Origin of the sequence: Sporomusa sp. KB1 (assembly GCF_007830295.1) — a bacterium.
Classification (GTDB): Bacteria; Bacillota; Negativicutes; order Sporomusales; family Sporomusaceae; genus Sporomusa.
In genome coordinates, this window is record NZ_VLKC01000002.1 from 94,023 (window position 1) to 269,038 (window position 175,016).

General features: G+C 43.1%; 149 protein-coding genes, 4 pseudogenes, 1 CRISPR repeat array and 1 riboswitch. Of the genes and pseudogenes, 28 read left to right on the plus strand and 125 right to left on the minus strand.

The window, feature by feature from the left end; genetic code table 11:
• The first annotated feature begins 48 nt into the window (after positions 1-48).
• Positions 49-1,444: direct repeats of the CRISPR family, unit length 32 nt; unit sequence GTTTCAATCCACGCGCCCGCAAGGAGCGCGAC.
• Positions 1,445-1,610: 166 nt separating this feature from the next.
• The 14 genes from cas2 to SALPA_RS04325 all read right to left on the minus strand — a co-directional run bounded on the left by cas2 (position 1,611) and on the right by SALPA_RS04325 (position 15,864).
• The gene (gene cas2, locus SALPA_RS04260; protein WP_145090068.1) at positions 1,611-1,901 is read right to left on the minus strand and encodes a CRISPR-associated endonuclease Cas2; all 291 of its coding nucleotides are present in this window, start codon (positions 1,899-1,901) and stop codon (positions 1,611-1,613) included.
• 9 nt (positions 1,902-1,910) lie between these two features.
• The gene (gene cas1c, locus SALPA_RS04265; RefSeq protein WP_145090071.1) at positions 1,911-2,942 is read right to left on the minus strand and encodes a type I-C CRISPR-associated endonuclease Cas1c; all 1,032 of its coding nucleotides are present in this window, start codon (positions 2,940-2,942) and stop codon (positions 1,911-1,913) included.
• A complete protein-coding gene (gene cas4, locus SALPA_RS04270) occupies positions 2,942-3,634 on the minus strand; it encodes a CRISPR-associated protein Cas4 (RefSeq protein ID WP_145090074.1) in 693 nt (230 codons plus the stop codon). Before cas4 ends, cas1c begins: the two co-directional genes overlap by 1 nt.
• Positions 3,631-4,494, minus strand: coding sequence for a type I-C CRISPR-associated protein Cas7/Csd2 (cas7c, locus tag SALPA_RS04275; RefSeq protein WP_222428154.1), 864 nt, complete (start codon positions 4,492-4,494; stop codon positions 3,631-3,633). Before cas7c ends, cas4 begins: the two co-directional genes overlap by 4 nt.
• Before the next feature lies 1 nt (position 4,495).
• Positions 4,496-6,301 (minus strand): type I-C CRISPR-associated protein Cas8c/Csd1, encoded by a 1,806-nt coding sequence (gene cas8c / locus SALPA_RS04280; RefSeq protein WP_186450899.1) that lies wholly within the window; start codon positions 6,299-6,301, stop codon positions 4,496-4,498.
• Positions 6,298-6,951, minus strand: a complete 654-nt coding sequence (gene cas5c / locus SALPA_RS04285) for a type I-C CRISPR-associated protein Cas5c (RefSeq protein WP_145090082.1) — start codon at positions 6,949-6,951, stop codon at positions 6,298-6,300. The genes cas8c and cas5c overlap by 4 nt, the downstream gene beginning before the upstream one ends.
• Before the next feature lie 16 nt (positions 6,952-6,967).
• On the minus strand, positions 6,968-9,232 hold the full coding sequence (gene cas3, locus SALPA_RS04290; RefSeq protein WP_145090085.1) for a CRISPR-associated helicase Cas3': 2,265 nt from the start codon (positions 9,230-9,232) through the stop codon (positions 6,968-6,970).
• Complete coding sequence (locus SALPA_RS04295) at positions 9,232-9,792, minus strand: 3'-5' exonuclease (RefSeq protein WP_186450900.1); 561 nt, start codon at positions 9,790-9,792, stop codon at positions 9,232-9,234. Before SALPA_RS04295 ends, cas3 begins: the two co-directional genes overlap by 1 nt.
• Before the next feature lie 376 nt (positions 9,793-10,168).
• On the minus strand, positions 10,169-10,603 hold the full coding sequence (locus tag SALPA_RS04300) for a PIN domain-containing protein (protein WP_145090091.1): 435 nt from the start codon (positions 10,601-10,603) through the stop codon (positions 10,169-10,171).
• Positions 10,604-10,795: 192 nt separating this feature from the next.
• Positions 10,796-11,101 (minus strand): AbrB/MazE/SpoVT family DNA-binding domain-containing protein, encoded by a 306-nt coding sequence (locus SALPA_RS04305; RefSeq protein ID WP_145090094.1) that lies wholly within the window; start codon positions 11,099-11,101, stop codon positions 10,796-10,798.
• A 170-nt stretch (positions 11,102-11,271) separates the two neighbouring features.
• On the minus strand, positions 11,272-12,192 hold the full coding sequence (locus tag SALPA_RS04310; protein WP_145090097.1) for an ABC transporter permease: 921 nt from the start codon (positions 12,190-12,192) through the stop codon (positions 11,272-11,274).
• A 415-nt stretch (positions 12,193-12,607) separates the two neighbouring features.
• Complete coding sequence (locus tag SALPA_RS04315) at positions 12,608-13,105, minus strand: hypothetical protein (RefSeq protein ID WP_145090098.1); 498 nt, start codon at positions 13,103-13,105, stop codon at positions 12,608-12,610.
• 242 nt (positions 13,106-13,347) lie between these two features.
• Positions 13,348-14,457, minus strand: coding sequence for a uroporphyrinogen decarboxylase family protein (locus tag SALPA_RS04320; RefSeq protein ID WP_255450772.1), 1,110 nt, complete (start codon positions 14,455-14,457; stop codon positions 13,348-13,350).
• Between the two features lie 126 nt (positions 14,458-14,583).
• Positions 14,584-15,864: an MFS transporter gene (locus tag SALPA_RS04325; RefSeq protein ID WP_145090101.1), complete on the minus strand. Its 1,281-nt coding sequence runs from the start codon at positions 15,862-15,864 to the stop codon at positions 14,584-14,586.
• Positions 15,865-16,165: 301 nt separating this feature from the next.
• On the opposite strand from SALPA_RS04325, the gene SALPA_RS04330 reads away from it, so the two are divergent.
• Positions 16,166-17,569: a sigma-54-dependent Fis family transcriptional regulator gene (locus SALPA_RS04330; protein WP_255450773.1), complete on the plus strand. Its 1,404-nt coding sequence runs from the start codon at positions 16,166-16,168 to the stop codon at positions 17,567-17,569.
• A 135-nt stretch (positions 17,570-17,704) separates the two neighbouring features.
• On the opposite strand, the gene SALPA_RS04335 is transcribed toward SALPA_RS04330, so the two are convergent.
• The 15 genes from SALPA_RS04335 to SALPA_RS04405 all read right to left on the minus strand — a co-directional run bounded on the left by SALPA_RS04335 (position 17,705) and on the right by SALPA_RS04405 (position 33,609).
• A complete protein-coding gene (locus SALPA_RS04335; protein ID WP_145090104.1) occupies positions 17,705-19,153 on the minus strand; it encodes a tetratricopeptide repeat protein in 1,449 nt (482 codons plus the stop codon).
• Positions 19,154-19,353: 200 nt separating this feature from the next.
• The gene (locus SALPA_RS04340; RefSeq protein WP_145090107.1) at positions 19,354-20,232 is read right to left on the minus strand and encodes an urease accessory protein UreD; all 879 of its coding nucleotides are present in this window, start codon (positions 20,230-20,232) and stop codon (positions 19,354-19,356) included.
• Positions 20,232-20,843, minus strand: coding sequence for an urease accessory protein UreG (ureG, locus tag SALPA_RS04345; RefSeq protein ID WP_145090110.1), 612 nt, complete (start codon positions 20,841-20,843; stop codon positions 20,232-20,234). Before ureG ends, SALPA_RS04340 begins: the two co-directional genes overlap by 1 nt.
• A gap of 11 nt (positions 20,844-20,854) precedes the next feature.
• Positions 20,855-21,529 (minus strand): urease accessory protein UreF, encoded by a 675-nt coding sequence (locus SALPA_RS04350; protein WP_145090113.1) that lies wholly within the window; start codon positions 21,527-21,529, stop codon positions 20,855-20,857.
• Positions 21,526-21,957, minus strand: coding sequence for an urease accessory protein UreE (locus SALPA_RS04355; protein WP_186450902.1), 432 nt, complete (start codon positions 21,955-21,957; stop codon positions 21,526-21,528). Before SALPA_RS04355 ends, SALPA_RS04350 begins: the two co-directional genes overlap by 4 nt.
• Before the next feature lie 31 nt (positions 21,958-21,988).
• Positions 21,989-23,695, minus strand: coding sequence for an urease subunit alpha (gene ureC, locus SALPA_RS04360; RefSeq protein ID WP_145090119.1), 1,707 nt, complete (start codon positions 23,693-23,695; stop codon positions 21,989-21,991).
• A gap of 28 nt (positions 23,696-23,723) precedes the next feature.
• Positions 23,724-24,077, minus strand: coding sequence for an urease subunit beta (locus SALPA_RS04365; protein WP_145090122.1), 354 nt, complete (start codon positions 24,075-24,077; stop codon positions 23,724-23,726).
• 2 nt (positions 24,078-24,079) lie between these two features.
• Positions 24,080-24,397 (minus strand): urease subunit gamma, encoded by a 318-nt coding sequence (locus SALPA_RS04370; protein WP_145090125.1) that lies wholly within the window; start codon positions 24,395-24,397, stop codon positions 24,080-24,082.
• A gap of 26 nt (positions 24,398-24,423) precedes the next feature.
• Positions 24,424-25,119, minus strand: coding sequence for an urea ABC transporter ATP-binding subunit UrtE (gene urtE / locus SALPA_RS04375; protein WP_255450779.1), 696 nt, complete (start codon positions 25,117-25,119; stop codon positions 24,424-24,426).
• Entirely contained in the window at positions 25,109-25,864 is a 756-nt protein-coding gene (urtD, locus tag SALPA_RS04380) for an urea ABC transporter ATP-binding protein UrtD (protein ID WP_145090128.1), read from the minus strand. The genes urtE and urtD overlap by 11 nt, the downstream gene beginning before the upstream one ends.
• A gap of 21 nt (positions 25,865-25,885) precedes the next feature.
• Positions 25,886-26,959 carry an urea ABC transporter permease subunit UrtC gene (urtC, locus tag SALPA_RS04385; RefSeq protein ID WP_145090131.1) on the minus strand — a complete coding sequence of 358 codons (1,074 nt, stop codon included), beginning with the start codon at positions 26,957-26,959 and terminating at the stop codon, positions 25,886-25,888.
• Positions 26,960-26,987: 28 nt separating this feature from the next.
• On the minus strand, positions 26,988-27,893 hold the full coding sequence (gene urtB / locus SALPA_RS04390; RefSeq protein ID WP_145090135.1) for an urea ABC transporter permease subunit UrtB: 906 nt from the start codon (positions 27,891-27,893) through the stop codon (positions 26,988-26,990).
• 83 nt (positions 27,894-27,976) lie between these two features.
• Entirely contained in the window at positions 27,977-29,224 is a 1,248-nt protein-coding gene (urtA, locus tag SALPA_RS04395; protein WP_255450781.1) for an urea ABC transporter substrate-binding protein, read from the minus strand.
• A gap of 640 nt (positions 29,225-29,864) precedes the next feature.
• Complete coding sequence (locus SALPA_RS04400) at positions 29,865-30,947, minus strand: response regulator (protein ID WP_145090138.1); 1,083 nt, start codon at positions 30,945-30,947, stop codon at positions 29,865-29,867.
• 28 nt (positions 30,948-30,975) lie between these two features.
• Positions 30,976-33,609: an ATP-binding protein gene (locus SALPA_RS04405; protein ID WP_145090141.1), complete on the minus strand. Its 2,634-nt coding sequence runs from the start codon at positions 33,607-33,609 to the stop codon at positions 30,976-30,978.
• Between the two features lie 219 nt (positions 33,610-33,828).
• On the opposite strand from SALPA_RS04405, the gene SALPA_RS04410 reads away from it, so the two are divergent.
• A complete protein-coding gene (locus SALPA_RS04410; RefSeq protein ID WP_145090144.1) occupies positions 33,829-34,938 on the plus strand; it encodes a response regulator in 1,110 nt (369 codons plus the stop codon).
• Positions 34,939-35,177: 239 nt separating this feature from the next.
• Here the strand turns inward: SALPA_RS04410 and SALPA_RS04415 are convergent, their stop codons facing one another.
• The 8 genes from SALPA_RS04415 to istA (SALPA_RS04450) form a co-directional block, all read right to left on the minus strand.
• Complete coding sequence (locus SALPA_RS04415; RefSeq protein ID WP_145090148.1) at positions 35,178-35,912, minus strand: response regulator transcription factor; 735 nt, start codon at positions 35,910-35,912, stop codon at positions 35,178-35,180.
• 1,121 nt (positions 35,913-37,033) lie between these two features.
• Entirely contained in the window at positions 37,034-37,528 is a 495-nt protein-coding gene (locus tag SALPA_RS04420) for a hypothetical protein (RefSeq protein ID WP_145090152.1), read from the minus strand.
• Positions 37,529-37,652: 124 nt separating this feature from the next.
• Positions 37,653-38,201 (minus strand): hypothetical protein, encoded by a 549-nt coding sequence (locus tag SALPA_RS04425; protein WP_145090155.1) that lies wholly within the window; start codon positions 38,199-38,201, stop codon positions 37,653-37,655.
• A gap of 167 nt (positions 38,202-38,368) precedes the next feature.
• Positions 38,369-38,956 (minus strand): hypothetical protein, encoded by a 588-nt coding sequence (locus tag SALPA_RS04430; protein ID WP_145090158.1) that lies wholly within the window; start codon positions 38,954-38,956, stop codon positions 38,369-38,371.
• Between the two features lie 91 nt (positions 38,957-39,047).
• Entirely contained in the window at positions 39,048-39,875 is an 828-nt protein-coding gene (gene lpxA, locus SALPA_RS04435; protein ID WP_145090161.1) for an acyl-ACP--UDP-N-acetylglucosamine O-acyltransferase, read from the minus strand.
• A 113-nt stretch (positions 39,876-39,988) separates the two neighbouring features.
• Positions 39,989-40,621 (minus strand): hypothetical protein, encoded by a 633-nt coding sequence (locus SALPA_RS04440; RefSeq protein WP_145090164.1) that lies wholly within the window; start codon positions 40,619-40,621, stop codon positions 39,989-39,991.
• A gap of 768 nt (positions 40,622-41,389) precedes the next feature.
• Positions 41,390-42,148: an IS21-like element helper ATPase IstB gene (gene istB / locus SALPA_RS04445; RefSeq protein ID WP_145090167.1), complete on the minus strand. Its 759-nt coding sequence runs from the start codon at positions 42,146-42,148 to the stop codon at positions 41,390-41,392.
• Between the two features lie 12 nt (positions 42,149-42,160).
• Entirely contained in the window at positions 42,161-43,705 is a 1,545-nt protein-coding gene (istA, locus tag SALPA_RS04450; RefSeq protein WP_145090170.1) for an IS21 family transposase, read from the minus strand.
• 142 nt (positions 43,706-43,847) lie between these two features.
• Here istA (SALPA_RS04450) and istA (SALPA_RS04455) point away from each other — a divergent pair, with 142 nt between their 5' ends.
• The 4 genes from istA (SALPA_RS04455) (at position 43,848) to SALPA_RS04470 (ending at position 47,877) form a co-directional block, all read left to right on the plus strand.
• Positions 43,848-45,329, plus strand: coding sequence for an IS21 family transposase (istA, locus tag SALPA_RS04455; protein ID WP_145090173.1), 1,482 nt, complete (start codon positions 43,848-43,850; stop codon positions 45,327-45,329).
• Positions 45,329-46,072 (plus strand): IS21-like element helper ATPase IstB, encoded by a 744-nt coding sequence (gene istB / locus SALPA_RS04460; RefSeq protein ID WP_145090176.1) that lies wholly within the window; start codon positions 45,329-45,331, stop codon positions 46,070-46,072. The genes istA (SALPA_RS04455) and istB (SALPA_RS04460) overlap by 1 nt, the downstream gene beginning before the upstream one ends.
• Positions 46,073-46,439: 367 nt before the next feature.
• Positions 46,440-46,901 (plus strand): hypothetical protein, encoded by a 462-nt coding sequence (locus tag SALPA_RS04465; protein WP_255450787.1) that lies wholly within the window; start codon positions 46,440-46,442, stop codon positions 46,899-46,901.
• Between the two features lie 418 nt (positions 46,902-47,319).
• Positions 47,320-47,877, plus strand: coding sequence for a hypothetical protein (locus SALPA_RS04470; protein WP_145090178.1), 558 nt, complete (start codon positions 47,320-47,322; stop codon positions 47,875-47,877).
• Between the two features lie 271 nt (positions 47,878-48,148).
• Here SALPA_RS04470 and SALPA_RS04475 read toward each other — a convergent pair whose 3' ends face one another.
• The 3 genes from SALPA_RS04475 to SALPA_RS04485 all read right to left on the minus strand — a co-directional run bounded on the left by SALPA_RS04475 (position 48,149) and on the right by SALPA_RS04485 (position 52,767).
• Positions 48,149-49,375, minus strand: coding sequence for an IS256 family transposase (locus tag SALPA_RS04475; protein WP_145090181.1), 1,227 nt, complete (start codon positions 49,373-49,375; stop codon positions 48,149-48,151).
• A 1,005-nt stretch (positions 49,376-50,380) separates the two neighbouring features.
• A complete protein-coding gene (locus SALPA_RS04480; RefSeq protein ID WP_255451399.1) occupies positions 50,381-51,088 on the minus strand; it encodes an IS110 family transposase in 708 nt (235 codons plus the stop codon).
• A 50-nt stretch (positions 51,089-51,138) separates the two neighbouring features.
• Positions 51,139-52,767 (minus strand): flagellinolysin, encoded by a 1,629-nt coding sequence (locus tag SALPA_RS04485; RefSeq protein ID WP_145090184.1) that lies wholly within the window; start codon positions 52,765-52,767, stop codon positions 51,139-51,141.
• Between the two features lie 266 nt (positions 52,768-53,033).
• Here SALPA_RS04485 and SALPA_RS04490 point away from each other — a divergent pair, with 266 nt between their 5' ends.
• From SALPA_RS04490 to SALPA_RS04525, 8 genes and pseudogenes are all read left to right on the plus strand, one after another.
• Positions 53,034-53,450 (plus strand): transposase family protein, encoded by a 417-nt coding sequence (locus tag SALPA_RS04490; protein WP_145090187.1) that lies wholly within the window; start codon positions 53,034-53,036, stop codon positions 53,448-53,450.
• On the plus strand, positions 53,404-54,252 hold the full coding sequence (locus tag SALPA_RS30155; RefSeq protein ID WP_222427871.1) for a transposase: 849 nt from the start codon (positions 53,404-53,406) through the stop codon (positions 54,250-54,252). Before SALPA_RS04490 ends, SALPA_RS30155 begins: the two co-directional genes overlap by 47 nt.
• 11 nt (positions 54,253-54,263) lie before the next feature.
• Positions 54,264-54,815, plus strand: coding sequence for a transposase (locus tag SALPA_RS30160; protein ID WP_222427872.1), 552 nt, complete (start codon positions 54,264-54,266; stop codon positions 54,813-54,815).
• 132 nt (positions 54,816-54,947) lie between these two features.
• Positions 54,948-55,106 (plus strand): hypothetical protein, encoded by a 159-nt coding sequence (locus tag SALPA_RS04500; protein ID WP_222427873.1) that lies wholly within the window; start codon positions 54,948-54,950, stop codon positions 55,104-55,106.
• 364 nt (positions 55,107-55,470) lie between these two features.
• Positions 55,471-56,247 (plus strand): hypothetical protein, encoded by a 777-nt coding sequence (locus tag SALPA_RS04505; protein ID WP_370516698.1) that lies wholly within the window; start codon positions 55,471-55,473, stop codon positions 56,245-56,247.
• Positions 56,217-56,597, plus strand: a pseudogene (locus SALPA_RS31360) (ATP-binding protein). Before SALPA_RS04505 ends, SALPA_RS31360 begins: the two are co-directional and overlap by 31 nt.
• 712 nt (positions 56,598-57,309) lie before the next feature.
• A complete protein-coding gene (locus tag SALPA_RS04520) occupies positions 57,310-57,726 on the plus strand; it encodes an EVE domain-containing protein (RefSeq protein ID WP_145090195.1) in 417 nt (138 codons plus the stop codon).
• A 191-nt stretch (positions 57,727-57,917) separates the two neighbouring features.
• The gene (locus tag SALPA_RS04525; RefSeq protein WP_255450792.1) at positions 57,918-58,238 is read left to right on the plus strand and encodes a DUF4870 domain-containing protein; all 321 of its coding nucleotides are present in this window, start codon (positions 57,918-57,920) and stop codon (positions 58,236-58,238) included.
• 386 nt (positions 58,239-58,624) lie between these two features.
• Here SALPA_RS04525 and SALPA_RS04530 read toward each other — a convergent pair whose 3' ends face one another.
• Entirely contained in the window at positions 58,625-59,539 is a 915-nt protein-coding gene (locus SALPA_RS04530; protein ID WP_186450905.1) for a DMT family transporter, read from the minus strand.
• A 104-nt stretch (positions 59,540-59,643) separates the two neighbouring features.
• Between SALPA_RS04530 and SALPA_RS04535 the strand changes: the two genes are divergently transcribed.
• The gene (locus tag SALPA_RS04535; RefSeq protein ID WP_145090204.1) at positions 59,644-61,125 is read left to right on the plus strand and encodes a PLP-dependent aminotransferase family protein; all 1,482 of its coding nucleotides are present in this window, start codon (positions 59,644-59,646) and stop codon (positions 61,123-61,125) included.
• 262 nt (positions 61,126-61,387) lie between these two features.
• On the opposite strand, the gene SALPA_RS04540 is transcribed toward SALPA_RS04535, so the two are convergent.
• The 9 genes from SALPA_RS04540 to SALPA_RS04580 form a co-directional block, all read right to left on the minus strand.
• Positions 61,388-62,440, minus strand: coding sequence for an HD-GYP domain-containing protein (locus SALPA_RS04540; RefSeq protein WP_186450906.1), 1,053 nt, complete (start codon positions 62,438-62,440; stop codon positions 61,388-61,390).
• A gap of 479 nt (positions 62,441-62,919) precedes the next feature.
• Positions 62,920-63,006, minus strand: a riboswitch (cyclic di-GMP riboswitch).
• 205 nt (positions 63,007-63,211) lie between these two features.
• On the minus strand, positions 63,212-63,826 hold the full coding sequence (locus SALPA_RS04545; protein ID WP_145090210.1) for a glycerol-3-phosphate responsive antiterminator: 615 nt from the start codon (positions 63,824-63,826) through the stop codon (positions 63,212-63,214).
• A 137-nt stretch (positions 63,827-63,963) separates the two neighbouring features.
• Positions 63,964-65,154 carry an anaerobic glycerol-3-phosphate dehydrogenase subunit C gene (locus tag SALPA_RS04550; RefSeq protein WP_145090213.1) on the minus strand — a complete coding sequence of 397 codons (1,191 nt, stop codon included), beginning with the start codon at positions 65,152-65,154 and terminating at the stop codon, positions 63,964-63,966.
• Between the two features lies 1 nt (position 65,155).
• A complete protein-coding gene (locus tag SALPA_RS04555; protein ID WP_145090217.1) occupies positions 65,156-66,271 on the minus strand; it encodes an FAD-dependent oxidoreductase in 1,116 nt (371 codons plus the stop codon).
• 54 nt (positions 66,272-66,325) lie between these two features.
• On the minus strand, positions 66,326-67,075 hold the full coding sequence (locus SALPA_RS04560) for an MIP/aquaporin family protein (RefSeq protein WP_145090221.1): 750 nt from the start codon (positions 67,073-67,075) through the stop codon (positions 66,326-66,328).
• 86 nt (positions 67,076-67,161) lie between these two features.
• Complete coding sequence (gene glpK, locus SALPA_RS04565) at positions 67,162-68,664, minus strand: glycerol kinase GlpK (protein ID WP_145090224.1); 1,503 nt, start codon at positions 68,662-68,664, stop codon at positions 67,162-67,164.
• Between the two features lie 217 nt (positions 68,665-68,881).
• Entirely contained in the window at positions 68,882-70,210 is a 1,329-nt protein-coding gene (locus SALPA_RS04570; protein ID WP_145090227.1) for a RuBisCO large subunit C-terminal-like domain-containing protein, read from the minus strand.
• A gap of 109 nt (positions 70,211-70,319) precedes the next feature.
• The gene (gene glpA, locus SALPA_RS04575) at positions 70,320-71,951 is read right to left on the minus strand and encodes an anaerobic glycerol-3-phosphate dehydrogenase subunit GlpA (protein WP_186450907.1); all 1,632 of its coding nucleotides are present in this window, start codon (positions 71,949-71,951) and stop codon (positions 70,320-70,322) included.
• A gap of 334 nt (positions 71,952-72,285) precedes the next feature.
• Positions 72,286-72,798 (minus strand): hypothetical protein, encoded by a 513-nt coding sequence (locus tag SALPA_RS04580; protein WP_145090232.1) that lies wholly within the window; start codon positions 72,796-72,798, stop codon positions 72,286-72,288.
• 198 nt (positions 72,799-72,996) lie between these two features.
• Here SALPA_RS04580 and SALPA_RS04585 point away from each other — a divergent pair.
• Both SALPA_RS04585 and SALPA_RS33150 read left to right on the plus strand, forming a co-directional pair.
• Positions 72,997-73,476: pseudogene (locus tag SALPA_RS04585) on the plus strand (IS66 family transposase); the annotation flags it as partial.
• 71 nt (positions 73,477-73,547) lie between these two features.
• Entirely contained in the window at positions 73,548-73,703 is a 156-nt protein-coding gene (locus SALPA_RS33150; RefSeq protein ID WP_370516727.1) for a transposase domain-containing protein, read from the plus strand.
• 208 nt (positions 73,704-73,911) lie between these two features.
• Here the strand turns inward: SALPA_RS33150 and SALPA_RS04595 are convergent, their stop codons facing one another.
• From SALPA_RS04595 to SALPA_RS04745, 31 genes are all read right to left on the minus strand, one after another.
• On the minus strand, positions 73,912-76,410 hold the full coding sequence (locus tag SALPA_RS04595) for a LuxR C-terminal-related transcriptional regulator (protein ID WP_145090238.1): 2,499 nt from the start codon (positions 76,408-76,410) through the stop codon (positions 73,912-73,914).
• Positions 76,411-76,904: 494 nt separating this feature from the next.
• Positions 76,905-77,282, minus strand: coding sequence for a helix-turn-helix domain-containing protein (locus tag SALPA_RS33155; protein WP_145101734.1), 378 nt, complete (start codon positions 77,280-77,282; stop codon positions 76,905-76,907).
• A gap of 142 nt (positions 77,283-77,424) precedes the next feature.
• A complete protein-coding gene (locus SALPA_RS33160; protein WP_145101736.1) occupies positions 77,425-77,610 on the minus strand; it encodes a histidine phosphatase family protein in 186 nt (61 codons plus the stop codon).
• A 343-nt stretch (positions 77,611-77,953) separates the two neighbouring features.
• On the minus strand, positions 77,954-78,160 hold the full coding sequence (locus SALPA_RS04610) for a helix-turn-helix domain-containing protein (protein ID WP_145090241.1): 207 nt from the start codon (positions 78,158-78,160) through the stop codon (positions 77,954-77,956).
• A gap of 51 nt (positions 78,161-78,211) precedes the next feature.
• Positions 78,212-78,508, minus strand: coding sequence for a hypothetical protein (locus SALPA_RS04615; protein ID WP_145090244.1), 297 nt, complete (start codon positions 78,506-78,508; stop codon positions 78,212-78,214).
• A gap of 12 nt (positions 78,509-78,520) precedes the next feature.
• On the minus strand, positions 78,521-78,982 hold the full coding sequence (locus tag SALPA_RS04620; RefSeq protein ID WP_145090247.1) for an OmpH family outer membrane protein: 462 nt from the start codon (positions 78,980-78,982) through the stop codon (positions 78,521-78,523).
• Positions 78,983-79,060: 78 nt separating this feature from the next.
• The gene (locus SALPA_RS04625; RefSeq protein ID WP_145090250.1) at positions 79,061-79,741 is read right to left on the minus strand and encodes a TonB family protein; all 681 of its coding nucleotides are present in this window, start codon (positions 79,739-79,741) and stop codon (positions 79,061-79,063) included.
• A gap of 111 nt (positions 79,742-79,852) precedes the next feature.
• Positions 79,853-80,233 (minus strand): biopolymer transporter ExbD, encoded by a 381-nt coding sequence (locus SALPA_RS04630; RefSeq protein ID WP_145090252.1) that lies wholly within the window; start codon positions 80,231-80,233, stop codon positions 79,853-79,855.
• The gene (gene exbB / locus SALPA_RS04635; protein WP_145090256.1) at positions 80,223-80,648 is read right to left on the minus strand and encodes a TonB-system energizer ExbB; all 426 of its coding nucleotides are present in this window, start codon (positions 80,646-80,648) and stop codon (positions 80,223-80,225) included. Before exbB ends, SALPA_RS04630 begins: the two co-directional genes overlap by 11 nt.
• Positions 80,649-80,863: 215 nt before the next feature.
• Entirely contained in the window at positions 80,864-87,661 is a 6,798-nt protein-coding gene (locus tag SALPA_RS04640) for a filamentous hemagglutinin N-terminal domain-containing protein (protein WP_145090259.1), read from the minus strand.
• Between the two features lie 17 nt (positions 87,662-87,678).
• Positions 87,679-89,346, minus strand: coding sequence for a ShlB/FhaC/HecB family hemolysin secretion/activation protein (locus tag SALPA_RS04645; RefSeq protein WP_145090262.1), 1,668 nt, complete (start codon positions 89,344-89,346; stop codon positions 87,679-87,681).
• A 98-nt stretch (positions 89,347-89,444) separates the two neighbouring features.
• A complete protein-coding gene (locus SALPA_RS04650) occupies positions 89,445-89,696 on the minus strand; it encodes a hypothetical protein (RefSeq protein WP_145090266.1) in 252 nt (83 codons plus the stop codon).
• Positions 89,697-90,981: 1,285 nt separating this feature from the next.
• Entirely contained in the window at positions 90,982-91,365 is a 384-nt protein-coding gene (locus SALPA_RS31365; protein WP_255451461.1) for a hypothetical protein, read from the minus strand.
• Positions 91,366-91,803: 438 nt separating this feature from the next.
• Positions 91,804-93,009, minus strand: coding sequence for an MFS transporter (locus SALPA_RS04660; RefSeq protein ID WP_186450909.1), 1,206 nt, complete (start codon positions 93,007-93,009; stop codon positions 91,804-91,806).
• Between the two features lie 25 nt (positions 93,010-93,034).
• Positions 93,035-93,601: a TetR/AcrR family transcriptional regulator gene (locus tag SALPA_RS04665; RefSeq protein ID WP_145090272.1), complete on the minus strand. Its 567-nt coding sequence runs from the start codon at positions 93,599-93,601 to the stop codon at positions 93,035-93,037.
• Positions 93,602-93,747: 146 nt separating this feature from the next.
• The gene (locus SALPA_RS04670) at positions 93,748-94,218 is read right to left on the minus strand and encodes a universal stress protein (RefSeq protein WP_186450910.1); all 471 of its coding nucleotides are present in this window, start codon (positions 94,216-94,218) and stop codon (positions 93,748-93,750) included.
• 148 nt (positions 94,219-94,366) lie between these two features.
• Entirely contained in the window at positions 94,367-94,810 is a 444-nt protein-coding gene (locus SALPA_RS04675; protein ID WP_186450911.1) for a universal stress protein, read from the minus strand.
• Between the two features lie 61 nt (positions 94,811-94,871).
• Positions 94,872-97,967 carry an efflux RND transporter permease subunit gene (locus SALPA_RS04680; protein WP_145090283.1) on the minus strand — a complete coding sequence of 1,032 codons (3,096 nt, stop codon included), beginning with the start codon at positions 97,965-97,967 and terminating at the stop codon, positions 94,872-94,874.
• Positions 97,964-99,091, minus strand: a complete 1,128-nt coding sequence (locus tag SALPA_RS04685) for an efflux RND transporter periplasmic adaptor subunit (protein ID WP_145090286.1) — start codon at positions 99,089-99,091, stop codon at positions 97,964-97,966. The genes SALPA_RS04680 and SALPA_RS04685 overlap by 4 nt, the downstream gene beginning before the upstream one ends.
• A gap of 11 nt (positions 99,092-99,102) precedes the next feature.
• The gene (locus SALPA_RS04690; protein ID WP_145090289.1) at positions 99,103-99,306 is read right to left on the minus strand and encodes a hypothetical protein; all 204 of its coding nucleotides are present in this window, start codon (positions 99,304-99,306) and stop codon (positions 99,103-99,105) included.
• A gap of 131 nt (positions 99,307-99,437) precedes the next feature.
• Positions 99,438-100,058: a TetR/AcrR family transcriptional regulator gene (locus SALPA_RS04695; RefSeq protein WP_145090292.1), complete on the minus strand. Its 621-nt coding sequence runs from the start codon at positions 100,056-100,058 to the stop codon at positions 99,438-99,440.
• Between the two features lie 202 nt (positions 100,059-100,260).
• A complete protein-coding gene (locus tag SALPA_RS04700) occupies positions 100,261-100,461 on the minus strand; it encodes a twin-arginine translocase TatA/TatE family subunit (RefSeq protein WP_145090294.1) in 201 nt (66 codons plus the stop codon).
• 83 nt (positions 100,462-100,544) lie between these two features.
• Positions 100,545-101,711, minus strand: a complete 1,167-nt coding sequence (locus SALPA_RS04705) for a 4Fe-4S binding protein (protein WP_145090298.1) — start codon at positions 101,709-101,711, stop codon at positions 100,545-100,547.
• Between the two features lie 9 nt (positions 101,712-101,720).
• Complete coding sequence (locus tag SALPA_RS04710; protein ID WP_145090301.1) at positions 101,721-102,605, minus strand: 4Fe-4S binding protein; 885 nt, start codon at positions 102,603-102,605, stop codon at positions 101,721-101,723.
• Positions 102,602-103,201, minus strand: a complete 600-nt coding sequence (locus SALPA_RS04715) for a 4Fe-4S dicluster domain-containing protein (RefSeq protein WP_145090304.1) — start codon at positions 103,199-103,201, stop codon at positions 102,602-102,604. The genes SALPA_RS04710 and SALPA_RS04715 overlap by 4 nt, the downstream gene beginning before the upstream one ends.
• On the minus strand, positions 103,195-103,887 hold the full coding sequence (locus tag SALPA_RS04720) for a molecular chaperone (RefSeq protein ID WP_145090307.1): 693 nt from the start codon (positions 103,885-103,887) through the stop codon (positions 103,195-103,197). The genes SALPA_RS04715 and SALPA_RS04720 overlap by 7 nt, the downstream gene beginning before the upstream one ends.
• Positions 103,888-103,954: 67 nt before the next feature.
• Complete coding sequence (locus SALPA_RS04725; RefSeq protein WP_186450912.1) at positions 103,955-104,809, minus strand: DmsC/YnfH family molybdoenzyme membrane anchor subunit; 855 nt, start codon at positions 104,807-104,809, stop codon at positions 103,955-103,957.
• Between the two features lie 4 nt (positions 104,810-104,813).
• Entirely contained in the window at positions 104,814-105,389 is a 576-nt protein-coding gene (locus SALPA_RS04730) for a 4Fe-4S dicluster domain-containing protein (RefSeq protein WP_145090313.1), read from the minus strand.
• Positions 105,390-105,391: 2 nt separating this feature from the next.
• Positions 105,392-108,085, minus strand: coding sequence for a molybdopterin-dependent oxidoreductase (locus SALPA_RS04735; protein WP_145090316.1), 2,694 nt, complete (start codon positions 108,083-108,085; stop codon positions 105,392-105,394).
• A gap of 399 nt (positions 108,086-108,484) precedes the next feature.
• Complete coding sequence (locus SALPA_RS04740; RefSeq protein ID WP_145090319.1) at positions 108,485-110,563, minus strand: sigma-54-dependent Fis family transcriptional regulator; 2,079 nt, start codon at positions 110,561-110,563, stop codon at positions 108,485-108,487.
• 402 nt (positions 110,564-110,965) lie between these two features.
• On the minus strand, positions 110,966-111,928 hold the full coding sequence (locus SALPA_RS04745) for an AEC family transporter (RefSeq protein WP_145090321.1): 963 nt from the start codon (positions 111,926-111,928) through the stop codon (positions 110,966-110,968).
• A gap of 158 nt (positions 111,929-112,086) precedes the next feature.
• On the opposite strand from SALPA_RS04745, the gene SALPA_RS04750 reads away from it, so the two are divergent.
• The 3 genes from SALPA_RS04750 to SALPA_RS04760 all read left to right on the plus strand — a co-directional run bounded on the left by SALPA_RS04750 (position 112,087) and on the right by SALPA_RS04760 (position 117,414).
• Complete coding sequence (locus tag SALPA_RS04750; protein ID WP_145090324.1) at positions 112,087-114,750, plus strand: sensor histidine kinase KdpD; 2,664 nt, start codon at positions 112,087-112,089, stop codon at positions 114,748-114,750.
• 3 nt (positions 114,751-114,753) lie between these two features.
• A complete protein-coding gene (locus tag SALPA_RS04755) occupies positions 114,754-115,440 on the plus strand; it encodes a response regulator (protein WP_145090327.1) in 687 nt (228 codons plus the stop codon).
• A 132-nt stretch (positions 115,441-115,572) separates the two neighbouring features.
• On the plus strand, positions 115,573-117,414 hold the full coding sequence (locus tag SALPA_RS04760; RefSeq protein WP_145090331.1) for an APC family permease: 1,842 nt from the start codon (positions 115,573-115,575) through the stop codon (positions 117,412-117,414).
• 168 nt (positions 117,415-117,582) lie between these two features.
• Here the strand turns inward: SALPA_RS04760 and SALPA_RS04765 are convergent, their stop codons facing one another.
• The 16 genes from SALPA_RS04765 to SALPA_RS04840 all read right to left on the minus strand — a co-directional run bounded on the left by SALPA_RS04765 (position 117,583) and on the right by SALPA_RS04840 (position 133,543).
• Positions 117,583-119,019, minus strand: coding sequence for a four-carbon acid sugar kinase family protein (locus SALPA_RS04765; protein ID WP_145090334.1), 1,437 nt, complete (start codon positions 119,017-119,019; stop codon positions 117,583-117,585).
• Positions 119,020-119,033: 14 nt separating this feature from the next.
• Positions 119,034-119,837 carry a 3-keto-5-aminohexanoate cleavage protein gene (locus SALPA_RS04770; protein WP_145090335.1) on the minus strand — a complete coding sequence of 268 codons (804 nt, stop codon included), beginning with the start codon at positions 119,835-119,837 and terminating at the stop codon, positions 119,034-119,036.
• Positions 119,838-119,858: 21 nt separating this feature from the next.
• The gene (locus tag SALPA_RS04775; RefSeq protein WP_145090338.1) at positions 119,859-120,719 is read right to left on the minus strand and encodes a class II fructose-bisphosphate aldolase; all 861 of its coding nucleotides are present in this window, start codon (positions 120,717-120,719) and stop codon (positions 119,859-119,861) included.
• 12 nt (positions 120,720-120,731) lie between these two features.
• Positions 120,732-121,448 carry a FadR/GntR family transcriptional regulator gene (locus tag SALPA_RS04780; RefSeq protein ID WP_145090341.1) on the minus strand — a complete coding sequence of 239 codons (717 nt, stop codon included), beginning with the start codon at positions 121,446-121,448 and terminating at the stop codon, positions 120,732-120,734.
• 113 nt (positions 121,449-121,561) lie between these two features.
• A complete protein-coding gene (locus SALPA_RS04785) occupies positions 121,562-121,972 on the minus strand; it encodes a heme-binding protein (RefSeq protein WP_255450815.1) in 411 nt (136 codons plus the stop codon).
• 45 nt (positions 121,973-122,017) lie between these two features.
• Positions 122,018-122,989: a bile acid:sodium symporter family protein gene (locus tag SALPA_RS04790; RefSeq protein ID WP_145090344.1), complete on the minus strand. Its 972-nt coding sequence runs from the start codon at positions 122,987-122,989 to the stop codon at positions 122,018-122,020.
• A gap of 144 nt (positions 122,990-123,133) precedes the next feature.
• The gene (locus tag SALPA_RS04795; protein WP_145090347.1) at positions 123,134-123,808 is read right to left on the minus strand and encodes an aspartate/glutamate racemase family protein; all 675 of its coding nucleotides are present in this window, start codon (positions 123,806-123,808) and stop codon (positions 123,134-123,136) included.
• A gap of 516 nt (positions 123,809-124,324) precedes the next feature.
• Positions 124,325-125,347, minus strand: coding sequence for a glycosyltransferase family 9 protein (locus tag SALPA_RS04800; RefSeq protein ID WP_186450913.1), 1,023 nt, complete (start codon positions 125,345-125,347; stop codon positions 124,325-124,327).
• Between the two features lie 96 nt (positions 125,348-125,443).
• Complete coding sequence (locus SALPA_RS04805) at positions 125,444-126,604, minus strand: glycosyltransferase family 1 protein (RefSeq protein ID WP_186450914.1); 1,161 nt, start codon at positions 126,602-126,604, stop codon at positions 125,444-125,446.
• Between the two features lie 137 nt (positions 126,605-126,741).
• A complete protein-coding gene (locus tag SALPA_RS04810; RefSeq protein ID WP_145090356.1) occupies positions 126,742-128,049 on the minus strand; it encodes a cell wall metabolism sensor histidine kinase WalK in 1,308 nt (435 codons plus the stop codon).
• Positions 128,039-128,722 carry a response regulator transcription factor gene (locus SALPA_RS04815; protein WP_145090359.1) on the minus strand — a complete coding sequence of 228 codons (684 nt, stop codon included), beginning with the start codon at positions 128,720-128,722 and terminating at the stop codon, positions 128,039-128,041. Before SALPA_RS04815 ends, SALPA_RS04810 begins: the two co-directional genes overlap by 11 nt.
• Positions 128,723-129,035: 313 nt before the next feature.
• Positions 129,036-130,133 carry a GTP-binding protein gene (locus SALPA_RS04820; RefSeq protein WP_145090362.1) on the minus strand — a complete coding sequence of 366 codons (1,098 nt, stop codon included), beginning with the start codon at positions 130,131-130,133 and terminating at the stop codon, positions 129,036-129,038.
• 48 nt (positions 130,134-130,181) lie between these two features.
• The gene (locus tag SALPA_RS04825) at positions 130,182-131,006 is read right to left on the minus strand and encodes an MIP/aquaporin family protein (RefSeq protein ID WP_222427874.1); all 825 of its coding nucleotides are present in this window, start codon (positions 131,004-131,006) and stop codon (positions 130,182-130,184) included.
• Positions 131,007-131,018: 12 nt separating this feature from the next.
• Positions 131,019-132,002 (minus strand): arsenosugar biosynthesis arsenite methyltransferase ArsM, encoded by a 984-nt coding sequence (gene arsM, locus SALPA_RS04830; protein ID WP_145090368.1) that lies wholly within the window; start codon positions 132,000-132,002, stop codon positions 131,019-131,021.
• A 230-nt stretch (positions 132,003-132,232) separates the two neighbouring features.
• Entirely contained in the window at positions 132,233-132,889 is a 657-nt protein-coding gene (locus SALPA_RS04835) for a DUF5714 domain-containing protein (protein ID WP_255450820.1), read from the minus strand.
• A 243-nt stretch (positions 132,890-133,132) separates the two neighbouring features.
• On the minus strand, positions 133,133-133,543 hold the full coding sequence (locus SALPA_RS04840) for a molybdenum cofactor biosynthesis protein MoaE (protein ID WP_145090374.1): 411 nt from the start codon (positions 133,541-133,543) through the stop codon (positions 133,133-133,135).
• Positions 133,544-133,838: 295 nt separating this feature from the next.
• On the opposite strand from SALPA_RS04840, the gene SALPA_RS04845 reads away from it, so the two are divergent.
• The gene (locus tag SALPA_RS04845) at positions 133,839-133,988 is read left to right on the plus strand and encodes a small acid-soluble spore protein P (protein WP_145090377.1); all 150 of its coding nucleotides are present in this window, start codon (positions 133,839-133,841) and stop codon (positions 133,986-133,988) included.
• A 67-nt stretch (positions 133,989-134,055) separates the two neighbouring features.
• On the opposite strand, the gene SALPA_RS04850 is transcribed toward SALPA_RS04845, so the two are convergent.
• Entirely contained in the window at positions 134,056-135,171 is a 1,116-nt protein-coding gene (locus tag SALPA_RS04850; protein WP_145090380.1) for an amidohydrolase, read from the minus strand.
• 351 nt (positions 135,172-135,522) lie between these two features.
• On the opposite strand from SALPA_RS04850, the gene SALPA_RS04855 reads away from it, so the two are divergent.
• Together SALPA_RS04855 and SALPA_RS04860 are read left to right on the plus strand one after the other, a co-directional pair.
• Positions 135,523-136,935 carry an amino acid permease gene (locus tag SALPA_RS04855; RefSeq protein WP_145090382.1) on the plus strand — a complete coding sequence of 471 codons (1,413 nt, stop codon included), beginning with the start codon at positions 135,523-135,525 and terminating at the stop codon, positions 136,933-136,935.
• Positions 136,936-137,102: 167 nt separating this feature from the next.
• On the plus strand, positions 137,103-137,699 hold the full coding sequence (locus tag SALPA_RS04860) for a polysaccharide deacetylase family protein (protein ID WP_145090385.1): 597 nt from the start codon (positions 137,103-137,105) through the stop codon (positions 137,697-137,699).
• Here SALPA_RS04860 and SALPA_RS04865 read toward each other — a convergent pair.
• From SALPA_RS04865 to pylSc, 11 genes are all read right to left on the minus strand, one after another.
• Positions 137,626-138,585, minus strand: coding sequence for a DMT family transporter (locus tag SALPA_RS04865; protein ID WP_145090388.1), 960 nt, complete (start codon positions 138,583-138,585; stop codon positions 137,626-137,628). The two genes, SALPA_RS04860 and SALPA_RS04865, sit on opposite strands and share 74 nt — an antisense overlap.
• A gap of 565 nt (positions 138,586-139,150) precedes the next feature.
• Positions 139,151-139,786 carry a B12-binding domain-containing protein gene (locus SALPA_RS04870; protein WP_145090391.1) on the minus strand — a complete coding sequence of 212 codons (636 nt, stop codon included), beginning with the start codon at positions 139,784-139,786 and terminating at the stop codon, positions 139,151-139,153.
• An 82-nt stretch (positions 139,787-139,868) separates the two neighbouring features.
• Positions 139,869-141,335 (minus strand): trimethylamine methyltransferase family protein, encoded by a 1,467-nt coding sequence (locus SALPA_RS04875; protein ID WP_145090394.1) that lies wholly within the window; start codon positions 141,333-141,335, stop codon positions 139,869-139,871.
• Positions 141,336-141,679: 344 nt separating this feature from the next.
• On the minus strand, positions 141,680-143,140 hold the full coding sequence (locus SALPA_RS04880; RefSeq protein ID WP_145090397.1) for a sigma-54-dependent Fis family transcriptional regulator: 1,461 nt from the start codon (positions 143,138-143,140) through the stop codon (positions 141,680-141,682).
• Between the two features lie 522 nt (positions 143,141-143,662).
• Positions 143,663-144,460 carry a methyltetrahydrofolate cobalamin methyltransferase gene (locus SALPA_RS04885; RefSeq protein ID WP_145090400.1) on the minus strand — a complete coding sequence of 266 codons (798 nt, stop codon included), beginning with the start codon at positions 144,458-144,460 and terminating at the stop codon, positions 143,663-143,665.
• Positions 144,461-144,600: 140 nt separating this feature from the next.
• Positions 144,601-145,563 carry a DMT family transporter gene (locus tag SALPA_RS04890; protein WP_145090403.1) on the minus strand — a complete coding sequence of 321 codons (963 nt, stop codon included), beginning with the start codon at positions 145,561-145,563 and terminating at the stop codon, positions 144,601-144,603.
• Between the two features lie 93 nt (positions 145,564-145,656).
• Entirely contained in the window at positions 145,657-145,980 is a 324-nt protein-coding gene (gene pylSn, locus SALPA_RS04895; protein WP_145090406.1) for a pyrrolysine--tRNA(Pyl) ligase small subunit, read from the minus strand.
• A 40-nt stretch (positions 145,981-146,020) separates the two neighbouring features.
• Positions 146,021-146,839, minus strand: coding sequence for a 3-methylornithyl-N6-L-lysine dehydrogenase PylD (pylD, locus tag SALPA_RS04900; protein WP_145090409.1), 819 nt, complete (start codon positions 146,837-146,839; stop codon positions 146,021-146,023).
• A 12-nt stretch (positions 146,840-146,851) separates the two neighbouring features.
• Positions 146,852-148,036: a 3-methylornithine--L-lysine ligase PylC gene (gene pylC, locus SALPA_RS04905; RefSeq protein WP_145090411.1), complete on the minus strand. Its 1,185-nt coding sequence runs from the start codon at positions 148,034-148,036 to the stop codon at positions 146,852-146,854.
• Between the two features lie 22 nt (positions 148,037-148,058).
• Positions 148,059-149,201: a methylornithine synthase PylB gene (pylB, locus tag SALPA_RS04910; RefSeq protein ID WP_145090414.1), complete on the minus strand. Its 1,143-nt coding sequence runs from the start codon at positions 149,199-149,201 to the stop codon at positions 148,059-148,061.
• Positions 149,202-149,256: 55 nt separating this feature from the next.
• Complete coding sequence (pylSc, locus tag SALPA_RS04915) at positions 149,257-150,090, minus strand: pyrrolysine--tRNA(Pyl) ligase large subunit (protein WP_145090417.1); 834 nt, start codon at positions 150,088-150,090, stop codon at positions 149,257-149,259.
• Between the two features lie 721 nt (positions 150,091-150,811).
• On the opposite strand from pylSc, the gene SALPA_RS04920 reads away from it, so the two are divergent.
• From SALPA_RS04920 to SALPA_RS04935, 3 genes and pseudogenes are all read left to right on the plus strand, one after another.
• The gene (locus SALPA_RS04920; RefSeq protein WP_145090420.1) at positions 150,812-151,444 is read left to right on the plus strand and encodes a corrinoid protein; all 633 of its coding nucleotides are present in this window, start codon (positions 150,812-150,814) and stop codon (positions 151,442-151,444) included.
• A gap of 41 nt (positions 151,445-151,485) precedes the next feature.
• Positions 151,486-152,958 (plus strand): annotated as a pseudogene (locus SALPA_RS04925) (trimethylamine methyltransferase family protein).
• Between the two features lie 132 nt (positions 152,959-153,090).
• Positions 153,091-154,566 (plus strand): annotated as a pseudogene (locus SALPA_RS04935) (trimethylamine methyltransferase family protein).
• Between the two features lie 160 nt (positions 154,567-154,726).
• Here SALPA_RS04935 and SALPA_RS04945 read toward each other — a convergent pair.
• The 4 genes from SALPA_RS04945 to SALPA_RS04960 all read right to left on the minus strand — a co-directional run bounded on the left by SALPA_RS04945 (position 154,727) and on the right by SALPA_RS04960 (position 159,795).
• The gene (locus tag SALPA_RS04945; protein WP_145090435.1) at positions 154,727-156,178 is read right to left on the minus strand and encodes a sigma-54-dependent Fis family transcriptional regulator; all 1,452 of its coding nucleotides are present in this window, start codon (positions 156,176-156,178) and stop codon (positions 154,727-154,729) included.
• A gap of 747 nt (positions 156,179-156,925) precedes the next feature.
• On the minus strand, positions 156,926-157,342 hold the full coding sequence (locus SALPA_RS04950; RefSeq protein WP_145090438.1) for a hypothetical protein: 417 nt from the start codon (positions 157,340-157,342) through the stop codon (positions 156,926-156,928).
• 425 nt (positions 157,343-157,767) lie between these two features.
• Positions 157,768-159,327: an ASKHA domain-containing protein gene (locus SALPA_RS04955; protein WP_145090440.1), complete on the minus strand. Its 1,560-nt coding sequence runs from the start codon at positions 159,325-159,327 to the stop codon at positions 157,768-157,770.
• 147 nt (positions 159,328-159,474) lie between these two features.
• Positions 159,475-159,795 (minus strand): hypothetical protein, encoded by a 321-nt coding sequence (locus tag SALPA_RS04960; protein ID WP_145090443.1) that lies wholly within the window; start codon positions 159,793-159,795, stop codon positions 159,475-159,477.
• Between the two features lie 213 nt (positions 159,796-160,008).
• Here SALPA_RS04960 and SALPA_RS28805 point away from each other — a divergent pair, with 213 nt between their 5' ends.
• Positions 160,009-160,176 (plus strand): hypothetical protein, encoded by a 168-nt coding sequence (locus tag SALPA_RS28805; RefSeq protein WP_186450915.1) that lies wholly within the window; start codon positions 160,009-160,011, stop codon positions 160,174-160,176.
• A gap of 46 nt (positions 160,177-160,222) precedes the next feature.
• A complete protein-coding gene (locus tag SALPA_RS04965) occupies positions 160,223-160,444 on the plus strand; it encodes a transposase (RefSeq protein ID WP_255451401.1) in 222 nt (73 codons plus the stop codon).
• A 153-nt stretch (positions 160,445-160,597) separates the two neighbouring features.
• On the opposite strand, the gene SALPA_RS04970 is transcribed toward SALPA_RS04965, so the two are convergent.
• The 12 genes from SALPA_RS04970 to SALPA_RS05020 form a co-directional block, all read right to left on the minus strand.
• On the minus strand, positions 160,598-163,552 hold the full coding sequence (locus SALPA_RS04970) for a hypothetical protein (protein ID WP_145090450.1): 2,955 nt from the start codon (positions 163,550-163,552) through the stop codon (positions 160,598-160,600).
• A gap of 20 nt (positions 163,553-163,572) precedes the next feature.
• Positions 163,573-164,022, minus strand: coding sequence for a MarR family winged helix-turn-helix transcriptional regulator (locus tag SALPA_RS04975; RefSeq protein WP_145090453.1), 450 nt, complete (start codon positions 164,020-164,022; stop codon positions 163,573-163,575).
• A 352-nt stretch (positions 164,023-164,374) separates the two neighbouring features.
• Positions 164,375-164,521, minus strand: a complete 147-nt coding sequence (locus tag SALPA_RS28810) for a hypothetical protein (protein WP_186450916.1) — start codon at positions 164,519-164,521, stop codon at positions 164,375-164,377.
• 524 nt (positions 164,522-165,045) lie between these two features.
• Positions 165,046-166,056 (minus strand): MFS transporter, encoded by a 1,011-nt coding sequence (locus SALPA_RS04980; RefSeq protein ID WP_304624556.1) that lies wholly within the window; start codon positions 166,054-166,056, stop codon positions 165,046-165,048.
• Between the two features lie 3 nt (positions 166,057-166,059).
• Positions 166,060-166,248: a hypothetical protein gene (locus SALPA_RS31370; protein WP_255450829.1), complete on the minus strand. Its 189-nt coding sequence runs from the start codon at positions 166,246-166,248 to the stop codon at positions 166,060-166,062.
• 143 nt (positions 166,249-166,391) lie between these two features.
• A complete protein-coding gene (locus tag SALPA_RS04985; RefSeq protein WP_145090455.1) occupies positions 166,392-166,868 on the minus strand; it encodes a GNAT family N-acetyltransferase in 477 nt (158 codons plus the stop codon).
• Between the two features lie 709 nt (positions 166,869-167,577).
• On the minus strand, positions 167,578-168,834 hold the full coding sequence (locus tag SALPA_RS04995) for a TolC family protein (RefSeq protein ID WP_222427876.1): 1,257 nt from the start codon (positions 168,832-168,834) through the stop codon (positions 167,578-167,580).
• A 52-nt stretch (positions 168,835-168,886) separates the two neighbouring features.
• Entirely contained in the window at positions 168,887-170,482 is a 1,596-nt protein-coding gene (locus SALPA_RS05000; protein ID WP_145090461.1) for a DHA2 family efflux MFS transporter permease subunit, read from the minus strand.
• Positions 170,483-171,502, minus strand: a complete 1,020-nt coding sequence (locus SALPA_RS05005) for an HlyD family secretion protein (protein ID WP_145090463.1) — start codon at positions 171,500-171,502, stop codon at positions 170,483-170,485.
• A 20-nt stretch (positions 171,503-171,522) separates the two neighbouring features.
• On the minus strand, positions 171,523-171,882 hold the full coding sequence (locus SALPA_RS05010) for a PadR family transcriptional regulator (RefSeq protein WP_145090466.1): 360 nt from the start codon (positions 171,880-171,882) through the stop codon (positions 171,523-171,525).
• Between the two features lie 238 nt (positions 171,883-172,120).
• Positions 172,121-173,065 carry an AEC family transporter gene (locus SALPA_RS05015; protein WP_145090469.1) on the minus strand — a complete coding sequence of 315 codons (945 nt, stop codon included), beginning with the start codon at positions 173,063-173,065 and terminating at the stop codon, positions 172,121-172,123.
• A 268-nt stretch (positions 173,066-173,333) separates the two neighbouring features.
• On the minus strand, positions 173,334-174,674 hold the full coding sequence (locus SALPA_RS05020) for a DUF1015 domain-containing protein (RefSeq protein WP_255450831.1): 1,341 nt from the start codon (positions 174,672-174,674) through the stop codon (positions 173,334-173,336).
• Between the last annotated feature and the right edge of the window lie 342 nt (positions 174,675-175,016).

Genomic DNA, 175,016 nt, shown 5'->3' on the forward strand with positions numbered 1-175,016 from the left:
CGCAAGGAGCGCGACTCGTGTATCATTTATTGCCTCCGATAACTGATTGTTTCAATCCACGCGCCCGCAAGGAGCGCGACAAGATAAGGAAACTGAAATTTGGCAGGATGAAGTTTCAATCCACGCGCCCGCAAGGAGCGCGACGCCGGAAGATTACTACGGTACTATGGAATATCGGTTTCAATCCACGCGCCCGCAAGGAGCGCGACTTAGCTTCCGGTTTGCGGCTTCCGAGAATTAGTGTTTCAATCCACGCGCCCGCAAGGAGCGCGACTTCATCCCTCGGCCTACGACGACCAGTAACACAGTTTCAATCCACGCGCCCGCAAGGAGCGCGACTTTTTCAATGTTGTTTCACCTACTTTCTTACAGGTTTCAATCCACGCGCCCGCAAGGAGCGCGACAGCGCCGTAACATTTCGGACACTGCTTGAGTGGTTTCAATCCACGCGCCCGCAAGGAGCGCGACGCAACGGCAAGAGATGGGATAAGTCAGCTATTAGTTTCAATCCACGCGCCCGCAAGGAGCGCGACGTTTTTGCGCATCGCACGCATTGATTGCTGAATGTTTCAATCCACGCGCCCGCAAGGAGCGCGACGGATTTAAAGTTTAACCCAAACGCGTTTTGGGAGTTTCAATCCACGCGCCCGCAAGGAGCGCGACTAAAAATAATGTCGATAAAATGCTAGTATTTGTGTTTCAATCCACGCGCCCGCAAGGAGCGCGACTTGATTGTCGCCCTGAATGGTGTCCTAAGAAAAAGTTTCAATCCACGCGCCCGCAAGGAGCGCGACCTTCCGGTCCTATCTTTCTTTCCAGCAGCTTTCTGTTTCAATCCACGCGCCCGCAAGGAGCGCGACGTCCAGCCGTTGCCGGTACACTTGTAACGTTGTGTTTCAATCCACGCGCCCGCAAGGAGCGCGACTCAGACAGTATTTTAATGTGGGGATCTAACCGAGTTTCAATCCACGCGCCCGCAAGGAGCGCGACATACTTAACGCTAATGGAATCTTTCGCCAAGGAGTTTCAATCCACGCGCCCGCAAGGAGCGCGACCTGACCTTGCTGGAGAATTTACGCCACTAAACATGTTTCAATCCACGCGCCCGCAAGGAGCGCGACCCACGGCAACAAATGCAATGTCAGTGGCACAAGTTTCAATCCACGCGCCCGCAAGGAGCGCGACAAAATTCCGTTTGAATGTTTCGGAGAGAAAGAAGTTTCAATCCACGCGCCCGCAAGGAGCGCGACGTTCTGGTGGTGGATCTACTGGCGGTAATAGTGTTTCAATCCACGCGCCCGCAAGGAGCGCGACATAAACCCATATTCTTTTTCACCTAGTATGTATGTTTCAATCCACGCGCCCGCAAGGAGCGCGACGTCCCGGCAGTGAGGTTGATGCTTCATATGTTGGTTTCAATCCACGCGCCCGCAAGGAGCGCGACTGCAAGTCTTACAAAGCCACTAAAATCAAGCTCTGCAGCCTCTACTTGTGCGAACCAAATAAAATCGCCTTTAAAATTAGTAAATTTCTTATCTAAATTGCTCAAAATCCTTACAGCATCAGCACTGCGAATATTCCGGAAAAATAATGTTCACTTAGGGTTCGCATCAGATCATCAAGATGCCTTCCGGATCATAAGCCGTCTTGGCACCAACATGCTCAATACGACTTTTCCAGTTACTTCCTAGGAAATAATAACGCAGACTATCTGTCTCAACATCAATAATCGCTTCCAAACGATGCTTAAGTTCGGCAAATTGTGTTGGATCAACGAGACATTCAAAAACCGAATTTTGCACCCGTTGCCCATAGTTTACACATTGTTTCGCCACCCGGCGGAGCCGCCTTTTACCAGCATCAGTAGTGACACTTACATCATAGGTAATCAAAACCAGCATTGTTTCTCCTCACTTCCAGAAAAATGGCGGATAATCTTCTATATCACCCCGGATATGCCGGGCTAATAGTAAAGCCTGCACATAAGGCACAAGTCCCAGTGAAATTTTTTCTTCTAAATAAGGATGCGTAATTTCTTCCTGCTTTCTTTTTTGCCAGGCCGTCAACACCTCTTTGCGGGTGTCTTCCTCCATAATCACCGCGCCGTTTTCTTTCACGACAAAACCATCGGCTGAAATCTGTTTGCGGTTGATGAGTGTTACTGCCAGCCGGTCAGCAAAATGCGGCCGCAATTCTTCCATAATATCTAGAGCCAAGCTAGGCCTGCCCGGACGCTCGCGATGCAAAAAGCCCACCTGCGGATCAAGACCAACGCTTTCTAAAGCTGCAGTTACATCATGAGCCAACAATGTATACAAAAACGACAATAAGGCGTTAATACGGTCTGTTGGTGGTCGACGGTTACGGTTGGACAGATGAAATTCTTCCTTTTGGCTTAGAATCAGCTGATTGAAATTCGAAAAATAAACCTGTGCTGCCTCTCCCTCTACACCGCGTATCACATCACCGTTACCCGCCTTTTCCAGCCTGTCCACCGTTCCCGCCAGCCAACTAATCGCTTTGTCCAGCGCCAGATCATCGACGTTTTCTTTATGATCGCGCCGTAAGCGATGCAGCAGCGCCCTGCTGTTCATGATCTTGGCGGCAATGAATCGCCGGGCCAGCCGGGTGGAAACAGCCGGATCATCCGCCCAGCGGTATTGCGCCCGCCTGAGAAGCACATTTCCTGAAATACCGCCGGTTACGCGCCCCATAAATTTGCCATATTCGGTCAGAAATGACAAAGCCACACCCCGCTCAGAGCATAGATACATAAGTTTTGGACTGGCTCCCGCAAAGCCAAAGCAAATAATACTTTCCAGATTATGCACAGGAACGCGGAATTTTGTCTCATCCTTCACTCTAATCACTACATTCTCACCGTCACAAGCCAGGTAGGCATCTGGCATAGTCACGTAAAGCGTATTCAAAAGCCGCCTCATTATTCATCCGCCTCCAAACTGCACATTCGCGCCAAATATGCCGCCACCGGACGGTGGCGCAGCATCCAATAAGGCTGGCAATCATCCACCAGCGAACATTGGGCACATCGTTTCCCCTTTTTCGCCTTGGGTGTTATGCCATCTCTGACGAACTGGTGCATTTTCTGGGATAATTCCAGCGTATGCTGCCGTAAAGCCGGAGTAAATTCAACCGCCTCCCGCCGCTTTGTTTCACCATAGAAGAGACACCCTGAAGTTATCGTTACACCGAGCATTTCTTCCAGCGCCACCGCCTGCGCACAAAGCTGTACTGCATCGCGGTCATCTTTCTTAGGTTTACCTCTCTTATATTCAACAGGCAACGGACACCACCAACCATCGCGGTCCTTCAACTGGCAGGTTTCACCATCAATCATAGTCTTACTATAGTGAAACTCCACCACATCGGCTACGCCGCGCAACGCAAGCTGCCTTGAAACGACCGGCATACTCCTCACAATCCGCACCGTCTTACGGCTTTCATCAAAGAATGGATCATCTGCCCGTTCATGCAAGTGTTTGCCTTCCACTGTCCGGACATTTTCAGCCCAGACTTGCTCTACATGAATCAGCGCCCACTGACGTTCACAAAAAGCCATATGCTGAATGCCAGACAATAATAAGTACTCTTCCGCAGATACGTCAGGTATCATCGTTCTATAATAGCGATTTCTGCAGGTTTGTCTTGATGGTTGATTTCAATTTTGTAATCGCTAAAAGCCCGGGGCGGCTTTATCTCATCCTTACGTTTTACGGTTACCAGTTCGAACAGCCTGTGTGCCGGAGCATTGCCCAGGGACGTAGCATGTTCAAAAATGATTAGCTTCCGGCTGGACATCCTGCCTCTCGCCGCCGAGTGGTCATGCTCAAACATATTCAACAATGCCTGCCAAAAAAGTTCCAGATCATCCCCGGAAAAGCCAGTCTTCTGCGCCAGCGGCGCTGAGATATAGCCCTCAGCACGATACAACGCATAGGGGATGATGTGCTTGCGCCCCATGGTGCGTTCCTTGTCGGCATCCTTTTCATTAGTAACCGCCATGCGGGTAATCGTCACTTCCTGCGGTACGATTGAGTCAATACTTTTGGCAAACCCAAATTGCACCGGGCCGCGTACCTGACCGCAATTGACCTCTGTCGTCATAACCGCACCAAAAGCGCGAATATCATAAAAGCGATTGCACATATAAGAGGTAATCAATTTGGCTTGATCTGCATCTTTAGGCAGCTTCTTAGTTTCCGATTTAAGTCCCTGCGCTTTATAGGCCTCTTCATTTACCAAATTGAGTACAGCATTTTCCCGAACATAAATATCAAACCGTTCTTTATCATCGGCCACTAAATCAATATAATTGCGGACTTTGCGCTTAAGGCATACATCGGTAACCAGTCCCTGACTGGTCTCAGGATCAATACGCGGCATATTGCCAGCATCAGGATCACCATTAGGGTTGCCGTTCTCCACCTCAAAAAAGAGGACAAATTCATACCGTTTATCTATGGGATTGCTCATTTTACTCATCCTTCCCTTCCTCTTGATTTATTTCATTTTTAGCATAATTGCCAAATTCTCGCTGATGATAGTACCCCAGGATAAACTGACCCTGTTCTTCGAGATTGAGATGTGCAGGAAAATCATTTAAACGACTTGATATTTTTTGCATTTTATTATCAATGCTTTTTCCATATTTCGATTTTTTTATATGATACTGTGATAAGCGAAGTAATAAGGGGAATACCGCTCTGGGCGTTGCTGATGCTGAAGCAAAAAACTTGTCCCGGATGCTGGCGTTAAGTTGACCTTGTGCCTCTCTTTGTACTTTCTCCAGCAAAGCAAATAACCGTCCTAATTCACGAGCCGTATTTGTAGGTTTGTCTTCCTCTAAACTCACGGTAATCATATCCTCCTTTTCATTTGGGTGTTGACTACGGTACTGCCTAAGTAAACACGCCTTAATCACCGCCGCCCGGATCATGGTCACGCCGCCATGCTCACCGCCAGTCCGGCAACGGTTGATCGCCAGGTTGTACAACGTCCGGGGATAGGGCTGACCAGACACAATGCTTTTTACCAGTTGCCCTTCAAGCAATGACGGAATATTGCCGCTATCTTCCTGTACAGCCAGAGCTTTCAATAGGCGCCAGGGCGCAATCCAGCCGCCGGAGCGCTCCATGCCGGCAATCTCCAGATCCCGGTAGTGTTGCGCAATTTTCCCAATCATCTCGCCAAAGGTACTGACCTGCCAAAAACGTACTGACAAACGGGCAGCATTAGGAGCCAGCCCTAAGAGGTAACACCGCGTATCCCCGTCAAAATCGAGTTCTTGTACCGGCAAACCTGCCTTTACGTTCTTAAGAATGATTTCAGCCTGCCGGGCAGCGTTACGGTCAATCTCCCGGGTGCCCTCACCCTCTTCCTCCCCGTCATCAAGAACCGGATTCAGACTCCAGGCCAGGGTGGCTTCTTCCCGTTTGCTCCCCTTGCGGTCCCCCCAAAATACCATGACCATATTGGCAAGACGCACCTTATTGGTCGTACTGGCAAGAAGATAATTCAACGCTGTGCCATAAGCAAACGCCGCCTTTTGGCTGACTGGGGCATTGTAGCTTTGCGATTTTCCGTAGGAAGTAAAAGAATCAATGTTAAAGGATACCACCGCCGCACCGCTGGTCTGAGCACCGGCTATACCTTTAATCAACGGATGAATCCGGGCCAAGGGCAATACATCGCCGCTCACCAGACACTGCCCTTGTATTTCAGGTTCATCTCCTGCTTCACGACTGGCCCAGGCCTCGCGAACAGCCGAAGATTCATGAATATATCCCGGTGTCCCGTCCAGTTTGAATACGACATTGCTGCCAGCCAGCAGTTCCTCCAACTTTTCCATAACAAGCGGATGAGCCAGCGCCGCTTCCGGACTCCATGCCTCTAAGAAGTGATTGACTGCTTGTGCACCCACATTTTTGATTTCAGCCAGGAACGAGGAGTTTTTTGTTTTAAACTCTGCCTGTTTAGTAACAGCACCTTGCACTTCTCCCTGTTTGTTTCGCTCAATTCCCAGCACATACGCCACACTGTCACACAAAATATTGGCGGCAACACCAGAGGTACGGCTAACCTGCTGTGGCACTAGCAAAACCTTAGGCAGCTGTTTTTTCCCTTTCGGTACGGCGATATTCCGAATATCCACCAAATTGCCCGACTCATCAAGCAATATCACATGCGACACTTTGGCCGGACTGTACCCAGGCGGCGCCACACCGGAATTTTCTTCTTCCACCAGGCGCTGATAATGTTCCGCTAAAGCCTGCAGAATCACAGTCTGTCCCCCTTTTGCAAACAGGTGTCAATAATACCGTTTTTCATGACCGGACGAAAGAAAATCGGTTCCATGTTGTTGGCAAAATCAATATCCCACAACATCCAGCCCAAATCCTGTTCCCCTATAAGCGGTGAATCCGGCACTGCCTCCTCCTGCAAAGTAAAGTGCACCGGAAACTCACGGCAGCCAAAATAGGGACGCATATGGCACTGGCCCGCCCTGGCACGTCGCGTAAAAATGTCGCAGTGCTTACCGGCATTATCTCCCTCGCCCGCCTTATCGGTCAGGTCAAAATGGGCTTCGATGACATACTCCACATCCCGCAGCACTAGCGCCGCCCGCTGCTGCCGCTCTTCGGCCGCATACTGATGAAGATCAATCGCGCCACCTGTCATGGCTGTTTTAACATTTCTTGCTGAAATTTTATGTTCTACCTCATTGCGTCGGATAGAATCAAATTTGATAGGTTTTAATACATGAATGCGATCAATCCGCCAAACCAGAGCCGGTTTCCAGTGAATGGCTTCAAAAATCCCTCTGGCTGCCGATGGAGTTATCACATCATAACTCACCCGTTCGGCCTTCATCTCGGGCCGGGTAAAGCACGCATACTCTCCCCACACCCTAAGCTTCACTCCATATCCCATGTCAAGCTCCTTTCGTTTAGAATATCCATACGTCCTGCGCTGCTTTCACCTCCCCGGCATCCTTCAGACCAAAGCAATCGTCATAAAAACTTCGATCTGTTATAAACCGTAAAATCCCGCCCACAAGTTTGATGGCCCGGTTTTTCTCCAGAGCCGCTAGTTCGTGCTGATATATCTGAACCACATAAGGTTGCAGGCTCCGCGCCCGGCTGGCAGGAAACGGATGATACTCGGCCTCATCCATTAACTCTTCGGCCCGTGTATCCCAGGGAACAACAACAGGGAAGGTGGCACTATCAATCAGTTGAAACTTCTCAGCAATCTCAGGAAAAGGGAAGGCCAGTTCCCTTTTGCCTGCGTCCAGACTTTGGATGATACCCGTGGCATCCAAGTATTTTTCTTCTTCTGAAAAAAATTCACGAAAATAGAATTCGATAGCTTCCGGCGACTGGACATCCTCGCTGTTCCTGGCAGCCCGGCGCATAACCTCTTTAGCAATACTGGCAACCTCTTGAAACCTCCCCCGGCTTGGCATACCATGTTTTTCCGGGTCAAACACGATCACCCTGCCACCTTCCGGTCGCCGTCCTTCCCGGTTGCAGCGCCCTGCCGCCTGGGCAATTGAGTCCAGTCCTGCCGCCGCACGGAACACTGCCGGAAAGTCCACATCCACACCGGCCTCAATAAGCTGTGTTGACACTACCCGACACGGCTTGCCTAGTTTTAGCGCTTCCCTGATAGCATCCAGCACCTGTCTGCGGTGAGCCGGACACATACGGGCTGACAGATGGTAATTGCCTTCAGGCATTAGCTGCTGCAGCCTGTCAAATAATAGCCGTGCATGCCGCCGGGTATTGACAATAGTGAGCACCTGCTGCTTGTCCGCCATAGCAGCCGCCACTTGTTCATCAGTCATTGCCCCGGCGTATTCCACTGTCACCCGCTTAAAAATCTGCTGCAACTCTTTAGGATTAGGCATAATTTCTATCGGCGTAAGTCCAGCAGGGAGCAATGGCTTGACTGCCGGCTGAGTCGCTGTGCACAACACTACCGTTGCACCATAATTAAGCACCAGTTCTGCCAAAGCCCACAGGCAAGGCTGCAAAAATTCGACAGGCAGCATCTGTGCTTCATCCAGAATAATAACACTGTTAACCATATTATGTAGCTTACGGCAACGGGAGCCTTTGTTGGCAAATAGCGACTCAAAAAACTGCACTGACGTTGTTACCACCACTGGCGCTTCCCAGTTCTCGCTGGCCAAACGGTGGGCTTTCTCATCAGGATTCCAGTCCTCAAAAGACATATCCGGATATTCAAAGCTGCTGTGATGCTCTAGCACCACCGGTTCAACAGCCCCGACCTCCTCCAGCGCTTCCCGGAAGACCTGAGCATTCTGCTCTATAATGCTTGTATAGGGTATAACATAGATCACACGTTCTTTCTCATATTTCACCGCATGATTAAGGCCAAAGGCCAGTGAGGAATAAGTCTTACCCCCACCTGTTGGCACCGTCAGGGTAAAGAGACCCGGCGCCTGCTGCGCCATTGCCACGCAATTGGCCAGAATGCCCTGACGGGCGGTATTGATCGTGGAAGGCTGCTCACGGCTGCGCTCGCCCAGCTTATCCAGTTGCACATTCAGCCGCGTCAGCAGTGTTGCCAGAGAAACGGTTTCTGTTCTTGCTGCCGCCCTGTCTGGCGTCATAAAGCTTTCTGTATCTAAATAATCAGCATCTACCAGACAGGAATACAGCATGCGAATGAAAAAAGCCCGGCTGAAGGCCGCCATATTTTTTGTTTTAGGGATGGGTATACTTGATAGATCTGTTTCCACTAGCCCCGGCAACACAAGCTCCTGTATATAAGCCTGATAGTTAGGAATATCCGTTTTCTTCAAGCGGCCTGGCAGGTTTTTTTCATTCCCTTTAGCACCGTCGGGCAGACCGCCGTGATGTCCAGCCACGGCGTAGGCCAGTGCACCGCCAACCATTGGACCATACCATTTATAGACAGCCTGCGCCCCAGCTGTCGCATGATCCACTTTGGCCGATTTGCGTTCGAGGCGGTTTTGAAACTCCACGGAATATTTGCCTAGATCATGGACCAGTCCGGCAATGCTCCCCAATTTGCCTGCACCGAATTTTCCCGCCCGCTCTTCAGCCAATCGCGACACTGATTGTAAATGATCTAACAACAGCTGCCAGTCCGTTTTGGGCAGCACATTTTTGGTCACAGGGTCTTCTTTTGTGTGTCCATAATATTTCCGCTTATCTTCCATTAATAATCACCACCAAACAGATCAAGACTCTCCTGCGCCGGCCGGTTAATAACATGATTAATTTCCACATGCTGTTGTCCGGCCCTCAGTATGATCTCTGCGCAGGCTTTCGCGTCACTGCCCGCATCATGATGAGTCAACGCCACATTAAGGTGAGCAGCAACCGTTGACAACTTGTGATTCCTGAGCTTAGGCCAAGCGCTTCGCGCTACCGCCAACGAATCAATAACAAAAAACTCAGGCATAAACAGACCATAGTGAGCCAGCGTTGCCGCCAGCACACCGATATCAAAATCAGCATTATGGGCAGCGACAATCTGATGTTCAAAAAACGGCCTGATCTCCGGCCAAAGGCCAACAAATGTCGGTTGGTTTCTCACCATTGAATATGTAATGCCATGCAAATAGGAAAAAGTGAATACTTTGGTTGGCGGCCTAATCAGCCAGGACTTTTCCATCACAATCCTGCCCTTCGCCACTACGGCTACGCCCAGCTGACAAGCGCTATGGCTTTGCAAATTGGCTGTCTCAAAATCAAACGCAATAAAGTTTTTCCTCACAGCATCCTCTCCCTTGGTATTTATTGTCTACTTTCTCGCAAGATAGTTTACTTTCCTGTAATTTTTTGCCTAAAAAGATTATTTTTGTAAAACCACTTATAATATCTATTATCATACATGTAATTGAAGATGTAAATTCAAATACTAGCATATCCGAGTCGCTCTTGCAATCATAAACTTCCAAGAGACAACTCGGAATAATCTAGCATTCCTACATCTAATTGTTTCAATCCACGCGCTATCCCATTAGCACGACACTGTAAATTAGTATATTGTAAAACATTTTTTTAGTCAAGAAAGCCTGATTGCTATCCAAAATTCTTACATCATCTTAATCACAAGCAAGCTATCCCTGAGCAGAAAAGCATACAATTTATCACAGTTGCTTTCGTTTAACTCCACGGAACTTATCAAAATGATTATCAAAAGAGTACACTGGTTGATCGGCGGCCTTTGCTTTTGCAGCAACAATAGCATCAGCCCAGTCAACACCCTTGATTTCATAAAACTCTAACGCTTGCGCAAGTGTTGCTGTTTCAGTCTCTGTTTCAATTCCCGGTAACCGTATTAAGGCAATTAAAGCTTTGGCAATGTCTGCACGGTTATGTTTATAATAACTTTGCAACACAAATACGGTTTCGATAAAAACCGTATCACACAAAACTAAACTTTCTTCGCCTTCAGTGGCCCGTTTAAACAAATCACGTGCTTTACCGGCATGATCTCCGCCATCGCCAACTAAAAATCTTATTATGATATTTGTATCAATCCTACTCTTCAACATCGTATCCAAATCTTGTGGCTCGTTCATTTGACGCAGCCCCCTAAGCTTTCGATTCTCCTATTTTTAGAATTCAATTTTTACTTATTCCTACTTTTAATTGAAGTTCATAAATTTATATTAGCATATTCAACCTGTTCATGCAATCATAAATTTCCAGGAGATAACTCAGAATCGGCATAATATGTGACTAAAACCGCAATTATACTATTTGTATTACGCCTACTCTTCAACATCATATCCAAGTCTTGCAGCACTCTCATTTGACATAGCTCCTCTAAGCTCTTTGATGTTCGCGGGCTTCATCGGAGCCACCGGTTTTAGTATCCCAAATAGATCATTGATTGTCGGTTCAGGTTCGATGACGATTATACCGTCAGGTTTAACAAAAATATTAATGCGTTGGGAGCCCCCTGCCATAATGCCCAGGCGCTCACGGACTGCTTTTGGCAAAGTAACCTGCCCTTGGCTGCTCACAGGAATGCGCCGAAATTCAACTAACCGACTAGTATGTTTTACCGTATTCATAATATTACACCTCCGAATACACACTTGATCTTTAAAAATTAAATTTTATTTACTTGTTTATTCTATACAATATTTTAAATATCAATGCATGTTTTAAATAAAAATGTGTTTATCTTTATTTTATAATAAAAATAAACACTCGTAAACAATATATTATATATCTTTGCATCTCATTTATTTTTAATGCGTGGATCTAAGAAAAAATACATCATATCAGCTGCCAGATTACCTAAAATAACCAACAAGGTAGTAAAAAGGATGGAGCCCTGCAATAGCGGCAAATCTCTGGTCTGAATGGCATTAACCGCAATACGCCCTATTCCCGGAATGCTAAAAATAGTCTCGGTTATAACTGATCCCGAAAGCATGGAAGCAACTTGGATCGCCATAACCGTTACTACCGGTAAAAATGAATTTTTGAGCGCATGGTTAAAAAGAACAGCAAGAGCTGACAAACCTTTGGCTCTAGCTGTTCGAATATAATCGTTGCCCATAACCTCCAACAAGCTGGAGCGAGTTAAGCGGGCAATCGTCCCTGCCGCCCCCCAACCCAAAACCACTGCAGGCATAATAAGACAAAGCGGATTATCAAAACCCGAAACAGGCAGCCAGCCCAGTGTAAAGGCAAAAATGTACTGCAATAAAAGGCCTGACCAAAAGACAGGCATAGATACACCGAGTAACGCACTACCCATAAAAAAATAATCAATAACAGAATATTTTTTAACAACAGACAATATTCCTGCCGGAACCCCGACCACCCAGGAAAAAATCATAGCCGCTGTTGCCAATACTAAGGTATTAGGAAAAGCATCTAACAGTAATGTCGCAACAGGCCTGTTCATCTTATAGGAAACACCAAAATCGCCATGCAGTGCATCCCATACAAAATTAAAATACTGTACATAAATTGGCTCATCCAAATGCATTTGAGCCCGCACCCGCGCTATCGTATCAGGATCAACATGGTCATTCATCATCAAGGTCACCGGGTCCCCTGGAACAATATGTAAAAGTATAAAGATAAGTAATGTTACCCCTAATAATATTGGAATGGAACTGATAATACGTTTAACAATGAATAGTACCACTTAGTAATCCTCCCGCCAAAGAGCAAATATATTTCAAATTATAACAGAAAAAATAAAAAAACCGTGTATTCGCATTTCTACTATTCGAACTTTCACGGCGTCTTTGCCTCTATCTACGAATTTTTTTAATTTATAAGCACACTTTTACTATTTTATCAATTTACCATGTAAGATTATACCATGGTGTCCAACTTGAGTCAAACAAACTCATAAAAGTTAATACAGAGTATTTTGCAGTTGAACAAACATAAACCTGGCTCTTTGCTGTAATAATGTATTGCACATTATACAGCAAAGAACCAGGTTTTCTATGCAAATAATCGCCTGTTCTCTACGAGACCCAGCAATATATCTGAGAATTTGAATCCTAAAGCGCAGGAATACACATGGGAATTATGCACTGCACCGCGTTTGGTTAAAATTTAAAGGTTGCACCAACTTCAACTTGATCTTTATCGCGGCCTTCATCAGGCATAAAATTGGTATATGTAACATTGAGATCAACATTGCTAGCTAATTGAAAAGCAGTACCTATTTGTACTTCCTTAAATTCATCGCCGGCAATAAACGCAGCAGATCCGTCAATTTTCGGCGCTAATGCCCCCTGCAGACCTAACCCCAGATACATCTCTGAATCATGATAATCAAAATTCCGATTGCCGACAATACCTCGGACATTCTGGGAAAACTGATACTGTCCGTAAACGTCCTTCATATCACCATAGTAATCACGGTCGCTGGCTTGATACCCAAGCGTAAAGCGGTCACCAAATTTATGTTCAATGTAAACCGTGTCACCAGTTGCGCCAACCGCCGTTTGTTCGTTAGCCAGGTTATTGAGTGGAGCAGCAGCAAAACTTGTGCCTGCACTCAAAACAAGAAACGACCCTAAAATAAGTAAACTCTTTTTCATTTGGAAAACCTCCATCACATTGTAATAACTCTACCAAGTATTCCCATCTTCGATAAAGCTTTTAGGTAAAGTAATTTACCTGTGTAATTATTTACCTAAGATGAATATACCACGCAATTTTTAGAGTTTCTTTAGAATTTGTTTAATTATCTATATTTAGAAAAACTCAGCAAAATCCGTTCTCAGTGTACTGCCTTGAAAAGGCGGCAACTGCTCACTGGTGATGGCGGCAGGATAAAGTATTATTTACCGGTAGCGGCAGCAACCATAGCCTTAACATTTTCAAATTTCGCATTTGGCGGTATCGTACACCCGGAAGCAAGAATAAACCCTTTTCCCATATCCTTAATCAATTTGGTGGAATAGTTATACACGTCGTCAGGAGTACCAAGAGCTAACATGGCAGCCGGGACATCCCCCTTAATACACATGTGGTCACCAAGAACCTCTCTCACTTTATAGATGTTGGTAGCGCCATCGCACTCAAAGATGCATTTCTGTTTAGGTAAGGTTTTGAAAAATTCCAAATCGCGTTCCCAGTTACCGTCAATGTGAAGGTCGGCTACCGCACCTTCTTCAATAATTGCCTCAGCAGCTGCCTTTAGATACTTCCAGACAAATCGTTGCCAGATTTTCGGAGAAAAGAATTCACTAGCGCCCCGAGCCGGTGACATAAAGACAACTAAAGGTTTAATGGCTCGTATTTGCTGGCGTAAATCTGCCAGATTTTCTTCAAGAATGACATCTAAAACAGCCTCAACCTTGTCAGGCATTTTAAACATATCTCGCATCAATTTTGGAAATGACCGCCCGCCACCCAAAAATTCATTAACTGTGGAGGATGCTTTGGGGGAATATACCAGATAGCCGGCAGCCTCAAAATCTTTGATAAATTGCGGAACATCTGCCAATTGGGCACGGATCGAATCAAGATCAAAGCCAATTCGATTTTTCAAATAATCCTCGCTAAAAGCTTTCCAGCCTTTATTCAAAATGGTATCATAATCTTCCACTGTCATCAATTCCTGCTCATCAAGCTGCCACGGAGTATCATCAGGAAGCTCACGCCCAGGCAATTTGACTTTCGAATAAAAAATTAACGGAAAAATTGTGGCTGTCGCATAAGTGCTACCTGTTCCATCCACATCGCCTAAATCTTTAAATGATGATAAAATTGCCTGATGCGAGGCTTTCATGTTTGAGACAAATTCTGATAGCTTCATGCCTACATGCTTAGCAAAAACGGCATCTCCCGAAAGTATAACCGGTGCACGATCGGTTTTTTCAAAGGCAATCGTTTTTTTCAATCTTTCAGTACGTTCCGCAAGTAATTGTTGTGCTGTTTTCATCATAATCTACTCCTCACTAATCCAAAATTATATTTTCATATGGTACCATACGCCGAACACCAACGTACCGGTCCCATTAAACCGCAGCCAGCTTCCACTTTAGCTACTTTACTATTACGTTCCGAATCGCTAACCATTTTCAGAACACTTGGCAGCCGGCGGCTTAGGCATAGTTGCAAAGATCAGACAAATAATCCCTGCCAGGCCGATAGCCGCATTAAGCTGAAATGCCGGCGTATAACTCTGAAAAGAATCAAACAATTTCCCTCCAACTACACCGGCACCGGAAACAACGACAGCAGAGATTGCCTGCAGCATGCCATTAATCTTAGGAAAGGCCGCCGGACCAAAAAAGTTGCCCAGCATGGTGTTTTGAGCCACAAAAGACCAGCCAAAACCCGCACCATAAAACACAGCTGCTACATAGGCTGCCATCAGCATGCCAGGAGCAGCCTGGACAGCAAGATACGAGCCGATAAAGTAACAGCAAATGCCTAACATGAAGACATAGCGAGCCGCCATTCTATCCATGAGCCAACCACTTATCAGCCGTCCAAATATCCCCCCCATGGTAAACATCCCCATGGCAAACGCCGCATCTGCCGACGAAATTCCTTTGCCTTTCAAATGCATAATCCAGTGGGCGGTAAAAAAGAAAAACGGCCATTGACTAGCAGCCGCAGCCAGCACTGTCAACCAATAGGTAATCGACTTATATACATCAGCCGGTTCCCAGATATACTTCGTCACTAAGGCGTTGGTTACAGGCGTTGCTGCTACCGTTACCGCCGCAGCTTGGCCATCAGGAACTTGGCCAATATCCTGCGGACGTTCTTTCACAAAGAACCAGGCAATCATAGCACTAATAACAACAATTCCGGTAACTACCAGCCAGGCTAACCGCCAGTTGCCCCCATTAGCTGCGATCAGCTGGTTCATGGCCGGCGCACCAATAAAGCCAGCGAAGCCCGAAGCGGTCATGGCCAAAGCCATGGCTCTTCCCCGGAATGTAACAAACCAGCGGGTAACGGTTGTCGATAATGCCACAATCGTGCCAAAACCAAGACCGCAACCAACCAAAAACCCAAACCCTACTAAATACTGCCAGGGTTGCGTGGCAACCTGCGCCATCCATAATGTACCAACGGCCAGCAAACCTGAGCCAATAACAAATGTCCTGCGAACGCCCCACTTAGTAATTGCCATCCCGACAAGAATGGCCGACGTACCAACAAATAAATTCAACAACGAAAAACCTAAGCCGTAAGTAGTGCGATCCATGGGTATTTCCTTTAGCATGAAGGAATTGATAACAGCACCGCCGTACAGCGGAAAACCCATATTGAGCAAGTATAAGGTCCATAACACCCCAACCAGCTTCCAACCATAAAATTTTTGCTCACTCGCCATGTATACCCCTCCTTTTTTTTATTTGCGCATTACTATAAAGCAATTTCCATGCCAATAATTGAAAACTCCCATCACTACTGCTTTCTACAGTATTTGTAAAGTCAATTAACACAATTATATTGACTATTTTGCAACATCATTTTGTGAAAAGTGACTATTTTGCAACATTTTCTTATATTCTGAACAATATAATTTTTCCGCAATAGAGGAAGGAATTTGTCTATACAACGTCGTACCTTATAGTTACTTGGTATAAAACAAAATGCGTTTTGACGATCTCATATTGGGAGGGAGGTGTTTTATGCCTCAAAACTCAATTTGTTTCATGCCGCAAGAGGTTGACAAATCTGCTAACCCAACCAAAGAAAAGATAATCTTCGTTACCGACAAAAAAGGCTATCTGCTACTTTCCAATACCAAAGCAGCTTTAACTATCGGCGTACCTATGGAGCAATTACTGCATTTAAACATGCGCGAACTTATACGTAATGGCAATATCAGTACCTCTTATACACTGCAGGCCGCCCAAAACCGGCGTATCGAACAGGGCTTGGTTACAACTAAATTCGAAGCGGAATTATTAGCAATAAGTACGCCTGTTTTTGACAATAAGGGTGAGCTCCTCTATCTGTTAACTACCTGTGTGCCAAACCCATCCCGCAACGTAACCCCAATAAGTAACCCCGGCCTGAAAAATGTCCAGACAGGTACTTTCCGTGGCTTGGTCCTAGCCCCTGAGAACATTGTCGCTGAAAGTAGCGCCATGAAGTCCATACTGCGCATAGCATCGACAATATCCCAGACCGATAGTCCAATTGTCCTGTACGGAGAATCAGGCACTGGCAAAGAAGTACTGGCGCAGTATATCCACCGTCAAAGCAACCGTTCTGCGAAGGCGTTTATTGCCATAAACTGTGCTGCTTTATCAGAATCATTAGCCGAAGCAGAGCTTTTTGGTTATGACAAAGGGGCATTTACCGGCGCTCATGCTCAGGGAAAAATCGGCTTGATTGAAGCAGCCGATGGCGGAACCTTGTTCCTGGATGAAATTGCTGAATTACCCCTTGTCTTGCAGGCTAAGTTGCTGCGTGTTTTAGAAGCAGGCGAGATTCGCCGCGTTGGCAGTTGTATAAATCGCACAATTGATTTCCGACTTATTGCCGCAACAAATAAGAACCTAAAACAGATGACCGAAGAAGGAACTTTTCGCAAAGATCTTTTTTATCGCCTAAATGTACTCAGCCTGTTACTGCCGCCTTTACGTGAGAGACCGGAAGATGTTGCCATGCTGGCCCTGAAATTTCTGAAAGATTTTAATAGTAAATACAATCTGAGTACCAACCTGGATAGTAACACGTTAAGCACTTTTCAACACTATGATTGGCCGGGAAATGTGAGAGAACTACGCAATGAGGTGGAAAAATACGTAATTGCCAACATCCAGGACAATTCCACTCAATTCTTAGCGGCAATGTCCGGCATGGCAAAACAGATTTCACAGCCCAACTGCGACTATATGAACTCACAAGAAAACTATGGTCCACTAAAACAGGCCATGCGCCAATTTGAAGAACAATATATTGATAGTGTTTTAAAAGTATGCAATTTTCAAATGGGCAAAGCAGCCGATCGACTAGGCATTTGCCGAACAGTACTGTATCGAAAAATGAAGGCCTTTTCCGAAGCAAAAAGATCACATCTGTAAATGTAAGCAAAAAAATCCGTACCTGCTGAAAAAAGCAAGTACGGATTTTCCATTGTTCCGTGTCTGCGAGAATTCATCTCTAAACTGGTAATTTTTACTTCGCCCCCTCCCAGCACTGATACCTAATTCATTAACTTACATCAGCTCTTCCTGTAAAGCGTTCTTAACTCTATCCACTACTTCTTGCCAATCACCAAGCTTACGCTGCCGAAAAAGTTTAATTGCCGGATACCATGGACTATCTTCTCGCTCTAATTGCCAACGCCAATCAGGATCAAAAGGCAAAAGTACCCACGTCTTTTTCCCCATAGTTCCTGCCAAATGCGCCACAGCTGTATCAACAGTTATCACTAAATCAAGAGTTTCTATCAATTCTGCCGTGTCCATGAAATCAACAAGTTCGCTTGAAAAATCGCTTACCTTGTATGCCGGGCCAAGTAAGTCTTCCGCTCTGGATCCAACTTGCAGGCTGATCCAGCTAACACGGGAAATGTCAAACAAATTATGAAATACAGCAAACGGGATTGACCGCTTCGCGTCGTTGAGATGCTTGGGATGTCCAGCCCAAACCACTCCAACCCTGTACATTTTATCATTGTCGACCTTGCTCAGAGTTTCATTCCAAGTTCTTGCAGTTGTACTTTTAACCGTTCCATAGGGAACAGCCGGCGGAATGGTTTCCGTACAGGTATTAAATATCACTGGCAGGCTAAGCAAGGAGCAAACATAATCGTAGTGCGCTGGTGGCAGACATTCGCCTGTATAAACTGTCAAATCAGGGTATGCGGCCGATAGCAAACGTTCCAATGGCTTTTGAACCCATAAACTCGTTCTCGACGCTAATTTTTCGACCATTGGCGCATATCTGACAAATTGTAGAGTATCACCAAATCCATATTCCCAACATAGTAAAATACTGCATTCCGTTAAATCTTCTCCGTGCCAGTGCGGTATATCAATCTGCCTATACCCATATCTTTTTCGCCGTGACTTTTCGTATTTTTCCCACCCCTTCTCAAACTCTCCCCGTAATAAATATAAATTCCCTAGTGAAAAATTTGCTTCAAAATAAGTAGGACGTAGCTCGACAGCCCGACAAAGATGAACCTCTGCTTCTTGGAACTGCTTAGTAACTCTCAAAAATGTACCAAAATTATAATGGGCTTCCGGAAAATTCGGCTTCAATTGTATAGCACGGCAATAGGCTGCCTCTGCTTCAGCTAGCTGGTACGTCGCTTCTAAAACAATGCCTAAATTATTGTAGAATGCCGGATAATTAGGCTTACATTCAATCGCTTTACGAAAACATTCCGCTGCTTTCTGCAAATTACCAAAATCCATTAAAACTAAACCCAGGTTATTATAAGCATGCGAATCATTTGGATTCAGTTCAATTGTTCGACAAAAACAAGCTTCTGCTTCCTGCAAGCGATCAGTATTTTTTAAAACCAGGCCTAAGTTATTATAGGCCGGTGCATATTGTGGCTCTAACTTTATCGCTGTACAGAAGGCCGTAATTGCATTTTCCCAGTCGCCCCTTCTAACCAGTTTTATTCCTAAATCCAAATACCTCTTTGGCGTCATAGGCTTGCTCCCTGCTATCAATTAATTAACTAGGCTTGCGTTGGCCGCAAGTCCTGGCATTCCTGGCAAAATCAAACCAGCGGGTAATCACTTCGCTGGTCTGCAGGTCTTTATACTATAATTCATAAATTTATTCCCTTACTTATCGGATTAATTTATTGTGATTGTGTTTGGTAAACTCTCAGCCATAGCAATGATTGTCAATATTTTCGCCATGGCCAGGCAGCTTCATTAAATAAACGCTTGCGGAAAACCTGCCATAACTCTTTGAAGGCTTCTTGAATATTGTCTGCATTACGTCCTAATGCACGAAAACAATAGGCCTCCTTGGTGAGCTTAGTACCTGCTAATAGCACACCGTATTTGTTAGCTATTTTTTCAAGATAGCCTTCCTCTACTTCAGTATTTCGCTGCAGCACATAGCCTATTTCCTGCTTGACGTTAGGGTTAATAACCCAAAAAGTACCAGTATGCGTATAGTCATGTACCAGGCCAAGAGGGTTGTTCCATGACTGTAGCTCAATCGGAACGATTGACGGCTCAAGCACAAACCGGTCACTGAAGATAAGCTCCCGGTCAATATAGATATTGGTCTGCTGGTCCAGTTTGCTATAGGCGAAACGCTCCTGCCGCGCTGAACGTCCGGGAGCATTAATTTCCCAAAACAGTACCGATGCCTGGCTTGAAACCAGGATATTGGTCCTACTTAACAGGCAGCTTTCCGCAAAGGGAATGATAACTTCCGGCATATACTCCAGCCGCGCACCAGCCTCTACACATATTGTTGTAAACTGCTTGGAAAAGTTGCGCTTGGGGGAACGGAAAACCTTTGTAGCGCCCTGCCCCATTATGACAGCCTGCGCATTTTCTTTCACCCGTACATAAATAGAATGCTGATCTCCTTGAAGAAGACCAGCGGCAGGATTCATGATAAAAAAACTTACTGTCTGTTCACTGACAGGATACAGCGGACTAGATACCCGGAGCGGCATACGCTGCCTTAAAGAACTAAGCACACTACGGCCATTTATTGCCGCTACCTCAGCTTGAACAATTCCCTGCTTTAACTTGGCTAACATCAGGCAATATCCTCCATAATGACATTGTGACGAATCCAAGACAACACTTGCTGCAGTCCCTCTTCGGTTTTTAAATTTGTAAACAAAAACGGTCTCTCACCACGCATGCGTTGAGAATCGCTGGCCATAACTTCCAGGCTGGCACCAACATACGGGGCCAGGTCAATTTTATTAATAACCAGCAGGTCTGAGCGAGTAATGCCCGGGCCGCCTTTGCGGGGAATCTTTTCTCCTTGCGCGACATCAATAATGTAAATGGCCACATCGACAAGTTCGGGGCTAAAGGTTGCAGCAAGGTTATCACCGCCGCTTTCGACGAAAATAATTTCCAAGTCAGGATGACGCTCTAGCAACGCTTCCATTGCTTCCAGATTCATCGAAGCATCTTCCCGTATGGCTGTATGGGGACAGCCGCCTGTCTCGACACCAATAATACGGTCAGGCGGCAAAATACCGTTGTGACAGAGAAATTGCGCATCTTCTTTAGTAAAAATATCGTTAGTTATAACAGCTAAGCTAAAATCGGCCGCCAAATAGCGGGTTAGTTTTTCTACCAGCGCTGTTTTCCCCGCACCTACCGGACCGCCTACGCCAATTCGAATGGGTTTCATACCCAGGCCTCCTATGACATAAATATTCGTGAATATAAGCCTTCATGGGCCATACCAGCCCAGTCAAAGGCAGGGGCACTACCGCCCCAATCCTGTTCTGTTGCCGTTAAAACCCAGTCAATACACTGCTCCACGAGTGGTTGAAGCTGAGCAATGACTTGCTGGCCGCTAGTCTGCCCCAGTGGAATGGCCCGTACTCCATTAGCAACTAAAGATACAACAGTAGCATGAGCATAGGCGGCCAATAGCGGCGCGAGCTCCATACCCATTGCACCATAGTGGCCAAATACTATCGCATGATGGCACCAGGGCAGCTTACTATCAAGCTGATACGCTGGATCAATTTCACCTAAAATTTGCCGTAGGCGCTTACCCATTTTAACACTGCCCTCCCGGCTTTCATAAGGTAGTTTCATTGCATGAAGCCGTTTATCCAAAGCAGCCAGCTTGTTCATATTCGACATTCTGCCTGCTTGCCAGGCAAGCTTAATAGCCATTAAGTCTGTGGCTCGCCAAGTATAGTAGAGGTAAGTCTGCATATAGTTAGTCAAATGTTGTCCGTTTGTAATATCACCACGCTGAATAAAAGTTTCCATCCCAAAGGACTGTGTAAAACTTCCTGAAGGAAAAGCTGAATCTGCAAGCTGCATGAGCCTCAGTCCGGCCTGTAATGAAGGCTTGTTCATGGGGCAAAAGGGCGATTTTCTACTTGTGTTGCTAAACCCAGCTTTTGCAACTGATCCTCTAAAACAGAATTATAGGGTGTAATCACTGTTTGGGTAGTAATTTCGATCGGTGCATGCATGTTGCCGATTGCGTGGGCTGCTAACCCCATAGTACGCATAGTGCTGACAGCCACAACTAAAACAGCTTCTGCTTTGACTTCCACAATAATGATATGATTACCCTCGCGGTGCAAAATATCGCCGGGGTGTAAATGTCCGGTCTCCAGCTGTATGCCAATATCCCGGCCCACGTCAGTAGTTTTGCGCAAAATTCTTTTGTGAAGCTCATCCCAGGATAGTACTAGCCTTTCAATGGTCAAGTCCGTACTGTCACAGTGATGATCAAGTTTTAAATCAGCTAGTTTACCTACAACTTGACGAATCATCATTTCGACTAACTCCCTCTTACATTCGCTTCTATTAAAACAGAAAATACCGCTGAGCCATAGGCAGTACAGACAATGGCTCACAGACAAGTGCCTCGCCATCAGCTGTAACCTGATACGTTTCCGGATCTACTGAAATGTCAGGTGTTGCAAAGTTATGCTTCATATCTTGCTTGCTAATATTGCGGCAATTAACAACAGGCACTAGCGTTTTCTCCAGCTTGAGCTGCTCTGCTAGCATAGCAGTATCGGCAGCTTGCGAAACAAAAGTAACTGCACAACTGGCAATAGCCTTACCAAAAGCAGCAAACATCGGCCGCTGGGTGACAGGCTGTGGTGTCGGAATAGAAGCGTTAGCATCACCCATAGCAGCATTCATGATCAAGCCCCCTTTAATAACCAGGGCTGGCTTAACACCAAAAAATTTGGGCTGCCACAATACCAGATCGGCTAGTTTTCCTTGTTCTACCGAGCCGACTATATGACTAATACCGTGAGTTATCGCCGGATTAATAGTGTATTTGCTGATATACCGTTTAATACGGTGGTTATCACTATCTGAATTGTTCCCTGCTAATGCTCCCCGCTGCAACTTCATCTTATGGGCTGTCTGCCAGGTTCTGATAATGACCTCCCCGACCCGGCCCATTGCCTGAGAGTCTGATGACATCATGGAGATAACACCCAAATCGTGAAGGATATCCTCTGCAGCTATTGTTTCCGGGCGAATGCGCGAATCAGCGAAAGCAACATCTTCCGGCACGTTTTTATCAAGATGATGACAAACCATCAGCATATCTAAGTGTTCTTCCAGGGTATTTACTGTAAACGGTCTGGTAGGATTCGTTGAAGATGGCAGGACGTTCGGCAGTGAAGCTACCGTAATAATGTCTGGTGCATGTCCGCCGCCAGCTCCTTCGGTGTGAAAGGTATGGATTGTACGGCCGCCGATAGCTGCAATCGTATCTTCTACAAATCCGGCTTCATTTAGCGTGTCGGTATGAATGGCAACCTGGACATCATATGCATCAGCCACCCTTAGACAACAGTCAATGGCTGCCGGAGTAGAACCCCAGTCTTCGTGTAATTTGAGACCGATTGCTCCCGCTTTAACTTGGGCGACTAAAGGCTCAGGACACGAATTGTTTCCCTTACCAAAAAAGCCAAGATTTATCGGAAACGCTTCTGCCGCCTGAAGCATGCGATACATATTCCATTCACCTGGTGTGCACGTGGTGGCATTGGTGCCTGCTGCCGGGCCAGTGCCACCGCCCAGCATGGTAGTGACTCCTGAAGCAATGGCTGTTTCGATTTGCTGGGGGCAAATGAAGTGGATGTGTGAATCTATGCCGCCAGCTGTAACAATGTGGTTCTCGCCGGCAATCACCTCTGTACCGGCCCCGATAGAAAGATTGACACCAGCCATAGTTTTCGGATTGCCAGCTTGACCTACGCCGTAAATTCGACCGTCTTTAATTCCAATATCGGCCTTGATAATACCCCAATGATCAATGATTACCGCGTTGGTGATCACAAGGTCCATGGCTTCGGCGAGAGCCTCCGGGTCTTGTCCCATACCATCACGTATGACCTTGCCGCCGCCAAATTTGGCTTCATCACCGGGTTTTGTCAGGTCTTTCTCAATTTTGGCCCATAGCTCGGTATCGGCTAATCTTATTTTATCACCGGTCGTCGGCCCGTACATATCGGCATGCTGCCGCCGTGTCATTGTTAAACTCACTATAATCCCCCCTGGCTCTCACTGAAAGCTATTTTACAAATCCTTTTTCTCTGGCCCTGTCAATGCATTGCTGCCTGTTGGTCGAACCTGCAGTTAAGTTATTGGCACCAAACCAGGGGCCGCTGCCGGAAAACTCTACAAGTTCTACTGTGCGGCTCTCGCCAGGTTCAAAACGAACAGCAGTCCCTGAGGGAATATTAAGCCGCAGCCCCCAGGACTTAGTTCGATCAAATACTAAGTAGCGGTTAACCTCAAAAAAGTGAAAGTGAGACCCTACCTGAATTGGCCGGTCGCCAGTATTTTCTACAGCTATTCGATCTATTACAAGATTACAGTTAGCACGAATACTTGCATTTGCCAACTTTAGTTCACCTGGTATCATAATTATGGCCTCCCTGCTAAACGAATGGGATGATGCACGGTAACCAGCTTTGTGCCATCAGGAAAAGTTCCTTCCAGCTGAATTTCATCAATCATTTCCGGCACGCCTTCCATAACCTGATCACGGCCTAAAATTTTAGTCCCCAGGTCCATAAGTTGAGCCACACTATAACCATCGCGAATGCGTTCCAGCAATTCTGCTGTTATCAAGGCCACAGCCTCAGGATAGTTGAGCTGCAGCCCCCGGTTCAGGCGTTCACGGGCTACCTGCCCGGCAACGAAAATTAGAAGTTTATCTTTTTCCATTGGACTCAGATGCATTATCTACCCTCCTATCAACACTTCACCTAAACAGCCATTCTTTTTTGAATTTCTTCCTGATTAATATCTTTGGTCAAACCTTCTGCTACAATCTGCCCTTTTTCCATGACATAATAGTAGTCAGCGACATCCATGATAAATTCGAGATACTGCTCAACAATAAGAATCGTTATATTCCCTTCCTGCCTTAGCTGCTTAATAACTCTGCCAATATCTTTAATAACTGACGGTTGAATCCCTTCTGTAGGCTCATCTAAAATAAGCAGTTTAGGATTGGCGGCAAGGGCCCTGGCAATAGCTAACTGCTGCTGTTGTCCGCCGCTTAAGTCACCGCCTTTTCTATTGAGCATAGTTTTTAAAATAGGAAACAAAGTGAATATTTTATCACTGACTTGCCCTTTACTGCCAGCCATTTCAAGGCCTATCAGCAAATTCTCATAAACAGTTAATTGCGGGAAAATATCCCGCCCCTGCGGTACATAGCCAATCCCCTGCCTTGCTCGCTGGTATGTAGCGTCATTGATAAGCTCCTGGCCGTTAAAAATAATACTACCTGTGGGGGTATTTACAAGCCCCATTAAACTTTTGAGAAAAGTTGACTTACCAACCCCGTTCCGGCCTAGCAGGCAAACAACTTTCCCTGCCGTTACCTCAACATTTACTTTGTTTAAAATATTACTTTCGCCATAAAATGCTGCTAAATTTTTTACGCTAAGCATCATGCTCTCCCCCTCGCCCCAGATAGACGTCTATGACTTTGGGATTGTTTTGTACATCATAAACACTGCCTTCATCAAGTACTGCGCCTTCATGCAACACCGTGACTTTTGTTGCAAAGTCTCTGACGAACTGCATATCATGCTCAACAACTACAATGGTGCAATCATTACAAATCTTTTTAAGTAATTCCCCGGTCTTCTCAGTTTCTCTTCTGCCCATGCCGGCAACGGGTTCATCAAGCAGCATTAACTTGGGCTGCTGCGCCAGCAGCATACCGATTTCCAACCACTGTTTTTCCCCATGCGATAAGGCAGCTGCTTCGCTGTGACGTTTTTCATATAGACCAATGGTATTTAATATATCATCATTACACTCTTGCTGCGCTTTGCTCACACTACAAAACAGGGAGGAATACAACGAACGGTCTTTTACCACAGTAAGCTCCATGTTTTCATCGACAGTAAGACTAGTAAATACTGACGGAACTTGAAACTTGCGGCCAATACCGATATTAACAATTTCATGTTCGGCATATCTTGTTACATCAAGATTCCCTTTAAACAAAACCTGACCATCTGCAGGCTTTACCCGTCCACAAATTGCATCAAGCAATGTTGTTTTACCGGCGCCGTTAGGACCAATAAAAAAACGTATTTCACCCTTAGCAATCTCGGTATTCACACTATTTACTGCCTTGAAGCCATCAAAACTAACAGTCAGATTATCAATCTGTAAAATTGCTTCCATTTTTCCCGCCACCTTTCACTGTCATGCTGCCTCACTCGGCTTTACACCTTTACTTTTGGGTACACCTATGCGCTGGGCAAACTTTCTGACAAGTCCCACAAGGCCTTCAGGCATAAATAAAACTACACCGACAAAGGCAAAGCCAATAAAGTATGACCACACATCAGGGAAGCTTTCACTTACACCGCTCTTGAGAGCATTGACAAGGATGGCTCCGATAACAGCCCCGACTAAAGTTCCCCGCCCGCCGATAGCTACCCAAATAATCATTTCAATGGAAGGAACGATGCCCATCTCGGCTGGAGAAATGATGCCCACCTGCGGTACAAAGATAGCACCGGCTAAACCCGCAAAGGCGGCTGAAAGACAATAAACGAAGATCTTATAGGTGGCCGGGTTATATCCGGAAAATCGGACCCTGTTTTCACCGTCGCGAATCGCGATAAGTATTTTGCCGATCCGGCGTTCCACCAATACCCGGCAGATAGTGTAGGTCAAAACCAGCAGACCTACTGCCACATAATAAAGAACCAGCTTGGTTGTATCATCCGCTAAAGAAAAACCCATTATACTCTTATAGTTTGTTAAGCCGTTTGTACCGCCGGTATAGGCTTGCTGACCGACAAAAAGGACGACAAATATAATAGCTAAGGCTTGTGATAATATCGAAAAATACACGCCTTGTATCCGATTTTTAAAGGTTAAATAGCCGACTACAAAGGCTATCAACGTTGGAATGAGTATTGCTAAGACCATGGCTGCCGCCCCATTGGAAAACGGTGCCCAAAACCATGGCAAAACCTCAAGGCCACTCCAGGACATAAAGTCCGGTAATTTACCTTTTGCCGCTTCCAACTTTAAATACATGGCCATAGCATAGGCCCCAAGGCCAAAATATACCCCGTGACCAAGACTCATAATACCGGTATAACCCCAGATCAAATCCAGTCCAATGGCCAAAATCGCATAGGCCACAAACTTTCCCAGCAGATTTGTTCTGAATTCTGATAAAAACAAGGGCGCCAAAACCAGCCCAACAACAATAATCAAAAAAACCAGTTTTTCTTTGGATTTAATCCTATGTAAAAGGTTCAAGGGTAGCCCTCCTTCCTTTGTATGCTGCTTAATCTAACGAGCGGCTGTTAACGGTAAACAGCCCTTTAGGCCGCCATTGCAAAAACATAATAACTAGCGTAAAGACTAACACTTTGCCTATTGAAGTATTTGTGAAAAACTCAAAGGTGGTGTTCGCAGTGCCGATTACCAGCCCCCCTGCTACAGTACCAAGCAATGTTCCCACACCACCAAGCACAACAACCATAAAAGTGTCCACAATATAGTACGTGCCAAGGGTAGAACCAATGGAACCGAGCAAGGTTAACGCACAGCCGGCAATACCGGCAATACCTGAACCTACAGCAAACGTGTAAGCATCAACAAGTCTGGTATTAATACCAAGGCTAGCCGCCATTTCTCTGTTTTGCATAACAGCTCTTATCCAGATACCATATTTGCTTTTGTAAAGCAGCACAGACATCCCGATGATACAGGCAATTACTAAGGCAATGATAAATAGCCGTTTGTGAGGTAACTGCACACCCTGAGTAAGTAATAACGCTCCGTCCAACCAAGCTGGGCTTTTTACATCAACGTTTGGCGCTCCAAAAATACTTCTGGCTAATTGCTGAAGAACCAAACTTATCCCCCACGTGGCTAACATACTATCTAAAGGTCTGCCGTAAAGATGCTTTATCACCAAACTTTCGAGTAGGAGACCCATCGCACCGGCAATGACAAAAGCTGCTGGAATTGCGACAACAAAGTATAAACCAAAAAGACTTTTATCAACATAGCTCAAAAAAATATTCTGAATAACATAGGTTACATAGGCGCCAATCATAATGAATTCACCATGCGCCATATTAATGACCTTCATTAAGCCGAAGGTAATGGCCAGCCCCAGGGCGGCCAGCACATAAATTGAACTGACGCTAATGCCATTAAAAAGCTGCAAGATATACGTTTCCATCTGCCCACCACCTTGTCTTATTATGCCAGGCGATGCAGACCAATCACCTGCTGCACCGCCTGGCTGCATAAACCGTCTTAGTACTAGTTGCTTATTCCTTTGGCCCAATCATATGTTTTGAGATAGGGGTCAGGTCTTACCGTCTTGCCAGTACTCCAAATTTCTTTAATTAAACCGTCTTCAGTAACTTCGCCAATTCTAACAGGCTTCCAGATATGTTGATTCTCACCTTCAATTTTTACAAGTCCTTCAGGTGCTTGGAACTCAATGCCTTTTGCTGCCTCTTTTACTTTCTCGATGTCAGTTGTACCTGCTTTAGTAACAGCTTGGGCCCATAAATGAACGGCAATATAAGCGGCTTCAATCGGATCGTCTGTTACCCTGTCGGCACCGTATTTGGCCTTATATTTTTTAACAAACTCTTTGTTTTCTGGCGTATCAGTAGTTTGATAGTAGTTCCAGGACACTAGATGTCCTTTCAGATTGTCTGCGCCAATCCCGCGAACTTCTTCTTCCGCTACGCTTACAGAACAGGTTGTAAGGTCTTTGGCAGTAATACCAGCATCTTTAAGTTGTTTAAAGAAAGCCACATTACTGTCCCCATTTAGGGTATTAAAAACAACATCTGGTTTGGACGCCTTAATCTTATTAATAATTGTGCTGTAATCAGTGTGGCCGAGAGGAGTATATTCTTCGGCAATTAATTCACCGCCCATGGCTTTGAGCTGTTCTTTGATAATTTTGTTGGCAGTACGGGGGAATACATAGTCAGAACCTAATAAGAACATCTTTTTGCCTTTGTTTTGCAGCAGCCATTCTACAGCCGGAACGATTTGCTGATTAGGAGCAGCCCCAGTGTAAAAGATATTAGGCGATGCCTCCATGCCTTCGTATTGGACCGGATACCAGAGCAGTCCTTTGTTTTCTTCGAATACCGGCAGAACAGCTTTACGACTTGCCGAGGTCCAGCAACCAAAAACTGTAGCAACCTTATCCTTTTGTAACAACTTTTTAGCTTTTTCCGCGAAGGTAGTCCAGTTAGAGGCACCGTCTTCAATTACAGGTTCAATCTTTTTGCCTAATAGACCTCCGGAAGCATTAATTTCCTCGATAGCCATCAGTTCCGCATCCTTAACAGATACTTCGCTGATTGCCATAGTGCCGCTAAGCGAATGCAATATACCTACTTTAATTGTGTCACTTGCTGTGGACGCCGCTTGTTTGGCTGGCTGGTTTGATGAACAGCCTGTAAGCATTACGCTTGCCACTAAAGTCACCGCCATAGCTGCAGCAAGACGCTTCTTAAATTTTTGCATAACACCCTTGGTCATGAAAATTCCACCTTTCAACCATTTTTTAGTTACTCCAACACCGAATTGGCCATTTCAGGTGCTAATAGATTGCCATAGCGCTAGGTCCAAACAAAAAGGCACTGTAAGAAGGGAAGCTCCGCTAACCGGATACTTTCTTCTCACAGCGCCTGTGCTGGTGGATTACTTTTTCTATTGATGTTTCTATTTTATAGTGTTTAACAATCATTTAAAACAGCAAAATCCCGATATTTTGCATTAAAAAACCGCTAAGAAAACTTTTTGTCTTACGTTGAGCCAATGAATACAAGGAGCGGGGTTTTACTTTTGGCATTGCCCCAAAAGTAACAAAAGGTCTAGGCCCCACGCCTCCAAAAGCTGAAAAGCCGGACGATATTCCTAAAATCCGTAAACTCGCTACGCTCAAACAGTACGGATTTTTTAACGGAATACCGCCCGGCTTTTCTCCTGCGGAACGCTTTTTCCGGCAAAGGCTGAAGGGTTCGGGTTACGGCACGGGGTACGGGCACGGGGTCGCCTGTGCCAGGTTTTATTCTTGACACTCCTTGTTTTATAAGGCCTCCATAACTCTCAAAAACATATACTTTCTTATCTTATAAGATAACTTGTACCAAGTCCTTTATGTCATCAGAAAGACTTGTCACAAGCCAAGTCTTTTCTTATACTCCAACGGCGTCTGACGTGTGTATTTTTTAAAAAGGCGACAAAAATAATCCGGACTGCTATAACCAAGCCGCTCGCTTATTTCATAATTTTTATACTTGCCCATGCCTAGAAGCTGTTTAGCATGCTCCATTTTGGCTTTTGTCACATAATCATTTAAATTTAAACCTGTTTTTTGTTTAAATATTTTGCCTAAATAATCTTTATGCAGCAATACTTCATTGGCAATCACCTCAAGCGTGTTGCTTTCTTCAATATGTTCCATAACATATTGGCAGGTTCTGCTGATAACACTGTCTGTGTGATGCAGTTCATATTTTCTGATAACTTTGATCCTTGAAGATACACAGGTAAGAAAACTAGCTTTAACAACCGCCAGCGAGTTGCTGCGTTCTATCTTGTCTTGATATACTGTATTTTCAAAGTTAGGCAACCACGGAAAATGTTTAGCTATTACCTGATTAAAATTAGCAAGAATAATTGCCAGCAATTGCTCTAATTTTAAGGTATCCCGCCCCAACATTTCGGCTAATTCGTTAACAGTTTCTTCAGCTACTGCCATTGCGGCAGCCTTACCTGCTAATATATATGCCATTATTTCTTTTTCTTTATTTACAGGATAATGTACGGCCAGGCTCTCTTCTATCAGCCTATGCTCTTCCTGTATTTTTAACCTGCTACTCTCTTTTCTTGCTAAATGCAGTCTGACTCGTTCCAATACTTCGCAAAGTACTGCATCATCAACAGGTTTTGTTATATAGTCAAATACACCAAGCCTTATGGCTTGTTTAGCATACTTAAAGTCACTGTGAGTACTAAGAAAGATCAGACAAATATCCACATTGGCCCACTTTAGTTCGTTCGAAAATTCGATGCCATCCATTCCCGGCATCTTAATATCGGTAATAACCAGATCAAAGCTGTCATTCGTAAGCATTTGCAATGCTTCTTTTCCATCACTGGCTTCGCCGGCAATCGTAAATCCGTATGCTTTCCAGTTAAAACGCTTAAGAATGTAACGGGCAGTTTTATCATCATCGATTAGCAGCACTTTATACATAATTTTCGCCTCCGGTTCATGACTTGTTTTATTTTTTGTCTAGTATGGCTTGAATTTGCTTTGACGCTTCGTCAAAAGCATACGCTTTGACCGTACTATGAATTTGCCAATACGCATCACTGCAAATACCTTTTTGCAGAATATCCTGCGACTGTTCCAGTAAAATAGCTGCCTCGGCATCGCCAGCATCAAGCAATTCCACGATCTTTTCCAGCACCTCGCGTGCATCAGTAATTTGATTACCAAGCGGTATGTTCACTGCTTCATCAGCAATACCCGCCTCATATTCCAGCGCACACAGGCAGGTTTCATCTAAAGCAATTGCTAAATTTGCTGTACCCGCCAGGACCGCACGGCCGTCCTTTTGCTCTATTGTCTGCTCTAATTGACGGCAAACCTGGGCTAACCTGGTGGCACCAATGTTAGCTGCCGTGCCTTTAAGGGTATGCAGCAACATTTTTGCGCAATCAGACTCGCCTTTAGATAGTTGCTCTTCTATTTTTCTTGCATCCTCACTGTGGCTTATAAAACGCCGTAGCAGCTCTTTATATACTGACTTCTTGCCGCCTAAACGGGTAACGGCACTTGTAACGTCCAAACACGTATCGTTGTTAGTCACATCGGCAGCTGTTGCTTCTGCTGCCCCTAACTCTTGCGGCAAACAAAGATACTGTTTAAGAACGCCGACTAATTTTGCTGCTTCCAATGGTTTGGTCAGATAGCCGCTAAACCCAGCTTGTTTAGCTTTTTCCTCTACCCCTTGAACAGCATCAGCCGACAAAGCCACCAACGGCGGACAGCCCGCTTTTTTTGCAGCTATTATCTGTCTGGCCGTTTCATAGCCATCCATTTCCGGCATCCGTATATCTAACAAAATGGCATCATACTGAATTTTCCTTATCTGTTCTAACGCCATTTGCCCGCTTTGGGCGGTATCAACTGTCAAACCAAAGGTTTCCAGAATTTCCTTAGTCATCTGCAGGTTAATCAGATTATCCTCGACTAACAAAATATGCTTTTTTATCATAAAGTTCTTATTTATTTCATCATCTGTTTGGTGATAGGAAATTTCATCAACAGTTTCAAGCGGTACAGTAAAACTAAAGCAAGAGCCTTTGCCGACAACACTTTGGATACTAATACTCCCTGACATAAGCTCTATTATTTTCCGGGAAATAGCCAACCCTAACCCGGTACCGCCATATTTTCTTGACGTTGAGGCATCCCCTTGTGTAAACGCATTAAATAGCCGCTGCTGCTGCTCTTGACTAATTCCAATTCCTGTATCTGTTACTTTGACACTAAGGTTACTTTGACTGCCCTTACTTTCAATAACTTCTACCAAAACAGCAATACTGCCATGATGCGTAAATTTAACACTATTAGAAAGCAAATTCAAAATAACTTGCTTCAGCTTTACTATGTCACCTTTTACATATCTTGGTACATCAGGCTGAATATCCCGCTGAAAAAGCAGGCCCTTTTGCCTCGCCTCCACCTCTACCATACTGCACAGCTCATGAACGGTATCATATAAATCAAATGCTACTGCTTCTACAGTCATTCGCTGCGCCTCAATCTTCGAAAAATCAAGAATTTCAGTGATAATAGTCAACAATCCCTTGGCAGCCTTACCCATCCTGTCGATATATTCCTGCTGCTTTGTTGTAAGCGTTGTGCTGCCAAGCAAGTAATTATAGCCAATAACAGTATTCATTGGCGTACGTATTTCATGACTCATATGAGCAAGAAATTCGCTTTTAGCCCTGTTGGCCTGCTCTGCTTCTTCTTTGGCTGACTTCATAGAAGTAAACAAATTATTGAAGGTGTCCGCCAGGAGCCGTAATTCCTGTGAGCCTTCAGGCACAAGCCTAAAATGTTCGTCATCAGGAGAAAAAGCTTTTAATACTTCATTATAGTTTTGAATTGGACGATTGACTTGGGTGAAAAAAAGTCTCATCAGCGTAGCGACAGCCCCGATAATAATTGCTGCAAGTATAGCCTGTACTAGTGCAGCCTTATTTGTTCTATCACGGGCAGCTGATAAGTCTGCTTCTAGCCGGGCATTCATGATATTTTGAAATTGAGCGATAGGACTCATTATACTGCGCTTGTCTAAGTCATATTTACTGTCAAACATGATACTCCGCGCTCTGGCTAGTTTTTCTTCCGGACTTGCCCTTTTGGCCTGTTCATCTAGTTGAAAGACGGCAACCTCCGGCGGCATTTCACTTTCAAGTACCCCTTGCGCTTCAAGTACCAGCCGCATGGACTCCTTCTCTGTTTCTACCAGAGCATCCGAATTTCTTTTAGCTTCTGCCAGTAATTCCATTTCGGCGCTAGGTGCATTCAGTTCCCCTAACCGCGCTATAACATAATCCCTGGTTTTTGTCAGATTAATTTCTTCCCAGTATTTATACATATGGATAGCTTCTGTTGTGACAGCGTACTTTCGTGCTTCATCTGTCAAATAGTCGGAAGCAGTTGCTAGATTAATGCCTAACTGCTTAAATTCAGTTCGCCTTTTCTCTGCCGTCTGCTCGTCTTGAATACTAATGTTCATATACATAACACTCCCCCCAAGCAGCAGCGCAATGAGAAGAAAAAGCACCAGCATTAAGGCACTAAGTGTTGACTGTTTTACAATAAATTTGGCCGGCATGAATACACCCCCTGGCACTGAAAATAGCAAAAAGGCATAGCCGGCAAGTTTGATTGCTCAAACGGCCACTATGCCATCAGAAACTTTTTTCTTTTATTGTAATGCAAATAACTACAATTGACAAATACTTTTTTGGTTTAAGATAACGGAGAGCTACTTGTATTCAGGTTACCACTACTTTAAAATTAGATATCGACATTCGACTTACGGAGATGATCTATGGTGAACTATAATAAGCCTGTTAATCAACCAACGATACTAATTGTTGATGATACACCTGAGCATATAGAAACTGCGGTGGCCGTACTTCGCAATAATAATTTTCACGTTCGCGTTGCTACCAAAGGTAATACAGCTTTAAAATTACTGGAACAACATATGGCCGATTTGATTCTCCTTGATATTTATATGCCTGAAATAAATGGTTTTGAGATTTGTCAGATGATCAAAAACGACCCTGCGTTCCGTTCGATTCCGATAATCTTTTTGACCTCACTTAATGATGAAGCAAGTATCAGCAAAGGATTTCAGCTTGGTGCACAGGACTATGTGACCAAGCCCTTCAATACTTCTGAATTGCTTGCCAGAGTCAACACCCATATCAAACTAAAAAGGCAGGCGGAATCCCTGCAACATGCTAATAATGAACTAGATAGTTTCTGCTACTCGGTTGCCCATGATCTAAAATCACCTTTACTATCTTTAAATAAACTTACCGAATATCTTGCTGCTGATTACGCCGATAAAATTGATCCCGATGGACAGGAACTAATCAGCAACATCCAGGAAAAATCACAGGAAGTTATCCAAATCATAGATCACCTGCTTGATTTATCACGTATGTGTGAAAGGAAGATGGATCTGACTACGATTGACTTAAGTCAGTTATTTTCCAAGACATATACTGAACTAGTTGCACTGGAACCAGTGCGAGATATTGAATTTACACTTGCGCCTCTACCCACCATTCAAGGCGATGCTCTAATGCTCAAGCTGCTTGTACAAAATATCCTTTCCAACGCCTTAAAATATACACGCCATAAAGCAACAGCGTCTATCAAGGTTACAGCTACACAAACTGATACTGAATTTGTTATTGCCATTCAAGATAACGGCGCAGGTTTTGACATGAAATATTCCGCCAGATTGTTTAACATATTCCAAAGACTTCACTCCAATAATGAATTTGAAGGTTCTGGGATTGGGTTAGCTATATGTCAAAAAATACTTAAACGACACCACGGCACGGCATGGATAACAGGAAAAGTCAATGAAGGAGCCAGCTTTTATTTTAGCTTAAGAAAAAATCTGCCTACAATTGTTAAATAGTACAGCACCTTTAACACTCTTGTATGATTGATAGGCAAAAGGTGTTACCCCTTAGCCCGAATGATCTTTGAAAATTCATCTTCGTGTCAGAAATGATTCTTAGCATTAGCGTGTTACTCCACCGGAATGATTCGATGTTTGTCTGGTTGGGTCGCCTTTAGTAGGCGCACCCCGTATCACACGCAAAGCTGTTTGGCATTGGTGTGTGTTGTGGATACTCTGAGCCATTTCTGTTAGATTTATTGCATCAATATTGGTGTTTTTGCACCAGAACCCGCATCTATACTGTTTCCTTGAACTGGGGGTGCAACGTAACCCACTTGCAGATAATAACCTACGCCGCGCACAGTCTTGATGTTCAAGATGTTTATTTTTTTGCGCAAGAAATGAATATATATGTCAATACTCGCAAAACCGCTGTCTGAATTATAGCCCCAAACTTTCCCCATAATGCATTCTCTTGTTACGACTTGGCCGCAATTGATCATTAGCAATTCTAAAAGCAAAAATTCTTTTCTAGTCAGGTCAATTTTTTCTTTTCCTTTAATCACTTGTTTATGAATAGGATCTAAGATTAGTCCGGCAGCTTTAATTAAATGGTCGAATTGCCCTATGTTTTTTCCCCGGATAAGAACTCGCAATCTTGCTAATAGTTCCTTTACTGCGAATGGTTTTACCAAATAATCATCGGCACCAGCATTCAAACCTTCTGCTCTCTCATTGGGGTCATCCTTCGCCGATAGAATTAGGACCGGAGTATCAATCCCCTGCTCGCGGAGCTCCTTTAGTACAGAAAGACCATCCAGTTGGGGCAGCATGCGATCAAGTATAATAACGTCGTAAATTTCCATAACTGCCACTTCGGCTCCTGTTTTACCATCAGTAGCGGTATCTACTATATAACCTGTATTTTTCAATAGGTGTGACAAAGCATCAAGAAGTTTAAGGTTGTCTTCAATTAATAATATTTTCATTGGAAAACCTTCCAGGTACATCCATGTTAATTTTTTACATCCGTGTTAATTTTATGCATCGCTGTTTCTAATACAATATCCATTATTGTCAAACTACAGAATCGAAAAGTCAAAATCCTTTACCTTTTCGTGCTTAAAAACCCCTCTCACGAATGGACTGGAGCAGTCCATATCACTTGCTTATTAAGCAGAATCAGAATAAACGAATATAATCCAAATTTGCATTTTTTTACAGAGTCACCTAAATTTCAGCTATCTAGAGAGATTTAGGACGACTCTGTTCATAATACTGCGTTTATAAAAATATCTGTAGAAACGATTTCTTTAATGAATTATTAATATTATGCTTCGATAATTTTTTAAAATAAGGCTCTATACATATAAATTGTTATAAATTATTCTTTAAGTAGTTTGTGCCTAATTCCCATAGTAATTAGGTTCGGAAAATGTCTATAACTTCATCAAGCTCATTTAGACCATTCACTCCGCTTTTAACAATGAATATAGTTTACACATCGTAATGAAAATTATTATTCTGTTAATACAGAATTCACTGGCTCTATTTTTTGTAAATACATAGATTGTACCAATGTTATAGTTTTGTAGGGAATAGTATAATCTTTAACCCGATCACCATCGGGTGTATTATAAAAGAACCTTACTAAAATAGCTTTTTTCGTTTCCATTAAAGATTTGATTACAGTATCAGGAAAAACCCAACTAAATTGAGGAACACCAGCGCTGGTAATGGTACAGTAGGATGTTGATGATAATTGCCATATTTTATCATCAATAATAAAATTTATTGTAGGTCGAATTAATATAATATCATCTTGATCCGTATAGTATTGTAAAGTAATTTTCTTTACGGCTAATGTACTATCTTTTTCATAAATTGAATTGAATATTGTAGTAATCTTATAGTGATTGCTGAGATTAAAAATGCTAGATGATTTGGTGTAGGTAATTGAATATGTTCTTTTGCCTGTGTAGTCTTCGTAACTTTTAATATTTGCCGCAACTGTTACTGATGTTGAAAAAAATAAAAATAGGATTAAAATTAATAATTTTTTTTTTTCATAGAACCACCATCCTTATAATTAATTGGACAAAATTTCGTTTTAAATACGGCAGCCTAGTCCGATGCCAATACCTTGGTCAGTGCCGTGATGTTTTACTAAACGGTAATTTAAATTCATAAATACAGATTCATTTATATCACTGGTAATGCCTACTTGTAATTCCTGAAGTGACTTCCCAGCAAGCGCAAGTGCATAACCGTCAAGTCCATTTGAAATTGGAGCTTTTATAGCAGCGCCTAAATAGGTTATCGACCCAGAGTCAAAATTTCTATTGCCAATAATCAATTTTGGACTATTTCCTGTATCATTTGAAAAATCTAATTGCCCATAACAATCAACATCACTATCAATATATTGAATTCCTAAAGTAACATTATTGGTAATCTTCTGTTCAAGATAATAAGTATCCGTGACACTGCCACCCACAATACCTATTACTATTTGCTGTTGATCTAAGGTGTTGATTGGAGCTGCAAAGCTGTTGCCGACAGTAATAAAGAATAATGCACTCAGTAAAACCATTATTTTCCTCATATTAACTCCTCCGTTGTAATAAAAAATTTTGTTGAAAACTATGAATATATACATTATTTTTTATATTGTATTAACTTCATTTCGTTAATCGTCTTCCCTTAAATAAAAGGGGGGTTCATAAATATTACCACTCCTCATGAATGGTTGCCTTTTTTGCTTTTTCCCAGCGGCTTTTTAATTTTTCAATTGAATTTGACCTCATATAAAAGTGAACTACATCATCATCCCCTGCCATTGTAATTACTATTTCAGCTTTGGAATTAATCCAGACAATTCGCTTGCAGTATTGATTTTCTTCAATGTAATTTGGTCGTCCAAATTTTTTTCGAGTTGAATCAGCTAATTGAGCAAATTTATCACTTCCTTGAGTATTAGCGGTTATGGCTCTAAATTTTCCACGCCAAAAAATGTATGTAATATCGACGAAATCTACTCCGCCAATTTTATTATCATTATTTAATCGTTTATATGCGGATTCATCTTTTCCTAATATCTTAGATCCTAGAGATGGTGATACATCCTTCATTATTTCCTTTTCCTGAAAATCGTTGAGGGTTTGTCCCCAGATTAAACCTTTGAATCCATATGGTAATGACGTTTTAGCATCTGCGTTTGTAATTAAAGATAGCGTCAGTATAAAACAAAGAAGTAAGGAATGGCGAATACGTCTCACTAAATTATTCCTCCTTGTATGATTAAAATAGGCAAAAGGGGTTACCCCTTAGCTCAAATATCTTTGAAAATTTATCTTCATCGTTCAGAAATAGTTCTTAGCAAGAATTTGTATCCATTATTATACTTTTAAAGATCATTCTTCTACTTCTTGTGGAAAAAGAAATATTAAAACCAATAGACTATTCCACCATAAGGAACTTTTACAGTGATATCCTCTGCGGCTAAATCTTTATATCTCATATTGCTGTAGTCTAGTCTAAGTTCAGTATTCGGGGTGAGGTTGTATCCAATACCGACTGCATAGCCCTCAACACTATTACCGGAAGTCATTGCAGCATAGGCGTGAGTGTTTGGCGCAATAGAAACACGACCTTGAATTCCTGCAATGATGCTGGTATGTGAAGAATAGCCCACAAGTTCATTCTGGGAAGATCCTAGCAAGAATGAGATCCCGTTCCGTTCGTTTTTAAGTAAATTTATTTGTTTTGATTTAATGCGTTTATTTCCATCTATTGTTATTTTTGTTTCCAACTCATTATAAATATATTGTCCGGTAAAGCCTGATCCCAGATCTGCTGTAATACTATAACTAGCATTTAGTTGATCCGCTGTTCCTTCATTATCCATAACACCAAGATTCACGTTAAATGAGAAATTTTCTGGAGAATAATCATCAATTATTAGACTAGCTAGGCAAATAGCAGAAGGAAACATAAAGATCATAAAAAATAACATAAAGATCTTTCTGAGCATAGATCTCACCTTTCCGCAATTTATTATCTTTGGTATTTTATTCTAACGGCAGTTGAATTCCGAAATTTTAGACTGCCAAAAGCATCCTTTATCAGTTTACTTGTTTTAAACTGGTCTTTGATTTATGTGCTACTCTACAAATCTCTCTTCTATTATCACGCAAAAAATTCATAAAATATTCTAATTCTTCACATAAAATAAGTTGTTCTTCCATCACTTTTAAAGCACGAGAATAGCCCAGTCCTGATAGATATAAAATTTTGTAAGCATTTTTTAAAGTTCGCCGTTTATTTTCATTTATACCCACACGTTTCATACCGATACTATTAATACCAAAAGCTTTTGCAGGGTTACCATTAACCATAATAAAAGGAGGTACATCTTGAATTACTTTAGAAGCGCCACCCACCATAGCGTTTTTCCCAATTTTTATAAATCGATGAATTATTGTTAACCCACCGATAACTGCTCGATCCTCAACTTCCACATGAGCTGCAAGATTTACAGCATTCGACATAATTACATAATTTCCGATAATACAGTTAGGATCGATATGACTATATGCTGATAGTAGACAATGTGAACCAATCTGTGTTTTTGAGTCCGTACCAATTGAACCATTAATAGTAACAAATTCACGAATCTGTGTGTTGTTGCCTATAATAACAGAGCCTTTCTCCCCATGCTTATTTTTGTGCGGCTCCGAAGCAATCGAGACATGTGGGTGAATAATACAATTATTTCCTATTGTTGTCCAACCATTTATAGTTGCATATGCCCCAATTTTAGTACCCTCCCCGATAATAACGTTCTTACCGATGACAGCACCGTGTCCAATTTCAACATTTTTACCGCAAGTTACGCCAGTTAATAGTATCTCTGTTTCACGTTCTTTAGGAAAAGGGAATGTCTCTTCCATATAAAAATACACCTCATTTTATGATTTAAAAAGCTAATTTTGTGCTGATTTCTTTATCAGTCAGGCATTTTTCATGGTGCTGTAGTAAGATCAGTTAATCCACTAAAATATAACTACAACTCCTCTCTTTTGAATCGGCTTAATAAATCAGACCACGATTTCAATTTAACTTTTTGTGTTTCTGTTAGTAAACGGTATAATTTATCAATTGCATTTACTTGCTTTATTTTCGTTCTTCTTGCTTCCCAGGAAAGTTTTTCATCTGAAATAATAGACCAAACCTGTTTTTGAGATTCTATTAACGAATAAAGTACCACTGGTTGTTGTTTTTCTGTAAGATCTAAACTCAATAGATACATTGTAATTAGTTCCTTAGATTCCTCTTGCTTTCTTAATTGACTATCAAATATGCTTTGCTGTTCTACTGTTAAAAGCTGTGAAATTTTTTCATTTGCGTTTATTCGTCTATCATTTACGAGACTCTCATGTTTCAACATGTCAAGCATATTAATATTCGTATTTTTTATTTTTTCGTGATTTTTAAGTACACTTATAGCTGCCGTTTTAATTATTGCGTCGATTTGCTTTCTCTGTTCTGTAGTAACATCTAATTCTATCCACAGTTCTTCCGGATATAGTTTATCTGTATTTTCCTTTGCTAAACAAATTGTAGAATCTATACCCAATAAACCGCTTGAAAGAATCATACAAATCATACAAATCATTATCCTCGCCTTAGTTGACATGAAGATACCATCCCCTTTTTCCAACAAAATATTCCAAAAAAATCTTTTATTGGAATATCTTCCAATAACTTTCGACACAATAAATAATAATATATCATTATTTATTGTATCTTAAAAAATTAAGTTAATTTAATTATTCATGAGAATTGAAAACGAAAAGCTTTCTTATAACTTCACTAACCAACTTAATCTACATACATATAAAAAAAATCATGCACTTATTCTTTAAGAATAAGTGCATGATTTTTTTTATATGTATTAATTCCCCATGTAGGACCATGATATTTTCAACCTAATCTAAGGTTACCATCTGATTTTACAATAATTCATTATTGAGGTGAATAAGTTAATGCCAATTGAGCCACTGAGTTAATGTTTAAGAGCCACCCTGTTAATCTAATAGAGCCACTATGTTAATCTGAGAGCCACCCATGTTTTTCTCCAGTAAAATGGAGACAGTGCTACTGAAATGCAGAGCACAAATAAACATGGGGAGGACCCAGAATGATCAAGTATCGAGATATCCTAAGGCTAAGCAAAATGGGCTTAAGCCAGCGAAGCATTGCATCAAGTTGTCAGTGCTCCCGCAACACAGTTGCCGATGTACTAAGCCGCGCTGACTGATTATTCTCGTCAATTCAGACCAGCATTCCTATGCCATCCGGCCAACACTCCTAAAGTATCCGGACACCAATCTTGCGGTATCCGGCCATCGTTCTTGTCTATCCGGCCAAAGGCCGGCACCTCATGCTTGGAGTGTATCATAGATTACTCAGTTGTGCTATCACTACCTTCATTTTCTAGCTTGTGTGGTCTTAAACTTGGTCCTTTTAACTCAATTCTATGAGCATTGTTAACCAGTCTGTCCAGCACCGCATCAGCGATGGTGGCGTCTTCAAATACACCATGCCAATTAGCCACCGGCAATTGAGCGGATATGGCGATGGACTTTCTGCCATGACGATCATCAACTACTTCAAGAAGATCTCGGCAAGCACTAGGATCTAGAGAGGCCATGCCAAAGTCATCTAAGATGAGTAAATCCGGTTTTTTTAGATCATTAAGTAACCGATTGTATGAGCCGTCCCCCCGTCCAATTGCCAGATCTGTTAGCAGCCGATTTACCCTGTAAGATCGAACTTTTAGACTCTTTCTGCAGGCGGCATTGCCAAAGGCGCTAACAAGGTAAGTCTTTCCGGTGCCGATTGCCCCGGTGACGATAAGATTTCTGCCTTCTTTAATCCAACCACAGTCAGCAAGGTGGCCAATGACCGCTTTGTCTAAGCATCTTTTCACATCGAAGTTAAGGTTTTCAAGACTTGCAGCTTGCTCTCTTAGATTTGCTTCCCGTAGGAATCGCTGTAATCGGTTATTAGCTTTAGCTAGCCATTCAGCGTCTACCATCATAGCAAGACGCTCATCGAAGGATAAGGCTGCATTTGCAGGCAACTCTATCTGCCGTCGGTATTCTTGTTCCATAGCTCGTAGCTTCATACTGCTTAATTTATCTAGGGTTTGGTTAATCATCTCATCCACCTCCTAAACGTAAGCTTCAGAGCCGCGCAGATTTTCATGTCTAGGCGTGGGCTTGCTCGTTGCAGAGGCAACTACCTTATCCTGACCATTCTTTAGTATGGTAGCTATGGTGGAGTAGGTGCAAGATTTCATAGTAATGGCTTTCGAACAGGCGGCTTCCAAACGTTCATTGCCATATTTCTTAGAGCATTGCAATACTCCCATGCAAGAGCGATAAGCCTGTTCTTCGGTAATTTGTGAAGACAGCAGATAGTCAATAACAGCATAAGTTTGTTGACCGATGTTCCTGGCCCACATACGATATTTTTTGCCATCAAAGTGGTTAACATTATGTTGATGCCGGTGATGGGGTGGCATATGACTAAGATTGGTTACATATCTGGATCCTGTCTGCCGTCGTTGATGCAGTGCTACACGCTCTCTATTATCATTTAGAACCTCTATGGTTGTTGCTGTGGCTCTAATGGTAACCATCTGTTTGTATAAGCTATGGGGCACCGAATAATAAAAGCCTTCGTATTCAACATGGTAATTTGCTGGTGTCCTACGCACAATGTACTCTGCGTATTCAAACTGAGTGTATGGTAAGGGCCGTAAAGCTGGTTTGTCCAATGCCTCAAAAACACTATGTCGGCTGCCCTTACGTTTTTGAAAAGGTCGTTTGGTCAATTCTTGCACACGGGATTGTATTTCGGCATTTAATGCCTCAAAACTAAAGAATCGTTTACCACGCAGCCATTCTAAAAGCCATGTCTCCAGCCAACCGACACTGCTTTCTACCGGTGCTTTATCTTGAGGCTCGCGGATTCTTGCCGGTAATATAGCCACTTCATAGTGTCTAGCGAATTCCCAGTATGATCGATTGATGGCTGGATCATAGTAACTAGGTTTTGTTGTAGCAGTCTTGCAATTGTCCGGTACAATGACTCGCGGCACACCACCTAAAAACTTAAGTGCATTCACATGAGCCAAAAGCCATTTATATAATCTTTCATTAGGGAAGGCTTCCACATATGGGTAGGAACTGTCTCCTAGAGTTGCCACAAAGAAATGAGCTGTAAGAATTTCTCCGGTGGAGATATCTACCACACAATCAAGGGTATCGCCCATCCAGTCTACAAATAACTCTTTACCTGGTTCACGATTCTGTACCATGATAACGTTTTTACCCGTCTCATCTTTCCAGTCAAGGTAACGCCGACAAAAGCGGCTATAGCTTAACCCGTTAGCATTGTCTGCTTTATATTCTTCCCAGAGGTATTGTAAATTGAGACGCTTATTTATTTGCAATCGTTCATGAATACTGGACCAATCTGGATCCTCTTTAATGGAATGCCCAAAACTGTCGGGATAAAGCAACATCTTAATCTCATCGTTTGTCATCAAGGTCGCAGCATCATATTGAAGCTTATAGTTTCGGCAGCGTTTTTGTATTTCGCCAACAGTAGATTTTCCGCATTTGACACTTTGAGCTATTTCTCTTTGAGAAAAACCCTGCTCTGTTAATCTTAAGATTTCCAGGATTTTCACTGGTTCTTCGCACCTCATTTTTTTCCTCCCGTACACCTATAGTGACTATATTGTACAGGAGTTCATTTTTGAGGTACCGGTTTAGTGGCCGGATACTGCAAGAACAGTGGCCGAATGTGATAAGAACCTTGGCCAGATGTTATAGGATTACTGCCCGAATGTGGCAGGATTAGTGGCCGGATGCTGCAAGAATACTCACGCTGACCAGAAGGGCGTGCTATGGCCGCTTCCTGATGATGTTGGCGACCCAGATCTTCAGCTAATGCTATTCCCGGAAAGGCTTCAGACATCGCTGCGCAGGATTCCAGACTGTGAGCATATCCACAGAGAGATGGCAAAAAGCGGCGTTACACTGAGTTTACTATGGAGTGAATATTGTGAGGTTTGCCGTCTTAGTAACGAAATTCCACTAAAGCACACGCAATACTGTAATTACTACCGAAAATTCGCAGCAACAACTAAAGCGACGATGCACATCAGCCGAAAGCCTGGCGAACAGTTAGAAGTGGATTGGGCTGGGCAGACAGCAGCCATCGTCGACAGGGATACGGGCGAACTCTTCCCTGTATATGTATTTGTCGCAGCGTTATCTAGTAGCCAGTACGCCTATGTAGAAGGTTTTCTCTCGCAGAATCAGGAAAGCTGGATCACTGCCCATGTCAACGCCTTCACCTTCTTCGAAGGAGTTACTAGAATCCTTGTGCCAGATAACCTAAAGACTGGCGTAGAAAAGCCTTCCTGGTATTCTCCGGTGATCAACAAAACCTATCACGAAATGGCTGAGCATTACGGTACTGCAGTTATTCCTGCGCGCGTTCGAAAGCCCAAAGATAAGCCAAGCGTAGAAGGCATTGTTGGAATCATATCCACCTGGATTATCGCCGCTTTGCGTAATCAGACCTACTTCAGCCTAGCNGAACTCAATAATGCGATTATGCAAAAGCTACGTGAATTCAATAGTAAGCCCTTCCAAAAGAAACCCGGCAGCAGGCTGAGTACATTTCTTAACGAAGAACGCCACGCACTACAGCCCCTGCCAGCTTCTGCGTACGAATTGGCAACCTGGAAAATTGCAACCGTACAGTTTAATTATCACATATCTGTCGACACCATGCACTACAGTGTTCCTTATGAATATATTAAACACAAAGTGGATGTCCGTATTACTAAGGGTGTAATTGAAGTCTTCTTCAATAATCATCGGATCTGTTCTCACCCCAGACTCTATGGCCGTCTTGGTCAATATGCCACCGCTGAGGATCATATGCCAGACAAACACAAGCAGTTCGTCCAGTGGAATGCAGAACGGTTTGTCTTATGGGCGCAGAATGTCGGACCAAGCACGACCACGGTGATCAAAGCGATGTTGTCTTTCCATCGAATAGAGCAACAAGGGTATAAGGCATGCATGGCACTCCTCAAGTTGGCTGACAAATATTCGTTGGTACGCTTGGAAGCAGCTTGCGCCCGCGCCTTGAGCTATACGCCGAACCCAAGCTACAAAAACATCAGTACCATTCTCGTATCCGGCCAAGATACCGTGGCCGTAGAAACGAAGATTTCAGATGCCAAGCAAAATGGTGACTCGCAGAATACTCACAGCTTCACGCGAGGCGCGGGGTATTACGGGAGGAATTCATAATGCTTAACGAGACAACGATCAACAAACTCAACGATATGCGCCTGCGTTCGATGGCCGACTCGTTACGCGAGCAAATGAAGCAGCCCTCCTATTCCACACTATCCTTTGAGGAACGATTTGGTCTCATCGTCGATACAGAGTGGGCGCGTCGTAAGAATAGGCAGCTGGACAGGCTTGTTAAGAAAGCCGCCTTAAAATTNCCCCGCGCCTGTATTGAAGATATCGAATACCACGAAGACCGGCATCTTGATCAGACGCAGATGCTCCGCCTGTCTACCTGTAACTATATACACGATAGGCATAATGTCATTATCATGGGCGCATCCGGTGCTGGTAAGACGTACCTAGGCTGTGCTCTTGGAATTTCCGCCTGTCGTAATTTCTTTACCGTTAAGTACATCCGCCTGCCGGAGTTGCTGACGGATTTGGCAATTGCAAGAGGGGATGGGACCTACAAAAAGGTCGTGGCCCAATACAAAAAAGTCAGCCTGTTGATCTTTGACGAATGGCTCCTAGTTCCTCTGACGATGACCGAGTCACGAGATCTGCTGGAAATTATTGAGGCTAGGCATCAAAATGCATCAACTATCTTCATCTCTCAATTCGCCCCCGCAGGCTGGCACACTAAACTCAGTGAGAGCACTATTGCAGATGCAATCCTTGACCGCATCGTCCATGACTCCTATGAAATACTCATCGACGGCGATGATTCGATGCGCAAGAGAAAAGGTATTCAAAAGTAGCTCCCGATACCGAAATTCTGAGAGCCATCGTTCATTTTGCTATGGTGGCTCTCCCTTTAACACGGTGGCTCTATTTTGTTAACATCGCGGCTCTCAAAGATTAACTTCCCGGCTCCGACGCGCTGAAATATTCATTGAGGCAGCCCCTTTTCAGACATACACTCAGCACCGTGTGAATGATATTCTAGAAGTGAGCCAAAGTGGCTCAGTATGGATCTATATGGAACTGTCAAACGTGACCTGCCTAAGTACCCCTTCGGTATTTAGCAGAGAGCCCTAATAGTAGCCTAACGGCCTTCTGTAATGGAATGCACATGGTGAAGGGGGGCAATATTCCAAGTTCTTATTTTGAAAGGAGTTGCTTTGAATGGAGAAATCGAAACTCATGCAGAAATTGGAAGGTTATCGTCGTCGAAACGCCGCCAATCATGAGTATGTCAACAGTGATCTCTATCGGCTATTTTACGATAAGGATTTGTACATCATTGCCTACAACTCCGTTAAGTCTAATGATGGTGCGGAGACATCCGGCTCCGATGGCACTTCTCTGCACGGCTTTTGCCAAGAATGGATTGCTGAACTGATCGCTGCCATGCGCGCTGAGTCCTATCAGCCTCAGCCAAACAAAACCATGATGATACCAAAGAGTAACGGGAAAATGCGCAAGCTAAGTTTTCTCAACGGTATTGCCCCTAAATCTTATGCAGAGAATCTAAAGCAGCAAATCAAGGATTTTCTCCAAAACAAACTCTGGATCCGGTTAAGCGATGAGAAAACCAAAATTACACATTCCGCTGATCATGATGTAGCTTTTCTTGGTACCAGTTAATACTGGCATTATACACCTTGGGAACGTGGCAAAACAAGAAAGCAATCTTCAACGCCCATGGATAAAACTGATAAGCAAGGCATGGTTATTGGAGATTAGCAGCTACAGTCAATGGTTTCGAGAGACCAGAATATTACATTTTGATTTAAAGTTTATTACAACAAATATAATGTAGTCTTTTATCAATAATAAAATTATCTAAAAAGAGAAATGGAGGAATAGCTATGTATCATATCACCATCCTAAAAAAGACGTAACAAGGACAGCTACTCAATCTAGCGATATAAACACAAGTTATAATAACAGGTATCTTTCGGGTGGGCGACTTTTAATTTGTATAGTTAGACTATAATTATTAAAGTAATGAATTTAAAAATTATAAAATTATATTTTTTTTGAAAACCAAGGAGGATTTAGCATGAAAAAATTAATATTTCTAACCTTGATATTCGTTTTTGTAATGTCGTCAATCGGAATGTGTGCAGTACCAGATCCAAACACAGGGATGGGAGATATCCAGTTTGGATACAATTATTATAATCTAAAGAAAACGACCAGTGGAATTGATCAGGGGAACACTGGATTTAATGAAATATATGGAAGTATTGGCATTGGATTTGGATACGGGGTTTATATAAACCATCTCCAGGCAGATGGAACATCCTATACCGATTTTGGTCTTAATACTACGCCATTGCTACCAAATATATCGTTGATGGTTGGCCAACGGCAAATGAAATCGGATAACGCGGACAGTGCCAACAAGCTGTTTTGTGGTGCATCGATTAAACAAGATCTTGCTGTCGGAGTTGCTGCATATGCGACTTATCAGAAAGGCACGCAATTTAAGGATGAAGTCATCGGTTTTACATATGACATGGAAAATATCCAAATGAATCTGAGCTGGAAAAATTATGATGATAATAACGGTACGACTTTCAAGGGGATAGGTGGAGGTGTTAATTTTCAATTCTAAATCTAAAATAGCGATGTATTAAAACACCGGACTTTGGTGCAAAAATACAACCATTGATATATAATTACAGACTTTATAGAAGTAAAGAAACTTTGGGTCTGCGGATAATTTTGTGTAATTTGAAATTCCTCATGGCAAGAAATAGTGGCTTTGTAAAAACATATTTGTTCATTGTCCCTTGATAAATCAGTTCCCTGGGCGAGACGGAAGTATGCACGCGTTAGCGTGAATGCTTCTGTCTCGGCTGGGGAATCGTACTTTAAAGGGGCAATTATCCTACGTATCGATCCTCAAAAAGTAAGGCCAAATGGTTCAAAACCATATCCCAATCCCGGTAACGCTGAGTCCATTTTTTTACAATATTATTCGATGCTAAGTATAACATTTTGCGTAAAGCATCATCATTAGGAAATACGGCTTTGGTCTTGGTTACTTTCCGAAATTGCCGATGCAATCCTTCTATAATATTTGTTGTATATATTATTTTCCTAATACTGGGGGGATATGCATAAAAGGTAGATAAAATATCCCAGTTGTCTTCCCAGCTTTTTATGGTAGCCGGATATTTTTGTCCCCACTTTTCTTTAAAGATCATTAGCTTTTCCAGTGCTGCTTCTTCTGTCACGGATGTGTAGACTTCTTTTAAATCAGCCGTAAAGGCTTTTGCATGTTTGTAGTTTACATACCGCATACTCGCACGAATTTGGTGAATAATACAGCGCTGTATCCCGGCTTTAGGATAGGCGGCACCAATGGCTTCCCTAAAGCCACTTAGCCCATCAACACAGAATAGATAAACATCTTGTATGCCGCGGCTTTTCAGCTCATTTAAGACACTAAGCCAGAATTTGCTGCTTTCGTTTTCACCAATCCATATACCTAAAATTTCTTTATAACCGTCCAGGTTTACGCCCAATACAACATAAGCTGCCTTAGTAATGATCTGATGGTTTTCGCGAATTTTGTAGTGTATCGCATCCAAGAATATGAAAGGATATACTGCTTCCAAGGGCCGGTTTTGCCATTCAGTAAGTTGAGGCATGATTTTTTCACTGATTTTACTTACCAGCTCTGGCGAAATTTCTACATCGTACAGGCTTTTTATTTGGTCTGATACATCTCGAATGCTAAGTCCTGCAGCATAGAGCGATAATATTTTTTCTTCCATGCCATCAGCATTGCGGCTGTATTTGCCGATAATTTGAGGCTCATACCCGCCGTTTCGATCACGGGGAATTGCAATCTCTACTTCACCAAGTTGCGTTTTTACTTTCTTTTTTGAGTAGCCGTTTCGATAATTTTTCGACACAGCTGGATTGACATTTTCCGACCGTCGTTCCTGTTTTTCGTAGCCTAATTCTGTTTCTAATTCTGCTTCCATTATTTCTTGGAGCACGTCTCGGAACATCTCTTTAATTGCATTCATAACTTCCGTGGTATTGTTGAACTTTTCATCTTTGATCAAATCTCTAATGACTTCCTTGGGTATTGTTTTCATAAAAACATCTTCCTTTCCGACTCAAATAGGTTTATTCCTATTCTTGCCAGTAAGGAAGATGTTTCAAACTTATTTACACAAAATTTTCTGTGCCCTCGAAACTTTATTAGCACATAATCTAGTTAATGCGTTTGCTAGTACTTGAAGATTGAACCATATTGAGCTACGCAGACAGCTTATATGAGTGGTTTCTTTTGATTTCGTACATTAGCGTTGAAATACCACCTAAAGCACTCTGATGCCGAATAATCAAACCTTTTTTTATAAGCTCAAAACAGCATGTTTATAAACATACTCAGGCTGTTGAGAAAGTCCAAAAGCAGTAATACAGAAAATGGGTTTAGGGGGCCTATGTAGAATATCTATATAGGCCCTTTTCATATGGGAGTGAGGATAATGTATCCGAAAAAAATGCGCAACAATTGCAATAGGATTTTGTTTGTATTGATGAGTTGATACCGCAAGATCACTTTCTGCGCAAAAGCCCTTAAAACCAGGTCCCAATTTCGGTAACACTGAGTCCATTTGTTAATGATATTATCCGAAACTAGATATAGTATATTGCGTAGCGCATCTTCATTAGCCCGTTAGGGAATACCGCTAACTTCAGTAATATTGCTAAATTTTTGCTTTCGAATTAGTTCATTAATTACTTTACTATGAAAACATCTCCTATGTGCCAGAAAAAAGGGCGCACAAATACAAGCCTTATAGTCTAGGGCCTAAAAATTTATGGTATGTGGCCGTAGCTGTGGTGGGGAGTTCCCAACCCAAAGCCGCTAATTTCTTCAAATATGATTGTATTTTCTTCTCTCGGCTAAATCGATTGTAATACTCGGAACCTAACTCTCGATAAGGAACGTCTATTTTTAGTATGTGGTAGATCGCTATCAGTATGGAATGGGCGACAGCTACGGCGGCTCTACTGCTTCCTCTTCGTGCTGCAATCCGTTGATATTGGGCTGAAAAGAAGCTTCCCTTCACTTTTTGCGCAGCCTTAGCACATTAAATTAAGATGGCTTTTAATGTTTTGTTTCCATGAGTGGTTTTTCCACTCTTTCGTTTTCCTGCCTCATGGTTACCTGGAGCCACACCGGCCCAAGAGCTAATATGGCCATCTGTGGGAAACCGATTCATAGTAAGCCCGATTTCCGCTAAGATGGTTTCTGCACTGATTCTCCCAACACCCGGAAGTTCATCTATGGCTGTGATGGCAGCTTCATATTTGTCTAGGTAGTCTTTTATGAGTTTGTCCATATCTTCGATACGCTTTGTCATATCATCAATATGATCCAGGACATTGCGCAGCAATCTGCGTTGCAAAGGAGAGATAACGCCGTCAACAGAAGCCATGATTTCATTGAGTTTACCGTACATGCTGGGATGAAGTAGCCTTAGAATTTCGTCTTCATCCAGCTTTTTGTCTTGGACAATGCTTTCCAAAAGTCGCCGGGAACTCTTGCCGTTGATAGCACTTACTACGCTAGATAGTTTCACATTGGCTCCCTCTAGCATTTTCTGCAATCGGTTCAGCTCACGACTTCTCTCTTCAATCAGGCTCTTGCGGTAGAGAGAGAGTTCCCGTTGTTCACGGTCTGGAATATAACTTGCTTTTAGTAACCCATGTCGGAGAAGATCCGCAATCCATTCTGCATCTTTGACGTCGGTCTTACGCCCAGGCAAAGATTTCATGTGCTGGGCGTTGACTACCATGGCATCCAAGCCGGACAAGCTCTCCTTACTGACCTGAATAATCTTGAACGCTAAGGTGTTGCTATTAAATCTAATACGCTTATGGGATCTTGTCTGCTGTGTAACGCAAGAAGCTGAGTGCTTTTAGTAATGTTGTTTTTGATTGTTGCGGATATATTTGTGGCTAGTGTACCGAGTAGAGTATTAATATAAATTTGTCCTTTTGAAATATATGACATGGCGTTGTCTAAAGAAATGATTGCTTTATCAGGTGCATTTACTAAATCCACATTATTTAAGTTCAAGACTTTGCTGTCGATTTTAAACCTGGTATAATTCAATGTACCATTTTCCGTGGTCGTTAGTGGAATCGATGTTTTGATTTGGTTATCTTGAGTTGGCCAAATTACATTAAAATGTTTTAGAGGTTTTTCATTTGGATAATAAATATCTGGAACCACAGATTTTGCTGTTCGTATGGGTCCACCGTCTACACTTGATCCACCAATCCCTCCAGTATCCCCGCCTAGTAGTGTTTTGGTAAGTTCGCAAGACTGTTCAAGTTTATGGATAAAGGAGGCTCCATTACCATTAGCAACAAAGTCATTAACGAAGGCTCGGGTATCAGCGTAATTTGAGACATGACTCAAGGCTTGATCGAGATCTTCTGTTGGGTTGTTTTTTAAATCGTTCAATAAATCTTTTATTCCGCCACTATGTCCATCGGCTTGAATCTGTTCATGCAAGTAACGTACAGCCATTGCTGAGCTCGAATATTGAATGCTGTTTCCAACCCAGGTATTATTGGTTCCATCACCTAATGCGTTTTGAATTACCTTTGCTCCTTCTATGCCTCCACCATTACGTGCTAGGTCAGTAGCAACCCTTTCATTGGCTCCATGAATGAATTCAGCAGTTCCTTCTTTGAACCAGTTAGGTAAACTGGAAAAATTCATAGTGCGCCCCATAATCGCATGTACCATTTCATGAGATATAACGCGATCATCATAGTATGGATGTTCTCCACCATCTGGTAAGTTAGCTGGAAGGGCGGTGTCGACAGCAATATGCAGAATTTGATTGGTTGCTTTTCCATCAGTTCCGTAGTGATATTCTATAGCAGCTAAATACTGCTGTGGTGTTTCATCTAATACTATCTTTAAATTTGCTCCATCTGCACTTAATCCATAGCGATCTAATACTAATTTTTCAGCTTCTTCTAACCAATCGCTTTTTAAACACTGTATGATTTTTTTGTCATTTACACTTAATTCGTTAGAATCTACAAAAAGATTGGTATTTTTATACTCTGTAGAATGACTAATATTGTCAATCTTTTCCGAAATTCTAGTTAATTCGTTTTGGAGAAATTGTTTGGTGTCAGTACTTTCAGTTTGCGTTGCCTGTATGACTAATGCTTTACCGTACTGTAGTAATGACTGAATTTCATTTAAGGAATCGTTAGCTGTTTTTAATAGTGACATATCATCAGTTTGATAACTTGTAGGCAAAGTTAGCTTCTTTTTTTGTTGAATTGCACGTTCTGATAGATTTATAGTAATAGCATTGTCATCAAGGGAAGCGATCTTGTTTGAAATACTTTCTAAAGGCTCAGTAGTTGCTGTTTGTGTTTTTATCTTGTTAATCTCATTATCTTGTGAATTTGTAAAACTCGTGTCCAATCTTGAAAGCCAACTCATAATTTGTCACTCCTTCAAAAATATTATTCATCATTAAATCATATAAATATATTATTTAATGTACCTTAAATTTTCAGTAATTTTAAATCATTAGCTTATGCTATTTATCCAAAATATTGAATTAACTGCCATAAACTTACTAAATAAAATAATCAGGCACCATTTGTGAACGGTATAATAAAAGGGGTTCTTTCCGCAGTTAGTTGAAACGACATCTTTTCTTGTGATAAAATAAGGCTAGATTGTACGTACGGAAAGAGGCTTTTATGGATGAATTTATCAAGCTTTTAGATAACGAGTTAAAATATCTGACTCATCAAATAATTGACGATACTGTATATATTCATATTGCATCTACTAGAGAAGAAGTTAAATGTCCTTTTTGTGGACATATGTCGTCCCAAACTCACAGTACATATGAAAGAAGCTTTCAGGATTTGCCTATACAGGAAAAAAAAGTAAAAATTATTATTAATAACCGAAAGATGTTTTGCAATAATACAAATTGCGATCACACAACCTTTGCTGAAAGGTTCAATTGGTTAGCTCATAAATCCAAGAAAACTCAGCGTCTTGAGGATGAAATAGTACGTCTATCACTTAATTGCAGTTCCATTGCAGCTGCACGATTTCTAAGTGAAAATACGGTTGCTGTCGGTAAAAGTACTGTCTGCAATCTCTAAAAAAAAAGGAAGATCTACGGTAAATAAGAACGAAATTACCTGCGTATGTATTGATGATTTTGCATTAAAAAAAAGACAAAAATATGCAACGGTGATGGTGGATATTAAGACTCATAAGATTATCGACATGTTGGAATCTAGAGAACAGACTGAAGTTGTAAAATGGCTGAAATCGTATCCTAATATTAAGGTTGTTTCTAGAGATGGTTCCATTACATATCATAATTCCATTACTGAGGCACATGCAGAAGCAATACAGGTAAGTGACCGTTTCCATTTATATAAGAATCTTACTGATTATGCTATTGAATATTTGAAGAAGCATTTGAAGACGATTGTTGAAGTAGTTGTAGACATTACTGATATAGTTAGTCCTATAGCATCACAAATAACTAAAGATAACGAAAATAGAAAACTGACATTAAAAGAAAAATATCAAAAAATTCTTATACTGCAGACGCAAAATAAAAATCAGACTGAAATATGTCGTGATATCAATATAGATATCAGGAGCTACAAAAAACTTATGGCTGCTTCTGATGAAGAAAGAAGAAAAATGTTCACAACCGTAATGGACACTCGACATAGCGATAAAGTTTCCAAGAAAATGAAAATAGTAAATGAAGTGCGTGAACTAAAAAACATGGGGCTAAGTAAACGGTTAATTTCGAAAAAGACTGGGCTTTCCAGAGCCACAATCGCAAAGTATTTAGATGAAGATTTTAATCCTGTACACGCAGCTTATGGAGTAAAGAAAGCCGGAAACTACAAGCATTTCACCAAGATATTGAAACGCTTTTAAATATGGGAATTATGGGTAGTAAAATAGAAGGAAAAATTAGAGATAAAGGTTACACTGGATCATCGTCTACGGTCAGGCACTATGTATCTGCATGGAAAAAAAGATTTAAAAACAATACAGGTGAACCTGAAGAAGGTAAGAAAATTTTCCATATAAAAAGAAAAGATATCTTTAAAACTTTATTTAAGCCATTGCCAGATGTGAAAAACATTGACCAAGATAAATTCCAGTATTTTTGCAAACAGTACCCTTTTTTTACGACAATTTTGGATTTGATTAAATCTTTTAGAAGCATTTTTGAACAAAAAACACCTGAATTATTATCAGAGTGGATGACTAACGTAAGAAATACAAAAATACAGGAGCTTATCAGTTTTACAAATGGGATTGAGCGTGATTATGAAGCCGTAAAAAATGCTGTATGTTTACCATATAGCAATGGGCTAGCTGAAGGTAGTGTAAATAAAATAAAAGTTATAAAAAGAGTTATGTATGGCCGGTGTAGTTTTGAGACTTTAAGAAATAAAACTATCCGGCTTGAAAAAATGCGCAAAATCAACTAACTTAGGAAAGAACCATAAAAGGGATGAATTTTGGCCAATAAAAACGGATGATATTTCCCATATTCCTGGCACCCAATCATCATGTGAATAGATGATTGACAGAAGGGGAGTTGAGATATTGACGAGTGGAAAGTGTATAGCGAAATTCACCAACTGAAGCAGTTAGGTCTTAAGAAGTCCCAAGTTTCCCGGCAGCTCGGAATCAATATCAAAACTGTCAGCAAATACTGGGGGATGGAAGCTGATGCCTTCGCAGAATTAGGCAAAGCAGTGCCCGCTACTAAAAGCTAGATAAGTATGAAACCGTTATCGTTAGTTGGTTAAAAGACGATCCTGACCTTAGCGCGGCCCAGATCCAGGACTGGCTAAAAGAACACTATAGACTTGATTCTATCGGCGAGCGTACTGTTCGAAGGTATGTTAGTCTACTCAGGAAAAAGCATCATATTGAGAAAATAGTTTCTCAAAGGCAATATCAAGCTGTTATAGCCCCCCTGTGGGTAAGCAGATGCAGGTGGACTTTGGGTAAAAATTAGTTAACATAACCACCGGTGATTCAATAATTCTTTACGGAATGGAAGCAGTCCTGTCTCATTCCCGGTACAAATATTGCGAATGGTCAGATAAGCCCCTTACGACCAATGCCTTTGTCCACATGCTCACAAACTGTTTTGAATACCTTGGCGGAGTTCCGGAAGAATTAGTTTTCGATCAAGACAAAATACTGGCTGTCAGAGAAAACTACGACGATATCATCTATACACATGAGTTTGAGAAGTTTAAACAGGCCATAGGCTTTAAAGTTTATCTTTGTCGACCTTATGATCCTGAAAGCAAAGGCCTGGTTAAAGCGTGCATCAAATATGTAAAGTACAACTTTGCTGCCAACCGTGTATATGACAGCTTATGTGGGTGGAATGCAGCATGCAAAGATTGGCTTGTCCGAACCGCCAACCGCAAGCAGCATGGGATAACAAAAAAGGTACCGTCAGAGGTGTTCTCCGATGAAAAAGCACACCTCAGACCGATACCCCATACAATTAAACAACCTGCTGCTATTATAACCAGGCAGGTTCGAAAAGACAATACTGTTCTATTCGAAGGTAACAGGTATTCTGTGCCAGTTGGCACCTTTAAACCCGGTATTGAGGTCGAAATAAAAAATCAAGGCAATAGCCGTAGCATTTGGGATATCGAAGGTGAAACACTAATAGCCACCCATGTTCTAAGCAAAGACAAGGGCAAACTCATTCAGAATACTAATCACCGCCGCGATCATTCCCAAAGGATTGACGAGTTGTATCAAAAGGTCCTTGGAATCCTTGGTAACACGGAAGCAGCAGCCACATTACTAGATGCCATCCGAAAAGTCATTTGGCCATTTGCCTTGGTATTCAAGCGGTGGAACTTGGTTATCATATTGCTTTTATAACTATGGACGAACTAATCCGTGTATTAAAAACAGAAACTATTTCAGTTAAGAGTAAACGACGGCTCCAATACATCCAGAAAGCGGATTTAGTCATTATCGATGAAATTGTTTTTTTGCCGATATCCCGCCAAGAATCGAACCTTTTCTTTCAGTTAGTTTCGCATCTATAGCAAAATACATCAGTTATCGTGACATCTAACAAGGGATTTGAAGAATGGGTAGAGCTATTTGGCGATCCAGTCATTACTACCGCCATTTTGGATAGATTGGTCCATAACAGCGAGGTGTTTAACATGACCGGGGATAGTTACCGGCTCAAACATCAGAATACTTTACTTAAAAGCGAATAGCCCTTATTCCCTGACTAGTACTCGTCATACTGGGCTAGTTCTGTCAAGGGCGCGCGACTTAAGGAGCGCGGGCAAAGCCTTCACCCTTGACGGGTTTAGTCCGGCATGACACAATCACCGAAGGAATAAGGGTTTATTTATCTAATTCCAATTGCGTGCCAAAACTCGTCCAAAATTATTGGCCGTTTTTTATCCAAAGTACTTGACCGCGCACACCATTCCTATAGGAAAGTGCCTGATCTTACAAATTTCACACCCTTGCGAAAGTGAAACAATGATATATGAACAAAAGCCGGGAAATTTCGCGGTAAATTATCTTTTCACAAAATACAGATCTTTATACAGTGGGGGTAGTGCCATGCAGTTGAAACAAAACATATACCTCTCTCACTCTGCGTCACAATTTCTGAAAAGTCAATGAAGGAGCCAGCTTTTATTTTAGCTTAAGAAAAAAACGCTAAAGTAACAAGCAGGAAAATATCCTCAGCTTTTAAGTGAATTTTACTTCTTGAACTTTTTGGTCTACCAAGAGCAAATACTATATAACGAGTGAATTCATTTCAGCAAGGCTGAAACATCGGGAATTCAGGTGGAGAGTCTACGCCACCTGAACCGACGCCGCCTGTAAAGGCGGGAGTCTTGACTCATGTACTAAGATAAATTTTTCATGTAATATATATTTAATTACAAATTAGTAGGAGAGTGATGCAAAATGGCCAACTGGCTTGCCAAAACCGAACCGGAAAGTTTTAGCTACGCTGATCTGCAACACTTGGGGCGTGATCGCTGGAATGGTGTAAAAAATTTTACCGCATTAAAACATATAAAAAACATGAGACCAGGTGACCAGATCTTTATTTATCACACTGGCAAGGAAAAGGCAATTGTCGGTGTAGCAGAAATAGTCTCTCCCCCCTACCCCGATCCTGATGAAACCGATAAACGCTTTCTTGTCGTAGATGTTGAGCCTCGCTACTCCTTAGACCGGCCTGTAACTTTAAAAGAAATTAAAGCTGCGACCACTTTCCAGAAATGGGATCTTGTGCGCCAGTCACGTCTCTCAGTTATGCCTGTAACACAAGAACACTGGGAATTGATACATTCCATGGCTAAGAACTATTCTCTGTAGTATTTACTACAAAGCAATCTGAACTGAAAGGTCAACATATGCATAAAGAGCTACCAAAAAATAAACTGTACGGAGAGCAACTAACTGTTATATTATATAGTTAATCCATTTAGGATTGAACTAAAATCAACGTAATCCAAGCCTGTAAAAAGGAGGTATCTGGCATAAATATTACTGGAGAACAAAAACTGTTGGCCATCTTGGCGCACTTGGCTTATCTATTAGGAGGACTAGGATTTATCATTGCCCCGTTGGTTATATTTTTAATCAAAAAAGATGACTCCTTCGTGTATGAACATGCTAAGCAGGCCTTAGTAGCTCATTTAGCAATTTTGGCTGCTTCGATAATTATCGGCATGTTATGTTTCCTGCTGATTGGGCTGCTGTTGCTTCCGGTCATGGCCATCCTTTGGCTGCTGCTAATCATAACCTCCATAATAGCCGCGGTAAGAGCTGCCGACGGCGAACTTTATGAATACCCGTTTATTCAAAGACTTGTAGCTAAAGTATAAGAAATCACGGATGTTTTTGCACTTCAACGATATGTTAATATAAAACCCGGCACAGGCGGCCGGTACCCCTCGTAACTCCCGTAACCCCCCGGCCTTTGCCGGAAAAAGCGTTCCGCAGGAGAAAAGCCGGGCGGTATTCCGTTAAAAAATCCGTACTGTTTGAGCGTAGCGAGTTTACGGATTTTAGGAATATCGTCCGGCTTTTCAGCTTTTGGAGGCGTGGGGCCTAGACCTTTTGTTACTTTTGGGGCAATGCCAAAAGTAAAACCCCGCTCCTTGTATTCCTTTGACTCAACAATAGGATTCATGGATTTGGGTGTTGGATAGCTGATGTGCTCAAATCCAAAAGGACGCAGGTTCTCTCCCGAACCTGCCCAGGCATTTAATCACCTCAAGGTTGCCTCTACAATTTTCCAATGTTTTTTTAACCAGATCTCCAACAGCACTGCCCTGCTAACCAAAAATACACCACTAAGCACCAGACCTAATCCCACAAATGAATAGCCTGATAAATACTCTGAAAGAAAGTAATAGCCGACAAATTGTGCAATTACCGGTGAAATATATGTCCAGGTTGAGGGAAGCAGCGGGCCTGCACGCCGTACCAGCCAGTAGTAAGAGCCATGTCCGGCAAGGGAACCAAATATAACCAGATATGCCCAGGAAAAAAATACTTGATAATTAATAACCACCGCTGCCGGTTCGGCAATCATTGACAACAGCACCAACATAATTCCGCCAATTACCATCTGCCAGCCATTCAGTACAAAAGGATTCAAACCGTCATCTAATATTTTTTTTGATGTCATTGTACCAAAAACACAACCAACTTCAGCGGCAAGTATTAACACTACCGCTAAAACAGCTTCCGTAGAGACGTCTACCCCTAATGCAGGAAGTACCGCAACAACCACCCCGATAAACGATATAAGTAAGCCGCAACCTTTAATCCAGGCACTCTTCCTAACACCCTGAAACCACTCTGTGATGCCGATCATAATTGGCGTAGTGGCAGCCAACAACGCTGCAATACTAGATGAGATATACCGCTCACCCCAGTATAAGCAACCAAACATAATAGCAGTCATAAAGATGCCAACAAGCATAACATCTTGGCGTTTTCCTGCTTGCACACCAATTTCACCATGTAAGAGTTTAACCGCAACCAATACGGTAACTCCCGCGATGAAAAATCGCGTCCCAGCAAATAGGAAGGGTGGCACTCCGGCATCTATACCAACCTTTATAGCTAAAAAAGTCGTACCAAAAATCAAACACATAAAGCCATATATTATGTACATGACATCTCCCTCTTTTCTGTTATATAACATTGGTGTATATTAGACTAATAAAACCATCATTTTACTATAACAGTCAAATGAGTACTATAACAGTTGGAGGCCATATGAAAATTTCTGTTAATCGCCAAAGTAATGTTTCGATTCGCGAACAAATCTACCTGGAAATTGCCCAACGTATCCGTTCGGGCCTGATTGAGTCTAATTTTAAATTACCCTCAGTGCGGGAACTAGCCAACGAAGTGAACATTAGTTTAGTAACTGCACACCATGTTTACAAAATGCTTGATAATAATGGCCTGACGGAAACCATTCGCGGCAAAGGCACCTTCGTACGCAGTGTAAAAAATACTACTCCAAATAGCAATCCTGCAGCCACTTTTGATTGGCAGCTTTCTATCCCAGACTATCTACCGCGGGCTAGCTTTTGGAGTCAAAGTTCAGTACGGTTACCCCCAAATATATTAGACCTAGCCTCAGCCTGCGTCCACCCTTCCCTGCTGCCCATTCCTTTAATCCAGGCATCAATCCGCCAGACACTCGAAAATTCCCCTCATGCGCTGGGGCAATACGCAAATTTTCAAGGCGATACCGACTTTTTGCTTGCAGTGGTAGAATATTTAAAAATATTGTCTATTCAGCTTACGCCTCACCAATTGCTGGTTACCAATGGTACCCAACAAGGTATTGATCTCTTTACTCGCACCTTCCTGGGACCAGGTGATACAATTGCGGTTGAAACCCCTTGTTTTTCCGGAGCCATTGATGCCTTTCGTTTATCTCATGTCAACCTGCAGCCCATTCCAGTTGATACAAACGGCATACGGGTTGATATCCTGGAAGACTTAGCGCCCTACATTCGTCTTAAAGCTATTTATACGGTTCCCACCGGCCAGAACCCGACCGGTGCAATAATGTCCCTGTCCCGCCGCCAAGACCTGCTGAGTTTCGCCCGTGAGCATAATGTTCTTATCTTGGAAGATGAACCACATCGCGAGTTAGAAATGTCTCGCATAAAACACTCCATCTTACCGCTGCCGTTAAAGATGTTAGATACAGATGGCCGAGTCATATATCTTAAAGGGTTTAGCAAATTTCTCTTTCCCGGCCTGCGACTTGGTTTACTTGCCGCAGATGGCAGCATCTATAACCGCCTGCTTGCAGCCAAATCGATCGCAGATCTCGGTTCACCCCTTTGGCTGCAAAAATCGCTGATACCGCTTTTTCAGAGCACGCAACTGTTACGCTCAATTAGTAAAATGAGCACTTTACTTGATACGCGTCGCAAAAGCGTCATTCAGACTTTGGACTGCCTCCTTGATCCTAGCATTATTCGCCCTAAACAATCTGCCGGCCTCCACTTATGGCTTTCGCTGCCAATAGGGATTAATACCGATTGTCTAATTCCTGAAGCCCACCGCCGCGGTGTACATTTTCTCCCAGGTTCAATTTTCTATCCCGGAGAACCTGAAACCAATCATCTGCGAATTTGTTGGACCAACCTTGCAGATGTAGATTTACCAAAAGCATTGGAAATACTTTGCAGGCTGCTCAACGATGCAGTAAACACCAAAACAAATAGTAACTAAAAGAAGTCTGACCAACGCTCAGAGCGGGATCAGACTTGAGTGGTTTTCATAGGATGTCCATCTTAATTATCAGTTATGGTCTACCCGGCAGTTCATGCAAAAAATACTATTCCCTGTACTATTTCCTCAAGTTTTTTTTGCGTTCTTGTCGATAGATAACCATATAACCGACTATTGTTGCGCCGGTAAATAACACCAAGATCCCAATTGTTAAATAGTACAGCATTTTTAACACTTCCATTCAAGGCATTAATAATATTTATCAGCCAACCCCTGTAATGCATAATTCTTCTTTTTGCAGATCCAAAAGTTTACCATTTCGTGTACAGACAACTGGCTTGGTAAAACATCTGTCTCTGGCATAAAAGGAAATAATTTTTGCTTTTTGTCCATTGCTTAAGATCACACTGCTCCCTATAAGATAATCCCGCATATTATCCATGAAAGTCAAACAGGAAACAGGTTCCAGCTTTGCAAACAAATCATCTGCCAATATGTCAAGCGCCTCAAACGGCGTCATTTTACGACGGTATACCCGATCAGATATTATCGCATCGTAGACATCAGCAATGGAAATAATTTTTGCCTCAGCACAAATTTCATCGCCGCTAAGTCCAAGGGGATATCCGCTGCCATCCAGCCGTTCATGATGCTGCCAAATTCCGAGTTTAATACTCTCGGGAATCCGAGCATCTTTAAGCACTTGATAGCCGTCCTGAGGATGCTTCTTAATGGCGGCAAATTCTGCATCAGATAAACGGCCTGGTTTATTTAGTATGGACAAAGGAACAACCAGTTTACCAATATCATGGAGCAGGCCGGTTAAAATTAGTTTTTTCAACTCAGTACCTTTGTAGTTGCACCACTTACCCAAAATTCCGGCAATTATAGCAACATGTAAGGAGTGGTTGAAGGTATTCTCACTATGACACCGTATATCATGCAAATGCTCCAAAACTCCAATTGTTTCTGCTAAAAGGATAATCTTTTGATCGACGAGTTCCTGCATTTCGGCAATTGGAACCTCGCCAAATTTTTTAATATGTCTAAATGCATGAACAATTTTATCAATCGTTTCATTATAGCCCTTTGTAAACTCCGTCTTGGTCATATGAACAGCAATTGCCTTCTCTTGCATTTTCTCAGTGTTATCATCAATATTAATAGCTGGCAACCCCCAATTTCTTAGGCTGTCTATTTGCGATTGATTGAGAACAGCTCCCTTGGTCAATAGTTTTATAAACCCATCCCCAGCTATCACATCCCCACCGATGCACATACCAGGAACTAAATCTTTTGTAAAAATTAAATTCATGCGCAGGCCTCCTAATAGAACATAAATATTAACAGTCAGCATAGCTACTTATTTAAGATCAGAGTTAGCTGGTCTTTGTTGCTAACAAACGCTATTTTTTCCTCCAAGTTCGTATTTCGACATAGTCTGCTGAATTTTGGAATATACTTTTTGGGGGATAAGTCTTAGAATAAAAATATGACAATATCAGACAAAATACAGCCAATCCTAATAAAATGATATATAGATTCTCTATTACTATATTCATGCAGTCCTCCTAGTAATTAGTTGTCACAAGAAACCTGTGACGGTAAGATGCTGTGCGCAAAATATGAATAGCCTTTGCTAACTTTGTTTCTATTAATCAAAATCTTCTATGGCAATTTGGCAAGTTAGTATCCAACATTTCAAAATTAGTTGATTAAACAATACTCATTTTGAGAAAATAAATGGCACCAATCTATAAACAGACTGATGCCAACATGTACAATTCTTTACGAATCGGCAACCTGGCAGTCATAGACCAATCTGTCCTTAGACCCATAGCTTTGCGTCCTCATCTTTCGATAAGTTTGCCTAGAAAATTTTGTATTATTATGTATATTAAAGGAATTTCCGTTGTAATTTTACACCAAGATAAACGAATAGTCAATGTATTATTAGGACTAAACTCTTTATTTCTAGGATATTAGTCCCATTATCGTCCTATTTTGATTTACATAAGACATATTTTTCAATCCTCAGTACCCCAATATTTGACATAAAAGCACAAACCACGTAATTGCTAGGTTTCTATATTGTCGAAAAGGGTTTTGCTGTCAAATTTGCAACCGAAAAATTCCATAAACTTGCAGTGCTTGTATCGGCACCTACTGCGCCTGCCTTGAGTATTTGTTTAATGTCCTGAGTGCTTTTGATTAAACCGGCGGCAATTATTGGTTGCTGAAAATGCTTTCTGATTTGTTCGTATACCTTCAACACCGCTACTCCTGGCATAATTTCTATAAAGTCTGGCTTAGACTGACGCAAAGCATTAATTCCACTGATTACCGATGGCGTATCATGAGCAAAAATGCGTTGCGCTGTCACAAGACCTTCTTTATGACCTGTCGCCACTAATTGGCCGTTAGGAGTAACAATGCCGTCTACATCGGCTTTCTCTTTTAGATATTTGATGGCAACCTTATCTCTTGCCATGCCGCCAATCATATCAACATGAACCAATACTATTTTCTTATGTTTACGTAATTGCTGACTTATTTCAACAATATTGAAAATATCGCCTGACGAAATCATTACTATTCGGACATTACTATTGATTACAGTAGGAATCATCTCCGGTTTTTGCAGTGAGGCAACAATCGGACATACTTGTAGTGCAGCCAAAACTTTATCTTGAGGAAGCATATCATCTCTTCCCTTCTCAATTTTCAATACTTACTATGTCTTAATTCCGGGATAATAATTAATAATCCTTTAAATTTTTAAAAAAGAATCGCCAAATCAGGCGGAGTAAACCTCCGCCTGATTTGCTATGTTTCAGCTTAGCTGCAAAAAATTTGAGCAAATACCTCTACTGGATGTAAAGCCTTGTACTTAGTACCGTGCTGAATCTGCAAGCGGCAGGTAGCACATTCAGTAATAACCATATCCGGTTTGCATTCATTGATGCCATCAAACAGCGCCTGACCTATTTTCATCGAGATATCATACTTTTCTTTTTTAAAGCCGTAAGTACCCGACATTCCGCAGCACCCATTATCCACATCAATAATCTCCAGACAGGGATTGCTTCTTAATAATTTTACCCATGGTTTTCCAATACCCTGGGCTTTAAGATGACAAGGCGCATGATAAGCTAACTTGCGAAAAACAGTGGTTTGTCTTTGTTCCAGTCTGTCCTGCAAAGCTACCAATAGTTCCCCCAAATCGTACGTACTGGCTGCTACCAGCTGAGCCAATTTAGCCAGCTGCTCATCCTCGCTAAAAAGGCCGGCATACCGGGATTTAAGTGTATGACCACAGCTCGTACAAGCAGTAACTATCTTCCAGCCCTTCATCACAGCATCCTTCATCGCCAAAATGTTGTTGCGGGCATCGGCTAATGCCTCCACTTTGTCGCTAGCGGCAGGAAGGCCACAACAGCCTGTTTGCGCAATTTCCACAGCGTAACCGGCCTTTTCCAAAACTTTTACCGCAGCTGCTCCTATGGCAGAATCATTATACTTAATAAAACAACCAGGAAATAGAAGTATTTGCTCCTTTCCCCTGTTCTGCCGACTACTTCCGTCTGTGCCAATTAGCGGTTTTGCCGTATAGGCCGGCAAATTCCTTTTAGCAGTAATACCTCCCAGCGGCATAAATGGACCGGCCGCTTTGAGAGCACAATTACTCACCGGAGTCACAATTGTGCTCATTTTACCTAGCAATGCGGGACGGGCAAAGAAGTAGTCGCGAATTTTTTTCACGCCCGTCTTTTTTTGCTGCGCCTTGGCTTCGGCAATGTACTCAGACACAGTAACCTGATTAGGACATATCAAGTCGCATTGTCCACACCCTAGACAGTAATCCACCCAATCTAAGCTACAATCCAGGCCTTCACGCCGGAAACGTTCGATATCTGAGCCCAACTTTTTAGGTCCCGGATAATCAGGACATACCTTCAACAAGGGACATACAGTATTGCAGTAGGAACATTTTAAACAAGAATCAATAGTTAGTTTTTCTTTCTCCATACTACCTTGCCACCCCCGCTGCCAGCATTCCCGCCCGGTAACCGGTTACTATCGCCAACGCATTACCACTTTTACACTCATAAGTCTCTAGAATATTGCCGGCACCATATACATTCGCTGCAACAGGAAGGTTGTTTTTATTTACTAATTGCAGCTGCTCGTTAACCCTGGCATCTTCCTGCAGAAATGTTTCGTTATCTTTACCTGCAATAGTAATAGCAATACTATTTCTATTGATTCTACCTGTAGCCACAATAATGCTCTGAGCTTTAATTACACGTTTCCTGCCAGGAGTATCTAGGATTGCCGCTGTACAAAGTCCGTCCTCCAACTGCAAGGCTTGCACTGGATAACCTGGATTACTTTCTACACCAGCTTGTGTTAAATATCTCTGTAAAAGTTGGAAAACCCTCAGCCCTGCCATTGATGGCGGTACTGTAACAAGCTCACCCACAGAACATCCTACCTGCTTTATGAACTCAGCAAATTCCTGTTCCTTTATTTTCGATCCGAAAATGGCTGGCAATAACAGCAAATCATTATCCCTGACCAATGGTTGAACAAGCTCAGCCAAATGCTTCTGATTCTGCTTATCTTCCAGATAGTTAGCTACATCCAGGCTGGTAAAGGAATGATTTTGCAGCCTGGGTATTTCGGTAGTAGCTGCGCTGTATTTTACCTGTATACCTAACTTTTTGACAGCTGCAGAAAGCAATTCAGCTGTTAACTGTGCACTGAAGCCGCTTAAACCATGAATCCCCGCTACTATTACTTTGCTGCCGTTGACTGGCCTGCCAGCCCAGACGGAGGCGGGAGCTAGCAGCACCTCCTGAAAGCCCCCCATTATATTAGGAATAAACGTACGCTCGTTACAAGCGCCTTTATACTCGCAGCCGGCCGCTGCTGTCATAGCTCTAAAAAAATCTATGGCTTCTTCCAGATAAGGTTGTTCACTACTCATACCCTGAATACTCACCGTTCCTCCACTCAGGGCAAAGGTGCCCGGCCCACTGGTTACCAATGTTACCTGCGCGCCATATTTTGCCGCCGCTAAAGCAGCAGTAATTCCGGCCAAGCCGCCGCCAATAACTAAAACCTGCTTTCGGGTATTACCCAATTTTTATCACCTGACCTAACAAGGTTTCCAATACCGTAAGTTATCAATAAACCGCTATAAAATCCCAATTCCTCTGCCAATTGCGACAGCCAAAACACCACTGAGCATCGGACCCACCACCGGAATCCAAGCATACTCCCACTGTGAAGAACCTTTACCTGCAATCGGCAAAACAGCATGCGCAATACGCGGCCCCAGATCCCTGGCCGGATTGAGGGCATACCCGGTAGGACCACCAAAAGAAAGACCTAGTGCCCAGATTAACATACTTACCAAATAGGGGCCAAAACCAGCACTAAAGCTCGCACCACCATTGCTCAATTCTTTAGAGAAAATTACGAAAACTAAAACTATTAAAAAAGTTGTTGCAATAATTTCACAAACTAGATTGCTGCCGCTCTTACGAATAGCCGGAATAGTAGAAAATATTGATAATTTCGCCTCTTTATCTTCCGTAATTCCCCAGTGAGGCAGATAAGCAAGCCAAACAAGACAAGCTCCGGCAAAAGCACCGGCTAGCTGAGCAAACATTGTCATTAGTGCATGTCCTGGAGCATAAACGCCTATCATAGCTTTAGACAATGTAATAGCCGGGTTCAGATCAGCCTGGGGAGCACCTGTAGCTATAGCACTAAATACACCCAGTAGTACCCCAAAAGCCCAGCCCGCAGTGACTGCGATCCAGGCGCCGCCACCACCGCCGCCAACTGCCTTTGAACGTGCCAGGGTCAAATTGGCGCATACACCGCAGCCAAAACTAAGCAAAACTAAGGTGCCGAAAAATTCGCCAAACAAATTTGTCATAAACAAATACCCCCTTGTCAAATACTCATGAGTATTCCCCAATCCATATATTCACAATTGATGATTTCAAAGATACTCTCAGCTAATCAAACTCTAACCTTTTTGGCCCAGCCCATACAAAGTTGTACGGCTTCCTGCCATCCATAATAGAGGTTGTCACGGTATTCAGCCGACATTTCAGGCTTAAAAGTTTGATCAATACCCCATTGAGCAGCAATTTCACTGGTGCTTTGCCACATTCCACTGCCCAAACCAGCCAAATAGGCTGCTCCCAATGCCGTCATTTCAGTAATTTTGGGTCTGATAACCGGAATTCCCAAAATATCAGCCTGGAACTGGCAGAGCAAGCTATTCTTAACAGCTCCCCCATCTACTCTCAATTCAGACACTTCGATAGTACCGTCTTTGATTACCGCATTAATAATATCTTTCGTCTGATAAGCTAATGCCTCAAGACCGGCACGAATCAAATGGTTTCTGGTAGTACCCCTGGTAATGCCAATTATCATTCCGCGTGCATACATATCCCAATAGGGAGCGCATAAGCCAACAAAAGCCGGAACCAAATAAACACCGCCGGTATCAGGTACCATAAAGCCATACCATTCCGTATCTGCTGCCGTATAGATAATTTTAGCCTCATCACGCAGCCATTGAATGGTCGCACCTGAAATAAAGATAACTCCCTCCAAAGCATAACTCACTTTTCCGTCAATGCCCCAGGCGATAGTAGTGGTCAAACCATCTTTAAGCACTGGCTTATCGCCGGTATTCATGACATACACACCAGCTGTGCCAAAGGTATTCTTAGCCATACCTGGTTTGAAGCAAGCCTGACCAAAAAGAGCGGCTTGTTGGTCGCCAGCATCCCCTCTAATCGGTATTTCAGCTCCAAAAAGCGATGCGCCAGCTACCCCATAATCACCGTTTGAATCAATAACTTCGGGTAGAAGCGCCATCGGTATGTCCATCTTCCGACAAAGTTCCTCATCCCACTTCATCTTCATAATATTGTAGAGCATGGTTCGGGAGGCATTGGAGTAATCAGTCTTATGGCTTCTACCGCCTGTAAGATTCCAGATCAGCCAAGTATCAATGGTTCCAAACAAAAGCTCTCCCTGCTCGGCTCGCTGTCGTGCGCCAGGTATTTTGTCTAAAATCCAGGGAATTTTGGACGCCGAGAAATAGGCGTCAATGACTAGACCTGTTTTTTCTCTGATCTCTTCGGTTAATCCGTCCTCAACCCACTTTTCAGCAATCTCTGCTGTTTGGCGTGACTGCCAGCAAATCGCGTTATAAATGGGTTTTCCTGTGGTTTTATCCCAGATAACTGAAGTTTCTCTTTGATTTGTTACACCAATTGCACGTATTTCTTCAGGAGATACCTTTGCTTTATTAATGGCCTTACGAGCTACTTCGATCTGAGCCTCGAGTATTTCCACCGCATTATGTTCGACCCAACCCGGGGTAGGAAAGATTTGAGTAAATTCCCGGGAACAATCACCGATAACACACCCACTTTTGTCGAAAATGATCGCCCTCACGCCAGTAGTACCTTCATCAAGTGCCATAACATACGGTTTTTCCATACTCATTCCCCCCGTTCAAATTTCGAAATTCGCAGGCAGCAAGCTAACTTGCATTAATCGGTGCCTGGAAAGTCCAGTTGATGCGTTAGTAAGCTAACCTGACTAACGCCATGTATGCTATTGCTTACAAAGCAAAGCACACATGGCAATCAGCTAGTGGCTACACGCTATCTAAAATCTTTCTCTCCCATTTTCCTAAATACAAAGCTTGGTAGCTTTATGCTTCAATATCATAAAGCTTATTGTAGTCGTCTACACCATAGATGCCCCAGGTCTTGATAGCTGCAGCCAATTCAGGCTGCTTCTTGGCCGCTTCCGTAATATCAATGCCTTTCATTACAGCATCAATGGCTTGACGGAATGCAATTGATCCGGCTTTCGGTCCCATTGGATGTCCGTGGATACCAGCGCCAACCCCAATGATAATGTCATTGCCGAGGTTATCCATCAAATAAGGTACCATTCCAGGTGTTACACCGCCACCGATATGAGTAAAGGTTTGTTTGATATGATACATTTTGGAGTAGCCGACATGCCATGTACGAACGAATTTTTCCTTAAGCGCGTTAAACTTGGCAGATGGAGCAACATTGAGCGACATATCGCCACCGCAAATCCGGATAAGTTTTTGGGCTACCTCGGTGCTCATTCCCTGATAAGGAGATACGGTCTGAGCTCCGCCATAGCAAGTGTGGACACAAATAGGAACATTAATGTTCGGATCTTCTGCCAGCATACGCAGTCCTGAGTAGCCTACGCCAAACACATTTACCATGATGGCATTTGCACCGGCCTCAATTGCCCGGTACGCATTATCACGGAGACGGACTACCTCATCGGTAACATTTACTGTAAACAAGGTCATTTCGCCTTTTTCCTTGTCTGCACGTTTCGCAGCCGCCATATACGCCTTAACCCGTTCTTCCAGAGGCGAAAAAGCCGGACTACCGGCAATCAGTTCGTCATCCTTAATCCAATCAGTGCCACCAACGGCTGCATTGTAGAAAAGTTCGGCTCCTTCCTGAGGAGTAATGCCGGTACAAGGTTTAATCATGTTATTTACAATAGGCCGCTGTGGAATATTCAATAACTTCCGCAAGCCCGAAATGCCAAATTTAGGACCTTTAAATTGCTTTAAGAAGCTTTCTGGAAATTCCAAGTCGACTAATTTGAGATTTGGCATAGACGATATATTACCAATAACGCTAGACAACATTAAAGGAATATTATCATAAAAATTGACCCATGGATACGCGCACCGTAGAATAAAATACCTCGTCTGATCTTTCGGCATCTGGGCAATTAATTCATAGTTGGGAACACTGTAAATGCCAATTATTTTTGCAGCGCTTCTGGCTCTAACAGCTTCCGTTTCTCCTGGAACAGCAAACCATGATCCGGAAGACTGTTCAATGGCCAAAGCAGCCGATTTAGCTACTAAATCAGCCTGGGCAGCTCCCCCTACTAAATAGGTTGCTACTACATAATCATTGCTGTCAATACCTTCATGTAGAGGAAACAAACTAGGATTGTATAAATCTTTCATTTTGTCAACAACTCCTTCTTTACATTAAGTTCGTCAATACACAACTTTTTTTATAGAACTGATTCCCTCATCACCTCCCAAAAGTATTTTTATAATTAAAAGAGCAAGACTATCTTGCCGTTCCTTCCCCTAAATGGGCATAATTCAGTGCTTCGTCATATAAGTGGTGGCTTAGAAACAATTGTTGATTTTGTTTGCCTTGCGCCACCACTTCCTGTCCTTTCCAACGATCCCTGAGAAACTTCTCCAATTCTGCTTTGGCCTGTTCTCCCTGCCAGAGTCCCTTTTCATATACTGTAATCATGGCTTTATAACCACAAAAATTCCCCTGGCACGTTCCCAGTCCAAGCCGCGTACGGCGAGCCAGGTCGCTGATCGTGCGGGCAGGTATTGTAATAACACCTTCTAAAGCCAATTCCAGCTCTGCTCTGGTTACAAACTCACATTCACACAAAATTTCTGCTTGAATCGGGTCCTTTTTTATTCGTTCCAGTAACAAGAACAAGTCACTTCCCAGACGATGCTTGACTTTTTCCAGTGCTGGTAAAGAAAGAAACTTTTGTCCCACTAGTAAGCTGCTGTTTTCCGCCGCCGCTCTCAAAGGCAGCTTAGCGGTAGTACATTCCTTATCCACGCCCAGCTTGCGGCAAACCAAATCGGTAGTTACCTCAGCCATCAGCCGATAAGTAGTTAATTTCCCACCAAGAATAGAGACAAATCCCGCTATATTATCTTCACGCTCATGATCCAGCAACACGTAGTTACGACTAATTTCCCTACCGCCGCCCACAGCAGCTGCTTTAGGACTATATAAAGGACGCACACCGGAAAAGGCTCTAATGATTCTTGCCTGACTTAGTCCCGGAAAAGTCACTGCCGCCAATCCCAGCATGTGATCAATTTCGCCTGGATTAATAGCCAAATTCTCTGGATGCAAAACATTTATCGACGTGGTTCCCAATATAGAAACCGGTCCGCCTGGTACGATAAGATCACAGTCTCCTGGCACTTTAAGCCTGTTTACCACACCATGAGTGATCCGTTGATTAAAAATAACCAGACTACCTCGATTACAAACAAGATTCACCTCTATTCCCAACTGTGCCGCCACTAGAGCACCCCACGGACCTGCGGCATTAACTACAACGTCACAAGCCACGTAGTCTGCTTCACCTGTCCGGTTATCTATGAAACGTACTCCTTGTACTTTGCGGTTTTTAACCTCAACGTTAGTAACTTGGGTGTACGTTTTAACGGTTGCACCCAGACGTACGGCAGCTTGAGCATTCGCTGTAGTAAGTTGGAAAACATCAATATAGGCGTCAGGAACGGTATAGGCCCGGGTTATTTTGGTGGTAACGTTAGGCTCCCGCTCCAACACTTGCCGAGGTGACAATTCTTCAGTTTCTATTCCGGCTTTTTTGCAACCGCTGACAAATTGCTTAACATATTCTGCATCATCTTCCTGCAAGTGAACAAACATGCCACCGGTATCTTCAATACAATTAGCGGCTATCTTTTTAAGGATGGTATTTTCCACAATACACTCTTTTGCCGCCTCTATATCTTTAACCGAGTACCGCGCTCCACTATGCAGCAATCCATGGCATCTACCAGTAGTACCATAGGCCAAGTCCTGCTTTTCAAACAGAACGGCAGGAATACCGCGTAAAGCCAAGTCCCGCAAAATACCGGTACCCGTACAGCCCCCGCCAATCACTACCACCTGGGTTCTCTCCACTTCTGTCTTCCCTCCTAATAAGATAAGACTTGGCTTGTGCGAGTCCTTTAGGACGCCGGCAGAAGCCTTAGTCGTTCCATCCAGGGAAAGTTAACCTTTCCCTCTGAAAAAAATAAGATCCCTATATAGACATAAGGAATTATCCTTACACCTATATAGGGATCTTACATATCCTCTTGATCCCGAGTACATTAGGGTCAGATCCACTGAGGAATCTATTATAACCCAAATCTACCTTTACTTTATTCAATTGTATGGCTTATGAATTTAATTATAAAATATTTTTTCAATTATTGCAAGACATAATTTTCTAAATATTCTTTTTTAGGGGATACTAAAATAAATGAGAAAATAATCCACCATCCGTATTTTCTTGGTACTTCTTCTCTCTATTTTTATATTCTATTTTCAACTTTTTGTCGTTGTCATGGGCGTATTTTAAAATAGAGGTGTACCATGTTTCAGTTTCAGTCTCAGGTACAATTTGCGTCCATAAGCTCATATCATAAGTATTGGATATTTGGCGTATTATTGTCCCCGCTGAATTAAAATGAATTTGATCCAAAAGCATTACTTCCCGGTCTTTTAGGCGAAATAAATAGTGATTTAGATAGTAATCGCTCCTATTTAATTCGGTAGCTTTGATCCAGACACTAAGCAACAATTCATCTCTATAACAGTCCTTTTCATATCTGAGTGTTTCTGTGTCAAATTGACCCAATGCATCCTTACCAACTTCTACAAACCGTTGTGGCTCAGCCACTGGCGCATTCGCTGCAGCATTTGCCCATCCGAAGTTAAATAAAAACACTGTCGTAAGAATTAACATAAATTTTTTCAAAGTCATGACATCACCTTTCTAAAATATATAATCATTCTCCTGAAAAGGAGCGGCTCACTTAGTAATATTTGATATAAAACATAAAAGTCCCTGCCAAATTCATGCAAATTTAGCAGGGGCTTCTGTTTTTTCTGACATTTCTGGTTATCGGGGTCACCGATAGAACCATGACAGATATTTTAATTAAATAATGACTATCAGGAAGGTCACAGTGGGCGATTTGCCAAGGAGTATCTGGCTGGATTCACTGGATATCTTCATACCGATGGCTGGAAAGGCTATCAAAAAGTAGAGGAAGCTGGCGTAATCTTGTGTGGCTGCTGGGCACATGCCAAAAGAAAATTTCATGAGGCCTTGGTTGGTGCTGCCGCTAAACAGACAGATAGCAAGGAAGCGATAGGTCTTGCTTATTGCGATCAGCTTTTCGCTCTTGAAAAAAAGGCCGAAGAGAAACAGATGACGCCAAAAGAGCGGCATGAACTAAGGCAAAAAGAGGCTAAGCCGATTTTGGAAGAGTTTTATAAATGGATAGAAGCTTGCAGGGCCACTACCTTGCCGCAAAATCTACTGGGCAAGGCGTTTACGTATGCTCAAAATCAGAAAAAATATCTGACGGCCTATTTGTCCGATGGCCGTATTGAAATATCGAACAATCGCGCAGAAAGATCCATAAGCCCTTTGTGATTGGACGAAAAAACTGACTGTTCTGCAATACCCCTGGTGGAGCAAAGTCATCTGCCGCTGTTTACAGCCTAATCCAAACGGCCATAGAAAACGGATTAAATCCACAAGCGTATTTGGAATACATATTTAAGCAAATCCAGCTACAGGATACGTTCTATGTTGAAAAATTGTTTCCTTGGTCTGAAGAAATTCCTGTAAGTTGCAAGATGCCGGTCAAAAAATCATAACCGTACTGACGCTTTGAGCATATATAAATCTATATCGCATGTTCAAACAATGGCACCGACATTTTTGTATATCGGTAAGCGTCAAAGCAACACCACATGGTAATAAAAAACCACCTGATATACGATAAAATAAAACATCAGATGGTCGTAGTGATTGAAGTAAGAATACCGGCAGTGGAAGCGTCTGGGTGAATTTTTGACAATTTACTCAGTTTTTTCTGTTCAGCTGCTGCTTCAGCAATACTCGGGAGTTGACGCCTAACTTCTTAAAAGCGCTCTTAAGTTGGGTTTTGACCGTATTTTCCGAGATAAAAAGCCGTATGCCAATTTCCCGGTTGCTTATGCCTTCTGCCGCCAGCCGTGCTATCTCCAGTTCCCGACTAGTCAACTGGGGAGCAATTTTGAAAAAATGGTTCTTGATAATCCCCTTCACCGCTGTTTGCTGAACAGCATACAACGTCAGTATTTTGTCGATGCCCTCACGGTGGAGGCCGCTTTTATAAAGCTCTTCCAGCAATGGCTTGATATAATCGCAGTTTTCCACAAAAGGCATATAAAGCTTATCTGCCATGGCAATATCCAGCGCTTTTTTCAGGGCAGACAGCGCCTCGGCTTCCCTGCACACTTGCTTGTTAGCCGCCGCCAAGTATATGTATGTGTAGATATGCCCCAGCAGATTGGGAAAAACGGAGGCAATCCCGTTAAAATGTGCCTCGTTGCCAATCAGCTTCAGATATTCGCCGCGCACCAGCAGCACCCGGCCGTATACGATGTTGAACGCTCCAAAGGCCGGAAACATCAGGCGGCTGTTATTTACACTGCCTTCAGCCACCCACTGAGGTATCTTGTCGGGCTGCCGTAAAAGGGCGTACATGTATCCTTCGCAAATGTCCGCTGTGCTAAAAAAAAGGTATCGCCGGGCGCTGGTTATATCGGTGCGCATTTTCTGTAAAATATCCACTGCGTCGAAATAGTTACCGCTAACTAACGCTAGGCGCAAACGTAGGAACAAGGCGCAAACGATAATCCCTGTCTGGGGTTGCTCTGGGTTTGCCTCGGCAAGAGACAATGCTTTGTACGAAGCAATTTCGGCATTCACAAAGTCACCTGCGTCGAAATGCATTTCGGCTTCCATAGCATATTCCGCGCCACTGCCATGCCCGTTGGTAAGCCATCTGTAATAGATCATACCTTCCCGCAGATCTCGGATATGTTCTTGCAGATGGCCGCTTTTCCGGTAATATAGATAAAGTATTGATGGAGACCCGAATGTCCAGCTCTTCCCGTTATCATAGAGGGAGGTCGGCCGGCCCAGAATGTTCCATGCCTTCTGTTGATGCTCTGACATCTTCTTTATGTCATTATAAGCGGCAAAACAGAGCACAATTTCAAATTCCCCCAATAATTGGTCACGAAGGCTGGAAGCCAGACTTGCATCGTCTTTGAGATTGCTCCTAAATTCGCTGCAAATCTTGTTAAACAAATCCGTCTCTTTATAAATAAATAAATGGAGCGCATATTTTAGTATTGCGTAATGATGCCGAGCTTTAACTTCATTGGGACATTCCTCAAGATACTTTTTAAGCAATTCTTTGTTCTCGACGGTATAGTCACTAGGGTGATCTCCCTTTGCGGCAACAAGAATATTGTCAAAATCTTTACATTCGTAAAAATAATGCCTAGCTGCAAAATAGTCGCCGGTTTCCAGGTGCCAGCGCCCCGCTTTTTGATATAGCTCCTTCCTGTAGCGCGAATCTTTTTTCGCCAGCGCTTCTCTTAGAAAGTCGGTGAAAATGTTGTGGGCATAATAGGTTCTTTCCCGAAGGTCATACTTCACGAAAGCGTTTTTGCTGGTTACTTCGGTCAACAATTCCTCGGCATTGTCTTTCCCCCACATGTGGACAGCCTGTTCGAGGGTAAATCTGTCGAAAATGCACAAGGTGAGGAGGAATTCTTTTATCTCAGAAGAAAGCGGTATGTACACTGCTTTGTCGAGCAGTTTGTAGATAGTGTATTTCGGAGCGTGGCTGCCTGTCGCAATGAATTCCAGCATTAGCAGATACAGTGCGCTGATCCAACCTTCGGTCAGGGTGTACAGTTCGTCCGCCGCACGATCATTCAGGCTGATCCCGCATTCTTTGTAGTATGCGGTAATTTCTTTTGGGGCAAATTCGAACATTTTCGGCGCGATATAGTGCAGATAGCCTTTGAGCGCCAATTCTTCCATGTTGCGCAGTCCAGTAAACCGCGCAATCAAGACGATGTGCAGATTGGTTATTTGGTTCAGCGTCAAAAATTCGATAAACCTGTCGACTTCAGGCGTTTCTATTAGATGATAGTCGTCAATTACAAGTATAGTACGGACAGACAGCAGTTCAGGCGCCGCGATAATACGCAGGGCTTCCTCCATTAGAGTGCTGTCAGTTGGCAGCTCAAGCGACAGTAAGCTTTGCGCAGAGTTTTCGTCGAATCTGGCAAATAAATTGCAAAATGCCTTCCAGAAACTGCTTAGGGAATTATTATAAATCGGTTGCCATAATACACAGGTAGCGTTTTTGTTCAGATATTCCCTAACTGCGGTAGTTTTGCCGTAACCCATCGGTGCTTCGACAATGGTCAGCGCATGGTATAAAATACCACCCAAGGCAGTCGTAAGTCGCTTCGGAAAATAGACCATTTTGGCGTTGTAACGTTTTATTTTTGTCATACATAGTACCTCACATCTTGTTGTGTTATGAAAGCTACATGCTAGGCTATGGTTTTCATACACAACAAAACCCGCTTCCTGTCATTGCAAATTGAAAGCGGGTTTCTCTACAATACAGTATATCGTGTGATTTTTAGCAAATCAGCTACTTCTTCGGCGGTATATGATTTGGTATCGTTCAATATTATCCACTCCATTCACGCGCTGCATTATTCCCGAAACTTTCTATCATCTCTTTTGCAATTCACCTTATATCTATCCAATTCTTCTTTCTCAATACGCCAGACTGAGCCTGACCTTCGCCGCAGTTGGAAACTGGCGATTCACCCTTCATTTAACCATCTTATTAATATGTCATATCTTACTCCCAAAATTTCTGCTGCTTCTCTTGCGGTCAGTAACTTATAATCACCAGCTTTGGACCGGCATTTCATCCGCTATTGATAATCCGGCCATTGTAATCCCCAACAAATTGCTACTTTTAAGGTGACGTACTATTTATTTCTCATTTCCTTTTTGATTTGATCTGCTATTGCGATTAAATTTTCCAATGTTTCTTGAGAAATCCTACTTTTATCAAATATACTCATTTCTTTGGTAGAAAAAACATCTACGTCCTGTTTGAATTTTTCCAGCGTAACCTTATATAGCGTTGAATCTTTCTCTAAGCAAGAGGATTCATTTGTTCTGCCTAATAAATAGTCGGTGGGAGCTTTAAAAAAATCAGCAAGCCGACCAAGTGTTTTAATATCCGGCAGTGCTTTTCCGCGTTCCCAATTCCCTACGGCCTGTTGTGTAATGCCAAATTTATCAGCAAGTGCTGCTTGCGATAAGCCAAGCTTTTTACGTTGTTCTTTTATTCGAATTAGTATCTTTTATTCGAATTAGTAGGATTTTCACATCACCATTATAATATGCTCAAAAATCGGTTTGCATAAATTCATGCTATCATTCTAATAACGATATATTTTTTGACTTTCAGTAACGAGGATACTTATTTCGGTTCGGACTTTTTCAGCACCCCTCCATAATATTTGCGTGAATTTGTCCTTGATCCGGACAATGCAGATTCATGTCTACATGGGTTTTGGGATACTCCCGCACAATCTCCTCAGTTGTTTTCCCCTCCCACTTGCCAAGATGCATTTCCCACAGGTCGCCCCGAACCGTCACGGAAAGCTTTTTGCTCTCTGCAATGATTTCTGCCGTCTATTTTGAACGGGAAAGATCGCTGCAAAATGCCGAATGAATCTCGGCAGTCAGAAGGGTTTTGCAGCCTCTGAGCCTGTTTTATCCCATCTCGGCTCAGCTTGGCATCAAGCTGCCCGAATAGCGTTCCTCTTCCATTTGGGCCTTGCCCGGCCGAACCAAATACACGATTCTTTCCTCCATCTGCACTCGCCCACTTTCTTGTTATTTCGGCGCTTTCGGCGCGGTCTCAATTAGTATCCAGACGATCACGCCACACACCAACAAGACCACGCCATAGCCCATCAGGAGATCGTCCATACCCACGCGGTGCCCCCTCATCGCAAAGCTCGTTTCACCGCTGAGCCGCACGTTTGTGCGCTCTTCGGATGTACACCTCCAGGTCGGACCCATCAGTACGAATGCTGTGACCGACGCGGCAACCAGTCAATTCGCCCCGATTAAACAGCTTGTATATAGTGATTTTGCTTACCTTCAGCAGCTTCGACATTTCTTCCGGCGTATAAAATACAGTAGTAAACAATGCCATACTCTCCAACATGATTCGTATCTCTGGCAGGTTGGTTCGAACCCGCCGGAGTTTGCAACCAAATCAGTTTGCCTCAGTCTCTTTATTCGTTATTTTCTCTGCCAGATTAATGCCGCCGTCCGTCCCTGGCGTGTTCTGCTTCAGCACTCCGGCCGAAATAAGCTGCTTGATAATATTGTCCTGCACCGCCAGCGACTGGACGAAGCCTTCCAGCGTCATAACAATCCGCTTGTTGACCTCCACCACCGGCTGGCCGTTATCGCTCTTTAAGTGGGGCTGCACCGTCAAGAGATCAATCCGTACCAATTGCCCGGTCACATGGATCGCGCTGATCGCATCAGCGAAGATTTCCTGGTTCATAAATACTCTCCTTTACTTCCCGGTTATAATTCTGAATACTTCACTAGTTATATCCACTCCGCCGTAAGCGACCATACCTTTATTGATAACAATGGCCCAGCCTTTGGCCTCAACTACCTGCTTGATCGCCATGTTCACTTTTTCTGCTATTGGTTTTAACAGTTCCACCCGCTTTTGTTCCACCTGTTTTACCCGCTGCAGGTTCAGTTCTTGTTTTTCTTTGTCGCCTAGGCCAGCGGCTTTGACCTCAAAGTCCTTTCCCGCCTGCTCTATTTCCGCCTGTAGTGCCTCATTGGCCTTCGGCGTATCCGGATGGTTGTTGATGAGATACATCAGGTCCACCACACCTATGGATTCGCCGGATGCGGCGTACGCTTTTCCTGACGGAACTGCCGCCGTGCAGAGCACCAGGGCCAGGACAACTATACTAAAGACAGAGATAATATATTTTTTCTTTTTCGCAAATACAGACATTGGGCTTATCCCTCTTTCCGCCAATTAGGCATTTTTATTTATGGTAGCTTTGTTATCATCGGCTGGCTCAAATGTCGGTCAACTGTCGCGGTCAAAATATACGTTGACCGCGACATCAATGGCTCCTCCCGGAGGTGCATCAAACGGGGCGCTGGCCTGCGCCGCCTGTAAGGCGCTGTTGTCCAGGGAGGCATGCCCGCTGCTTTTTATTACCCGAAGAGTACCTTCCCGTATTTCTCCGGATGAGGTAATGGTAAACGCGATTTTAGCGGTGCCTGTCAGACCATTTTCCCTGACTTCCTTAGGGTACACGAGATTTCCCCGGACCTTTCTTCCCACCTGGCCCGCGTATTCATTGAGCACCGCCTGAAGATTCACCGTCTGCTGCTTTTGCTCGGTTTCCGCTCCCGCCGGGCTGGTTACCATCACTGGAGTCGCCTGGAGCTGGAGCGGCGTGACATCCGCATTTTCTATCCGAACTGGGCTTTCATTCTGAGATTTCTCCGACGACGGTTTGACAGGGGCGTTGTTCGCGGCTTGCTCTGGCTGGGGTACTTGCCGGGGGTTTTTTTCTCCCTTGTGCCGCTCTTCCATTTGTCGGTTGGAAATCATGCCGTAGATTTCAATCTTGAGCATCTCTTGCCTATGTTGCTTCGAAAAATGCAAGGTAGTCCAAAGAAAAGGCAATGCAAGGCTTAGATGCAAAAGCAAGGAAATCGCGAGCCATTGGTAAAAATTGAGTTTTGTAAGATAGTGCAACCACGTCCTCCTTTCTGCCTGATGCCGTACAAAGATTTTGTCTTGTAATTCACAGCATAAAAGTCTTGCCGGGATTTCTTACCGCCAGTCCTTCCATATGAGGATCGGCGGCTAAGTGCGATTTTTTGTCTGCACCGCCACTTTCTGAAAGCTCATCTGTTTCAAAAGATCGACCACATCAATGAAATGCTGCAGGGCGACGTCCCGGTCGGCCCGGATGACGAAGCTGGTTTCCTGGCCTAGAGGTTGAAGATTGGCTTTAAGCCCTTCAAGCGTGACGGATTCCCCGTTAAAATAGATGGCGCCGCTCTGCCCCAGTTCGATAACTGAGGCCGTATCGGCCTGCGCAATGTTTTTGGAGGCTTCCGGCAGGTTCACGGGGATTCTCCCACTGACAATGAAGCTGGATGTTACCAGCACGATGGTTAAAAGCACCAGCATGATGTCCACAAAGGGGATGACGTTCATTGTTTCAAAGGGTTTATCGTCCATTGGCTATCTCCCATTCAAGCATCAAAACTTTGACCCGCCTGAGCAGTGCGTTATATATCACTACCGCCACCAGCGCCACGATCAGTCCTACAGCCGTCGCTTTCAGAGCCAGGGCCAGTCCAGTCATAATCTTGCCGGTATCCATTGCGGCATCTGTTCCCATGTTGTAGAAGGTCAGCATAATCCCCAGCACGGTGCCGAGCAGCCCGACGTAGGGGGCATTCGCCCCTACCGAGGCGATGACGAATAGTTTTTTGGTCAGGGTCAGTTCCAGAGATTTTATGTCTTTAAAATCTTTAATGTCAAGTTTCCGGTAAAAAGAGTAGCGTTCCATCGCTATGGCTACCACCACAATACTGAGAACCAGCAAAATACCGACAATCCCGTAATCGATGAAATTGGATAGCAAGTTCATAAGCAGATCTCTTCCTCCTATAATCCGTTTCCCAGTTTCTTTGTTTTTCTCCATTCTTCGCTGCATTTACCTGACGGTTTTCCACTTATTTTGTGTTCCGCACCGGCGGTAAGTTGCCGGTACGGAATACGATTAGCCATTAGATATGAGCCAGGTTATTTTTTGTCCTTATCCGAATTATTGCCGTTGGGTCCGTTGTCACTACCGGTTCCAGTTCAGCTGCCTTTAGAGTCGTTATCTTCCATCTGGTACTCGATTCCATTAATTTCAACAGATCTGACGTGGCCCGAATAGTTGCCTGTAATACTAGGAACAGAGTAATTATCAGGCACCATATTTTGCAATATGTCGCCTGTTGTTTGTCCTGCCAGCAGTGTAATGCCGGCTTGAATACTTGTCTGAGCACTGGGCTGCTGCTGAGCGGCGGCATTTTGGGTTGCAGCCTTTTTCTCGGCGGCAGCTTGCTCGGCGGCTGCCTCGGCCGCGGCTTCAGCAGCTGCTTCAGCGGCTGCCTGAGCCCGGGCGGCTTGCACCTGGCCGATGGTGCCGTCAGCATAATACTTGGCGTCGGCAACTTGACTGCCTGTTAGACCCTGACTGTTGTCCGCTGTGATCGAATTATAGGCTTTATTACCGACGGAATCACTGATGTTATTTGCGTTGTAATACACGTCTGAGCCGATTGTCAGCGACGTATTGCCCGCCTGGCCGATCAGGCCGCCGACACTGGCGCTCGCCGACTTGGTCGCCGTCACCGTCCCGTCAAAATAGGATCCGGTGATGCTCGTGATCTGGTCCTTAAGCCCTGACGTAGACTGAGACACTCCATTCATACCTCCGACCAATCCGCCGACAGCGTCATACCCGACGACAGTGCCTGATGCATGGACATCGCTGAGCGAGGTCCCATACAAGTAACCCGCCAAACCGCCGACATAGGTGCTGCTGCCGGCGGTCACGTCGCCGGTGGCGTAGCAATTCGTGATGCTGCTGATGGACGGCCCTTGCGCATCGTAGAGAGTCCCGATAAATCCACCCACATAATTGACATAACTTGTAGTGGCCGTAACGTCACCGGTGGCGTACGAATCGCTGATGATGAGGCCGCCGGTGCTGCCGGTGTTACCTTCCTGGGAGTCGGCGAACCCAACCAATCCGCCTACGCCGGTATAATCGGATGAATACTCAGCGGATAAATTTGCCGTCACATCGCCGGTGGCATAGACGTGATCCATGGTCAGGCTGTATCCGTCTGCCAACGTTATGATGCCGACCAGGCCGCCGAGGTCTGATCCGCCGGTCACATCACCTGTCGCGAAGGAATAGGTAATAGACGAGTTCCCAAAGTCACAATCAAGTTCACCGACCAATCCGCCGACACCCAGAGTCCCGTCGGTCGCAGTCACGTCACCGGTGGCGTAGCTATAGCTGATGTTGGCTGTTCTTGCCCGGCCAATCAACCCGCCGCCGCTACCGCCGGTCAAATCCCCGGTCGCGTCGGTGTGTGAAACAGTTACAGTACCATCATCGATGCCAGTACATAATAGGCCAGCCATCATTCCAGAACCGGTTATCGACACATCGGTAAACGCATAAGTGATGGTGGCGTTCCTTGCCGCCCCTATCAGCCCGGCGGTGTTATTTATACCTGACGAGGACACCACCGTCCCAGTACTGTAAACATTGCTTACAGCGCTCTGGCTGCTGACAGAATTGCCCCAGACAAATCCGGCCAAAGTGCCGAAGTAAGCGGGGGTGCTGCTGGAGGAAACATATGCGGAAATGTTGGTAAGCCCCAGGTCGCGGACGACGCCGGTGCCGGTAACCGCGCCGATCACACCGTTGAATGTTGTGTTAACCGTCACCGGGCTCTCTGACGATCCGATGGTTATGTTGCTGATGGTATGTCCGAGTCCGGTCAAAGTACCGCTCAGCCTGCCGATCAAAAGCCCGCTGTAAGAATAGTCTTGATAGGACTTATACCCGAGATACCCGGTCTTGGTGAAGCTGGTGAAGGTCGTATCACTGGCGTCGATATCCCCGGCCAGAGCGTAATAACCGGAGGCGGTTGTGGGCAATGTATCGAAGTCGCTGATACTATGGATGAGGGTGTAGTTGTTGCCGTTTATGGTCAGCCCGTTGGTGTTGGCGCTATTGGTAAAGCTGATGGAGCCGTACACCCCGCCGCTGGTATCGGTATTGGCCACCGGGTAGCCGTCGGCGTCGAGCACGGCGCCGCTGTAGCTGGCCTTGGTGCGGATAATGTAATCACCGCCGTAGGTCATGGTCAGGGCGCCGCCGGCGCCGGCCACGGTAATGGCGTTGTTGATATTGATGTTGTTGGCGGCGCTTAAGCCCAGTGTATTATTAGAAGACCAGGTCACGGCGTCATTGACCGTGAGATCGCCGGCAAGAGCATTGAGGGAAAGGTTGTGCAGCACCAGGTTGTTTTTGACAAAGGAGGCTGTCAGGTTCCCGCCGCTGCCGATGGTGATGGACGGCAGGCTATAGGACCAGGTCCCGTCGCTGCCGGTGCTGAGTTGGTATCCGTCGCCTAAAACAACGGCGTTGCCGGCTGTCTCCAGCAAACCGCCGCTGCCGACGCTTACGACGCCGCCCAACGTGGTAGTACCGTTCAACCCTGCGATGGTGTAGCTCGCCAAGCTACTGTCGCTGGCGTTCATAGTAAGTGTCAGGCTGTCCGCCGCTACCAGCAGGGCTTCGCCGCCATCTACGCTGATAATGCCGGAATTCGTGACGCCGTTATTACTTGCCAGGGCAAGGAACCCGCCGTCGACGATGACGATGTCGCCCTCGGCAATCACTGATCCGTTGCCTTTGACGGTGCTAAACACGTAATTGCCGCTAAGGAAATCGCTGTCGCTGATATTCAGCGTGCTGGCGACCAGGGCGCCGACGTTAATACTGGAGCCTGGCGCAAACAGCACACCGTTAGGGTTAATAAGGAATACCCGGCCATTGCTTGTCAATGTGCCGTAAATATTGCTTTGCTCGCTACCGGTCACCCGGTTGAGGACAATCGACGTGGTTTCAGGCTGGACGAATGTCACCGTTTCGCCGGAGGCAATCGAAAATCGCAGCCAGTCGATAATCGCCTTATCAGAGGTGGTAATGGTAGTAGTCGTGCCGGAAGTGGAAATGTTTGCGGTGCCGCTGGCCACGGTGTCCAGTGCCAGACTCTGCGACCCGACCACCACCGAGCCGGAGCTGCCGGTTAACGTGTAATTCGAGTTGCTCTGGGTAAGCCCGGAAGTATCGGTTATTGCCACGATTCCCGGGGCAGTGGAAGCTATATTTGCCGAGCCGCTGAGGGTTACCGTATCGCCGACAATGAGATTGGTCGCCGCGAGATTGGACGCCGCGACCACAGTGCTGCTGCCATCCGCTGTCCCGTACAATACCAGGGCCAGCGGATTTATTGTGGCCGTCGTTGTCGTGGAGCCGCTTATCATGTAGTTGCCTGCATCCGTCCCGCTTAGGGAGATTCCGGAAATAGTCACCGTCTTGCCTGTTCCGGCGTTGGCGTCGTCAAAGGCGGCAGTATAGCCGCTGGTCAAAGATATATCATCCCCCGAAACAACGCCGGACAGGCTGGCTGAAGACACCGTAGCGCTTGTCGTGCCGTCGTAGGTTTTGTCGTCACCCGTAAAGGTGGCGGCGATGGTTTTGGGCGTTATCGTGGCCGTGGTTGTGGTCGTGGCCGTGTTTTCGGTTGTGCTGGTGTTCACAATGGTGTAGTTGCTCACCTTGCCGCCATTGGCGCCGTTGGACAGCCCGGTATAGGTAATATAGGCGGTCTTGCCCGTCCCGGCGTTGGCGTCGCTGAAGGTCGCCGACTCGTAAGTAATATTCAGGGTCTGATCGCCCACCAGACCGACCAGGCCATTGTTCGCCACACCAGAAACAACGGTAGCATCAGTGCCGCCGTCGTAGGTCTTATCCGCTACCACGCCGGAGATGGTCAGTGTCTTGGGGTTAACAGTGACCGTACCCTTGATGTTGGTATAGACTGAGGACGACAAAACACTCGCGGCATTTTGAGTGCCGGCGTCAACATAGCCGTTGTCCGTCGTTACAGTGAATGGGTTATACGTGGTCGATGATATGCTATCCACATTGCTGCTCATACCGCCGCCGCCCTGCAGTCCTTGCACCTTCAGGCCAAATTGGGTTATATCCGAGGCGTCAAAGCCATACGTAGGAGTGGTGCTGGTGCTGACGTAAACAATGAGATTCCGCAAAATCGGATAGCCGGACACAGATTCCCCCCAGATGTCCGGGTCAAAACCCGTATAGCTGTCAAAGTCGGCCGCACTGGCGCTAGTCAGACTGGTTGCGTAACTGTCGGTGACCGAGCCTGATCCGATTTGCGCATACCAGTAAGAATCCGTAATCGTACCGGTGCCGGTATTGTTATATACAAACCCGTATTTAGCGCTGGTGCCGGTTGAATACTCAGTGGCATAGCAGTCACTGATGCTGCCTGAATTGATATAGGCGAATCCGGCGATCCAGTTGGCCGAAGTGCTGCTAGAATAGAGGGATGTGGTATAGGCGTTGGTAATTGTTCCAGAGTTGTCACCGACGAAACCCGCGAAATTGGGACCTTTATTATAGTAACTACTGCTGCTGCCAGATACCAGATAGGAATAGCACTCTTCGATGGTCCCGCTATTCTTTCCGACAAAGCCGCCGGCTATCGAAGCCGAGTCGCTCAGCTGTATCATAGTGGCAGAGTAGGAACGGGCAATATCGCCGTCATTCACCCCAACCAGACCGCCGACATACGTGATGTTGTAGGTGCCATAGGTCGTGTTGGTGATTTTATAGGCAGTGCTCGCACTCCGCACCGCGCTGTCCAGAATGGTGCCGGTTGAAGTGTTGGTGCCGACCAGCCCGCCGGCAATATTCGTTATCCCTTTCACAATAGCCTGTGCATAGCTTTGCGCGATCAGTCCGGAATTGACGCCGACCAAACCGCCGACGCTGTCCACGTACGCCGCAGTATCCGCAGTCCGGACGTTTACTCCGCTGCTGATGCCAAAACTGTTGATAATGCTGCCATCATTCGTATTGGCCAGCGTCCCCAGTGCCGTCTGACTGGTTGCATTGGCGTTCACCGTCGCCGAAATGCCGAGATTGCTGACCAGCCCGCCGCTGCCGATTGTTCCGAATAAGCCCGAGCCTGTCAGCGTGCCGCTGACCACATGGCCAAATCCGTTGAATACGCCGGTAAAGGCGGTAGAAGCACCGATGGCGCTGGTCCAGGTAGTAGCCGTCAGGCCGCTGATATTAGAACCCAGCACATAGTAGCCGGTCGGATTGGACTGGGCTGCCACCAGCCCCGCCAGATTAGTAATGACGGTATAGTCTGTGCCATTCAACTTCACGCCGCCGCTGCCGCTAAAATCAATCTTGCCGGCGAACGAGCCGCTAGTGGCACCCTGGTAAGTATACAGCCCCATGGGCGTGCCATCGCTGTTGGTGCCGGTGCCGTAAGTGGCGACCAAACCGGCCGTACCGGTGGCGGTCATAGTGCTGTTGACATTGATGTTATTGGTGGCATTCAGCGTCAGAGTGTTGGCCGACCAAGTCACCGTGTCGTTGACGGTGATGTTGCCGTCGCTGCCGCTGCCGTTGGTGGTCGAGGCGATGGTCACATTGCCGCCGGCTAGGGCGGTGGTCAGCGCTGTGCCGGTCATGTCGCCGCCCGTGCCGATGGTGAAGCCGTCAGGGTCTAAGAGCCAATTGCCGGCCGAGCCGTTTGCCGCCAACGTCGTCACCAGGGCGTTGTCGCCGATGGTCAGCTTTTTGCCGCTGGTTTCCACGCTGCCGCCGTTGCCGCTCACACTGCCGCCTCTAGCGGTGATCGTCCCGTCAAAACCGGTGCTGTCATTGGCCCACACTACGACCGTGCCGCCGTTGCCAGATGTCACGGCGTCGGCGTTGATCGTCGAACCAGTTGCCACTGTCGTGGTGGTAGCGGCGTATTCGCTGGAGCCGCCCTGGGCTGCTCCGCCGATTAGGGCAGTGCCGCCGCCGGCGTCGCCGGAGACGTTGATATTTGAAGTAGAAGTCAATGTTACAGTGTCGCCCAGTACTTTGACCGTGCCGCCGGTTGCACCGGAAGCGGTGCCAGAGGCGTCGAGCGTACCATTGTTGGTCGCGGTGTTGCCTTCCAGTTTAATAACCCCGCCGCTATTCGTCACGGTCCGAGCCTTTATTACGCCGCTGTTGTTGACAACCGTGTTTAAGAGAGCGTCCGCTGTGCCGGCGCTCATGACCACCAGGCCGCCGTTGGACGTTATCGCGCCGCTGTTGGCGGCGCTGCCGCCGGCCGCACCGGTATCGACGGTGAGATTGAGAAGCTGGTCGCCGCTAAAGTCGAGCGACACCTGGTTCCCTGCCCCCAGGCCGACCACCTGGGCAACGATTGTCCCTTCATTTGCCACCTGCGGGCCGATGAGCACCGCTTCGCTGCCAGCGGTGATGGTGCCGTCGTTTACAACGCTGCCGGCGCTGCCGTCGTTGCTAAAGGTATATTTACCATTTAGAAAATCGCTGTCAGATGTATTCAGCGTCGAGGCCACCAGGCCGCCGACGTTGACTTGGGCGCTGGATGAGAACAAAATCCCGTTGGGGTTGACAAGATATACTTTGCCGTTTGCGGTAAGCGAGCCGTAGATGCTTGAGGCGCTGTTGCCCACTACCCGGTTGAGAGTCACGGAACTGGAACTTGGCTGAACGAAGGTCACAGACTCGCCGCTGCCGATGGAAAAACTGTTCCAGTTTATGATGGCCTTAGTAGTCGATTGATTTATGGTCATCGCGCTGCCGCTTGACGAGATGGCAGCCGAACCGCTGGTTACTGTGCCGCCCTCCGGGTTGGCGTAGCCTGTGTTATAAGAGCTAAGCAGCAGCAGCCCCGCCGCCACCGGCGGCATGATGACTTTCGCCAGGCGCTGCCAGCGCCGTTTCCATTTCCTCTGCATGGTTCTTTATGCCTCCCTTAAAAGTATTTAATCCCCTGCAGCCATAACCGACCGTTGGCATTGGTGTCGCTGGTGGCTGCCTCCTTGCCCAGTTTCCAGGCGTAGTCCATGCGGATGGCGAAATCCTGCGTCCGCGTCCACAAAAGCCCCAGGCCAGCTCCCATCAGGCTGCGTCGGTTAGCGTCGGTGCTGTACGGTCGCTTGTTAATCATGACGCTGCCGTAATCATAGAAGGCGTTCAGGTACAGATTGCTTTTCCCTTTCGACAGGCCCGGCAACTGCCACCGGAATTCCCCGGTCAATTTGTAGCCCTCGTCCCCGGAAGCTTCCCCTTGCGGAAAAGCCCGGACGCCGTCAGCGCCGCCGAGAAAGAGTTTTTCCGAGGAATCAAGGTTTTTATCGGCCAATTGACCGATAAAGCTAAAGTTGAAGTTCAGATTTTTCGCCACGTATTGCTGGCGCTGGAAAGTGAGCACTGTCTTGGCAAAATCGCCATTTGTCTGGGCGGTACTGGCGTCGTTGGCCAAAGCCGACGCGTCGTCAAAGCTCAACTTACCCCGGTACTGGGTCAGACTGAAAGCGTTCATGCCGCCGCCCAGCCAGCTGTCAGCGAAGTTGCCGGACAGGCCCAGGTTCCACATTTTGCTGGTGCGGGGCAAATAGTAGGAGTAATCGTCGATATCGTCATGGAGATGTTTGACGTCATAGCCTATGGTGCCATAAAGACTAAAGGCCCGGCCGCGAATAAAGGGATAGCTGATATCGTAGCTGGTCACAACCGCCCGGCCGGTAGCTCCAAGATCGGAGAATGCATCGCCCAGGGTGTAACCCACATGAGAGTACTTAATTTCGGCTTTGGCGCCGTCATGGCCGAGCTGAGCGCTGTAGCCCAGGTTGTAGTCGTTAATGCCCTGGCCAGTGGTAAGGCCGCCCAGATTGAAGGCATCGCCGTTGCCGCTGAAGTTGTTGATGGCAAACTGCGAGCCGTACCGAGTTCGACCGGTATAGCGGCTGCCCCAGTTGTCGGCGTAAGCGGCGCCGTTTGTTTTGGCAGTGTCGGCTGTCTCCAGGACTAAGTCGGCGGTGCCGGTCGTTTCCCCCGGTTTCAGGGTGGCCTTCACCGACACGCCGGAAAGGTCGTTAACCAGAAGCAGTGCCCGCTCAAGCGATGCGCGGCGGATAATCATGCCGGGCTTAGCACAAGACAGCATGGCCGTGAGGCGTTCCTTGCCGATATGGGCATCGCCGCTCACTTTGATCTGTCCGTATTTGCCGGGAATGACGACGATTTCCACAATGCCGCCCACAATGTCCTGGGCCGGGATGTAGGCGTAGGCAACAATGTACCCTTTCTGCCTGAAGTGCTGGGTGAGCTTTCCTGCCAGCGCGTTCAGCTGGCTAAGAGTTAAGTCTTTGCCGCTCTCACTTTGAATCATTTTCAGAAGTTCACTTTCCGGCACTGGCGATTCGCCGCCGATGCGGAAGCCGCGGACGGAAATTTTCTGCGCATCGCCGCTTTCCTGCGGGGCTGGGAGTTGCCCTTCCACCATAATGGCGGGGAGTTTTTCTGCTGGTTGCTGACTCACCGGTGACTTGGCGCTTTCGATGGCGCTGCCGATATTCGGCGAAGTTGCGGCGTAACCTGTCCCACTCACCAGTAGCACCGACAATGTCAGTAGCGACATCAGTTTTCCGCCTTGGTAATACCTTTTGCGTTTCAAAGTATCATCCTCGTATGCCAGATTTACGGTTTGTTTGCAAGAAACCGCATGAAGCTTGTTGTTCAGAGCTGCCCTTGCGGGGCGGCGACCCGATTAGAATTGATAAACCAGGTTGACAATGATGTTCTTTTGCGGCGTCTCGTCGCTGACTTTTTCCAGTCGTTGTACATGCATGTGAGAATGCCGTTGTCAAATACCGTCCATTCCAGACCATATCCCAGGCCTTTCTTGTCGTCAAACGCCGCACTGTATACGGTCGGGCTGTCGAACCAGGTCAGGTCGGCCCGATCAAAATTGGGGTCGGCATTGGTCATCTGAATTCGATGATCCCCCCCTTTCCATTTTCATATTGATAGCTCGTCCACAGCCAAAGCAGAGGGTCTTCCAATCTGCGTGGTGGACAAAGAAAATAGCTTGTCCCTCGGGGTAATATAAAAAGGCATACCAATTTATCAAAGCAGGAACTTTGAAAAAATCGCTATGCCTTTTTATAACTTACCAACTACTGCTTTTTCTGTGGTTTCTTCGCAATTGGCCATTTACGTCTTGCGAGTTTCATAGAGAAGCCGGGTCAATAAAGTTCACGGCTCCCACCCGAAACCCGAAATTCGTAATGCAATAATATTCAACCAACCATGTTTTTAGTTGATTCGAAACCTGTTCTTGATCGGTAGTCCAAGAAAATTACACAGGAGCAGGCGATTGACATCGACATGTCCGGCAATGAGTATATTTCCCTGCGATTTCAATCTCGTAGGCAAACAACCATGTCTCTTGCGTAAATGAATATTACATAATCACATTTTGTCAGTTTAAGTTATATTTATAGATAAAAATATATTGTATTTTATCATTAAGAAAGTTTTTTCACTGCTATTTTCTAATTTATTGCATTTATACTTAATATAACCTAATAAATAAATCCATTTTTGTTCATTTGTATATGATTTAATTGATATCCTATTATTTATGAACATATTACCAAGAATTTTTAGAAAAATATATCACCCCCTGGGTGATTTTTCGACAATTTGATCAGTTCCTTCCGTGTTGAATTAAGAAACTGATCTCGAATACTGCAACAGACACCCATATATTTTTATTTATATAAAACTGACAAAACGTGTGTGATTTTGACATATAGTCTTGTCTGGCAAAAAATCAGCTCACACGAAAAAAAGTGCAATCCACCTACTGATAGGTGAATTGCACTTTTTTGTTACTTGATCCGAGGATTCTGCGGCAACGCTGCCTCTCCTTTAAGCATCGAGCCGCAAGTGATTACAGCCTTCAATAGAAAGTCATAAAGAACCTATAGATTAACATGAAAATATACTTAGTCTAATTCTTCTGCCGTAAATTTTCCTTTACTTCTACCCGCAGGCGCCGAAGACGGCTGCTCCTGCCTACACGTTACCTCCGCCGCATGCGAAAAAGCCCAATATTCATATGTCTTTCGCAGTGTCTCTGCACTTATTGCTTCAGAAATTCCAGTCGCCCTAGCGGCCTCACGAATCACTCTATGTGCCTGCTGACGGGGTATTGTCCCCGTCCCTTTACTCCCCCCAGCTTTACTGCTAAGAAAAAGGGGGCCGGACACTAATCCCGTGTTCTCAAGATATTTCTGGATTGTCTCTCTACAGTTCTCAGAAATTGGAAAGTCTTTAAATTTTCCAGTTTCTTTTCCCACAGCTTAATCCGATTGCACTCTTTCACGTCCTCAACCTGTAATGAAAGTAGATCACTTATCCTAAGACCGCTATTAATGCCTAATATAAAAAGCAGCCAGTCCCGTAAATTGCGGCCTTTCAAATAGTTTTTCATGTTACTCAGTTGGTTGCGGTCGCGAATCGGTTCTACAAATTCCACAATCATCTCACCTTTTCGTGCGCACGTTGTGCGCTTCATATATATTTGTGCGTTTTGTTTCTGGACAATCTGCGTAGTAATAAGACAGAGCAACAACTCTGCGTTATTCATCAAATCCGCAACTCCACAAAATATGTATCATACAAAGATATTAAGGCGGTGATTTTCGATGACAGGTTCCAGCAGACACGCATCAGCTAAGTACGGGGGCGCTGCCCCCAAACCCCCGAGGTTTATCGCTTTTGTTTTCCAAGGCGGCGTCAAGAAAGGCGACGCCCTCATGAGCATCGCCGCCTCGCCTAACCTCACACGCCGCTCGGGCCGCACCTCTGCGTTGCCCTATCCTGTGTATGAGTAAAAGCATGAGTTAGCTTACCCAATAATCCTGATGATTATTCCATTTACACAGTTTGCGAAACACTCCTATAAAAACAACATTTCCAAAACCTATATTTATTACTTTGATACTCATAAAATTTCTTCTATATCCTTATTCTGAATCTATTCTTTTTTATAGCATACTATAGCAAACAATATAGATTACTCTCCATTTTAGGACTTGACAGCGATAATCGAGTTTTGCCGTCTACCATAAGACATATATAGAAACCAATAGACGATGAAAAACAATATTGAAGACATATACATTATTGAATAAGTGGTCATTGCAGCTATAGCCCCCAGTAAAATAGCTCCTATTCCAATGCCAAAATCAAAAAAATTCAATAAAGTACCCATTGCGTGCTCACGTCGAGCTGTCGGCACAACATTGATGCACCAAGCTTGTAAGGCAGGAAATACAGCGCCCATACCTGTTCCATATAAAGCAGCGGCGATAATGAGGGAAGTCGTGGTCGAAGCCATGGCCAACAAAAAAGTGCCGGCACTACAAAGAATTGCAGAAGCTCCGATAAGAATTCCCGGTCCTCTTTGATCAAATATCTTTCCCGCGACAACGCGTACAAGCAATCCAGCTAAAGCATTAACAAAAAAGAAATAGGCGACATTGGGAATTGCAGCTTCTTTGGCATATAAGACAACAAAAGACACGATGCCAGCGAAAGACATGCCCAGTAATAGGGCTAGGCCAGACTGCAGCAATACACGTTTTTCTATAAAATGTTCAATCAGCAAATTTCTTTTCTGTATTTCCTGCGGGGAGAGCTTTGCCTCACCATCGGTCGCCAGTGGACAGGAAATTCCTAAAGTACACAAAACGGCAAATAACAAAATGATTGTACCAACTCCAAAGCCGCTGGCAACACCATGTTGATTTATGAGCCAAACACCTAATAAAGGGCCAACCGAGATACCCATAGTTTCGCCTACCCCGAAATAACCAAGGCCTTCGCCTTGCCGACCTGACGGGATGGAGGCAGCGGCAAATGTTGCATATAACGTAGTTGCCACACCAAATCCCACGCCATGCAGCAGGCGAATAGCCAAAGTACTCAGGCTAGAGTTACTCCAATAATAGAAACCAGTGGCCAGCATGCAACTGGTAACCCCCAGAATGAGCAACACTTTTTTATTAAAACTACCTCCCAGTCTACCGATTAGCAAGCGGATAACTATTGCTGATAATGTAAACGACCCCATAATCAGACCAACTTGTGAATTGGTTCCTCCATTATTGGATATAAAAACCGGTAATATAGGCATTAACATTTCAAAAACCATAAATAGCAGTAAATTTGATAAGGCTAACATAATAAAATCTTTATTCCATAAACTTTGTTCTGCCGCCATATCGTTCATGTTAATCATCCTTCTTTTTTTGTTATTATTTTTTGATAAGCCCATTCCAGTAAATGTCCCAGAATATGCGTAATGAATTATCAAAGTCCTTTGGTGTTTCAAAAATCAGTTGCGTAAATAAACCATCCAATAACGTAATAAATGAAGTTGGTCCGTCATCCGGGTTAATGCGTAAATTTTCCTCTTCCAAAAATTTCGGTTGTAATATATTCTTTAAATTAGCTAAGAATAAATGGTAATTTTGCGAAAAGTAGTTCTGCAGCGAATCCGGCGGAATAAAAGTTAATAAGAACAGGAAACCGTTGTTGTCCTTGTCAAGATAACGGCTTTTATAGTCAATTAATAAAAGGTATAATGTATCTTTTAATGACAAATCTATGTTTCTATTGAAAAACATCTGTAAAAAATCGATTTCCTCTTCAAGTACCGTTTTGTTAACTTGTAATAATAAGTCATCTTTGTTCTTAAAGTGGAAATAGAGCGACTGTTTTTTCATTCCAGCCTCTTCAGCAATATGAGATAATTTTGTTCCTTCATAGCCGAATTGTAAAAAATGCTTAATCGCTATTTTTATTAAGTTATGTTCGGACATAGATCAATCCTCCAAAATAGATTAGCCCACCTGACCATGGTCAGGTGGGCTAATCTTAGCATAAATACAATAAGTTATCAACTGGAGAATTGGAAAAAATAAAAAGTAATTCGTATAGGGTTTCGCCCTAGATGATTGGTAGTCTACTATCTAACCACTACTACCGGACAGGGAGCATGACACAAAACATAACTGCTCACGCTGCCCAAAAGCTGTTTTATACCCCCGCGGCCCTTGCTGCCCATGATGATTAAATCATAGTTATTTTCCCGACAAAAATTCACTATTACTTCGGTAGGCTCTCCATTTTTTATATGAAAATTTGCTAGTAAGTCGGTAAACTCCTCAATTTCTAAAATATTCTCCGGCTGCAGGGTATGCGACACCTGACTTTGAGCCTCATTCAAAATAGTCCGCTCCGCCGCTTTACTATCATCCGAAATATAGCCGCCAATCCTCACCTGCTCAAACGCGGAAACTTCTGAGGTAAGATCAACTACACACAGTAATTCGATTTTGGCCTGACAAAGCTCTGCCAGATATATCGCACATTTCAACGCTCGCTGGGAATGCTCCGAACCATCAAACGGCACTAACATTGAACGAAATTTTTCCATAGCACGCTCTCCTTTGAAATTCAACCTCAGATAGAGCATATTATTGAATCTCTTCAACCTGGTCTTTTCTAGTCACATGCATTAATTTCAATACCGCAGATATTTACATCGATTCCGAACTCCTTATCCTGATTAATCACTAGAAAACCTATTTAACAACCAAAACAGGACAGTGGGAGTTACGAACGACATAGCTGCTGACACTCCCCAGGAGTAATCCTTCAATGGTTCCTAACCCTCGGCTGCCGATGACGATGATATCATAGCCATTTTGTTGCGCAGTTTCTGTAATAACGATGCGTGGTTCGCCAAGTTCATTGTGTGTTTGCACTCGAATGCCTTCTGGAACGTGTTTTAAAGCCTCTGCAATTATTTTCTTAGCAAAGTTTACTGGATCTGTAGAGGCATTGGCTGGAATTTTAGAACCCTTAACTTGGTCATATAAGGGAACTTGCTGCGACAAAGCCGATACATAAAGAATAGTGATTTCGGCAGCAAAGGAACGCGCGATTGCAACCGCGTGTGATAAAGCCACAAGTGAATTTCGTGAACCGTCAATAGGCACTAAAATTTTCTTATACAGTACATCCATACTTAACAACTCCCCTTCCAATATAAATACGATGACATATTCTCTGAATTTAATTGTACGATCAAACCGAACTACTATTAGTAGCTTTTGAATAATCCTGCTCAGGAACACCCGGTTGCGCTTTATACCAGGCAGCATACATAACTGGCAATACCAGCAGGGTTAAAACGGTGGCACCCAACAGGCCAGCCGCAATCGCCACCGCCATCGGGCCCCAGAAAATGCTGGGTACTAAAGGAACCATTCCTAAGATTGCAGCCGCCGCTGTTAGCAGGATTGGGCGAAGCCGGATGACTGTGGCGTTAATAATGGCATCCCACATGGACTCCCCTGTTTCCAGCTGTTGATCAATCTGATCCATCAAAATGACTGTATTCCGCATAATAATTCCAGCCAAAGCCAAAATCCCCAATTGGACAACAAAACCCATCGGCTTGCCTGTTAATAACAGTCCAATCGTTACCCCAATGATACCAAGCGGAGCCGTCAGAAGCGTTAATATCATCTTCGGTATATTCTGCAGTTGGATCATGAGTAGAATCATAATCGCAATAATCATCATCGGTATGGGTTCAGCCATAAACTTGGACGCCTTAATGCTGGATTCCTTAGAACCATCGTATTCAATGCTGTAACCCAACGGTAAGGATGCACGCAAATCGGCAAGATTATTGTATATTTGTTCTGCCACATCGTCACCGGTTATGCCAGGATTGATTTCTGCCTGCACGATGATCATAGGTTTAAGATTATAGCGATAAATTAACCCATCTTCCGCATCAAAACTGATTTTCGCAATTTGGTCAAGAGGTACATATTTGCCATTACCAAGATGAATATTAAAGTCTTTCAGACGGGAAGGATCATTACGGTCATCGGCATCAAAGCGAAATACCATACTAATAGTTTTGTCGCCTTCCCTAAATTGAGAAATAGTTGCCCCTGATAACTGGGATTGAAGAGACATGGCCAGTGATTGAGAAGCAATACCTAACTTTCTGGCTTTATCCTGATCAATTTCTAAATGCAAAACTTTGCTTTTTTCATCCCAGTTTAAATTTGTATTTTTTACATTTGGATTAGCCGCCATGACTGTTTTAACTTGTTTTGCAATTTCTCTCACTTTATCATGATCGTAACCTCTTACCCGCAACATCACCGGATAGTCCGAGCTTGGTCCATTTCCAATAACCTTAAAATGAGCTTGCACATCAGGAAACTCATCATTTATTAACTTGCTTAACTTGACCTGTAACTGGTTTCGGGCCGTAGCATCTTTGGCGACGATGACGAATTCAGAAAAGTTAGTTTTATTAAAAGTAGGCTCAAAACTTAAGACAAAACGGGGGGCTCCTTCCCCGACATGATATGTATAATAAGCAATCGCTGGATCACCCTCAAGTTTTTTTGCAACCTGACAAGCGATTTCATCACTGTTTTTGACTGTAGCACCTTCCTGCAATTTTAATTGGATAATAAGTTCCGGCCGGGTTGAGGCCGGAAAAAATTCTTTTTTGACCAATCCCAGTAAGCCAATTGATGCGATAAAGCAAGCCACAGTGGCTGTCAGCACTAACTTGCGATGCTGCAGACACCAAATTAAAACATCTTTAAATAACAGATAAAATTTTGAATTATGTAGATTTGATTCTGCATCGTCAGTGGCTCTTGGTTTGATCTTTATAAATAGATAGCCTAATAAGGGGGTAGCTGTTCCAGCCACAATCCAGGAGGTAAGTAACGCAATCACTACTACCGAGAAGATGGTGGCACAATACTCCGATGCACTGCCAGGAGCAAAACCAACCGGAATGAAACCGGCACAGGTTACAAGTTCACCGGTTAAGCGTGGATAGGCGGTAGAAGTATAGGCAAAACAAGCCGCATTAAACCGGCTCCAGCCTTCTTCCAGTTTTACCACCATAGTTTCAATAGTAATGATCGCATCATCAACCAATAGTCCTAATGCGATGATAAGGGCTCCCAGAGAAATTCTTTGCAGGTCAATACCCATCAGGTTCATGACGGTAAATACTACAGCAATAACCAAGGGAATGCACAACGCCACAATAATGCCAGAACGCATACCAAGACTGACAAAGCTGACAATCAGGACAATCAGAATAGCTTCCGCCAGCGACTCGACAAACTCGTCAATTGATGTTTCTACTACTTTGGGTTGATTGACAGTTTGATGAATTTCCAGCCCGGCAGGCAGTTCCTGTTTGATCTGCTCAATGGTTTTCTCCAGATTTTCTCCGAGGGTAAGAATATTGCCGCCTGATTCCATCGCCAGCGAAATACCCAAAGCCGGTGCACCATTATAATAAAATTTAGGGTCACTTGGCTCTGCGTAGGCACGGGTAACTTTGGCAATATCACCTAGCCGGAAGGTACGCCCATTAGCTTGAATAGGCGTATTGCTGATGTTATCAAGGTTCTCAAACATCCCTGTGATTCGCAGATATAAATTGTCAGAAACCGTTTCAAGCATACCGGCGGCTGCCATGGTGTTTTGGGCCTCAAGCGTGGAGGTGATTAGGCTGGGGTCAATCCCCAATTGAGCCAGCTTACGATTCTCTATTTCAATATATATTTTCTCGGTTTGTACCCCAAGTAACTGCACTTTTTTTACACTGGGAACGTCAAGCAAAATGCGGCGAATCTTTTCGGCTTTTTCCCGCATTTCTTCATACGAATAGCCGTCACCTGTTAAGGCATATACGACACCGTAAACTTCGTCAAACCGGTCATTAAATTGAGGCGATGTAACTCCCGTTGGTAACGTACCGGCCATATCATTAACCATATTCCGAGCCTCTACCCATCTGCTGCGGACGTCTTTTTTAGGTACCGTATCTTTTAGATTAACATAGATAACACTGACTCCTGGAGTGGAATAGCTTTTCAGGTAATCAAGACCAGGTAAATCCTGAAGCTTTTTTTCGACTTTATCAGTAACCTGCTCCTCCATTTGCTGAGCGGTAGCTCCCGGCCAGGCAACTGTTACTACCATTTGTTTGATTGTAAAATCAGGGTCTTCCATCCGTCCTAATTTATTATAAGAAACAATACCGGCAATAAAGAAAAGTACGATAAAGAAATAAAGAAAATGTTTGTGCTCTAGGGCCCATTCTGTTAGATTAAAGTCTTTCATAATGAGTCACCGCCAATTTTCACCTTTTGCCCTTCTTTGAGTTTATGGACTCCTGAAATTACAATCCGGTCACCTTGTTGGAGGCCACTGATTACTTGAATGGTCCCATTGCCAATATTGCCAGTTTGAATTGGCTGCAAGGTGAGTACGTTCTCCTTTACCACCCATACTTCTGGTGTATTTCCGTCTTGATAAACAGCTGCCAGCGGAATAGTTACGGTCGGTTGTGTATTACCAGCTATAGTTGCGGCGGCAGTCATTCCCAGTTTTATTTCTGACGGAGGATTGAGTAAGCTAACGCGCACTTTGAAGGTACGAGTCGTTTGATCTGCCATGGGAGCAATTTCTCTAATACTGCCATTTACTGTTACGTTCGGCAGAGCCCAAAAAGTAACTTTAATTTGTCCGGCAGTACGCAATTCTTCTATGCGATTTTCTGGAACACTGATTTCCACCTCGCGTTCACCGTCTTGCACCACTGTAATGACAGTTTGTCCGGCACTAACAACCTGTCCCGCCTCAGCTGCTATACTGGAAACGACTCCCGGCTTATCAGCCAGCAAGAGACTATAATCTAATTGATTGGAACCCTGTGCGTACTGGGCAGAAGCCTGCCGAACGCCAGCAAGTGCCACTTCATAGGAACTGGCGTATTGGTCATATTGCGCACGGCTGATAGCCCCGGATTCTAACAGTTGACGGTAACGGTTCAAGTTGCTTTCGGCAAGTTTAAGCTGTGATTCAGCAGCAGAAACTTGTGCTGAATTACTGTTTACCGTCTGTTGAAGATCCTTAGGATCAATTTGCATTAATAGTTCGCCAGTATTCACTGCGCTTCCAAGCTGAACATTTCGTTTTATAATTTTTCCAGTAACCTGAAAAGCTAGTTGACTTTCATAGCGGCCACGTACTTCCCCTGAATATGTATAACCTGGTATGTCCCTGCTACCATTGCCAACTACAGCGGTACGCACAATTGGAATTTCTTCAGCTACTGTTTGGGGACGGCTATGTTGTACCAACGTAATACCGATACCGATAATGCATATGCTTACTCCAGCTGCAAGTAAGCCGTAATACAGTTTTTTTTTAGATACGTTAGTTAAAAAATTGATTTTCACCATTATCTCACTCCTCATATTTTATGGATAACCTTAACAGACGGGGGTTCATAAATATAAACATGCAGCATGTCACCTATACTATTAATCTCGATTTTTCCAATGCTTCGTCCCTCCCAATTCCACATTTGCCTCATTTCAGCAACTAATTGGCTAATTTTATCGTGCGATAATGGAGAGTCTACTGAAACGGGAATCCCCTGGATCATCGAATACATTATATTGATTCCTCCTTGTTATCCTAGTTTAGGCTGCTACCAGACACCATTTCATCATTATTTGATTCGAGTCAATTAATAGGCAAAAAAAGGCGCTCACCAGACTATTGCTGGCTAGCGTTTATTATATTTTATTCGATAATGATAGCTATTGTTCCCTGTTTCGCTCCCAATACATGTTCAATAAGCTCTTCTGCTAGTTTAAACTGATATATGAGCAATTCTTTTGAGGATTTTTCATAAAGCGCATTAATCAAAGACTCCATTATGGCTTGAATGATATTTACTGCAGCTTGTGGATGCACTGTTTGAAAATATTTTTTTTGATTCCCTTCTTCAATAGTTTCCAGGAATAAAAGATTTGTTACTTGTTTGCCTTGGCGTGCTAACTTATCGAGAAAATGAATCGTACGATCATTATAAAGAAACTCAAACAATAATTTTTTATCTCGACAAATACTCTTTAAGAGGATCTGGATTATGAGCTGAATTTTACATGGTGGAGTAATATTATCAGTCCGAAGCTTCGTTTTAACTTCTGCTACAAAAATCAAAAGATAACGTTCAAGCAACGCCTCTAATATCTCTTCTTTTGATTTAAAATAGTAATAGATTGTTCCGTGTGCTACACCCATGCTTGTTACGATATCACTGATACTAGTTTCCTGGTAACCTTTTGAATAAAACAAAGGTTCGGCAGCATTTAAAATCTCAGTAATTCGTAATTGGGGATCTTGTGGTGGTCGGGCCATTGCTATCACCTCGTTATTTGACTTAAATCAAATTATAGAATAATTTGGCAGTGATAGTCAAGATTTATTTAAAATTTGACCTTTCATATACTATCTTACGATAACTCGGCTCCCATCAAGCACCAATCCTCTGGCGCTTGATGGGAGCCGAGTTATCCTAGTAAACCATAAATTCTAAGTATCGGTTATCTATGCCTTCTCACTATTTTGTTTCACCCGGTTTGTTTTCTGTTGACTTACCCTCAATATTTATAACATTAGGCGGCTCACCCGATACGGCCTGTCTTAGCTCACTAAGCCCTTTGCCTAGTGCTTTACCCGCCTCAGGCAGCTTCCCCGGTCCGAATACAATAAGAGCAATAACTAGTATTACACCTAATTCTGGCATACTGAAATTAAGCATATTTCCGTTCCCCTTTCTTATAGAAATTCCCGTATGAACCAATGAAAATATAGTCCGGTATGTTAACTGACACTCTTTTTATCTCAATTCTTAACCACGCAACCCAATAAACGCGCCATACGCTGTTCTAGTGGCTCCAATAAGTTATCAATATCTTCTTTTCTTTTTTCGATGACTACGCGCGGAATCTGGGCAAGCATTGCGTCAAGATCGACAGTTGAGAGCATTTTGATACTTTCACAGCAACAGATATCTTTGCATAAACCACACTGCGTGCAGCGCGACATATCCAGAGAGATGCTGCAAAGGTCATCCTGCTTGAAAATAATGATGGCCGCAGTTGGACAGGCCTCCGCACAGGCTCCACAGCCATTGCAGTTGTCGGCAATGCGAATATCCCCCCAAAGACTGCTTTGAAAGCCCGTAGATGCCGTCATGTTCTGGAGTTGCTTTAGAGAGTTAAGCAACGAGCACCACTTTTCCGGCAAATACTTAGGCTCTCCCATGGGATTTTGCAGTCCGTTACTATCTTCCGGGCGCTTGTCAGCAGTACCGAAGACGATTTCCGGCAGCACCTGGGTAACGAGGCTCTCACTTTTTCTCTTAAAAGCGGTGAGAAAGGCTCGGCGAGATATACCTGTTGCCTCCCCTTCTGTGACAGGCAGGGGTTTGATTTTTTCCGGAATCTTCTGGACAAGCGCAATCACGTTAGGATACTTCCAGTATTCCAGTAACTGGTTTGCCGTATCAGCCATTGTCTGAACCAGAACGCAAAGCTTGCTCTGCGAACAATTTGCACAAGAGGCATTGATGATAGACACGTTGGTTGCGCCTCGAAGAACCGCATCGACAAGAATGGATTCCTCACACCGGGCGATACACTGCACGGCAATAGCGCGCTGACGCTCAGTGGGATGAGTCTTGAGGTAGGCCTCACAAGCAAAGGCGACCGCTCCCGAATTTTGCACGTGGAGTGCGACAAGGGAGTGTAGCTCTTTGTTAGAAGGCAGTTTTGCAGCGAGGGCACCGCTGGGGCAGACCGAAGTGCAGGCACCGCATCCGGTACACTTTTCAGCCAGTAAGGCAAGATCTTCCTCGCAGGTAATGGCGCCACTGGGGCAGACCGAGGAACAGAGCCGACAAGAGCTATGAAGATGCCGCTTGCGCAGGCACCGTTTTTCATGCATAACTATACCCCGCTTGTCAAGCTTGGCACAGGCTTCTGTAAATTGTTCAAGTTTAGACAACATGTACTTCTTTCACCTCCAGGGAAATCGAATCGCCTGAACAGGACAATGATCTGCACATTCTCTGCACTTAATGCAGTCGCTGATACCACCTGTTCCACTGCCATTCTTAAGATCCACGTCAAAGCTGCAGGCACTGCGGCATCGCTGACACTTGGTATCATGGCTTTCTTCCAGACAAAGAGAACGATCCACCGTAGGCACAAGCGTGCGGTTGAACCTGCTAAAGAGGCTGAGCAGCGCTCCGACAGGACATAATTTGCTGCACCACTTTTTCAGGAGCACAAGTTCAACAATGATTATAACGGGGAAAACAATAAGATCGAACGACGGCTCGTTGAAATGCAGGAGACGGATCAGGGCAAACAAAGTCCCGAAAACGAGTCCAATTGGACAGATGAGACAAAATACGGGAAACCCGAAGATGGCGGAAGATCCCAAGGTTACACCGAGAATAACCAGCCCTGAAGTAGAATTCTTTTCTGTACCTGAACTCTCCTGAGAGCCGGAAGCCGTTGTTATTTCTCCGTCTGCAAGAATTGCCTGCGCCGAATCATCATTGGTGGTACTATTCGTAAAGCTCTGCTGGCCTTCATCGACTTTGTTGACTACTAATTTGCGCACTAGGGGAATAGGACAGATCCAGCCGCAAAAGACACGCCCCAACAACGCAGTCAGTCCGGCAATCACGAGAAACGAAACTAGCAAATGCGGCAGGAGCTCCCGGCCGGCAAGCGCCGTTTCCAGGTAGCCCAGAGGGCAAATTGCGGCGATATTCTCCACTCCGAACGCGGAAAGAGACCCCGTACCGGCATTTTTGACCGCACCAATAATAATAGTGACAGCCACGACCGCCATGGTTGTTATTCTCAGCGTTCTTGTTCTATTTCTGCTCATACGCTTTCGTCACCTTTCCGGACAATGGGTGTGACGACGATACCGCGAACATTGCCGCCAATGTATGACCTCATCACCAGTGCGGGGCAGACTTTTTCGCAAAGGCCGCAGCCATTGCAGGTATGGGAATCGACCACCGGATGCCCCTGACCATCAAGCGTGATCGCGTGATAGGGGCACGCGTTCAGGCACACCATACAACCACGTGAGTCCCATGCAATGCAGGTGTCCTGCTGCACGGTCGCCAGTCCAATCTTCACAGTCGTACTGTCAAAAGGTTTTAAGGCTTGGGTAGGACAGACCTCGACACATTTATTGCAAAAGTTGCAGTACCCGAGATGAAACTTCATTACCGGTGTACGCGCATCCAGGATGCTGTCCGATAAATTCGCCAGACCGATCACGGAAGTTGGGCAGACACTGCGGCAGCGGTCACATCTAAGGCATCTGGAGATAAAAGCTGCCTCGTTCTGTCCTCCCGGAGGACGAAGAAGGGCTTTGCGCGGGAGAACCGTTAAAGCCCCGCCAAGGCCAAGAAGAACCGCAACTCCTCCGGTCATTTTGAGAAAGGTACGCCGGGTGGAACAGGTCAGCATTTATGCTTGACCTCTACGGTAGTTTCGGCAAGCATATCTTCGAGAATGTTACGTTCGAGGCGCAAGTAGCCAGTGGTGACTTTGGCCAAAGCTTTATAAAAATCTGTCCCGGCATACTTCTCAATGTCGGCACATAACGCCGGAACCCAGTTCAAAAGATGCTTTGTAAGAAAGCCCAGCTGCTCCTCAATATAGACTGAGACTGCCGCCCAATCATCTGTATCTAAGGCCTGTTGTGTCCCGCGACACAGGTAGGCCATGAATTCAAGTTCAAGGGCGATATGATCTTCCGGAACATCTTGCGTTTCCACCTTGGTCAGGCCTTTTGCCCGGTATGCCGCCATCACTTGATCCCGAGCCTCTTGCATGATGAGCCGCTTCGGACTTGTGTAAACCGACTCGTATGGATACGCAGCTTCGTTTCCGACTATCCCCGCACCAAGAAATACCCTCGCGTAGTCCACAGCCAAATCAGTCAAGGGATCGTTTCCAGGATGACGGAGATACTCTTCAAGCATCCGGTATCCTCCGGCAAGTTCATCTTCACCGCACTCGGCGGGAAAGCACATATCTTCCATCTGCTTCAGCAAGGTTTGATCAACTTCAATCTTGTAGAGTCGCCCCAGAAACTGATATAGTTTCTCCCTGTTGGCGATAATCGCTGAGTACTCTGCTATTTTCTCCACTTTTTTCCCCCATTTTTGTTATGAAAGTCAGGGAAGAAATACCTCATTTCTTCCCCACGTTCATAATTTAAAAAAACTGCTTAATACTACTTCCGAGTAAGAACATCATTACTCGAAAGGCAACGCCTGCTGCCAAAACGGAGAGCAGACCGAGCTTGACCGATGTAAGCGGCGAGATACTCGCCGTATTTTTCGTGTAAAACTTCGTCATCAGCACTGCAGGAACCAATAAACCGATCAGCACCAATCCGCCCCAGAAGAGCGATGCCAGATTACCAGCCAAAACCCGCGCGACTGATCGAGTCACATCAGGATAAGGAGCAGCAGCTATATGTCCTAAGTACGCAATGAGCAGCACCGTTTGGATTGCGATTGCAATCAGTGCAGCCTGTTTGATCATTGCTAGTGCAGTTGTGTCGACGTCTTCTGTGCGTGCAAGCAGCACACCGGTACAAAAACAACCCATAACCGCTGCCGAAGCTACATAAAATACCGGTAGAATCCAGGTGTTCCAGGCAGGTATGGACGCCATCACATACGCATCACCATTCACAAAGGCAAGCACGACCGCAAGTACCGCCCCGACGGTTGCGATTATTTTACATGTCACAGCAGCTGCGTTTCTCCTCAAGGCCAGTAAATAAATAAAGATGGTCAGACCTACCAGGAAAATCATCGTCGACTCCATAAAGATTCCGGAGGTTGGATGACCCAGTGCACCAAACATCCGTTCCGGATGACCTAAGTGCAGAGTGCTTGACATACCGCCAATACCTAAGGCCACAATCGCAAGTATCGAACTTATTGTTCTGATTTGCCTTGCCTTGCCACACCATTCGGTCAGAACAACAGCGCCGACAAAGGTTCCGCACCCCAGTCCAACAAATAGTGTAAAGAAAACCAATGGCCATTGAATACTCATGTTATCACTCCTTCCATGTAGCAATCTTACTGTGCAGGATATACCGGGCAGAAGGACGGTTTCCCACATCAGGTAGAACATGCACGCTGTCACTGCCAGCTTTTTGGATTACTTTTGCTACTTCACTGTTCGGGTCGTCGATGTCGCCAACAAATCGGCACCCAGCCGGACAATTCTTAACACAAGCCGGCTGCTCGCCAACGGCCTGCAACTGGGTACACAGCGTGCACTTTTCCACTACCTTGGTCTCTTCGTTGAAGGTGCGGACTCCATAGGGGCAGGCCATCATGCAATACCGGCAACCGATACATTTTTCTTTATCAACGAGGACAGTTCCATCCGCACTCTTATAGGACGCCCCTGTCGGACATACCTTGACGCATTGCGGATCTTTACACTCTTGGCACATGGCCGGCAGATAGTACATTTGTATGTTCGGATACGTGCCTGTCGGTCCCACCGTCAACACTTTATTCCATGTACATCCGAGGACGACTCCATTTTCCTGTTTGCATGCTACCTCACAGGATTTACAGCCAATGCAGCGATCTAAATCCACTACCATAGTTCTTTGTGACATAATTACACCTCCTTATCTTTCAAAGGAGTAGGATCAGACGGCTCAGGAAGCCATTGCTTGAACTCCTCTGGTTTCAGCCAAACGCCTTTAGGCGGCCCGTCGGCTTTCGATACCTTGACAAGATATCCTCGCAGGGTGTAAGTACCTATTACATCATTGAACGGAGCATCATTCTTGGAAAGTACGTTGACGTTCACTTCTTTCCAGCCATGAGTATCAGTGTTCAAGGTTTCCGGCGTCCAAAACCGTTCCATGTAAACAACTCCCGGATTGATTCCTTCCGTCACCCAGGCCTTGGCCTTAATTTTGCCGCGCAGCGACTCGACATTCACCCAGTCTCCCTGGGACACGCCATACTTCGCTGCCGACTTGGAGTGAATCCAGATTTCCGGTGCAGGATAAATTTCTCTTAGCCACGGAACGTTCCGCAAGGTCCCGTGGTGGAAATAGGGAAGCCTGCCATTAGTCATGACTAATGGAAATTTCTTGGCGAGTTCACTGCCTTCAAGCGGACTTTCGTGAGGTTCCTCGAAATAAGGCAGTGGATCATAGTCTTTTGATGCCGGCGGCAACGGATATGGAGCGTAAGGAGCCCCTGTCCGGGCCAGAGTGATGAATGCTTCACCATAAATCTCAACTTTTTTGCTTGGCCGTCCAAAACCCTTAGGCTTCCCGGTCTTCGGATCGATCTCCTTATAGGTGTAATACTTACGCCATTTGTCAATAGGCATGGCTTCGTAAGGTACTTTTTCCGCGAGTTCCTTAAAAGTCATTCCCAGTTTGAGCTTGCAATTATAGTCCAGAAATTCTTCCATCGAGTTCCAATACGGCTGCTCCGGCGCCGTCTTCGCCGGGTCAAAGGAGTCTTTGCAGGCCTGATGCCCCAATTCTCCACACCGCTTAGCAATTTTGGCCCAGATTACAGTTTCGTTCATGGTCTCATAAGTGTGCGTAACAGCTTGCCGAACAAACAGCATGTTGAGCGGTGGGACGACATAATCCGACTCCAGCCACTCCTGAACCGGCAATAGAACATCTGCATAAGCCGAGAATGATGTAGGATACATATACATGTGAACGATGAATTCCATTTTCTCCAAGGCTTCAATCCATGACGATGCATTACCAAGCACAGCGAGCTTGTTACCGGAGCGTTCAAGCCATGCACGAACCGGATACGGTTCCCCTGTCTTAATTGCCTGCAGAACAGTTGGATTATGGCAAGATCCCCACGAATTCGCGCCCTTGTACTCAGCACCACCCAGCCGTTTCCTGAATTGTTCAGCAGGTAATAATTTATAAAGCGGCGAAACCGCAGAGTCGCCAAATTTGACGTCCCCAAAGTTCTGCAGGAGTGTCCCTGGTTTTTGCACATACCCCATTATTAAGTCAAGTGCACAGGCTGCCATAGCGGCCTGGGCCGATTGAGGATGCTGGTCTGTTGCAACACCAAGACAGAGGCCACCAGGGCCCTGGGCATAGATTTTTATTGCTTTTTCGATCATGCCCGCATCGAGCCAGCAGATTTCTGCCGCTTTTTCGAGAGTAAAAGGCTCACACCGCTCCTTATAAAGCTGGAACCCGGTCTTACATTCAACACCGTTTACCGAAAAAGTCCCGAACAGTTCGGGATCGAGATTGTCATCCCATGGATAAGGCAATGGCTTCGCTGATTGCGTCTTCTTATCCCACACCACATAGGTATTAGAATCACCGCCAGGCATGATATCGCTTTCGCGGAGACACATTTTGGTCTGCGTGTTTACGAGGAATGGGAGATTGGACCATTTCATTACAAATTCTTCGTCGTAGAGTTTATGTTCGATAATATACCGAATCCAGCAAAGTTCAAGCGCCACATCGGTGCCCGGTCTGATCGGCAGCCAGACATCTGCCTTAGCAGCATCTGCTGTAAATCGTGGATCGACCACGACAGTCTGCACGCCCCGCGCCCTAAGTTCTACAACGGCCCGTCCGCCCTGTGACGGACTGTTGTTCGCAGGACACGACCCCCAAATCACTAAAGTCTTCATCGGCGTATCGTCGTAGAAGTAAATTTCATGGCCCTCGCTGTCAGCAATACTGGTGGTTTGGTACTTCATATCTGTATTTCCATAAATCATGTTATAGCATACTGTCCTTGGCATATAGCATTGCTGAGCACCTGGCTCGAACCAGTTTGGCGTTCCGAACACACTGGCGAACCTTCTAACACTGCCAAATTCCGGATTTCCGCCACCGCCGGTAGTACAAAGAACGGCCTCTGCTCCATACTTTTCACGAATTTCCATAAGTTTCTTAGCAATTGTATCAATCGCCTCTTCCCATGAGACACGCTTCCATTTGTTCTCACCCCGCTCACCAACACGAACCATTGGGTACTTGTTGCGGTTGGGATTATAAAGAGCCTGTAGGCCGGCAAGCCCTTTGGCACACACCTTGCCTCTGGTCATTGGCTGATCCGGATCGCCTTCCAGCTTTATCAGGCGGCCATCTTTCACATGGGCCAGGATACCACACTTGCCGATACACCCTCGGCAACATGTCCTGATGACCTTTGTCGCCGCTGTTTTCGCAGGCTCCTCTGCGGCTTCACCTCGCATGAATCCCTTCAACGAGCCGCTGAACGATGCCGCAATCCCGGTTATGGCAGTCGCTTTGAGGAACTGTCTTCTGTTAAGTACTAGTTGTTTCATCTGTTCTCTCCTCTACCGCTAAATAATCAGGTATGAACCTCTTCATATGTCAGCTGAACCACTCACCTTCTTTCAGTAAAATCATGTCTTTAGCGATTGTTGCTTGGCAAGCCCTATATATTAATTGCAAGTTCAATGCCAACTGTCCCTCACCCGCAAAAGCTGGTATAGCAGCTTTTGCGGACTATCGTTTCAGCTTATTTAGTAAAAAATTTAAACTTTTTTCTCAAATTTAAACTTTTAGTAAAAAGCTCCACCCGTTTTCAAAATGGTACCAGAACATATAAAATGCATTTTTCATATACATAAAAAAACACTCCCAGCTCTTTTACCATAAAACTGGAAGTGATGATTTCTTATCCTATTTTAAGTTCGTGTCTAGCCCTGAAAATACCTGATTTAAATTCTCATATTGTAATCTTTTATCTTTCTATATAATGTAGCCTTAGATATTTCCAGCAAATCAGCTGCCAGGGGAATATTATTATTCGTCCGCATTAGCGCAATCTGTATTCCTGTTTTTTCCCAGCTCTCCATCGAAAGTAGGGCATTTTCCCTTTCAGCTGCACTTTTTCTATCAAGCTCGCCAGACTTCTCCTTCAATATGGTATCAGGCAGACATTCCAGCGTGATGGTATTATCCTGGCTGACATTTATGGCATAAATCATAGCGTTTTCTAATTGCCGGACATTTCCCGGCCAACTATAGCTTAGTATTTTTCCCTTGGCAGCAGCATTTACCTGAGGAACTTGGCGGCCAATCTTTTTGCAATATTTTTCGATAAAATAATTACTGAGGATTTCGACATCATTTTCTCTTTCCCGTAGCGATGGCAGCTTTATAGTTAAAACCGATAAGCGAAAAAAAAGATCTTCGCGGAACAAACCCGCTTCTATTACTTTGTCCAAATCTTTATTGGTAGCAGCAATTATATTAAAATCAACTTTTTTATAGTTCCGGCCACCTATGCGCATAACCTGCTTATTATCTATAACTCTTAATAAAACCGGTTGAAGTTCCAGCGGCATATCCCCAATTTCATCCAGAAAAAGTGTACCTCCATTAGCCAACTCAATTTTCCCTGGCCGGCCGTTTCGATCAGCACCAGTAAAACTGGCGCCTTCATAGCCAAACAATTCACTTTCAATCAAGTCTCGCGGCAGCGCAGAACAATTAACCGCTATAAACGGACCCTGCGGACAACACTTATTATGAATAGCCTGGGCAAACATTTCTTTGCCTGTTCCACTTTCCCCCAACAATGAAATGGTTTCCTGCAAACCAGCAAATCGCTTTCCCAGCTCAATCGCTTTTTTCATGGCCTTACTCTCACCGATTATATCGGCAAAATGATAGCTTGCCATGGCGCCTGATCTACGGTTTACCATAGCATTGATTTTTTTTACATGATTGAATCTGAGTATCGCTCCGGTTAATTGGCAGGTATCTTGATTTAAAACCGGATGAATATCTATAATATAAGGTTGTTCATCGTGATTTGTGCAAATAATTTCTTCAATACTGGTTTTTTCCCCTTTAGAAATAAATTTCATAAGATTAGAATTTTCATCCAGAAAGTCCCTAATATTTTTCTTGGCCATTAGATTTGGCTCCAAATTAAAAATCCGCAGACCCTGCTGATTCATTCGAATTATCTGACCTGTTTGATTTACGTTGACAATACCTTCATCGATGCAATCCAGAGTGGCTTCAAGTGTATCATGCGCTAGTCTAAGATCATTATTGACAGAACTTATGTACTGATTATTTTTTTTAAGCTCAATTTGAACTTGAATGGCTTCTGCCATCGCCATAATTAGGCCCAGAGTGTGAATACACAACTTTTGATAATTGCTGTCAAAGGTTGGATTAATCAACTCCTGATTCAGCACCAGGGTAGCAATTACTTCGCCTTTCGCGTCCAATATGGGAGCCGATGATCCAATCATATTTTTAAAAGCAACGCAATACTGCTCCGGCCCGATTATCTGTATTGGACGTTTATACCGCATACTTAATACATGAGCACAAGTTCCAACTGTACTTTCATTGCGAATTATTCCTGGTTTACCCACAAGCCAGCCAGAGTCTTTGTTTTGATACATAACGCCATTATATAGCAGTGACACGCCATCTTTATCAAATAAATACAGTGAGTAACCTGAAGAATCCGCCAGTTTTTTAAAAGAGTTAAAAAAATTTTGGGTAATATCTATCAGCAGCTTATTTTTTTGCAAAACCATCTCAAGTTCTTCACTATCTAAGTACTTACAAATTAGCGGCTCAAAAGGATTTACCCCTAATCTGCGAGATCTGATCCAGGATTCAGCCACAGCCTGATCCATATAAGGAAAATTACACGGATTTTCTAAGTCATTTTTTAAAAAACGTTCCTTGTTTTGTGTCATAGCCTCCCAGCGTTCTTTAGTTACAAATTGGAGTCCATTCAACGCTGCTGAATAATTTTCGCCAATCATGTTTACCGTCCTTCCATATGTCAACAAAGCGCTCTAACCAAGTGAGCTATACCCCGTATGAACTTGTTATTCGTATCTGCCATAAAGCACCACTTCAGACGAAAACTAATAATACAGCACAAAATAAAATTATGGACCTGTCGGGAATGATCCAATTCCGTAGAAATTGACCGACCTTATCCATTAATTACCCCTCCATGGTTTGCCTACTAACTTCTAGTTCTACTAAATGTAGCAAAAATCCTACATCTACTTCCGATTAACGTAATTCTAAGCCCACAAAGTAAAAAAATGGGGCCACGTTGAAACGTAAGAGTTTCAGCCTGGCTCCATTGGTATTTTTAAACGCATTTGTCAGGAAGGGACAGCGAGAGGATTTGCTCTCCCCTCTAAACTGAAGTTTTAAACAGGAAATAAAAATTGCGCTGCATAAATAGCTACTGTCAGGGTAATGGCACTAAAAAGTGTTGAAAGCATGACAGCCTGTGAGGCAAAATCTGAGCAGCTATCACATTCAACCGCTATCAGTGCGGTATTGACAGCAGTAGGAACCGCGTGGGCAATAAATACCGCTTGGGCAACAACACCAGTTAAACCCAGCAAGTGGATATAGCTAAGCGCCAGCAATGGGCCAATGATAAGCTTAATAAAAACAGAAAGATGAACATCTACATTTTTAAGATCGAAGTTAGTTTTGGAAAGTTGGACCCCTAAGGTTATCAAAGCCATTGGAACAAGTCCATTTTTCAGATATTCTAAGGTTGACCAAAGGGGAGTTGTCGTAATATCAAGCTGTATACTTTTGAGAAAAAGCGCAAGTGGTATGGCGTATATTGAAGGCATCTTCAAAATTGTCTTAACAGAATCTCCTTTACTGCTGTTAGCCCTGCCGGCATTAAAAAAGCCCAATGTATTTACAGATATATTCTGTATAACAAGAATAATAATCTGGGCAGTGATCGCCTCATTGAGATAGGGCATTTTCCCATCAATTACAAACGGAGCACTACCGAAAACAAGGGTTATCAGCGAAACGCCAATATTACCGGAATTATTAAACATAATGGAATTCTTAAAAGCATTGGTAAGACCTAGATCATATTTGCGAAATTTAGCAATGATTCGGGCAATCATGTCGTTGGTTATAAGCATCAGTACTCCAAAAAGAAGGACTTTTAGCATACTCACTTTAAGGTCTGTTGTATATAAATTCACAAAAATGAATGCTGGTACAAACAAGTAAAACATTAATTTACTTAAGCTAAATATATGTAAATCAAACTTTTTACTAAGTAAAAATCCTAAACTGATCAATAAAAATATCGGTATAATATTATGACTCAATATGTGAAAAAAAATAGACATGCTGGACAACTCCTATTCTAAAACAGTAAATATGTATTGTATTGTCCCACTGTTCACCTGTTTAGTCAAGATGATTAGAATAAAATTCACCAACTCTTTCTTTTGAAATAGGAGTATACTTAGAGATAATTAATTCAGAAAGGACTATTACGAAATTCATGAAACAAATAGTAGAACCCCGGGGTAGTTTGACGGTTTTTTTAGGAGCCGCTCCTGGAGTTGGTAAAACCTATACAATGCTTGAGGCCGCCCACCAACGGCTTAATGAAGGTTATGATGTAGCTGTTGCCTGGGTAGAAACACACGGTATGCCTGAAACAGAGCGGCTGCTGGAAGGACTGCCACAAATACCGGCACGCTTTGGTAATCTTCAAGGCAAGATTTCCCCTGAGCTGGATATTGATGTCATTCTCAAACGAAAACCAAAGCTGGTCCTGGTAGATGAATTAGCCCATGCCAATATTCCTGGTTCCCGCCATGTCCGTCGTTTTCAGGATGTGGAAGAACTTCTTACCGCTGGTATTAATGTTTATACAACACTTAACATTCAGCATATCGAAAGTTTAAATGATATTGTTGCCCAGATAACCGGGGTTATCGTTAAAGAGACCGTTCCTGACCGTATTCTTGAAAAAGCAGCTAGTGTCCAGCTTATTGATATTCCTCCTCAAGAATTGCTTAAGCGTCTAAAAGAAGGCAAGGTCTATGTTCCTCCTCAGAACGAACAAGCCATGCGTAAATTTTTCCGTACAGGTAACATTAATGCCTTGCGGGAAATGTCTTTACGCTTTACAGCCAGCCGCGTGGACAAAGATATGAGTGAATATATGCACGAGCACAAAATAGAGGGACCATGGCCAGCAGCAGGTCGCGTAATGGTATGTGTTAGTGCCAGTCCCTTCTCGGCGCAATTAATCAGAGCTGCACACCGGTTAGCCGCAGGTATACAGGCTGAACTAGTGGCCGTCCATATTGAGACACCTGCCCGCCGCTTTCCGGCAGGCGACAGGGAGCGAGACAGGGTAACCAGAAATATGCGGCTTGCGGAAGATCTTGGAGCCAAGCCGTTGACAATCGTCGGAGAAAATCTTGTTCAGGAAATTATTGAAGCAGCCTGTGTTCAAAATGTTTCAGCTATCGTTATCGGTAAACCTCAACACAGCCGTCTATGGGAGCTTTGGCACGGTTCGTTAGTTGATAAACTAATTCGAAATAGTGACGGTATAAATATTTATGTAATCCGGGGTGCCGCTGAACAAGACCCCGATAACGGTATTCGAACAACGCCAAAAGAAGAAGGGTTTAATTGGCGTCAATATATTGGCGGACTAGCCATGACTATGTTAGCCACACTGTTTTCTCTGTTTTTTGAGGAAAAAACGGGACTCATCAACATTGCCTTGCTATACCAGCTCCCGGTAATTATGAGTGCTTTCTGGTGGGGAAGATGGCCTTCTTATTTTACGGCACTATGCGGACTAGCGGCATTTGATTTTTTGTTTGTACCGCCAACTTTGACTTTCACAATTGCCGATATTCACTATCTTTGGAGTTTTATAATCTTTTTGATTATGGCCTTTGTAATTGGCGGTCGAACAGAGTTATTACGCAGCGAGGCAGCTTCTGCCCGTCAACGTGAACGAAGTACCCGTGCTCTTTATCAGTTTAGCAGGGAAATTGCTGGTATTATTGATTTAGAACTGATTTCTCAACAATTAGTAAAACAAGCTGCTGAAACTGTAGGTAGATCTGTTGTTGTGATGCTGCCAGACAATTCAGGACAGCTAGCTATACGGGCTGAAAGTTATCCGGGAATAAATAGGAATAAGAAAACTCTGCAAAAAACAATCGAGATAGCTGCTGCTGCTTGGAGTTTCAAACATGGTCAGGCAGCTGGCCGGTCGACTGATACACTTTCGGACGCCATGTATTTATATATTCCACTCAAAACTACCGACAATATTGTAGGCGTTTTAGGAGTACATGTAAAAGAAAACAATGTACTACCAGAGGAGAAACGCCTAATTGATGCCTGGACCGGACTGGCGGCCATTGCCGTAGAACGCGTAAAGCTGGCAGAACAGGCCAGGGGCGCATCCTTGCTTTTAGAAGCAGACCGATTGCGCACAGCACTATTTAACTCTATTTCTCATGAACTAAGAACACCGCTAGCCTCCATTATTGGCTCTGTTTCCACACTTGTGGAAGCGGAAGATATGTATTCTAAGGCCGCCAGACGTGAACTGCTGGAAACGATTCAAGACGGAGCCGCAAGAATGGAGCGAATTGTAGCTAACCTTTTGGATACAGCCCGTCTTGAGAGCGGAATGATGCAGCTTAAAATTGATTGGTGTGATATCGAAGACATCATAGGAACTTCGCTTAACAGGCTTAGAGAAACAACAAAGCGGTATACACTAACTGTGAATGTAGCTCCTGCGCTTCCGATGTTGAAAGCTGACTGCGTCTTATTAGAACAGGTCTTGATTAACATAATCGACAATGCCCTGAAATATTCCCCCCATGACAGTGAAATCCTGATCAGAGCTGAACCAAAAGCAGGAACTGTTGTAATCTCGGTTTCCGATAACGGCGTAGGCATACCTGAAGAAGACCTTAGCAAGGTCTTCGATAAATTTTATCGGATACAGCAGCCCAAACATGTCAGCGGTACCGGGTTGGGTTTATCAATATGCAAAGGCATCATTGAAGCGCACGGAGGCTTGATTTGGGCGGAAAGAAGACCTAGCGGGGGAACCACGATTCGGTTTCAAGTTCCGGTGGCGGAGGAAGTCGTGATCCCGGAAAGGATAGTGAAGTAATTTATGCACAAAGGAATGCGGGTTCTGATTATTGATGATGAACCACAGATTAGAAAACTATTAAAGGTTGCTCTTGGCGCACATGGGTACGATATTGATGAATCAGCAACCGGGGCTGATGGTATCAGCCGGACGGCTACTTTTAAACCGGACATACTAATCATTGATTTAGGACTACCTGATATAGATGGCAAAGATGTAGTTAAATCGATCCGGGAATGGTCACAAACCCCCATTATTGTGTTAACGGCACGCGATCAAGAACAAGAGAAGATCGATGCCCTTGATGCTGGCGCTGATGATTATGTAACTAAACCATTTAGTGTCGGAGAGCTCATGGCCAGGATGCGGGTATCGCTAAGGCGGGCGGCATCCTCAGAACATGAGCCTGTTATAACCTGCGGCGATCTTGTTGTTGATCTGGTGCAAAGACGTGTAACGGTAGCCGAAAGGGAAATAAAACTGACACCAACCGAATATGAGCTAATCAAAATTTTAGCCCAGCACCGGGGACGGGTATTAACCCACAAGCAGTTATTAAAAGCTGTTTGGGGTACGGCCTACAATGAAGATACTCACTATATCCGGGTATATATCGGGCAACTTCGCCGAAAAATTGAAGATAACCCGACGCAGCCGCGCCATATTATTACCGAATCAGGAGTTGGTTACCGGTTAATGGATCATTAACCAGCTTGTTTCACGGTTCTTTATACTTTCTTTACATCATTGGGCTATTTCTTGACGACATCTTTGCTACTGAAAAGGGTACAATATATCTGTCTACAAAGGAAATAACATCAATGATTGAGAGGCGTATATATGTACCATCAGCTAAGAAAGTTATTTATTGGTCGTCCATTGCATAACCGTGAGCTCTCCGCTGAGCATTTGCCCAAGTGGAAAGCGCTATCCATCTTTTCCTCCGACGCGCTCTCGTCGGTTGGTTACGGACCGGAGCAAATTGCTGTCACTTTGGCTGTACCGGGGTTACTGCTTTATGGCTACATTGGCTATGTTGCTGCCGCTATTTTAGTGTTGCTAGCTATTGTTACTATTTCTTACGTCCAGGTATCCCAGGCTAATCCCGGGGGTGGCGGCTCGTACGCCATAGCCATGAATAATATTGGAGAATTTCCCGCACTGGTTGCTGCTGCCTCTTTATTTGCCGATTATACCTTGACAGTAGCTGTTAGTGTTTCCTCTGGAACAGAAGCTTTACTCTCTGCCTTTCCCGCTCTCATCAGTTCAGAAGTCACTATCGATTTATGTGTCTTGTTCGGTATCTTAATGATTGTTAACCTACGGGGTGTAAGGGAATCCTCCAATGTTTTTGTACTGCCCACCTATCTGTTTGTACTCAGCATATTTGTCCTAATTATTGTAGGGGTTTATCAAGCTTTTACCGGTATAGCTCCTGCCATTCCTGCCGAATCTACTGGGCGGCAGCCCTTTGATTGGATGGTATTAGCGCTATTGCTGCGCGCTTTTGCTAGTGGCTGTAGCTCAATGACAGGTATTGAAGCTATCTCCAACGGCGTTCCCATGTTTCAAAAACCACAGGCCGCTAATGCCATCAAGACAACCTTTTTTATGGCCGGAATGTTAGCTATTATGCTGGCCGGAACTACCTTTTTAATTCTCCATAATCATATCTTGCCCCAGGAAAACGTAACCATGCTTTCTCTGTTAGCAGAAGAAACGTTAGGGCGTGGCTGGATGTACTATTTCCTCCAACTGGCAACCATGCTGGTACTATATTTAGCAGCCAACACCTCCTATAACGGATTGCCTTTGTTGTTATCGATACTGGCGAGAGATGGTTATATGCCACGCTATTTGGGGACAAGAGGAGAACGGTTAAGTTTTTCTAATGGTATTATTCTTTTGAGTGTATTTGCCGGAGCATTGATTGCCGGCTTTGGCGGTAATGTAGAGCATTTGATTTCTCTGTATGCTATTGGAGTATTTCTCTCCTTTACTATTGCCCAAACGGCCCTGGTTGTTCATTGGCAGCGAGAAAGAGGGGCAAAATGGCAAATACGGGCAATTATAAATGCTTTCGGCGCTGCTATTACCGGACTTGTTGTATTGATTATTGCAATTACAAAATTTTTTTATGGTGCCTGGATTGTACTACTGTTCATTCCTGCTATGATATACGTATTTAAAGCCATCAAACAGCACTATACTGATATGGCTGAGCAATTGCACTTATCAATTGCTGATTGGGAATCCTTAGAACAAGGGCCAAAAGGGAAAAATACAGTTGTAGTCCCCGTATCGAGTCCCACTAGTGTTGTAGTTCAGACAATGAGATACGCTCATTCCATTAGTACAGATGTTATTGCTTTACACATTACTACTGACCGGGAAATGGGCCGTAAGGTAGAGGAAAAGTGGAAGCTATGGGATCCCGGAGTACGATTGATAACTGTATATTCCCCTTATCGTCTTGTTATTCAACCGATCATCCATTTTGTTGAAAAGTTACAAAGTAATAAAGCTGCTGAAGATTTTATTACGATTTTGATTCCTGAATTTGAAACTAAGAGATGGTGGCATAGATTCCTTCATAATCAAACAGGGTGGATATTACGGACTTTACTCATACTAAAGAAAGATGTAGTGGTAACCACCATTCCCTATCACCTTAAAAAGTAGTCTCCCACTCCTGGTCCGTCACCTTTACCATGTAGTTAGAAACAACTTTTACTCATACCATTCCTCCACCCGATAATACTACAACATAAAAAGGCCCTCTATAGCTGGACTTTTTTTCGTGTCCAGTCCATAGGGCCTTTTTAAGCTCCCCCCATATTTCCTGTTTTACTATTTTGCCAGTAATATTTCCACAACTTCTTTAAGTGTATTTTGCTCCCCAACATTTCCAGGAAATATCACATAGGGTATCTGCGGAAATTTACTTTCTGCTCCTGTTTGCCAGACTGGCACACCCGGCCTTATCTGCCCGAGTACGTTGGCACGTTTTACGTTTAACGCTTTAGTACCAACATCACTAGACGTGATACCGCCTTTTGCAACAACAAAGGCCGGAGTTACATTCAGTCTGCCAACCAGTGATTGTACGGCATCTGATATTTTAACAGAACGCGCCAAAGCATCTTGCTTCGAATCATTGTCCAACGTTAATAATTTTCGTTTGGTATAAACGACGACTGTAACCCCCTGATTGAGCAGCTGTTCTTCCCGCTTTATGACTGAGGCAATTTCTTCCTGAAAACGTTCTTCTTCAAGAACCAAATCAGAATCAAACTCAATAAACCGTATTCCTGCGACAGTTTTTAATTGCTCAACTTGGCTTGTTGTTTTCTGAGTATGGGAACCAACAACAATGATTCCGCCAGTAGCGCCACTGCTTGTTACCATCTCTTGTCTTGTTAAAAGCGGCTTATCCGCAATAGCACCTAATTCTTTTACAATACCGGCAGCGGTACGCAACAGAAAATACTTTCCTTGCGCAAGTGCGTGGTAAAAGGCTATACAGAATACTTTTACATCACAGGCATCAATAGCATTGACTACTACTTTTCCAAAATTTGTTACATGGATCAGTTTGTCAACAATTTTCTCAATGTTGAATGCCCGCAACTCTTGCAGGGAAATCGTTACAACTTGTTCTTTCTTATAGCGGCCTTGTGATTTTTCTTCAATGTATTCGGTTAAATCCGACGATTGATAGCCAAATGTTTTGTCTTTAGCAAACTCAGTTTCGCCAGCCGGAACAAGAAACTCCCCATACTGCACATAATGAATGTTGTCGATCGTAAAGCGTCCGCCTTCCCTGAAATAGGGACAGATAATTTCACCATCGACATTTAGGCCAGAATAACGCTCGCACTGTTCTTTTAAAATTACTGTTTCCAATGGATAATGGCCCCTGAGAGTGGAATCGCTGCGGCTAACAATTAAATATTTTTGCTGCTGCTCTTTAGCGACCTGAGCAATCATTTCACCGATTTCCTGCTGCGCTTTACTTGTCTGTTCTTCTGTAAAGCCGCGCGAATTCGTCAAAATATAAAAGACTTTGTTTTTTTCTTTAAAACCGTTGCTAATACTTTCGTAAGACCAATCCGTATACACGGAAATATCATGCACAGTCTGAATGCCGGTTGGGTCATCATCCAGCACAATGATTTTATGTGGATCATCCTGGACAGCCTGTACTAAAAGTGTCTGAACATAATCTTCATTTACCGTCGGATATGATTGTAAAATATCAGCACTAAGCTTTTGTAGTGATTTCATTTCCTCAATCCTATTCATTTACTGACGATATTAAAATGTTGTCTTGCCTCAGCCGGGCTCATCGGTTCTTTATCCATAGCTCTAAGAAGCCGTATAGTCTTTTCTACCAAGGGAACATTGGTATCGACTACTGTATTAGTATCCAGATAGTTACTATCTTCAAAGCCAATTCTAACCGTACTGGCCCCCATTCCCAGAGCCGCCGCAATAATGGAAAAGTCCCGTCTGTTGGCATGAGTGATGCCCCAAAGAGCCCCCGGTGGAATCATTTGAATCATAGCAGCTAATGCTTGCGGCGTGGCTGGAGCTTCTCCTTTATGCCCCAAAACAATACTAAAAAGAACGGGATTGCAAAAATCATATTGTTCCATAAGTTCTTTCATCGTAAAAGTATGGCCAATTTCAAATACTTCCACTTCCGGTGTTTTTTTCATTTTTAATAACTCGCGGACGCAGTATTCCACATCATCAATTGGATTGCAATAGACAGCCTTACCCAAATTGGTGGAACCAACATTCAAAGAACAGGCTTCTACCAAATCCGAGTACACGGGAACACAACGCTCCTTTATGGTCAGGTTAGAAACACCACCTGTTGACACTTCAATGATGATATCAGAATCCTTACGAATCAACTGCAGTGTTTCCTCCAGGAGACTCATATCTGTAGTCAGGTTTCCCTGGGCATCGCGTACATGCAAATGCACCATAGCAGCTCCTGCCTTATAGCAATTCAAAACATCTTCAGCTATTTTTTCCGGAACTATATTTTTATCTGTAGCAGCTACCGGAGCAACTGAAATCATTACCTTATCCATTTTTCCCCTCCCCTAACAGACTTACCTATCACTAGCGGCTAGACACTGCCGATTAAAAAATGATATATACTTTTTTACAATCTCTTTCACATAACCAACCTGGTTTAAGGACAACTCCGAAAAATGCGGCTGGTTATTGGCTAAAAACGCTGTTGTCTTTTCAACAGCATAAACAGAGATTTCCGTATTGACATTAATTTTGGCTATGCCTTTGGCTATGCAGCCTAAAATATCCTTTTCGGATAACCCTGATCCGCCATGCAATACAAGTGGTATTGTCAGCAGCTTATTAATGTTTTCTAATATATCTAAGCGTATATTAGGTACTGTTTTATACATTCCATGCACAGTTCCGATCGCAACAGCCAATGCATCAACTTGTGTCGCATCCACAAACTGCTTCGCTGCCATAGGTTCGGTATAGACTTCCACATCTGACACCGAGCCTTCATGAGAACGTTCTCCAGCCGCCAGGCATCCCAGCTCAGCTTCCACCGAGACACCACAAGCATGCGCTATCTGACAAACCAGTTTTGTATTTTTTACATTCTCCTCAAACGGCAATGCCGAACCGTCATACATGACTGAGCCAAAACCGGTACGAATGGCGCGAAACACTGTGGCTAGATCATTACAATGATCCAAATGCAAACAAATTGGTGTTTCGCTCCCCTCTCCCAGACTCTTTGCAATGGAATATGCCGTTTCTAATGACATATTCTTCAGGTACTTGGCACCAAAAGCCAAAATAACCGGTATTTTTGTCTCGTCTGCTGCATCGATGATTCCTTTAAAGGTTTCATAGTTGTAGCTATTAAAGGAACCTACCGCATAGTTATTGACATAAGCTTCATTGAGGATGTCTTTTAAATTTGCCAGCATTGTGAATGCCCCTTAAAAGTTTACTTTTTCCCAATACCGATAATGGGTTTCTACTACTTCATTAATCTGATCCCTGTCTTTTTCTTTTACAACCCGCAGCATATCCTTATGCATTTGCAGAAACTGCTCTGTAGCTTGTTCATTGATAAACGTTTCTGTCGCTTTCATTCTGGATTTTCTGGTAATTTGATCTACATAAAAGCCGATTCCTTTCAATAAGGCATTTTGGGTAATATCGACCAATGCCATATGAAACGCTATATCTGCTTCAAATATATCTTTGGCTTCAACGTTTGCTGCCGTAATCTTCTTTTCAAGATCCTGCGTCGCCTGTTCCGCTTTATGCAAAGAGTCCAAATCCAGTTTATCTATCGCCAATTGGAGTATCCCGACATCAATTATTTTTCGAAGTTCCACAATTTGATTCGCAGAATCCTTTTGCAAAATAATTCCATATAGAACAGGGTATAGCATTTTACTGTCATAACCTTGGTTTACAAAGGTTCCTTCTGCCCGTTTGATTGTAAGAACACCATAAGCTACTAATATCTTAATTGCCTCACGAACAGAATTTCTACCGACCCCCATAGATACACAGAGTTCGTTCTCAGTCGGAATCTTATCGCCTGGCTTCAACTCACCATTAATGATAGCGTTTGTAAAATTATCTACAATCTGCTCTACCACAGATTTGCCGCCTATTTCTTTTAAAAAAGTTTCTTTTACCATATGGACCTCCCGCTGATATTTTGTTGTTTCAGTATAACATCATACGTCGGTCCAATACAATCATAAGACACTATGTGATACGATACTGGTTTAAAACGTTCGATTACACTTCCTTATAAATTAATCGCCGCCGCAGCCACTTTGGCAGCAACCTCGCCATCTTCTTTCAGCCCGCCGATGCCGACTGCACCGATGATCTGTTGCTGATTATTATATATTGGCACACCACCTGGCAGCCCCACAAATTTATCATCAGCAAAATACGATATATTTAGATTATCCCGCTGCAACCGTGCCAGGAAATCAGCCGTACTTACCCCCATTCTGGCAGCTGTATACGCTTTATTAGGCGTAAGGTTTATCGTCAATAATTTGGCGCCATCTTGCTTATTGAACAAAACGGTAAATCCATCCTTATCACAAACCGCCACGCTAAATGGTTTCGCCCCATATTCTTTCGCAACGATCTCTTCAGCATAATTACCTATTTTTTTCGCCAAGGCGAGTGTAATATTTTCCAACATAATCAACCCCTTGTTTGTAGTTGCTTATCTATCGATAAGTAAGTCTTAAGATTCTACAACACTTTTTCCGGCTTCTGCAGCAGCTTTTTTTTCTTCTTTTTCGCGCCAGTAGCTTGCCAATGTTGGTCCGGTAAGATTGTGTACCAAATTAAATATGGCAGCCGGTATAAAAGCTAACGGGGCAAGATGAGCTATTGCCAACGCCATTGCCAAACCGCCATTTTCCATGCCTATTTCAAATGAAATAGCCTTGGCTTTGAAATGAGGCATTCCTACCCCACGCGCAGCCCAATAGCCTGTTGTAAGACCAAGGATATTATGGAGAACTACGGCTGCAACAGCAATTAAAGCAACATTAGCCAGCGAACCGGCACTGAGTGCAAACCCCGAACTAGTGGTAACAAAAATAGCAATAACAGATACAATTGGAATAATCGGCATAATCTTATCAACAAACTCAGAAGCAACCGCCCGAATAACGGCCCCTAAAAATACCGGAACCAGAACAATCTTCAAAATATCCATTAAAATAGCCGAAGCATTAACGGGAACTATGGAGCCAACCAAAAATGTAAACATAAACGGTGTAATAAACGGCGCTATAACTGTATTGATGGTAGAAACCGTTATCGAAAGCGCGGTATCCCCTTTAGCTAAAAATGTCATAACATTGCTGGCTACTCCACTCGGACAACATCCTACAAGGATAAGTCCCGCAGCTAAAGCTGGCGGTAAGTCAAGCAACTTAGTTAATCCGAAAGCAATAAACGGCATGATCATATACCGCAAAACAATACCCCAGAATACGTCTTTAGGTCGCGAAAAAATCAGTTTAAAATCGTTCACTGATACAGTAAGCCCCATACTCAGCATAACCGCCATAATACAATAGCCAACATATTTGGATAATGGCTTAAATGTTTCAGGAGTCATATAGGCGGCAATAACGCCCAAAATAATCCATAACGAGAAAAATTTTGTGATAAACTTGACGATTTTTCCTAATTTTTCTATCATTTGTTTCGCTCCTTTTTGATTTAATGCAAAACTTTTATCATCAACAGACAGAGGTCCGACCGTCCGGCTTATTGGCCGTGGACGGCACCTCTATTTTTATTTGTGATAAATTTATTGTAAGGAACTGACTTAGGAACGCACGCGTTATTTTAGTAAACCTTGTTTCACTAAAGCTTCTCTAAGTGCTAACGCACCGAATCTCGGACTAGACAAAACTGGTTTACCATATTTTTGATGAATATATTCTTCACAGTAAGCCATCGAACCTTGCGCAAACAAAATAACATCAACTTTGTCACAGATTTCTCCTGCATATTTCGTCATCAGTTCTTTGAACTGTTCTTGATCAAGGCCAAAACCGCCGTCAACTAACACATCAACTAATTCTACATGCTTGTTCATTTCCCGTGCTACCCGCATGATAGTGTTCTTTGTTGGCGTCAGCGTCGTTGACAATGTAGCCATAACACCGATACGATCTCCCTCTTTTACAGCCTCCCGGCACATTTCCTCGTCAATACGTACGATTGGAATACCAGTATATTTGCCAATATCTTGTGCGGCATCAGCTACCTCGCCTACTGATGAGCAAATATTGAGAATTGCATCTGCCCCATCACATACTGCTTTCATAAACATGCTAACAAGTCTAGCCGCCGGTGGTGCCGTGACATATCCGGCTTCTCTGACTTCTGCAATAATTGACGGGTCCTGATTACTGATTATCTCAGTATCTTTCGGAAGCAATTGCCGAACCTCTTTTTCTACCAACTCAATCAGTTCTGGTGTAGTACCTGTATAAACCAAAGCTACCTTCATTGTAAAGCCCCCTTATTTTTAGGACGTACTACATACTACATCCTATGTTTATGGCAATATTATCTCATGGTTTAATTTAATTGTAAATAGAAATAATTTAGAATTTTTCTTTATCTTACAAATTTATTAGGATGCCTAACCAAAAAATCCGTACCTGCTATCAATGTAGTAGCCCCCCTGTGTCTCCTTTTGTTTGCGGTGGAGGGAGAAAATATATCTATATAAAACAAAGAGCCGCTATCTAACTGCAAAATGCAGATAAATAGCGGCTCCTGTTGATCACCAAATATATCGGTTTAAGGTACCAGGAGGAATATACATGGTCAAAGCATTTACTAAAACCAAATTGAAAGCGCCAAATCTTCCCCATGAATTACCAGTGGTACATATAGTTGTATAATCGCTCCCGAACAAGCAATAGCTCTTGCTAATATATTTGGGGTGGGTTATTAAAAAGTAATAGCTGTTACGGTTCACATTAACCAAGCAACATTCCGGACTTGGGCCTTTTCTCATTCACGCTACGCAGGATGCTGTATAGAATTTTACATAATCTAAGATTGTTTCAGGTTGTATCTCTTTCATACAAGCATGATCATTGCATTGGTGACGGCCACAGCCTAAACATTTTAAATTTGCCTTTACTACTACGCCCTTACCATATGGCCGATATCGGACTGAATCGGATGGTCCAAATATTGAGATTACGGGAACTCTTTGGGCTACGGCTATATGCATGGGGCCAGAATCACCACTAACCAAAACAGCACATTTCTTTACAAGCTCAGCATATTCAAGCAAGCTGGTCCTCTCCGTGAATACACCTATCGGGGCATTGTTAGTACGAATTGTCATTTTGGAAATTATCGCTGCAACATCGTCCCTGTCCATCGGTCCACCAAAAAAGGCAATACCATACCCTTCAGCCAGAATCATGTCGGCAAGTTTAGCCAATTGTTGTGTCCCCCATCTTTTAGTCGGCCAGCTTCCGCCTGTATTTAGACCAATCACTTGGCAAGGGGATGATTTAAATATTTCCTGCCACATAACCGACGCATGCTGCAAGGCCTCAGAACCGGTATAAATCTCCATACCGCCGGCACTTTCTCTAATCCCCATTGTCTCTTTCAGAGTCTGACGATAAGCCTCCACTTGATGCACATTACGATTTAAATCTACAAATGAGCCGAGAAACTTCCCTAATAATTTAGGGGCGTAGCCACTATGGTACCTAGCTCCGCTAAATAAAGTGAAAATTGTTGAACGCTCATTACCATGGAGGTTCACTACAATATCAAATCTTCGTTTTCTTATATCTTGAATAACTCGATAATATCCAGCAAGACCAGAATCAGCTCCTTTTTTATCTATTGAAATGACTTCTGAAATATACGGGTTATACCGTAATAATTCCTCGTATTTTCTATCTATTAATATGGAGAGTTCAATTTCTGGATAATGCAATTTTAAATCCCGGATAACGGGTGTCATAAATATCAGATCACCTATATACATGAGGTTAATCAAAAGCATTTTCATAGTATTTTCCTCCACCTTTACGTTTATATTGTACATTTTAGGTAGACTCAACATCCCGTATAGCCTTCTATAAAAACGATAGATCCTATCCATACTCTACGAACTCTTTCCGAGCCGGAGATCCCGCTCCTCAGCAGCAGCTCTATAGCATTCTATCGTTTTTTGAGCAGTCGCTTTCCAATTGAATTCAGCAGCTCGCCTTATTCCCTTTTGCCGTAAGATTTTCTGCAACGCCTGACTTTCTAAAACCTTTTCTATTCCCATGGCAATATCGTTAACATCATTCTGCTCAACAAATAACCCAGCGTCTCCAACAACTTCTGGTAATGATGCCACATTTGAAACTACAACCGGAGTCCCGCATTGCATGGCCTCAAGCGGCGGTAATCCAAATCCTTCATATTTGGACACATAGGCGAAGACAGTAGCCAAGTTATAAAAGTATGGCAGATCGTGCAAATCCACATAACCTGTGAAAATAACCTTAGCAGATAAGTTTAAAACTTGAATTTTCTCATAGATGCTATCACAAAGCCAACCCGCTTTGCCTGCTAAAACCAGCTTATGTTCACAGCCTGTACGGTCTGAAACCAGCTTATATGCTTCAATTAAGGCTGTAAGATTCTTACGCGGCTCTAACATTCCCAAATAAAGAATGAACTTGTTAGGAAGAGCATATTTCTCCCTGACTACATCCATATAACTATCATCCTCAGATATAGGACGGTATATGCTGTCAGCGGCCAGCGGAGTAACATGAATTTTCCCTGGATCTATATTCAAAAAATTAGTAATATCCTTTTTTGTATTTTTTGAAACGGCAATGACCTTGGTACTCTTTGTAACCATATACTTAAGCCAATTAGTAAGATACCGAAGGTTAGAGCGACCTATTGTTTCTGGGAAAAGCTTAAATGCCATATCATGTATAGTTATTACGGTTGCTGCTTTTGCAGTTGGGACAATAGCAAAATTAGTTCCGTGATAAACATCAAAACCGCCAGCGAATTTTTCCAGTGGAATATTGTATAGTAGCCGAGGTCCCATTATATTTCTAATGCCCTTGTAGGGGTACTTAATATGCAATTCCTCTCCCCTTACATGAACACCCTTAGGAGGCATTTTACTCTTGTTATAGAGTGCTACAAATTCATCCCCGCTTTGAATTCTTTGTAATGTATTGACAAGGTTGTAACAGTAATAACCTATACCGGTTTTGGTCTGCAATAGTGGCTGACTATCAATTAAGACTTTCATTTCTTTTTCTCCCTCATTTCTAACTGCACACATTCTGTAAGGTATATAGCTTGGTTAAGAGAATATTTCTTGAAACTAAGTCTAACAAACAAAACTGAAATTTTGTTGAAAAATCAATAATCGATAGAAGAACATAGTTAAGCATCAGGAATTAAAATAACAAAGCGACTACCCTTGCCCGGTTCGCTATCAACATTGATCCTACCATGATGGATATCAACAATCCATTTAGCAATTGATAATCCTAATCCAGCTCCCTCAATGTTATTTAATCGGGTCTGATCAACCCGAAAGAAGCGTTGAAAGATCTTTTTTTGCAAGTTAACAGGAATACCCGGACCCGTATCACCCACTACTATTTCAGTGTACAGAGTTGAACCATGTTGAACTTGATCAAAATATATCTGAACTTCGCCACCGTGAGAGCTATATTTTATTGCATTATCAATCAATATATAAAGAAGCTGATGAATTCGCTCAGGATCAGCAACCATTTCAACTGTTCTAGTTACATCAAACTTGATAGTAATTTTTTTGTATTTGACCACAGAAACGAAAGATCGAAGCACCTGATCAGCTACTAAATTTAAAGAGAATTGTTCCCGTTTTGCTTTAATTTCATCTGTATCTGCTCTAGCAAGCGTCAATAAATCATTGACTATTCTTTCTAAACGGAAAAACTCATCTTGTGCATCAACTATTATCTGCATTGCGAATGGCGATAAAGTACTGTCACTATCCATTTCTATAGCCTCGATAGAGCTTAGAAGTACACTAAGAGGGTTTCTAAGCTCATGAGATGCATCCGCAACAAATTGTTTCTGCCTAATTATCGATTGCTCAATGGGGAGAGTTACCTTACCTGCAAGAAAACTCCCAATTACCGCAGCCAAAATTAAAAACAAAACAGCCACGCCAATTAGGGTAAATATACCGTGCACTAGCACACGGGCGTACGCCGTAACGTCTCTACCGACATATACTGTACCTAGCGTAGTATCGTTATGATAAATTTTTTGCTGAGCAAAAGCTAGCATTGCTGTCCCACCCGTTGGTAACGCTACCACAGCAATTTTAGTGCTTTTTGATGAATCCCAGTGTATAACCTGTTCCTCAGCTATATCACGTAAAATTGGAATAGGCAAGTCAACCTTAATTAATTGCCCATTACGGTCAAATAAATAATAAAAAACTTGTCCACTTATATCATAATCATTTTCTATGGGCGTTTCTTGGGGTGGGATATTTGCCGTCTGAAAATGCTGCACAATTACTTCCCTCTGCTCGCGGACTACCTCGCGGGCTAGAACTCGAATTTCGTCTGTTATATCGACGTATATCCCCCAGATGATACCTAAACAGACAATTGCTATAAACGCAAGCAAGAATAATCCAAATACCCGCGTATATAAGGTAGTTAAATTTCTACGAATATTAGGTAACATTTTTTGCCTCCATTTTATAACCTACACCGCGAATATTTTGGATAAGTGCCACCTCACCGGAACAGTCAATTTTCTTTCGGAGTAGGCGTACGAAGGCTTCGAGGTTATTAGGGGACACTTCACTCTCTAATCCCCAAATACGGTCTAAAATAATTTCTTTGGGTAGAACTCTTCCGTAATTTTGAATTAGTAAATCCATAAGCTGGAATTCTTTTCCCGTCAATTGTATGGTCCTAGAACCTCTTTTAACTGACTTTGTCGTTCTATTTAATTCCAGATCGGCAGCCCTAGTAATTTCTTCTTTTATTGCAACAATGCTTCTTCGTGATAAGGCACGGATTCTAGCTAACAATTCCTTAAATTTAAATGGTTTAACCAAGTAATCATCGGCCCCCGCCTCTAAGCCAGTAACTAAATCATCTACTGTATCTTTTGCCGTGAGCATTAGTATTCCACCTTGATGACCTTCTGCCCTTAATTCTTGGCAGACCTCTAATCCCGTTCGCTCAGGCATTACCCAGTCTAGAATTATAAGATCATAGCTTTCTTTGCGAGCGGAGTCTAAAGCAGCTTGTCCAGTATAAACCCAATCAACTTCTATATCTTGTCGTACCAACATTTGATTAACAAGGTTACCTAACCTCTTATCATCCTCAGCAAATAGTAATTTCATCTTTTTAACTCCTCATATAATAAGTTTTGTCTGCAACCTTCCGCTTAACTAATTTATAGGTATAACGTCCCCTGATCAATTATTTCATAACCACTCGCATTGAAACTAAATTACTCGCCCAGTACTTATGTCAATTGGTAACGGCATTAGCTTTGCAATAATTAGGAGCGAAGGACGGCAATAGTGTACAATCTGCTAAAGGGCTCTTTCATAAAACAGAACCTCCACCTTAGATATAATATTTCTTATATCTAAGGTGGAGGTGAGATTTGATTGGCCAAAAAAGAAGTAAGATTTCCCGATTTTATTCTATTCACACAACCGAATCAAAACGATATGTTGGATTTGGACGATCAGGTTGTAAATATTTTAATGCAGTTTCTTTTACTTCAATTCCATCCTTACACAATTTGTAAAATTCATCCAAAACGATTGCTTTTAATTCTTCTGGTGACATTTCTACACGTGCATTCACTGTGAGACTTGCTTCGTCTGTCTTGCCAACAGATCCGCGAACTTGCAACGTGTCTTTCTTACCCGTGATATTGCCAACAACTACTTTATTTTTAGCTATCATAAGCGCTTTTACATGTCCGACCGGAGCCTGCATTTCATCAAAGCGGTTTCCTAAATTGCTTAATAACGACTGGAGTAATGCGTCACAATCAATTTGATTGCCTTTTACTTCTAAGCTTGTATTGAGCCAACCAAGCACTGCTTCCCCTTCAGCATAAACATCATAATCCACTTCAGCTAGACGAATACCAGCCTTTTGCTGCGCTAGCACGTCGGTCATCCATTCATTTACGCCTGCACCTGTCTGAGCGCTGATAGCAAAAACAGAAGTTTGCGGCCATCTGGCAATGGTTCTATTTTTTAAGGTTTCTAACGCCTCCGATGGTAACAAATCGGTTTTATTTATAACAATTTTGTCTGCTTCGTCAAGCTGTTTTTCTAAAATATAAGCTGCGCTCGGATGCAAATCACCTGTTTTTTTATCGAGAATGTTTGTGAGGCGCTTTGGATCTACCAATACCGACAGTGGTGCGATTGATAAAGTATCTTCGGCATATTTTTTGAGTGGTTGTAAAATTGTTGCAGATAAATCCGTACAACTTCCGACCGGTTCTGCAATAATAATTTCAGCAGCAAGCTTATCCTTTAAATGTGACACCGCCTTTTTGAACCCTGGGAAATTGCAGCAGAAGCAACTTCCACTTACTTCCACTACACTTTCTTTATTATCACTTAGTTGCTCTAATAACGCCGTATCTACTAAAGCAGACGCTTGGTCATTGGTAATTAAGCCAACCCTTTTACCTTCATTTGTCATTATACTTGCCATTTTTGCTAAAAGTGTTGTTTTGCCCGCGCCTAAAAATCCACCAACTAAAACTAACTTTGTTGTCATTTCCCTTTTCCCCCATTCTCAAGCTTTCATTGTTGTCTATGTACTTTTTTAGCAAGACTCACAGGATTTTTGTTCTTTTTTCATAAATGGTTCTACTATATAGTTAAATAGTACGGCAGCAACCAATCCACCTACTATCGGTGCAAGCACGTATACGTAGAAGAATCCGCCACTCTGATCAGGGAAGGCATAGCTCCCCCAGCCCGCCATCCATGCAACTAACCGCGGCGCAAGGTCACGCGCCGGATTAAAACCGGCTTGGGTTAATGGTGCAATCAAGCAAATCAAGGAGGATACTGTCAAACCGATAAATAGAGGTGCTAAATTATTATCTGGACGACCAACATTACAGCCCTCTGTCAAAAAGAAAATCATTAAAACTAACAGGAAGGTACCAAATCCTTCAGCCAACATGGCAAGTGGCATGGAAACAATCGCCGTACTGCCTGGTAATTGATAATACTCCCCGAACATTTTGCCAGTGCTCATAGATTCAGCAGTTCCTCTAACAATATGATGTGCTGTTTCATAGGCGGCAATTGAAGGTTCAAAAAATAGATACAGTAAAAAGCCAGCAAGCAAAGCACCCAAAAATTGTCCACTAATATATACCGGAATTTTGCTTGCCTTCATTCTTTTACTTGCAACCATTGCGAAGGTTACCGCTGGATTAAAATGTGCACACGACAGTGACCGAGTTGCATAGATTGCTAAGCCAATACTCAAGCCCCAAATCAATGCAATCTGAAAAAGCCCCTGATGTGAATTAAACAGTACCGATACGGCGACCGATCCACAGCCGAATAAAACCATCAAAAAAGTCCCAAAAAATTCCCCCAGGAATTCACGCATTGTTTTTTCCTTCCCTTCCATTCTTAGCAAATGTTATCCACAACAGCAACAACTACTATTTGCTGACTTGTGCCCAATATAATGATAAGTCGGTGGCGTGACCACAAAATCATCACGCTGACGTAATCGCTTTGCTATTCTCTGCGAGACAGATACGGGAATCCCTCTCTTATAAACTTGTCCAACATTATCAATGCACGCTATTTCTTTTCCATTATAAATAGCGGTTTCTCCAGCAAAAACCTCTGCTTCCTCTTCTTTGCATAGCACTTTAACGGCGACCAATTCCAAAGTTTCCAATAAAATATCGTCTATACTATATGTTTCCTTATCAAGCAACCGATATGGACGACGCGCGCGTATTTGCACTTCACCAAAGCCAGCTTCGATAACTTTTTGCACATATGCGTCAAACGATAGCGCACCAGATAAACACATCGCTCTCAGACGCTCATCATTGCGTAAGCTCTCCGGTATAGGCTGGGTCGTAATCGGATCGGAAATATATAATCTACCACCCGGTTTCAATACACGATACATTTCTTTTAATGCAATCAGCAAATCCTCTTCCTTAAAAATATTAAACAAACAATTCTGCGCCGCAACATCTACGCACTCTGAGGGTATAGGCAAGTCTAGCGCATCACCGCGTACAACATTTACGAATTCGGACTTAAACCAAGGATTCATTTGTTCAGCAATTTTAAAATTTGCTTTCGCTTTTTCCATCATTTCCACTACCCGGTCTACTGCAATAACCGCCCCAGGACGACGCGTAAAATAAGCAAACTGTAATGCTTCCATTCCACCGCCAATTCCCACATAAAGAATCGTTTCATTGCTCGACAACTCGCCTAAATGCACTGTCGTTCCACAACCATAATCCATGCTCGACATTTCTCTTGGGATTGTCAATTCCGGTAAAAGTTGCGCTGGTTTTTCTACACAGCAAAGGTTTTCTTGTACCTCTTGCGATGCCTCTTTGTACAATTCATGTGCTGTTTCTAAATAACTCATTTTTATTCTCCTTTTATAATGATGCTTATATAAGTCCAGTAATTGCAATTAATAATATACTTGCAATTATAATGATCAAAAAAAGAGCAAAACTGCTATTCCAGTTTTGCAGTGTGTTTTGAACCTGATTCCATTATATAGCGACGCTCTATCGATTGCAATAAAAAAATAATTTGCAATCAAATTATTTTTTTCTCCTACATTGAAAACCCATTAACAAATCACGATGATTATTCTGGGAAAAATGGGCATTTCTTACCAAGACATTCGTTATTTCTTAAAAAATGAGTACACTTAATTTCAGCAGGCAACTCCATCGTTACCCCTAAATGTTCTTTGACAAACCGCGCGGCAGTTTTAATACTAATAAATGAATTACGCTTACAACAGCGCGGCCCACCGATAGAACCGATCTTCTTTAATATTTCCGCAGTCATAAGATTGCTCAATCCCCATGTATCGGTACTAAGCGGTGTCGATTTCGTAATGATGCTGATAAACATACCAGAGCTTATTGCCGCCCCGCAAGAACCCCAAAAACCACAGATCCCGCCCGGCACATCCCCCCCCCTTTTTACCATCTCTTGCAATGCATTCCTTAAATCAATATCCCCACCGCTATTGCGATACGCGGCAAGCAGTGCAGAACCTACCAACACATGATGTTCAGGCCCATGCATATTGATAACAGGGCTTTTCATCAATTCTATCGCTATTTCCAGTGGATTTTTCGAGACGGTTTTGTTGCACGCATATTGTATGGCCAGCACGCCTGCCGAGCCATGACAGCCATCGCATATATAATGCCCATTCGTGCATTTTGCATGGCTGAAAAGCATCTTATGACAGCCTGCACATTCCATTTCTGCCGCTTGATCGTTGTACACTAACGGCGCGCCGCAAATCAAACATCCCCCATTTATTCCACTTATAATCCTTCAACCCCAATCCATAATTTTTTGTTTTATCAGTTTGGTTGCAAATCCGGCTTTCACTACGGCAGCCAGCTAACAGCACGGGCGCAAGTAATCCGGCAAGCAGAATTTTTGACAGCTTCGCTGGTATCCACATTTTCCCCAATTAGTAACTAATTTTCGATCTGCACTCCGCACTACAAGTTACAGTGCCGTTTACTGCTTTTGTTCGATTTCCGTAACGCATTCGTTTTTGATCTTGCCAACCAGGAATTGTAGGGCATCAATAACATGCGGCCTGATGTCGCCGCCAATCAGTACATACATTATATCATCGCCTAGGGTAAGCTGGCCTTCATTCAGCCAAACCTTAATATAGAAGATACCTTCCATTTTATATGTTTCAGCAATCGCTGCATCAACTTTCGCGGCATCATACGCAAACTCCATTCCCTTTACCAGCGAGCCGTCATCAAGCCCTTGGCGAACCTGGGCTTTAGGTGTCTGGCGAACAACGCCATTATGAACTAAAAACATACCTTCTTGTAAGGCCGATGGATCAGCTTTTGCTTCTTTGAGCCACTCATCAATGGATGGTGATACTTTTTTCACTTTCTCATTTGTCATAATATAACACGCTCCTCAGCTGTTAGTATATATATTGGGGAATGATATAATGAAATAGAACAAAACAAATACTTCCATACAAATACATAAAATCCTTTATAACTTCAGATATTTACGTGGAATAGACTGCAACTTGCACCCGGCATTTTCGATCACTGTGTCCGCAATTCTGTGCAAACTTGTCAAAGTGTTCTTGTGTTGAAAAAAACACCAATTCCCCTCGAATCTTCCACGGATAAAACCAAGTAAGGCGCCGTACGATATGTAATAAGGCAAATCATAAGGAGGAGATAACATGACAAAACCCGAAACTTACCCTGTAGATCCGCCAAATGCACCTAGGCGTACAAAGAATAATGATAACAATATACCTGAACCACTTTCAGGATCTAAGAAAGTAAAAAATCAAAATCATACTGGCGAGCGTCACGGCGAAGGATCCTAAAATAAAATTCCGGAAACCTCATGCTTTGAACAAAATAGATAAGGTACGGCGACAGCCTGTACCTTTTTTACAGTTCAGCAAGTCCCTTGAACAGTTCAACTGCGGTTTCAATGATTTCATCCGGAAAATCGTATTCACAGCTATGTAAGGGCGGATAATTCTCGCCTGTACCGATAAAGCAGATTGCGCCGTTGGTCTGCTTGAGATAGTGGCCGAAATCTTCGGATGCACGAAAAGCTTCCTTCATTTCGATGAGTTGAAAACCCTTATTTTTACAAGCTTGCCGAATCTTATCAGAACTCATTTTATGATTTGCAGTTTCTGGGAAAACTTCATTGTAAGAGAAACTTACCTTTAGGTTGTATTTTTCAGCTTGGGTCAGAGCAAGATTTTCAAGATTTTCCTGAAGTTTATTCAATTCTATTTCATATAACGCACGGATTGTTAAAAGTAGATCCCCCTTACTTGCAGCTACGCCGAAGGCTCTTTCCCCTATGTCTACCTGAATAACGGTACACAGAACCATTCCCTTATTATTCTCCGCCGAGGTTAAGCCCGGTATGGCATCAATGATCTTAGCAATAGCAAAAGTAGGATTTGCTCCTTTCTCAGGTTCGCTGGCATGAGCCGGTGACCCTTCCATGTGGATAATCATCCCCTTGGATGCGCAAAAGCTAGTTCCGTCGATTATGTTGATAGATTTGAGCACCATACCATTACGATTGTGGTACGCAAAAATTTCTTTGATGTTATGTTTCTTAATAAAAGAGGCACATTGGATAGCACCTTCTCCCGTTTCCTCAGCATGCTGAAAAAGGAAAAAGATATTTTTGTCAGCACCCTTCTGATCAATTTCCAATGCTAACCCAGCAAGCGAAGCAGCATGACCATCATGGCCACATTTATGAGATACTCCGGTAAATCGTGAAGCATATGGTATGTCGATGGTTTCCGGCACCGGAATGGCGTCAAAATCCGCACGAAACGCAATATTCTCTTTCTCCTTGCCTGCATGATAAATCGCGTAAAACCAATGGCCATTGTCTACAATTTCCAATTTTGTATTTGTTTTGAGGAAAGAGATTAAATACTGTTTGGTCCAAGATTCCTGATTCGAAAGTTCTGGATGCTGGTGCAAATCATGGCGCAATTGTATGCTTAACTCCAAATTTTTTATTTCCAATATCCCCAGCTCCTTTTATTTTTTAATTAAATCTTCGCATTGTTACTTACGCCGCGTCAATAAGACATCATTTTTATTTTACAGCCTAATTCTCTAAATTCAACCTACATACTTAAATCTTTCTCACTAAAAGAAAAAAGCCTGACCAAGTTATTGTAAAGTAAATGCCGTCCCCGATTGACATATGTCAAGGTGACGGCATTTTGACGTTTACAGTTCTTCCCAGCGAGTGCATAATAAGCTGGAAATGAGGTTGGCGATACCTTCTGAATTAATTGACTAACCAAAAGACCAATTCATCAGTATAACTACTATTCTACTTTCAAAAACTAAGCCTAAAAGGAGTCTATAATGGCGATAAATTTAACAAGCTTTTTGAGGTTCAAAATTAGTAATATATGTGCCAATACCAACAAACCAGCGACTCATGGTTTTAACCAATCCCAGTTTATTATTATGGCCTTAGGGAATATTATTGGATCAGGTATCTTTCTTGCGAGTAGTACCGTAATTGATATTGCAGGTGTATTTGCCCCTATTGCATATTTTCTGGGCGGTATCATTATGATTTGCGAGGTATCCTTCATTACCGAAATGACTATTGCAAATCCCGCGCCAGGTTCATTTAAGGTCCATGCGCAACAAATCTTCGGCCGCTGGTGGGGATATATCATAGGTTGGATGTTCTGGACAAGCGGCGTACTCGGAATGGCAAGCGAAGTGACTGCCTGTGCACTGTTTACGCGTATCTGGTTTCCTTCCATCCCTTTGTGGATACTAAGTTTGATTTTCGCAGTGCTAGTGATCACAATAAATTTATTTGATGCCAAAGGCTTAAGCCGTGTAGAATTTGGGCTGGCCTCCATAAAAATTATTACACTCGTACTTTTCATAGTAGTAGGGATAATGATGGCTTTCGGCCTTTCGATAGGGTCTGCAAGTGAAAACTTTTCCCAGTTTGCTATAGTACTTACAGAACCACTATCGGGGATTAGCGGTATTTTCTCCTCCATGATAGTTGTACTGTTTGCCTACACTGGAACTGGTATCATCGGCTTAGCCATCACAGAAACGGAAAACCCCGAACGCACCGTGCCTCGGGCAGCTACAATTGTCTCTTGCACAGTCGTAGGCTTATATACAATCTCGACAGTGCTCTTACTTGCCTTACTACCAGGGCAGATACTCAATAATAATGTAAGTCCTTTTGTTTCCGTATTTAGCATGTTAGACATCCCTTTTGCTATAGATCTCCTAAACTTTATCTTGCTGACTGCAGCACTATCATCACTTAACGCTCAGATCTACAGTTCTTCAAGAATGCTTCTATCACTCGCAAAACATAATGAGGCTCCGAAGCAAATCGCATACCAAAACAGTAAAGGCGTACCCTCAAATGCTGTGCTGCTCAGCGGATTCACCTTGCTGGTTACTGTCTTTGTCTCTTATGTCCTGCCTGAAAAAGTATTCATATATACGGTAAGCGCAAGTGGTGTCCTTGCACTTATTAATTGGATGAGTGTTTCCGCCACTTACTATTTTTACCGAAGTGAATTATTAAAGAACTGCCCTGAAAAACTTAAGTATAAAGCACCTGGATATCCATACTTATCTTGGATAGTATTCAGCTTAATATTATTAATTTTAGCATCTGCCCCTCTGTACCCTGATCAGATTCCTGGGTTATGGGTAAGTTGTATCATTTTAATCCTAATATGGTTATCCTATTTGGTGTTTCATCGCCATCATAAGGAAAAGTCTTAGGCTCCGCCGCCCAATTTACAATGTCAGTAACCACATCCCCCTGACGCTCTTATCAGCTGTTCTAATGTTTTGGAATAAAAAACGAACAATCCGAAAAAACTAATTCGAAGTGCGTCTGATGCGTCCAAAATCGGGTAACACACTTTGATAAAAAGAGAGGATGACTGATGAGAAAGAAAAAAATTATCTATGTTATTAGTCTGCTGTTGTTGGTGATTTGTTCCATGTTTGCCTATTACACCCTCAAGAAACCGCCCGAAGTCGCAAAAGCCGCGGAAGATCGGTATAGGCGAGGACATAATATTCCTGGAAAACTCTATTGGGCTGGAAGTGCTCAAGATAAAGAGGTTGCCCTTACTTTTGATGATGGACCGGAAGAAGTGTGGACTCCTAAAGTTCTAGATATACTCAAACAAAAAAATGTCAAAGCAACTTTTTTTATTATTGGAAAGCAAGCCCAGAAGTACCCCGAAATGTTACGGCAAATCAATGCGGATGGTCATATCATTGGTAATCATACTTTTGGCCATGTTGACCTAACAAAATTGGACGCGCAACAGGTAGATCAGGAAATAGAAAAATGCGCTTTAATAATCCATGATATTATCGGCAAAACACCTAGACTTGTAAGGCCCCCTTTTGGTTTCCATAACCCAGACGTAGATAATGTTGTCTATTCTAAAGGCAAAATTATTGTGTTATGGTCCCTTGATACCGAAGATTGGACAGCTCTTCCGCCTGTTGGGCTAACTGCAGCCATATAACAGCTCCCAAGACTATTCCAATCCCTAGAATTTGCAACATTTTTAATATTTCGCCAAAAATCAAATATCCCAATATCGATACTGTAATAGGGTCGAAACTACTATATACAATTACTACCAGCCCAGGTTCCAGATAGTTATAGCTCTTTAACATGAGGTAAAAGCTTGTAACCTGTGGTATAAGACCGAATCCTAGAACAGCTAATAGAGCCGGTATTCCATACGCGTGAACATTAACTATAACTTCAGACACAACATCCCAGGGAGGATTCGTGAACGATAGACCAATGATGCCAAATAAATTTGTATAGGCTAAATACACATCCGAATCAATACCTATATCCAAAGCGTGCCTTACAAGAAGATACCCTGATGCGAAGCCAATTACCGTTAAGCCCATCCAAAAGAGTCCAGCAGCAGTTACAGTCATTGTTCCAAATACATCTAGCATTAAAGCAACTCCTACTATTACCGCTAACCCGGACAAAACCTTTACTGGAGTAATTTTATTTTTCCAAATAATTCTTGATACGATTATCACAATATAATAATTAAGGAAGGTAATAATAGATGCTACGGCTAGCGGAATACCTTTCCCCAGCGCAACCGCATAGCACCAGTTTGATCCAATAACACCCAAAAATCCAACAGCAATCAATACTAACAATTGACGCCTGCTTACCAATAATAATTGGCGATCCCTAAGAAAAGCCCTAATTGAGTAAAAGAACACCATCATCGCAGGACCAAGAATTGCTATCGCAGATTCTGTAAAGCCGTAACTAGACAATAGTTTAACAAATGTGCCAAAACTTCCCCAACACACGCCTGCCACCATGGCAATAAAAAAACCGATTAATATCTTACTTGATGAAATAACAGACATTTCCTAGTCCCCTTTTCTTTTGGCAAGATTCTTGACTCAAATATGTCTTTTCTCACACCTCCTTCTTTTCTAACTATTTAGGCCTAATTCAATCGTCTCATAGATGCGATCCATAATTTTGATTGGCATAAGTTCCAGCATATTTCTCTAATCTCCATTTCGGGATTTTGCAGGTACGACATTGGGAATTGCACGTATGTCCTAATTAAGCACCAAAGTAACACTGAGAATGCCTGTAAAAAACTAATCGATATTCCAAAGTCCCGTCGGTATGGAAAAACTAGAAATGAGGCCGCCTATAAGCAACTAAAAGCCTTTAGACGGCCCATTTTATACTAGAATTCAAACAAATTACGCGGTAAGCCTGCAAAAACTTCATGCAATAGCTGTCTTTCCCTCGTAAAGCCTCGGCCGCAATAAATACTGACCATAAATTTTTTATCAAGAGGATTCATACTCATTCCGTCAAGACCGCGATCAATAGGCATAATTTCAAATGTTCTATTTAAGGATTTGCGGTAAAGATTCTATCCTAAAGAGAATCACTAAATCAGAGCTTGAAGATTTACGCGCCAACAAGTTCTTTGCATAAATCGGTTGCTGTAATAGCATCTGCTGCATACGTATCAGCACCGATCGAAGTAGCGAACGTTTGAGTGACCGGTGCTCCCCCGACGATGACTTTAACTTTATCCCTAAGTCCTTCTTTTATGAGAAGATCGATAGTGTCTTTCATTGCAGGCATGGTCGTCGTAAGCAAGGCGGACATCCCCACAATATCCGGACTATGTTCTTTAACAGCTTCAATAAACTTTTCCGGAGCAACGTCAATACCTACATCAATTACTTCAAAACCACCACTTCGCATTATCATAGCTACAAGATTCTTCCCGATATCATGAAGATCTGCTTTTACTGTGCCTAACACAACTTTTCCTTTGCTGTGGATATTTTTACTAGCTAGTAACGGTTTAACAAGTTCTAGACCAGAATGCATACAACGAGCGCACATCAAAACTTCAGGAACATACATATCGCCGGCTTTAAAACGTACTCCGACGACATTCATTCCAGCAATTAAACCTTGATTAACGATTTCAACAGGATCGGTTCCGCTGGAAATTAAGGCTTGAACTTGATCTGTAACTTGGTCTAGGTTACCTGAGATTACGCTTTGTGCAAGGTCGTTAAATGTTGGCATTATTCTTGTCCTCCCTTAGGGCTGAATTATTATTTAAATTCTTAACCTTTTGTTTTACATAGAATTAAAGCAATATGATTCCTTATTTTTTAACACTCAATTCTCTTTCAACATCGTTGATTATATCTGCTAAACGTTTCTGAACATTTTTGGGCAAGGGTGCGGGGTTTTCATTATTAATTAATTCAGCAGCCTTCTCTCGCCCTTTAGTATCAAGGGTTTTAGAGCCTGCAGCTTCCCATACACTTGTAGGTTCCCTGTCAAATAGATCGGGCCAGACCTGGCAACTCCGCATATTCTTAAGAGTATGTTCGTGACTTAAGTACTCTCCTTTGGGGCCGATTCTTTGTATCAGTTCTAATGCTAGGGACTCTTTATTAACAGGAATACCCTTTAAAATGAATTGAATGGTCTTGAACATGTCGTTTTCTGTAACTATGGAGCCAAAGTCTACAGCCATACCCCCGGCCAGTCCGCCAGAACCAAAAATGATATTCGCACCAGCCAAAGCAGGAAGTAAGGAGCTAATGCCCTTTTCATAACCTGCTTGAACATCAGTTGTTTTGCTGTCGGTCCATGTACCAGGAGCAACGCAAGGTAAATTATAGAATTGTGCCATTCTAGCAATGGCAGCACCAAACATTGCGTGTTCCGCACAACCGGTAGCGGCGGCGGCCTTTCTCAAGTCCATAATGCTAGTACAAGAGCCATACCAGAAAGGGCAACCTTTCTTAACAATTTGAGTTAGCGTTAAAGCGGCTAAGATTTCCGCATTGTGAAGCGCCAAAGTACCTGCCAAGGTAACAGGACCGGTAGCACCGGCCAAGACCATTGACATTGCCATAACCGGTAGAGATGCTTTGGCGAATTCAATAATACAGGCTGTAACAGCGGTACTGAAGGTTAGAGGGCTTTTGGGGCAAGAACCGGCGGAGATCAAAGGCCTTGCTGACAATGCGTCCATACCACCAGCAACTTCCGCTGCCATAGCGACAGCAGCTTGGGCTGTTATCTTGTCAAATGTCGTTGCCATTATGTGTTTACGGGTATTATTGACATGTGCTTGGAGCGCATAAAGGCCTACCGTTTCTGTAGGCACATCATTGGGCATGATGCAATCCCAGCACATTACAATATTATCCAGTTGATCGATAAGATGCGCATAGTCTGCCAAATCTTTCTTGATGCTTGGTCGGTTTTTTCCTGTATTAAGGTCATTTACGGAAACAGCGATCCCTACGTTGGCAAAGCCTACCTTACCAATACCCAGCGGATAATCGAATTTCGGCTCCCTCCCCGCAAGAACAAAAGAGCTAGGGGCTGTAAAAATAGCCTCTTGTACCAACCATTTAGGAATCTTAACCAAGTGTTTATCGTGATCTACTTTGGCCCCAGCAGCAGCGAAATAATCTCTTGCATCTTGTTCCTCAACGTATATACCTGTTGAGGAAAGAATCTCTAGGGATGTTTCATGGATAGCCTCTAGCTCATAGTCGGAGAACATATTTCTCCCCCAAAAAGACCAGTTTTCTGATTGATGATATTGCATGTTTTTTCCTCCTTTATAAATGGATCTTCTGCTCGGCCCCTAATTTCTTAGCATTGGCTTAAAACTTAACTTTTGTCTATGTTTTCGCCATATTATTCCCCCTCTACATCAATAAGTCTTTATTTTCCTAACATTTTAAATATTATGCATAATCCATGCCAATACTAAAGTTTCCTCCTTGACAAAGCCTTAACTGCCTTAGGACACAAGCCTTTTCCTCGTTCTTTGGTGTTAAATGAAATAAAGAGAAAACCTGGATAACTGAATTTAAATATTTCAGTTATCCAGGTTTTCTCTTATATTATAGGACGAAATTAAATATTGCATGAAATATTTAATTTCAGTTAATTTATATTCGTTTTATAAGGAATTAAGTTTATTCCTATTTTTTTAATTCTATAGTGCAATGCCTGTCTAAAAATACCTAACTCTTCAGCTGTTTTTGTAATGTTTCCATTCATTTTTCGCAGAGATTCTTCAATCACCACTTTTTCGACGTTGGATAAAATATCGTGTAAGGTTCCATTATTATTACCTTTTAATAGTTCATTACTTTTTAGTTTTAGGATCCTTTCTCTAAAATAGGGTGGCAAATTTAACTTTGTTAATTGATTTTGCTTATCTTCTACAAAGTTCATAGAATTTTCTATAATATTCTGCAATTCTCGTACATTTCCGGGCCAATCATAACATTCAAAGTCTTCCAATAATTCTGGTGAAACTTTTCCCATAAATACACCATATTTTGCATAATGTTTTTTTATAAAGTGGGTGCATAAAATATTAATATCTTCTTTCCTATCTCTTAAAGGGGGAACGTATAATGTAGTAGTAGCTAGGCGGAAAAACACGTCAGATCGAAGAGCTTTTTCTTGTATCGCGACAAAAGGATCTACATTCATAGCACTAATAATTCTGCAATTAATCGGACGTTGCGTTGCCCCCCCTATTCTTCTTACCATTTTGTCTTGGATTACTCTTAATAATTTGGCCTGTAGCCAGAGGGGCATGGAATTTATTTCATCAAGAAATATAGTTCCATCCTCAGCCTGTTCAAATAAACCCTGAACGTCCGAGGCTCCAGTAAATGCCCCTTTTACGGTTCCAAAAAGTAGACTTTCTATAAGCGTATCCGGTATGGCTGCACAGTTAATGGGAACAAAATGTCCCTGCGCAAATATGCTAGCATTGTGAATCCCTTGAGCGAAAAGCTCTTTTCCTGTCCCAGTTTCTCCAATAATTAAAACGGGAGAATCCAGTTTAGCAACTTTTTTTGCTAAACTAGTAGCTTCTTGCATTTTGTGACTAATTCCAATTATATCGTCTAATACATACTTTGCACAGCTATTGCCTATTACTGTATTTTGTTTATATGCTGGCTTTTTTTTAATTTCTAATGTTTTTCCAATAAGCTCGTCAACCTGGTTGACATCATGACCTATAGTATACACTCCTGCTAATTTTTCTTTGTAATAGTATGGAAATGAACTACTAATAATTTCTACCTTACGTCCATTCGGTAAGCTATATCCGAAATACTGTTCCAATAAAGGATTGCCAGTTCTAGTAACGGTTGCCGTTATTAGAGCTTGAAAATTAAACCCAGGATACATCTCATCCTCACTTTTGCCTAAAACCTCTTCTCTCTTCATTCCCTCTGTATTTTCAACTTGATGATTATAAATAATTATATTACCTTTTTCATCCGTAGCATAAACTCCTTCATGGATAGAATCAATAATAGCTTTTAATAATTGGTTTTCTCGTTTTAATAACTCAAATTGTTCCTTCTCCTTATCGTTCACGAGGCACCTCCATCATGATAGAAAATAATTAGTGGATAAAGCTATGAATGTTCTTTTATGTTCATTTTGTTATTCTACCATAATATTCTAAACCCCTATACGCTTACACCGTTGTAGTAGGTTATGTCCTTTTTGAGCACTCACAAGTGAGTAGACTCCAAACGCTAGCCCAATACAACCAACCTCCGGATAAATTCGTGGTTAAGACGCTCAGAATTGTGGTACAGATGGGTTCCCATTGTAGTATTCCTTTTTACTTTGCGCTATGGTAAAAACCCCCGGCCGAATTAATTCGACCAGGAGTTGATGGGGATATCGCAATATAAGTAGTAACCGCCCTTCGTGTAGCAATTGTGGATTGTCGGAATTAGAAAGATATTCATTAATCCTGTGAATTCTATCGTCTGTTCCAATTCTTCAGGGCGAATACCAGTCTTGACTGCAATCCACCATCCCAAAATAATTTGGGTACATTTCTATTAGCACTTACTAGCCTTTGACGGCCCAATAAGGTTTTATAGACTAAAACTCAAACAATTTGTCGCGGTAGGCCTGCAGATAACTCGAGCAATAGCAGTCTTTCCCCCGTAAAGCCTCAGCAGCAATAATGCTAACCATGAACTCTTTATCTAGAGGATTCATAATCATTCCGTCAAGACCGCGATCTATAGCCATAATCCCAAATGTTCTATTTAAGAATTTGCGCATAGGCAAACCAAAGGAAATATTAGATAAGCCACACATGGTATGTACACCAGGATAATTATTCATAATCATCTCAATGGCTTTCAAAAACTCCACTCCATAGATATCATTCGTAGACAGCGGTTGTACAAGCGGGTCAACGTAAATTTGGTCCAATGACAATCCCTTTTTAACTAGCCGATTAATGAGCTCATCAGCAATCTTAACTCTAGCCTCAGCACTTTCTGGCATCCCTTCATCACTCATACATAAGGCAACAACCTTATGATCCGATCCTGCCACTAAGGGTATAAATACATCATATCTCTCTTTCTCCAGAGAGATGGAGTTTAGCATTGCCGGCCCTTTATGCACGCTTAATGCTGCCTCAATGGCTCTGGGGTCTGGGCTGTCAATACAACAGGGACCCTCTACTACCTCCTGGACAAGTTTAACCATCCATTTTAGATAATCGGCTTCTTGACCGACAAAAACCCCGGCATTTACATCAATATAGTTTGCACCGGCTTCATGCTCATTTTTTGCCACCTGCTGGATATAGCTGGCGTCTCCACTCTTAATAGCTTCTTGGATAGGCTTACGACTAGCATTAATTAATTCTCCCACAATAATCATTACATGTCACATCCTTTATTATTCTTTCCACCCCAACAAAATTACAGAGCAAACAACATCCTTGTATTATGCCATCTTCCCCCCATCTATGTTTCTTTAGTATTCTGTTGCTGCTAAGATACTAATGGTAAAGTTAAATACTATTCTACTAAGCTAACTTTATTCTGCTGTGCCAGCTTTCGTTCTTCCGCCTGTTCAGCTAACTGTAGCCATATAATAGCTCCCAAGACTATTATAATTCCCAAAATCTGCAGCATGGTTAATGTTTCACCAAAAAGCAAATAACCCAAAATTGATACGGTAATAGGATCAAAGCTACTATATACAATTACTACCAGTGCAGGTTCTAGATAATTATAGCCCTCTAGTAAGAGGTAAAAACTCGCGACCTGTGGTATAAGACCAAATCCTAAAAGAGCCAATACAGCGGGCAACCCAAACGCTTGAGTATTTGCTATAACTTCGGAAACTACATCCCAAGGGGGATTTATGAATGATAAACCAATTATCCCAAATAAATTTGTATAGGCTAAATAAATATCTGTATCAATACCTATATCCATTGCGTGTCTTACAAGAAGATAACCTGCTGCAAAACCACACACAGTCAAGCCCATCCAAAACAGTCCCGCTGCAGTTGCCGTTAGCGTGCCGAACACGTCTAGTATTAAACTAATTCCCCCTATTACCGCTATGCCAGACAAAATCTTAACTGGAGTAATCTTGTTTTTCCAAATAATTCTTGCTCCAATTATCACAAGATAATAGTTTAGGAAAGTAATGATAGATGCCACGGCTAACGGGAGCCCTTTACCCAGCGCAACAGCATAACACCAATTTGAACCTATAACAGCTAATACTCCAACAATAATCAATACTATTAGTTGTTGTCTGTTCACCAAAAACAGTTGAGGATTCTTGCAATAAGCTTTAATTGCGTAAAAGATCACCATCATTGCAGGACCAAGAATAGCAATAGCTGACTCTGTAAAACCATAATTGGTCATTAGTTTAACAAATGTGCCAAAAGTTCCCCAGAAAATTCCTGCGACCATGCAGATAATAAAACCAGTTAACGTCTTACTTGATGAAATAGCGGACATTTCCTACCCCCTTTTTTTTGTAAAAATATCTAGGAATCATTATGTTTTTTCTGCCACCTCCTCTTTGTCCTGATATTAGGCAGGAAGCTCATCTTATAAATGAGATCCATAGTTTTGATTGACATAAGTTCCTGCATATTTTTCAATTTTCCATTTTGGGATTTTGCAGGTATGGCAGGAATGGAAAAACAATTTATTGCGCAAGGAACGAGCAGCACGACTATGCCGCGAATTGTTTATTTGAAATTTTTCATTACAATGCGTAATAATTTCTGCTATATTTCCTTTAATAGTCATGCTTTTAATACCATGCAAGGTTCCGCTTCTGGATGGCCAAAGTTTAATCTTTTCCACTAGTTTAAAAAATTCCACATTTTTGCGGTAATACCGTTTCTTTTTTACCACACTTGAGGTCATACATCTCACTCCAATCGACCCAGGATTAATTATCCGTTTATTATAAAACTTCGAAAATCATAGTGGCTACCCCAATTTGCAACGGATCGTGAAGTACTCTTCCGGATAATTGCCTTCGGCTAACCTCCGTTATCCCTAAGGGGATACCGGGAGCTGCAATTACAGTGTCCCCGGTAATATACCTTGAATGAATAATGTCCTTTGCCGGAGAGGCATCTAGTATAATGCAATGCTTAGTCAAAGCACATTCCAAATCAGTTTCAACCTTTGCGGGATACCCCTCCCGAACTAGGTCATTTACTAATCTCTGGCTAGTTGGCAAACTTATATCATAAATTGAAACCAATGCTCCCAGCCGGGCAAGTGACCATGCAGCCCCCTTGCCTACTGCTCCCGCCCCAATAAGCAATACATGCTTATTCGCTAAACCATCACACATGCGCGCTAGACCAGCTATGTATCCTTTCCCTGTGGCTTCGCTATTGCTCACCATTGCTCCATTGCATAGATTAATTGCTACAAACTGATTATCATCAGCCGTAAATAAAATGTTAGCCCCCTTACTCATGGCTTCGTAAATGCCAGCAACATCACAGTTGGCAGTAGTAAAAGCAGTGAAGCTAAGATAGTTCAGGATGCTAGCCACTGACTCTGCAAAACCAGGAATAATCCCTTCTCCGCAGGTCATCGGTATCACAGCGACTTTTGGTCGTGGACTGAAGATAGTTTTTGCATTCCTATTGGCAGCACTTGCTGCGATTTCTCTCAAACTACAACCCGTTTTTCTAATGAGCTCGCTATCGTAATTTGTCAGCATAGTTGATATTTTACTAATGTCATCCTCTTTCAGCCGTGTCATAACTCCACTCCCTTAGACGCTTCTAATGAACTTACCATCATCTTCGAGGCCTGGATAACGATCAAAGTAATACTGACTCTGGCAGGATCTTCTGATTTTCTTGATAACATCATCCCTTTTTTTCCACGCTTCTTGTCTGTTTACTCCTGTAATAATAAGAGTTGCTACCCAATCCGTTTTACCCTTTGAATAATTCGTCAGTGCTTCATCTGCTCCAAAGAAAGGCGCACATAGTTGAAGTGGCCCTGCATTAGCCATAATATGTTCACCTGAAATCTCAAGCTGATCATCAAAAATATGAATATGTTCGTAAATTACGTCTCTCTTATTAGTAATATCAAATTCGTCCCAAACTTTACCGCTTACAAAAGCCTGTCCAATAATTTCCAAAATATTAATCCCTGTGGCGTGATAAACTGCGGTCGGAGTTTGACTTGGAATTCTGGCATCGATTTCGAGAACTTTTAACTGATCCTGATGCAAAATAACTTCCACATCCATGATCCCATTTAGCTTCAGGTAACTAGCTAAGCGTAATCCAATCTTTTCGAATTGTTCTCTAATTTCATCTGACAGATTTGCTGAGCCAATCACACGTTTACAGTCGTAACTACTATCCATATTAAGTTCTGTAATCTGCAACGCCTTGTACGTGCCTGCATAACCAATGACCTCTAGCGAATAGGATGGTCCCTCCAAATACTCTTCGACCACCCATTCTGCTGCTGCCTGCTCAGCTTGTAATCGTTGAAATTCCCGATGATTTTTTATTTTTAATACACCTTGACTCCCGCTTGCTCCAGAAGGTTTTATAATAACTGGAAAATCACAATTGGGCCACGGAGCAGGTGCAGGAATTCCAATATGAATAAACATTTCGTTTGAAATAATCTTTGAAGAAGAAATCGCATATGAGTGAGGATCAAAGAGCAACGGAACACCCGCATATTTTGTAGTTAGTACTAGGCTATTTAAAACTTCTTTGTTCTCTAGAGCGGGAATGACTAGATCAATTCTTTTCAAAAAGCGAATCCATTCTATGATTCTTGTGACATCAAGAGAGTAGTATTGATCACAAATCTCTGAAGCCAAAGCCTTAGGTTTCTTATCAACAACAACGACTTCCCAACCTGCTTTCTTCGCCAGATACGCCGCTTCAACCCCTTGAAGCTTTCCGCCTACAATTGCAACCCGCATTCTATTGCTCCCTTCCAATGCTTTAGTGATGCTGTACAATCCATTGCATATACGCTTCCTCACTCCTCTGGAGTTGCCTCTGCGAAGGAAAAACTCTTGCCAATCGCGCTAAAGCCCACTCCCTATACTCTTCCTTACTGGCCCGTACCAGCCCACGTTGTGCTAATATCGGTAATATTTTACTCACTGTTCGATTACCATCTTCTATATCAAGCTCTTGATTAGAGACTCCGGTCAGACCAGATTGTGGCGGAATAATTGAGGTTACAACATTAGCTCCGGCGTCAAGACGCTCAGCTAAACCATTAATGCCATCTACGTCTAGTGACGCTGGAATCAAACAATCCGGAAATACTAACCTCATTACTGCAATGATAAGCAATTCTCGGTCTCGAGGCAGTGATGGAATGTGCTGCATAGGTGTATCTTTTTGAGGAATAAAACTCATGACTCGTACCTGGTCCGCTCCCAGACTTTTCATGACTTCTAGAGAATCCACTAGGTCTTCGTCGGTTTCTCCTACACCGGTAAGTAAACCCTCCTCGACAAGATAGCCCATCTTTCGAGCCGCTTTTTTACGTTCCATCCGTTCATCATAACTTTGTCCTGGCCTAAGCTTATAATATAAGTCATGATTATGTGTTTCCTGGTAACAGGCATACCAATCGGCACCAGCCTTTTTAAAATTTCTCAGGACCTCTTCGGGGGCAACACCCACAGAAATCATAACCGGTATCTCTGTATTTTTTTTAATAGCCTTTACTGTTTTGACTAACGACTCAAAGCCCGCTTCACGGTCATTATAATACCGAGGATCTTCTCCCATCGTTAAATCCAGCAAGTGCACTCCTGATTTTACCAACTGCAAGGCCGTCCCCATAATTTCCTTATCTGTTTTATGATACCGATGTAACGAGTGGTTTGATTTACGATATAAGCAGAAATTACATTCATTACGGCAGTACGTAGAAAAATAAACAAAACCATAGAGAAATATTCTGTCCTTAAAATAGCGACTCCGAAGCCGCCTAGACATTTCAAATACTTTATAAACATCATTTTTATCTGATAAACCAAGCAAATACAACAGTTCCTCACGCTCTAGTGGAAATTCCATAAAAGCCTTATCCAGAATTCTGTCTAACGTAAAAACGTGCTGTGCCATTATCGTAAAGTCACCTTCTTCTCTTTAAAGCTTAGTTACTATATATACGCTATTCTTAGATATTTAACCGTACCCCGTCTAAATAGCTAAGACTTCTGCCCATACTTTGAACATTTTGAGCTCCTTCCTTAACCATTAGCAAACGTTCTAGGCCAAATCCAATTCCTACCCAAGGTTCAGTAATTCCCCATTTCTCATCTAGAACATGCGGTCCCATAGCACTTGAACCTAATTCGATACCCTTTATTACATCCAAAGTGTCGCCATAAACGACCGAGTTTGTTACTTCCAACTTATAATCATCAATACCAACAGTACTCATAACTAGAGACACAATTTCTGCCAGTCGCTGTTGTCTCTGACTAACTTCTAAACCCAATTCTGTTACATTGAGCATTGTAAATTCATTCAAATGTAGACCGCCCTGAGATTCTTTACGATAGCATGTGCCGATTTCAAAGATACGAATAGGCGGTTCCCATAAGCGAAGTAAGTCTTTCCATAATGTATATAAATTTGGTGCTAACATTGGGCGTAAACACCTCTTTGAATCAAGCCAAAAAACTTGGGAAAAGAGTGGATGCTCATCAGAGATAGACATTTTTGCTAGCGATCCTTTGGATATAATATTTGGCGTCACCACTTGAACAAATCCCTTCTGGTTGAGAGCCATAACAAGCTCCTGTTCAAGCACACTAAGTGATGGGCGTTTCTTACTCTTTTGTAGTTGACTCAAACGCCGCTTACTACTAACCACTAATTGGCGCTCTAATTCCTGAAAGACCTGCTCCCGTTCCCGTGTGGATTCAAAACATTGCTTTTGCTGCATTTCACTAGCATTGAGTTCTTTTAACCTTTGCTTTTGGATTATCGTCCAGGTAATAGCCAACTAGGTTTCCCCCCTTACGTTTGTTGGCGGGGAGTACGGGAGTTTCACCCGCCTACGCGAATTTAGAGTCCACGCGATCAATCCGATCCACCCCCCATATGCCATTTGCCTGATCACTTTCTAATGCAAAATCAATGCCAATATCGTCCAAGAACAAACAAGGAGCAATCATTTAAAGATTGCTCCTTGTTATTATTTATCAGTAGTAACAGATATCTTTCTTATATAATGTCGGCAAAGTACTATCCGCAACGTATATTTGTCAGGTTTTTTCACACTATTCTCAGTACTAATAGCCTAAAAAGAAATAGTTTAGTGAAAAAAGCGAAAAATCTGATTACAATGTGAAAAAATCCATTACACTTTTTCCCCCACAATGGTCTTGAAATTGCTGATTGTATAAACCTGCTAAATGGCAAATGTCTTTTTCAATGTACCCCTAATTTAACCTTTGAACCCCTTTACACTAACCATAAGATTAAAATTGCAGTCAAAATTCATGTCTTGGTATTATTCTTGCAACTAGATTTGCTCAGGAATACCACAATCAAATTTGCACTTTTATTTGCTTTTACTATCAACACAAAAGTGTGGATTAGATTTGGTTACCCCTAGTACTATTATTCCCCGATTATTATTACCGTCAATTAGGAGGTGATAAGTAAAGAAGAACCTTACTATGTACGTAGTAAAACAAAAATAAGGAGTGGAGATGAAGATTATGGCAAGTTTAGAAAGTTTGGCTCAAAGTGTTATTTCAGGACGAGAGGCTCAAGTTAAAGAGCAAGTAAAGGCCTTGATTGATTCTGGCTCAAATCCTCTGGCGATCATTAGTGAAGGGCTAATCGCTGGAATGAATGTAGTAGGTGCCAGTTTTAAAAAGGGTGATATGTTTGTACCGGAAGTTTTACGTTCAGCGAAAGCCATGTCTGCCGGAATTGAGCTGGTTAAGCCACTCATTGCTGACAAAGATATGCCGTCCCTGGGAACAGTTGTAATCGGTGCGGTTCAAGGTGACCTTCACGATATTGGTAAAAATCTTGTTACCATGATGTTAGAAGGTGGCGGCTTTAAAGTAATCGACCTGGGTATAGATATTCCGACTGATAAGTTTATTGCAGCTGTAAAAGAACACAACGCTCATATTGTCGCCATGGCAGCATTACTCACCACTACAATGCCTGCTATGAAAGAAACCATAGATGCGTTGGCCAAGGAAGGACTACGCGACAAAGTTAAAGTAATCATTGGAGGAGCTCCGATAACTCAAGATTTTTCAGACCAAATTGGTGCTGATGGATATGCCCCAGACGCCGCCATCGCAGTTGATTTATGTAAGGAATGGATTGCATAAAGTGATACGTTAAAAATTGTCGCCAAGGAGATGCTACTTTTATGAAAAGAAACCGACCTTCAGGTCATGACACTTGGGCTGGTTGTGGCCTTCAGCTATTCTCTGATTTTGATGTTGAAGCTATCCATAACAATACCTTAGAGATAATGGAAAAAACCGGTATTAATATTCAAAGTGACAGAACCATCGATATTTTCGAAAAAGCAGGTGCCGATGTAGATCGCCAAAAACAGATTGTACGAATTCCCGCTTGGATGGTAGAAGAAGCAGTTCGTACCGCTCCTGGAAAAGTTCTGTTGGCAGGAAGAGATCCTAAGAATGATGTTATTTTGGAAAAAGGCAGAGTTAATTTTATTCCCTTTGGTACCGGTGTAACGGTTATTGACCCTTTTACCGGCGAGTATAGGCATTCAACTAAGAAAGATATTGAACAACTTGCTAGGATTACAGATTACATGGATCAAATGGATTTTTGTTTTGATACCGTTATTCCACGAGATGTTGATCCTCGAACTGTTTGCTTTCATTCCTTTGAAGGACATATTAACAATACTACGAAACATGTATTTGTGAGTCCTGAAGATACTAAATCAGCTCAAGTGTTGATTGAAATGGCCGGTAAAGTTGTTGGCGGGAAGGAAAACTTAAAGTCCCGTCCGATAATTACTGGCGGAGGATGTCCAATAAGCCCTTTAACTTGGTCTGAAGGTCTATGTGAATGCTTAATTGAATTTGCAAAGGCAGAAATACCCTTCCTGCTGGTATCAATGGCAATGGCAGGAGGAACTGGCCCAGTTACGTTAGCAGGTACACTAGTTACACAAAATGCTGAACTATTAACCGGGATAGTACTTAGTCAATTGGTTAGAAAGGGTGCCCCTGTTATCTACGGCAGCTCAACAACAAATCTTGATTTAAGAAAAGCAACGGCTACCGTAGGTAGTCCAGAGTTAGGACTAATTAGCGCAGGCATAGCAAAACTAGCTCAATATTATAACTTACCGAGCTTTGTTGCCGGTGGATAGGCAGACAGTAAAGTGTCTGATTTACAAGCCGGTCATGAAAAAACTCTAACTTACCTGTTGCCGATGTTGGCAGGTGCTAACATCATATATGGTTCGGGGATGCTGGAGTTGGGAATGACCTTTAGTTACGGACAATATGTTGCCGATAATGAAATGGTCCGTATGCTGAGGAGAGTTCTGGAGGGTGTGCCAGTTAGTGATGAGAGTATGGCTGTAGATGTGATCAGCACGGTAGGTGCCGGCGGTCACTTCTTAGCAGAAGACCATACTATGGATCGGATGAAAACGGCACATGTCCTTCCAAAGCTGATTGACCGTAACCGACGTGACGAGTGGATCAGAGATGGCAGCGTCACATTTATTGACGCTGCTACTAAAGAAGCTATTAACATTATAGAAACTCACAAACCAGATCCGCTTCCAGAGAATATCGCTAAGGAAATTCGTGCAATGGTAGAACAAACAGAAAAAGATTTTGGAATAAAATAACTATATTAATTTTAGGAGAATGACGACTGCAATTACAACCATTCATATGCAGGAATGCCTAAACGACACCCAGTAAGAAAGTAACTTCAGACGGGTTAAAACCTAAATAAAGTATGTTTGGGAGGCATCAAAATGAAGCGTAACACAAGTGCCGGGTATTCTTCCTTTAAAGGAGCAAGGTTTCAGCTTTTTACCGACGCAGATTTACACTCCATTCATTTAGCCACTCTAGAGATCCTTGAGAGAACTGGACTAAACATCACTGATGAAGAAGCTCTTGAATATTTTGAACGTAACGGAGCTAGGGTTGACCACAAGAAAAAGGTTGTTAAGATTCCAGCTTGGATGGTTGAAGATGCAATCAAGAGTTCCCCGGCTAGTGTCTTTCTCGCCGGAAAAGAAGCGAAATATGACATTATCCTCGAGGACGGAAGAGTTTACGTTTGTCCATTTGGCTTAGGCATATTAATTGAAGATCCGTATACAGGAGAATTACGTGAAACCACAAAACAGGACATTGCTGATTGTGCCCGGTTAGTAGATTACCTTGACGAGTATGATTTCGTATTCGATACCATGGTTGCTAGGGATGTCGACCCTCGTGTAGCATGTATTCATGGCTTTGAAGCCCCGTTAATCAACACTAATAAGCCAGTATTAGCTAGCCCTGAAAATAAAACAACTGCTAAAATACAACTTGAAATGGGTGCAGTTGCCGCCGGTGGAATGGATAAGTTAAGCGAACGGCCAATCATGATGCTTGGTGGTTGCACCATAAGCCCTTTAACCATTCCTGAAAGCACTGTAGCTGCTGTGATGGAAGCGGCCAGGGCCCGTGTTCCTTCGATGATTTTATCTATGGCCATGTCTGGTGGTATGGCTCCTGTAACTCTAGCTGGAGCATTAGTAGTTATGAACGCTGAAAGCCTTGGGGCTCTTACGCTATCCCAATTGGTAAACAAAGGTACCCCATTTGTCTATGGAAGCTCAACAGGTACACTTGACATGCGGCATAAAGCTGCTGCTATGCTTGGATGCCCTGAAACAGGGTTAATCAACGCCGGAGTTGCAAGTATTGCACGACAATATAACATTCCAACTTTAGTTGCCGGTGGATAGACTGATAGTAAATTACCTGATTTACAAGCTGGTCATGAAAAAACTCTTACAGCCCTCCTCCCCATGTTAGCAGGCGCTAACATGATCTACGGACCGGGCATGTGGGAGAGCGGTATCACTATGAGCCTCGGCCAGGTAGTCTCTGATGCGGACTTCGTACGTATGATCAAAACTGTTATGGCTGGTGTGCCAGTCAACGAAGAGACTCTGGCTATCAACATAATTCATAGTGTCGGCATTAAAGGACAGTACTTAGGAGAAGATCATACATTTGATCACTTTAGACAAGTACAATCTTCTCCGCTGGTTATAGATCGCAATAATCGCCAAGACTGGCTGGCTGCAGGCGGCAAAGATATGGCAGAAAGAGCGTCTAAACTTGCAAGAACTATCCTTGAAAGCCATAAACCTTCTGTTTTATCTGTTGAAGCACTCGGTAAAATTCATCAAATCGTCCTAGATGCCGAAAAGCTTTTGCTAGGGAAATAATTTAAGTGGCTGGTCTTGTCCCATTCCACTACCAGGAACGCGAGCAGGGACTCATACTCTTTGTTGGTAAATGGGATTGACATGGTCATCACTTCACAAAAAACTGACCCCGGATCGAACTGGGGTCAGTTTTTCATCATAAAAAATTTCCTAGTACTAACTAGAATTTAAGTTCATATGTTTTGATTTTGTAATGTAAATTTTGCCTGGAGATATTTAATTCTTTTGCTGTTTTAGAGATATTCCCATTGTTTTTTTGCAAAGCATCTTTAAGCAGTCTTTTTTCAAGCTCCAATAACGTACCTGAAAAAGATTTATCGTTATTCTGGCAATTCTGATAATTTGGCTTATTAATATTACCTATTATTCTTTTTCTAAAGTGAAGAGGTAAATGATGAAATTGCAATACTTCGTCTTCATTTCCTACAAAATGCATCGCGCTTTCAATAATGTTTTCTAATTCTCTTACGTTACCCGGCCAAGGATAATTTTCAAACAAGCTTACTAATTCTTCAGATATATCTATATTTGTTGATACTAAACCAAACTTATTACTAATTTTTTTTACAAAATGCAAAATTAAAGATTTAATATCTCCCAATCGTTCCCTTAGTGGCGGAATATATACAGTTACCTTAGCCAATCGATACAGTAAATCAGAACGAATTATTTCTTCTTTATCTATATCAAATGGGTCTACGTTGGTAGCACTAATAATCCGACAATTCACTAGCATTTCTTTTTTACTTCCGATTCTTCTAATAATTTTGTCTTGAAGCACTCTTAGTAATTTGGCTTGAAGGCTTACCGGCATAGAGTTTATCTCATCTAAAAATATGGTTCCATCCTCTGCTTGCTCAAATAAACCTGGCATATCGACAGCTCCAGTAAAGGCACCTTTTACTGTTCCAAATAGAACGCTCTCTAATAGAGTATCAGGTATTGCTGCACAATTTATTGGTACAAACGGCCCCTGGGCGAATGTGCTGGCATTATGTATTCCCTGGGCGAAAAGTTCCTTCCCGGTTCCCGTTTCTCCTACTAGCAGGACTGGCGAATTATATCTTGCAAATTTTTGTGCTGTCAAAACAGCTTCTTTAATAGCATTACTATCACCAATAAGATCAGTGAGACAAAATTTTGCTCCAGTTGATCCTGCATTTTCTTGATTCGTTAACCTTTTGTGAACCTCCAATGTTTTAGCTATATATTTTCCTACCGTATACATATTACGACCTATCGTGTACATTCCGGCTATTTTGTTCTTATAATAATAAGGGTACGCATCAAAAACTATATAAGTTTTTTGCCCATCTTTCAAAGTGTATTGATATTGTTGGTCGATCAATGGTTTTCCTGTCTCCATTATTTTCTTACTTACGTCATCGGAAAAATAATACTCGGGAAAACAAGCATACGCCTCCGCTTGGGTTTTTCCCAAGATATCCTTTCTTTTCAATCCTTCCGTTCTTTCCGCCTCGGTGTTATACAGAATAACTTCATTTATTTCGTTTACTGCAAATATCCCTTCGTGAATTCTATCAATAATGGTCTTCAATAATTGATTCTCACGTTCTAATTCTTCTAATCTAGTAGCGTCAGTTTTTGTCATGGGCAAAGCCTCCGATATCAATAATGATTTGACAATCGCTCTATAATCTAAAAATCTTATAGACTGTGTTTTAGATTATAAATTTCGGATGTTCCTTTCCATTTTACCAATCTACTAACAATATAGTTTTCTTTTCTCCATTTGTCCATAAGTTCCTTTCAACAATTACAACTTTCTAAATGTGTTCTTATGTTTACAGGGATTTACTTTATCAGAATGAACTTCAAACCGTGGTAATTAATATTACCCCGCCTTTGGCGTCTGGATTTACTTTATCAGAATGAACTTCAAACCCATAGGAAGCATAGGAACATTCATTTTGCTTCACTCGCACTCATACTAAAAGTAATTAGTCCTGTTACTCTGGCATTGCTGTTATGCTTGCTTTTACAGGGTTATTATGAATACATCTTAGTCCTCTCAATAGATATGTTTCTGTTTCAACTATCTCGCTTTGAAAGAGATTTTGAAATACATGATCGACTCGATCATATGCAACGCATATCCTTATTTTAAGAACAAAGCAAATTGAACGTTCCTCTTCTTCCATAATTCTTTTAAAAATTGAAAGTAATCATTAAAGAAAAATTAAACTTTGTTTATTTTTACACTTGCTATCTTAATCATACTCTACACTCCTCTCAAACTATGAGCAAATTACACGGTATAATGCAGAAAAGACCTATCAGCTTCTCATTGCTGATAGATCTTCCTCATATCATTCTATTCTTTCATTATTAAGACTTATCAATTTTGGGGCTGTAATATTGCCTTGTTCGGTATGTACCTTTCGCCTTCTACCTGCACTCTAAAAACCTGCCACAACAGGGTACCGTCATCACTAAAGATCAGGTACGCCCATCCTTGGGCATTGCTGTACCCGCTTTGCCAGCGCACAATGTACTCGTTTGGCTTGTCCTCACTGGCACCCTCAATTGAGATTTTGTCTCTGGAGTCATCAATACGATTTCCAAACCTGGCCCACCCCATATGTTGCCCCCACACCTTATTTCCATCCCGACAGATAGTCAGTGAAAATCCACTTCCTTGCTGTTTATTTTCATAGATCCATTCAGTTACAACAGGTTCGGCGAACACCAATGTTGTCTGCAACAGTAGCAATACGCCCACCAACAGTGCCAATAGCCCCGCTTTTCTTTGCATATTCTCAGACTCCCTCACCCTATCAAATTCAACACAGTATTGCTATTTTCTCTTATCTATTCTATCCGAATGCCGATATAGTCTATTATATTAGTGTCGTCAAAAAGTCAGACAATTCGCAGTTCTCAAGACTTCCTATATTTATAAAAAAATGTAGATTTAATTGGTGGAGGCGATTCGTGACCTTGCAAATCCACCCATTCTCGCAACCGTTTAAATTTGTTGATGGTCTCCTTATCAGGTCAAACGGTGTAGTGTATTCCACAAATCGTTTTTCAGCAGTTTTAAAACTATTAAATCCAAACATTGTCCAGATTTTTCATTATCCAACACCTTTTTGTAAGAAAAGGGGTGATTTTTAATGCAACATACCGACCTCCAAGCTAGGTTGCCAGTTAGGGATTGTACAATCGATGGAAAGAAAATTAATGGGAACTACTTTCCAAGTGTTTACGGCTCTTGATCTTTTCAATGACCGTGGGATATAATGAAAAATCCGTGTGGGGCAAAAATTTGGCCGCTGACATTTTATTCAGAAAATCCGGTGCCTCAGCTAAGGAAAGATAGATTATACTGCTAATTAGATCTTCTACAACCAATAATTGATCTGCATCTTGTAACAACTTGCAGGCTCCTTTTATAGAGCCATTTCCCAGCTGGACAAACCGCTCTCTGGGCAGGTCGGGATATAACCCAATGGTAATTCCTGACTCAATATTTATGTAGGTTCCAAAGGCTCCGGCCAGATATACCCGTTGAATCTTATCCGGTGTAATATTCAATGTCTCCACTAAAAACGCTACCATGGTGTTCGCTGCCGCTTTTGTATCCATAAATCTTAAAATATCAGTCTGACTGAATATTAAATCTTCATGTAAGGCTGATTCGTGCTCCCATGCGTAAACAATGACATATTCTCCGTCCCGCATAAGGATTCTCTCTGATCTGCCGGGAATAAACCGACCCGAGTAATCAATCCAGCCTGCCAGCAACATTTCGGCAAGAAGGTCAACAATCCCTGAACCGCATATACCCACTGGCTTTGCATTCTCTATTGTAGTAATCTTCAACTGATTTTGAACAATCTGCACCGAGTCCACCGCCCCTGCTTTCGCCCGCATTCCCTGCTTGCTGATACCGCCTTCCAAGGCAGGTCCTGCCGCGCCCGCAGCTGAAAACAGAAATTCATTGTTGCCCAAAAGCATTTCGCCGTTTGTGCCAATATCCATATAGAGAGCCAGTTCACTTTGTTCATACATCTTGGACGCCAACAGCCCGCTGATAATATCGCCGCCTAAATAATTAGCTGTAGAAGGAAAACAGTACACTAAGCCATTAAAGGGTAAGCCTATTTCACGTCCAGCAAAGAAACCGGTCCGGTTAAAAGCTGGCGTATAGGGAGTATAGAAAATAAACCAAGGGTCAATCCCCAACAGAAAATGAATCATGGTAGTGTTGCCGCCGATAATGAATATACCGCATTTGTCCGGAGAAATGCCTGTCGCAGTTTGAATTTTATCCATGAGTTCAATAAAATTCAGCAGCGTACATTGCTGGATTTCCCTTAAATGCGCATCATTATCCTTAACGTAAACGATTCGACTAAGGATGTCCTCACCAAAACGGACTTGATGATTGACCCCGCTTTCTTCACACAAAATATTTCCAGTATTCAGATCAATCAGCTGCATGATAACCGTTGTGCTCCCAAGATCAGCTGCATAAGCAAAATTCTTATCTGAAGTATTTCCGCGCTCAAGGTTTACAAGTTCCCAGGCAAAACCTTTTTGTACTAAGGTAACTGTGAGCTTCCAGTCAAAATCCCGCAGCAGCTTATAAGACAATTTAATGGTTTCAATAGAAATCTGAACCTCTCCATACTCCGGTTTTAAAGCTTGACAGATTCTGTCAATGTCAGCCACAAAATCTCCGTTACCCGGCGTTCTCAATTCAAGGTATATTTTTTTACAAATTACATTCTTCATAATTCTTCCTCTTTATGTGTATTATGTAACATACTACCCCCACCTAAGAGGTGGGGGCTTCTTGGGAATGGCGTCAATCGCTTCCCGCTTTAGGACTTGATAAGCTGCCTCCTCATACATCGCTAAACTATCGTTGTAACAATTCTATCATATCCGACTTTCTAAGTAAAACAAGTTGGCTTTCCCCAATAGAGCAAGTACCGTTGTTGAAATAGTTCCATGTTCAACAACATCATCATTGTCACCCAGCAAACGGTAGTAGATCGTCTCGCCTTGCACTGCGTACTGCAGCAAATAGTCTGCTCCATCTTCCATTTCAGCATCAATCCATTCATCATCAGGAACGCTGTCCACATCACCAAAATAGGCACGCGAATCCGCCCCGACAATCTCACAATCCTGCTTGCTGACGTAATCCGCTGACGGATCGCCTACGTTCACACGATAGCCATCCTTTCTTTCGCTCAACACAGCAAACTCCTGGCCTATCCTGCTGGCATACCAGAAATCCGTTGACGAAGCCCTGACCACATGGATGCGAATGCTTTGCTTAGGTTTCTTCATTGCTTCCGGGAAAGACAAGGGGACGTCAGAATGTGTGAAAAGTAGCTACTATTAATTACATAAATAGCTAAATATGATAAAATATAGATAAGGAATGAAGTGTAAGAAGGTGGATGTATGGGCTATATAAAAGGCGAAGAACGAAATCAAACCTTTCTGTTTCCTGAAAGTTTCGATGAGTATATTCAAGAAGAGAATCCTGTTCGTATCATCGATGAATATGTTGAACAGTTGGATATGAAGGAGTTAAGATTTCAGAAAGCAGTCTGCTCACCCTCCATATAGCCCAAAAGACCTGCTTAAACTTTATCTGTACGGATACCTTAATCGGATTCGCTCATCCCGCAGACTTGAGCATGAGGCAAGCCGCAATATAGAAGTAATGTGGCTTTTAAAGAAACTCAAACCTGATTTTAAAACAATTGCTGATTTCCGTAAAGATAATAAAAAGGGACTAAAAGCTGTGTTTAGGCAATTTGTCCATCTGTGTGATGAATGGGATTTATTCGGCAAGGAAATGGTAGCCATTGATGGTACAAAGATTCGTGCCTAAATAGCAAGCGGAATAATTATAGTGCGAAAAAACTGGAGCGACACATTCATATATCGACGAAAAAAAGGATATGAAATGATGAATGCCTGCCGCTTTTTCATATGGCAACAAGCCTCCTCATCCATATCCTTCTGTTTTAAATATCTGCAGTATTTAACTGTTTTTAATAACCTGAATGATGATTTGGCCCTTATACGTGCCCGGCTCTAAATTAGTTTCCCGTCCGTCGACTGTCATACGCAGGGATGAGCCTTCCGGCGCCTGGACTTTTGCACCATTCTCAAGCGTTAAGGTGCCCAAATACGAATCATGCGTTACATTCCATACAGATTCCTTGTCGAAGCTGGCAGATATTTTCCAATTAGCTTTTGCTTGGTAATAGTTGCCGTTAAGACCGGATTTATCGCCGGCTGCGTCCGTATAGTCAAGCCCTGCTACCTCCCATAATCCATTAGAACCGTCGGCAAAAGAACCTGTAAAAGCCGAGTCAGTAAAATGAACTGTGAGCGAAGAGCTTCTATCGGCGCTGCGCCCCTCGACAGCACGGGTTATATCGCCTTCATTCCAAATGATGCCGGCAGCATTCGACTGAGTGAATTGAAGTATGGGAGCTGAGCCCGCCTCCGAAGCCACCAGGTAGTTATAGTCAGCAGCATTGTTGTTCTTGAACGTACTGTTATTCAGTTCCAGCTTCACGCCGGCGGCTTCAAACTCAAAGACCGAGCTTGTCAAACCGCCGAAGGAACTGCCAACTGTGAGATAAGGAATAGGAGTAAAGTCGGTATCGCCGGAATATTGTCCGGCGGAATAATTATAGAAGGTATTATCCAAAATACTGTTTCTCAGCAGAGTCTTTTCCGTATAGGCTTTACCTGCCGTTTTGCCAAGGGCAGCCAGCAGAGTTTTTACTTTGTCTTGGGATATCCCGTAATTCTGGCAAAGCCGGCCAATAGTCATTGCCGGATCGCTCATCATATAATTGCTAAGAGCCGTGCCGCCACTGGCAGATTTCCAGGCTTTCACAGCCTGGGCGGCCTTTTCGCCGGTTACATAACCGGTAACGTCCTTAGCAGCAATGAAAGAGACGTTATTAAATACCGAAGTGGACTCCGGCGTGATACCGCCCCGGTTTCTAAAGGCTATCTGGCCTGTTGCCCGGCTGTCATCCATGCGTAAAGTCCCCCCTGATGCCACTACCAGTCCGGCATCCATTTTCGAAATGAAAGAGGAGTCCCTGGCGGTAACAACCCCGCCGCCGATGACATAAATGCCGGCCGAACGATTGCCGTACACTGTCGTATGAAAATTCTTGGCATCTACAACACCGTTGCCAAAGTCATTCGCCAGCGCCGAACCCTGGCCCACGGCATAGCTGCCTGGCTTGCCAGTGGCGGCTTTTACATTCTCCAGATAAGCATAGCCGCCGTAGACAACATCAGCTACATGGTTATTCCAGCCCTCCAGGTTAAAGTCTGTATTGTATACATAGACCTTGGCCGTATCCGACTTAACATCATTGGTACCGGCCTTGCTTCCGGCCCCGCCTGCCAAAACACCGTTGGCGCCGTCACCATTCGCATAGATGCTGCTTCGTTCGCCATTCAGGCTGCCAGCCGTAACAATACCGCCATTTGTTGCGTACAGCACGGCGTTCATGCCCCATTCCATAACCAACTCCGTATTATAAGCGCTAAGACCGGACTCATAGGACATTTTGGCCCAGTTCCCCGTGGAAGTGGATAAAGCCTGTAAGTGATCAACCTTGATCGTACCATAGTCGTCCGCCCATAGCACGCTGCGTTCCTGATTGATTCCGGCTCCGATTTTATCCCCGCTTTTTGCGGTGTTGGCCTCCAGTTGCTGATAGACCTGGTCATCGCTGCTTCCTTTTGCTTTTACAATAGCATTGGCAAAAGCAAGATAATTGGGATTCAAGGATGTGCGGGCGCTGAGGCCATTGAGATTGGCGTTGTCACTGGCAATATTTACTGCACCATAGTTATAGGCAAGGCGATACGGTGAATAATAGAGAACATCAAGGTCGCCGTCATTATCCTTGTCCTGGTACGCTACGTACTGGTAATGCAGATTGGGATTTGCATTCGGGAGCGGGTTCGCTGTATGGTTGGGTCCATAGAGTTCTTCACCAGTGGAAATATCATAAGCCACAATGTCTTTATCCAGGGTAACCTTGTTGCCATTAAGATAATACCCTTCCGTAAAATTGAAAAGATTTTTCACTTCGCTGTACGCGCTGCTGCTTGCAATCACTTGATTCAGTTGGGCAGCATCTTCTTTTGTCAGAACCCGGAATGTTTTATTAAGACTGTCACTGCTTACAATATTTTGAAACTGGTCGGCAATAACCACTTTCTGTTCGGCGACCTTATAGTCATCGCCGCTAAACGCAAGCACCGCCGCACCGTTTTCCGGATTGGTTTCCTGAGCAAAAGCACCGCTGGCGACAGCAATAATGTCTGCTGCTGTTATTTGATTCTCTTTGGCAGCTGCCCCGATGTTAAGGTAGACGCCGCCGGCAACCGCCGCTTTTTTTTCATTTTTTAGCGCAACAGAAACCACTTCCGTGCTATTGGTTACAACATCTTTGCCGCCTGCCGACTTCTGCGCCGTTCCAGCCGGGAGATAGAGCACAGCGTTACCGCTGCTCATAAAGGCTCCGTCCTTAATCTCCACTTGGGGATTGGCAAAAGAAATTATGGTTGCCGTATTAAGATCGTAAAACGCCCATTCCTCCACCTTCTCAACCGTATCCGGCACATAGACTGCGGCAATTTCATTATGGTGCCCGAAGGCCTGAGCGGCAATCGCTGTAACCTTGGCACCCCCAAGCACGCTGGGCACGATAACCGTATGCTTATTCTTGCCGGCATAGGCAGTAATCGTACTGGTGACACTATCGCCTGCGGTGACAATTTTAAATGTCCAATCTCCCTCGGTAGCGGAGACAGCAGTCGTTGCTCCTGGCGTTCCGCCGCCGGGAGGCAACCCCTGAGGCGGTTCCGACGGCATACCGGCAGCCAGAGATAATCCCATTGCAAACAGGGAAAACACTAAACACAAAGATAAACAAATATATATTTTTTTCAAGTGAATCCACCTTTCGTTATTTAGGATCTTTTCGCTATTGTCTTCATAGACTGGTAAACAAACTCAATGGTTTCTATCATAGAAAAGTATTTCTCCTGATCCAGTTCAGAAAAATAATCCGCTAATTTTGCATGATAATCCAGAACATACTTCTGTACACATTCCCTGCCCAAAGGAGAAAGTTCCACCTGTACAATTCTTTTATCATTCGCTGCTACCGTTTTTTTTACAGTTCCTATATCCACCAGTTCGTTTATCAGTTTTGTAATACTTGGTTTGGTAATCTGCATAGCAGTGCTTACATCCGAAACCCGGACGCTGCCATTTTCACTATACTTCTTATAAATCACATGCAGCACACGAATATGGCTGGGTTTCATATTTTTCGGCAATTGTGGCATACACTCCAGTGCTTTTTTGGCAAGCCACAAAGCTTCTAATATCGGAATAACCCTATCATCCTTAGTCACGGTATCTCTCTCTCCTAACACCCAGATAGTTACCCATAGTAACTATTATATATATTATAATGCATTTTGTCGAATCCCTATTTTCTCCATAAATCACAATGATCTTTTTTTGATGACGACGTTATAACATCATGACCGCTACCACGGCTCATAATAACATATCCCCCTAAAAGCAGGATTATTATCAAAAAAATCGCAAACATACAAATTTTCATTATGCAATCGTGGAAATTGTGATACACTCCAAATACTTAATGGTTCCAAATAATCACTTAGAACGTACCCTCTTCGAGCGAGATTTTCCTAGCGAAATGATTAAGATTTTCACCGGCTTGCGTGATCTTCACACAAACTATATTTTGCCTGCTCGTATAACCAGCATACTGCCTTTCTGCCATTCCTGATGGAAGAGTTCTACGATACCAACAAGTAAGTCATTTATCTTTTCTATCGCCAGACCATATGCAACCGAAATCCCCTGCAACAATAAGATAATCACTTTTTGATATTTCCCTTTGCACCGGGAAATATCTCGTAGTCAATTTGTCCTTATCAATTTCTCCATGCAGATCCCCGGTTATATAGATCATTACAATTCTCCCCGTTCATAAGAAACGCAGACCAGCTAATTAAAGTCAAGTCCTTATCCACAATTTTTGTTTGAGGAAAAATAAGTACAGCAAACAAGCCTTTCACAATATCGAACTATATTCGAGAAAGGTATATATGTAATGTTTGGTTTCTCTTCTTCGTTAAGCCGCTTTTTTTAGTTGTTTCTGATACATTTCAACCTGTCTATCAGGGGAAATTAAACGAAACGCCTGCTTGTTCTTCAATACCGAGAATATGATGCGTAGCAACTTGTTCATGACAACCCCGAAGAAGCACCGGGACGTAGAAGAAACACCGGGACGTATACTTTGCTTCTGTTGTGCCAGACCCCGGTCCCCTTCCAGAAGCATAAAATCAAGTGTTGTTGCGAAGCAGATTTTGCGTCCCCTTGCTTCTTCTTATCTTATATACTCACATGCTTATTTTGTCCTCTCGAATCGGAAGGTTAACTAGTGCCGCTAAAGATGCTAACATAATGTCCGCGTACCACATCCACAGATAATTACCATCATTCGCCATAGAAAGGCCGCCTAGCCATGCACCTAAAAATCCTCCAATTTGATGGGTAAGCAACGTCACTCCAAAAAGTGTAGCTAAATATCTTGTTCCGAACAGTTTTCCTACAAGACCGGCTGTTGGAGGCACTGTCGCCAACCATGTAAAACCAAGCGATATAGCAAAAATATAAAATGTCAAGACCGTTTTGGGAGCCAAGAGATACAGTCCGATCATTACAGCGCGACTACCGTACATTACAGCAAGTATATACTTCATCCGATAGCGAGAACCAAGTGAGCCTGCAAACAAACTGCCTGCTATATTAAATAAACCAATGATAGCCAATGAAGCCGCAGATACATCTGCTGAATGCCCACATAACGCAACTTCTCCTGGCAAATGTGTCACCAGAAATGCAATATGAAAGCCGCACGTAAAAAAACCGGCATGAAGACAAAGGTAGCTTCGATCCTGCATTGCGAGACGTATTTGCTGAAGCAATCCCATTGAATGTTGCTCTGTTGCAACTACCATTTCAGGAGATCGTTTACCGCATAGCAGTGAAGCAAGGGGAATTGTGAGGAGAGTTGTTGCCGCCATAGTAAACATGGCGGCAACCCAACCAAATCCGCTAATGATAGCTTGTAATAGCGGTGCAAAGATAAATTGTCCTAATGAACCTCCCGCATTTATAAAACCGCCAGCAAAAGATCGGTGTTCAGGAGGTAACTGCTGGGATGTGGCACCGATTAGTATGGAAAAACTCCCAGCACCTGCTCCTGCTGCGCTTAAAATGCCCATAGTTAACATCAGCGACCACTCTGAATTAACGAACGGAGTAAGAGCTAATCCTCCTGCAAGCATGAAAGCTCCACATACAAGCACTCCATAAGAACCTCTTTTGTCAGCAATCGCTCCAAAAATGGGCTACGCAAAACCCCACATAAACTGCCCTACAGCGAGAGCAAAGCTGATTGAAACGATACCTAAGCCAGTTGTTGTATCAATTGGTGAAACAAAAAGCCCAACTGATTGTCTTGCACCCATAGTAATCGCCAAAATTGCGGCTGAACTTAGCATTATCAGCCATGCTGTTCTGTTTGAATTAATTTCCATATATGTATCCTTTAGTAAATCAAATCAGCGAGTATTACATTAAATATTTCTAATGAACTAAGACGTTACTATTGAGAAGATGTTTGATTTCGGTATTCGGATTATTATGCTGAAAGCAATTATAGGTTTACAAAATATAAAGTTCATGTCAAATTTAAAATCATATTAAAGAACTCTACCTTTAGCCCATCGCTGGCAACTTTCTCGCCTTCTCCACTGATGCAAAAACCATAGTTCGTATAGCATCTTAATGCTCTAGTATTAGTTTTTTTCACATTTAGGCGAACTTTATTAAAACTAAGTATACCTTGTGATCGCTTAATAATCAGACTTATTGTATCTTTTCCTATACCTTTTCCCCAATATTCTTGCTGTCCTATCATTATCCCAAGAGTAGCTATATCATCCGATAAATTTTCTTTTTCTAAAAATACCATTCCACAATCTATTTCATTGACTTGGGCTATGTACCAAGCATATTCTTCAGCTTTAATTGTTTGTTTTCCATCAAAATTTTTAGGTTTATACCGTGAAAGATATTTTGCCCCATCAATATTTGAATACCAATCCTTTATTATTTCTAAGTCATTAAGATGTAGTTGTCTTAATGATACTTTCACCTGATGGCCTCCTTAATGAGATAGATTCAGGTCGTAAACTACCTGTCACCTCCAACTGGAGATCTCCGTATCGCCTAACAGCAAATTTAATTTTGACTCGCCGGAACCATCCCTGTTTATCTTCTTCCTCTTCAAAGATACTCTGCCGATTTATCCCTCGCAAGATTGCATGGTAGATTTCTCATCTTTTTTTATACCGTTTGCTATCAAACTCCCCAGAAAAATCAATTTACTACGAGTAGATTGAAAAAGAGACATACAGCATGACACCCCTACATTTAATGATTTAACTTAAAATTATTTAATTAATAATCATTTTTCAATGATTATTAGCCTTTATACGCTTATTGTTCACTGTTTTAAAGAAAATTCCTTTCATAATTATTGTTAAATTAGATAAAGTTTTAGTTAAATTTGACACATGCTCGTCCCTCTATAACTCCGGAAGAAACAGGTAGACCTACAATAGCTTCGGCTGGAAGATTTTCTCGTTTGTACTAATAATTTCACCATCAGACGTGATAACACGTGGGGGAGTTAGATGACCCTGCGAATCTCACCGTTAAATTTACTGATTTTATCCCGGTCTTCTACCATGTTGCGGTCAATCTGGCTAGTTCAACCTGACAAGGAGTAAAACTTTCTGATATATAAACAAAAGGGGACAGAGAGGATGCCTTTCGCGACATCCTCTCTGTCCCCTTTTGTTTTATACCTTAACACCCATAGATTTCTCTAGTTTTGCCATATTAACATTATAGTCATACAGCGCCTGAGCATGGTTTGTCTTGGCTTGGGTCAGCGCCAACTGTGCATCAATTACATCTAGGTTGGTGCCTACACCGGCATAATATTTTGTTTTGGCAATTTTAAGGTCCTCAGTTGCTTTATTTGCGGCAACTTGAGTTGTTTGCAGACGTTCTTCAGCTTCGCGCATATTCATATAGTTCTGGCGTACTTCCAGCTCTATATTGCCGCGCAGCTGGGAATCCTGATCCTTGGCTTTGGCTGCTAACGCCTTATTTTGATTTACTTTGGCGTTAGTAACCCCAGCATCAAACACGTTCCAATTGGCCATAACGTTCATTGACCAGTTATTGGTTTGGCCGGGGAATTCATTGCCACTCCAACCGTCTGTCGCGCCGAAGGCAACGGTCGGACGATTGCCGCTTTCAGCAATGTCAACACCTTTTTCGGCTATCGCTATACCATTTTGGGACTGCTGTATTTCCGGTCGATTATTGAGCGCGTAGGCAATACAGTCATCTAATGAGGTATTAAAATCGGTATGCGTCAATTGACTGTTCAATATTTGCTGAGTGTCAAGCGGTGCCCCGATTATATTATTAAGATTTGACTTGGCTATCTCAAAGGTATTTTGCGCCTTGGTTAAATTCTGCTGGGCATTGGCAAGTTCAACTTCTGAACGAAGTAAATCCGCTTTGGCAATAACCCCACTGTCAAACTGGGCTTGAACCGTTTTTAAATGCTGCGTTAATGACTCAACTGCTTCTTTATTTACGGTGGCCATATCATTAGCCTGAAGCACGCCGTAGTAGGCGGCAGTAACATCAAGCTTGACTTGTTGACGGGCTTTATCAACCCCTAGGTCGCTGATTATAGCATTCAACTCGGCCTGATCGACAAGTCCCTCAATCCTGCCGCCAGAATATAATGTCCAGTTCATTTTAACCGAACTGTTATAACTTGTTCCCGGCGCTGCTTGCCCAGGTCCGTCAGCGCGATTGGAACCTGCTCCTATAGCTAGTGTTGGTGCTCTGCCTGCTTTAGCTTCATCTACTACCCACCCAGCTTTTTGCTGGTCATCAACTGCCATTTTTATGGCTGGATTATTTTTTAGCGCTAAAGCCACGCTATCATCTAACGAAATCCCCTGAACCGGATCAGCAAAAACAACAATACTTTGCAGCATAATTGCCGCCCCGGCAGCGGTACTTAACAGCACTTTTCTTGAAATCATATTAATGCCCTTTCTATGTTTCGTAAGATCAGATGTTCTAATGAATTGCTGCGGGAACTGGTTCTTTTTCACCCTCTATTTCGCTAGTCTCATTATTTTTCGGGATATTCCTGATCATTGTGGACGCAATGATACCTAAGCTGGCAAGCAAGGCTGCTATTTTAAATAAATCACTATAGGCCATTACTGCTGCCTGTTTAGTCACCATACCTTGTAAGACACTAAGTGCTGCCGCATAGGCTTGACTTGATTGCATGCCGCTTTGCATAAAGACTGCCTGGATACCGGCAACAGTTTGCTGAGCGATAGAAGATGAAACATCTATATAATTCGATAAAATTTGAGTGTGATAGATCTGTCTTTGATCAAGCAGTGTCCCGAGTATTGCAATACCAACACTGCCGCCAACATTCTTAAATAGGTTGAAGACACCTGAGCCAACGCCGGTTTTTTCTTTTGGCAAAGTAGCCATAGCCGCGTTAGATAATGGTGACATTGTTAGTGCCAGTCCAATTCCCATGAAAACTAAGCGTACGGCGATAAACGGGTAGCTAGTATCAGCGGTCATAGTGTGAAAAGAATATAGTGACACTGATAGAATGAGCATTCCTAACATAGTCGGCGTCTTGCCCCCGGCTCTGTCAGCTAGTTTTCCTCCGAGCGGCGCTAAGAAAATCATCGAAACAATAAGCGGGATTAGCGCTATGCCGGCATGAATGGGCGTATATCCTAAAATATTTCTCAGGAAAAAAGGAATTAGAAACAGCCCGCCCATCAAGGCCATAAAGGTTAAAAACCCGACTACATTAGCTGCTACGAAGGTACTGTTTTTAAATAAACTAATATCGACAAGCGGGTCTTTACTATGGCTTTCAACATAAACAAAAACCGCCATGCTTAAAAACATTATTATAAACAGGCTGACAATATACAGTGAAGTCCAACCTTCTTTTGACCCGCGGTTAAGGATAATAATAAGGGAGCTTAAGCTTGATACCAGCATTAAGCCGCCGAAGTAATCAATCTTTGCCGAAGTATTATTAAGTTCGGATTCCTTTAATACAGTGATTGCCAAAATAATACCAACAGCAGCGATTGGTACTATACTGTTAAATAGCATTCGCCAGTTTAGATATTCAACGATATAGCCGCCAATAGTAGGGCCCAGGGCAGCACCCGAGGCGGCCAACGCACCCCACATCCCCATAGCCTGCCCCCGCTCATTAGGAGGAAAGGCATTAGCTACTATGGTCATAGCATTTGGGAAGAACATTGCCGCCCCGATTCCTTGCAGAATCCTAAAAATTACCACGCTGGCACTGCTCCAGGATAACCCGACCATCATCGTGGCGACAGTGAACAAGATCAAGCCGCCTACATACATTCTTTTATGGCCAAACTGATCACCCAGCTTTCCCATAATCGGCAAAGTAGCACCGTAGGGAATCATATAGGAAAGCAGTACCCAGGTAACAGTGTCCATGGTAAAACCAAAGGTATTCATAATATTGGATAGTGCTATATCTAAGGAACTGCTTACATAGCCGCTTAATACCGTCCCTAAAGAAACAATAAACAGCACAAAATATTTATTAGGTTGTCCTCCTGCACTAGCTGTGTTCACAGCAAACACCTACCTTGTACGAATGTCAACGACCGCAGACATTCCCGCTTTTAATTCAACATTACTATTATCAATAACCCTAACTTTGACAGTGATGCGCTGGGTTACTTTGGTAAAGTTCCCGCTGGCGTTGTCTGACGGTAAAAGGGCAAATTGTGAACCGGTAGCCGCACCAACTTCGGCAACTTCCCCTTTAAAACTTTTACCAGGATAAGCATCTATTTTGAAATCAACACACTGACCTACCTGGACTTTGCCAATATCGGTTTCCTCAATATTGACTTCTACCCAGGCATCCGCAGGATTGGTAATGCTAAATAAGGTTTGTCCCACCGAAACCATTTCGCCAGGGTCAACGGGAGCTTTGGCTACAGTACCGGCAATCGGCGCTTTGATGACTGAGTTATCCAGCTGCAACTCAGCATTTTTAAGAGCAGCAGCCGCCTGCGCTACTTGAGCCTCGGCAAATTGGCGATCTTGCTCTGTTGCACCTTCGTTTACCAGACTAAATCCCTGCGCCGCTGCATCATATTGGGCCTGAGCCACCTTTAATCCCGTTTGCGCTGTGTCCCGTTGCTGCGCTGACATACCACCGCTTTCATATAAGCTTTCGACTCGCTCATAGTTCTTGCGGGCATTATCAAGATTAGCGGCCGCTTGTTCAACAGTTGCCTCAGACTGAGCTACTTGCTGAGGCCTGTTTCCTGCCTGTAGTGACGCTAACTTGGCTTGAGCTGACACTAAATTAGCCTGAGCTTGTTCAACCTGAATTTTAAGTGCAGCACTATCCATCTTGGCAATAACTTGCCCTGACTCAACATGCTCGCCTTCTTTTACAAGCAGTTCTTCTACTTGTCCGGGGACCTTAGTACTTACGTTAACTATATTGTTTTTCACTCTGGCGTCATCAGTGGATACTTTCCCGCTAGAGGATATCCACCACCAGCCGCTGGCAATAAGAAGCAACGCAACTACTGCACCGCCAATTGTTACAGCTTTGCGGTTTTTAAATATCTTTAGCTTACTCATAATCTCCTCATCCCTCTAAATTATTCTTCAAATAAAAACCTGCGTATTAGCTTCTGGCGACGTTCTAATTCTAAAAACTTGGCTTGTGCAGCCTCTTTGAGCTGCTCAAAATACACAAAGCCGCTTTCAGCTATTGTATAGATTCGTTTGCCGCGGGTATTAGGGTTTTCCCAACTGCCTTCAACATACCCATTTTCCTCCATCTCGCGTAACAACGGATAAATAAAATTCGGGTTTGGGTTGATGGTTTCTTGGGTTTCTCGTTTTATTTCATCGGCGATCTGATTGCCGTATGCTGGCCTATCCTTCAGAATTCTAAGGATTAGCAGCCCAGTAATATGTTTAATCCAGACTTTTTTCTCCTTGTTGGTCAATCGCATCGAGCTACCTCCGTTTACATAATGTATTAGCTTTAACATTATTAATTCTAATAACTTTTAAATAGTACGTCAATCTGATGATAATTCCACTAGTGGAACCATTTGGTAATGATGTTTGGCCATAAAAAAATACGGCCTGCTGGAAAAGCAGTGCCGCTTAAAAATCCACATTATCGTTCCCTTAAATCTAAGACTTTTACATTTTTAAAGCATACCAACTCTTGCTAACCCCTCGTTATCAGCCACTCATCAAAACGAATAGCATAGGAAGTTCGAACACAACACATACCGCCGTAGTTAGAACAAAAGCAGCTGTGGCAATATCGACGTTTAACTTATGAAGTTGTACCGCGATAACCGTGTTAATAGCCGTGGGCATAGCAGCCAAAATGACAATAGTATTCACAATAGTTTCATCCGCAAACAAGACTCTTGCAATTAGATATGCTGCCGCTGGGGTCAAGATCAATTTAATCGGAATCAAGTCTGTGATTGCCGCATAATATGTGCGCATACCCATAGTATCAATGGCATAACCAATGGGCAATAGCGCCGTCCATGCCCCTAGATGCACCAGCGGGTCAACTATTGCCTCTAATTGTGCCGGACGGCCAATATTCACTAGATTTAAAAACAAGCCGATAGCCGTTCCCACCACCGGCAGTTGATTACGATTCAAAAACAACCTGGCCACTGACTGCCTATCGAAGCTGGCGCCAATACTCTTTTGATAATAATATTGCGCTAAGGGAAAACAGAAGGTAAACATTACAACATTCTGGAGCATTACCACCATCTGGGTATAGGCAAAACCGACTTCGCCATACATAATATAGGCACATAAGCCGCCTAAAGTGGCTGTGTTTGACAGAATTGCACTGAGAATATAACTTCCTTTGTCAAGTTCGCTCTTGAATTTGATATTCACCCGAAGGTAGGCCAGAGCACCAGGAATCACACAAATGAGTACACCGATGACCGGCAGCCAGACCAAGGCAAAATTGAGCTTTAAGTTCCACATGGTTAGTATCGTCAAAATGGGATACACCCCGCAGATGTTAAACACGATCATCCGCTGGAAAAACTCTTTATCCAGCCGGGATTGATGACGGCACGCATTACCGATTAGCAGTGGAATGACTAGGTCAATGAACAAGTAAATTAATTTGGTCTGTAAGTCCATAGTTAACTCTCCTAATAAAATTACCTTGTTTTATATAGCTTTTCCATTGAATTCTGTACAACTGTATAAATAACTCCACATAAGAATATCAATGATATTATAACATAATACCTAACTTGTCCTTTAGAATATGGACAAGACGAACCGGGACGGTGGTATTGTCTTCTTATTTAGACATCACCACCGTCCCTTCATCTTTGTTCAATCAGCTGGCCGAAAAAACTGTCTGCAACCCTAAGGTTCCCGCCAAACAGAGTTTGCCGTTTCATTAATTATTTTCAGGGCACTGCGGCAGATATTTAGCGCAGGGCACCATATGCACCACTATAGCATCCCGAAGTTTAGGCTCAAACCAAGTTGATTTCGGCGGCATGATCTGACCGGCATCCGCAATTGCCATTAATTCTTCAATGGAGGTTGCGAACAGGGAAAAGGCCACGGCATACTCACCGCTGTTTACCAGCCGTTCCAGTTCTGCCATCCCCCGTATTCCGCCAACAAAATGAATCCGCTTATCGGTACGCGGGTCAGCAATCCCTAATAGTGGGCTCAGCACATTATGCTGCAGGATATTAACATCCAGCTTACTAACCGGATCCTCCTCCGGATAGGTTCCGGCGCTGGCCTCCAGACTGTACCACTTGCCAGCCAAGTACATGCCAAACGTATGTATCCGGGAAGGTCTATACGCTCCCACCTGCTCGGTTATTGAAAACTTTTCGGCCACTAACTGCAGGAACTGCTCCGGAGACTTACCTTTCAGATCCTTTACCACCCGGTTATAGTCCATAATATACATCATGTTGTGCGGGAATATCACGGCAAGGAATGAATTATACTCCTCAACTCCTGAATGCTCATGATTGCCCTGCAGGCACAGGTCATACACCCGTCCGGCGGCAGCTGACCGGTGATGACCGTCAGCAATGTATAAATCATTGATATTCAAAAATGCTTTCTCAATAGCACTGATTTGTGCGACATCGTCAATCACATACAGTGTGTGGGCAATGCCGTCCTCGGCCACAAAATCGTATACCGGCGGCTTTTCCATGTTCGCCTGCATCAGCGCATTGATACTCTCATCCGCTTTATAGGTCAGAAAGACGGCTCCCGTCTGCGCTTCGCTAGTCACGATGTGCTGAATGCGATCCTGTTCTTTATCCGGTCTTGTCAACTCGTGCTTTTTAATCCGGTTGGCCTGATATTCAATAACGGAAGCGGCAGCCACCAAGCCCACCTGTACATGATCACCCATCTTCTGCTTGTAAATATAAAAGCACGGAGTTTCATCCTGCACCAGGATCTTCTCATTAATAAACTTACGCAAATTCTCCCGGGCTTTGGCATATACCTTGGGAGAATGCACATCAACATCCGGTTCAAGATCAACCTCCGATTTGGTCACACGCAAAAAGCTATATGGATTTTTCTCCGTTATCGCCCGCGCCTCCTGTGAATCCATCACATCATACGGCAGCGAAGCCACCTTTTCTGCCAATTCGGGAACAGGGCGCAGACCGCAAAATGGTTTTACTACAGCCATTAATTCTTCTTCCTCTCGCATCAATATTCCATAATTCTGGATATAAATTAAAGTATTCTCCATAACCCGGTAAAAATTCCTGCCAGCCCACCGAAAGTAGTTTCTGGCGCAGAAACTGCCCCTGCCTATTAAACGTAGAGTGTTAGCGATGAAAACATTAAAACTTTTTAGCCATTTTATTAGGAGAAACCTTTTCATTTTCCCAGCGATTAATTGTAGAAAAGCTAACACCCAAGTCAAATACTAATTCCATTTGACTTAGACTCTCAAAGACGGTTCCGACGATTCAGTTCCACGGTATTATAACATAATTTACAATTTTCCACATTAACAGCAAAACTCCTGTCAAGCAATATAATTTTTACTAGAGTTCTACTTACCAAATACAAAAAAGGAAAAGCCATG

What these genes read in the sequence shown, in the direction of transcription:
- cas2 (WP_145090068.1), bottom strand. Translation starts at nt 1,901, where the DNA reads ATGCTGGTTTTGATTACCTATGATGTAAGTGTCACTACTGATGCTGGT.
- cas1c (WP_145090071.1), bottom strand. Translation starts at nt 2,942, where the DNA reads ATGAGGCGGCTTTTGAATACGCTTTACGTGACTATGCCAGATGCCTAC.
- cas4 (WP_145090074.1), bottom strand. Translation starts at nt 3,634, where the DNA reads ATGATACCTGACGTATCTGCGGAAGAGTACTTATTATTGTCTGGCATT.
- cas7c (WP_222428154.1), bottom strand. Translation starts at nt 4,494, where the DNA reads ATGAGCAATCCCATAGATAAACGGTATGAATTTGTCCTCTTTTTTGAG.
- cas5c (WP_145090082.1), bottom strand. Translation starts at nt 6,951, where the DNA reads ATGGGATATGGAGTGAAGCTTAGGGTGTGGGGAGAGTATGCGTGCTTT.
- cas3 (WP_145090085.1), bottom strand. Translation starts at nt 9,232, where the DNA reads ATGGAAGATAAGCGGAAATATTATGGACACACAAAAGAAGACCCTGTG.
- SALPA_RS04300 (WP_145090091.1), bottom strand. Translation starts at nt 10,603, where the DNA reads ATGAACGAGCCACAAGATTTGGATACGATGTTGAAGAGTAGGATTGAT.
- SALPA_RS04305 (WP_145090094.1), bottom strand. Translation starts at nt 11,101, where the DNA reads ATGAATACGGTAAAACATACTAGTCGGTTAGTTGAATTTCGGCGCATT.
- SALPA_RS04315 (WP_145090098.1), bottom strand. Translation starts at nt 13,105, where the DNA reads ATGAAAAAGAGTTTACTTATTTTAGGGTCGTTTCTTGTTTTGAGTGCA.
- SALPA_RS04320 (WP_255450772.1), bottom strand. Translation starts at nt 14,457, where the DNA reads ATGATGAAAACAGCACAACAATTACTTGCGGAACGTACTGAAAGATTG.
- SALPA_RS04325 (WP_145090101.1), bottom strand. Translation starts at nt 15,864, where the DNA reads ATGGCGAGTGAGCAAAAATTTTATGGTTGGAAGCTGGTTGGGGTGTTA.
- SALPA_RS04330 (WP_255450773.1), top strand. Translation starts at nt 16,166, where the DNA reads ATGCCTCAAAACTCAATTTGTTTCATGCCGCAAGAGGTTGACAAATCT.
- SALPA_RS04335 (WP_145090104.1), bottom strand. Translation starts at nt 19,153, where the DNA reads ATGACGCCAAAGAGGTATTTGGATTTAGGAATAAAACTGGTTAGAAGG.
- SALPA_RS04340 (WP_145090107.1), bottom strand. Translation starts at nt 20,232, where the DNA reads ATGTTAGCCAAGTTAAAGCAGGGAATTGTTCAAGCTGAGGTAGCGGCA.
- ureG (WP_145090110.1), bottom strand. Translation starts at nt 20,843, where the DNA reads ATGAAACCCATTCGAATTGGCGTAGGCGGTCCGGTAGGTGCGGGGAAA.
- SALPA_RS04350 (WP_145090113.1), bottom strand. Translation starts at nt 21,529, where the DNA reads ATGAACAAGCCTTCATTACAGGCCGGACTGAGGCTCATGCAGCTTGCA.
- SALPA_RS04355 (WP_186450902.1), bottom strand. Translation starts at nt 21,957, where the DNA reads ATGATGATTCGTCAAGTTGTAGGTAAACTAGCTGATTTAAAACTTGAT.
- SALPA_RS04365 (WP_145090122.1), bottom strand. Translation starts at nt 24,077, where the DNA reads ATGATACCAGGTGAACTAAAGTTGGCAAATGCAAGTATTCGTGCTAAC.
- SALPA_RS04370 (WP_145090125.1), bottom strand. Translation starts at nt 24,397, where the DNA reads ATGCATCTGAGTCCAATGGAAAAAGATAAACTTCTAATTTTCGTTGCC.
- urtE (WP_255450779.1), bottom strand. Translation starts at nt 25,119, where the DNA reads ATGATGCTTAGCGTAAAAAATTTAGCAGCATTTTATGGCGAAAGTAAT.
- urtD (WP_145090128.1), bottom strand. Translation starts at nt 25,864, where the DNA reads ATGGAAGCAATTTTACAGATTGATAATCTGACTGTTAGTTTTGATGGC.
- urtB (WP_145090135.1), bottom strand. Translation starts at nt 27,893, where the DNA reads ATGGAAACGTATATCTTGCAGCTTTTTAATGGCATTAGCGTCAGTTCA.
- urtA (WP_255450781.1), bottom strand. Translation starts at nt 29,224, where the DNA reads ATGACCAAGGGTGTTATGCAAAAATTTAAGAAGCGTCTTGCTGCAGCT.
- SALPA_RS04400 (WP_145090138.1), bottom strand. Translation starts at nt 30,947, where the DNA reads ATGTATAAAGTGCTGCTAATCGATGATGATAAAACTGCCCGTTACATT.
- SALPA_RS04405 (WP_145090141.1), bottom strand. Translation starts at nt 33,609, where the DNA reads ATGCCGGCCAAATTTATTGTAAAACAGTCAACACTTAGTGCCTTAATG.
- SALPA_RS04410 (WP_145090144.1), top strand. Translation starts at nt 33,829, where the DNA reads ATGGTGAACTATAATAAGCCTGTTAATCAACCAACGATACTAATTGTT.
- SALPA_RS04415 (WP_145090148.1), bottom strand. Translation starts at nt 35,912, where the DNA reads ATGAAAATATTATTAATTGAAGACAACCTTAAACTTCTTGATGCTTTG.
- SALPA_RS04420 (WP_145090152.1), bottom strand. Translation starts at nt 37,528, where the DNA reads ATGAGGAAAATAATGGTTTTACTGAGTGCATTATTCTTTATTACTGTC.
- SALPA_RS04430 (WP_145090158.1), bottom strand. Translation starts at nt 38,956, where the DNA reads ATGCTCAGAAAGATCTTTATGTTATTTTTTATGATCTTTATGTTTCCT.
- lpxA (WP_145090161.1), bottom strand. Translation starts at nt 39,875, where the DNA reads ATGGAAGAGACATTCCCTTTTCCTAAAGAACGTGAAACAGAGATACTA.
- SALPA_RS04440 (WP_145090164.1), bottom strand. Translation starts at nt 40,621, where the DNA reads ATGTCAACTAAGGCGAGGATAATGATTTGTATGATTTGTATGATTCTT.
- istB (WP_145090167.1), bottom strand. Translation starts at nt 42,148, where the DNA reads ATGATTAACCAAACCCTAGATAAATTAAGCAGTATGAAGCTACGAGCT.
- istA (WP_145090170.1), bottom strand. Translation starts at nt 43,705, where the DNA reads ATGAGGTGCGAAGAACCAGTGAAAATCCTGGAAATCTTAAGATTAACA.
- SALPA_RS04465 (WP_255450787.1), top strand. Translation starts at nt 46,440, where the DNA reads ATGGAGAAATCGAAACTCATGCAGAAATTGGAAGGTTATCGTCGTCGA.
- SALPA_RS04470 (WP_145090178.1), top strand. Translation starts at nt 47,320, where the DNA reads ATGAAAAAATTAATATTTCTAACCTTGATATTCGTTTTTGTAATGTCG.
- SALPA_RS04475 (WP_145090181.1), bottom strand. Translation starts at nt 49,375, where the DNA reads ATGAAAACAATACCCAAGGAAGTCATTAGAGATTTGATCAAAGATGAA.
- SALPA_RS04480 (WP_255451399.1), bottom strand. Translation starts at nt 51,088, where the DNA reads ATGGTAGTCAACGCCCAGCACATGAAATCTTTGCCTGGGCGTAAGACC.
- SALPA_RS04485 (WP_145090184.1), bottom strand. Translation starts at nt 52,767, where the DNA reads ATGAGTTGGCTTTCAAGATTGGACACGAGTTTTACAAATTCACAAGAT.
- SALPA_RS04490 (WP_145090187.1), top strand. Translation starts at nt 53,034, where the DNA reads ATGGATGAATTTATCAAGCTTTTAGATAACGAGTTAAAATATCTGACT.
- SALPA_RS30160 (WP_222427872.1), top strand. Translation starts at nt 54,264, where the DNA reads ATGGGTAGTAAAATAGAAGGAAAAATTAGAGATAAAGGTTACACTGGA.
- SALPA_RS04505 (WP_370516698.1), top strand. Translation starts at nt 55,471, where the DNA reads ATGCTCACAAACTGTTTTGAATACCTTGGCGGAGTTCCGGAAGAATTA.
- SALPA_RS04520 (WP_145090195.1), top strand. Translation starts at nt 57,310, where the DNA reads ATGGCCAACTGGCTTGCCAAAACCGAACCGGAAAGTTTTAGCTACGCT.
- SALPA_RS04530 (WP_186450905.1), bottom strand. Translation starts at nt 59,539, where the DNA reads ATGTACATAATATATGGCTTTATGTGTTTGATTTTTGGTACGACTTTT.
- SALPA_RS04535 (WP_145090204.1), top strand. Translation starts at nt 59,644, where the DNA reads ATGAAAATTTCTGTTAATCGCCAAAGTAATGTTTCGATTCGCGAACAA.
- SALPA_RS04540 (WP_186450906.1), bottom strand. Translation starts at nt 62,440, where the DNA reads ATGAATTTAATTTTTACAAAAGATTTAGTTCCTGGTATGTGCATCGGT.
- SALPA_RS04545 (WP_145090210.1), bottom strand. Translation starts at nt 63,826, where the DNA reads ATGCTTCCTCAAGATAAAGTTTTGGCTGCACTACAAGTATGTCCGATT.
- SALPA_RS04550 (WP_145090213.1), bottom strand. Translation starts at nt 65,154, where the DNA reads ATGGAGAAAGAAAAACTAACTATTGATTCTTGTTTAAAATGTTCCTAC.
- SALPA_RS04560 (WP_145090221.1), bottom strand. Translation starts at nt 67,075, where the DNA reads ATGACAAATTTGTTTGGCGAATTTTTCGGCACCTTAGTTTTGCTTAGT.
- glpK (WP_145090224.1), bottom strand. Translation starts at nt 68,664, where the DNA reads ATGGAAAAACCGTATGTTATGGCACTTGATGAAGGTACTACTGGCGTG.
- SALPA_RS04570 (WP_145090227.1), bottom strand. Translation starts at nt 70,210, where the DNA reads ATGAAAGATTTATACAATCCTAGTTTGTTTCCTCTACATGAAGGTATT.
- SALPA_RS04580 (WP_145090232.1), bottom strand. Translation starts at nt 72,798, where the DNA reads ATGACTTTGAAAAAATTTATGTTAATTCTTACGACAGTGTTTTTATTT.
- SALPA_RS04595 (WP_145090238.1), bottom strand. Translation starts at nt 76,410, where the DNA reads ATGACAAAAATAAAACGTTACAACGCCAAAATGGTCTATTTTCCGAAG.
- SALPA_RS04610 (WP_145090241.1), bottom strand. Translation starts at nt 78,160, where the DNA reads ATGTTGGAGAGTATGGCATTGTTTACTACTGTATTTTATACGCCGGAA.
- SALPA_RS04615 (WP_145090244.1), bottom strand. Translation starts at nt 78,508, where the DNA reads ATGAACCAGGAAATCTTCGCTGATGCGATCAGCGCGATCCATGTGACC.
- SALPA_RS04620 (WP_145090247.1), bottom strand. Translation starts at nt 78,982, where the DNA reads ATGTCTGTATTTGCGAAAAAGAAAAAATATATTATCTCTGTCTTTAGT.
- SALPA_RS04630 (WP_145090252.1), bottom strand. Translation starts at nt 80,233, where the DNA reads ATGGACGATAAACCCTTTGAAACAATGAACGTCATCCCCTTTGTGGAC.
- exbB (WP_145090256.1), bottom strand. Translation starts at nt 80,648, where the DNA reads ATGAACTTGCTATCCAATTTCATCGATTACGGGATTGTCGGTATTTTG.
- SALPA_RS04640 (WP_145090259.1), bottom strand. Translation starts at nt 87,661, where the DNA reads ATGCAGAGGAAATGGAAACGGCGCTGGCAGCGCCTGGCGAAAGTCATC.
- SALPA_RS04645 (WP_145090262.1), bottom strand. Translation starts at nt 89,346, where the DNA reads ATGTCGCTACTGACATTGTCGGTGCTACTGGTGAGTGGGACAGGTTAC.
- SALPA_RS04650 (WP_145090266.1), bottom strand. Translation starts at nt 89,696, where the DNA reads ATGACCAATGCCGACCCCAATTTTGATCGGGCCGACCTGACCTGGTTC.
- SALPA_RS04660 (WP_186450909.1), bottom strand. Translation starts at nt 93,009, where the DNA reads ATGAACGATATGGCGGCAGAACAAAGTTTATGGAATAAAGATTTTATT.
- SALPA_RS04665 (WP_145090272.1), bottom strand. Translation starts at nt 93,601, where the DNA reads ATGTCCGAACATAACTTAATAAAAATAGCGATTAAGCATTTTTTACAA.
- SALPA_RS04670 (WP_186450910.1), bottom strand. Translation starts at nt 94,218, where the DNA reads ATGGAAAAATTTCGTTCAATGTTAGTGCCGTTTGATGGTTCGGAGCAT.
- SALPA_RS04675 (WP_186450911.1), bottom strand. Translation starts at nt 94,810, where the DNA reads ATGGATGTACTGTATAAGAAAATTTTAGTGCCTATTGACGGTTCACGA.
- SALPA_RS04680 (WP_145090283.1), bottom strand. Translation starts at nt 97,967, where the DNA reads ATGAAAGACTTTAATCTAACAGAATGGGCCCTAGAGCACAAACATTTT.
- SALPA_RS04685 (WP_145090286.1), bottom strand. Translation starts at nt 99,091, where the DNA reads ATGGTGAAAATCAATTTTTTAACTAACGTATCTAAAAAAAAACTGTAT.
- SALPA_RS04690 (WP_145090289.1), bottom strand. Translation starts at nt 99,306, where the DNA reads ATGTATTCGATGATCCAGGGGATTCCCGTTTCAGTAGACTCTCCATTA.
- SALPA_RS04695 (WP_145090292.1), bottom strand. Translation starts at nt 100,058, where the DNA reads ATGGCCCGACCACCACAAGATCCCCAATTACGAATTACTGAGATTTTA.
- SALPA_RS04700 (WP_145090294.1), bottom strand. Translation starts at nt 100,461, where the DNA reads ATGCTTAATTTCAGTATGCCAGAATTAGGTGTAATACTAGTTATTGCT.
- SALPA_RS04705 (WP_145090298.1), bottom strand. Translation starts at nt 101,711, where the DNA reads ATGTTGTCTAAACTTGAACAATTTACAGAAGCCTGTGCCAAGCTTGAC.
- SALPA_RS04710 (WP_145090301.1), bottom strand. Translation starts at nt 102,605, where the DNA reads ATGAGCAGAAATAGAACAAGAACGCTGAGAATAACAACCATGGCGGTC.
- SALPA_RS04715 (WP_145090304.1), bottom strand. Translation starts at nt 103,201, where the DNA reads ATGCTGACCTGTTCCACCCGGCGTACCTTTCTCAAAATGACCGGAGGA.
- SALPA_RS04725 (WP_186450912.1), bottom strand. Translation starts at nt 104,809, where the DNA reads ATGAGTATTCAATGGCCATTGGTTTTCTTTACACTATTTGTTGGACTG.
- SALPA_RS04730 (WP_145090313.1), bottom strand. Translation starts at nt 105,389, where the DNA reads ATGTCACAAAGAACTATGGTAGTGGATTTAGATCGCTGCATTGGCTGT.
- SALPA_RS04735 (WP_145090316.1), bottom strand. Translation starts at nt 108,085, where the DNA reads ATGAAACAACTAGTACTTAACAGAAGACAGTTCCTCAAAGCGACTGCC.
- SALPA_RS04740 (WP_145090319.1), bottom strand. Translation starts at nt 110,563, where the DNA reads ATGATTGGCGAAAATTATTCAGCAGCGTTGAATGGACTCCAATTTGTA.
- SALPA_RS04745 (WP_145090321.1), bottom strand. Translation starts at nt 111,928, where the DNA reads ATGTCTATTTTTTTTCACATATTGAGTCATAATATTATACCGATATTT.
- SALPA_RS04750 (WP_145090324.1), top strand. Translation starts at nt 112,087, where the DNA reads ATGAAACAAATAGTAGAACCCCGGGGTAGTTTGACGGTTTTTTTAGGA.
- SALPA_RS04755 (WP_145090327.1), top strand. Translation starts at nt 114,754, where the DNA reads ATGCACAAAGGAATGCGGGTTCTGATTATTGATGATGAACCACAGATT.
- SALPA_RS04760 (WP_145090331.1), top strand. Translation starts at nt 115,573, where the DNA reads ATGTACCATCAGCTAAGAAAGTTATTTATTGGTCGTCCATTGCATAAC.
- SALPA_RS04765 (WP_145090334.1), bottom strand. Translation starts at nt 119,019, where the DNA reads ATGAAATCACTACAAAAGCTTAGTGCTGATATTTTACAATCATATCCG.
- SALPA_RS04770 (WP_145090335.1), bottom strand. Translation starts at nt 119,837, where the DNA reads ATGGATAAGGTAATGATTTCAGTTGCTCCGGTAGCTGCTACAGATAAA.
- SALPA_RS04775 (WP_145090338.1), bottom strand. Translation starts at nt 120,719, where the DNA reads ATGCTGGCAAATTTAAAAGACATCCTCAATGAAGCTTATGTCAATAAC.
- SALPA_RS04780 (WP_145090341.1), bottom strand. Translation starts at nt 121,448, where the DNA reads ATGGTAAAAGAAACTTTTTTAAAAGAAATAGGCGGCAAATCTGTGGTA.
- SALPA_RS04785 (WP_255450815.1), bottom strand. Translation starts at nt 121,972, where the DNA reads ATGTTGGAAAATATTACACTCGCCTTGGCGAAAAAAATAGGTAATTAT.
- SALPA_RS04790 (WP_145090344.1), bottom strand. Translation starts at nt 122,989, where the DNA reads ATGATAGAAAAATTAGGAAAAATCGTCAAGTTTATCACAAAATTTTTC.
- SALPA_RS04795 (WP_145090347.1), bottom strand. Translation starts at nt 123,808, where the DNA reads ATGAAGGTAGCTTTGGTTTATACAGGTACTACACCAGAACTGATTGAG.
- SALPA_RS04800 (WP_186450913.1), bottom strand. Translation starts at nt 125,347, where the DNA reads ATGAAAATGCTTTTGATTAACCTCATGTATATAGGTGATCTGATATTT.
- SALPA_RS04805 (WP_186450914.1), bottom strand. Translation starts at nt 126,604, where the DNA reads ATGAAAGTCTTAATTGATAGTCAGCCACTATTGCAGACCAAAACCGGT.
- SALPA_RS04810 (WP_145090356.1), bottom strand. Translation starts at nt 128,049, where the DNA reads ATGTTACCTAATATTCGTAGAAATTTAACTACCTTATATACGCGGGTA.
- SALPA_RS04815 (WP_145090359.1), bottom strand. Translation starts at nt 128,722, where the DNA reads ATGAAATTACTATTTGCTGAGGATGATAAGAGGTTAGGTAACCTTGTT.
- SALPA_RS04820 (WP_145090362.1), bottom strand. Translation starts at nt 130,133, where the DNA reads ATGACAACAAAGTTAGTTTTAGTTGGTGGATTTTTAGGCGCGGGCAAA.
- SALPA_RS04825 (WP_222427874.1), bottom strand. Translation starts at nt 131,006, where the DNA reads ATGGAAGGGAAGGAAAAAACAATGCGTGAATTCCTGGGGGAATTTTTT.
- arsM (WP_145090368.1), bottom strand. Translation starts at nt 132,002, where the DNA reads ATGAGTTATTTAGAAACAGCACATGAATTGTACAAAGAGGCATCGCAA.
- SALPA_RS04840 (WP_145090374.1), bottom strand. Translation starts at nt 133,543, where the DNA reads ATGACAAATGAGAAAGTGAAAAAAGTATCACCATCCATTGATGAGTGG.
- SALPA_RS04845 (WP_145090377.1), top strand. Translation starts at nt 133,839, where the DNA reads ATGACAAAACCCGAAACTTACCCTGTAGATCCGCCAAATGCACCTAGG.
- SALPA_RS04855 (WP_145090382.1), top strand. Translation starts at nt 135,523, where the DNA reads ATGGCGATAAATTTAACAAGCTTTTTGAGGTTCAAAATTAGTAATATA.
- SALPA_RS04860 (WP_145090385.1), top strand. Translation starts at nt 137,103, where the DNA reads ATGAGAAAGAAAAAAATTATCTATGTTATTAGTCTGCTGTTGTTGGTG.
- SALPA_RS04865 (WP_145090388.1), bottom strand. Translation starts at nt 138,585, where the DNA reads ATGTCTGTTATTTCATCAAGTAAGATATTAATCGGTTTTTTTATTGCC.
- SALPA_RS04870 (WP_145090391.1), bottom strand. Translation starts at nt 139,786, where the DNA reads ATGCCAACATTTAACGACCTTGCACAAAGCGTAATCTCAGGTAACCTA.
- SALPA_RS04875 (WP_145090394.1), bottom strand. Translation starts at nt 141,335, where the DNA reads ATGCAATATCATCAATCAGAAAACTGGTCTTTTTGGGGGAGAAATATG.
- SALPA_RS04885 (WP_145090400.1), bottom strand. Translation starts at nt 144,460, where the DNA reads ATGATTATTGTGGGAGAATTAATTAATGCTAGTCGTAAGCCTATCCAA.
- SALPA_RS04890 (WP_145090403.1), bottom strand. Translation starts at nt 145,563, where the DNA reads ATGTCCGCTATTTCATCAAGTAAGACGTTAACTGGTTTTATTATCTGC.
- pylSn (WP_145090406.1), bottom strand. Translation starts at nt 145,980, where the DNA reads ATGACCTCAAGTGTGGTAAAAAAGAAACGGTATTACCGCAAAAATGTG.
- pylD (WP_145090409.1), bottom strand. Translation starts at nt 146,839, where the DNA reads ATGACACGGCTGAAAGAGGATGACATTAGTAAAATATCAACTATGCTG.
- pylC (WP_145090411.1), bottom strand. Translation starts at nt 148,036, where the DNA reads ATGCGGGTTGCAATTGTAGGCGGAAAGCTTCAAGGGGTTGAAGCGGCG.
- pylB (WP_145090414.1), bottom strand. Translation starts at nt 149,201, where the DNA reads ATGGCACAGCACGTTTTTACGTTAGACAGAATTCTGGATAAGGCTTTT.
- SALPA_RS04920 (WP_145090420.1), top strand. Translation starts at nt 150,812, where the DNA reads ATGGCAAGTTTAGAAAGTTTGGCTCAAAGTGTTATTTCAGGACGAGAG.
- SALPA_RS04945 (WP_145090435.1), bottom strand. Translation starts at nt 156,178, where the DNA reads ATGACAAAAACTGACGCTACTAGATTAGAAGAATTAGAACGTGAGAAT.
- SALPA_RS04950 (WP_145090438.1), bottom strand. Translation starts at nt 157,342, where the DNA reads ATGCAAAGAAAAGCGGGGCTATTGGCACTGTTGGTGGGCGTATTGCTA.
- SALPA_RS04955 (WP_145090440.1), bottom strand. Translation starts at nt 159,327, where the DNA reads ATGAAGAATGTAATTTGTAAAAAAATATACCTTGAATTGAGAACGCCG.
- SALPA_RS28805 (WP_186450915.1), top strand. Translation starts at nt 160,009, where the DNA reads ATGGGCTATATAAAAGGCGAAGAACGAAATCAAACCTTTCTGTTTCCT.
- SALPA_RS31370 (WP_255450829.1), bottom strand. Translation starts at nt 166,248, where the DNA reads ATGGAAATTAATTCAAACAGAACAGCATGGCTGATAATGCTAAGTTCA.
- SALPA_RS05005 (WP_145090463.1), bottom strand. Translation starts at nt 171,502, where the DNA reads ATGAGTAAGCTAAAGATATTTAAAAACCGCAAAGCTGTAACAATTGGC.
- SALPA_RS05010 (WP_145090466.1), bottom strand. Translation starts at nt 171,882, where the DNA reads ATGCGATTGACCAACAAGGAGAAAAAAGTCTGGATTAAACATATTACT.
- SALPA_RS05015 (WP_145090469.1), bottom strand. Translation starts at nt 173,065, where the DNA reads ATGGACTTACAGACCAAATTAATTTACTTGTTCATTGACCTAGTCATT.
- SALPA_RS05020 (WP_255450831.1), bottom strand. Translation starts at nt 174,674, where the DNA reads ATGGAGAATACTTTAATTTATATCCAGAATTATGGAATATTGATGCGA.